195 protein-coding genes, 3 tRNA genes and 1 riboswitch (1 of these 199 only partly in view) are annotated in these 221,707 nt (G+C 61.9%); of the genes, 86 read left to right on the top strand and 112 right to left on the bottom strand.

The window, feature by feature from the left end; genetic code table 11:
• From G522_RS0105220 to G522_RS0105205, 4 genes are all read left to right on the top strand, one after another.
• The coding region (locus tag G522_RS0105220; protein WP_026790128.1) for a methyl-accepting chemotaxis protein at window positions 1–972 on the top strand (972 nt) is incomplete at its 5' end.
• 2 nt (window positions 973–974) lie between these two features.
• On the top strand, window positions 975–1,466 hold the full coding sequence (locus G522_RS0105215; protein ID WP_026789780.1) for a chemotaxis protein CheW: 492 nt from the start codon (window positions 975–977) through the stop codon (window positions 1,464–1,466).
• Between the two features lie 62 nt (window positions 1,467–1,528).
• Entirely contained in the window at window positions 1,529–2,386 is an 858-nt protein-coding gene (locus G522_RS25695) for a CheR family methyltransferase (RefSeq protein WP_051228340.1), read from the top strand.
• A 288-nt stretch (window positions 2,387–2,674) separates the two neighbouring features.
• Entirely contained in the window at window positions 2,675–3,781 is a 1,107-nt protein-coding gene (locus tag G522_RS0105205; protein WP_026790127.1) for a protein-glutamate methylesterase/protein-glutamine glutaminase, read from the top strand.
• Window positions 3,782–3,790: 9 nt separating this feature from the next.
• Here G522_RS0105205 and G522_RS25690 read toward each other — a convergent pair whose 3' ends face one another.
• From G522_RS25690 to G522_RS0105175, 6 genes are all read right to left on the bottom strand, one after another.
• On the bottom strand, window positions 3,791–4,963 hold the full coding sequence (locus tag G522_RS25690; protein WP_051228339.1) for an HAD family hydrolase: 1,173 nt from the start codon (window positions 4,961–4,963) through the stop codon (window positions 3,791–3,793).
• Window positions 4,963–5,997: an ABC transporter ATP-binding protein gene (locus tag G522_RS0105195; RefSeq protein WP_026790125.1), complete on the bottom strand. Its 1,035-nt coding sequence runs from the start codon at window positions 5,995–5,997 to the stop codon at window positions 4,963–4,965. The genes G522_RS25690 and G522_RS0105195 overlap by 1 nt, the downstream gene beginning before the upstream one ends.
• On the bottom strand, window positions 5,987–7,015 hold the full coding sequence (locus G522_RS0105190; RefSeq protein WP_026790124.1) for an ABC transporter ATP-binding protein: 1,029 nt from the start codon (window positions 7,013–7,015) through the stop codon (window positions 5,987–5,989). The genes G522_RS0105195 and G522_RS0105190 overlap by 11 nt, the downstream gene beginning before the upstream one ends.
• A gap of 8 nt (window positions 7,016–7,023) precedes the next feature.
• On the bottom strand, window positions 7,024–8,163 hold the full coding sequence (locus G522_RS0105185) for an ABC transporter permease (protein ID WP_051228338.1): 1,140 nt from the start codon (window positions 8,161–8,163) through the stop codon (window positions 7,024–7,026).
• Between the two features lie 9 nt (window positions 8,164–8,172).
• Window positions 8,173–9,159, bottom strand: coding sequence for an ABC transporter permease (locus tag G522_RS0105180; protein WP_026790122.1), 987 nt, complete (start codon window positions 9,157–9,159; stop codon window positions 8,173–8,175).
• A gap of 67 nt (window positions 9,160–9,226) precedes the next feature.
• Window positions 9,227–11,146: an ABC transporter substrate-binding protein gene (locus G522_RS0105175; protein ID WP_026790121.1), complete on the bottom strand. Its 1,920-nt coding sequence runs from the start codon at window positions 11,144–11,146 to the stop codon at window positions 9,227–9,229.
• Between the two features lie 712 nt (window positions 11,147–11,858).
• Between G522_RS0105175 and G522_RS0105170 the strand changes: the two genes are divergently transcribed.
• Together G522_RS0105170 and bglB are read left to right on the top strand one after the other, a co-directional pair.
• Window positions 11,859–14,393, top strand: coding sequence for a hypothetical protein (locus G522_RS0105170; protein WP_051228337.1), 2,535 nt, complete (start codon window positions 11,859–11,861; stop codon window positions 14,391–14,393).
• 10 nt (window positions 14,394–14,403) lie between these two features.
• Window positions 14,404–15,516 carry a beta-galactosidase BglB gene (gene bglB / locus G522_RS0105165; RefSeq protein WP_026790119.1) on the top strand — a complete coding sequence of 371 codons (1,113 nt, stop codon included), beginning with the start codon at window positions 14,404–14,406 and terminating at the stop codon, window positions 15,514–15,516.
• Here bglB and G522_RS0105160 read toward each other — a convergent pair.
• Entirely contained in the window at window positions 15,479–16,513 is a 1,035-nt protein-coding gene (locus tag G522_RS0105160) for a LacI family DNA-binding transcriptional regulator (RefSeq protein ID WP_026790118.1), read from the bottom strand. The two genes, bglB and G522_RS0105160, sit on opposite strands and share 38 nt — an antisense overlap.
• A 60-nt stretch (window positions 16,514–16,573) precedes the next feature.
• On the opposite strand from G522_RS0105160, the gene G522_RS0105155 reads away from it, so the two are divergent.
• From G522_RS0105155 to G522_RS0105145, 3 genes are all read left to right on the top strand, one after another.
• Window positions 16,574–19,627 carry an alpha-mannosidase gene (locus G522_RS0105155; protein ID WP_026790117.1) on the top strand — a complete coding sequence of 1,018 codons (3,054 nt, stop codon included), beginning with the start codon at window positions 16,574–16,576 and terminating at the stop codon, window positions 19,625–19,627.
• A 3-nt stretch (window positions 19,628–19,630) separates the two neighbouring features.
• Window positions 19,631–20,857, top strand: a complete 1,227-nt coding sequence (locus G522_RS0105150; protein ID WP_026790116.1) for a CehA/McbA family metallohydrolase — start codon at window positions 19,631–19,633, stop codon at window positions 20,855–20,857.
• Between the two features lie 135 nt (window positions 20,858–20,992).
• Window positions 20,993–21,068 (top strand) — tRNA-Cys (locus G522_RS0105145).
• Window positions 21,069–21,137: 69 nt separating this feature from the next.
• Here the strand turns inward: G522_RS0105145 and G522_RS0105140 are convergent.
• From G522_RS0105140 to G522_RS0105115, 6 genes are all read right to left on the bottom strand, one after another.
• A complete protein-coding gene (locus G522_RS0105140; protein WP_026790115.1) occupies window positions 21,138–22,202 on the bottom strand; it encodes a M48 family metallopeptidase in 1,065 nt (354 codons plus the stop codon).
• On the bottom strand, window positions 22,189–23,241 hold the full coding sequence (locus tag G522_RS0105135) for a YjgN family protein (RefSeq protein ID WP_026790114.1): 1,053 nt from the start codon (window positions 23,239–23,241) through the stop codon (window positions 22,189–22,191). Before G522_RS0105135 ends, G522_RS0105140 begins: the two co-directional genes overlap by 14 nt.
• A 118-nt stretch (window positions 23,242–23,359) precedes the next feature.
• The gene (locus G522_RS28840) at window positions 23,360–24,226 is read right to left on the bottom strand and encodes a hypothetical protein (protein ID WP_156886822.1); all 867 of its coding nucleotides are present in this window, start codon (window positions 24,224–24,226) and stop codon (window positions 23,360–23,362) included.
• A 33-nt stretch (window positions 24,227–24,259) separates the two neighbouring features.
• On the bottom strand, window positions 24,260–24,685 hold the full coding sequence (gene exbD / locus G522_RS0105125) for a TonB system transport protein ExbD (protein ID WP_026790113.1): 426 nt from the start codon (window positions 24,683–24,685) through the stop codon (window positions 24,260–24,262).
• Between the two features lie 50 nt (window positions 24,686–24,735).
• Window positions 24,736–25,455, bottom strand: coding sequence for a tonB-system energizer ExbB (exbB, locus tag G522_RS25680; protein WP_051228335.1), 720 nt, complete (start codon window positions 25,453–25,455; stop codon window positions 24,736–24,738).
• A gap of 7 nt (window positions 25,456–25,462) precedes the next feature.
• On the bottom strand, window positions 25,463–25,900 hold the full coding sequence (locus tag G522_RS0105115; protein ID WP_051228334.1) for a hypothetical protein: 438 nt from the start codon (window positions 25,898–25,900) through the stop codon (window positions 25,463–25,465).
• A 369-nt stretch (window positions 25,901–26,269) separates the two neighbouring features.
• On the opposite strand from G522_RS0105115, the gene G522_RS0105110 reads away from it, so the two are divergent.
• A complete protein-coding gene (locus tag G522_RS0105110; RefSeq protein WP_026790111.1) occupies window positions 26,270–27,157 on the top strand; it encodes a helix-turn-helix domain-containing protein in 888 nt (295 codons plus the stop codon).
• Window positions 27,158–27,194: 37 nt separating this feature from the next.
• Here the strand turns inward: G522_RS0105110 and G522_RS0105105 are convergent, their stop codons facing one another.
• Entirely contained in the window at window positions 27,195–27,950 is a 756-nt protein-coding gene (locus G522_RS0105105; protein ID WP_026790110.1) for a GntR family transcriptional regulator, read from the bottom strand.
• A 627-nt stretch (window positions 27,951–28,577) separates the two neighbouring features.
• Between G522_RS0105105 and G522_RS0105100 the strand changes: the two genes are divergently transcribed.
• From G522_RS0105100 to G522_RS0105075, 6 genes are all read left to right on the top strand, one after another.
• The gene (locus tag G522_RS0105100) at window positions 28,578–29,537 is read left to right on the top strand and encodes a sugar kinase (RefSeq protein ID WP_026790109.1); all 960 of its coding nucleotides are present in this window, start codon (window positions 28,578–28,580) and stop codon (window positions 29,535–29,537) included.
• Window positions 29,538–29,585: 48 nt separating this feature from the next.
• The gene (gene kdgT / locus G522_RS0105095; RefSeq protein WP_026790108.1) at window positions 29,586–30,590 is read left to right on the top strand and encodes a 2-keto-3-deoxygluconate transporter; all 1,005 of its coding nucleotides are present in this window, start codon (window positions 29,586–29,588) and stop codon (window positions 30,588–30,590) included.
• Window positions 30,591–30,639: 49 nt separating this feature from the next.
• A complete protein-coding gene (locus G522_RS0105090; protein ID WP_026790107.1) occupies window positions 30,640–31,101 on the top strand; it encodes a NanQ anomerase/TabA/YiaL family protein in 462 nt (153 codons plus the stop codon).
• A gap of 31 nt (window positions 31,102–31,132) precedes the next feature.
• On the top strand, window positions 31,133–31,975 hold the full coding sequence (gene kduI / locus G522_RS0105085) for a 5-dehydro-4-deoxy-D-glucuronate isomerase (protein ID WP_026790106.1): 843 nt from the start codon (window positions 31,133–31,135) through the stop codon (window positions 31,973–31,975).
• 20 nt (window positions 31,976–31,995) lie between these two features.
• Window positions 31,996–32,781 carry a gluconate 5-dehydrogenase gene (locus G522_RS0105080; protein ID WP_026790105.1) on the top strand — a complete coding sequence of 262 codons (786 nt, stop codon included), beginning with the start codon at window positions 31,996–31,998 and terminating at the stop codon, window positions 32,779–32,781.
• A gap of 116 nt (window positions 32,782–32,897) precedes the next feature.
• A complete protein-coding gene (locus tag G522_RS0105075; RefSeq protein ID WP_026790104.1) occupies window positions 32,898–33,731 on the top strand; it encodes a class I SAM-dependent methyltransferase in 834 nt (277 codons plus the stop codon).
• A gap of 4 nt (window positions 33,732–33,735) precedes the next feature.
• On the opposite strand, the gene alr is transcribed toward G522_RS0105075, so the two are convergent.
• Window positions 33,736–34,839, bottom strand: a complete 1,104-nt coding sequence (gene alr, locus G522_RS0105070; protein WP_026790103.1) for an alanine racemase — start codon at window positions 34,837–34,839, stop codon at window positions 33,736–33,738.
• A gap of 196 nt (window positions 34,840–35,035) precedes the next feature.
• On the opposite strand from alr, the gene cpaB reads away from it, so the two are divergent.
• From cpaB to G522_RS0105030, 8 genes are all read left to right on the top strand, one after another.
• The gene (gene cpaB / locus G522_RS25675) at window positions 35,036–36,013 is read left to right on the top strand and encodes a Flp pilus assembly protein CpaB (protein ID WP_051228333.1); all 978 of its coding nucleotides are present in this window, start codon (window positions 35,036–35,038) and stop codon (window positions 36,011–36,013) included.
• Window positions 36,010–37,383, top strand: a complete 1,374-nt coding sequence (locus tag G522_RS0105060; protein ID WP_026790102.1) for a type II and III secretion system protein family protein — start codon at window positions 36,010–36,012, stop codon at window positions 37,381–37,383. The genes cpaB and G522_RS0105060 overlap by 4 nt, the downstream gene beginning before the upstream one ends.
• Window positions 37,384–37,388: 5 nt before the next feature.
• Window positions 37,389–38,630: a CpaE/TadZ family protein gene (locus tag G522_RS25670; protein WP_051228332.1), complete on the top strand. Its 1,242-nt coding sequence runs from the start codon at window positions 37,389–37,391 to the stop codon at window positions 38,628–38,630.
• The gene (locus tag G522_RS0105050) at window positions 38,623–40,029 is read left to right on the top strand and encodes a TadA family conjugal transfer-associated ATPase (protein ID WP_026790101.1); all 1,407 of its coding nucleotides are present in this window, start codon (window positions 38,623–38,625) and stop codon (window positions 40,027–40,029) included. Before G522_RS25670 ends, G522_RS0105050 begins: the two co-directional genes overlap by 8 nt.
• 7 nt (window positions 40,030–40,036) lie before the next feature.
• Window positions 40,037–40,996: a type II secretion system F family protein gene (locus G522_RS0105045; RefSeq protein ID WP_036838062.1), complete on the top strand. Its 960-nt coding sequence runs from the start codon at window positions 40,037–40,039 to the stop codon at window positions 40,994–40,996.
• Between the two features lie 7 nt (window positions 40,997–41,003).
• Entirely contained in the window at window positions 41,004–42,002 is a 999-nt protein-coding gene (locus G522_RS0105040; RefSeq protein WP_051228331.1) for a type II secretion system F family protein, read from the top strand.
• 273 nt (window positions 42,003–42,275) lie between these two features.
• Window positions 42,276–42,764: a tetratricopeptide repeat protein gene (locus G522_RS25665; protein ID WP_084632772.1), complete on the top strand. Its 489-nt coding sequence runs from the start codon at window positions 42,276–42,278 to the stop codon at window positions 42,762–42,764.
• 104 nt (window positions 42,765–42,868) lie between these two features.
• Window positions 42,869–43,573, top strand: a complete 705-nt coding sequence (locus tag G522_RS0105030; RefSeq protein ID WP_036838059.1) for a polysaccharide deacetylase family protein — start codon at window positions 42,869–42,871, stop codon at window positions 43,571–43,573.
• A 6-nt stretch (window positions 43,574–43,579) separates the two neighbouring features.
• Here G522_RS0105030 and G522_RS0105025 read toward each other — a convergent pair whose 3' ends face one another.
• Together G522_RS0105025 and G522_RS0105020 are read right to left on the bottom strand one after the other, a co-directional pair.
• Window positions 43,580–43,915 (bottom strand): hypothetical protein, encoded by a 336-nt coding sequence (locus tag G522_RS0105025; RefSeq protein WP_026790097.1) that lies wholly within the window; start codon window positions 43,913–43,915, stop codon window positions 43,580–43,582.
• Window positions 43,916–44,027: 112 nt separating this feature from the next.
• Window positions 44,028–44,528 carry a response regulator gene (locus G522_RS0105020; protein WP_026790096.1) on the bottom strand — a complete coding sequence of 167 codons (501 nt, stop codon included), beginning with the start codon at window positions 44,526–44,528 and terminating at the stop codon, window positions 44,028–44,030.
• Window positions 44,529–44,962: 434 nt separating this feature from the next.
• On the opposite strand from G522_RS0105020, the gene hemA reads away from it, so the two are divergent.
• A complete protein-coding gene (hemA, locus tag G522_RS0105015; RefSeq protein ID WP_026790095.1) occupies window positions 44,963–46,234 on the top strand; it encodes a 5-aminolevulinate synthase in 1,272 nt (423 codons plus the stop codon).
• 91 nt (window positions 46,235–46,325) lie between these two features.
• Here hemA and ccoS read toward each other — a convergent pair whose 3' ends face one another.
• From ccoS to ccoN, 8 genes are all read right to left on the bottom strand, one after another.
• On the bottom strand, window positions 46,326–46,541 hold the full coding sequence (gene ccoS / locus G522_RS0105010) for a cbb3-type cytochrome oxidase assembly protein CcoS (RefSeq protein ID WP_026790094.1): 216 nt from the start codon (window positions 46,539–46,541) through the stop codon (window positions 46,326–46,328).
• On the bottom strand, window positions 46,538–48,832 hold the full coding sequence (locus G522_RS25660; RefSeq protein ID WP_425414047.1) for a heavy metal translocating P-type ATPase: 2,295 nt from the start codon (window positions 48,830–48,832) through the stop codon (window positions 46,538–46,540). Before G522_RS25660 ends, ccoS begins: the two co-directional genes overlap by 4 nt.
• Window positions 48,833–48,852: 20 nt before the next feature.
• Window positions 48,853–49,362, bottom strand: coding sequence for a FixH family protein (locus G522_RS0105000; protein WP_026790093.1), 510 nt, complete (start codon window positions 49,360–49,362; stop codon window positions 48,853–48,855).
• Between the two features lie 89 nt (window positions 49,363–49,451).
• Window positions 49,452–50,906, bottom strand: coding sequence for a cytochrome c oxidase accessory protein CcoG (ccoG, locus tag G522_RS0104995; RefSeq protein ID WP_051228329.1), 1,455 nt, complete (start codon window positions 50,904–50,906; stop codon window positions 49,452–49,454).
• A gap of 185 nt (window positions 50,907–51,091) precedes the next feature.
• A complete protein-coding gene (ccoP, locus tag G522_RS0104990) occupies window positions 51,092–51,958 on the bottom strand; it encodes a cytochrome-c oxidase, cbb3-type subunit III (RefSeq protein ID WP_026790091.1) in 867 nt (288 codons plus the stop codon).
• A gap of 3 nt (window positions 51,959–51,961) precedes the next feature.
• Window positions 51,962–52,117 carry a CcoQ/FixQ family Cbb3-type cytochrome c oxidase assembly chaperone gene (locus G522_RS0104985; protein WP_026790090.1) on the bottom strand — a complete coding sequence of 52 codons (156 nt, stop codon included), beginning with the start codon at window positions 52,115–52,117 and terminating at the stop codon, window positions 51,962–51,964.
• 9 nt (window positions 52,118–52,126) lie between these two features.
• Window positions 52,127–52,858, bottom strand: a complete 732-nt coding sequence (ccoO, locus tag G522_RS0104980) for a cytochrome-c oxidase, cbb3-type subunit II (RefSeq protein WP_026790089.1) — start codon at window positions 52,856–52,858, stop codon at window positions 52,127–52,129.
• An 11-nt stretch (window positions 52,859–52,869) separates the two neighbouring features.
• A complete protein-coding gene (gene ccoN, locus G522_RS0104975; RefSeq protein WP_026790088.1) occupies window positions 52,870–54,495 on the bottom strand; it encodes a cytochrome-c oxidase, cbb3-type subunit I in 1,626 nt (541 codons plus the stop codon).
• Window positions 54,496–54,912: 417 nt separating this feature from the next.
• On the opposite strand from ccoN, the gene hemN reads away from it, so the two are divergent.
• A complete protein-coding gene (gene hemN / locus G522_RS0104970) occupies window positions 54,913–56,274 on the top strand; it encodes an oxygen-independent coproporphyrinogen III oxidase (RefSeq protein ID WP_051228328.1) in 1,362 nt (453 codons plus the stop codon).
• A gap of 13 nt (window positions 56,275–56,287) precedes the next feature.
• Here hemN and G522_RS0104965 read toward each other — a convergent pair whose 3' ends face one another.
• From G522_RS0104965 to G522_RS0104930, 8 genes are all read right to left on the bottom strand, one after another.
• On the bottom strand, window positions 56,288–57,046 hold the full coding sequence (locus G522_RS0104965) for a Crp/Fnr family transcriptional regulator (protein WP_084632770.1): 759 nt from the start codon (window positions 57,044–57,046) through the stop codon (window positions 56,288–56,290).
• Between the two features lie 417 nt (window positions 57,047–57,463).
• Window positions 57,464–57,802, bottom strand: coding sequence for a response regulator (locus G522_RS0104960; protein ID WP_026790085.1), 339 nt, complete (start codon window positions 57,800–57,802; stop codon window positions 57,464–57,466).
• Between the two features lie 73 nt (window positions 57,803–57,875).
• Window positions 57,876–58,496: a response regulator transcription factor gene (locus tag G522_RS0104955; protein ID WP_026790084.1), complete on the bottom strand. Its 621-nt coding sequence runs from the start codon at window positions 58,494–58,496 to the stop codon at window positions 57,876–57,878.
• Between the two features lie 243 nt (window positions 58,497–58,739).
• Window positions 58,740–59,903: a two-component system sensor histidine kinase NtrB gene (locus G522_RS0104950; RefSeq protein ID WP_026790083.1), complete on the bottom strand. Its 1,164-nt coding sequence runs from the start codon at window positions 59,901–59,903 to the stop codon at window positions 58,740–58,742.
• Between the two features lie 165 nt (window positions 59,904–60,068).
• Window positions 60,069–61,298, bottom strand: coding sequence for a pyridoxal phosphate-dependent aminotransferase (locus G522_RS0104945; protein ID WP_342663869.1), 1,230 nt, complete (start codon window positions 61,296–61,298; stop codon window positions 60,069–60,071).
• 124 nt (window positions 61,299–61,422) lie between these two features.
• On the bottom strand, window positions 61,423–61,839 hold the full coding sequence (gene mscL, locus G522_RS0104940; protein WP_026790081.1) for a large conductance mechanosensitive channel protein MscL: 417 nt from the start codon (window positions 61,837–61,839) through the stop codon (window positions 61,423–61,425).
• A gap of 237 nt (window positions 61,840–62,076) precedes the next feature.
• On the bottom strand, window positions 62,077–62,502 hold the full coding sequence (locus tag G522_RS28835) for a hypothetical protein (protein WP_051228327.1): 426 nt from the start codon (window positions 62,500–62,502) through the stop codon (window positions 62,077–62,079).
• A gap of 82 nt (window positions 62,503–62,584) precedes the next feature.
• Entirely contained in the window at window positions 62,585–63,028 is a 444-nt protein-coding gene (locus G522_RS0104930) for a MerR family transcriptional regulator (protein ID WP_245586597.1), read from the bottom strand.
• Between the two features lie 341 nt (window positions 63,029–63,369).
• Between G522_RS0104930 and G522_RS0104920 the strand changes: the two genes are divergently transcribed.
• The 3 genes from G522_RS0104920 (at window position 63,370) to G522_RS0104910 (ending at window position 68,734) form a co-directional block, all read left to right on the top strand.
• Window positions 63,370–66,873, top strand: coding sequence for a peptidoglycan-binding protein (locus tag G522_RS0104920; RefSeq protein WP_156886821.1), 3,504 nt, complete (start codon window positions 63,370–63,372; stop codon window positions 66,871–66,873).
• A 171-nt stretch (window positions 66,874–67,044) separates the two neighbouring features.
• Window positions 67,045–67,968 carry a sulfite exporter TauE/SafE family protein gene (locus G522_RS0104915; RefSeq protein ID WP_026790078.1) on the top strand — a complete coding sequence of 308 codons (924 nt, stop codon included), beginning with the start codon at window positions 67,045–67,047 and terminating at the stop codon, window positions 67,966–67,968.
• 1 nt (window position 67,969) lies between these two features.
• Window positions 67,970–68,734, top strand: coding sequence for a TIGR02186 family protein (locus tag G522_RS0104910; RefSeq protein ID WP_026790077.1), 765 nt, complete (start codon window positions 67,970–67,972; stop codon window positions 68,732–68,734).
• A gap of 5 nt (window positions 68,735–68,739) precedes the next feature.
• Here the strand turns inward: G522_RS0104910 and pdeM are convergent, their stop codons facing one another.
• The 4 genes from pdeM to G522_RS0104890 all read right to left on the bottom strand — a co-directional run bounded on the left by pdeM (window position 68,740) and on the right by G522_RS0104890 (window position 73,420).
• Window positions 68,740–69,453: a ligase-associated DNA damage response endonuclease PdeM gene (gene pdeM / locus G522_RS0104905; protein WP_425414046.1), complete on the bottom strand. Its 714-nt coding sequence runs from the start codon at window positions 69,451–69,453 to the stop codon at window positions 68,740–68,742.
• A 5-nt stretch (window positions 69,454–69,458) separates the two neighbouring features.
• Complete coding sequence (locus tag G522_RS0104900; protein ID WP_051228350.1) at window positions 69,459–71,975, bottom strand: ligase-associated DNA damage response DEXH box helicase; 2,517 nt, start codon at window positions 71,973–71,975, stop codon at window positions 69,459–69,461.
• A 37-nt stretch (window positions 71,976–72,012) separates the two neighbouring features.
• Window positions 72,013–72,921, bottom strand: a complete 909-nt coding sequence (locus G522_RS0104895) for a class I SAM-dependent DNA methyltransferase (RefSeq protein WP_051228326.1) — start codon at window positions 72,919–72,921, stop codon at window positions 72,013–72,015.
• A gap of 85 nt (window positions 72,922–73,006) precedes the next feature.
• On the bottom strand, window positions 73,007–73,420 hold the full coding sequence (locus G522_RS0104890; RefSeq protein ID WP_026790073.1) for a tellurite resistance TerB family protein: 414 nt from the start codon (window positions 73,418–73,420) through the stop codon (window positions 73,007–73,009).
• A 208-nt stretch (window positions 73,421–73,628) separates the two neighbouring features.
• Here G522_RS0104890 and G522_RS0104885 point away from each other — a divergent pair, with 208 nt between their 5' ends.
• On the top strand, window positions 73,629–75,293 hold the full coding sequence (locus G522_RS0104885) for a lysine--tRNA ligase (RefSeq protein WP_026790072.1): 1,665 nt from the start codon (window positions 73,629–73,631) through the stop codon (window positions 75,291–75,293).
• Window positions 75,294–75,364: 71 nt separating this feature from the next.
• Here the strand turns inward: G522_RS0104885 and G522_RS0104880 are convergent, their stop codons facing one another.
• From G522_RS0104880 to ptsP (G522_RS0104870), 3 genes are all read right to left on the bottom strand, one after another.
• Window positions 75,365–77,056: a PTS fructose transporter subunit IIC gene (locus G522_RS0104880; protein ID WP_026790071.1), complete on the bottom strand. Its 1,692-nt coding sequence runs from the start codon at window positions 77,054–77,056 to the stop codon at window positions 75,365–75,367.
• 77 nt (window positions 77,057–77,133) lie between these two features.
• Complete coding sequence (gene pfkB, locus G522_RS0104875; protein ID WP_026790070.1) at window positions 77,134–78,081, bottom strand: 1-phosphofructokinase; 948 nt, start codon at window positions 78,079–78,081, stop codon at window positions 77,134–77,136.
• A complete protein-coding gene (ptsP, locus tag G522_RS0104870; RefSeq protein WP_210162886.1) occupies window positions 78,078–80,600 on the bottom strand; it encodes a phosphoenolpyruvate--protein phosphotransferase in 2,523 nt (840 codons plus the stop codon). The genes pfkB and ptsP (G522_RS0104870) overlap by 4 nt, the downstream gene beginning before the upstream one ends.
• 161 nt (window positions 80,601–80,761) lie before the next feature.
• On the opposite strand from ptsP (G522_RS0104870), the gene G522_RS0104865 reads away from it, so the two are divergent.
• Both G522_RS0104865 and G522_RS0104860 read left to right on the top strand, forming a co-directional pair.
• Window positions 80,762–81,748, top strand: coding sequence for a LacI family DNA-binding transcriptional regulator (locus G522_RS0104865; RefSeq protein ID WP_026790068.1), 987 nt, complete (start codon window positions 80,762–80,764; stop codon window positions 81,746–81,748).
• A gap of 420 nt (window positions 81,749–82,168) precedes the next feature.
• A complete protein-coding gene (locus G522_RS0104860; RefSeq protein ID WP_026790067.1) occupies window positions 82,169–82,534 on the top strand; it encodes a hypothetical protein in 366 nt (121 codons plus the stop codon).
• A 62-nt stretch (window positions 82,535–82,596) separates the two neighbouring features.
• Here the strand turns inward: G522_RS0104860 and G522_RS0104855 are convergent, their stop codons facing one another.
• A complete protein-coding gene (locus tag G522_RS0104855; protein ID WP_026790066.1) occupies window positions 82,597–83,295 on the bottom strand; it encodes a thermonuclease family protein in 699 nt (232 codons plus the stop codon).
• A gap of 168 nt (window positions 83,296–83,463) precedes the next feature.
• Between G522_RS0104855 and G522_RS0104850 the strand changes: the two genes are divergently transcribed.
• The gene (locus tag G522_RS0104850) at window positions 83,464–83,817 is read left to right on the top strand and encodes a DUF952 domain-containing protein (protein WP_026790065.1); all 354 of its coding nucleotides are present in this window, start codon (window positions 83,464–83,466) and stop codon (window positions 83,815–83,817) included.
• Window positions 83,814–84,914 carry a quinone-dependent dihydroorotate dehydrogenase gene (locus G522_RS0104845; protein ID WP_051228325.1) on the top strand — a complete coding sequence of 367 codons (1,101 nt, stop codon included), beginning with the start codon at window positions 83,814–83,816 and terminating at the stop codon, window positions 84,912–84,914. The genes G522_RS0104850 and G522_RS0104845 overlap by 4 nt, the downstream gene beginning before the upstream one ends.
• A 76-nt stretch (window positions 84,915–84,990) precedes the next feature.
• Here the strand turns inward: G522_RS0104845 and G522_RS25650 are convergent, their stop codons facing one another.
• The 7 genes from G522_RS25650 to lsrF form a co-directional block, all read right to left on the bottom strand.
• The gene (locus tag G522_RS25650; protein WP_051228324.1) at window positions 84,991–85,728 is read right to left on the bottom strand and encodes a ribulose-phosphate 3-epimerase; all 738 of its coding nucleotides are present in this window, start codon (window positions 85,726–85,728) and stop codon (window positions 84,991–84,993) included.
• 10 nt (window positions 85,729–85,738) lie between these two features.
• Complete coding sequence (gene lsrG / locus G522_RS0104835; protein ID WP_026790063.1) at window positions 85,739–86,035, bottom strand: (4S)-4-hydroxy-5-phosphonooxypentane-2,3-dione isomerase; 297 nt, start codon at window positions 86,033–86,035, stop codon at window positions 85,739–85,741.
• Window positions 86,036–86,199: 164 nt separating this feature from the next.
• Window positions 86,200–87,225 (bottom strand): autoinducer 2 ABC transporter substrate-binding protein LsrB, encoded by a 1,026-nt coding sequence (lsrB, locus tag G522_RS0104830; protein WP_026790062.1) that lies wholly within the window; start codon window positions 87,223–87,225, stop codon window positions 86,200–86,202.
• A 78-nt stretch (window positions 87,226–87,303) separates the two neighbouring features.
• Entirely contained in the window at window positions 87,304–88,305 is a 1,002-nt protein-coding gene (locus tag G522_RS0104825) for an ABC transporter permease subunit (RefSeq protein WP_026790061.1), read from the bottom strand.
• On the bottom strand, window positions 88,302–89,369 hold the full coding sequence (gene lsrC / locus G522_RS0104820; protein WP_210162885.1) for an autoinducer 2 ABC transporter permease LsrC: 1,068 nt from the start codon (window positions 89,367–89,369) through the stop codon (window positions 88,302–88,304). Before lsrC ends, G522_RS0104825 begins: the two co-directional genes overlap by 4 nt.
• On the bottom strand, window positions 89,366–90,886 hold the full coding sequence (gene lsrA, locus G522_RS0104815; protein ID WP_026790059.1) for an autoinducer 2 ABC transporter ATP-binding protein LsrA: 1,521 nt from the start codon (window positions 90,884–90,886) through the stop codon (window positions 89,366–89,368). Before lsrA ends, lsrC begins: the two co-directional genes overlap by 4 nt.
• Before the next feature lie 123 nt (window positions 90,887–91,009).
• Complete coding sequence (gene lsrF / locus G522_RS0104810; protein WP_026790058.1) at window positions 91,010–91,894, bottom strand: 3-hydroxy-5-phosphonooxypentane-2,4-dione thiolase; 885 nt, start codon at window positions 91,892–91,894, stop codon at window positions 91,010–91,012.
• A gap of 369 nt (window positions 91,895–92,263) precedes the next feature.
• On the opposite strand from lsrF, the gene G522_RS0104805 reads away from it, so the two are divergent.
• From G522_RS0104805 to G522_RS0104795, 3 genes are all read left to right on the top strand, one after another.
• A complete protein-coding gene (locus G522_RS0104805) occupies window positions 92,264–93,214 on the top strand; it encodes a sugar-binding domain-containing protein (RefSeq protein WP_051228323.1) in 951 nt (316 codons plus the stop codon).
• Window positions 93,211–94,773, top strand: a complete 1,563-nt coding sequence (gene lsrK / locus G522_RS0104800) for an autoinducer-2 kinase (RefSeq protein ID WP_026790056.1) — start codon at window positions 93,211–93,213, stop codon at window positions 94,771–94,773. The genes G522_RS0104805 and lsrK overlap by 4 nt, the downstream gene beginning before the upstream one ends.
• Window positions 94,774–94,857: 84 nt before the next feature.
• On the top strand, window positions 94,858–95,211 hold the full coding sequence (locus G522_RS0104795) for a cupin domain-containing protein (RefSeq protein ID WP_026790055.1): 354 nt from the start codon (window positions 94,858–94,860) through the stop codon (window positions 95,209–95,211).
• On the opposite strand, the gene G522_RS0104790 is transcribed toward G522_RS0104795, so the two are convergent.
• Window positions 95,208–96,302, bottom strand: coding sequence for a low temperature requirement protein A (locus tag G522_RS0104790; RefSeq protein WP_026790054.1), 1,095 nt, complete (start codon window positions 96,300–96,302; stop codon window positions 95,208–95,210). The two genes, G522_RS0104795 and G522_RS0104790, sit on opposite strands and share 4 nt — an antisense overlap.
• A 154-nt stretch (window positions 96,303–96,456) precedes the next feature.
• Here G522_RS0104790 and G522_RS0104785 point away from each other — a divergent pair, with 154 nt between their 5' ends.
• Window positions 96,457–96,816: a hypothetical protein gene (locus tag G522_RS0104785; RefSeq protein ID WP_026790053.1), complete on the top strand. Its 360-nt coding sequence runs from the start codon at window positions 96,457–96,459 to the stop codon at window positions 96,814–96,816.
• Window positions 96,817–96,851: 35 nt separating this feature from the next.
• Here the strand turns inward: G522_RS0104785 and G522_RS0104780 are convergent.
• From G522_RS0104780 to G522_RS0104770, 3 genes are all read right to left on the bottom strand, one after another.
• Window positions 96,852–96,925, bottom strand: a tRNA-Gly gene (locus tag G522_RS0104780).
• 49 nt (window positions 96,926–96,974) lie between these two features.
• Window positions 96,975–98,063: a 2'-deoxycytidine 5'-triphosphate deaminase gene (locus G522_RS0104775; protein ID WP_026790052.1), complete on the bottom strand. Its 1,089-nt coding sequence runs from the start codon at window positions 98,061–98,063 to the stop codon at window positions 96,975–96,977.
• Between the two features lie 113 nt (window positions 98,064–98,176).
• Window positions 98,177–99,577 (bottom strand): diguanylate cyclase domain-containing protein, encoded by a 1,401-nt coding sequence (locus G522_RS0104770; RefSeq protein WP_026790051.1) that lies wholly within the window; start codon window positions 99,575–99,577, stop codon window positions 98,177–98,179.
• 258 nt (window positions 99,578–99,835) lie between these two features.
• A riboswitch (SAM riboswitch) is annotated at window positions 99,836–99,915 on the top strand.
• Window positions 99,916–99,989: 74 nt separating this feature from the next.
• Between G522_RS0104770 and G522_RS0104765 the strand changes: the two genes are divergently transcribed.
• The 7 genes from G522_RS0104765 (at window position 99,990) to nudC (ending at window position 105,245) form a co-directional block, all read left to right on the top strand.
• On the top strand, window positions 99,990–101,165 hold the full coding sequence (locus tag G522_RS0104765; protein ID WP_084632824.1) for an O-succinylhomoserine sulfhydrylase: 1,176 nt from the start codon (window positions 99,990–99,992) through the stop codon (window positions 101,163–101,165).
• A 47-nt stretch (window positions 101,166–101,212) separates the two neighbouring features.
• Entirely contained in the window at window positions 101,213–101,563 is a 351-nt protein-coding gene (locus tag G522_RS0104760) for a MarR family transcriptional regulator (protein ID WP_026790049.1), read from the top strand.
• The gene (locus G522_RS0104755; protein WP_026790048.1) at window positions 101,560–102,444 is read left to right on the top strand and encodes a C40 family peptidase; all 885 of its coding nucleotides are present in this window, start codon (window positions 101,560–101,562) and stop codon (window positions 102,442–102,444) included. Before G522_RS0104760 ends, G522_RS0104755 begins: the two co-directional genes overlap by 4 nt.
• A 117-nt stretch (window positions 102,445–102,561) precedes the next feature.
• Window positions 102,562–103,386, top strand: a complete 825-nt coding sequence (locus G522_RS0104750) for a transporter substrate-binding domain-containing protein (protein WP_245586596.1) — start codon at window positions 102,562–102,564, stop codon at window positions 103,384–103,386.
• 29 nt (window positions 103,387–103,415) lie between these two features.
• Window positions 103,416–103,808 (top strand): Co2+/Mg2+ efflux protein ApaG, encoded by a 393-nt coding sequence (gene apaG / locus G522_RS0104745; protein ID WP_026790046.1) that lies wholly within the window; start codon window positions 103,416–103,418, stop codon window positions 103,806–103,808.
• A 171-nt stretch (window positions 103,809–103,979) separates the two neighbouring features.
• A complete protein-coding gene (locus G522_RS0104740; RefSeq protein ID WP_026790045.1) occupies window positions 103,980–104,252 on the top strand; it encodes a DUF6460 domain-containing protein in 273 nt (90 codons plus the stop codon).
• A gap of 57 nt (window positions 104,253–104,309) precedes the next feature.
• Entirely contained in the window at window positions 104,310–105,245 is a 936-nt protein-coding gene (gene nudC / locus G522_RS0104735; RefSeq protein WP_026790044.1) for an NAD(+) diphosphatase, read from the top strand.
• A gap of 3 nt (window positions 105,246–105,248) precedes the next feature.
• On the opposite strand, the gene G522_RS0104730 is transcribed toward nudC, so the two are convergent.
• Both G522_RS0104730 and G522_RS0104725 read right to left on the bottom strand, forming a co-directional pair.
• Window positions 105,249–106,133, bottom strand: a complete 885-nt coding sequence (locus tag G522_RS0104730) for a prephenate dehydratase (RefSeq protein WP_026790043.1) — start codon at window positions 106,131–106,133, stop codon at window positions 105,249–105,251.
• Between the two features lie 158 nt (window positions 106,134–106,291).
• Entirely contained in the window at window positions 106,292–107,047 is a 756-nt protein-coding gene (locus G522_RS0104725; RefSeq protein WP_245586591.1) for a 3-deoxy-manno-octulosonate cytidylyltransferase, read from the bottom strand.
• A 170-nt stretch (window positions 107,048–107,217) separates the two neighbouring features.
• Here G522_RS0104725 and G522_RS25645 point away from each other — a divergent pair, with 170 nt between their 5' ends.
• Window positions 107,218–107,889 carry a c-type cytochrome gene (locus G522_RS25645; RefSeq protein WP_084632763.1) on the top strand — a complete coding sequence of 224 codons (672 nt, stop codon included), beginning with the start codon at window positions 107,218–107,220 and terminating at the stop codon, window positions 107,887–107,889.
• Window positions 107,890–107,926: 37 nt separating this feature from the next.
• Here G522_RS25645 and G522_RS0104715 read toward each other — a convergent pair whose 3' ends face one another.
• The gene (locus G522_RS0104715; RefSeq protein ID WP_026790041.1) at window positions 107,927–108,805 is read right to left on the bottom strand and encodes an EamA family transporter; all 879 of its coding nucleotides are present in this window, start codon (window positions 108,803–108,805) and stop codon (window positions 107,927–107,929) included.
• A 64-nt stretch (window positions 108,806–108,869) separates the two neighbouring features.
• On the bottom strand, window positions 108,870–109,460 hold the full coding sequence (betI, locus tag G522_RS0104710) for a transcriptional regulator BetI (protein ID WP_026790040.1): 591 nt from the start codon (window positions 109,458–109,460) through the stop codon (window positions 108,870–108,872).
• A gap of 292 nt (window positions 109,461–109,752) precedes the next feature.
• Between betI and G522_RS0104705 the strand changes: the two genes are divergently transcribed.
• Genes G522_RS0104705 through choV form a run of 3 tightly spaced genes read left to right on the top strand, consistent with a single transcriptional unit; the run spans window position 109,753 to window position 112,608 of the window.
• Window positions 109,753–110,688: a choline ABC transporter substrate-binding protein gene (locus G522_RS0104705; protein ID WP_026790039.1), complete on the top strand. Its 936-nt coding sequence runs from the start codon at window positions 109,753–109,755 to the stop codon at window positions 110,686–110,688.
• Window positions 110,689–110,720: 32 nt separating this feature from the next.
• The gene (gene choW, locus G522_RS0104700) at window positions 110,721–111,551 is read left to right on the top strand and encodes a choline ABC transporter permease subunit (protein ID WP_026790038.1); all 831 of its coding nucleotides are present in this window, start codon (window positions 110,721–110,723) and stop codon (window positions 111,549–111,551) included.
• A 10-nt stretch (window positions 111,552–111,561) separates the two neighbouring features.
• Complete coding sequence (gene choV / locus G522_RS0104695; protein WP_026790037.1) at window positions 111,562–112,608, top strand: choline ABC transporter ATP-binding protein; 1,047 nt, start codon at window positions 111,562–111,564, stop codon at window positions 112,606–112,608.
• Between the two features lie 19 nt (window positions 112,609–112,627).
• Here choV and speB read toward each other — a convergent pair whose 3' ends face one another.
• From speB to G522_RS0104680, 3 genes are read right to left on the bottom strand one after another with little or no spacing between them, the layout of a single operon-like run.
• Window positions 112,628–113,527, bottom strand: a complete 900-nt coding sequence (speB, locus tag G522_RS0104690) for an agmatinase (protein WP_026790036.1) — start codon at window positions 113,525–113,527, stop codon at window positions 112,628–112,630.
• A 31-nt stretch (window positions 113,528–113,558) separates the two neighbouring features.
• Complete coding sequence (locus G522_RS0104685) at window positions 113,559–114,950, bottom strand: ATP-binding protein (protein WP_036838051.1); 1,392 nt, start codon at window positions 114,948–114,950, stop codon at window positions 113,559–113,561.
• Window positions 114,947–115,675: a response regulator gene (locus G522_RS0104680; protein ID WP_026790034.1), complete on the bottom strand. Its 729-nt coding sequence runs from the start codon at window positions 115,673–115,675 to the stop codon at window positions 114,947–114,949. Before G522_RS0104680 ends, G522_RS0104685 begins: the two co-directional genes overlap by 4 nt.
• A gap of 221 nt (window positions 115,676–115,896) precedes the next feature.
• Between G522_RS0104680 and G522_RS28830 the strand changes: the two genes are divergently transcribed.
• A complete protein-coding gene (locus G522_RS28830) occupies window positions 115,897–116,466 on the top strand; it encodes an EF-hand domain-containing protein (protein ID WP_051228318.1) in 570 nt (189 codons plus the stop codon).
• Window positions 116,467–116,548: 82 nt separating this feature from the next.
• On the opposite strand, the gene G522_RS0104670 is transcribed toward G522_RS28830, so the two are convergent.
• From G522_RS0104670 to G522_RS0104650, 5 genes are all read right to left on the bottom strand, one after another.
• Window positions 116,549–117,613: an ABC transporter ATP-binding protein gene (locus G522_RS0104670; RefSeq protein WP_026790033.1), complete on the bottom strand. Its 1,065-nt coding sequence runs from the start codon at window positions 117,611–117,613 to the stop codon at window positions 116,549–116,551.
• A 26-nt stretch (window positions 117,614–117,639) separates the two neighbouring features.
• The gene (locus G522_RS0104665; RefSeq protein ID WP_026790032.1) at window positions 117,640–118,422 is read right to left on the bottom strand and encodes an ABC transporter permease; all 783 of its coding nucleotides are present in this window, start codon (window positions 118,420–118,422) and stop codon (window positions 117,640–117,642) included.
• Entirely contained in the window at window positions 118,419–119,297 is an 879-nt protein-coding gene (locus G522_RS0104660; protein WP_026790031.1) for an ABC transporter permease, read from the bottom strand. Before G522_RS0104660 ends, G522_RS0104665 begins: the two co-directional genes overlap by 4 nt.
• A 105-nt stretch (window positions 119,298–119,402) precedes the next feature.
• A complete protein-coding gene (locus G522_RS0104655; protein ID WP_026790030.1) occupies window positions 119,403–120,503 on the bottom strand; it encodes an extracellular solute-binding protein in 1,101 nt (366 codons plus the stop codon).
• A gap of 267 nt (window positions 120,504–120,770) precedes the next feature.
• Complete coding sequence (locus tag G522_RS0104650) at window positions 120,771–121,712, bottom strand: 2-hydroxyacid dehydrogenase (RefSeq protein WP_026790029.1); 942 nt, start codon at window positions 121,710–121,712, stop codon at window positions 120,771–120,773.
• A gap of 186 nt (window positions 121,713–121,898) precedes the next feature.
• Here G522_RS0104650 and def point away from each other — a divergent pair, with 186 nt between their 5' ends.
• The 3 genes from def (at window position 121,899) to truA (ending at window position 124,384) form a co-directional block, all read left to right on the top strand.
• Complete coding sequence (gene def, locus G522_RS0104645) at window positions 121,899–122,417, top strand: peptide deformylase (protein WP_026790028.1); 519 nt, start codon at window positions 121,899–121,901, stop codon at window positions 122,415–122,417.
• Between the two features lie 288 nt (window positions 122,418–122,705).
• Window positions 122,706–123,638 carry a methionyl-tRNA formyltransferase gene (fmt, locus tag G522_RS0104640; RefSeq protein WP_026790027.1) on the top strand — a complete coding sequence of 311 codons (933 nt, stop codon included), beginning with the start codon at window positions 122,706–122,708 and terminating at the stop codon, window positions 123,636–123,638.
• Window positions 123,639–123,643: 5 nt separating this feature from the next.
• Entirely contained in the window at window positions 123,644–124,384 is a 741-nt protein-coding gene (gene truA, locus G522_RS0104635; protein ID WP_026790026.1) for a tRNA pseudouridine(38-40) synthase TruA, read from the top strand.
• A gap of 53 nt (window positions 124,385–124,437) precedes the next feature.
• Here truA and G522_RS0104630 read toward each other — a convergent pair whose 3' ends face one another.
• Window positions 124,438–126,012: an OpgD/OpgG family glucan biosynthesis protein gene (locus G522_RS0104630; RefSeq protein WP_026790025.1), complete on the bottom strand. Its 1,575-nt coding sequence runs from the start codon at window positions 126,010–126,012 to the stop codon at window positions 124,438–124,440.
• Between the two features lie 130 nt (window positions 126,013–126,142).
• Here G522_RS0104630 and recD2 point away from each other — a divergent pair, with 130 nt between their 5' ends.
• Together recD2 and glgB are read left to right on the top strand one after the other, a co-directional pair.
• Window positions 126,143–128,338 carry an SF1B family DNA helicase RecD2 gene (recD2, locus tag G522_RS0104625; protein WP_026790024.1) on the top strand — a complete coding sequence of 732 codons (2,196 nt, stop codon included), beginning with the start codon at window positions 126,143–126,145 and terminating at the stop codon, window positions 128,336–128,338.
• A 287-nt stretch (window positions 128,339–128,625) separates the two neighbouring features.
• Window positions 128,626–130,872 (top strand): 1,4-alpha-glucan branching protein GlgB, encoded by a 2,247-nt coding sequence (glgB, locus tag G522_RS25635; RefSeq protein ID WP_084632761.1) that lies wholly within the window; start codon window positions 128,626–128,628, stop codon window positions 130,870–130,872.
• A gap of 33 nt (window positions 130,873–130,905) precedes the next feature.
• Here glgB and dapE read toward each other — a convergent pair whose 3' ends face one another.
• From dapE to rpmH, 9 genes are all read right to left on the bottom strand, one after another.
• On the bottom strand, window positions 130,906–132,093 hold the full coding sequence (gene dapE / locus G522_RS0104615) for a succinyl-diaminopimelate desuccinylase (RefSeq protein ID WP_026790023.1): 1,188 nt from the start codon (window positions 132,091–132,093) through the stop codon (window positions 130,906–130,908).
• Window positions 132,094–132,164: 71 nt separating this feature from the next.
• The gene (gene dapD / locus G522_RS0104610; protein ID WP_026790022.1) at window positions 132,165–133,028 is read right to left on the bottom strand and encodes a 2,3,4,5-tetrahydropyridine-2,6-dicarboxylate N-succinyltransferase; all 864 of its coding nucleotides are present in this window, start codon (window positions 133,026–133,028) and stop codon (window positions 132,165–132,167) included.
• A gap of 303 nt (window positions 133,029–133,331) precedes the next feature.
• Window positions 133,332–135,173 carry a DEAD/DEAH box helicase gene (locus tag G522_RS0104605; protein WP_026790021.1) on the bottom strand — a complete coding sequence of 614 codons (1,842 nt, stop codon included), beginning with the start codon at window positions 135,171–135,173 and terminating at the stop codon, window positions 133,332–133,334.
• Between the two features lie 116 nt (window positions 135,174–135,289).
• The gene (locus G522_RS25630; RefSeq protein WP_051228316.1) at window positions 135,290–135,985 is read right to left on the bottom strand and encodes a pyrimidine 5'-nucleotidase; all 696 of its coding nucleotides are present in this window, start codon (window positions 135,983–135,985) and stop codon (window positions 135,290–135,292) included.
• Window positions 135,985–136,857, bottom strand: coding sequence for an acetylglutamate kinase (argB, locus tag G522_RS0104595; RefSeq protein ID WP_208396016.1), 873 nt, complete (start codon window positions 136,855–136,857; stop codon window positions 135,985–135,987). The genes G522_RS25630 and argB overlap by 1 nt, the downstream gene beginning before the upstream one ends.
• A gap of 140 nt (window positions 136,858–136,997) precedes the next feature.
• Window positions 136,998–137,648, bottom strand: a complete 651-nt coding sequence (yihA, locus tag G522_RS0104590; RefSeq protein ID WP_026790019.1) for a ribosome biogenesis GTP-binding protein YihA/YsxC — start codon at window positions 137,646–137,648, stop codon at window positions 136,998–137,000.
• Between the two features lie 204 nt (window positions 137,649–137,852).
• A complete protein-coding gene (yidC, locus tag G522_RS0104585) occupies window positions 137,853–139,664 on the bottom strand; it encodes a membrane protein insertase YidC (protein WP_026790018.1) in 1,812 nt (603 codons plus the stop codon).
• On the bottom strand, window positions 139,661–140,110 hold the full coding sequence (gene rnpA / locus G522_RS25625; RefSeq protein ID WP_051228315.1) for a ribonuclease P protein component: 450 nt from the start codon (window positions 140,108–140,110) through the stop codon (window positions 139,661–139,663). The genes yidC and rnpA overlap by 4 nt, the downstream gene beginning before the upstream one ends.
• 13 nt (window positions 140,111–140,123) lie before the next feature.
• Entirely contained in the window at window positions 140,124–140,258 is a 135-nt protein-coding gene (gene rpmH / locus G522_RS0104575; protein WP_026781973.1) for a 50S ribosomal protein L34, read from the bottom strand.
• 398 nt (window positions 140,259–140,656) lie between these two features.
• Here rpmH and G522_RS25620 point away from each other — a divergent pair, with 398 nt between their 5' ends.
• A complete protein-coding gene (locus G522_RS25620) occupies window positions 140,657–142,105 on the top strand; it encodes a sensor histidine kinase (protein WP_051228313.1) in 1,449 nt (482 codons plus the stop codon).
• A gap of 66 nt (window positions 142,106–142,171) precedes the next feature.
• On the opposite strand, the gene nagB is transcribed toward G522_RS25620, so the two are convergent.
• The 8 genes from nagB to G522_RS0104530 form a co-directional block, all read right to left on the bottom strand.
• Window positions 142,172–142,918, bottom strand: coding sequence for a glucosamine-6-phosphate deaminase (gene nagB, locus G522_RS0104565; RefSeq protein ID WP_026790017.1), 747 nt, complete (start codon window positions 142,916–142,918; stop codon window positions 142,172–142,174).
• 118 nt (window positions 142,919–143,036) lie between these two features.
• Window positions 143,037–144,245 carry an ROK family transcriptional regulator gene (locus tag G522_RS0104560; protein ID WP_026790016.1) on the bottom strand — a complete coding sequence of 403 codons (1,209 nt, stop codon included), beginning with the start codon at window positions 144,243–144,245 and terminating at the stop codon, window positions 143,037–143,039.
• Window positions 144,246–144,337: 92 nt separating this feature from the next.
• Entirely contained in the window at window positions 144,338–145,225 is an 888-nt protein-coding gene (locus G522_RS25615; RefSeq protein WP_051228311.1) for a helix-turn-helix transcriptional regulator, read from the bottom strand.
• Between the two features lie 52 nt (window positions 145,226–145,277).
• Entirely contained in the window at window positions 145,278–147,827 is a 2,550-nt protein-coding gene (ptsP, locus tag G522_RS0104550) for a phosphoenolpyruvate--protein phosphotransferase (RefSeq protein WP_026790015.1), read from the bottom strand.
• A gap of 122 nt (window positions 147,828–147,949) precedes the next feature.
• Entirely contained in the window at window positions 147,950–149,092 is a 1,143-nt protein-coding gene (locus G522_RS0104545) for a mannitol-1-phosphate 5-dehydrogenase (RefSeq protein WP_026790014.1), read from the bottom strand.
• 68 nt (window positions 149,093–149,160) lie between these two features.
• Window positions 149,161–151,083: a PTS mannitol transporter subunit IICBA gene (locus G522_RS0104540; protein ID WP_051228309.1), complete on the bottom strand. Its 1,923-nt coding sequence runs from the start codon at window positions 151,081–151,083 to the stop codon at window positions 149,161–149,163.
• A gap of 590 nt (window positions 151,084–151,673) precedes the next feature.
• The gene (gene glmS / locus G522_RS0104535) at window positions 151,674–153,497 is read right to left on the bottom strand and encodes a glutamine--fructose-6-phosphate transaminase (isomerizing) (protein ID WP_026790012.1); all 1,824 of its coding nucleotides are present in this window, start codon (window positions 153,495–153,497) and stop codon (window positions 151,674–151,676) included.
• A gap of 158 nt (window positions 153,498–153,655) precedes the next feature.
• Entirely contained in the window at window positions 153,656–153,979 is a 324-nt protein-coding gene (locus tag G522_RS0104530; RefSeq protein ID WP_026790011.1) for a PTS fructose transporter subunit IIB, read from the bottom strand.
• A gap of 341 nt (window positions 153,980–154,320) precedes the next feature.
• Here G522_RS0104530 and asnB point away from each other — a divergent pair, with 341 nt between their 5' ends.
• The 3 genes from asnB to G522_RS29445 all read left to right on the top strand — a co-directional run bounded on the left by asnB (window position 154,321) and on the right by G522_RS29445 (window position 159,639).
• Window positions 154,321–156,258, top strand: coding sequence for an asparagine synthase (glutamine-hydrolyzing) (gene asnB, locus G522_RS0104525; protein WP_026790010.1), 1,938 nt, complete (start codon window positions 154,321–154,323; stop codon window positions 156,256–156,258).
• A gap of 306 nt (window positions 156,259–156,564) precedes the next feature.
• Window positions 156,565–157,365 carry an FkbM family methyltransferase gene (locus G522_RS29450; RefSeq protein ID WP_169453481.1) on the top strand — a complete coding sequence of 267 codons (801 nt, stop codon included), beginning with the start codon at window positions 156,565–156,567 and terminating at the stop codon, window positions 157,363–157,365.
• Window positions 157,366–157,401: 36 nt separating this feature from the next.
• Window positions 157,402–159,639, top strand: a complete 2,238-nt coding sequence (locus tag G522_RS29445; protein WP_084632752.1) for a glycosyltransferase — start codon at window positions 157,402–157,404, stop codon at window positions 159,637–159,639.
• A 175-nt stretch (window positions 159,640–159,814) separates the two neighbouring features.
• Here the strand turns inward: G522_RS29445 and G522_RS0104505 are convergent, their stop codons facing one another.
• Window positions 159,815–160,702 (bottom strand): glycosyltransferase, encoded by an 888-nt coding sequence (locus G522_RS0104505; RefSeq protein WP_026790006.1) that lies wholly within the window; start codon window positions 160,700–160,702, stop codon window positions 159,815–159,817.
• A gap of 1,422 nt (window positions 160,703–162,124) precedes the next feature.
• Between G522_RS0104505 and G522_RS0104495 the strand changes: the two genes are divergently transcribed.
• The 3 genes from G522_RS0104495 to G522_RS29940 all read left to right on the top strand — a co-directional run bounded on the left by G522_RS0104495 (window position 162,125) and on the right by G522_RS29940 (window position 165,681).
• Window positions 162,125–163,495 carry an integrase family protein gene (locus G522_RS0104495; protein ID WP_169453480.1) on the top strand — a complete coding sequence of 457 codons (1,371 nt, stop codon included), beginning with the start codon at window positions 162,125–162,127 and terminating at the stop codon, window positions 163,493–163,495.
• Between the two features lie 787 nt (window positions 163,496–164,282).
• On the top strand, window positions 164,283–165,044 hold the full coding sequence (locus G522_RS29440; RefSeq protein ID WP_084632750.1) for a class I SAM-dependent methyltransferase: 762 nt from the start codon (window positions 164,283–164,285) through the stop codon (window positions 165,042–165,044).
• On the top strand, window positions 165,037–165,681 hold the full coding sequence (locus G522_RS29940) for a 2OG-Fe(II) oxygenase (RefSeq protein WP_156886819.1): 645 nt from the start codon (window positions 165,037–165,039) through the stop codon (window positions 165,679–165,681). The genes G522_RS29440 and G522_RS29940 overlap by 8 nt, the downstream gene beginning before the upstream one ends.
• Window positions 165,682–165,686: 5 nt before the next feature.
• Here the strand turns inward: G522_RS29940 and G522_RS29935 are convergent, their stop codons facing one another.
• Window positions 165,687–166,595: a hypothetical protein gene (locus G522_RS29935; protein ID WP_156886818.1), complete on the bottom strand. Its 909-nt coding sequence runs from the start codon at window positions 166,593–166,595 to the stop codon at window positions 165,687–165,689.
• A gap of 40 nt (window positions 166,596–166,635) precedes the next feature.
• Window positions 166,636–167,376 carry an SDR family NAD(P)-dependent oxidoreductase gene (locus tag G522_RS29435; protein ID WP_084632748.1) on the bottom strand — a complete coding sequence of 247 codons (741 nt, stop codon included), beginning with the start codon at window positions 167,374–167,376 and terminating at the stop codon, window positions 166,636–166,638.
• 1,136 nt (window positions 167,377–168,512) lie between these two features.
• Here G522_RS29435 and G522_RS0104480 point away from each other — a divergent pair.
• Together G522_RS0104480 and G522_RS0104475 are read left to right on the top strand one after the other, a co-directional pair.
• Entirely contained in the window at window positions 168,513–169,388 is an 876-nt protein-coding gene (locus G522_RS0104480; RefSeq protein WP_026790002.1) for a phage integrase N-terminal domain-containing protein, read from the top strand.
• Window positions 169,385–169,687, top strand: coding sequence for a hypothetical protein (locus G522_RS0104475; protein ID WP_026790001.1), 303 nt, complete (start codon window positions 169,385–169,387; stop codon window positions 169,685–169,687). The genes G522_RS0104480 and G522_RS0104475 overlap by 4 nt, the downstream gene beginning before the upstream one ends.
• A gap of 240 nt (window positions 169,688–169,927) precedes the next feature.
• Here the strand turns inward: G522_RS0104475 and G522_RS0104470 are convergent, their stop codons facing one another.
• Genes G522_RS0104470 through G522_RS25610 form a run of 5 tightly spaced genes read right to left on the bottom strand, consistent with a single transcriptional unit; the run spans window position 169,928 to window position 173,186 of the window.
• Complete coding sequence (locus G522_RS0104470; RefSeq protein WP_026790000.1) at window positions 169,928–170,368, bottom strand: hypothetical protein; 441 nt, start codon at window positions 170,366–170,368, stop codon at window positions 169,928–169,930.
• 29 nt (window positions 170,369–170,397) lie between these two features.
• Window positions 170,398–170,931, bottom strand: coding sequence for a hypothetical protein (locus G522_RS0104465; RefSeq protein ID WP_245586590.1), 534 nt, complete (start codon window positions 170,929–170,931; stop codon window positions 170,398–170,400).
• The gene (locus G522_RS30735) at window positions 170,883–171,332 is read right to left on the bottom strand and encodes a ubiquitination-like system serine protease family protein (RefSeq protein WP_084632746.1); all 450 of its coding nucleotides are present in this window, start codon (window positions 171,330–171,332) and stop codon (window positions 170,883–170,885) included. The genes G522_RS0104465 and G522_RS30735 overlap by 49 nt, the downstream gene beginning before the upstream one ends.
• Window positions 171,329–172,495 (bottom strand): ThiF family adenylyltransferase, encoded by a 1,167-nt coding sequence (locus G522_RS0104460; protein WP_026789998.1) that lies wholly within the window; start codon window positions 172,493–172,495, stop codon window positions 171,329–171,331. The genes G522_RS30735 and G522_RS0104460 overlap by 4 nt, the downstream gene beginning before the upstream one ends.
• Entirely contained in the window at window positions 172,470–173,186 is a 717-nt protein-coding gene (locus tag G522_RS25610) for a multiubiquitin domain-containing protein (RefSeq protein WP_051228303.1), read from the bottom strand. The genes G522_RS0104460 and G522_RS25610 overlap by 26 nt, the downstream gene beginning before the upstream one ends.
• A gap of 146 nt (window positions 173,187–173,332) precedes the next feature.
• On the opposite strand from G522_RS25610, the gene G522_RS0104450 reads away from it, so the two are divergent.
• From G522_RS0104450 to G522_RS29930, 5 genes are all read left to right on the top strand, one after another.
• A complete protein-coding gene (locus tag G522_RS0104450; protein ID WP_026789997.1) occupies window positions 173,333–173,653 on the top strand; it encodes a helix-turn-helix domain-containing protein in 321 nt (106 codons plus the stop codon).
• Between the two features lie 2 nt (window positions 173,654–173,655).
• The gene (locus tag G522_RS0104445; protein ID WP_026789996.1) at window positions 173,656–174,567 is read left to right on the top strand and encodes an ImmA/IrrE family metallo-endopeptidase; all 912 of its coding nucleotides are present in this window, start codon (window positions 173,656–173,658) and stop codon (window positions 174,565–174,567) included.
• Window positions 174,568–174,684: 117 nt separating this feature from the next.
• The gene (locus G522_RS0104440) at window positions 174,685–176,346 is read left to right on the top strand and encodes a type IV secretory system conjugative DNA transfer family protein (RefSeq protein ID WP_051228301.1); all 1,662 of its coding nucleotides are present in this window, start codon (window positions 174,685–174,687) and stop codon (window positions 176,344–176,346) included.
• 3 nt (window positions 176,347–176,349) lie between these two features.
• Entirely contained in the window at window positions 176,350–177,216 is an 867-nt protein-coding gene (locus G522_RS25605) for a M48 family metalloprotease (protein WP_051228299.1), read from the top strand.
• A 64-nt stretch (window positions 177,217–177,280) separates the two neighbouring features.
• Entirely contained in the window at window positions 177,281–177,835 is a 555-nt protein-coding gene (locus G522_RS29930) for a hypothetical protein (RefSeq protein WP_156886816.1), read from the top strand.
• A gap of 22 nt (window positions 177,836–177,857) precedes the next feature.
• Here G522_RS29930 and G522_RS0104430 read toward each other — a convergent pair whose 3' ends face one another.
• Window positions 177,858–178,424, bottom strand: a complete 567-nt coding sequence (locus G522_RS0104430) for a hypothetical protein (RefSeq protein ID WP_156886815.1) — start codon at window positions 178,422–178,424, stop codon at window positions 177,858–177,860.
• The gene (locus tag G522_RS0104425) at window positions 178,421–179,608 is read right to left on the bottom strand and encodes a hypothetical protein (RefSeq protein WP_026789993.1); all 1,188 of its coding nucleotides are present in this window, start codon (window positions 179,606–179,608) and stop codon (window positions 178,421–178,423) included. Before G522_RS0104425 ends, G522_RS0104430 begins: the two co-directional genes overlap by 4 nt.
• Before the next feature lie 228 nt (window positions 179,609–179,836).
• Between G522_RS0104425 and G522_RS0104420 the strand changes: the two genes are divergently transcribed.
• The 6 genes from G522_RS0104420 (at window position 179,837) to G522_RS0104390 (ending at window position 186,467) form a co-directional block, all read left to right on the top strand.
• Window positions 179,837–180,418, top strand: coding sequence for a tyrosine-type recombinase/integrase (locus G522_RS0104420; protein ID WP_026789992.1), 582 nt, complete (start codon window positions 179,837–179,839; stop codon window positions 180,416–180,418).
• Window positions 180,419–180,785: 367 nt separating this feature from the next.
• Complete coding sequence (yhhA, locus tag G522_RS30730) at window positions 180,786–180,968, top strand: YhhA family cyclophane-containing RiPP (protein WP_425414042.1); 183 nt, start codon at window positions 180,786–180,788, stop codon at window positions 180,966–180,968.
• 10 nt (window positions 180,969–180,978) lie between these two features.
• Window positions 180,979–183,117, top strand: a complete 2,139-nt coding sequence (gene yhhB / locus G522_RS0104415) for a cyclophane-forming radical SAM/SPASM peptide maturase YhhB (RefSeq protein ID WP_245586589.1) — start codon at window positions 180,979–180,981, stop codon at window positions 183,115–183,117.
• A gap of 1 nt (window position 183,118) precedes the next feature.
• Complete coding sequence (locus G522_RS30360; RefSeq protein ID WP_210162884.1) at window positions 183,119–184,615, top strand: GNAT family N-acetyltransferase; 1,497 nt, start codon at window positions 183,119–183,121, stop codon at window positions 184,613–184,615.
• A gap of 34 nt (window positions 184,616–184,649) precedes the next feature.
• A complete protein-coding gene (locus G522_RS29425; RefSeq protein WP_084632744.1) occupies window positions 184,650–185,708 on the top strand; it encodes a glycosyltransferase family 2 protein in 1,059 nt (352 codons plus the stop codon).
• A gap of 345 nt (window positions 185,709–186,053) precedes the next feature.
• Window positions 186,054–186,467, top strand: a complete 414-nt coding sequence (locus G522_RS0104390) for a Ros/MucR family transcriptional regulator (RefSeq protein WP_026789989.1) — start codon at window positions 186,054–186,056, stop codon at window positions 186,465–186,467.
• Window positions 186,468–186,973: 506 nt separating this feature from the next.
• Here G522_RS0104390 and G522_RS29925 read toward each other — a convergent pair.
• From G522_RS29925 to G522_RS25585, 11 genes are all read right to left on the bottom strand, one after another.
• Window positions 186,974–187,729, bottom strand: a complete 756-nt coding sequence (locus G522_RS29925) for a C40 family peptidase (RefSeq protein WP_156886814.1) — start codon at window positions 187,727–187,729, stop codon at window positions 186,974–186,976.
• On the bottom strand, window positions 187,730–189,088 hold the full coding sequence (locus G522_RS29420; RefSeq protein WP_084632742.1) for a trypsin-like serine protease: 1,359 nt from the start codon (window positions 189,086–189,088) through the stop codon (window positions 187,730–187,732).
• Window positions 189,089–189,445: 357 nt separating this feature from the next.
• A complete protein-coding gene (locus tag G522_RS0104385; RefSeq protein ID WP_026789988.1) occupies window positions 189,446–189,625 on the bottom strand; it encodes a hypothetical protein in 180 nt (59 codons plus the stop codon).
• Window positions 189,622–189,825: a hypothetical protein gene (locus tag G522_RS0104380; protein WP_026789987.1), complete on the bottom strand. Its 204-nt coding sequence runs from the start codon at window positions 189,823–189,825 to the stop codon at window positions 189,622–189,624. The genes G522_RS0104385 and G522_RS0104380 overlap by 4 nt, the downstream gene beginning before the upstream one ends.
• Window positions 189,826–190,261: 436 nt before the next feature.
• Window positions 190,262–190,837 carry a Fic/DOC family protein gene (locus tag G522_RS0104375; protein ID WP_026789986.1) on the bottom strand — a complete coding sequence of 192 codons (576 nt, stop codon included), beginning with the start codon at window positions 190,835–190,837 and terminating at the stop codon, window positions 190,262–190,264.
• A 318-nt stretch (window positions 190,838–191,155) separates the two neighbouring features.
• Window positions 191,156–191,755, bottom strand: coding sequence for a hypothetical protein (locus tag G522_RS0104365; protein WP_026789985.1), 600 nt, complete (start codon window positions 191,753–191,755; stop codon window positions 191,156–191,158).
• Window positions 191,756–192,023: 268 nt separating this feature from the next.
• Window positions 192,024–193,223 carry a MobA/MobL family protein gene (locus G522_RS28815; RefSeq protein WP_084632819.1) on the bottom strand — a complete coding sequence of 400 codons (1,200 nt, stop codon included), beginning with the start codon at window positions 193,221–193,223 and terminating at the stop codon, window positions 192,024–192,026.
• Window positions 193,224–193,488: 265 nt separating this feature from the next.
• Complete coding sequence (locus G522_RS0104350; RefSeq protein ID WP_026789984.1) at window positions 193,489–194,646, bottom strand: site-specific integrase; 1,158 nt, start codon at window positions 194,644–194,646, stop codon at window positions 193,489–193,491.
• Between the two features lie 86 nt (window positions 194,647–194,732).
• Window positions 194,733–194,809 (bottom strand) — tRNA-Arg (locus G522_RS0104345).
• A 251-nt stretch (window positions 194,810–195,060) separates the two neighbouring features.
• A complete protein-coding gene (locus G522_RS0104340) occupies window positions 195,061–195,348 on the bottom strand; it encodes a hypothetical protein (protein WP_026789983.1) in 288 nt (95 codons plus the stop codon).
• 448 nt (window positions 195,349–195,796) lie between these two features.
• Window positions 195,797–196,705, bottom strand: a complete 909-nt coding sequence (locus G522_RS25585) for a MurR/RpiR family transcriptional regulator (RefSeq protein WP_169453478.1) — start codon at window positions 196,703–196,705, stop codon at window positions 195,797–195,799.
• A gap of 80 nt (window positions 196,706–196,785) precedes the next feature.
• Here G522_RS25585 and G522_RS25580 point away from each other — a divergent pair, with 80 nt between their 5' ends.
• Genes G522_RS25580 through G522_RS0104300 form a run of 7 tightly spaced genes read left to right on the top strand, consistent with a single transcriptional unit; the run spans window position 196,786 to window position 206,817 of the window.
• Window positions 196,786–198,015, top strand: a complete 1,230-nt coding sequence (locus G522_RS25580; RefSeq protein ID WP_051228348.1) for a diaminopropionate ammonia-lyase — start codon at window positions 196,786–196,788, stop codon at window positions 198,013–198,015.
• A 2-nt stretch (window positions 198,016–198,017) separates the two neighbouring features.
• On the top strand, window positions 198,018–199,274 hold the full coding sequence (locus G522_RS0104325; RefSeq protein ID WP_026789982.1) for a Zn-dependent hydrolase: 1,257 nt from the start codon (window positions 198,018–198,020) through the stop codon (window positions 199,272–199,274).
• Window positions 199,275–199,288: 14 nt separating this feature from the next.
• Window positions 199,289–200,206, top strand: coding sequence for an N-carbamoyl-D-amino-acid hydrolase (locus G522_RS0104320; protein WP_026789981.1), 918 nt, complete (start codon window positions 199,289–199,291; stop codon window positions 200,204–200,206).
• A gap of 16 nt (window positions 200,207–200,222) precedes the next feature.
• Window positions 200,223–202,247, top strand: coding sequence for a 4Fe-4S dicluster domain-containing protein (locus G522_RS25575; protein WP_036838045.1), 2,025 nt, complete (start codon window positions 200,223–200,225; stop codon window positions 202,245–202,247).
• Window positions 202,248–202,259: 12 nt separating this feature from the next.
• Window positions 202,260–204,902 (top strand): selenium-dependent xanthine dehydrogenase, encoded by a 2,643-nt coding sequence (gene xdh / locus G522_RS0104310; RefSeq protein ID WP_026789980.1) that lies wholly within the window; start codon window positions 202,260–202,262, stop codon window positions 204,900–204,902.
• Entirely contained in the window at window positions 204,899–206,083 is a 1,185-nt protein-coding gene (locus G522_RS0104305; protein ID WP_026789979.1) for an amidohydrolase family protein, read from the top strand. The genes xdh and G522_RS0104305 overlap by 4 nt, the downstream gene beginning before the upstream one ends.
• 53 nt (window positions 206,084–206,136) lie before the next feature.
• Window positions 206,137–206,817: a transaldolase family protein gene (locus tag G522_RS0104300; RefSeq protein WP_026789978.1), complete on the top strand. Its 681-nt coding sequence runs from the start codon at window positions 206,137–206,139 to the stop codon at window positions 206,815–206,817.
• 6 nt (window positions 206,818–206,823) lie between these two features.
• On the opposite strand, the gene G522_RS29920 is transcribed toward G522_RS0104300, so the two are convergent.
• The 7 genes from G522_RS29920 to G522_RS0104265 form a co-directional block, all read right to left on the bottom strand.
• Window positions 206,824–206,970, bottom strand: coding sequence for a hypothetical protein (locus G522_RS29920; RefSeq protein WP_156886813.1), 147 nt, complete (start codon window positions 206,968–206,970; stop codon window positions 206,824–206,826).
• Between the two features lie 161 nt (window positions 206,971–207,131).
• Window positions 207,132–210,806, bottom strand: coding sequence for an EAL domain-containing protein (locus G522_RS25570; RefSeq protein ID WP_026789977.1), 3,675 nt, complete (start codon window positions 210,804–210,806; stop codon window positions 207,132–207,134).
• A gap of 190 nt (window positions 210,807–210,996) precedes the next feature.
• Window positions 210,997–211,866 (bottom strand): formyltetrahydrofolate deformylase, encoded by an 870-nt coding sequence (gene purU / locus G522_RS0104285; RefSeq protein WP_026789976.1) that lies wholly within the window; start codon window positions 211,864–211,866, stop codon window positions 210,997–210,999.
• A 104-nt stretch (window positions 211,867–211,970) separates the two neighbouring features.
• A complete protein-coding gene (gene modC, locus G522_RS0104280; protein ID WP_026789975.1) occupies window positions 211,971–213,035 on the bottom strand; it encodes a molybdenum ABC transporter ATP-binding protein in 1,065 nt (354 codons plus the stop codon).
• The gene (modB, locus tag G522_RS0104275; RefSeq protein WP_026789974.1) at window positions 213,032–213,721 is read right to left on the bottom strand and encodes a molybdate ABC transporter permease subunit; all 690 of its coding nucleotides are present in this window, start codon (window positions 213,719–213,721) and stop codon (window positions 213,032–213,034) included. Before modB ends, modC begins: the two co-directional genes overlap by 4 nt.
• A 104-nt stretch (window positions 213,722–213,825) precedes the next feature.
• Window positions 213,826–214,590 carry a molybdate ABC transporter substrate-binding protein gene (gene modA, locus G522_RS0104270; protein WP_036838040.1) on the bottom strand — a complete coding sequence of 255 codons (765 nt, stop codon included), beginning with the start codon at window positions 214,588–214,590 and terminating at the stop codon, window positions 213,826–213,828.
• A gap of 127 nt (window positions 214,591–214,717) precedes the next feature.
• The gene (locus tag G522_RS0104265) at window positions 214,718–215,734 is read right to left on the bottom strand and encodes an AI-2E family transporter (RefSeq protein ID WP_026789972.1); all 1,017 of its coding nucleotides are present in this window, start codon (window positions 215,732–215,734) and stop codon (window positions 214,718–214,720) included.
• A gap of 129 nt (window positions 215,735–215,863) precedes the next feature.
• Between G522_RS0104265 and G522_RS0104260 the strand changes: the two genes are divergently transcribed.
• The 3 genes from G522_RS0104260 to G522_RS0104250 all read left to right on the top strand — a co-directional run bounded on the left by G522_RS0104260 (window position 215,864) and on the right by G522_RS0104250 (window position 218,486).
• Window positions 215,864–217,222, top strand: a complete 1,359-nt coding sequence (locus tag G522_RS0104260) for a GH1 family beta-glucosidase (protein WP_026789971.1) — start codon at window positions 215,864–215,866, stop codon at window positions 217,220–217,222.
• Between the two features lie 180 nt (window positions 217,223–217,402).
• Window positions 217,403–217,708: a hypothetical protein gene (locus tag G522_RS29915; protein WP_156886812.1), complete on the top strand. Its 306-nt coding sequence runs from the start codon at window positions 217,403–217,405 to the stop codon at window positions 217,706–217,708.
• Window positions 217,709–218,084: 376 nt separating this feature from the next.
• A complete protein-coding gene (locus tag G522_RS0104250; RefSeq protein ID WP_036838036.1) occupies window positions 218,085–218,486 on the top strand; it encodes a flagellar basal body rod protein FlgC in 402 nt (133 codons plus the stop codon).
• 13 nt (window positions 218,487–218,499) lie between these two features.
• On the opposite strand, the gene G522_RS25560 is transcribed toward G522_RS0104250, so the two are convergent.
• Window positions 218,500–219,618: an aldose epimerase family protein gene (locus G522_RS25560; RefSeq protein ID WP_051228292.1), complete on the bottom strand. Its 1,119-nt coding sequence runs from the start codon at window positions 219,616–219,618 to the stop codon at window positions 218,500–218,502.
• Window positions 219,619–219,742: 124 nt separating this feature from the next.
• On the bottom strand, window positions 219,743–221,230 hold the full coding sequence (locus G522_RS0104240) for a helicase HerA domain-containing protein (protein WP_026789969.1): 1,488 nt from the start codon (window positions 221,228–221,230) through the stop codon (window positions 219,743–219,745).
• Window positions 221,231–221,380: 150 nt separating this feature from the next.
• Here G522_RS0104240 and mog point away from each other — a divergent pair, with 150 nt between their 5' ends.
• Window positions 221,381–221,707, top strand: partial view of a molybdopterin adenylyltransferase gene (gene mog / locus G522_RS0104235; RefSeq protein WP_026789968.1) — the 5' portion only. The gene runs 195 nt beyond the window's last position; only the first 327 of its 522 coding nucleotides appear in the window; it begins with the start codon at window positions 221,381–221,383; its stop codon lies beyond the right edge, outside the window.

The following is a 221,707-nucleotide window of genomic DNA, read 5'->3' as shown; positions in this document are numbered from 1 at the left end:
ATGGTGGAGCGTCTTCGGTCTGTTGTCGCGGATGCTCTCGTTGCCTCCGACAACGTGTCGGCCGGCAGCCAGCAGCTGTCGTCGGCCTCCGAGCAGATCGCCCAGGGTGCCACCGAGCAGGCCTCGTCGGCCGAGGAAGCCTCCTCGTCGATGGAGGAGATGGCCTCCAACATCAAGCAGAACGCCGACAACGCCGCTCAGACCGAGAAGATTGCCCGTCAGTCGGCCAAGGACGCCGAGACCTCCGGTCAGGCCGTCACTCAGGCCGTCGCCGCCATGCAGACCATCGCCGAGAAGATCGGCATCGTCCAGGAGATCGCCCGCCAGACCGACCTTCTGGCCCTGAACGCCGCCGTCGAAGCGGCCCGTGCCGGCGAGCATGGTCGCGGCTTTGCCGTCGTCGCCTCGGAAGTCAGGAAGCTTGCCGAGCGCTCGCAGGCCGCCGCCACCGAGATCTCGCAGATGTCGGTCGACACGGTTGCCTCTGCCCAGCAGGCCGGTGACATGCTCAACCGCCTGGTGCCGGACATCCGCAAGACCGCCGAACTGGTGTCGGAGATCTCCGCGGCCTGCCGCGAGCAGGACATCGGCGCCGCCCAGATCAACCAGGCGATCCAGCAGCTCGACAAGGTGACGCAGCAGAACGCCGGCGCCTCCGAAGAGATGTCGGCCACCTCGGAAGAGCTGGCTGCCCAGGCCGAGGAACTGCAGGCCTCGATCGCCTTCTTCCGCGTCGACAACATTGACACCAAGACTGCCCAGCGCAAGGCGCCCGGCAAGGCCGCCAAACCGGCTGCCAGCCAGACCGCCACACGTCGTCCGCAGCCGACTGTCGCGCCGAAGATCACCGGCTCCGGCAAGATGCTGCGTCAGACCGTCAAGGCCCAGCAGGAGGCGGTACGCGGCTTCGCGCTCGACCTCGACATGGGTGGCCCTGACGATGACGACGCCGACTTCCGCGAAAGCGCCTGACCATGACGGCTCGTCCCTCGGAGACCCAATACGTCACCTTTGCCCTCGGCAGCGAGGTGTTCGCGGTCCCCGTCGCCGTGGTGCGGGAGATCCTCGATCATGAGGACGCCTTCCGCATCCCCAACGGCCCGGACTACCTGATCGGCCTGCGCGACGTGCGTGGCCAGGGCGTGCCGGTGATCGATCTCCGGCTGAAGCTCGGCCTCAGCCGCACCGTGCCGACGCCGCACACCCGGGTGCTGGTGGTCGACATCACGCTCGGTGACCGCCAGCTGTCACTGGGCCTGGTTGCCGACCGGGTGTTCGAAGTGGTCGCCTTCCGGGGCGAGCAGATGGAGGCGGCGCCCGACATCGGCATCCACTGGAACTCCGACTATATTGACGGTGTCGTCCGCCGCGATCAGGGCTTCGTCGTCGTCATCGACCTCGCAAGGCTGCTGACCGCCAAGGACATCGCAGCCCTCGGCGGCAAGGATAAGACCAAAGCCGCCTGAAAAAGCCCGGCGTCAAGTACGCCGGGCCTCCGACCCTATCCAATCATGTATGAGGGCCGAATTTGTCGTCCGTCCAGGCCAACCAATACGACCGTTCGGTCGACCAGCTCAGCGCGAAGAATTTTCGCCGGTTGTCGGCTTTCGTCAACAGCTACAGTGGCATCAAGATGCCGCCCGGCAAGCAGACCATGCTGGAAGGGCGACTCCGCCGCCGGCTGCGTGCAACCGGCTTTGCCTCTCTCGATGCCTATTGCGCCTATCTCTTCGACAACGGCGGCCTTGAGATGGAGGCAGTCGCGCTCATCGACGCGGTGACGACCAACAAGACGGATTTTTTCCGCGAGCCCAAGCACTTCGAATATTTGCAGAAATACGCGCTGCCGAACCTGGTGCGGAACGGCCGCACCTCGCTTCGACTCTGGAGTGCGGCCTGTTCAGTAGGTGCCGAGCCCTATACCTTGGCCATGATTATGGCCGATTTCGCCGGACAGTCCCGACCACTCGACTATTTCATTCTGGCGACCGACCTGTCCACGGACGTTCTCGCCGCCGCGCGTAAGGGCATTTATCCCTCGGGCATGCTCGCCCCAGTTCCCGACGATTACATGCAGCGGTTCGTTCGCCGTTCCAGCGACCCAAGCAGCAACCTGCTACGCGTTTCGTCGGCTCTTCGTTCCAAGGTGGGCTTCGCGCGCCTCAACTTCATGGACGATGCCTACCCGATCGGTGAGCCGGTAGACATCATCTTCTGCCGCAACGTCCTCATCTACTTCGACAAGCCGACGCAGGCGAAGGTATTGGGGCGCCTATGTGATTGCCTGGCACCTGGGGGATATCTGTTCATCGGCCATTCGGAATCGATCACCGGCTTTAACCTGCCGGTCCGCACGGTCGCCAATACGATTTTCCAGAGAGTCTAGTGGTTCGACTCCGACATTTGCCTCCGCCTGATACGAGCTTGGGAGCAAATGTCGGAGTCAAAAGAACCACTAGCAAGTTATTGGTTCTAGTGGAGCTTCTGAATTTGACATTTGATCTGGCGCTCTATGTCGGGTGGAACTCAAATGTCAAATTCGCTCCACTAGCCCGTCCAAAGCTGACTTGCCGCTTCGATCGCCACCATGCTAGGCCAAGTGGGTCGAATGTGGCCCGGCGGAACAGGGACCGCCGCGAGCTACCCACCGCCCGCTTTCTGGAGCGAAATCATATTGCCCAGCCAGAAACGCGTCCGCGTCCTCATCGTCGACGATTCCGCTTCGGTCAGACAGACGCTCGCCGCCATCCTCAGCAATGATCCCGAGATCGAGGTGATCGGTGTCGCTTCCGATCCTTTCGTGGCGGCCAAGCGCCTCCGGGACGATGTGCCCGACGTCATAACGCTCGATGTCGAGATGCCGCGCATGGACGGCATTACCTTCCTCAGGAAGCTGATGGCCCAGCACCCCATTCCTGTGGTGATGTGCTCGTCCTTGATCGAGGAAGGCTCGGAAACGCTGATGCAGACCCTGGAAGCCGGGGCGGTCGACGTCATTTTGAAACCGAAGATCGCCGCTGCCGACCACCTTGCCGAACAGGCCATGCTGATCTGCGACACGGTGAAGAGCGCGGCCCGCGCCCGCCTGGGGCCGCGGCGCCCCAAAACAACGACGACGGCAGCGCCAAGCATGAAAGTCCCTGCACCCAAGCTCACGGCCGATGCCATGCTGCCACCCGCCGGGCACGCCGGCGCCATGGCCAAGACCACCGAAATCATTGTCGCCGTCGGCGCGTCGACGGGCGGTACCGAAGCCCTACGCGAATTTCTCGTCGCACTGCCGGCCAATGCCCCCGGCGTCGTCATCGTGCAGCACATGCCGGAACACTTTACCGCCGCCTTTGCCAAGCGGCTCGATGGGCTGTGCCAAGTGAGCGTCAAGGAGGCTGAGGACGGCGATCCGGTGTTGCGCGGCCATGTGCTGATTGCACCCGGCGGCCGTCATCTGCTGCTCGAACGGCACGGCGCGCGCTACCATGTGACTGTCAAGGACGGCCCGCTGGTATCGCGCCACCGGCCGTCGGTCGACGTTCTGTTCCGCTCAACTGCCCGTGCAGCCGGCCCCAATGCCATCGGCGTCATCATGACCGGCATGGGCGACGACGGCGCCCGCGGCATGCTCGAAATGAAGGAAGCCGGCGCCTACACGGTCGCACAGGACGAGGAGAGCTGCGTGGTGTTCGGCATGCCGAAGGAAGCGATCGCTCGCGGCGGCGTCGATACCGTGCTGTCACTCGAAGACATCGCCCCGCACATCATGCTGCAGCAAGCGAGGCGATGACCAGTTGCGCTAAAGGGCTAGCTCGATCCGCTCCAGGAGGTCCGGCAGGTCCTCGATGTAGTCGATGGCAAAGCGAGGCTTTTCTGAAGCGTCCTTCGGCACATGCGTCCGCCGGGTCGACCAGCGCAGGAAGACACTGATCAAGCCCGTCTCATTGGCACCCTTGATATCGCGTTCGAGATTGTTGCCGACCATGACGACGCGGCTAGCCGCCTGAGCGGGGATCCCCAGTGCCGCGAGTGCCGTTTCGAACATGCGACGGTGCGGCTTGGCGACGCCGAGGTCGCCTGAGATCACATGCGCCTCAAAGTGGTTCCAGAGACCGTGCTGACCGAGGATATTGAGAAAGGTCTCGCGCGGCCCGTCGGCAACCAGCGCCAGCCGATAGCCACGGGCGATGAGCCGCCGCGTCAGGTTTTCAGCGCCTGGAATGAGATCGGCCGAAGAGACGATCTCCGTCGCCTCATCCTTCACCTCGGTCCCCTCGTCGGCCAGCGTATCGCCGCAGTCGAGGAAAACAGCCTCTATATGCGGCACACTGTTACGGAGACCGGCGACCAGAGAGCGAACATGGCCCGGAATCCAGGCAGCGAGTTCCGCCCAGGACACCAGCGGCACCGCGATCTCATCAGGCGAAAAGTCGAAGGCCGGACGAAAGGCGTCCCGCTTGAGCTTGAGCCTTGCCAGACGATGCTCGAACGGCGTAGCTGCAATCTCGCCGCGATCGCCGAAGGGATTGTCGACATGCACGCCGTCATTGCCGGCAAACGGTCCGCATTGAGCGACGATGCGGGAAAACTCCGGTGCCATAGACTTCGGGCTCGACCAGACGGCATGCTTGCCTGGTTCCAGATAGACAACGGGCCGACCAGCCTCGACGGCACAGTCCGTCAGATCGACGCGCCGGCCATGCTGCGATCCTTCGACGGCGACAACGCTTCCGCCAGCATCGACGTGCACCCAGACATGTTCGAGGTCGTAGAGATGACCGATATCCCAGTCGCACCAGACGACATATTCGATCACCGCCCCACCGCGTGGAATCAGATCGAACGCCGAGGAAGGAGATCGCACCGGCTGGGTTGCCACGGACCAGCCGAGCCGGCTCGGCGGATAGGGCTCCGTCCGGCAGCATTTGAGAACCGGCCGATGATCAACGGCCAGCTTTTCCAGAACGTCCATTAGTAGGCCCCGGTCAGGGATAGTTCGCCGGCAAAATGACAGCGGGAGAAACGGCCGGGTTTGGCCTCGCGCAGTTCCGGCTCCTCAGCCTTGCAAATATCCTTGGCGTAGGGACAGCGCGGGTGGAAGGCGCAGCCCTTGGGCGGGTTGGATGCATCGGGAATCTCACCCTTCAGCATGATGCGCTTGCGGCCGCGGTTGCGCTTGGGGTCCGGCTGCGGCACCGCCGACAGCAGGGCTTCGGTATAGGGATGCAGCGGCTCGGCGAACATCGGTTCGGTGGCAGACACTTCCATCAACCGACCGACATACATGACGCCGATGCGGTTGGAGATATGCTGCACCATCGAGAGATCGTGGGTGATGAACAGATAGGTGAGGCCGAACTGTTCCTGCAGATCCTGCATCAGGTTGATGTTCTGAGCCGCGACCGACACATCGAGCGCCGACACGGCCTCGTCAGCGGCAATGAAGGCTGGATTGAGAGCGAGCGCGCGGGCAATGCCGATGCGCTGGCGCTGGCCGCCGGAAAAGGCGTGCGGATAGCGACCACGGAATTCGGGACGGAGGCCGACTAGTCTCAGAAGTTCGGCGACCCTGTCTTCGAGTTCGGATCCGCTGGCAACCCCGTGGATCAATAGCGGTTCGCCGACCAGTTCCAGGAGGGTCATACGCGGATTGAGCGACGAATAGGGATCCTGGAAGATCATCTGCATCTGGCGCCTGAGCGCCTGAAGCTCGGCCTTGCCAGCCGAGGCCAGCTCGACGGTGTTGCCGTCGCTGCGCCGGAAGCGGATGGAGCCGGCCGTGACGTCATAGGCACGCAGCATCAGCCGGGCGACGGTCGACTTTCCTGAGCCGCTTTCGCCGACCAGGCCGAAAGTCTCTCCTCTCGCAATGGTAAAGCTCACGTCGTTGACGGCCTTGACCGCCGGCTTTTCCTTCTGGAGCCAGCCCTTGGCAGCGCCGCCGAAATGCTTGCTGAGACCTGTGACCGCGAACAGGGTCTCGGAATTGAGCGGCTCAACCGGCATTCGGTCCTCCGGTCTGGTTCTGAGAGTGAAGATGGCAGCGGACATTGCGGCCACCCGAAAGATCGATGAGCGGCGCGTCGAGCCGATCACAGACGCCTTCCACCATCTCGGAACAGCGGGTGTGGAAGGAGCACCCCCTAGGCAGTTCGAAGGGGTCCGGCACCATGCCGGGAATGGTGGTCAGTCGCCGCCGACGCTCGGCGCCAAGACGAGGGACGGAGGCCATCAGCGCCCGCGTGTAGGGATGCTGAGGGCTTTCGAAGATGTCATCCACCGGGCCGCTTTCGACGACGCGCCCCATGTACATCACGGCGATGCGGTCGGCGATGTCGGCGACCACGCCGAAGTTGTGGGTGATGAAGATGATCGCCATGCCAAGCCGCTCTTGCAGCGACTTCAGGAGGTCGAGGATCTGCGCTTCGGTCGTCACGTCGAGCGCCGTCGTCGGCTCATCGGCGATCAACAGGCTTGGGTTGCAGGCGAGCGCGATGGCGATCATCGCCCGCTGGCGCATGCCACCCGACAGTTCGTGCGGATAGGCGTCGAGCATCTGGTCGGGGCGCGGCATCTGCACGAGCTGCAGGAGTTCGCGCGCCCGGTCACGCGCCGCCTTCTTGGCGAGGCCGAGATGGAGACGGATCGGCGTCATCACCTGATGTCCGATGGTGTGCACCGGCGACAGCGCCGTCATCGGTTCCTGGAAGATCATGCCGATGTGACGGCCACGCAAAGAGCGGATGTCCCTGCCCTTGCGATCGAGCTTGGCGATGTCGATCTCGCCGCCGCCGGGCGGACGGAACAGAACGCTGCCCCGCGACAGCACCGCCGTTTTCGGTAGAAGCTGCATGATCGAGCGGACGGAGATCGACTTGCCCGAACCGCTTTCGCCGACAATGCCGAGCACTTCGCCCTTGCGGACATGCAGCGAGACGCCGTCGACGGCCCGCACAACGCCTTCGCGCAAGCGAAACTCGACGCCGAGGTCGGTGATTTCTACGAGAGGAGTGTCTTCAGTCATCAGCATGCTCACCGGCCGTACGGGTCGGCAGCGTCGCGCAGACCGTCACCGAGGAAATTGAAGCTCAGAACGATAATGACGATCGCCAAGCCTGGCAGCAGCAGCCAGGGCGCCTGCACGATGACGCGCAGGCTCTGCGCCTCTTGCAGCAGCACGCCCCATGAGACCACCGGCGGCCTGAGGCCGAGGCCGAGGAACGACAGGGCGGTTTCGCCGAGGATCATCTCCGGCACCGACAGCGTCACCGCCGCGATGATGTAGGAGGTCATGGCCGGCAGCATGTGCTTGATGATGATCCGCTTTTCGGACGCACCGAGCAAACGGGCGGCCAGCACATAATCCTCGCCGCGCAGCGACAGGAAGGAGCCGCGCACCGTGCGGGCAAGATGCGTCCAGGAGATCAGCGACAGCAGGATGGTAATCAGGAAGTAGACGAACAGTGGATCCCATTCCACCGGCAGCGCCGCCGCCAGACCCATCCACAGGGGAATGGTGGGGATCGAACGAATGAACTCCATCAGGCGCTGGATCGCCCCGTCGGTCCGGCCGCCGTAATAGCCGGAGATGGATCCCAAGGTGATGCCGATCAGGAAAGAGAAGAACACGCCGAGGATGCCGATGGTCAGTGTCGTCCGGCCGCCGTGGATCAGGCGGGACAACAGGTCGCGCCCGAGCGTATCGGTTCCGAGCAGGTAAATGCGCGCATCGGGGTCCTCGGCGCCGAACAGGTGGATCGAACCGGGGATCAGGCCCCAGAACAGATATTCAGGCCCTTCGACAAAGAAGCGCAGCGGCACGATCTCGTCAGTGTCGACCGTGTAAATCACCGCCGCCGTTTCGAGGTCGCGCGTGCGCTTGAGGCCATAAACGAACGGCCCCTGGAAATTCCAGTCCTCGTCGAACAGATGCACCGGCTGCGGCGGCTGCATGGTCGCCATCTCGGTGATTTCGTAAGGATCGTAGGGCGCGGTAAATTCGGCGAATGCGATCGTCAGGTAGGCGAAGACGAGCACGCAGAGCGAGATGACAGCCAGCTTGTGCTTGCGGAAACGCCACCACATCAGCTGGCGTGGCGTGGCGCGGTAGAGCGCCTCCTTGGCGTCGTTGGTGTCGACGGGCGTCGGGTTGATCAGGGTCGTATCGGTCATGCCGGTTCCTCAGCCTCGGCGCACACGCGGGTCGGACAGCGCGAGCAATATGTCGGAGATCAGCGTGCCAATGATGGTGAAGACGCTGAGGATGAGAATGAAGCTGCCGGCGAGATACATGTCCTGGTTCTTGAGCGCCCTGAGCAACAGCGGACCGGTGGTCGGCAGATTGAGGACCACGGCGGTGATGACGTCGCCCGAGATCAGCGACGGCAGCGCCCAGCCGATGGTGGAGATGAAGGGATTGAGCGCGACGCGCACCGGATAGCCCCAGACGACGCGCCGTTCGCTGAGGCCCTGGGCATAGGCCGTCTCGACATAGGGCTTGTTGAGCTCGTCGAGCATGTTGGCACGCACGACGCGGATCAGGCCGGCCGTACCGGCGGTCGCCAGCACGACCAGCGGCACCCAGATGTGGCTGGCAACGTCGATCGCCTTGGCAAACGACCAAGGCTGTTGCTCCATGCCCGGGCTCATCAGACCGCCGACATCCATGTTGAGCCAGGAATAGGCGAGCCACATCAGCACAAGAGCCGTAAGGAACTCAGGAAAGCCGCGCCCGATGAAGCCAAAAACGGTGAAGACGTAGTCGAGCACGGAATATTGCCGCGTTGCCGAATAGACGCCGATTGGGATGGCGATCAGCCAGGTGAGCAGCAGCGAGCTGATGGATATGGCAAGCGTCAGGCCGAGCCGCGTCCAGATCAGATTGGACACCGGCATGTTGTAATCGAGCGACTGACCGAAATCGCCATGCAGCACGATGCCGGAGATCCACCACCAGTACTGGACGTAGATCGGCTGATCGAGGCCGAAATGCACGCGGATTTCCTGCTCCATCAGCGGGTCGACGGTGTCGCCCTGGTGGCGCAGCTCCGCGACGTAGGCCGTCGCATAGTCACCCGGCGGCAACTGGATGATGATGAAGGCCACGATCGACACGGCGATCAGCATGGGAATGGACCAGAACAGCCGTTTCATCAGGTAGGCCAGCATCGTCCATCAGGCTCCGTCGGCAGGAATAAGGATGGGGAAGGGCGTCACCGCCCTCCCCCGATGTTTATCACTTCTTGAAGTAGAGCTGGGCAGGCTGGAAGTTGCCTTCGTTGCGCAGCACTTCCTCGTTGGTGAAGCCCTTCGGGAAGTTCCCGAGCTTGGCGTTGACGATCACCGGAGCGGCACCCTCGCCGACCAGACCGATCATGTAGACCTGTTCCTTGAGGTCGGTGATCATGTCCTGGACGTGCTTGTGCGCCTCATCGAGGGTCGGCGCGCTGGCGGCCGCTTCCCAATCCGCCCAGACCTTGCGGATCGGATGGTCCTTCGGCGGCTCGACGCCATCGGCGCCCTTGGTGTTCCACCACTTGTAGTAATTCTCGGCATAGGACTCGTGGCCGAGAGCCAGCGTCGGGTCGGCCGACACCTGCAGCATGCGGTCGGCATAGGTGTAGAACAGGTCGAAATCGCCGTTCTTGAACTTCTGCGTCGCCATGTCTTCCTGCTCGATACGGATCAGGATTTCGATGCCGACGGATTCCCAGTTCTTGCGCAGCAATTCGAGCGTCTGCACCGGCAGGTCGTCCTGCACCGCTTCCAGCGTAAACGACAGGCGCTTGCCGTCCGGACCCAGGCGGAACTTGCCATCCTTCTTGGTCAGGCCGATTTCATCTAGAAGAGCGTTGGCCTTCTTCTTGTCGTGCTTCACCCACTTCTCGGCGAACTCCTTGTCGAAGAAGGGTGAGGCAGAGACGGGCGCGGCTTGACGCGGCGTGTCGAGGCCCGAGTAGACCACTTCGTTGATCGCGTCTCGATCGACAGCGATGCTGAGCGCCTCGCGGAATTTCGGATCGTTGAACAGCTTGTTCTTGATCGGATCGGCGCTGGCGATATTGGGCATCACCGCGACATTCTCGCCGCCCTTGGACACCTCGACCTTATAGCCGCCTTTGGCCTCATTCTGCTTGTAGAGCGGGAAGTCGGTCGACGGCACGAAGCGCGACTGCATGTCGATTTGACCCTGGACGATCATCAGGTTCATCGCCTGCTGGTCCTGGAACACCTTGCTTTCGATCTTGTCGATGTAGGGCAGCTGGTTACCGGCCTTGTCGACCGCCCAGTAATAGGGGTTGCGCTCCATCACGATGGTATCGGCCGGCGGCGGCGTCACCATGCGATAGGCGGTGATCACCGGATAATCCGGGTTGAGCCACCAGGATTGGATCGGACCCTTTTCACCCCAGAGGTCGACCCAGGTCTTGACACCCTTGTCGGTGGCGATCTTGGCGAGCTCGTCGGCGCTCACGTACTTCGGGTGATATTTCTTCATGTAGTGGGCCGGCACCAGGAAGGAGGTGCGGTCGAGACCCGGCTTGCCGGTGCCGTCCTTGGCGACGATCTCGGGGAACAGCGCGTAAGGCTTGGCGAAGGTAACGGTGAAGGTCTGGGCGTCCTTGATGGTCACGACCAGCGGCTTGCCATCGGCCATCAGCGTCGAGGGAATATTGGGCGTCAGCTCGGTATTGAGGAAGACGTCCTCATACCAGAAGCGTACGTCGTCGGTGGTGACCGGTTCGCCGTCCGACCAGCGGAGCCCCTTCAGCAGCTTGAAGGTGAATTCGGTGGAGTTGTCATTGACGGTGTAGGACTCGATGAAGCGTGGCTTCAGCACGGTCTTGCCATCGACATCCTGCATGAACTTGACGACCCGCTCCTCCATCAGCTTGGTCGTGCCCCAGCGGTCGCCGATGCCCTTATAGGCACGATGCAGCGTGCCGCCATAAGTCCCGACCTCGCTGAACACGTCGATGACCGGCGGCTTTTCCGGCAGACGCTGATCGACCGGCGGCAGCTTACCCGCCTTAACGAGATCATCGAGCATCGGCGACTGATTGAAGGCCAGCGCGGACGACGCCACACCGAGGAGAAGAAGCGATGCGAGCGCTCCCCCGGTGGCGTGGCGGAAAAGCGGAAGGCTGAAAGACATGCGGGTTCTCCTCTTCACGTTACGTTTGGCTTGATACGCCTACGGTTCACGCCGCCCGCAGCCATCGGCCACAGGCGCTCTTTCATGGCGACCGACACCCTCCCATGAGGGCACCAATCGAAAGTCTGAACCTCTCCATCCCATCCGGCCGCCTCCGGCATTTTGTGACTTGAAATTTTTCAAGTCTACATCACATGCCTCGGCCGGAACTATGCGCCGTTCTATTTTGTGCGGCTGCCTTTGTGTCCCGTGTATGAAGCGCAGTATGTGGTGGCCCTTGCCATCAAGCAATATAAAAAGATTTTTATTTTCACCGACTTTGGTACCGATATCCACGCACGTTTCCATTACCTTAGATAGGCGTCTCTTATATAAATCTATTAAAGATTGCATACCGAAAGAAGGCTTTGGCGTTTTAGCACAAGTTAATATCCCACCAGGGATTATCTAATAAACTATTGATTATATTTTATTTTTTTAACATTGTTTCGGTTGCCATTTCTCCACAAGAACCCCGCAATTACACCCTCTCCGTTGTCTTCGCCATCCTCGCGCATCTAGAAGCAGCAGGTTTGTCGAAAAAGTTCAACTTCGACCAGAACTCTCGTCCGTGATGCTCCGTCTTTGGTGCAGGCTTGACACCAGATCCAATTCCATCGATCTCTGCAAGGGCGTTCGGCATTTCTTCGGGGCAGGCCAAAGAAGAGACGCTATGTCGGAAAAAAAATTCAATATTTGCTATCAGAATGCCGTATCGGCTGCTGATGCCTATGCGCGTCCAGTCGCCCTGGGCGGGACCATCGATCTCTGGGTGCTGTCGCCGATCTGCGAGAGCCCCTTCCTGGGGGAGCCAGGGTTGCTCGCCGACCCGCAGAACTATCGCTTCGTCAATGGGTTCGTCGGCGTCGGCGATCTGCCCTGTCGGAAGGCTTTCCGCGCCACCGTGATCGGCCGCGATGTTGCCTTCGACGACGGCTGGCCAATCAGCCATCTGCGCCTTCCCGGCGCCGGCTCGCGCATCGACTTCTCGGAGTTCTGGTACCGTCCGACCCATCTTTCGCGCTGGGCCGGGACCATTCTCGACACGCCCAAGGCAACCGAGGCCGCCTTTCACCTGACCACCAACGGCGGCGTCCGCCTGTTCGTCAATGGGATTGAGGCGGCGCGATTTGAGCCCTTCCGCCGCAATCGTTCAGAAAGCGTGGACATTCGGCTGCCGCTCAAAGCCGGCCACAACCAGATCGTGGTGTTCACCGAGGATCTGGCCGAACGCGATACCGACTGGTTCTTCGAGCTGATCCGCCTTGACGACGTGCCGATCATTGCGCGCTTGCCGATCGACGTCGCCGCTCCCGAGATCGAGACCGTTCAGCACCTTGCCGCCAGCCTGCGGCCGGAGTTCGGGCTCAACATCGATCGCCCCTTTGCCTTGATATTCGACAAGACAGCCGACCGCGATGTTCCGGTGCGCATCGCCATAGGCAATCACGTGCACGAACGGCATGTGGTGCTGGATCGCCAGCTTCGCCTCGCCGCCGGCGAGCAGCGCCTGGAGGTTTGCCCAGCCGGAACGATCACCGACGGCATGTATCGCGTCGTGGTCCAGTTCGAAGTGGGCGGCGCGGTGGTCGAAAAGGTGATCGAGGGCGCGTTCCTCTCCTCGCTCACGCCGCGCCCGCCCCTTTCCGGCCTGGCCGAGCGCAAGGCTGAGGCGTCGCGCTGGTTCGCCGCACATGGCGAACTTCTGGTGGGCCGCGCTCTGGCCATGCTGCATTCGGGCGAAGTCGACCTGCCGGTGCTGCGGACCATTCTCGAACGCAGCCTCGATTTCATTGTCCATCGCGAGGACTGTTCCGACTTCTGGATGGTGCCGCTGCTGTGGATCTGGCGCGACTACCGCGACCGGTTGCCCGAAGACCTGCGCCAAGCAGTGAAGACCGCCATTCTCGGCTATCGCTATTGGGTGGACGAACCCGGCAATGATGCCATGTGGTTCTGGAGCGAGAACCACGTGCTCTGCTTCCATGTGGCGCAACACGTGGCGGGACGCCTCTTCCCTGACGAGATCTTTGCCAACTCGTGCCGCAGCGGGCGCGACCAGGAACGGGAAGGCGCCGAGAAGCTGGCGCGCTGGTTCGACTCGATCGAGCGCGAAGGTCTCGCCGAGTGGAACTCCTCGGCCTATTACCCGATCGATTTCATCGGCCTTCTGGGCCTTCAGCACATGGCGGACGCGCCACTCAAGACGCGTGCCGTCGGTATGCTCGATCGCATCTGCCAGATGGTGGCGCTGCATACCACGGCCGGCGTGCCGGGCGGATCCCAGGGGCGCGCCTACAACAAGGAACTGCTCGGCGGACCGCTGACCGAACTGGTGTCGATCGTCCGCATCGCCTTTGGCACGGGCTGGCTCAATCACGGCGTTACCGCGCCGCCGATGCTGGCGGCCAGCGATTACCGGCCACCGGCCAGCGCCATGGCGTTTGCCGATCCCGGCGAGGAACATTCGCTGGAAGCCCGCTATACCCAGGGCCTCGACCACACCGCCAAGCTGGTGGTCTACCGGACGCGTGATGCACAGTTGTCATCGGTGGTCGATCATCACACTGGACGCCACGGACATCAGCAGCATGTTGTCGATGTCCAGCTGTCCGGCCATCCGTTGGCGCGGTTGTTCGTCAACCACCCTGGCGAAGAAGATCCATCCGGCAGCCACCGGCCGTCCTTCTGGGCTGGCAACGGCGTGTTGCCGCGCGTCGGCCAACTGCTCGACGTATCCATGCTCCTCTTCGACCTCGGCGACGACCGCATTGGCTGGACGCACGGCTATTTCGGTCGCGAAGGCATGGATGAGATCGAGCGCCTGGGCGATTGGCTGCTGGTCCGCTCCGGCAAGGGCGCCGCGGCAATGTTCGCTGCCAACGGCCTCCGCCCGATCGACAGCGGTCCGACGACCGGTCACGAGGTTCGCTCGGACGGCCGACGCAATGGCTGGATCGTGGCGATCGGCAAGAGTTTTGCCGAGCTAAAGGCTCGCATCGCCATGGCCGACGTTGCGTTCGATGCCGAAACTCTCCGGCTCGACCTGAGTTTACCTGATCGCCCACGGCTGGCCCTTTCCTATGTCGACGGGCTCAGCCTAGGCGGCAAGCCGAAGCCGTTCAGCCATCTCACGCCAGCACCGACGCTGACCTTCCACAGCGCTAGGCCCGAGATTTCCAGCCTTTCCCCGTTCCTTTCCGCCTGAAAGACCGACCATGCCTGCCAGTGAGAAAATTGCCGAGACGCTTCAAATGGTCGCGTTGGGGCTTTGCCGCCTGAAGGGGATCGGCGAGGGCCTCGCCCCCGTCGACGGCAAGGTGAAAATCCAGTTCGACGAATGGGATTGGGAAGTGGGCGTCGGCCTCTACGGCTTCTACAAGCAAGCCATCCTCAACGGGGACAAGGCGGGGATCGACGCGCTCGTCGATTGGTTCGACTGGCAGATAGGTCGGGGGCTGCCGCCCCGCCAGATCAACTCGACCGCGCCGATGCTGCCGCTGGTCATGTTGCTCGGCCACGTCGATCGGCCAGCCTTCCGCAACCTAGTGGAGGACTGGGCGGACTGGCTGGTGACATCCCTGCCCAAGACCGAAGATGGTGGCTTTCAGCACGTGGTCAAGGAGCGGCTCAACGAGGGCGAACTCTGGGACGACACGCTGTTCATGGCCTGCCTGTTCCTCGCCCGTGCCGGGCAGGAATTCGGCCGCCAGGACTGGATTGACGAGGCCATCTATCAATTCCTGGTCCACGCCCGCTATCTGGCCGATCCGGTTTCGAGACTTTGGTATCATGGTTGGACTTTCAACGGTCGGCACAATTTCGCCCGGGCCTTCTGGGGACGCGGCAACGCCTGGATCACCGTGGCCATTCCCGAATTGTTCGAGCTGATCGAGGACGTGCCCGAGCCGGCCGCCCGTTATTTGAAGCGTCTCTACGTGGCGCAGGTCGAAGCGCTCGCCGCCCTGCAGCGACCAGACGGCATGTGGACGACATTGCTCGTCGATCCAGCGTCGCCGATCGAGACCTCGGCAACAGCCGGCTTTGCCTATGGCATGCTGCGCGGCATCGACCTCGGACTGATCGGCGAGGAGCTGCAGACCGCTTGTGATCGCGCCATAGCCGCCGTGCTGCAACGCATCGATGCGGCCGGTATCGTTCGCGAAGTGTCGGACGGTACCGCCATGGGACACGATCTCGAACACTATCTCAGGATCGGCAACGTCGCCGCGCCCTATGGGCAGGCGCTGGTAATGCTGCTGCTGGTCGAAATCTTGAAAGGTAAGGGCGCCGTCAGCCGGAAAGCGGCCGTACCGTCGCCCGCTGAATGAGCCGGCAGCCGATTTCCACCTTCAGGGCCGCCCGGGCCGGATTGTTGGCGAGGATGTGCTGTTCGATGAGATTGAGGGCCATCGGACCGAACTGGTCCAGCGGTACATGCACGGTGGTCAGCGGCGGACGGGATAGTTCGCCCAGCATGATGTCGTCAAAGCCGATGATCGAAACATCATCCGGCACCTTGACGCCGCGCCGCTCGAAAGCGCGCAGGGCACCGAGCGCCAGATTGTCGGAGGCGCAGAAGATGGCGGTTGCGCCGCGGAGGCCGCCATCGCGGTCGAGCAGACGGTCAACCTCGGCTTCGGCATGTTCTGGCTCGAAGCTGGCGGCGGTAATGATCGCATCCTCGGGGACCGGCAGGCCCAACTCCCTGAAAGCGTCGAGAAAGCCGTCCCGGCGATGGCGGATGGTCTGTCGGCCGTCCCAGGTCATGTGAAGGACATGACGGTGACCGAGCTGCAACAGATGGCGCGTCGCCTCCAGAGCGGCAAAGCGGTTGGCGGGCACCACGGTGTCGACCGACATCGAGGGGTCTTCGCCGTTGACCAGCACGGCCGCGACATTGAGGCCGCCGATCGCCTGCAACAGGTCGGGCCGGTCATCGGTGAACAGAACCAGGCCCTGGGGCGTCTCGGTGCGCAGCGTTTCGCGGATGGCGGCAATCTGGACTGTCCGCCCGATGCCGACGACGGGGATCACCCGGATGGACCGGCGGTCGCATTCCTGGCGCAGGCTGTTGAGAATGGCCACCGTGAACAGGTTGGTGTCGATCTGTGGCGTGGCATCTTCCGGGATGGCAAGCAGCAGATCCGACAGTGCCGAAATGGTGGCACGCACCCGGCGCTTTTCCAGGTAACCGAGCTGGCGGGCTGCCCGAATCACCCTTTCGCGCACGTCCTTGCTGAACGGCGCGGTTCCGTTCAGAACATGCGACACCGTGCTGATGGCAACGCCCGCCTGCTGGGCGATTTCCTTGATGCCGGCCTTCATTTAGCGGATCCTCTCTCGGTTCCGTACTTGTATAATTTCAAACGCATCCCGGAGCAATAAATGAAGCGATTGCCGAAAATTGATCGTCTTCTGCGGGAGCTTTCAGAAAATATTTTTGTTCGCCTTTCCGGCGAAATTCTCTTGCAGTTCCGGCGCGCGCAACCGGACGAACTGATCGACGAGGTCGATTGCTTCGTCGACTGGCAGTCCGTTCATCCCGACCTCGTCTGGGGTGAGCCGGAGAGCTATTTCTGGTTCGCTGGCGATGTCGTCGTGCCAGACGAGGCGGCCGGCCGCCGCTTGGTATTCTTCGTTGACGCTGCCTTCGGCGACACCATGGGGCGAAGCGACCCGCAGTGTCTGGTCCGGATCGACGGCCGGATCGTCCAGGCGGTCGACGGCAACCATCGCTATGTCCTGCTGTCCCCCTCCGCCCACCCCGGCGATCACTATCGCATAACCATCGAGGCCGGCACCATCGAGGATCGACGGCAGCTCGGTTTCAAGCTAGGCCTCGCCATCCACGATCAGGCAGCCGAAGCACTCTATTTCGATCTGAAGGTTCCGGTCGACGTGGCACGCCTGCTGAAGCCCGACGACGCACGAGCGCTGGCGATCCTCAATCATGCCGAGGCAGCCCTGCTCGCGCTCGACCTCAGGCCGGGCAATCCGGCCCGCTTTTGCGACAGTCTCGCCGCGGCGGCCAGCGAAGCCGACCGCATCTATGCGCTGGCCGGTGACCCGGCGATGCCGACCATCGTTGCCGCCGGCCATACCCACATCGACGTTGCCTGGCTGTGGCGAACGCGCGAGACGCGCCGCAAGATGAGCCGGTCGATGGCGACGGCGCTGGCTTTGCTCGACGAGTATCCAGACTATCGCTTCATGTACAATCAGTGCCTGCTGTTCGACTGGCTGGCCGAGGACCATCCGGCGCTGATGGCGCGCATCCAGGACAAGGTAAAAGCCGGGCAATTCGAGATCGAAGGCGCCCTTTGGCTGGAGCCCGACGTCAACCTCGTTTCCGGCGAGTCGCTGGTCCGCCAGATCGTTCGCGGCGTGCGCTATCACGAGGCGACCTTCGGCATTCGTCCGCGCCTCCTTTGGCTGCCCGACACCTTCGGTTACGGCGCCTCGCTGCCACAGCTGATGAAGCTCTCGGGTGTCGAAACTTTCGTCACCCACAAGCTGAGCTGGAACGACACCAACCGCATGCCCTTCGATACCTTCTTCTGGCAGGGGATCGACGGTAGCAAGGTGCCCGCCAGCTTCGTCACGACCCAGACCTACGAATACGACGGCTTTGAAACCACCTATTGCGCCAATCTCAGGGCATCCCACGTGCTTGGCACGTGGAAGCGCCACGCCGGCAAGGCGCGGCAGTCCGAGCTGTTCATGATCTATGGCCATGGTGACGGTGGCGGCGGACCAACGCGCGAAATGGTCGAGACCATCAGGCGTTTCGAGCGCGGCATTCCCGGCGCACCCAGAGTGAAACAGAGCGCACTCGGCCCGTACTTTCATGACCTCGCCGAGCGGATGGTGAGGGAGCCCGGCAGCTTCCCAACCTGGGTGGGGGAACTCTATTTCGAATGCCACCGGGGCACGCTGACCTCGGTCGGCAAGGTGAAGCGCGACAATCGCAGGGCAGAAATCCGTCTCCGCGAAATCGAGCTGCTCGCCGTCCTCGCCATGCGCGCCGGTGTCCGCTATCCGGCAGATGAAATCGATCAGCTTTGGCGGATCGTGCTGCTCAACCAGTTCCACGACATCCTGCCGGGATCATCGGTCGGCGGTGTCTACGATGATGCGGACATCGATTTTGCCGCCTTCACTGCATTGGCTGATGATCTTGAGGCCCGTCTTGCCGCAGTGTTCTCGGGTGGCTCTCTGATCCTCAACGCCTCTCACCGCCCGCGCGGTGGTCTTCTCACGGGACCGCAGCGCCCAGGAGCGCAGCTGATCCATCGCGCCGATGGGACGAGCGAATGGCTTTTGCCGGTGGCTGCCATCGCCGGCAATAGTGTTGGCGTCGGCCGGCCTTCCGAGGGGACCGTCACAGATGCGCCCGCTGCTAAAGCCGACCTGCTCGAAAATGCCCTCCTGCGCGTTCGGTTCGATGACAAGGGGCGGATCACCTCGCTTTTCGACAAACGGTCGAACCGGGAACTCATCCCGGCCGGCGAGGTCGCCAACCGCATCGTCGCCCATCAAGACATACCGGTCGAATTCGACGCCTGGAATATCGACGCCCATTTCGAGGACAAGACCTGGGAGGTAGACCACCTCGTGCGGGCCGAGGTGGTGGAGACCGGTCCCTATCGTGCGGCCATCCGTTTCGAGTGGCGCTACGAAGCCTCGCGTATCATCGAGGTGGTGTCGCTGGCCACCCGCTCCGACCGCGTGGAGCTCGATGTGTTCATCGACTGGCACGAGCATAAGACCTTGCTGAAGCTCGCCGTGCCGGTGAATGTCGCAGCCGATGAAAGCCGCGCCGAAGTGCACTTCGGCCACGTTCGCCGGCCAACCCACGCCAACACCAGTTGGGATCAGGCGCGCTTCGAAACGCTGATGCATCGCTGGGTCGACCTGTCCGATGGCGACGCCGGTCTCGCCGTGCTCAATGACTGCAAATATGGCTACGACGCGCGCGGCAACCGGCTGCGTATTACCCTGCTCAAGTCGCCCGTCTATCCGTGGCCGGACGCCGACCAGGGCGAGCATCGCTTCCGCCTGGCGCTGATGCCGCATCGCGGTTTTGCCGTCGATGGCGGCCGTATCGTCGAGGCTTCCGAGGATTTCAACATGCCTTTACGCTGGTTGGGCCGAATGGACCAGCCGGGCGCTCCGGCCGACGTCGAACCGCCGTTTACAATTCAAGGCGATGGGATCGAGATCGCAGCGGTGAAGAAGGCCGAGAACGACAACGGCATTGTCGTCCGCCTCTACGAGACGCGCGGCCGTCGCGCCGAGATGGTCCTGACGACGCCCCTCGCCTCGGCTGCCGCCGTCGATCTGCTCGAGCGTGACCCAACGGCATTGCCGGTGATTGGCGGTCGGCTGACGCTCGCCTTCCAGCCCTTCGAAATCAAAACCCTCAAGCTCGGAGCCTGACCGATGGCCTTTGCCGGTACCCATTTCGACTTCACGGTCACCGACTTTCCCGGCGGCGACAAATCCTTCGTCGAACTGCCGTTCACGGTTCCGGAAACCATCGAGCGGATCGAAGTATCTTATGCCTTCACGTCCGGTTCGGTGATTGATCTCGGGCTCGCCCGCAACGGGCGCATGCGGGGTTGGTCGGGGTCGGAGCGCGGACATGTGACGGTTGAGGGTGACTCTGCCACGCCCGGCTATGACGCCGGTTCGCTCCCCGGCGACTGGCACGTGGTGCTCGGCATCGTCAAGGTGGCCGAAGGCGCACGGGTCGATGTCAGCGTGCGCTTGATCGAGCGCCGGGCGCGCTGGTTCGTTGGCGAACTGCACAGTCACAGCGAACACTCCGACGGCGGCGTCACCGTGCTCGACGCCATCTATCGGGCCCGTCAAGCCGGGCTCGACTTCGTGTCGATCACCGATCACAACACCATCTCCCAGAACATCATCCGGCCGGATGACCCAGCCATCCTGGTGTTTCCCGCCATGGAGCTGACCACCTACTGGGGGCATACCAACTTCCATGGTCTGGTGCAGCCGGTGGCCGACTGGCGCTGCCGTACGCCGGCCGAGGTTGGCGAGAAGATGATCGAGGCGAAAGCCAACGGCGCCACCATCGTCATCAATCATCCCTTCCAGCGTTCGGCCGGCGGCAAATGGCAGGCCGGCTTCGACGTGCCCTTCGACGCGCTGGAGATCTGGAACGGCAACTGGGCACCGCACAACGTCGACGCGTTGGCTTTCTGGCAAGAGCTCCTGGTGGCCGGGAAACGCATCCCGGCCACCGGTGGCAGCGACTTCCATCAGAAAAACCGTCGCCGGCATGGCCGTCCATCCAACCGACTGTTCTCGGAAGCGCGGACGATGGCCGATCTCCTCGCGGCTGTGCGGGCTGGGCATAACGTCGTTGCCTTCTCCGCCGACGATCTCACCGCCGAACCTGCCGATGCCGGCCTGCCGATGTTCGGCAATGGCTCTCCGGCGGGAAGCTCGATCGCCGTTCGCTTCGATGGTCTGGTGAAGGGCGACGAAATTCGCGTTGTCACCGAACGCGGCGTGGTTCAGCAGGAGCCGGCAGTGTCAGGGCATCAAACCTTGGAGAGCCAGCTCGACGGCCGGTTCGTCCGTTTTGAGGTCTGGCACGGCGAAACCCCCAAGCTGTTCACCAACCCGATCTATGGCGAATGATCATGTTCGACGCGATCAAAGACGCCCCATGCTCGCCGTGGCGCCTGTCTGTATAAGTGAGACCATTGAGTCAGGTTAAATATCTACGGTATTTAACTAATAATATACGCGAAGGCGGTATAAGCCGTCCTATATGGCCCCGTGGCGGAGAGCTACGCGCAGGACTGCAAATCCTGATACCCCTCGGTTCAAATCCAGGGCGGGGCCTCCAACTTACTTTCAAGCGATATCGTCCAGCACTGCCCCGCCATACAGGTCAAATCACGTGGCCGGCGGGACGCTATTTTGCCGGCGTGCGGCTTTCCAGCTCATGAGCATAGTCGATGACGTCTTGCCGCCGCGCCGGCGTGCCGGGGTGGGTCGAGAGCATACTCGTCTCGCTATGGTCGCCGGTCACCGCTTCGAGGCGCGTGAAGAATCGCGCGAGAGCGGTAGCGTCGTAACCGGCCGCCCGCATGATCTCGACCGATCGCCGGTCGGCCTCCGCTTCGGCGTCGCGCGAGTAGCTGAGGGCAAGAATGGCACCGCCCTGCGTCAGGATGTCCTGCACCGCGGAACCGACATCGCCGGCGATCAGCAGGGTCAGACCAACTATACCAGCGGATCGATAGAGTTGCCGGAGACTATGCTGGTGTTCGACATGGCCGATCTCATGACCGAGCACGCTCAGGACCATTTCCTGATCGCCGTCGGCAAGCTTCACCAGATCGTCGGTGACGATGAGGCTGCCGTCCGGCAGAGCGAAGGCATTCGGCCCGATCGGTCCCCCGTCGCGGAACTCAAGCTTATAGCCGCCTTTGCCACCTTCAGATACGGCGGCAAGCCTTTCAAAGCCAGCTTCGATCGCCTGCTTCTTCTCCTCGGGCAGGTGCGAAGGGCTGAGCACGGTCCGGTCGAGGGAAGCCAGCACACCCGAGCCGATCATTTCCGGCACAAAGGACGGCGTCACCAAGACCGCTACCTCGACCAGCGCGGGAACGGCAAACCGATAGATCAAACCGGCGAATAGGATGACGGCGACCGCAAAGGCGACGAGCCGAGGACGAAAGGCTTCCAGGCCATGGATGAAGCCGGTGCGCACTCCCTTGTGCTGGCGAAGCCAGACGTCGATACCATCATTGTCACGTGTTTCGAAGACGGAGCCATCCGGGAAAGTCAACCGGCGCGGGATCGAGCCGACCCGTGGGCTGACCTCGATTTTCTCCCAAACCGCCATGGCAAGGATCGAATCCCCGGCGGCAACTGCCAGCCCGTCTCCGTCCTCCCGAAGTCGGGCCGGAATCGAACGGCTGGAGTTGGGCTGATACCACTCGCCGACAGCGATCGATTCCTCAGAAGCCAAAATCGAAGCCTTCCATATCGATGTACTCGGCGGAGATCGCCGAACCGCTCGCCTCGATCTCGGAGAAGATTTCGCCCAGATCGCCGTGGGTGCGGATACCGGTGTGCTCGTTCGTGAAGCGCGCCGTGCGGACCGCGGCCCATGGGCGCATAAGGCCGCACGTTAGAATGGTCACCAAGACATTGGAGATAATAATCCAGGCGTACTGCAGCCGGGGAATATCGCTCAGCAACTCATGGCGGCCATCCAGCAGCGCCGCCGATAGAGCGACGTTGCGCACGCCCGTCCGATAAACGAGACCAATCAAGCCATAGACGAGAAGCAGAAGAAACGGAAAAAACGACATAACGACGTTCAATCCCGTCACGGCACCGCCAACCTGCGGACTCACAAGCATGAAGAGGGCTACGAAGATAATACCTCCCAGAACGAACATCAGGGCGGGCAGCAGCCAGGCGCGATAAAGTGCACCGAGGCGCAGATTGACGCTGAAAGCCCGGTCGCCATAGCGGAGATTGTTGAGCATGTAGCGCCACAGCCAGCGGCTTGCCAGGGGCGCGAGAAAGCCGAGGGAGAGGAAAGCAACCATGCCACCCAGCGTCACGGCCACGAAGGCGCCGCCAGTCGATCCGACGAAATCGAACCTGACATTGCGATAGCTGGTCACCCGGGCATTGAAGCGCAGGCTGCGCCTGATGAGCCAGGGAAGCCCGATCACGATCGCCAGCCAGCTCACCAGAGAAAAGAGCGGATGGATGACGCCGAGCACGTTGATGACGACAAGCGCACCGATGACGATCAGGCGGCCAATGAAGATTTGGCTGCCCTTGGCGTGATACTCGAACGCCCGGTCGAGAAGAACGGTATTGCCGTAAAAGTAGCGCTTGCGGCGCACCTTGGCCCAAGCGGAGTAGATGCCAAGCGTCAGGATGGTCAGCAGGATATTGACGATCCAGATGCCGAAATACTCGGTAGCGCTGCCGTTGAAGGAAGCGCGCTCGAAACGCTCCGCCGCCATCGACGGCGTGTCGACCAAAGCCATAATTCAGAATCCCCCGGTGCTCGGGCGGCAAGATGCTCCACCCCAATTCCCCGGGACAACAGGAAACAACCAGAAGCTTATTTCAACCTTAACGTTATAAACATCACCGGGTTCGCCCTTACTCGGCTTTGAACTCGATGGGGACGGTGACACTGAATGGCGCGTCGAGAGCCTGCGGAACAGGCGGGAAGCTGCCGACGCGACGAATGAGGCGTTCGGCAGCCGCAGCGACGGCGGGGCCACCACCGACCGAGAGGCCGATGATCGAACCATCGCGGCCGATCGACAGCGACACCGTTGCCCGGCCGATCGCGCCATCGGCATCGCTCGCCCGGCGGTTGCCGACGATCGCCCGCCGGACGGAGCTGCGGTAGGCTGCGAGCGCGTCAACCACCTCTCGTCCCGCGCCAGCACCGGCGGCTTGCGCATCGGCCGGTGGTGTCGGCTGGGCCTCGGTCGGTTTCTTTAGCGGAGGCCTCTTGCGGTCGGGTTTCCTAGGCTCGGGTTTGGACTTCACCTCAGTGGTCTCGATCATCTCCGGCGGCGGAATGGGCGGCAGCGGGACGGCGACCTCCGACGGTGGCAGCACCTCCGGCTCTGAAAGCGGCGGTTCCACCGGCTCAGGCAGAATATTGGCGAGTTCCTCCACCGGCTCGTCAGGTGGCATCTCCTCCGGTTTTGGCAGTGCTTCCGCGAGTTCCGGCTCGGGCGGTTGTGCGACCACTTCCTCAGGCGGAACCTGCTCCACTTCCTCGACAGCCGCCTGTTCGACGCTCTCAAGCGGCGGCAACTCCGGTTCGGGTGGCAGATCGATCATCACCATCGCCTCCGGCGCCGCCACTGCCGCGGCCGGATTGGTGGCGGGAACCAGCCACCAGAGCGCTGCCCCATGCAGCGCCAGACCAAACGCACCGGCCAGCGACCAGCGCATCAGGCCGGACCGCCACGACAGAAGCCCGGTTATCGGTGGGGAACTCATATCCATTCGGTTGGTTCGATCTGTTATTCCGGCCAGTGATTAGCTGCCCGTGGCGGCCTGCTCGATACCCACCAGCGCCACCTTGAGATAGCCGGCCGACCTCAGCAGGTTCATCGCCGCCGCAAGATCGCCGTAGGCCACGGTCTTGTCGGCTCTCAGAAAGATGCGCTCGCCCTTGTCGCCGCCGGTCGCCGCGTCGAGGCGGCTGGCCAGCGCATTCCACTCCACCTTCTCCTCGCCGACGCTGATCGAAAGATCGCTGCCGACGGTCACGAAGAGGGGCTTTTCCGGTCGTGGAGTCGCCGCCGCTGTCGAACCGGGAAGATCGACCGGCACATCGACGGTGGCCAGCGGCGCCGCCACCATGAAGATGATGAGCAGCACCAGCATCACATCGATGAACGGCGTCACGTTGATTTCGTGGTTCTCGGCAAGATCGGAACCATCGTCGAGTCGGGCAGCCATGGCAGGCCTCCTTGGGACACCGGACGGGGCACACCCAGCCGGGTGCCTCGTCATCGGTTGAGGGAGCCGACGTCGAGCCGGCCGGTTTCGAGATCGCGCGACAGCGTGCGGATGAGCCCTTCGGAGAGGTCGGTCATTTCGGCGCGGAATGCTGCCGTGCGGCGGGCGAGGTGGTTGTAGACCACCACCGCCGGAATGGCGGCAACGAGGCCGGTCGCAGTTGCCAGAAGCGCTTCAGCGATGCCCGGCGCCACCACCGCGAGATTGGTGGTCTGGCTCTCGGAAATGCCGACGAAGGCGTTCATGATACCCCAGACGGTACCGAACAGGCCGACGAAGGGCGCCGTCGAGCCGATGGTGGCGAGGAGGCCCGTGCCGACCATCGCTCGTCGGCCGGCCGCAGCCTCAAGGCGGGAAAGGCGTGAACGCACCCGCTCGACGAGACCGCCGAGAGCTTTGCCGGTGCCCGTTTGGGCAACCTCCTCACCGATCTCGGCGAGCATGGCAGCAAGCGGCGCAGGCAGACGAGGCTGACGCGCCAGACCGGCGATGCCGGCTTCTGCGGCAACAACCGCAACGCCGCGCCGCGCCGCACGACCAAGAGCGGAGAGTTCCAGTACCTTGCCGACCAGGATGACCCAGGTGATCAGTGAGGCGGCAATGAGACCGGTCATCACCGCCTTCACCACGAGGTCGGCGGCCATGAACATGCCGAAGGGTGTCAGATCATGCGGCAGGGTAACGGCGGCGGCGATCGCTTCGGGGTTCATCGCCACCTCACTTGTCGAAAGTGGCCGATACGCGCGAGCGCGGCTCCACCACATCAAGGCAGATGTCGGGAGCGATCCCCTCCGCCTCGCAGGACAATATGTCGTTGATCAGCACGCGACCGACGCTATTGCAGGCAAGCCCCTTGAGGTCGAAGGTCTTGACCGTCGTGCGGCCGACCTTGAGGGGACCGGCATCCACACCGACCCGCTTGGTCACGATGCCCTCTTCGTCGAACACCACGAGATCGAGCTTGAGGACTGAAAAGGAGGACGCCGTTCCGTTCCTTTCGACCAGTGTCACCCGGCAGCTGTCATCGACCCCATCCAGCCGGTTCAGCTCAAGGGAAAAGGCGCCACCAGGAGTAGGACCCGATTGGGCGAGCGTTGGCGAGGCCGACAGCAAAACAAGGGTCGGGACGAGATGGAGGAGACGTTGCAGAGTCATGAGCGGTCAGTCCGGGAGAAGCACAGAAGGCAAAGCGCGGCCGTTCGGACGCAGCCAGAAAGCAGTCGATAGTTGCCTCGGCTACAAACGCATCGCGATGCCAATGTCAGGCTTCGCTCGCGGATAGCCCCGCCGACCCCTTGAGAAAATCTCTATTTTATCAGCCATTTGAACCCGACCCGCCTACCAACATGCAACTGCAAATCAATCGCATGAGGGGTTTCCCTTAAACTTGACTCGTTTTATCATGTATATAAACAAGCGGATGGGAAGCTGTCGACGGCAAGGGCTTCAGCGAAAACGGCGGTTTCTTTCTCCCAAACAGCCGGGGATGTCACGACGTCGCTGATACGGGGCATTGGGTGCGTCATGGAACTGTCGGTGGCGACATCGGAACACGATGGCATCTCGCTGGCTTGTCGGCTCACGCCGGTGGTCGCCGGCCCACGGCCGGCGCGCGAGATTCAGCCGGGCTTCCGTCTCATGGTCTATCTTCATGGCTGGGAGCGCTTCGAGATCGATGACCAGCCATTCGATGTTTCCGCCGATGGCGGTCCGGTGGCCCTGGCGTTCTCGCTAACCCGCCCGGCGCGCCTGGCGCAGATCGCTGGCTCAGAAGATCGGCTGGGCAAGCTGACAATCAAGACCCCGAGCGACTGGGCTTCAACACTCGACCTTGAAGGGGGCGGCCACGGCGACTCGCTTGCCGCTTTTCTGGCCGGTCACGGCAGCAGCCACATCTGGCGGCTTGACGATGACAGTATTCGCCTCGCCAAGCTCGCTACCGAGCCGCCGGCCTGGCTGCCGCGCGAGGCGCTGCCGCTCTACCGACGCGCTCGGGCCTTCGATTTGATCTGCGTGACGCTCAGCACATTGGCGCTACGGCGCGAGGAAAACGTGCTTCCCCGTTCAGCCCAAGCGCTGCTCGGCGACCGCATCCGCATCTTCCTGCTCGATCACCTCAACGAGCCGCTCACCATCGATAGCGTCGCCCAGGCTGTCGGTGCGTCGGTCAGCGTCGTTCAACGATGCTTCAAGGAACTCTACGGCATGACGGTGTTCGACTTCGTGCGCCGCCGCCGCCTCGATGCCGCCCGCGACGCTCTCGACAATCGGGGCGTCAGCATCGCCTGCGCCGCCTTCATGGCTGGCTACTCGGCCCCGTCGAGCTTTGCGACCGCTTTCAAGAAGGCCTATGGCGTGCCGCCGAAATTGCGACGTCGACAGGCCATGCCCTTTCGCGAGGCGGCCGAGTGACCACCTATCCAGCCGGTGTCTGACCCGGAAGGCAACCTCAAGCCGTTTCGCCGGCCCAGCGGTCGTAGACCGCGCCGACATCGCCAGAAAAATAATCCGGGTTGAGGTCACGGATCGGAGCCAGGCTGACCCTGAGACCATCGAGGTGCCTGTTCATCGCCGCCGTCGCCGTCGCAGTATCATGGCGGGCGATGGCATCGATAATGGCCTCGTGCTCGGCAAGGGCCCGCTCCATGCGATGCGGCTGCGGCAGGGTCAGTCGACGATAGCGGTCGAGCTGAACCTTGATCTGCAGGATCATCGTCCAGAGTCCCGGCAATCTGCCGGCATCGGCGATGGCCCGGTGCATCAACTCGTCGGCGGCATGAAAGCCGTCGATGTCGCCGGTGGCCAACGTCTCGCGCTGACGCTCAATGATCGCCCTGAGACCGGCGACCTCGGACCCTTTGGCACTCTCGGCCGCCGCCCGCACGGTCACCGCTTCCAGCGCGGCGCGGGCAACAATGATCTCCGGCAGGATTTCAGCCGGAATGCGCGACACCATGGTGCCGGATTTGGGAACGATCTCGATCAGCTTCTCATCGGCGAGGCGAAGCAATGCTTCGCGAACCGGTGTTCGACTGACGCGCGCCTCAAGCGCGATCTCCTTTTCGAAGATAACGTCGCCCGGCCGGCGACGCATGGAAACGATGTCGTCACGCAGCCGGCGATGAACGAGCTGGGCGGCTGTTTCGCCCGTCGGCAGGCTGCCTGCCGACGATCGCCCCGTGTCGCTCATCGTCCAAGCCGTCATCGCATCTGCCCCACATAATGATCAAAATGATATGCTGCCGACGCCTCGAAGGCCCGGCTTGAAGCCGCCCCGCCTTGGTTATCCGTCAACGACGGGTAAGTCGGCATCAAACTTGTGTATATCAGATATATAAAAAAGATCAGAGCGGGTTAGTACCGAGTCGGCGTGCCGCTATTTGGTCAGGACCGTTACGTATGCCGGTCAAAACCGCCTTGAGAGGCAGCATCAGCAAAACCGAGCGCTTGAAAAGTGCAAACTGACGATCGCACGACGACCTGTCCAATGTGACGCAGTTTTTCCAATTTGTCCAAAATGTGACCGCATCGTTCTCTTTACCTTACCATATTCATATACCTTATATATCTTGTATATAAGATTGTATATATTCTGACATAGGCTCGCATATTGAGTTTAATATTTCGATATTTCGGATTTGTACTCAAATCAAGCACGCCATAAGCTTACATATAAACTTTAGTATTATTCTGTATTGTTGTATTTTGGGCTGGATTATTGCGTATTGACTTGAGATGACAAGACTCAGATGTTTCGGCCAACGAGATGAGGACACGACGAGCCGGGACATCAGACCCGCTCGGAATGACCGGCAGAAGATCGGAGGATGACGTGACGAAGGATATTCGCGTGGCCGCCATCGGCGAATGCATGGTCGAACTGCAGGAGCGGCCCGACGGTGGCATCACGCAGTCCTTCGGTGGCGACACTTTCAATACGGCGGCCTATATGGCGCGGCTCGGCGAAGGGCTTGGCGGCTTCGTCGATTATGTGAGCGCCATCGGCGACGATCCGTTCAGCGATGCCATGGCGGCCTTCTGGCGGGACCAGGGCGTGAGTGACCGCCTGGTGCTGCGCCGTCCGGGGCGGCGCCCCGGCCTCTACTTCATCAAGACCGACGCTGCCGGCGAGCGGCGCTTTTTTTACTGGCGAGGCGAGGCCGCCGTTCGCGAAGCGTTTGAAACCGACGGTTCCGACGCCCTTCTCGAAGCGCTTGCCGGCTATAGCAACATTTATCTTTCAGGCATCAGTCTCGCCGTTCTGAAGTCGCAAAGCCGCGCCCGGCTGATCGCCCGCCTTGCCGAGCTTGCCCGCGATGGCGTCGCCATCGACTTCGATTGCAATTACCGGCCGCTGTTGTGGGAGAACGTCGAGACGACGCGCGCCGTCTACGAAGAGGTCATCGCTTTTGCGAGCTGCGTCATGGTGACGGTTGAGGAGTTGGCGGTGCTCGGCATCGAGCCGACGCCGCAGGCCGGTGCCGCCCATTTCAAGGCACTGCCGCGCCTCGAGACGGTGATCAAGGACGGCGCCAAGCCATGTACGCTGATCCATGACGGCAAGGTGGAAACCGTGCCTGCCATCGCGGTTGACAAGGTGGTCGACACCACGGCCGCCGGCGACAGTTTCTCGGCCGCCTATCTTCTCGGCCGCAGCCTCGGCCTTGCTCCGGCGGAGGCGGCGCATCGCGCCCACGTGGTTGCCAGCGCGGTCGTGCAACACCGCGGCGCCATCATTCCGAAGGACGCCACCCCCGACGTCTTCGCTCCCGAAATCGCCCGGCGCCGGTAACCCGTCGCCCGCATAAAACCCAATTTCACGCTGGAGAGGGCTGGACCCATGAACATCAAGAAGACGATCGACAAAATCCCTGGCGGGCTGATGCTGGCGCCGCTGATCCTGGGCGCGCTCTGCAAGACCTTCTACCCAGAAGCCGGCAAGTATTTCGGCTCCTTCACCAACGGGCTGGTCTCCGGCACCGTGCCGATCCTCGCCGTCTGGTTCTTCTGCATGGGCGCCACCATCGACCTCCGGGCCACCGGCACCGTGCTGCGCAAGTCGGGCAACCTCGTCGTCGTCAAGACGCTGGTCGCCTGGGCTGCGACCTACGCCGCCGCTCAGTTCCTGCCGCTCGAAGGCGTGCAGTCGGGCCTGTTCGCCGGCTTCTCGGCGCTGGCCATCTGCGCGGCCATGGACATGACCAACGGCGGTCTCTACGCAGCTGTGATGCAGCAGTACGGCTCCAAGGAAGAGGCCGGCGCCTTCGTGCTGATGTCCATAGAATCCGGTCCGCTGGTGTCGATGTTCATCCTTGGCGCCGCCGGTGTCGCCACCTTCGAGCCGCACCTGTTCGTCGGCGCGGTGCTGCCCTTCCTGGTCGGCTTCCTGCTGGGCAACCTCGACAAGGACCTGAAGGAATTCTTCGGAAAGTGCGTGCACACGCTGATCCCGTTCTTCGGTTTTGCCCTCGGTAACGGCATCGACCTGCACGTCATCGCCCAGACCGGTCTCGGCGGCCTGCTGCTCGGCGTCATCGTCATCATCATCACCGGCATTCCGCTGATGCTGGCCGATAAGCTGATCGGTGGCGGCAACGGCACCGCCGGCCTCGCGGCTTCCTCGACCGCGGGCGCCGCCGTCGCCAACCCGATGATCATCGCCGAGATGGTCCCCGCCTTCAAACCGGCCGCCGCCGCCGCGACCTCGCTGGTCGCAGCCGCCTGTCTCATCACGGCGATCCTGGTGCCGATTTTGACCGGCATGTGGGCCAAGCGTATCAAGGGCGCAGCGCCCGCGTCCGATGCTCCCACCGCTCCGGCGGAAAAGCTGCAGGTGGCGGAGTAATCGCCAAGGGGCCGGTTCGCCGGCCCCAACCCCGTTCAGGAGGAAGCCGATGTATCTCAGCCATATTGCCACGCTCGACCGCGACGCCGCCAACCTGCCGGAAGACATTCGGCGCGGCCTCCGGTTCCTTGCGGGAACCGATATTGCCGCTCTGCCGGCAGGGCGCGTCGACATCGACGGCGAACGCCTGTTTGCGCTGATCCAGGATTACGAAACGGCGCCGAAGGCCGACAAGCGACCGGAATCGCACGCCCGATATATCGACATCCAGTATGTGGCGAGCGGCCGGGAGGTGATCGGCTACGCGCCGCTCGCCGGCAACAACCCGGTGGCCGAGAACTTCTTCGAAGATCGCGACGTGCAGTTCTTTTCCGCCGTGGCCGACGAAACCGATCTCGTGCTCGGCACCGGCGCCTATGCCGTCTTCCATCCCACCGACATCCACCGCCCTGGCTGTGCCGCGGGTGCGCCGGCCAAGGTCCGCAAGGTCGTGGTCAAGATTCTGGCCTGAGTTTCCGCCCCAACCGTATTGGAGAGATAAAATGGATATTCGTTATTCGGCTAACCAAAAGGATTTCAAGCGCTACACCACCGAGGAGATGCGCGCTGAATTCCTGATCGAAAATCTCTATGTCGATGACCAAGTGGTCGCCGTTTACTCCCATGTCGATCGCATGGTGACATTCGGCTGCAAGCCGGTGAGCCAGGCGGTGCCGCTCGACAAGGGCATCGACTGCATGAAAAACTTCGGCACGTCCTACATCCTGGAGCGTCGCGAGATCGGCATTTTCAATATCGGCGGCGCCGGTTCGATCGAAGCGGATGGCGAAACCTTCCACCTCAACTTCCAGGATTGCCTCTACATCACCAAGGGCACCAAGTCCGTCGTCTTCAAGAGCGACGACCCCAAGGCGCCGGCCAAGTTCTACATGGTCTCCGCTCCGGCTCACAAAGCCTGCAAGACCACTTTCCTGTCGATGACTGATGCCAAGAAGAAGCCGCTTGGCGACGAAGCGACCGCCAACAAGCGCGTCATCAACCAGTTCATCCATCCGGACGTTCTGGAAACCTGCCAGCTCTCCATGGGCCTTACCCAGCTGGCGCCCGGCAGCGTCTGGAACACCATGCCCGCCCATACCCATGAGCGGCGCATGGAAATCTACACCTATTTCAATATTCCCGAGGGACAGGCCGTCTTCCACATGATGGGCGAAGGCAATCAGACCCGTCACATCCTGGTGCAGAACGAGCAGGCGGTCATCTCGCCGTCCTGGTCGATCCATGCCGGCTGCGGCACTGCTGCCTACACGTTCATCTGGGCAATGGGCGGCGAGAACCAGACCTTCGACGACATGGACCACATCGCCATCAGCAATCTGCGCTGACCGAGCAAGGACTGACTGCAATGACCTATCCGAACGCATTCTCGCTCGAAGGCAAGGTGGCGCTGGTCACCGGCGCCTCCTATGGCATCGGGTTCGCGCTGGCCAGCGCCCTGGCCGAGGCCGGTGCGACCATCGCCTTCAACGACATCAACGAGGAGTTCCTGGCCAAGGGGCTCGCTGCCTACAAGGCAGCCGGCATCGACGCCCGGGGCTATATCGCCGACGTCACCGACGAACCGGCCGTGCAGAAGCTGGTGGCCGATATCGAGAAGGATCTCGGCTCCGTCGACATCCTGGTCAACAACGCCGGCATCATCAAGCGCATCCCGATGCACGAGATGGACGTCAAGGACTTCCGTCAGGTGATCGACATCGACCTCACCGCGCCGTTCATCGTCGCCAAGGCGGTGATCCCCTCCATGATGAAGAAGGGCGGCGGCAAGATCATCAACATCTGTTCGATGATGTCGGAGCTCGGCCGCGAGACGGTGTCGGCCTACGCGGCGGCCAAGGGCGGCCTCAAGATGCTGACCCGCAACATCGCCTCCGAATACGGCGCCTTCAACATCCAGTGCAACGGCATCGGCCCCGGCTATGTCGAAACGCCGCAGACCGCGCCGCTGCGCGTCCCCGGCCATCCGTTCGACTCGTTCATCCGGGCGAAGACGCCGGCCGGCCGCTGGGGCACCACCGATGATCTCAAGGGGCCGGCGGTTTTCCTTGCCTCCTCGGCCTCGGACTTCGTCAACGGCCACATCCTCTACGTCGATGGCGGCATTCTCGCCTACATCGGCAAGCAGCCCTGATCGCGGGCCATAACTCGAACGAGGCAGTCGCGTCCTCTCAAGGGGACGCGGCTTTTTCTTTAGCCGTCGAGAGTCGTCTTTCGCCTGGGATAATCGGCGCTTATCCTGCCGCCATCATGTACGAAACTCTCGCCGACTTTCTCGTCCGCCCTGCTCCCTTTTCAGTTTCGACCACCGAGCTGCTCTGGACCGACCCTCACATCGCCGATGAGATGCTGCGCTTTCATCTCGACGAGACCAGCGACCTCGCCTCACGGCGGGCGAGCGCGATCGACGCTTTCGTCGGCTGGCTGGACCGGCGCTTCCCGCTCGCCGGTGCCGCTATCACCGATCTCGGCTGCGGGCCAGGTCTCTACACAAGCCGATATGCCAAACGCGGCGCGCTGGTAACCGGCCTTGATTTTTCAGCCAACTCCTTGGCTTATGCAAGCAAGGCAGCGAAGGCGGCCAATTTTCCCATAGACTATCGGCAGGCGGACTATCTCCGAGACGATCTCCCCGGGGATCAGGACGTTGTCACCATGATCTATGGCGACTTCTGCGCGATGGCGCCGAATAAGCGCCGGCTCATCCTCGACAAGATCCGGGCCGCGTTGAAGCCGAACGGCGTTTTTGTGTTCGATGTCTTTTCAACCGGCATGTTCGAGAACCTGCGCGAGGAGAGGATCTTCGAGAACCGCCTGATGGGCGGCTTCTGGGCCGCTGGCGACTATGTTGGCTTCAAAGCGACTTTTCTCTATCCGAGCGAGGCAATCGGCCTCGACCGCTATCTCATCGCAACGCCCGACCGTACGTTCCAAGTGTATAACTGGATGCAGTACTACACCCCAGCCGCCATCATCGAAGAGGTGCGAGCCGCCGCCTATTCGGCCGTGGAAATTGCTGACTTCGCGACCGGCGGATCATGGCGGGGTGGCGCCACGGCCTTCGCTGTGATCGCGCGTCCCTAAGTCGTCAACGGTAGATGCGATGATAGCGATGGCCAAGCGCGGTCAGCACTTCGTAGCCGATCGTGCCGACTGCGCGCGCCACGTCATCGACGCTCTGGTGGGGACCGATCAGCTCAAGGAGATCGCCCTCGGCGAGCGTGCCCGCTGGCAGGGCACTTACATCCACCGAAAAGCTGTCCATGGAGACGCGGCCGATCGACGGCAGGCGCGTGTCGCCGAAATAGGCGGCGCCGGCGCCGTTCGAGAAGCGCCGCCACCAGCCGTCGGCATATCCCGTTGCCAGCGTGGCGAGGCGGGTCGTTCGGCTGGCGCGGAAGGTATAGCCATAGCCGACCGAGGTGCCCGCCTCGATCTCCCTGAGCTGGGCGACGCGCACCCTGAGATCGACCACCGACTTGATACCTGTCGCGAGCGGGCTGGTCTCGATGCCATAGAGCGAGGCACCGGGCCGGCAGAGATCGAAATGATAGTCAGCCCCGAGGAAAATGCCGCTTGAGGCGGCAAGTGAGCCAGGAAGGCCTGGCAATCGTTCGCGAGCGGCCCCGAAGGCGGCGAGTTGCTCGCCGCTTGCCGGCTTGTCCGGCTCGTCAGCGCAGGCAAGATGGCTCATGATCAGGCGCGCACCGGTGGCCGAGAGCAGGCCGGGATCACTGGCGAGCGCCTGTTGTTCGGCAACGTCGAGGCCGAGGCGCGACATGCCCGTATCGACCTGGATCACCGACGGCCGGCTGCCACGTCTGGCTTCGGCCCAAGCGCGACACTGGGCCAGCGAGTTCAGCACGGGCAGGATGCCGTCGCCGTAAGCCGCCGCTGTTCCCGGCAAAAGACCATTCAGCACGTAGATGGCCGCGTCGGACGGCAGTAGCGGCCGAAACGCCTCGGCTTCCGACAGCGCTATGACGAAGAAGTCGCGGCAACCGGCATCGTAGAGCGGCCGAACCAAAGGTACGGCGCCAAGACCATAAGCGTCGGCCTTGACCACGGCGGCTGAGCGAGCCGGCGCAACGCGAGCGGCGAGGCTCTTCCAGTTGGCAACAACGGTTTCAACGCCGATAGTCAGGATGCCCCCCGCTGCGGCCACGCCTGAAACGTTCCCAGAAGCCGACACCCTTCCCTCCACCGTCCGATGGACCGTCTTGAAGCGGCTTAGCCCGCTCATCGGTCCGCCGCAAGCCAAACTGGCCAAGAACCGGCGCTCAAGAGGTTAACAGAACATTGAGATGATTGCGGAAAAGCCACGAACCGATTGAACCGGCCTTTATCGTAAAGCTGCTAGATTGCTCGCATCCGGAGAAAATGTCCCGATGCGCGCCAATTTCAAGGTCATGATCCTGCTTGCTATCGCCTGTGGTGGCGGTGCCGTTTGGGCTGGCAGCCGTTGGCTCGACAATGCCTCGGCGGCCCGGCTCAGAGAGCTTGAGGCTTCACGACCTTCCGTAACTCTGGGGACACTGGTGGTCGCCGCCGAACCGCTCCGCTTCGGCGCGCCGCTGTCCCGCCAGTCGGTCCGGGAAATTGCCTGGCCAGATAGCGAATTGCCGCCCGGAGCGTTCGCCACCACCGATGATCTGTTCAAGGATGGCGCGCGCACCGTGCTCTATCCGCTGGAGCAGGGCGAACCGCTGTTCGCCTCCAAGCTGACCGGCCCCGGCGAGCGTGCCGCTCTCTCCCGCTTGATCTCCGACGGCAACCGCGCCGTGACGCTCCGTGTCAACGACGTGGCGGGTGTCGGCGGCCTGGTACTGCCGGGCGACCGGGTCGATGTGGTGCTGACCACCACCGAGGTGGCCGAGGTGATCTTGCAGGACGTGCGCATTCTGTCGATCGATCAGATGGCCGATGAAAAGAGCACTGAGGCGGTGGTGGCACATACCGTCACCGTCGAAGCGTCGCCGGAAGCCGCCCAGAAACTCGTGCTGGCCCAGAGTGTCGGCAGCCTGTCACTGGTGCTGAGAAAGGCCGGCGAGGTACGCGCCGCCGCCTTCCGGCCGATCGGCGTCGCCGATCTGACCACCGCCCACAAGACCGAAAACGTCAAGGCCGAGCCAACACCGCCACCCGTTACCGACGCCACGGTTTGGGTGCGACGGGCGACCGAACTCACCCAGTATTCCGTCCCGGTGAAAGAAGGCGGCCCGAGCCGGCGCGTGACGCCGCTCGAGGCGCCTGCTGCACCTGCTGCGGTGCCTGTTGCCCCGGCCGCTCCTGCCACGCCTGCCAGTCCGATGGCTGACGCATCCCCCATCCCCGCCGCTTCGATTGCCGCCGGAGAACCACAATGATTTCCCCGATGCGCGTGGCCCTCCGCCTCGTCGCGCTTGTTGCTTTCATGCTGGCCACAGGCCTGTCGGTCGATGCCGCGCAGCCCATCCGGATGACGTCGGCAAAATCCGGTCAGTCGTTTTCGATCGCCAAGGGTGTGCCGCAGATGATCGAGACCGCGACCGCCTTCTCGGAAATCGTCGTCGGCGATCCGGCACTGGCCGATGCCTGGCCGCTCACCGACAAGTCCTTCATGGTGCTCGGCTCGAAGGGCGGCGTCACAGGTATCGTGTTGTTCGACAAGGAGCGAAATGTGGTCGGCGCCGCCGACTTTGAAATCGCCTTGCATACCGATCGGCTGCAGGCGGCGCTGGAGCGCAAGCTGCCCGATGCCAAGGTCGATGTTTCCTCGGCCAATGGCTCGATCCTGCTGTCGGGAACGGCAGCCGATCAGAAGACTATCGACGAGGCCGGTGCCATCGCCAAGGAATTCGGCGGCGACAAGGTGGTCAACACCGTCGACATCGGCGGCGGCAAGCAGGTGCAGCTCAAGGTGCGTTTCCTTGAGGCGACCCGTTCGGCCAACCGCGAACTCGGTCTTGGGTGGACGGCAAAAAGCGACGGCATCGCCGTCGGTGTCGGCTCCTCGACGCTGGCTTCGGGGTCGACCCCGTTCGGCGAGATCGTCAGTCAGGTTCTGTCGGGTGGCCTATCGGTGGATATGGTCGTGCAGGCGCTGGAAGCGCGCGGCCTCGTCCGTTCGCTCGCCGAACCCAACCTCGTGGCACTGTCCGGCCAGACGTCGAGCTTCCTGGCCGGTGGTGAATTTCCGGTGCCGGTCGCCGGCGACAACAACTCAATCTCCGTCGAATTCAAGAAATTCGGCGTCGGTCTCGATTTCACGCCGACGGTGGCGCCCAACGGCCTCATTCACCTCAACATCAAGCCGGAGGTCAGCGAGATCGACTATTCGGCCGCCGTCACCATCAACGGCATCACCATTCCCGGCCTCAAGGTACGGCGCTCGGATTCGACGCTGGAGCTGCGCGACGGCCAAAGCTTCGTCATGGCCGGCCTGCTCACCAATTCCAGCTCGGTGTCCAACAACCGCGTGCCATGGCTCGGCTCGGTGCCGGTGCTCGGCAACCTGTTCCGCTCCACGGCCTACAAGCGCGCGGAAACCGATCTGGTGATCATCGTAACGCCGCACATCGTCGATCCGCTCGGCGCCGGCAACACCATCGCTACACCCTTCGATCGAGCCTTGCCGGGCAGTGATCTCGACGCGTTCGCACGCGGAAATGCCGAAGTGCCACCCAACACCGACGCCTATCTCGCCGCCAACGGGGCGTCGACCGGCGGCTACATTCTCGACTTGCCGGTACGGTGACCTCAATGGCCGAACCCTCGATCAACTTCGGTACCGTGGTCGTCGTCACTGCCGACAAGGATTTCGCCGTTTTGGTTGCCGATGCCCTGAGGGCATCTGGCGCCAGTGTCAGCGACCTCAAGGTGCGAGCGCCTGACAAGGTTTCGGACGAACTCGCCGACCCGACCTGCGGGCTTGCGGTTGCCGATCTCGATGCCTTCCCGGATGGGCCGGTGACCGGCCTTTCCGAGCTCTACCGTCAGGCCGGCCCGTCGGTGCGCTTTCTCGCCATCACCGGTGTTTTCGACGCGGAGGTGGCGCGCGGCTTTCTGCGCCTTAGGTTGCAGGACTTCCTAGTCAAGCCAGTGGTGCCCGCCGATCTCGCCCATACCCTGACCCGTCTTGGCCGCGACGAGGCCGATCCCTATCCGGATTCTCGCATCTACACCTTCCTGCCGGCCGCCGGCGGCGTCGGCAACACGACGCTGGCCCTGCAATCGGCGGTGTTGCTGCATCAAGCTGCGGCGAAGCGACATCAGACGACCTGCGTTGTCGATCTCAACCTCCAGCATGGATCCTGCGCCGAGTATTTCGATCTCGAAGCGCACTTCGACATTGCCGAAATTGAAAACCAACCCGACCGGCTGGACCGCAAACTGCTGGACGTCATGTTGAGCCGGCACAAATCGGGCTTGGCCATCGTGTCGGCGCCGCCCTGCCCTTGGGAAATGCGCAGTTACCGACCGGATCTGGTCGGCCGCCTGCTCGACTTGGTGGCCAGCCACTTCGACAACGTGGTGATCGACTTGCCGCGCACTTGGTTCCCCTGGACCGATTCCGTGTTGCAGGGGTCCGACCATGTTTTCGTCATCACCGAGATGACGGTGCCGGCGTTGAGGCAAGCGCAGCGCCTCGCCCACGCCGTCAAGGAACGCGTGCACAAGGATGCCCGCTTCGGCGTTATCGTCAACCGCGTTGATGCCAAGGGCAGCCCAAGCGTATCGCTGACCGAGGTCAAGGAGCTGCTCGGCGACGCCTTCGCCGGCTCGGTCGCCAACGACTACAAGGCCGTGCGCGAAGCGCTCGATCAAGGCCGTCCGCTTGGCGAGGTAGCGCCCAATTCCCGGGTCATTGCCGACCTCAGGTCCATCATCTCCGACCCGGCCGAACTGACCGCCTCATCCTGGACGGCGCCGCTCCGATTGCTGCTCGCCCGGCTGAAACGCGGCGATACGCCGAGCCTCAACAAGGCCAAGCGCCATGCGTAGCCGCTTCATGTCGCTGCAATCGAGCGACGCACCAGCTCCGGTCGCCAGCGAGCGGCCCGCCGTGTCACCGATTCAGGTGGCACCGCTGCGCGAGATGGAGCCGTTGCCGCTTCCCAAGCCGATCAACGAAAAGCTGATCGCTGCCAAGGACAAGCTGCACAAGCGACTGATCGAGGATCTCAACCTTGCCCAGCTCGAAAAGCTGTCACCCGACGCGGTGATGCGCGAGCTCTATGGGCACGTCAGCGCCTTTGCCACGGAAGAACGGCTGGCACTCAACGAACAAGAGTTTGGAGAGTTCGTCACCGCCGTCTATGACGAGATGATGGGGCTCGGCCCGCTTGAAGCGATCATGCGCGACCCCACCGTCAACGACATCCTGATCAATGGCCACCAGAACTGTTTCGTCGAACGGTTCGGCAAGCTCGAACCGATCAACATTCCCTTCAAGGACGAGGCGCACCTTCTCAGGATCATCAACAAGATCGTCGCCGCCGTCGGCCGCCGTATCGACGAAAGCCATCCGACCTGCGACGCCCGCATGCTCGACGGCTCGCGCTTCAACGCGGCGATCCGGCCGATCGCCGTCGACGGGCCGCTGGTCTCCATCCGCAAGTTCGCCAAAAAGAAGCTGTCGCTCGACCGGCTGATTGACGTCGGTGCGCTGGCCAAGCCGATGGGCGAGCTGATGGCCGCTGCTGTCAACGCCCGTGTCACCACGCTGATTTCCGGCGGTACGGGCACCGGCAAGACGACCATGCTCAACGCCCTCTCGGCCTTCATCTCACCGGATGAGCGTCTCATTACCATCGAGGACGCGGCGGAATTGCAATTGCAGCAACCGCATGTCGCTCGCATGGAGACGCGACCGGCCAACACCGAGGGTCACGGCGAAATCCGCCAGCGCGACCTCGTCAAGAACGCGCTGCGCATGCGGCCCGACCGCGTCATCCTCGGCGAGTGCCGCGGCGAAGAAGCCTTTGACATGCTGCAGGCCATGAACACCGGCCACGAGGGGTCGATGGCCACCATCCACGCCAACACCCCGCGCGATGCCATCGCCCGCCTCGAGCAGATGCTGGGCATGACCGGCATGCCGATGACGGTCTCCTCCATCCGCTCGCAGATCGCCTCGGCCATCCGGCTGATCCTGCAGCTGACCCGCCTTTCAGACGGCAAACGCCGCGTCACCTCCATTTCCGAAATCACCGGCATGGAAGGCGACATCATCCAGATGCAGGAGATCTTCCGCTTCAATCGCCTGCGCACCGAGGCGGACGGCACCGTGGTGGGCGAGTTCCGCGCCACCGGCATAAGGCCGCGCTTCCTCGATGATCTCGTCGCCAAGGGGATTTCCGTGCCTAGCGCCTATTTCGATCCCACCAAGCCGCTCCTATGAGGCCGGCATGAAAGAGATCTACCTGTTCTACGCCTTCGCCGGCTTTGCCGCGGCCTTTCTGGCCGAAGCAGTGTATCTGCTGACCGTCAACGCCGGCGCCGATCGCCGCCAGATCAATCGCCGGCTCCGGGTGACCGCTCCCGATGCCAATCGGCAGGAAGTGATGGTGATGCTTCGGCGCGAACGCGGCCTTACCGCCGCGGGCGGCATGCCTCGCCACCTTGCCTGGCTCGGCCGTCTGATCGTCCAGTGCGGGATCACGATCGGACTCACCAAGTTGCTGCTGCTGTTCGCAGCCACTGGCGCCATCATCGCCGGCCTCGTTTTCAACTTTACCGGCCACGACCTCATCAAGACCGCAATTGCCCTGCCCGTCGGCGGCTTCGTCGTGCCGGTCTTGGCGCTTCGCATGCGGCGTAACCGACGGCAGATGAAATTCGCGCTTCAGTTTCCCGAGGCGATCGAACTCATCGTTCGCAGCCTCAAGGCCGGACACCCCGTGCCGGTGGCCATGGGCATGGTGGCACGCGAGATGCCCGATCCGATCGGCACGGAATTCGGCATGATGGCCGACGAGGTAACCTACGGTGCCGACCTCGTCACCGCGCTGTTCAACATGCAGGCCCGCGTCGGCCAGGAAGATCTGCCGCTATTCGTCACCGCCGTGTCGATCCAATCGTCCACCGGCGGCAACCTGCGCGAAATTCTGCAGAACCTCACGGACGTGATCCGCCAACGTATCAAGATGCGGCGCAAGATCCGCTCCATCTCGGCCGAAGGGCGCATCTCCGCCATCTTCCTGACCGCCATGCCTGTCCTGCTGTTCGTCGCCCTCAACTTCATATCGCCGGGCTATTATGGCTCGGTCTGGGGCAAGCCAATGACCACCTGGGGGCTGGTTGGTGCCGTCACCTGGCTCGGCCTCGGCAACCTCATGATGAAAAAGATGATCAGCTTCCGCTTCTGAGGTCCCCATGCCCGATATCGCCCGCCTGCTCATCGATATCGTCACCGTCCGCCCCGAGCTCGTGGCGCTCGTGGCGCTCGTGGTCATGCTGGCAGCCCTCGGAGCAGCGGCAGCCAGCTCGTTCACGCGTCGTCGGCGGCTTAGGCGCCGCCTCTGGGTGGACCTGCCCTTACCAAAGCGGGAAGCAGCGGGAGATGATCCGGTCGACGATCCGCTGTCGGCTCTGGGTCTGGCGTCGGAAGGGACGCGTCTGCCGCCGGCGCTGGAAAAATTCGTCAGCCAGGCCAACGGCATCCTCGCCAGCGGCGATGCCGGCAAAATGAAAGTGGCCCGACAGCGGATGATCCGGGCAGGCCTGTTTTCGCCCCACGCCGTTGCATTGTTCTTCCTCGCCCGCATCGCCGGGGCCGTCGGACTGCCGCTCGTCGGTCTTCTGCTTTTGATCGGCACGGGAATCGAACTCAAAACGACGACGCTACTGCTTGGCCTGCTGATTTGTATCATCGCCGGCTATCTCGGCCCCAGTCTGTATGTCGACAAACGCGCCAAGAACGTGCTGCGGCAGAACCGTATCGCCTTTCCCGATTTCATGGACCTGATGGGGGTATGCGCCAATGCCGGCCTCTCCATGGAGGCTGGCCTCGAGCGGGTCACGCAGGAGCTGGCGCCAATGTATCCGGCGCTCGGCGTCAATCTTCAGGTGCTTTGCCTGGAAGTTCGGGCCGGGCGAGCAATGGAACTCGCGTTGCAGACGCTGGCCGATCGCGTCGGCGTGCCGGAAGTGCGGGCCTTCGCAACGTTGCTGCAGCAATCACGCGAGCTGGGTTCGAGCCTTTCCGACGCGCTGCGCGTCTTTTCCGAGGACATGCGCCATCAACGCCTCGCCGCCGCCGAGGAAAAGGCCTACGCCCTGCCGGCCAAGCTGTCGGTTCCGGTGACCGCCTGCATCCTGCCGGTGGTCCTGTTCATCGCCATCTGGCCGGTGGTCGTCAAATTCAACAGCTGATCAGGCGGCAATTAAGCTGATCAGGCGGCTATTACGGCCTCGAACTTCAGTCCTCGCTTGGCGATCAAATGTCCAATCTGGTCGGCGAACGTTCTAGAAGCGAGCCGGGGGACAATTGACCCAGCCCATGAAAAGCCAGTTCGTAATTGTGAATTCTCAGATCACCTCGTGATAATTACTTTGGCTGAGTATCTCAGTAAAATTGAACAAGAATTTTTGACGTGGATTTATGCTGGTTCGAATAAGTTCCGATGATCCATCAAGGTGTGCATCATGGATCGTCATTTTTTTCTACCAGCGCTGGCACTTCTCCTCTCAATGCCGCTTGGAGCTTGCAGTACAGCCTTCGAAGACGGACTGATTGAAAGTGGACCGGAGTATTCGCACTTCGCTGCCCAGCAGACAGCCCTGCGTGACCGAGCCAAAGCGGCCTTTCGTCAGAACGACTTTGCCGGCGCCGAACGCACCTTCCGCGCGGCGCTTGCCAAGGATCCGCTCGACCCGGAGGCATGGCTCGGCTTCGCCGCCTCCTCCGACAGGCTCGGCCGCTTTGAAGCCGCCGACAAAGCCTATGCGCAGGTGATCGCCATCGCCGGCCGCCGCGGCGAGGTGGTCAACAATATGGGGTGGTCGCAGTGGCTCAGGGGCAATCGCGACGCGGCGAAACTGCTGTTTGCCGAAGCGTTGACGCTGGCCCCCGGCAATCCGGTGATAGCGGCCAATGCGTCCGCCCAGGCCAAGGGCAGCGCCACCCAAAGCTGATCAACGGCGGATCAGTCTCTTGAGAAATACGACACGACGACAGCCTTGATTTCGACATGCCAACGGCGCATCGAGACGCCGTTGTTGCCGTCGAGAGTTGAGCGATGCGGTCTTTGTTTCTGGTTCCCTTGGTTGTTTTGGCAACGTCTCCCGCTTTGGCAGGCGATATCGAGCCGCGCCTGAAGCTGCCGGCCGGCGATCGGTCGGTGGCACTGACTTTCGACGCCTGTTCCGGTGCTGTCGATAACCGCATTCTCGACGAACTGATCGCCGATCGCGTACCGGCAACCCTGTTCGTTACCCACCGCTGGCTGAAGCGCAATGCGGCGACTGCAGCCCTGCTTCTGGCCCATGCCGACCTGTTCGAAATCGAAAATCACGGCGAGAACCACGTGCCGGCCATTACCGACGCGCCGACCGTCTTCGGCCTGCCGACTGCCGGTTCGCTGCCCGCTGTGTCGCAGGAAGTGCTGGGCGGCGCAGCTGCCGTGACTGCGACCTTCGGCCGGGCGCCGGTATGGTATCGCGACGCGTCGGCCCGCTATAGTCGCGATGCCGTCGAACTCATCGGCAACCTCGGATATCGCATTGCCGGCTACTCGCTCAACGCCGACGTCGGCGCCTCGCTGCCAGCGGCCACCGTGAGCAAACGGATCGCAGCGGCAAAGCCCGGCGATGTCATCATTGCGCACATCAATCACCCCGAACGACCGGCCGGTGACGGTGTGGCGGAGGGAATTCGCGCACTCGTCGCCAAAGGCACGCACTTCGAGCGGCTTGACGCGGCTTTCCCGGTACCGACCGGCTGATACCGCTCAAAGCGAGCCGAAGTCACCCTTGGCCGATGGGTCGGCGGCACGAACAGGCGCGACTGCCGTAGCTGGCCGATATTTCGACGCGCTGAGCGAGCCGCAAGCCACTGTCAAGCCCGCGCCGTCGCTAAGGTCGAGGTCGACGCTGCGGTTCGGGGTAACGTCAAGCTGCGACCAGGCAGGAGAACCGTCGTCGGAGCCAAGGCCGACCAGACAGACGGGAGCGCCCTGCGAAGCGACCGAGGGAACCTCGACGGCACCCGCCGTAGAACTCAGGGCAAACACCGCAGTGGCGGCGACGGCCGGCAGAAATGCCGAAAAAGCGAAGTTGCACACCATGTCGGGCCTCCGGAAGACGGCCGGCTACGCGGATTGCAGCGGGAATGGGCCGTCGATAGCCTGTTCAACTCGGCGCAAGGCAAAGAGTTTCAGACGGACTCAAAGATTAGCTTCAGGAAGCTGCCTTCTCGCCGGGCTTGGCCTGCCAGATGTTCTGACGGTTGCGAATCTCGCGCGGTGCCGGACCGAAGTAGGTCGGGGTCTTGACGAAGTCACGCGGAGCCAGCACCACCGACTGGATGCGCTGATACAGCGACTTGGCGGAGATCGGCTTGCACAGCAGTTCGTGGATGCCAAGGCGACGGGCCTCGATGATCCGGCTGCGTTCGGTGTGGCCGGTGACCATGATGATCGGGATGTAGGCGAAAGGATTGGACGGTACGCGGATCATTCGCACCATATCGGCGCCATCGAGGATCGGCATCACCCAATCGAGAATGAGAATGTCGGGATTGGCGCGGTCCATCGCTTCCAGGCCGGAAGCGCCGTCTTCGGCTTCCACGATGCGGCGCGCACCGAAGCCTTGCAGCATCGTCCTTAAGATCGTGCGCATATACGCGCTATCTTCCACGACCAGGAAGGTCAGGGATGACAGATCAAGCTGCACCGGCATACTCCTTCGCTTCCCTCCTAACATCCAAAGGTGAAAAAGCAGTTAGGCGATGGAGCCAGCGCAGCGGTACGCACCGCTCTGCGACCAAAGATCGAACTTGGTGAGCTATGTTGACGCGCTTGGCTGGTAGCCGGCGGACGATGGATGAAAGCGCTTGAGACTTGGCCGATGCCGTGCTTTAGTTTCAGACAGATGCGTCGGGTTTTTGGACCCGTTCAAAAGCTGTAACCACGCATGGACATCAGTGGCTTACCCGCCCGTTCGCCAAACGATTGATCAAGACTGTATATGATTTGATCGTAATCAAAGGCGCTTTGCGGCAATGTGCGTAGGTTATCGTAGGTGAAAAGACGACGGACCGTCAGCCGGAAGCAAGGCGATCTGTTCACGGAAAGACGCACGGCCTGCCGGGTGTCGGAGGGATTTAGTCAATCATGAACTATGATGCGGTGTTCGAGAGTGCCGTCCAGGCCCTGCAGGACGAGAAGCGCTATCGCGTGTTCGCCGAACTGGAGCGGATGGCCGGGCGGTTTCCGACGGCTCTCTGGCATCAGGGCGGCGGAACGCGCGAGATCACCGTGTGGTGTTCCAACGACTATCTCGGCATGGGTCAGCATCCCAAGGTGATCGGTGCCATGACGGCCGCCGCCGAAACGATGGGCGCCGGCGCCGGCGGCACGCGCAATATTTCCGGCACCAACCATCCGCTGGTCCAGCTGGAGCATGAGCTCGCCGATCTGCACGGCAAGGAAGCGGCGCTGGTATTCACCTCCGGCTACGTCTCCAACGAAGCGGCCATCTCGACCATCGCCAAGCTGCTGCCCAACTGCCTGATCCTGTCGGATGCGCTCAACCACGCGTCGATGATCCACGGCGTGCGCTCATCCGGCGTTTCCAAGCAGATCTGGCGGCACAACGACCTCGGCCACCTTGAAGAGCTGCTGATCGCCGCCGGTCCCGACCGCGCCAAGCTGATCGTTTTCGAGAGCGTCTATTCGATGGATGGCGATATCGCGCCCATCGAGAAGATCGCCGATCTCGCCGACAAGTATAATGCCTTCACCTATATTGATGAGGTGCATGCCGTTGGCATGTACGGTAACCGCGGCGCCGGTATCTGCGAGCGCGACGGCGTGATGGACCGCATCGACGTCATCGAGGGCACGCTCGCCAAGGGTTTCGGCGTGATGGGCGGCTATATCACCGGCAAGAAATCGCTGGTCGACGCCGTCCGCTCCTACGCCCCCGGCTTCATCTTCACGACGGCGCTGCCGCCAGGCCTCTGCGCCGCCGCCACCGCCTCGATCCGCCATCTCAAGGAAAGCCGCGTCGAGCGGGAAGCGCATCAGCAGCAGGCTGCCCGCACCAAGGCCGTGCTGAGGGCCGCCGGCCTGCCGGTCATGCCGTCGGTGACGCATATCGTGCCGGTGCTGGTCGGCAATCCCGACCTCTGCAAGAAGGCCACCGACATCCTTCTTGAAAAGCACGGCATCTACATCCAGCCGATCAACTATCCGACGGTGCCGCGCGGCACCGAACGCCTGCGGATCACCCCAACGCCGTTCCACAACGACATGGTGATCGAACAGCTGCGCGATGCTCTGGTCGACGTCTGGGAAACCCTCAGCCTGCCGTTCTCCGAGCCGAGCGTGCCGGAAGCGGAAACGGCGGTTCGCCAGCAGATCTTCAGCGCGGCTGGCGGCTGACGGCAAGCCGATACTCGAACGAGACAATGCGGGACTGGCGGCATCGCCGGTCCCGTTTTCATTTGGCAAACAGGGTTGGCAATATGGCGGATCAGCCCTTGCGCCGTTCTTCGCCTTCGGGAACGCGGCCGCGCGCGCCATCGGGGCCATCCCCGGGCGCATCCTCGATGTCGTCGTCTTCCAGGATACGCCAGGCGGCCCCTTCGAGATCCTCGTACTGACCGGTTTTCAGCGACCACATGAAGCCGGCGAGGCCCAGAAGGCCAAGCAGCAGCGCGGCCGGTACAAGATAGACGAGAACGCTCATGCCCGCTCCTCGGCCAGCCCCTCGCGGGCGGCGGCAACCGCAGCCGGCGGCCGTTCGGCAGGTGGTGTGGCGACACGCCGCAAGCGCAGCGCATTCAGCGTCACGATCAGCGATGAGCCTGACATGGCGGCCGCGGCAATCAGCGGCGTGACGTAGCCGAGCACGGCGATCGGCACAGCGATCAGGTTGTAGATCACCGCCGTCCAGAGGTTCTGCTTCATCAAGCGATAGGCGGCGCGCGACACGTCAAGCGCTGTCACCACCGGCTTCAGGCGTTCACCGAGGAAGACGGCATCGGAGGCCGCCTGCGCCAAATGGGCAGCGGAAACCGGTGATAGCGACACATGGGCGGCCGCGAGCGAAGGCGCATCATTGAGGCCGTCGCCGACCATCAGTACCCGTCGCCCTTCCGCTTTCAACGCTTCGAGCCGAGCGATCTTGCCGGCTGGGTCGACCTCGGCATGCCACTCGGAAATACCAAGTCGCTCCGCCACTATGGCCACGGCCGCCTCGCGATCGCCTGAGAGGATCATCAGGCGAAAACCCTTCATCCGAAGTTCCGTGGCAACCTCGACGGCATCCGCCTTGAGGCGCTGGGCAAAAGCGAACACCGCTACCCTCTCACCGTCCGAAAAGGCGATCAACGAGGCGTCGGGATAGGCGGCGCTAACCGGACCGGCGACCTCGTCGCCAATGCCGCAGAAGGAGAGCGAACCTAGCCGCAGCGTCTGGTCGGCCAGATCGACGATAACGCCCTCGCCAGTCACTTCGCGGGAGCCATCGATGGTGCCGGTGGCGCCAGAAGCGCGCGCCAAGGCCTCGGCGAGCGGATGCCGGCTCGACCGAGCGAGGCGGCCGGCGAGTTCGAGAAGGTCGTCGGCTACCTCGGCGCGATTGGCGAGCAGTGGTTCGGGGCTGGTCAGCGTGCCGGTCTTGTCGAAGACAATGGTGTCGGCGCGGGCGAAACGCTCGATGGCATCGCCGGCGTTGAGCAGGATACCGTTGCGGAAGAAGCGGCCCGCCGCCGTCACCTGCACCGCCGGCACGGCGAGCGCCAGTGCGCAGGGACAGGTGATGATCAAGACGGCAATGGCATTGATCAGCGCCGTATGCCAACCGGCGCCAGCGATGAGCCAGCCTGTCGCCGTGAGAAATGCCGAGGAATGCACAACCGGCGCGTAAGCGCGGGCAGCACGATCGGCCAGGCGAAGCGCGCCGGATTTCGCGGATTGAGCCTCGCCGATCAGCCGCTCGATCTCGGCCATCAGCGTCCCTTCAACGGCCGCCGTGACCACGATGGTCAGCAAGCCAGCGCCGTTCAGCGTACCGGCGTGAACGATATCGCCGGGAGCGACCGGCACCGGCAACGTCTCGCCGGTCACCAAGCTGCGGTCGACATCCGAACGGCCGGATAGCAGCTCGCCATCGACGGAAATCCGCTCTCCCGGCCGCACCACCACGATATCGCCAGGGCGGACGGCGCTGAGAGGCACACGGACCAGGGCTCCATCTTCGCCGCGCTTCAGCGCCGAGTCGGCGCGCAACGTCGCCAGCGTTTCGGCCTCGACTGCTGTGCGGCGGCGCATATTCTCGTCAAGGAAGCGGCCAAGCAGCAGGAAAAACAGCAGCATCAACGCGCTGTCAAAATAGGCTTCCAGGGCATGGGTCAGCGTGTTGTAGATGGACAGCCCCATGGCAAGACAGACGCCGATCGAAATGGGGACGTCCATGTTGAGCGACCGGCGGCGGATCGCACCAAATGCACTTCGGAAGAAGGGTCGGGCCGCATAGGCCACGGTCGGCAGGGCGATCAGCGCGCTCATGAAATGAAAGAAGTCGCGCGTTTCCGGCGTGATGTCGGTGACGTTGCCCGACCAGACCGATACCGACATCAGCATGACGTTCATGGCGCCGAAGCCGGCGACGCCCATGCATTTCAAGAGTTCTCGCGCCTCGGCGGAGCGATTGTCGCGCCGCATGGCCGGGTCGAAGGGTTGCGCCGGGTACCCGATGGCAGCCATGCGCTCCAGCACGACGTCCGGCGTGACCTTATCGGGGGCGAAGACAACGGTCGTGCGGCGGTTGCTGACGTTGACGCGCGCACTCACCACGCCCGGCAGTCGCCGGAGACCGCGTTCGATATCGGTGAGACAGGCGGCGCAGGTGATGCCATCGACGGCCAGTTCGATGCGGCGGGCGCCGTCCTTGTCAGCCACTGTGTAGGCATCCCAATCGTGATCAACCGACTGACCGGCTGGACCATTCTCGATAGGGCCGACATCCACCGCTATGTTCACGGCCTCTCCCTTCGTCAGCGGACGAGACGGAGCTGGTTGCGGCTCAAGAACAACCGCTCGCTGCCCTTGTAGGCCTCGACGGTCAGGCTCCACATGCCGTCCTTCACATTGGGCAGAACGGCCCGATAGGTGCCGCTCGCCACCTCTGGCAAGCTGGCCGCATGATCATGATCGGGATCGACGGCATGGATCAGGCGGACGCGTACGTCGAGACCGTGGAGGTCGGCCCCGGCCTTATCGCGGAAATGGATCTCGACAGAGGCATCGTTACCGGCGGGACGGACGGCGGCATCCACCGTCCAGTCCCGTTCGGCTTGCGCCTTGCCGGCCAGCACTTCGCTCTCGAATTCCTGACCAGCCTTGTAGCTCGATTCCACTTCAAGACCGGGAAAAGTCGAGATGGCGTAGTAGATAAAGGCGCCATTGACGGCGAAAATCACGCCGAAGAATGCGACCAGCCAAAGAAGGACGCCACGCCCGGTCAGCCGTCGGCCGCTAACTGCTTGCTGGATGGTGGCGGTCATTCCGTTGAACTCCTTCGGGGTCTCGCCCCAACATCTGCCTTTTGCGAGCGGTTCGCAACCATGCCGATGCGATCCCGTCGAACTCGGACTCAGCTGGCGCCCGCGGTCTTGAAGAAGTCGGACGCAGAGGCTTTTTCGCCGTTGTCTGTATCGACGATGTAGAAGTTGATCGGCGTGGATGCCGACAGTTTAGCGCCGTTCGGTACCATGACCAGAACCCGCAGCTCGCGCGTCGTGTCGGCCGGCACTTCAACGACCGGTTTGCCGTCGGCCGCCGCCACGCCCTGCGCCTCGACCATGAAGCCTTCCGGAAGGCCGGATACCGTGAGCACGAAATGCCGCTCTTGGGGCCGCTTGTTGATCAGGCGCACGGTATAGCCGTTACGGGTGCCGCCGTCGGACAGATTGACGTAGAGTGGATTGCGGTCATGCAGCACACTGACGCCCTGGAAGGCGCGGTTGGCGAGCGTGTAGGCCATGATGCCACCGATGATGACGATCAGCGCCGCGTAGAGCACGGTGCGCGGCCGCACGATGCGATAGATCGGCGGCTTGCCCTCGCTACGGCGAGCGATGTTCATATCGGTGTCGTAGCCGATCAGCCCCGGCTCACGGCCGACCTTTTTCATCACCGTATCGCAGGCGTCGATGCAGAGGCCGCATTGAATGCAGCCAAGCTGCATGCCTTCACGAATATCGACGCCGGTGGGGCAGACCTGAACGCAGGCCTTGCAGTCGATGCAGTCGCCAACCGCGGCGCCCGCCACCTTCGCTGTGGCACCCGTCTTCACCGACATACGCGGCTCGCCGCGGTCGGTCCGGTAGGTCACGTTGAGCGCCCACTCATCAGTGAGCGCCGCCTGGATACGTGGCCAAGGGCACATGTAGAGGCAGACCTGCTCGCGCATGAAGCCGGCGAGCGAGTAGGTCGTAAAGGTCAGCATGCCGATCCAGATGTAGACGATCGGCGCGGCGTTACCGGTGAACGTGTCTTTGATGATGGTCGGTGCGTCGCCGAAATAGAGCACCCAGGCACCACCCGTGCCAACGGCAATCAGCAGCCAGATAAGGTGCTTCACGGCCTTTCGCAGAAACTTGCCGGCGCTCATCGGCGCCCGATCCATCAGGATGCGATCGCGACGATCCCCTTCGATCCAGCGCTCGACGGCGAAATAGAGATCGGTCCAAACCGTCTGCGGACAGAGGTAGCCGCACCAGACTCGGCCGGCCACCGCGTTCATCAGAAACAGGGCGATGGAGGCGAGCACCAGAAGACCGGTGAGGTAGTAGACCTCCTGCGGCCAGATCTCCACGCCGAAGAAATAGGCCTTGCGGCCCGCCATATCGATCAGCACCGCCTGTCCCGGCGCATCCGGGCCACGATCCCAGCGAATGAAGGGCAGGAAATAGTAGATGCCGAGCGTGATGATCAGCACGGACCATTTTATGGTCCTGAGACGGCCGCTGACCGACGACGGATAGTTCTTCTTGGCGGCGGCGTAATAGCTATCGCTTCCGGCCGTCACGTTTTCGTCGACCCGCATGTTGCCTTCGTCTCCCGGAGACCGCCGGTTTTCCAGCGGCCGAAGCGTTTGCCTCTTATTAGCACATAAGCAGAAAAAGACTGAAGAACGAACCGCGAATTGAGCAATACGGCCATGCCACGCGGGCCTTGAAAGAACGACGGCAGGCCCTGCCCGCCGTCGTCTCAATCGCTCTAGGGGCTGCTTTAGGTACCCCCACCAAGGTCGTGGACGTAGATCGCCAGCGACTTGATGGTGACCGGGTCGAGCTTGCCGCCCCAGGTCGGCATGACGCCGCGATGGGCAACGGTAATCGTATTGATCACCGAAGCCTCGTCACCGCCATACAGCCAAATCTTGTCCGTGAGGTTGGGCGCGCCCAAGTCCGTACTGCCTTTGGCGTCTTCGCCATGGCAGGCGGTGCAGTTTTCGGCGAAGATCTGCTTGCCCGCCGCGACGTCGGCGCCCTTGACGGAGCCACCCGACAACGACAACACGAAGCCGGCGACGTTGCGGATCTGCTTGGCGTCCAGCAGGCCGTCGGTGCCGAAGCGCGGCATGTCGTTCATGCGAGTATCCGGGCTGGTCGAACGAACACCCACGGTAATCGTATGTTCGATATCCGTCAGCTTGCCGCCCCACAACCAATCGTCGTCCTGCAGGTTGGGATAACCCTTGGAGCCGGTGGCGCCAGAACCGTGGCAGGGCGCGCAGTTGTCGCCGAAAGCCGCACGGCCCTGGGCCATGGCGAATTCCAGCATCTTGGGATCACTCTTGATCTGATCGAGGCTGGCATTGGCCAGTTGCTTGCCCACCTCGGCGCGAGCGGCCTTGCCTGCTTCTGCATCGGCAAGCGCCGAAGCGCGTTGCGAGTGGCCGAGAAAGCCTGTGGTATAGCTCGAGACAAGCGGCACCGCCGGATAGACGAAGACATATCCGACAGCGAAGGCGATACAGGCGTAGAACACCCACAGCCACCAGCGCGGCAACGGGTTATTCAGCTCCTTGATCCCATCCCACTCGTGACCGGTGGTCGACACGCCTGTAACCTTGTCGATTTCCTCATGAGCCATGGCTCAATCCTCCTCAAGCGGGATCTGCGCGGCGTGGTCGAACTTCGTCTTGTTCTTCGGCCAAAGCGCGTAAACGCAAATGGCCGAAAAGATCACGACGAAATACACAAGCCCGCTCTGTTGGGCGAAGGTGGCAACCTGTTCGTAGCTGAAGTCCATGGCTTCACCTCAACGCAGGTTGGCTTTGTCATCGTAGGTCGAGAAATCGACCAACGTGCCAAGCATCTGGAGATAGGCGATGAGGGCGTCCATCTCGCTGAGCTTGTTCGGATTGCCGTCGAAGTCGCGTATCACCGCCTTGGGATAGCGAACAGCGAGGGCATCGGCCGTACCATCCGGGCTCACCTGCGCCTTGAGGTCGGCCTCGGCATTGGTGATGTCCTCGTCGGTATAGGGCACCCCTTCGAGCCGCAGCGTCTTCATGTCCTCGGCGATGCGTTCGCCCCTGAGCGGCGCATCCTTCAAGAAGGCGTAGGGCGGCATCACGGAGGCAGGGACCACCGAACGCGGGTCGGTCAGATGGGCAACGTGCCAATCGTCGGAGTACTTGCCGCCGACGCGGGCGAGGTCCGGCCCCGTCCGCTTCGATCCCCACTGGAAGGGATGGTCGTACTGGCTCTCGGCCGCCAGCGAGAAGTGACCGTAACGCTCGATCTCGTCGCGCATCGGGCGGATCATCTGGCTGTGGCAGAGATAGCAGCCCTCGCGGACGAAGATGTTGCGGCCGGCCAGTTCCAGCGGCGAGTAGGGACGCATCCCCGTCACCGTCTCGATGGTGCTCTTGAGGTAGAACAGAGGCACGATCTCGACCAGACCGCCGATGGCCACCACGATCAGGATGCCGATCAGGAGAACGATGGAGTTCCGCTCGAACACCGCATGCTTTTGCATGAGACTCATCAGTCGTCTCCTTACTCGGCCGGAGCCAAGGCCACATCAGCGGCCGTTTTCTCGGCTTCGCCATGGCGAATGGTGAGATAGAGGTTGACCGCCATGATCACCGCGCCGGTCAGGAAGAGGATGCCGCCCAACGCACGGATGACGTAGTAGGGGTGCATCGCCTCGACCGTTTCGACGAAGGAGTACTGCAGGAAACCGAGGTTGGTGTAGGCGCGCCACATCAGGCCCTGCATGATGCCCGACACCCACATGGAGGTGATGTAGAGCACGATACCGAGGGTCGAGATCCAGAAGTGCCAGTCGACCAGCTTCAGCGAGTAGACGTCCCGCTTGCCGTAGATCCAGGGCACCAGGCAATAGAGAGCGCCGAAGGAGACGTAGCCCACCCAGCCGAGCGCACCGGAATGCACGTGGCCGATGGTCCAGTCGGTGTAGTGGCTGAGCGAGTTGACCGACTTCACCGACATCAGCGGCCCTTCGAAGGTCGACATGCCGTAGAAGGCGACCGACACCACGAGGAGGCGCAGCACCGGGTCGGTGCGCAGCTTGTCCCAGGCGCCCGACAGCGTCATCAGGCCGTTGATCATGCCGCCCCAGGACGGCATCCACAGCATCACCGAGAACACCATGCCGAGCGTCGAGGCCCATTCGGGCAGCGCGGTATAATGGAGGTGGTGGGGACCGGCCCAGATGTAGAGGAAGATCAGCGCCCAGAAGTGGATGATCGACAGCCGGTAGGAGTAGACCGGCCGATTGGCCCGCTTCGGCACGAAATAATACATGATGGCCAGGAAGCCGGCGGTGAGGAAGAAGCCCACCGCATTATGGCCATACCACCACTGCACCATGGCGTCCTGCACGCCCGACCAGACGACGTAGGACTTGGAGCCGAAGAAGCTGACCGGCACTGCCGCGTTGTTGACCAGATGCAGCATGGCGATGGTGACGATGAAGGCCAGATAGAACCAGTTCGCCACGTAGATGTGGGGTTCCTTGCGCTTCCACAGCGTCGCCAGGAACACCAAGAGATAGGCGACCCAGACGACGGTCAGCCAGAGGTCGGCATACCATTCCGGCTCGGCGTATTCCTTGCTCTGCGTAACGCCCAGCAGGTAACCCGTGCCGGCAATGACGATGAAGACGTTGTAGCCGAGGATGACGAACCACGGCGTGACAAGGCCCGGCATGCGCGCGCGGCTGGTGCGCTGGACGACGTAGAAGGACGTCGCGAGCAGCACGTTACCACCGAAGGCAAAAATCACCGCCGAGGTGTGCAGCGGCCGGAGACGACCGAAGGTGGTCCAGGGCAGGCCGAGGTTCAGAACCGGATAGGCCAGCTCAAGAGCGATCCAGATACCGACCGAAAAGCCGGCCAGCCCCCAGAACATGGCGGCAATCGAGGCGAACTTGATCGGCCCGAGGTTGTAATTCGGCTTGCCGTTGACCTCCTCCGGCTCAACCCGCCCGTCGCGGTCGATGAACGACCGGACAATCAGGAAAATGCCGGCCGCCGACGCAATGGCGCCGATGGTGGCATGAAAGGCAAAAACCGGATCCACCGCCTTGCCGGCGGCCAGAACGCAATAAAGAAAGAGCAGCCCCAGGAAAACCGAATATCCGATTTCCTCGAGCGACATCAGAGGTTTGGCCCTCAACGCCGTCATGTTCGTTGCCCCGCTTCTATCGGAGATCGCCTGTCGTTACCGACGGGCGCCTCGCCTCGCCCGTTTGCCGACGCCCCCGGCATCTCCGCCCCGGACCGTCGCGTCCAGAGCACGGGAAATAACCTAGTGGGGTCTACGCATACCAGCCTTGATAAAGGTCAAGGCCGGTTCGGGATTGAACGGGGTTTAGCGCAGTTCTAGACGTTTTGCCTATATCAAAATGGACTAATTATAATGTGCGTCAGGGATCGGCTCGATACCGTTGCATGCAAGTCGGATCGGGAGGCAGATACCGTTCGCGAAAAAGGCACGGCCGACTGATTCGGCCAGATGCCGCCACGCTTGACGCCGATCAATGTCTGGACCGGCTATCGGCGCCTAGGATTATCTATGACTCAACTGGACGAAGCCGCTTCCCTCGAAACCCTCATTCGCGCCACCGTACCGCGCTATACATCCTACCCAACCGCGCCGCATTTTTCCGCGGAGGTCGGAGCGGACTCTTATGGCGGTTTCCTTGACCAGGTGGCGGCGGAAGACGGTCCGGTTTCGCTCTACGTCCACATCCCGTTCTGCCACGCGATCTGCCACTATTGCGGCTGCACCACCAAGGCGAGCCGGCGCTATGCGCCGATCGAAGCCTATGTCGAGGTGTTGAGGTCGGAGATCGCCATGGTGGCGGCGCAGATCGGCCGCCGGACGGTGTCACACATCCATTGGGGTGGCGGCACGCCCAACCTGCTCTCCACCGCTGCGTTCGAAGCGATTGTCGGCGACTTCCACCGCCTCTTCGCGATCGGCTCCGACACCGAGCATGCCATCGAGCTCGATCCGCGCCATCTCGGCGAGGGGCGCGCGCGCTTCCTCGCCGGCATCGGTGTCAACCGCGCCAGCCTCGGCGTGCAGGACTTCGACCCGGCCGTGCAGGCGGCAATCGGCCGCATCCAGCCCGCCGAAACGGTGGCGGCCGCCGTCGAACAACTGAGGGGCGCCGGCATATCCTCGCTGAGCTTCGATCTCATCTACGGTCTGCCGGAACAGAGCGTTGCGTCCGTCCGGCGCACGGTCGAAACCGCGATCGCTCTCGCACCCGACCGCATCTCGCTGTTCGGCTATGCTCACGTGCCCTGGTTCCGCGTCAATCAGAAACTGATCGACGCCTCCAAGCTGCCGGGCAGCAACCTGCGTCTCGAACTCGAGCGCACCGCTCACGGTGCCATCGAGACGGCGGGCTACGTGCCGATCGGCATCGATCATTTCGCTAGGCATGATGATGCGATGGCCGTGGCCTTGTCGAAGCGGACGCTCCGCCGAAATTTCCAGGGCTACACCACCGACCGCGCCGACACGCTGATCGGCTTCGGTGCCTCGTCGATCGGCCGGACGCCGGCGGGTTATGCGCAGAACGTGACCGACACCGGCAACTGGCGCGAGCGCATCGTCAACGGCCGCTTCGCTACCGAGCGGGGACGCCTGCTGACGCCGGAAGACAGGCTGAGAGCCGACGTAATCGAACAGATCCTGTGCTTCTTCGATGCCGACCTCACGGTCATCGCCACCCGCCATAATGCCGATCCGGCCGTATTCTCCGCCGATCTCGAGAAATTGACGCCGCTCGTTCGCGCCGGCTGGGTGGTTGCCGACGGCGGACACGTCTCCATCGTCCGGCACGGAGCAGAATTGGCCCGTCTCGTCGCCTCCGCCTTCGATGCCTATCTCGGCACCGGCGGACGGCATTCGGTGGCGGTATAGCCGGCGGTGACGATCAGTGGATGCCGGTCATCTTGCAGACACGACAGACGTCGACAAGACGAATGCGGTCGTTGCGTTCGATGGAGATGACGCCGCGCCGCTTGAGATCGGACAGCACGCGGCTCACCGTCTCGATGGTGAGGCCGAGGAAATCGGCGATTTCCTGGCGCGTCATCTTCAGCACCACCAGTTCGGTGTCCGTGCTGTGCTTTTCGGGCCCGATGCAGCCGACGACGCCACGGCCCGGCACGAAGCGCATCAGGAAGCTCGCTACCCGTTCAGTCGCCGACTTGCGACCCAGCAGAACGGCGTGGCTATGCAGCGCTTCGATGCGCGTCAGAAGGCAGCGATTGACGTGGGCCAACAGATCGGTCGACTGGTCGATGTCACGACGGTCGAGCACCCGCACTTCGGCCAGCGTCAGCGCTTCCGCCGTGCAGTCGTAAAGGCCGGTCAGCGAATGGCCGCAGAGGTCGCCCTCACCAAGAATGTCAACAACCTGGCGGCGGCCGTCACCAAGCAGGCGGTACAGCATGATCTGACCGCTGACCACCTCGTAGAGATGGCTCGCCGTATCGTCCTCGTGGAAGAGCACGGAATGGGCGTCATGCCGGTCGAGCCGGGCACGCGGCGAGGCACGATAGTGCGTCCAGGCGCTGTCGTCGACCGGAGCACGCAACCTCGTGCCGGCATAGCGGCTGCGGTGGCGTCCGCTGTCAAAACTGCCAGCGCCGTATCCCTCATCGAATGACGTCTTTTTCTCAATGAACATCGATCCCTCCTCGATGGCACATGTTCGATGACACGTGGTCGGCAGGCCACCGGAAGATCGACCGGCCATCCGTCCATGACCGTCCCTTTTTCCGTCGGCTCGGCCGAAACCCGTCCGCTTCGGCCGCACCACTATCGACACTGGCACAATATGGACATATGTGCCCTGAGGTAATTCGTTTGGTTACTTAACCTTCTGAGGAAAGATAGCCGAGCGGGAGGCCAGCAGGGCGCGGCAGATCCAGCCGCAATCTTGCATTGCAGCCGCGCCGACGAAGCGTTCTTGTGATAGACGCTCCTGGAATAAAGCGGGCGGCACCATGGACTATACGGCTGGGCATCCGGACGCTTGCCGGCACGCACCAGACAAAAAAGCCCGGCTAGCCGGGCGACCAGACCGTCATCAGTGCCGATGAGATCAGGCGGTGATCGCCTCTAGCCAGTCGGCGGACGGCGGTTTGCGCAGGATCTTGAGGTCGGAAAGGCCTTCGGTCTCGCGGGCGATCGTCCGCGACGACTTGCCGGAAATGGCAATCACCTTGGGATTTGCCCCGGCTTTTTCGAGATGCCGGACAAGCTCGCCGCCACTCATGCCCGGCAGGCCAAGGTCGACGATCATCGTATCGTCGGCAGTCAGGGCAGCAGAATGAATGAGTTCCTCGGCGCTGGCAAAAACACGCACCGGTAATCCCGCTCCGGAGAGCAGGGATTCCAGCGCGTCGGCGACCGAAGGATCGTCCTCTACAATAATATACATAGGCACACTCTAAATCCGCAAAACGCAAACCAGTCGCAGGAAAAAGTAGTGTGCCCCGATCAATCGGCAATGTTTATCCGTGATCTCCCGTATGCGCAGTCAGCACGATGCGGACGAGGTCGGCAGCGTTGCGTGCACCGAGCTTTTCCATGATGCGTGCGCGGTGTACTTCGATGGTGCGCGGGGAAATTCCCAGGCGACGTCCGGCCTCCTTATTGGAGGCGCCACCGGTGATTTCCTGAAGAACATCGCGCTCGCGCGGCGTGAGATGTTCGGCGCCGGGGAAGCTGAGGCTCGGGGCAGCGCCGCTGGCGTGACGACCGTAGGAGGCAATGGCCTCGCGGACGCGCGTGACCACCGTATCGGCATCGAACGGCTTCTCGATGAAGTCGGTGGCGCCGGCCTTGATCGCGCTGACGGCCATGGGGATATCGCCCTGACCGGAGATGATGAACACCGGCGACGGGAACGTGCCGACATCGATCGACCGGAGAATGTCGAGACCCGATTTGCCGGGCATGTGGACGTCGAGCAGCACGCAGGACGGCTTGTCCGTCTTGAGCGCCGTCAGAAACTGATCGCCGTCTGCGAATACCCTGACGCTATAACCTTCCATTTCGAAGATGACCGAAAGTGCGTCGCGCACCGAGGCGTCATCGTCGACAACGAAGATTTTTCCTTCTGCTTCAGCCATGTCACCCTTCCTCGATTTGAGGATCCCTGAAGACCGCCAGGGTCCCGCCCGGCTAGCCAAGTCCATGGATCGCGTCCGTTCCGCGTCTTCCAGCTTCCGCCAAGGCGGTCCATAAAAGACATGGCAGACTTTGTTGCTCTAAGTATTTATACGGCGAAACCCATCGCCGCGCCAGTTGCCACCCCTGAGGGCGATCCTATCGAATTGTTGCCCTTCCCCACCCGGCGCTAACCGCGCCGTCTCTCACCCCCACGTATCGTCTTCCGCGTCATCCGGGCGATGCATCGGCAGCATCAGCGTGAATGTCGCCCCCTGACCGTTTCCGCCGGGATCGGCCATCAGGTCGCCGCCATGGTTCTGGGCGATCGCCCTGGAGATGGCGAGCCCAAGCCCCATTCCGGATTTCTTGGTAGTACTGAACGTCCTGAACAAGGACTTGCCGACGTCCTCGGAGAAGCCGGGGCCGCTGTCGGTCACCGATACGAAAGCCGATCGATCGTCAGAACCGATCGATACCTTCACCCAGCGCTCCTCGCTCTCCTTGGCCACCTCGAGGGCGTTGCGCAATAGGTTGAGGATGATCTGCTGGATCTGAGTCGCATCGGCATCGACATGAATCGGCGTCATGCCGAAGACGCGGCGTATGGTGACGGTGGCGCCCTGCGCCACGAATTCGCTGAGGTCGAGCGCCTCGTTGACCACCTCGCGCAAATCGACAGTAGCCCGCTCGGGATCGCGCTTTTCCACCATCTGGCGCATGCGTTGGACGATGTGGCTGGCCCGCTCGGCCTCTTGCACCGACTTGTCGAGCACGTCGAGCATCTTGTCGCTCGGCGGTTTGCCATCTGCGTGGCAGGCCTTGACCTGGCGCGCCACCGCCTGGAGATAAAGCAGCAGCGCGGTAAGCGGCTGATTGAGTTCGTGCGCCATGGCGGCGCCCATCTCGTCCATGGCGGAGAGGCGCGTCATATGCACCACCTGCGCCTGGAGCTGCGACACGCGCTGCTCAACAGCGCGGCGGGAGCGCAGATCACGCAGCACACCGATGTATTGCCGGCCATCGGCCGTCTTCGCCTCGCCGACCGACAGTTCCAACGGGAAAACGGTGCCGTCACGGTGCATACCGGAGACTTCGCGGCCGATACCGATGATGCGTCTCTCGCCCGTCCGATGATAGTTGCTCATGAAACGATCGTGAGACATCGAGAATTCGGGCGGCATGATCAGCGACACGTTCTGGCCGATCGCCTCTTGGGCGGTGTAGCCGAACAGGCGTTCGCAGATCTTGTTGAAGACCAGCATACGACCGGTATCGTCGATGACGATGATGCCATCGGCGGCGGTATCGAGAAGGCTCTCGAACCGAGCCTCCGAAACCGCGGTCCTGCGGTCCTCCTGTTCTCCCATCTTCGCCTCGCTCTTCCCTTCATCCCGATGGGGCCACAACCTCGCCCACCGGCTTGTCAAATCAGGAACAGCCCTTCAGTGCAAGTCCGGATGTAACATGCACGACTTCTAGGAAAAAGGAACTGTTACAGATCAAATTCAAACCTAAATGCCCGCAAAAAATCGCTAACGGACTTCGGCAGCCTGTCGGCGCGCGGCAAGCCAGCCCGAAAGACGACCGAGCGCCACCGTGATTTCCTGCGGATCGCCGGCAAAGCAGAGACGCATGAATCGCTCGCCACCCCGGCCGAAAGCAGTCCCCGGGGCGATGCCCACGCCAGCCTCGCGCACCATGTCGAGACAGAGCTGACGCGTGTCGCTCTCGCCTTCGATGGAGAGGAAGAGATAGAAGGCGCCATCGGGCGGCGACAGGGTCACGCCGCCGGCAGCGGCGAGTGCGTCCATGACCGTCGCCCGATTATGACGCACCCGCGCAATCTGAAAGGCCAGAAAATCTTCGCCGTTGTCGAGCGCCTCGATCGCCGCCCGCTGCATGAAGACGGCCGTGCCTGAGCTCGTGTACTGCACCAGATTCTGGACGGTGGCGTTGAGGGCAGCCGGCACCTCGATCCAGCCGATACGCCAGCCGGTCATCGCCCAGTTCTTCGAGAAGGTGTTGACGAAGATCAGCCGATCCTCCGGCTCAGCCACGCCGTGGAAAGAGGGAGCCACCGTCTGGCCATCCAGGTAGCAGAAGCGACCATAGACCTCGTCGGCAACGATCCAGATGCCGTGCCGGCGGGCGAGGTCAAGAATGGACGCCAGGCGATCGCGGCTCGCGACCCAGCCGGTGGGGTTGCTGGGTGAGTTGATGAAGATGGCCCGCGTGCGCGGCGTGATCGCCGCCTTGAGGTCGTCCGGGTCGAGATCCCAACCGGCGGGGCCGAAGCGCATCGGCACTTCACGCAACGCGGCGCCACACAGCGCGGCAGCAGCCGGTGCGTTAGGCCAGGCCGGCGTCGGTACAATGACTTCGTCACCCGCGCCGGCGACCAGCGACGCCGCCATCTGGATGGCATGCATGCCCGAGGCCGTGACGATGAAGCGGCTGGCATCAGCCGGCCGGCCGCCGAACGGTCCATAGAGCCGGTCGTGATAGCGACAGAGGGCCTCCCTCAACTCTGGCAGGCCAGCCTGATGCGTGTAGAAGGTTTCTCCCGCCAACAGCGAGCGGATCGCCGCGTCGCGGATGTTGTAGGGTGTCGGCAGGCTGCCCTCGCCGACCCAGAGCTTGGCCGTACCCGGCCGCCGCAATCCTTCGAGGTGTACCTCGACGATGCCGCTCGGTGGCGCACTCCGGGCGGCGGGCTGAATATCGTCGAGAAAATGCGCGGCAACGTCTGATGTCATGAACATGCCTTGCTCGATTGGCCGGCGAGAATCGCCGTCCATCGGGAAATATCAGCCCTACAAAAACGAATCAAAAGACAAGACATGGAGGAAGCTGCCGCCGGTGCGGCTGGCATGGCTTTATTTCCAGTCAGCCTTTCTTGAGAAGGTCGCGAATCTCGGCAAGCAACGCGATATCGGCAGGGACCTCCGGCCGCGCCTCGACCGCTGGCTCCGCGTTCTTCTTCATGCGATTCATCAGCTTCACCACCACAAACAATACGAAGGCGATGATCAGGAAGTTGATGGCCAGCGTCACGAAGTTACCATAGGCGATGGTCGCACCGGCCTTGCGTGCGGCGGCCAAGTCGCCCACCACCGGCGTCCCTGAAAGCTGGACGTACAGGTTGGTAAAGTCGATACCGCCGGTGATGAGCCCGATAACCGGCATCAACAAATCGGCGACGATCGAATTGACAAGGGCACCGAAAGCCCCGCCGATGATCACACCGATGGCCAGATCGACCATGTTGCCGCGCAGTGCGAATTCCCTGAATTCCTTGAGCATCTGACGATCTCCCCCGCGGTGCCCGGAGCGGCGGACGCCGGACACATCGGACCGCTGCTCCAAGCTTTTGTTTGCGCATCGGATTTTTCCGAGAAGCGGATCCACTTCTCGGCCCGATGTACTAAGGTAAACGCGATCATGCCCTAGCCTTGGGCAGGCTGCCATGCCCCGCACCATCGTCGGCTGTATTTCTACCGATAAAGCTGTGGATTCTCGAAGCTTCGGCAATGAGAAGGACTAAATCGGTCCTTCTTCCCGCTGACGCAGCCGGTCGACGAGATCGAAGAAGTGGCGGAACATGCGATCACTGAGGTCGAGGAACTCTTGGAGACGCCGTTCGTCCTCCTTATCGAGAAGCGGTGACCGTACATTCTTATTCTGAGCCTCCAGCGCCGCGACCCGCTTGTTAAGCCGGTCGTTTTCCGCTTCGAGCTCGCCGATACGGTCCTCATAAGCCTTGCGATCCTCGGGGATCAGCTGGCACGACCAAGCTCCATCGCGCGCCGCGCAATGGAAGACGTCGCCGGTGCGGCGGTCAATCTTGAGATAATCGCCAACGGCCGGCTGAAGACTGTAGCCTTCCTCGGCCGTTGGAGTTTGGGCCGAGGCCAGCGGAGCAGAGAGGAGTGTACCGAACGCAAGGGCTGCCAGGATCGCGCGCATCGTGGATCTCCCGGTTGGTCTCTCGGCAATAGAGTACCTCATCCGGTCCGATACGGCTGTTGTTTATTTTGACAGACGCTGCCTACGGCCGGCGGGTACCGGCTTCCTTCTCTTCCTTTTCCTTCAATAGACCGCTGACCACCGCCGTCGTCCGGCGCAGTTCCATCAGCGCCTGTTCGATCTCTTTCTTTTGCTTCTCCAGGATGGCGATCCGGTCGTTGAAACGGTCGAGCGCCACCTTGAGCTGGGTCACTTGACCATCGCGAAGATCGTAGAGATCGAGCATGCCCTTGATCTCGGTCAGCGAGAAGCCGACCCGCTTTCCCATCAGCACCAGCTTGAGACGGGCTCGATCGCGGCGGGAATAGAGGCGGTTCAACCCTTCCCGGCGCGGGTTGATCAACCCCTTGTCCTCGTAGAAGCGCAGGGTGCGCAACGTGACGTCGAACTCGCGGGCGAGATCGCCGATGGAAAACAGCGACCCGCGAGGATGCAGCCCGTCATCGTCTTCGAGCTTGTCGGCAATAACGGCCCCGATTTGCGCCTCGGTGGCCGGCTCGTCGCTTTCGATCACCCGCGATACCCTCCATGCAAGGCCACCGGAACGGCTCGCCGGCCGGCAGCAGGCAAACTGCGCATAAGCTTCCCTTTACGTCAAGGGATAGGCAGCAGACGTCCAGAATCGTTGTTTTTCGGTGCGCTTCGGTAAGGTTCTGTTCAGAGCGCTTAAAAAGCTACGAATACCAGCCCTCCGATTAACCGGCTGTTTACCCTGTTTTTGCAAATTGCCTAATCAATGCATCCTGGCGGTGATCCGTCTCGGCGGCCTTTGCCGCGAGGACGGCGTCGCAAACGGGGAGAACGATCATGGCGTCGCGGGCTACGTCTCGTTTGGGCGGCGGAATGGGCGGAGCGAGCCAATACGACCGGGAGCCAGCCGGTTTTGGCAGCTATGGATCGGAGAAAGACCGGCCGGGTGTCGACCCTGTCGATCGCATCCTTACGTCTCTCGATCGGCTCGGCGAGCGCATCCGGACGCTGTCGCCGACCGAAGAACAGCGGCCGGCCCGACTGCGCACGCCCGAACCGGACGATCTGCAGCGGGCTATCGACCAGATCACCCGCAAGCGTGACGCACTTGACCTCGCCCGCCCCCGCCGCAATGGCGAAGCCGACGTCTCCGAACTCGGCGCGCGTGTTCGGGCCCTCAGTCAGGAAATGGGTATCGACCGGCGACGGATGTCGTCGGCGCATGGCGAAGGCCTTGCCACCGAGGTGGCCGATCTCAAGGCGGAAGTCGAGCGGCTGGTTGAAGCAAGCTCCGGACGGTCGCTGGAGAGCGCCTTCGATACGCTGGTGGCGCGGCTCGATGACATCCGTACGTCGGTCGATAATCCGCGCATCGTCGGCGATCTCGTGCCGCGTCTCGTCGAAATTCGACGGCTGATTGCCACGCTGCCATCGGGCGATCAGGTCGGCGTCATTACAACGCGCCTCGATCGGCTTGCCGAACGGCTCGACCAGGGGCTCGGCGACCAGCGCGTGCTCGGCGATTTCGGCCGTAGCCTGTCCGATCTCGCCGCCGCCGTCGCCCAACTCGACAAGCGCGAGGTCATCGCCGCCATCGAGCGTCGGCTTGACGACGTCGCCGGCAGCATCCGCGCCATCGAGCGCGACATGGGCGATTTTACACGCTGGCAGGAAGGTCTCGAGCGGCAGAACGCCACCCTGTCCCAGGTTGCACAGCGCTCAGAACAGCTGCCGCGTTTCGCCCATGAGCTGGAGCGGCAGTCCGCGTCCATTGAGCGCATCGCTCGCTCGACCGATGGATTGCCGCGCCTTGCCGAGGAAATTGATGGCCTGCGCCTCTCCCTTGAGCGCCCCGACCTGACGCTCGATGCTGCGGCGATCCGAGCGCTCGATGAGCGGTTTGCCGAGCTCGGCCGATCGCTGGAAGCGCAGCTCCGGCCAGTGGCCGGTGGTCTGCCCGCCGATCTTGCCGCAGCCCTGTCGCGCATCGAAGCCAAGCTTGCCGAACCTTCGGCGGGTGGCCGCATCTCGGAAATCGAGGATCGCATCGCCGTCCTGACGCGATCGGTCGCCGATATCGATTTTGCCACCGGCAAGGACGTCGCCGCCCTGGAAAACGCCGTCGAGCGCCTTCGCGAAGACGTGCTCGCAGCCGCTGGGCGCCCCGACGCCGGCCTTGCCGCCGACGTGCGGACGCTGGTCGAGCGTCTTGATCGGCTGGACGCGCCATCGATCGGCACCGCCGCCTTCGACCGGCTGGAAAGCCGGATCGCTGATATTGCCACCCGCCTGGAAACCCGGCCGAACGAAATCGCAGCGCTGGCCGACGCGCTGGAACGGCTTGACGCCACCATGTCGAGCTCGCTGTCGGTCGAAGCCATTGCCGACCGCGTCGCCGCCGTCGCAGGGCGCCACGGCGACGATGCGCCTGCCCGTCTCGCCAGCGTCGAAGCCGGCATCAACCGGCTTGGCGAAGATCTGCGGGCCGATGCCGAACGGGATCGCGGCCTGCTGCTGGCCATTGGCCAAACGGTGGAACGCCTGGCTCTCCGCGAAGTCAGCGGTGACAAGCCGCCTGCTGAGGCCAGCGAGCCCAAAGCCCCTCACCTCAAGAAGGATAACTGGGAGGAGATCGAGCAAGCTCTTGTCCGGCAGATGCCTCCCATTGTCGAAGCCGAGGAGGAAGAGGAGCTGCCGCGCATTTTCGGCCGCAAATCGGCGCCAACACCGCGCGTCGAGCCACCGCTCGGCAAGCCCGAGCAGGCGAAGGCCGACGAACCGGCACTGCCGCCCGGCTTCGACGTCAACAAACCGCTTGAACCCGGCTCCGGCAAGCCGCGCCTGCCCAAGTCGACACCTGCGGCCGAACGGTCGGCAACGCCTGACGCAGCGCGCGCGCCCACCAAGGCCGACTTCATTGCCGCCGCCCGACGGGCTGCTCAGGCAGCCGGTAGCGGCATACCCGGCGAAGCCGGCAAGGAAGAGGCATCCAAGGCCGGCAAAGCCCGCTTCGCTTTGCCCAAAGTCAGCTTCAACTTGCGCAAGGCGGCGATGGTCGCGGCCGTCGTGCTGATCGCGCTTGGCCTTGTGAAGATCGCCAACGATACGCTTCATCGCCTGTCGGCATCCAACGAGGCGCCGGCGAACGCCGTCTCTTCGTCCGAGCCCACGACACCTGTCGCGCCAGCTTCTGAAATGCCCACGGCTACCGCACCGACCGCCCCGGCCGTACAGGCGCCGGTCCTCCAAGCGCCTGCGGTACCGGCACCGATGAGCGAGGCAACGCCCTCGCCCACTCCTCCGGCAAGCTCCGAAATTCCGGCCGCTCCACAATCGGCAATGCCGAGCGATGGCTTCTCGAAGACGCCGCCCGCCTTGCCAACCAACAGCTTCGCGCCGGTACCGGCCGTGACGTCGGCGCCACCGGTCTCTCTTGACAGCACGGCGGAAGCAACTGCTGCTCCCAGCGCCAACGCTGCCGCACCAGCCCTCCCGGATGCCATCGGCCCCAAGGCGCTACGTGACGCGGCGGCTGGTGGAAATCCGCTGGCTGCCTTCGAAGTGGCCTCCCGCTTCGCTGACGGGCGCGGCGTGCCGCAGGACTTCGCCGCCGCCATCGATTGGTACCGGCGCGCTGCCGAGGCTGGCCTTGCTCCGGCCCAATATCGGCTCGGCAGCCTCTATGAAAAGGGCACCGGCACGGCGCGCGACGCCAAGACCGCCGTCGTCTGGTACGCCAAGGCCGCCGCCCTCGGCAACGCCAAGGCCATGCACAATCTCGCGGTGATCAATGCCGAAGGTGGCCTTGGCGCGCCAGATTATGCGATGGCTGCCAAGTGGTTCCAGGAAGCGGCCGAACACGGCGTGCGCGACAGCCAGTTCAACCTCGGCATCCTCTATGCCCGGGGCCTGGGTGTGCCGCGTGACCTCGCCACCTCCTACAAGTGGTTCGCCCTGGCTGCGACCGCCGGCGACACCGACAGCGCCAAGAAGCGGGACGACATTGCCCAGGTGCTGTCCAAGGAGGACCTCGCTCGTGCCCGTCTCGCCGTCGAAACCTGGGTGGCCAAGCCGCTCGACCCGAAGGCGGAGGACGTGCCGCCGGCCGATCCGAGCTGGGCGGCCGCACCCGAACATACGGCTTCGGTCGATACCACCAAAACGATCGCCCGCACGCAGGCCATTCTCACCAGCCTTGGCTTCGATGCCGGTCAGCCCGACGGCAAGATGGGCCGCAAGACACGCGATGCCATCGCCGCCTTCCAGACCTCCAAGGGCCTGCCAGCCACCGGCGAGGTCGACAAGGCGCTGGTCGAGGCACTGGGTATGTCGGTCCTCTGATTGGTCCTAGACAGTCCTTGCCCCCGGTGCCGCCGCGCCGGGGGCTTTCTTTTTGCCGTGTCGATGCGCTTTTTTGCCGGAAAGCCATGACAAAAGGCTGTTCCGTTGCACTTTCGCAAGAGGTTGCAAGCTAATACTCGACACCGGACGCCTTTGAACGGATGACAGGTCTTGGATCTCTACCTGCCGATCGCCGAAATGCCGATGAACGTCTTCCTGCTGCTCGGGATGGGCGCCGCCGTCGGCTTTCTGTCCGGCATGTTCGGCGTGGGCGGCGGGTTCCTGTTGACGCCGCTTCTGATCTTCTCCGGCATCTCACCGGCCGTCGCCGTCGCCTCGGTATCCTCGCAGATCGTTGCCAACTCGGCCTCGGGTGTCCTGGCCTATCTGCGCAAGAAGACGGTGGACCTGAAGCTCGGTCTCTATCTTACGCTGTCCGGCATCATCGGCTCGGCGATCGGCGTCTGGGTCTACGGAGCACTGCGCGGCATCGGCCAGCTCGATGTGGTCATTGCCCTCTGCTACGTCGCCTTTCTCGGCACCATCGGCATGCTGATGTCGGTGGAGGCCGTCAGGGCGATCATCGCCAAGCAACGCGGCACGCCGCTGCCGGTGCGCCGCCCTGGCCAGCACAGCTGGATCGCCGGCTTGCCGCTCCGGGTTCGTTTCCACCGCTCCCGCCTCTACATCTCGGCGCTGCCGATCATCGCGCTCGGCGCGTCCATCGGCTTTCTTGGCGCACTGCTCGGTATCGGCGGCGGCTTCATCATGGTGCCGGCGCTCATCTATCTTCTGAGGGTGCCGACGACCATCGTCATCGGCACGACACTGCTGCAGACGCTGGGCACCATGGCCTTCACCACCTTCATGCAGTCGGCCACCAACCAGACGGTGGACGTGATCTTGGGTCTCGCCCTGATGGTCGGCGGCGTGATCGGCGCGCAGTTCGGGGCACGCGTCGGCCAGTCGCTACGCGGCGAAACACTGCGTCTTCTCTTAGGACTTCTCGTCTTGGCGGTCGGCCTCAGGTTTGCCGTCGATCTCGTGGCGACACCCGAAGAGTTCTATTCGATCAGCAGAATGGGAGGGGGATGAGATGATCATTCGGTCACTCCTTCTCGTTGTGCCCCTCATCCTTGCGCCTTGGCCCTCGAGCGCCGAGACGCTGACAACAGCGCTATCGACCGAGCGCGTCTCCATCGAATCCAACTTCACCGGTTCCGGCGTCGTCATCTTCGGCACCGTCGAGCGCGATCAGCAGACGGTCGCCCGCGGCGCTCCCTATGAGATCGTCGTGACGCTGACCGGTCCGCTGCGTTCCATGGTCGCCCGCCGCAAGGAGCGGGTGGCCGGCATATGGATCAACCGCACGTCAAGCGAACTGCCACGCGTGCCGTCTTTCCTTGCCATCGCCACCACGGCACCGATGGCCGACGTTGCCGGCAATCGGGTGCGTGCTCGGCAAGGCCTCGGCTTCGACATGCTGCCAACGCGCGGCTTGCCCGACGCCCTGCCACCCGTTCGCACCGAGTTCGACGGCGCCTTCTTCCGCCTGATGCAGACGGAAGGCCTGTTCAGCCTCAACGAAGGCAGCGTCGAGTTCCTGTCGCCGCAGCTGTTCCGTGCGCCGATTGCCCTGCCATCCAATGTGCCGATCGGCTGGTACACCGCCAACGTCTATCTGTTCTCCGGCGGCGTGCTGCTCGCCAAGACGACGCAGGACTTTTCCATCCTGAAGGGCGGGTTCGAGCAAGCGATCACCAATCTCGCCCATCAGCAGCCGGCTCTTTATGGCCTCGCCACGGTGGTCGTCGCCTGTTTCACCGGCTGGCTAGCCGGCGTGGCGTTCCGCAGAGACTAAAAGGCTCAGTCCGGCAAGAATTCCGCTGATCGCACCGGATAGACCCGTCCGTCCGACAGCATCCAGGCAATCAGCCGCGACCGTTCGAACAGCCCCTTGAAGGCGACATCCATGACGTTGAGCCCGCCGGTGTAGGCGCCGAAGGCCGGCAGCAGGCAGCGGCTGCCGTCGCAGACGAAGGCGCGCCGACGCACCGTGCGAGACCGCCCCACCTTGGCTGCCGGATGCAGATGGCCCGCCACCTCGCCGACCGATCGTCCAACGCGTGGTTCGTGGCGGAAGACCAGCGGTCCCAAGGCAATTTCGGCAACCGGCGTGCCGCCAAGGCCGGACGGCGGCAACGGATCATGATTGCCGGCCACCCAGGTCCAATCGACCGAGCCGACCAACGCCGTGAGACTCTCAAGGTCGGCCGGGGCGAGACGCCCTTCGGCGCCGCCATCATGAAAACTATCTCCGAGGGCAATGACCCGCTCCGGCCGAAGGCGGCCGATCGCCTCGGTCAGCGCCCGCAGCGTGGCCCGCGTGTCATAGGGCGGCACGAAACGGCCGCGCGAGCCGTGCGAGGAGCCTTTTTCGAGATGCAGATCGGCGACCACCAGCAGCCGCTCCTCCGGCCAGTGAAGCACACCCGAAGCATCGAAGCGCACGGCGGCACCATTAAGATTCACGAGACCGCCCGCAGTCAGCACGTCGTCGTCTCCCTGTCCCGCCCTCAGCGCCGTCACGCCATGGCCTCCCGAATGATTTCGTCTGCCGCCTGCCGCAGCACATCCTCGTCGGCTTCGCCCGCCACGCGCTCGCCGCCGATCTCCAGCATGATCGGCACGGCAAGCGGCGAGATGCGGTCGAGCCGCTTGTGCACGATGCGGCCGCTGATTCGTGACAGCATATCCGAGAGGCGGCGGAGGTCCAGAAGCCCCGAGGAGGCGTCTGCCCAGGCAGCTTCGAGCAGAATATGGTCGGGCTGGTGCTCGCGCAGCACGTCGTAAATCAGATCGGTGGAGACCGTCACCTGCCGCCCGGTCTTCTGGGCACCGATCGCATTCTTCTCGACCAGCCCGGCGATCATCGCGCAGGCCTTGAACATGCGTTTGAGGAGATAGCTCTCGGCCATCCAGGCTTCAAGATCGTCACCCAGCATGTCCGGTTCCAGGAGACGGGACAGGGTCGGCTCGCCAAGCGTGAAAGCACTGCCGACGTCGGCGGCACACCAGACGCCGATCACATAATCGGTGGCGATAAAGCCAAGCGGCTTCAGGCCGAAGCGCTCCAGCCGGCGGGTGAGCAGCATGCCGAGTGTCTGGTGGGCAAGCCGCCCCTCGAAGGGATAGAGCACGAGGAAAAAGCGCCCCCGATGGGGAAAGGTCTCGACCAGAAGCTCGTCCGGCTGGGGCAGAAGCGAGTGATCCCGCTGCAAGACCAGCCAGTCGCGCACCGGCGCCGGCAGTTTCCCCCAAGAGGACGGATCGGACAGCATCTGGCGGACGCCGGCGGCCAGGAACGTGGAGAGCGGGAACTTGCCGCCCGCGTAAACGGGGATGCGCGGATCGCTCGACCGAGCTCGCGAGACGATGACCTCCGTCTCCCGCATGCCCTCGAAACGCAAAACTTCGCCGGCAAACAAAAAGGTGTCGCCGACCTTCATCTGCTCGCAGAAATACTCCTCCACCTCGCCGAGCAGCCGGCCGCCCATCACCGGTCCGCGTCCCCGCGCCTTGCCACCGAGCCGCACCTTCAGCATCGGGCTCTCGATAATGGTGCCGACGTTGAGCCGATAGGCCTGCGCAAAACGCGGATGGGTGAGTCGCCACGTGCCATCGGCGGTCAGCTTGATCTTGGCGTAGCGCTCATAAGCGCGCAGCGCGTAGCCGCCGGTGGCGACCAGATCGATCACCCGGTCGAACCGCTCCCGATCGAGATGGCGGTAGGAATAGGTGGAGACGACCTCAGCGTAGAATTCATCAGCACGAAACGGGCCGGCCACCGCCCGGCCGAGGACGTGTTGGGCCAACACGTCGAGCGCGCCGTCGCGGATCGGCGGGGTGTCCTGGGCGCCGATATAGTTAGCGTCGAGCGCCGCCTGGCATTCCAGCACCTCGAAACGGTTGGCCGGCACCAAGAGTGCCGTCGATGGCTCGTCCATGCGGTGGTTGGCGCGGCCGACACGCTGAGCGAGCCGGCTGGCGCCCTTGGGCGCACCGACGTGGATGACAAGGTCGATGTCGCCCCAGTCGATGCCGAGGTCGAGCGTCGAGGTCGCGACCACCGCTCGAAGACGGCCATCGGCCATCGCCGCCTCCACCTTGCGCCGCTGGCCGACGTCGAGCGAGCCATGATGGAGGGCGATCGGCAGGTTGTCCTCGTTGAGCCGCCACAGCTCGGAGAAGATCATTTCCGCCTGGCTGCGGGTATTGACGAAGATCAGCGTCATGCGGCGCCGGTCGATCTCCTCCAGAAGCCCCTGATAGGCGTAGCGAGCCGAATGGCCGGCCCAGGGGATTGTCTCGTCGGCGTCGAAAATCCGGATGTCCGGCCGCGCCCCACCGGTGACCGTGACGATCTCGGAGAGAGCTGGCGTCTCATCTGGCGCCTGCGGTACCAGCCAGGCGCGTAGCTGGTCAGGTTCGGCGACGGTGGCCGACAGGCCGACCGTGCGAATGGCCGGCGCGATGGCGCGAAGACGGGAAAGGCCGAGCGCCAGGAGATCACCACGCTTGCTGGTGACCAGGGCGTGCAACTCGTCAAGGATCACCGTCTTCAGATCCTCGAAGAAGGTCTCGGCGTCCTTGGCCGCCAGCAGCAGCGCCAATTGCTCGGGTGTAGTGAGCAGGATGTCGGGCGGGATCAACTTCTGACGCTGACGCCTGGAAGCGGAGGTGTCGCCGGTACGCGTCTCGATGGCGACATCCAGGCCGATGCCTTGGACCGGCGTCTCGAGGTTGCGCTCGATATCGACGGCCAGCGCCTTGAGCGGCGAAATATAAAGCGTGTGGACACCGCGCCGCCGGGTGCCCGGCCGCCATTTTGGCCGCGCTGCGAGATCGACCAGCGACGGCAGGAAGCCGGCCAGCGTCTTGCCGGCGCCCGTCGGAGCGATCAGCAGTACGGAACGGCCGGCAAGACCGTGTTCGAGCAGAGCGAGCTGATGGGGACGCGGGCTCCAGCCACGCGACGCGAACCAGGCCTCGAACTTGGGGGGCAAAAGATTCGTCTCGGTCACCGGCCGAGTAAGCCCGATTTCCGCGAACAAGTGAAGAACATTTGCGCAGGCGCCGTCAGGGCGCGCGCTCTGCCACGGCGATTAGCCCTCGGATCGGCGCGCCGCGATCGAACCGCAATGTGTCGCGCGCGAGTTCGGTAATGACAAGACCAACCTCGGAGAGACCGCGGCGGATATAGGCTTCGCTGTGGGCGTAGCGCAGGCTGTCGCGCAGCACGAGGTCGCCGTCATCAGCTTCCTCAACCGTGAAGGCAAAGAGACCATCCGGCGCAAGGCGGGCCGCCACCGCCCGAAACAGCGCGTCGAGCCCACCGACGTAAACCAGCACATCAGCGGCCGTGATGAGGTGATAGTTGCCCTCGGCCATAGAGAGAAAGCTGGCCGCATCGGCAACGGCCAGCGCCTGATAGCGCTCCCCGACATCGGCACGGGTGACCATTTCCGGTGAAAGATCACAGCCGGCGAAATGCTCGACACGACCTTTGAGCACTTCCGCCATCAACCCGGTGCCGCAGCCGAGGTCGGCGCCACGGGCAAAGCGAACCCTAGGGCGAACCCTGTCAATGAGATCGGCAATCAGCCAAGGGGCGCGGTAGCCGAGATCATTGACCAGCGCCGTCTCGAAGCGGTCGGCATAGTCATCGAAGAGACCGCGCACATAAGCCTCTGGCGGGGCGACTGGAACTTCGGCAAGGCCGAGGGCGGCGAGCTTCAGCGACGTGCCGAACAGGCCGTCTGTATCGCGTGCCGCCGCCTGCCTGAGCAGCGGCTCGGCCTCTGCCCGACGGCCGGCGGCAGCCAGGGCGTCGGCCGCTCCAACCAGAGCCGGCAGCCAACCGGGCACCAGCTCCAGCGCTTGCAGATAAAGATCGGTGGCTGCCGCATGATCGCCGGCCTCGAAATAGGCGCGGGCATATTCATAGCGGCGGTCGGCGAGGAGGTCCCCGGAGGAGGCAGCGTGCAAGGTGGTGGCACTCGACGAAATAGGCGCCGGGTCATCCCGCCAAAGCGCCTCGCCGTCAAGATGGATTCAGCCGCGAAGTCCCGACCTACCCGACTTTGCGATAGCGGACACGGGCCGAGTGCTCGATGGCGGCGACGGCCAGCTTGTTGAGGGAGAAGCGGTCTTCCAGCATTTGCAGGAACACCAGTTCCTCCTGTTCGACCTCGACGTCGGAGGCAGCGACTTCCACGGCCAGCGCATAGGCCGTTTCATAGAGACGCTCGGGCAGGGACATGGCCACCCGATCGAGGATGTGGTCGATGCCATTCACCGACTTCAGGTTTTCCGAACAGGCGTCGGCGATCTCGCCGACCGAGCCCTCGAAGCCCTGGAACACCGGCAAGAAACTGATCAGCCGCTCGAATTGGTTGAGCTCGCGCTCGGTCATGTTACGATCGGCGATGGCGGTGGTGACCATGACCCAGATCAACGCTTCCTGGGCGGACAACGGCTTCTGCATGGGATCCTCGGGCAAAAGGCAAACGGAACCCTATTTGGGACGCCGCGCATAAAATCGCAAGCATCCTCTCGGTGAGGTCAGCGTTCCACTGCCCGCCAGCGCCAACCGAATCGACATTGACCCGCCTCGCGTCCTTGACCTTTCAAGGCCTCGTCCCTACTGTCCGCCCGCCCGGAAACTCCGGGTTTTTCTCGAATAGAGGCAACCGATGGCAACCGTTTCTTCCACCCTGCTCTCCGATCCCGCGCTTCTCGCCGCGGCCGGCCGCTCCAAGGCCTGGCCGTTCGAAGAAGCCAAGAAGATCGTGGCGCGGATCGAGAAACGGAAAGACACCGCCAAGCCGGTGATCTTCGAGACCGGCTACGGTCCGTCTGGTTTGCCGCATATCGGCACCTTCGGGGAAGTGGCGCGTACCACCATGGTGCGCCACGCCTTCCGCGTGCTCACCGGCGACAGCGTACCGACGCGTCTTGTCTGTTTCTCGGACGACATGGACGGCATGCGCAAGGTGCCCGACAACGTGCCGAACCCGGATCTCTTGCGGGCCAACCTCGGCAAGGCGCTGACCAACGTACCGAACCCGTTCAGCAACGAACATTCGAGCTTCGGTCACAACAACAACGCCAAGCTCCGGCAGTTCCTTGATACCTTCGGCTTCGACTACGAGTTCATGTCGGCAACCGAGGAGTACAAGAAGGGCACCTTCGACGACATGCTGCTGCGCATGCTCGCCAAGTACGATGCGGTGATGGAGATCATGCTGCCGACGCTGCGCGAAGAGCGACGGAAGACCTACTCGCCCTTCCTGCCGGTGCACCCGAAGACGGAAGTCGTCATGCAGGTGCCGGTCGAGGAACGCAACGTCGAGAAGGGCACCATCGTCTGGACCGACCCAGCCACCGGCGAGCGCTTCGAGACGCCGGTGACCGGCGGTCATGCCAAGTGCCAGTGGAAGCCGGACTGGGCACTGCGCTGGGCGGCGCTCGGCGTCGACTACGAAATGAGCGGCAAGGATCACATCGACAACGTCAAGACGTCGTCGAAGATCTGCAAGGTGCTGGGTGGTACCCCGCCGGACGGTTTCAACTACGAACTGTTCCTCGACGAGAACGGCGAGAAGATCTCCAAGTCCAAGGGCAACGGCCTCACCATCGACGAGTGGCTGACCTATGCCTCGCCGGACAGTCTCGCCCTCTACATGTTCCAGAAGCCGAAGACGGCCAAGCGGCTGTTCTTCGACGTGATCCCGCGTGCCGCCGACGAGTATTTCGCCTATCTCGAGAAATACCCGACGATGGACGTCGACCAGCAGCTCGCCAATCCGGTGTGGCACATTCACTCGGGCGATGTGCCGGTCACGCCGGTGCCGGTCAGCTTCTCGATGCTGCTCAACCTCGTCTCGGCCAGCCACGCCCACGACAAGAGCGCGCTCTGGGCCTATATCGGCCGGCATACGCCGGGCGTGACGCCGGACACGCATCCGAAGCTCGACGAGCTCTGCGGCTATGCGCTGGCCTATTATCGGGACCGGGTGAAGCCCTTCGTCACCTTCCGCATGCCGGACGACGAGGAGCGTCAGGCGCTCGTCAAGCTGCGCGATGCGCTCGACGCGCTGCCGGTCACCACGAGCGGCGAGGCGATCCAGGATACCGTGCTGGCGGTCGGCCGGTCGTTTCCGCGCTTCCAGGACCCGTCGAAAAAGAGCCCCGACGGCGGGCCGGGCGTCAGCCTCGAATGGTTCGCGACGCTCTATCAGGTGTTGCTCGGCCAGGAGAAGGGCCCACGCTTCGGCTCCTTCGTCGAACTCTATGGCCTGAAAGAGACCGTAGCGATGATCGACGCAGCGCTCGCGGGCAAGCTCGGCCAGAGCTGACGGTCAGAACCATAAAGATCGAAGGCCGGCGCATGCGCCGGCCTTTTAGTATCAGGTGGGATGCGAGACCATCAGACGTCGGCCTTCGGCTTCAGCGCCCGTAGCAGCAAGGCGGTGACGATGGTGCCGGCGATCATGGCGATGATGTAGCCACCGAGATTGGTGACCGCGTTGGGGATCGGCAACACGAAGATGCCGCCATGCGGCACGCGCAGCTGGGCACCAACGGCCATCGAGATCATGCCGGCTACGGCCGAGCCGGCCATCAGCGATGGGATGACGCGGATGGGGTCCTTGGCGGCGAAGGGAATGGCGCCTTCGGTGATGAAGGAGATTCCCAGCACCGCAGCGGCATTGCCCGCCTCATGCTCGTCGTCCGAGAAGCGGTCGGCGAACAGCTTGGTGGCGAGCGCCAGACCAAGCGGCGGCGTCATGCCGGCCACCATGGCGGCGGCCATCGGCTCGTAGAGCTGGCTGGCGATCAGGCCGGTGGCGAAGGTATAGGCCGCCTTGTTGACCGGGCCGCCCATGTCGAAGGCCATCATCATGCCGATGATCGCGCCGAGCACGATGGCATTGGCGCCCTGCATGCCCTTGAGGAAATCGGTGAGCCAGGTCAGCGCCGCCGCGACCGGCTGGCCGAGCACGTAGACCATCAGCAGGCCAACGATGGTCGTGCCGAGCAGCGGCAGGATCAGCACCGGCTTCAAGCCATCGAGGTTTCGGCCGAGCTTGATGTACCGGTTGAGGTAGAGCACCACGTAACCGGCCAGGAAGCCGGCGACGATGCCGCCCAAGAAGCCGGCGCCGATGGTGCCGGCGATCACGCCACCGATGGCACCCGGCGCAATGCCCGGCCGGTCGGCGATCGAATAGGCGATGAAGCCGGCCAGAAACGGCACCATCAGCGAGAAGGCCTGCTTGCCGATGGTGAACAGCGCCTGGCCGAGCGTGCCGGCATGCGCGTCGTCGTAGACGTAGATGCCGCCCAGCGCAAAGCCGAGCGCGATCAAGAGACCACCGGCAACGACGAACGGCAGCATGTAGGAGACACCGGTCATCATATGCTTGTAGGGACCGGAGCGCTGTGCCGCGCGGGCGGCCTTCTCGGCGGCCACTTCGGCGGCGAGGTCGCGCTTGCCGCCAGCGGCCGGCGCACCCTGTACCATCGCGTCGACGATGGCCTTCTCGACCAGCGCCTTGCCGTTGGCGATCGCGCCCTTGGTGCCGGTGGAATAGACGCGCTTGCCGGCAAAGCGCGACATGTCGACGTTGGTGTCGGCAGCGATGATCACCAGTTCGGCGGCGGCGATTTCTTCTGCCGTCAGGGTGTTCTGCGCGCCGACCGAGCCTTGCGTCTCGACCTTGACGGCATAGCCGAGCGCCTTGGCGCCCTGCTCCACGCCTTCGGCCGCCATGAACGTATGGGCGATGCCGGTCGGGCAGGAGGTGATGCCGACGATCAGCTTGACCGCCGAGGCGGCAACGGCACCGGCCGGATCGGCCAGAGCGGCGTCGAGCATCAGCTTGCGCACGGTTTTGCCGGCAAAGCGGGCGACATCAGCGACATCGCCGACGATCAGCACCAGGTCGGCGGCGGCAATGGTCGCCGCGTCGAGCGGCGTGGTCACGCCATTCGGCGTCTGCGTCTCGATGCTGAGGGACGTACCGGCGGCACCTGCCGCCTTCTTAAGGGCTTCGGCGGCGATCAGGGGCTTGCTCCCCGTCTCCTTGACGCCGATCACGACTGCTAACTTTGCCATTCTCATCCTCCAATGAAGAGCCTTCTCGCTGCCCACAGCCCCGGCGAGAATTCAGGGATATTCAGAAAATCAGGGCGTCAGAGGCGGATGATCTCCGCCCGTGCGGCCAGCGCTTCGACGACGGCGCGCTCCGGCAGATGGGGTCCAACCCGCTTGAGCTTGGCGGCGGCAAAGGCCACTGCCTGTCGCGCCATCGCTTCGAGCGGCTTGTCCTCGGCGAGCGCGGTGGCAATACCGGCCACCATGGCGTCACCGGCGCCGACGGTGCTGAGGGCCTCGACCACCGGCAGGCGGGCGGTAAGCGTCTCGCCCTCGGTGACGAACAGCGCGCCTTCCTCGCCGCAGGAGACGACGACCAGCCGCACGCCGCGACCGACGATGTCCCGAGCGGCGCCGATCAGCACCTCGATATCCGGCAGCGGCCGGCCGACCAGTTCCTCGAGCTCGTGCCGATTGGGCTTCACCGCGAAGGGCAGCGACTTGCCCGTGGCGGTGAGCAGCGCCTTGAGCGGCGCGCCCGACGTGTCGGCCACCACCTTGGCACCGGCGGCATTGAGGCCGGCGACCAGCGACACCAGCGCGTCGGCGGCAAGACTGGCCGGCAGCGATCCGCCGACCACCACGATGGCCCCGGCCTTGGCGGCTTCGAGCGCGGCGGCGGCGACCCGGTCAAGATGCTCGGCGTCGACCGTCAGGCCGGGCGTGTTGAGATCGGTGGTCTCGCCGGAGGCGGTGTCGGCGATCTTGATGTTGGTGCGTGTGTCGCCGCTGACGCGGACGAAGCGATCGGTGATGCCCTTCACCGCGAATAGCTCGACGAAGGCGCCGTCGTTGCCACGCCCGAGAACGCCGGTCACCGTCACCTGTCCGCCCCAATCGGCGGCGCAGGCGGCGACGTTGACGCCCTTGCCCCCAGCGTTGACCTGCGCCCGCTCGGCGCGGTTGACGCCGCTCTGAACGAGACCATTGACCTCGATCGTCAGGTCGACCGCCGGGTTGAGGGTGATGGTCACGATCGGCTTCATGCCGCATCTCCCTGGCCGATGGCGACATCGAGCGCCCGGACCTCGCTGGCCGTGCGCGCGGCGACCGCCTTGTCGGCCAGCGCCTTGAGATCGGCCATCGAGGCGGTGCGCAGACGCACCTTGACGGCGGGGATGTCGCGCACGGTCATCGACAGCTCGTCGACGCCGAGGCCGGCCAGCACCGAAGCGCCGAAGGGATCGCCGGCAATGCCGCCGCAGACGCCAACCCAGCGCCCGTGCACCGCCGCGCCTTCGACGGTGGTCTTGATCAGGCGCAGCACGGCCGGGTGCAGACTGTCGGCCTCGGCCGCCAGTTCGGGATGCTGCCGGTCGATCGCCAGCGTGTATTGTGTGAGGTCGTTGGTGCCGATCGAGAAGAAATCGACATACTCGGCATAGACGTCGGCCATTACCGCCGTCGACGGCACCTCGACCATGATGCCGAGCGGCACGGCGGGCGCGCCGACCTCGGCCCGGATCTCCTCGGCCACCTTGCGGACGGCCAGGATCTCGTCGAGCGAGGTGATCATCGGCAACATGATCTTGAGGTTGGCGCCGGTCTTGGCGACGCGGTAGAGGGCGCTGAGCTGCGGCCGCATCAGGTCGGGACGGCGCAGGGTCAGACGGGTGCCGCGCACGCCGAGGAACGGGTTGTCCTCGCGCGGCAGCTTCAGATGCGGCGCCTGCTTGTCGCCGCCGATATCCAGCGTGCGCACGATCAGCGGCCGTCCCCCGAGGTTTTCGACCATGGCGCTATAAGTGGAGAACTGCTCCTCCTCGCTCGGCGTGTGGCCGCCATCGAGGAACAGGAATTCGGTGCGCATCAGACCGACGCCCTCGGCGCCCTGGTCGATGGCACCGGCGACATCGGCGGGCTTGTTGATGTTGGCGCCGATCTCGATGGTTCGGCCGTCGGTGGTGGTGGCGGCAAGCGCCCGCCCTTCCGCTTCCGAGGCAGCGCGCCGCACACCGGCCTCGATGAAGGCGCGCGCCGAGGTGAGATCCGCTTCGCTCGGGTCGAGATAGAGCCGGCCGGCGGCGCCGTCGAGAATGGCGGTCGTTCCCGCCTTGGTTTCCAGAAGACCTGCGCCCAGCGCCACCACGGCCGGCAGGCCGAGCGTGCGGGCGAGGATGGCGGTGTGCGAGGTCGGCCCGCCCTGCGCGGTCGCCAGACCGGCGATCAGCGTGGTGTCGAGGCCGATGGTGTCCGACGGGGTGAGGTCGGCGGCGACCAGGATCGACGGGGTGGACGGCAGCACGATCCCCGAACCGCTCGCCACCTCGGGTGCCAGCTTGGAGAGCACGCGGCGGCCAACGTCGCGCACGTCGGAGGCGCGGGCGGCCAGCAAGGGATTGGCATTGCTTTCGAGCGACCCCGCCACCTCTTCGACGGCGGCACGCCAAGACCAGGCGGGGCCATGGCCACCGACCACCAGCAGGGAGGCTTTCGTCAGGATTTCCGGATCGTTGAGCAACTCGGCATGCGCCTCGAAGATCGCCGCTTCCGACGGCCCCACCTTCGCGGCGGCCTCCGTGGCGACGGTCTTGAGTTCACCAATCGTCGCTTCAATGGCCTGATCGAGCGCGGTAGAGGCCTCGACAAGACCCATCGGCGTATCGGCGACCTCGACGGTCGCGCTCTTCAGCACGTGTACTGGGGCAACGACCACGCCCGGCGCCGCGGCAACGCCAGAAAACGTTTTCAGATTGGTGACCGGCACCCAGCCCTTGCGGCCGACGGGGGCCGGCGCCTTGGCGGCATCCGCCTTCTCTTCGGCCGACAGTCGCTCGATCACCTGCACGAAGGCAGACAGAGCGACGGCGGCGTTGTCGCCCTCGGCGGAAATCGTCAGCGTTTCACCGGCGCGAAGGCCCAATTGCAGCAGGGAAACCAGCCGCGTCGGGTCGGCGGCATCCGCGCCACGTCGCACCTGCAGACGTGCTCCGGTGGCCTTGGCCGCATCGACCCAGCGGCTGGCCGGGCGGGCGTGCAGGCCGTTGGGATAGTCGACCGTCCACTCGACCTTCAGCGCGAGATCGGCCGGTATCGCGGCATCGGCGGCTAATGCCGCGGCGGCCGTTTCGTCCAGCGCGGCGATGATAGCCCGCGGGTCGTCGACCTCGAATAGCGCCTCGAGCGCCGCCTCGTCCTGGAACAGCCGCGTCAGCCGGCGCAGCACGGAAATATGGTCGTCCGACTGGGCGGCAATCGCCACCACCAGCTTGACGGTCTGGCCTTCGTTCCAGGTCACGCCGCCGGGAACCTGCAGGATGGCGAGGCCGTTGTGCTTGATCAGGCCGCGATCGGCGTTCATGCCGTGAGGAATGGCAACCCCATGCCCCAGATAGGTTTCGGCCACCGTCTCGCGGCGCAGCATGCTGTCGGCATAGGCCGGATCGATATAGCCGCCGGCAGCCAGCAGGCCGCACGCCTCGCGGATGGCGGCTTCCTTGGAGGCCGGCGCCGCCTTGATGCGCGTCAGCTCTGGTGCGAGAAGTGGCTTTGTGCTGCTCAACATGAAACTTCCCTCTCCTCCGCGCATCAGAAAACTGAAAACCTTTTCAGCTCTATTCACGCAGATAACATGAGCCAGCTTTCCGAGGAATGCTGAAAAAACCCGTATTGAAGGCCGTCTTTAGACGTGATTGGTTTCGCCGTAAACGGAGAACGATTTTAGCTATGAGCGTTGGCATCAAGGATGTAGCTATCGCCGCGGGCGTTTCGCCGGCAACGGTTTCGCGTGTTCTCGCCAACCGCCATGTCAAGCCAGAGCTGCGCGAGCGGGTGGAAACCGCAATCCGGCTAACGGGTTACCGCCCCAACCTCTCGGCGCGTCGGCTGCGCTCGCAGCATTCCAACACCATCGGCCTGATCGTTCCCGATATCCGCAATCCCTTCTTCACGACGCTGAGTCGCGCTGTGGAAGACGCCGCCTACAAGGCCAACATGCGGGTCGTGCTGTGCAACACCGATGAGAATCCCACCCGCGAGACCATGTATCTGCGCCTGATGCAGGAGGAGCGGGTGACCGGCGTCATCTACGCGCCGACGCGCGAGACGGCCGCGCAGCTCGACCGACTCAACTTCGATTTCCCGGTGGTGCTGGTCGACCGCCACGGCCCGGCCGGCAAGCACGACTCGGTGATCCTCGATAATCGCCAGGCCTCCGCCACGCTGGTCGAACACCTCCATTCCCGTGGCTTCAAGTCCATCGAGGGGCTGTTCGGCAACACCTCGTCCACCGCCCGCGATCGCTTCAGTGGCTACACCGAGGCGATGAACGACCGTGCCCTGACGCCGCGCGCCGACTTCGTGGCCCCCAACGCCGACGCCGCTACCGTGGCGGCGCGGCAAATCCTGTCGCGCAAGGACCGCCCGGAGGCGCTGATCGCCTCCAACGGCCTCATCCTGCTGGGTGTCGCCCAGGCTATGCAGGAGCTGGGCCTTCAGGCGCCTGACGATATCGCCATCGCCGGCTTCGACAACGAGATCTGGACCGGCCTCATCGGCTCCGGCATCACGGTGATCGAGCAGCCGGTGGCCGATATCGGCCATTCGGCGATGCGCCTCCTGTTCGAGCGTATAGAAACGCCGGAGATGGCGCCGCGCGTCGTCATGCTCTCGGGCAAACTGATCGAGCGCAACTCAAGCAAGCGACCCGGCTGACACGGCCAGAAAAGACCGATCGCCGACGGCCAACGCCCGCCTGCGGCCGTCTTCGCAAGGTGGCCGAGCCGAATATTGCAGGCTTGCCCGGAAAATTTTGCCCGGAACAATAGGCCTTTCGTGATCGGCCTGCAGGTCGCGGTCCATACGCCCGTGAACGCCCGTCCGCCGGTTCACCGGAGCATACCGGGCTTTTTCCGGACCGTGCGGAAACCATTCAACTTCCCGCACACGCTTTCGCGATCCAGCGGTCAACTTTCCCCCTCGCACTCGTCAGCGAGGGCCGGTTTCGCTGTGATCGATCAAAGAACATCTTCGGGTCATCGGCAGCGAACAAGACCTCCCCCGACAAGGTGTCCTCGCTGCCTCCCGACAAAAACCAAAGACCCAAAACACCAATTGAAGACCGGAGTTATCACCATGAACAAGTTCCTCATCGCCGCCGCCTTCTCCCTCATCCTGGCCCCCGCCCTTGCCAACGCCGCAGCTTCCTTCGATCCGGGTGCCGGCAATGCCGCCCCGACCTTCGTCTCGGCGCCTGCCCAGGTGAATGGAGCCAATGCCGCCGCGGCCAAGGCCGACGCCCAGCGTTACGCCTCCGTCGCCGACAGCGTGGTGATCGGCACCCATGGCGTCGCGCCGCAGGGCGTCGTCGAATACGATCCGGGCGCGGCCGATGGCCAGTCAGCCTTCGTCGCCAAGACGGTCCTGTCCGGCGCCGGCGCTCAGGTCGCCCAGCAGCGCTTCATTCCCTACGCCGACAACAGCGAAGTGATTGGCAACTGATCCCAAGCCGATCCCCATCGTCACAGATGACCAAGGCCGCCCTACCGGGCGGCCTTTTCGTATCAGGTGGGGTCCGGCGGCTGCAAACTGCCGTCGCCATAGCGGCCAAGCTTCTCCGTCTTGGCCTTGGCTGCATAGGGCGCCAGCAACGGGTCGGCGGGGTCTATCGGCTCGGCCCATCCCCGGCTCACCATGAAGACCGAAAGATTGCGATTGCCGACCCAGCAGTCGGCGCGGCTTTCGCCGTCGTCCTCTTTCGCCGCGATGTTGATGCAGCCGATGGCACGCGGCCCGATCAGCCGGGCGAGATCGGCACGCGCTCGGGCGCCACAGTTCCAACGGCCGACCGGTCCTTCGCAAGCATCTGAGAAGGCGGCGCCATTGATGCCTGCAAGATGGATGACCAGAGTTTCACGGTCGCGGATGGTCCGGAAGCGGGTGGCATCGAGCACCGTGACACGCGAGAAGAGGGCCTCGAAGCTGGCAGGCGGTGGGGCGAGCGGAAGTTCCGCCGCCTGTGCGATCTTTGGGGAATTGGCTGTTTGGAGTGGGGGCGGGGCGTCGGCGGTCAGCAGCTTCTTCGGTACCAGCGGCGATGGTGGCCGACCGAAATCGAGTATGGTCGGTCGAGCAACGGTCAAATCCTCGCGCTCCGCGTCGCCCCAAAACCAAAGCAATGCGGCAGCGGTCAAAGCCGTGCCGACGATGAAGGGCGCAACGCTGCGCGTCAGAAAGCCGTACCGCCATTGCCGTCGAGCCATCGCGGAGTTCCCTTGCTGGAGCGCGTGCGCTGAAAAATGCTGCATTCTCGCTATAGGAGCAAGCCGCTTACCAGCGATAGCAGCCCTGTGCGAGGATTTGATTGGAGCGGGGTGGTATCGGGCAATTGGATGTTCTAGAGGAAGGCCGCAGCCTTTCGGAGTTGGCCCATGGATCGTCTCGTCTACAAGATCGCGCCACGCGCGCTGTGGGAAGCCGCCGAGGCGACGGGCGTGTTTGCCGGCGCATCGATCGACTTCGAGGACGGCTTCATCCACCTGTCATCAGCAGCGCAGGTCAAAGAGACGGCGCGCCTCTACTTCGCTGATCAAAACGACCTTCTGCTGATCGGCGTCGACACGGCAGCTGTGGGCGAAGCGCTGAAGTGGGAAGCCTCGCGCGGTGGCGACCTCTTTCCGCATCTCTACGCGCCGCTGGAATTCTCGGCGGTGGACTTCGTCGTACCGCTGCCGCTCGGGCCGGACGGCGGGCATCAATTCCCCGATCTGGAGACCGGCCGATGACCCTTTCCGAACTGATCGGTTCGTTCAGCGCCGCCATGCTCCGGCGTCTTGATCCGGAACTTGCCCATACGTTCGCCGTTTCCGCCATGCGCTTCAACCTGGCGCCGGGCCTGCCCAAGGTGGTGGATGATCGCCTTGTCGTCGATTTCTTCGACATGCGGCTCGATCATCCGATCGGACTCGCCGCCGGCTTCGACAAGGACGCCGAAATCGCCGACGCGCTGCTGAAGCAGGGTTTTTCCCATGTGGAAGTCGGCACGGTGACACCGCGACCGCAGCCGGGCAATCCCAAGCCGCGCATCTTTCGCCTGCCCGAAGCGGGTGCGGTGATCAACCGCTGCGGCTTCAACGGCAAAGGCCATACCCATGCGCTGAAGCAGCTGGAACGGCGCAATGGCCGCCCGGGTGTCATCGGCGTCAACGTTGGCGCCAACAAGGACAGCACCGATCGCACTGACGATTACGTGAAAGGCATCAAGGCTTTCGCCGGTCTTGCCTCCTACTTTACCGTCAACATTTCCTCGCCCAATACGCCCGGCCTGCGTGACCTGCAGGCGAGCGCCGCCCTGTCCGATCTGGTGGCGCGCGTTATCGAGGCGCGCGACGAAGCGACGGCCGCCATCGGTCGCCGGACGCCGGTGCTGGTCAAGATCGCGCCCGACCTCGACGAAGCGGCGCTTGACGACATCGCGGCTGTGATCGGGGCACGCGGTGCCGATGGTCTCGTTGTGTCTAATACGACTCTGTCACGCAGCGGCGTATTCGGCCCGACGGCGGCGGAGCCCGGCGGCCTTTCGGGCAGGCCGCTGTTCGAGCGCTCCACTATCGTGCTCGCCAAGATGCGCGAGCGGGTCGGTCGCGCTCTGCCGATCATCGGCGTCGGCGGTGTGATGACCGGCGAGGACGCCTATATGAAGATCGCCGCCGGCGCCAATCTGGTGCAGGTCTACACCGCCTTCATCTATGGCGGCGGCAACGCCGTCAACGCCATCACCCACGACCTGTTGGCGCGTATCGAGAAAAGCGGCATCGGTTCGGCACGGGCGCTGGCCGGTTCGGACAGCCGAGCCTGGGCGAGCCGGCCCATTCCGCTGTAAGATCAAGCAGCGATCAGCCCACCGTCAATTGCGGCGGGCTTGCTCGAAATCAGCCGATCGCCATACCCGTCCGGGACTAAACGCCGGCGGCTCGGCGCAATCCGTTCAGATTGTCGGCGATGCTGGCACCACCCTTGAAGACGGCGCTGCCACTGACGATCATATCCGGTCGGAAGCTGGCGGCGACGCCGATCGTCGCCTCCGTGATCCCACCATCGATGGCTATCAGCGGATCCGCACCAGCGTCCGCGGCAAGCTGCCTCAGCCGCTCGATCTTGCAGCCAAGCGCCGCATCGGGTGCGCCGCCGCTCCAGCCGGGATCGACCGCGAGCAATGTCACCATGTCGATCGCGTGCAGGACAGGCACCACGACATCCACCGGCGTCGCCGGATTGAGTGCCACCGCTCGCAACACGCGCCGACCCGGATGGCTCGCCACATCGACATCCAGCAGCGCGAGCGCTCGGTGGAAATGAACCAATCCTTCGGGATGAACGTGCACGATGTCGGCGCCGGCCTTCAACACGGCCGGAATGACGCTGAGCGGATCGGCCACCATCAGATGGACGTCCTTCAGCATCTTGGTCTTCGATGCCGCGACAAGCGGCGGGCCGGCGGTGAAGCCGGGGCAGAAGACGCCGTCCATTACGTCGAAATGCAGAAGGGCGTTGCCGGCTGCTTCCAGTTCGGCAATGGCGGCGCCATACGCCATGGCATCAGCGGCGAGAAGGCCGACGCTGAGCGACGGCGCGGCGCGACGCAGGAACGCCTTCAGGGCATCGCGCGTCGCAAGATCATCCGTTGAGGGGAACATAGCGGCCTCGTCAGGCGCGCGGCAGAATGCCGACGAACACCTTGTGGCTGCGTGGACCAGTCATGATGTCTTCGAGCTCGGCCTTCACCTTGAGGTAATGCGGGGTCGTCTTGTGAAACTTCACGGCCGCCTCGTCGACGAAGGCCTCGTAGATGGTGAAGCGGGTCGGTTCATTGGGATCCTGCAGCACGTCAAACCGCCGGCAGCCGGGCTCGGCAATGGTACCCTCGCGGTTGGCGCCGAAGACGCGCAGGAAATCGTCGACGCGGTCGGGCTTGACGTTGATCTCAACGAGCGTGACGTGCATGGCCGAAACCTCCAGATTGTCAGGGTAGTAAAAGGATGGCCGGCCGCCGGTGGAGGACGGCCGGCTCTCCGGAATCCCGATCGGCCAAATGGGGGGAGCCGACGGGGGAGGAGCGGACGGCAGACGGGAGGGACCGCCGTTCCGCAGAGCTGAAGGAAATTCGATCAGAAGTCGAACTTGTCGATGTTGTCCTTGGTGAACACCTGACGCTCCGGCAGCAGGATGATGCCGTTGCCGTCAGCCTCGTACTTGTAGCCCTGGACGCTGTTCGGGCTGACTTCGACGGTGCCGACTTCAGGAATGTCCAGCTTGTCGCCGACCTTCATGGCGCCGTTCTTGATGAGGTGATCGGCGACGTAGATGGAGATGGCACCCTGCTTGGTGACGTCCCAGAGACCGAAGGCCTTGACGGTGTCGCGCTTGACGTAGGGGCGCATCACGTTCGGCGTCGAGAAACCGACAATGGTCACCTGGCCGGCGCGGCCGACGTTTTCGGCAGCCTGGGCGGCGGCCGGAAGCGCGTTGGCGTCGGGAGCGATGATGATGTCGACGTCCTTATAGGCCTTCAGGATGCTTTCGCCCGTCTGCAGCGACTTCTGGGCATCGTTGTAGCCATACTGGGTGGTGACCACTTCCCAACCCGGCTTGTCCTTGGCGATGATCGCCTTGGCCTGCTCGACCCACTGGTTCTGGTCGGTCACCGTCGGGCTGGAATAGAAGAAGGCGACCTTGGCTTTTTCGGCCGGATGCTGCTCGGACGCCATGTCGACAAGCAGCTTGCCGAGCTGAGCCGGCGTGCCCTGGTCGATATAGTAGCTGCGGCATTCGGGATTGACGTCGCTATCCCAGGTCAGGACCTTGATGCCGCGGGCCATGGCGCGCTTCAGCGCCGGGCAGAGACCGTCAGGCGACACGGCGGAGACGACGATGGCGTTGAAGCCCTGGTTGGCGAAGGTGTTGATATACTGCACCTGGCCGGACACCGACGGCTCGGTCGGGCCGTCATAGGTCACTTCCACGCCGAGCTTCTTGCCGGCTTCGACGGCGCCCTTGCCGCCGGAGGTGAAGAAGCCGACGCCGACCAACTTCGGAATGAAGGCGATGCGGGCGCTATCAGCGGCGATCGACGGGCCAGCACAGGACGCAGCAGCGGCCACGGCAAGCGCGAGGGAAACGGTACCAAACTTCATTTGTTGCTCTCCTTCCAAGCGTGGCCCCGAGGCTGAAAACCCCGCGTTTTGGGCCCTTCCTCCACAAACGTCAGACCGTCATTCGGCGGCAACGTTTCTCAAAACACGCCTGTGCTGGAACCAGACGCGTCCCATTTCCGAGAGGCTGCGCAAGGCAACCACGATGACCAGCAGGCCGCCCGACAGGGCGCTCGAAACGTGGCTCGACACACCGACGAGCTGAAGACCGGTCTGCAGATAGCCGACCAGCAGCGCAGCCAGTGCCGTGCCGAGAATGGTGCCCGAGCCGCCGTAGATCGACGTGCCGCCAAGCACCACGGCAGTGATCGCCGGCATCAGTGCCGTCGTGCCGAAGTCGGAACGGGCCGAGCCGAAATAGGAGGCGAGGATCAGGCCGGACAGCGCCGCCATCAGGCTGGTCAGGGCATAGGCGACCACCAGGGTGCGGAACACCGGCGTGCCAGCATAGGCGGCAGCGCGCGGGTTCTGGCCGATCAGGTAGACGTAACGGCCGAAGCGGGTGCGGTGCAGCAGCGCCATGAAGCCGACGGTCAGCGCCAGGAACAGGGCGAAGGGCAGCGGCAGGCCGACGACCTGGAGATTGGCGAGATTGACGAAGGCCGGGTCGAAATTGCTGATACCCTCGTAGCCTGTCGCTCCGGCGAGACCCGACAGCACCAGTGCCGCGCCACCGTAGAGGAAGCCAGTGCCGAGCGTGATGACCAGTGGGTTGACCTTGGAGAGATGAATGGCGACGGCATTGAAGACGCCGCCAAGCGTGCCGACTGCCAGAGCAGCCACAGCCGCCCCCCAGATATCGACGCCGTCCACCCAGAGTATGCCCAGGGTGATCGCTGACAGGCCCATCACCGAGCCGAGCGACAGATCGATACCACCGGTGATGATGACCAGCGTCAGCGCCAGAGCCGTGATGCCGATGTGAATGAAGTCGGAGGTGGCGTAGAGCAGCATGGATGGCTGCAGGAACACCGGGTTGATGGCACCGAACAGCAGGATCTCGGCGATAAGGAGCAGCGCGAGCACGCTTTCCCAACGCTTGAGGGCAGGATGGAGTCTCATTTGCGCGCCTCCGAGGTCTCGAGCGTCGTGTTGAGCGGCCGGGCGGCGGCCTTGGCGGCGTCGGCGTGCTGACCAGCCGCCTGCGGATCGATGAACTTGCGATATTTCTGGTAGCGAAGGTGGTGATCGACGGCCTCACGTATCTTGCCGTCGGTGATCAGCACCACCAGCAGGATGGCGCCGGCGATGATGTCGTTCCAGTAGGCCTCGAGGCGCAGCAGCACGAGGATGCTGTCGATCGAGGTCATGAAGTAGGCGCCGAGGGCCGCACCGAGTACCGTGCCTGTACCACCCAGAAGGCTGACACCACCGAGCACGCTCGAAGCGATGGCGCGCATTTCCATGCCGGTACCGGCGGTGTTGGGGATGAAGCCGATCTGCGAGGCGAAGATGACGCCGGCCAGGGCCGATAGAAGTCCGTTGAGACCGTAGGCGGCGATCTGAACTTCGTTGACGCGGATACCGATCAGTCGGGCGCCCTCCCGATTGTCACCGACGGCGAACATCGCGCGGCCGAAAGCCGTGTAGCGCAGGCAAAGATGGGCAACGATCAGCAGAACCAGCACCAGCCAGGCGACCGGTGACAGGCCGAGCGATCCGGCCTTGGTCAGAGCCTTGAAATTTTCCGGCAGGCCTTCGATCCAGGCACCGCCCGAGAGGAGATGCACAAGGCCGCGATAGAGGCCGAGGGTTCCCAGGGTGGCGACGATGGCCGAGACATTCAGCAACGACACAAGAGCGCCGTTGAAGAGACCGCAGAGCAGACCAATAAGCAGCGCGACACCAATGGAGGCAGGAATACCCCAGCCGGCGTTCATCAACAGGCCGGCAACCACCGCCGCCAGGCCCATGATGGAGCCGACGGAAACGTCGAGGCCGTGCGTTGCCATCACCATGGTGGCGCCGATGGCCAGCACGAAAAGGATCAGGCTGTTGCCGTAGACGAGCAGCACGGTGTCGAAGGACAGATAGCTGCGATCGACGAGGCCGAGGATCGCGAACAGGAAGACGATGATCAGCGCGACCGAAGCTTCACGGTGGCGCTGCAGGAAGCGGATAATCATTGCGCAGCGTCCAGGTTGGCGCCGACCCCGAAGGAGAGACGGGCAATGGCGTTGATGGTGATATCGGAGCCTTCGAGCATGCCGCCCGGATAACCGTGGTTCATCACCAGCACGCGATGGCTGAGGCGTTCGACCTCTTCATGGTCGGAGGAAATCAAGAGGATGGCGAGGCCTTCGCCGGCCAGCCTGTCGATCAGCCGATAGATGTCGGCGCGGACCGCCACGTCGACACCACGGGTCGGCTCATCAAGGATGAGGACGCGAGGACCGGCGGCGAGGCACTTGGCGAGCAGCACCTTCTGCTGGTTGCCGCCCGACAGCGTGCGCACCGGCTGGTCACCGCTGGCGCAGACGATGCCCAGCAGCTTGATCTGTTCGGAGAAATCGGCCCGCTCCTGGGCGAGCGGCAGCCATTCCCGGCCACGATGCAGCACCAATGCCGAGGCGTTCCAAACCAGGGGCGCATTGACGAACAGACCGGACACCTGCCGGTCCTCGGGCAGGTAAACGACGCCGGCGTCGAGGCTGTCGCGCGGACCGTGGCTGGAGAGCGGCTTGCCCTCGACCAGGATACGGCCACGCGCGGCGGGGCGAATGCCGTAGATGGTTTCGGCGAGCTCGGTGCGGCCCGAGCCAACCACACCGGCAAGGCCCAGGATCTCGCCGGCGTGCAGCGAGAAGGTGACGTCGGCAAACCCTTCGCCGGCCAGCCCCTCGACGCGCAGCCGTTCAGGCCCGCGTTCCGCTGGAGCGGCTGCAGCATGGCCGAGCGTAAAGCCCTCCTTGCCTTCGACATGGGTCATTGCCGCAACGATTTCGGCGTCGCTGAATGTTTTCGGCGCACCAGCCAGAACAACTTGACCATCACGCAGGATGGAGACGATATCGGCGATCTCGCGGATTTCGCCGAGCTTGTGGGAGATGAAGAAGATGCCGACGCCCTGGGCTGTCAGCGCCCGGATACGCTCGAACAGCTTGCCCACTTCGCGCGGCGTCAGCGCCGAGGTCGGTTCGTCGAGAATGAGAATACGAGCGTCGCGGATCAGGCCGCGCAGGATCTCGACCATCTGCTGGTCGGCAACCTCGAGCTGACCGGCCTGCGTCGACAGCGTCATGCCGGCGCCGATCTCGGCGATCATCGTCTCGAGGCGGGCACGCAGTTCCTTGCGATTGCCGGGAACGTGCATCAACACGTTCTCTTCGACCGACAGGCTGGGGAACAGCATCGGCTCCTGCGGCACCAGGTGGATGCCGGCCTGGCGGGCCGTCACCGGCGTCATCGCCGAGGCATCCTCGCCGCACACCAGGAGTTCGCCTCGGTCAAGACGATGCAGGCCGGCAATCATCTTCATCAGCGTCGACTTGCCGGCGCCATTGCCACCGAGCAGTGCGTGCACCTCGCCAGGCCTCAGCGTCAGATCGACACCGCGCAGCACGGCGATAGAGCCGAAGAATTTCCAGATTTGCCTGGCTTCGACCAGCGGCGTGTGCTGGTCGGTCGGCGAGGTTCCCGCCATGTCGACAGTCTCCACTTATCATTGGAAACACAGATCGAGCCTGCGTTTCGTCGCCCTCCTCCGGGCGGTCCGTCGGGCATCTCATGGAGGCCCGGCGGAGCGGTTCGCGGTCCGTTGATGGCCTCAGGCGGCCTTGGCCTTGCCGGCCTTATAGATATCGTAGGCCTGATTGACGCTGGCGCCGTCATGCACGACGGCCCGCACGGCGGAAATCATCGCCACCGGACAATCGGACTGGAAGATGTTGCGGCCCATATCGACGCCGGCCGCGCCCTGGTCGATGGCCCGCCAGGCCATCTCAAGGGCGTCGCGCTCCGGCAATTTCTTGCCGCCGGCGATGACGATCGGTACCGGGCAGCCGGCCACGACCTTTTCGAAGCCCTTGTCGATATAGTAGGACTTGACGATATGGGCGCCGAGTTCGGCGCAGATGCGGGTGGCGAGACCGAAGTAACGGGCGTCGCGCACCATATCCTTGCCGACGCCGGTCACTGCCATGGTCGGAATGCCGTAACGGTTGCCGGTGTCGATCAGCTTGACGAGGTTGGCCAGCGACTGGTGCTCGTATTCAGCACCGACGTAGACGTTGGTGGTGATTGCCGAGGCGTTGAGACGGATGGCATCCTCGATGTCGACAGCCACCAGTTCGCGCGACAGTTCCGTGAGCACGCTCATGCCGCCCGAGCAGCGCAGCACGACCGGCTTGCGGCTATCGGCAGGTATAGTCTGACGCAGACCGCCACGGGTGCACATCAACACGTCGGTATAAGGCACGAGCGGGCGGATGGTCAGGTCGAGGCGCTCAAGGCCGGTAGCCGGTCCCTGGAAATAGCCGTGGTCGAACGCCAGCATGACGGTGCGGCCGCTTTTGGCCTGGAAGATGCGAGCGAGACGATCCTGCATGCCCCAGTCGAGCGAGACGGAGCCGCGCACGGGAAAGGCCTCAACCTCGACCGGTTTGTCCAATCCGAAATCCTTGCCTTCCCTAACGTCGTCCAAATCGGCCATGGGGTCCTCCAGAGGGGATGAGCGGGGTCTGCAATCAGCAGTACCAGACGTTCAAATGAACACCGCCTTATCAATTGCACGCCGGATTATTTGCCGGCGGCCCCTCAGCGTCAACCCAGATTCTGCACATAAGTGACATCGCGACCCAAAAGAATCGGAGCGCACATTTGTGGCATTCGAGAAATATCGAAATAACTCATTGATTTATCGTGCTTGCTGCTTTAGCTCCCTGAGATGTGATGCGACTTAATGATGATCAAGAACTTCATAGCTTGCGCTTATGTGCGCATCGTGATCATATGATCGACGAAAACACCGCGCCGGCGCGATCGCCGCATTGCCCGTGCAAATGTATTGAAGGTGAGTGACGTGAACGAAGCCAATGACGAGCTGGCATTCGAGCCGCACGAGGAAGAGCTGCTAAGCCGCGTTGCCTGGCACTACTACCATGACGGCCTGACGCAGAGCGAAATCGGCGAGCGGCTGAACCTGTCGCGCATCAAGGTGTCGCGCATGCTGGACCGCGGCCGGAAGATGGGGCTTATCCACGTCCACATCAATTCCAGCTATGGCGGCTGTTTTGCCCTGGAAGCCAAGCTGCAGGAAATCTATGGCCTCGACGAAGCGCGCGTCATTCCGGCCCAGGAATCGGGCAATATCAACGATCGGCTGGCCGAAGCGGCGAGCCAATATCTGATGGGCCGCCTCAAGGACCAGGAAATGCTGGCGGTCGGCTGGGGTGCCACGGTGATGGGCACGCTGCAGCGGCTGGCCCGCACCCTCTCCTACCGCGACATCTCGCTGGTCAGTCTGACCGGCGGCGTGTCGGCCTACATCGAAGGCGTCGCCTCCGGCCGATCGTCTCAGAACGTCCATCTCATCCCGGCACCGCTTGTCGTGTCGCAAGAGAATATTGCCGAGGCGATCCGGGCCGAGCGGCATGTCGTTGAAGTCATGAGCATGGCGCGCACCGCCAACTACGCTCTGGTTGGTATCGGCGCCGTCGCCGACGAGGCGACGCTGATCGCCTCCGGCTACGCCAGCCGCTCGCAGTTCGAGATCTTCCGCCGCCAGGGCGCCGTCGGCGACATCATCGGCATCTTCTACGACCAGAACGGTGTTCCGCTCGACCTGCCCTTCCACAAGATGCTGGTCGGGCTCGACTTCGAGGCCCTGTCGGCCATTCCTCAGGTGATCGCCGCCGCCGGCGGCCCCAAGAAAGTCGATGCCATCCGGGCCGCCGCCCGTGGTGGCCGCATCGACGTGCTCATCACCGACGAGCCGACCGCCCAAGCCATCATCGAGAAAGATCAAGCATGACCCCCCATGTTCTCGCCATTGATGCCGGCACCGGCAGCGGCCGCGCCGTCATCTTCGACATAGCCGGCCGTCAGGTCGCGGTGGCGCAGGAGGAGTGGACGCATCTCAGCGATCCTCACTACCCCGGCTCCATGGAGTTCGACTGCGCCGCCAACTGGGCGCTGCTCGCCGGCTGCGTGCGCCGGGCACTGGCCAGCGCCGGCCTGTCGGCATCGGCCATCCGCGCCGTCAGCGCCACCTCGATGCGCGAAGGCATCGTGCTGTGGGACAAGGACGGACGTGAGCTCTGGGCCTGCGCCAATGTCGACTCGCGCGCCTCCGACGAGACGCGCGCGCTGAAGGCCGCCATGCCGGGCTTCGAGCGCGAAGCCTATGCGGTCACCGGCCAGACCTTCGCGCTCGGCGCCATCCCCCGTCTCAAGTGGATCGAGCGGCATATGCCTGAGGTCCACGCCCGCACAGCACGCATGTGCATGCTGTCCGACTGGATCGTCGCGCGCCTCTCCGGCGAGATCGCCTGCGATCCGTCAAACGGCGGCACCAGCGGTCTGCTCGCGCTCGACACGCGAACGTGGGACGCCGATATCGCCCGCCGCGCCGGCGTCGACCCGACCATTCTGCCGCCCGTTCATGAAACGGGCACGGCCATCGGTCGCGTGACAGCGGCCGCGGCCGCTGACACCGGCCTTGCCGAGGGAACGCCGGTGGTGGTCGGCGGCGGTGACGTGCAGCTTGGCGCGCTCGGTCTCGGCGTTGGCCGCGCCGGGGAAGCGGCAGTGCTCGGAGGCACCTTCTGGCAGGAGGTGGTCAACATGCCCAGGCCGACCGCCGATCCGGCCATGCGGGTGCGCGTCAATCCACACGTCGTGCCGGGTCTCAGCCAAGCCGAGGGTATCGCCTTCATGGTCGGCATGACCACACGCTGGTTCCGCGACGCCTTCTGCGATGAAGAGAAGCGCATCGCCGCCGAGCGGGGCATCGATGTCTACGCCCTTCTCGAAGAGAAATCGGCAGCTGTGGCGCCGGGCGCCAATGGCATCCTGCCCATTTTCTCGGACGTGATGAATTGCGGCGCCTGGTATCACGCTGCGCCCTCGCTCTTGAACCTGTCGCTGGATGCCAGCGTCTGCGGCAAGCCACAGATCTTCCGCGCCATTCAGGAGAACGCGGCCATCGTCGCCTCTGAAAACCTCCGACTCGCCGCTGATCTCGCGGGTGTGACGCTGACGGAACTGGTCTTTGCCGGCGGCGCCTCCAAGGGGGCGCTGTGGGGCCAGATCCTGTCCGATGTCACCGGCCTGCCGGTGAAAGTGCCTGAGGTCACCGAGGCGACGGCACTGGCCGCCGGCCTCGCCGCCTGGGTCGGCATCGGTGAATATGCCTCACTGCCGGAGGCAGCCGACGCCGTGCTTCGCTGGCGCCGCCGCTACGAGCCCGACACCAGCCGCCACGCCCTCTACGGTGAAGTCACCGAGCGCTGGCGGGAGGCTTACGCCGCCCAACGTCGTCTCGTCGACACAGGCATTACCCGATCGATGTGGAAGGCCCCCGGTCTTTAGTACCGCCGCGGCGAAGACTTCCACGCGCCCAACCGTGAATTCAAGCAAGGACCGCCGCCCATTGAGGGCAGCGGCAGAGGAACGATGTTCAAAACCCGAGAAGACGAACACGACTATCGCTTCGGCGATCACGGCCCCAAGTATCTTCTGCGCGGCCCACTGATCGATATCGGCGTGGTGACGCTGCTGCCGGGCCAACATTTCAACACGCACAAGCATCAGCATATCGAGGAGAACTTCCTGACGATCGCCGGCGAGGTGCACATGTATGTCGACGGCGAGCTGCATGTGCTCGGCGTCGGCGATTTTCTTCGCTGCGAGCCGGGCGAAGGCCACCATGTGGTCAATCGCGGCGACACGCCGTGGAAGGCCGTGTTCGTCAAGGCCCCCTATGATCCCAAGGACAGCGTGCCGATCGCCTGGTCGCCTGAGGATTAACCGGTCGCACGGAGCATCGGAAGATCCGTCACGAGCGCCGCGACTGCAATGGCCAGCACGACGCCGAGCAGACCTACCGGCGGCAGCGGCAAAAGCCAAATAAGGCCGCCGGCAATGGCCGCCCCGAGGCGCGGCAGGCTGCCGCCAAGCTTCAGGCCATGCCGGAACAGGGCAGCGCCCGCAAAGTAGAGAGCAAGCCCGAGGGCCAGCCAAAAGGAAAAGTTGGCCTCTTCGGCTTCAGGTCCGAAATGCTCCTTGAGAGCGACCGATAGGCTGAGCACGCCGCCGATCATCACCAGGAAGGCAAACCAGTAGGAGACGAGCGCCACTCTTCCGCGCTCGGCCGGGGCGATCTCGGAAAACCGCCGCTCGGCACGTCGATCATCTCCGCCGAAATAGGCGAACCACAGCGCCGTGATGACGGCCAGCGAGAGCCCCGCCTCGATCAAGCTGGTCACCACGCTACCCGCAGACAGCGAGACTCCGATTGAGATCACGCTCTCGCCGAACACGATGAGCAGCAGCAGGCCATGCCGTTCGACGAAATGGCCCGGCGAAAGGGTGAAGGCGCGCGCGGAATAGAAGAGCGCCATGCCGACCAGCACGACGATCACCAGAGCCAAGGCAATACCGTCGGCCAAGAGCGGCAGATAGCCCGACACGCCTAGGAGCAAAGCAGCCCCGGCGTTGACGAAACCGAAGCGCAGAGCAGACCGGGCAACGCCACCAAGCGTTGCGAAGGCGACAAAATGCACGGCAACAACGAACAAGGCTGCGCTGCCGACAACGGCCGTGTTCTGCTCATGCAGGCCAGGAATACCCACCGCAAGAAAGAACGTTCCGGCCATGGCCACCAGCATCACCAGCATGAGCGCCCGTGGCGAGGCGATATGGCTCGCCAGCCAGACGTAGCCGCCGTACATCCACCACAGGAAGGTCAATACCGCCAGCGCCCCCAGGATATCGATGGGCGTATGCGCCACCTTCAGGAGATGGGTGATCTGGGTGATGGCAAAGACGAAGGTAAGGTCGAACAAAAGCTCGACCGTCGCCACGCGCCGTTCGTCCGTCCCCTGCACCGCTGAGGTCATCTAGCCCCCGCCTTGAAGAACTGAGAAATGCCGACCGATGAGACTGACGCGAGAGTAGTCGATTCGAGGCGTGGCGCAACCGATGCCGGCGGCTCGGAACTTTCTCATCGAGGGGAAGTTTAGACGAAATCCATCCGCAGGAAGGAGAGGATCCATGCCACGTGGAGATAAATCCGCCTACACCGATAAGCAGAAGCGCAAGGCCGAGCATATCGAGGAGAGTTACGAGTCTCGCGGTGTTTCCGACGATGAAGCGGAGCGCCGCGCCTGGGCGACCGTCAACAAGGAAAGCGGCGGCGGCAACAAGTCCGGCTCGGGACGCGGCCGACCGGATACCCACGTCTCCTCCGAAAAAGGAGGACGGCGAGGTGGCGCTGCTTCGGCATCGCGATCGAGAGAAGATCGCTCGGCATCGGCCAAGAAAGCCGCAGCGTCCCGCTCCAAGGAGGAACGGACGGCATCTGCCAAGAAGGCCGCCGCAACCCGCAAGCGCAACCGCGAGCAGGCCGCCTGATCACAGGCGATGGATGGTGGAGCTCATGCAAAAGCTGGAGCGGGTGAAGGGAATCGAACCCTCGTGTTCAGCTTGGGAAGCTGCTGCTCTACCATTGAGCTACACCCGCGACGCGACCTAGATCGCAGCCCGGCCCGGCGCTGTCAAGAGGCGCCGAGTCAGGCGCGGAAGTGCTTGGAGAGCTTCAGCCCCTGCGCCTGATAGTTTGAGCCCATGCCCTGACCGTAGAGGGTGGCCGGCATCTCCACCATCCGCTCGTAGACGAGGCGGCCGATGGTCTGGCCATGGTCGAGAATGAAGGGCACGTCGTGGCTTCGCACTTCCAGCACGGCGCGAGCGCCCTTGCCGCCGGCCGGCGCATGGCCGAAGCCGGGATCGAAGAAGCCGGCATAGTGGACGCGGAATTCGCCGACCAGCGGATCGATCGCTACCATCTCGGCCGCCGTCTCCGGCGGCACCTGCACCGCCTCGCGCGAGACCAGGATGTAGAATTCGTCCGGATCGAGGATCAGCGACGGGCGGCCGCGCGCCTTGATCGGCTCCCAGAAGTCGGCGACATCCTGGGCAGCCTTGGCATCGACGTCGAGCACGCTGGTATGACGGCGCGCTCGGTAACCGATCAGCGCGCCCTCGCCGGCGCCGGCGAGATCGATGGACAGCGTCAGGCCATGTTCGAAACGTGGCTCCCGATCGACGAGGGGATAGCGAGCATGAAGCGCGGCTAAGGCCATGTCGTCGAGGCGGGCATCGCCGCGCCGGAAGCGGACCTGACTCAGCCGGGATCCGGCCCGCACCTTGATCGGGAAGGTGCGCGGCGACACTTCGACCCAGAGGCGCCCATGGTAGCCGGCGGCAATCTGGTCGAAGGCAACGCCGTGGTCGGTGATGAGGCGGGTGAAGACGTCGATACGGCCGGTCGAGCTCTTGGGGTTGGCGGAGGCGGACACATCGTCCGGCAGGGCTAGGGATTCCAGCACCGGCACCAGGTAGACACCCCCCGTCTCCAGCACTGCGCCAGCGGTGAGGTCGAGATCGTGCAGTGTCAGATAGCCGAGTTTGTCCTCGACGGTGGCGCCGCCACCAGGCAGAAAACTGGCCCGAAGACGATGGGCGACCGTCCCCAGGCGAAGATCCAGGCTGGCCGGCTGAATCTGATCGGCATCGAGCGGTCGTGCCGAGACTATGGCACCTGCGTCGAACAGATCACGGATGCGGTGAGCGGGAAGAATGCCGGCAGTCTCGATCATGGGCGTGCAAAGCGTCCGAAGCGTAACGTAACAGGCCGGGCCACGAAGGCACCGGCCGGACTTCTCGAAGCTCTAGCCTGTTTTGCGATGCATGGGAACTAGAATGGCCGTAGTCAGATTCCGGCGGCCGCGATGACAGCCAGCTGACCGCCGGCATGTTCAACATTCTTGCGGTAAAAGCGAACTTGTCCCTTGCCGCTCTGCTTGGCGGCATAGAGAGCCGCGTCGGCCTTGTGCAGCAGGGCAGCGACATCGAGGCTATGTTCCGGTGCCATGGCCACGCCGATGCTGACGCCGACACAAAGAGAGTGATCGTTATGGTGATAAGGGCTGCTCAGCGCAGCCAGCACGGCTTCAGCGCGCGCTTCCGCCACGCGCCGGTCATCGGTTTCAATGACCATAACGAACTCGTCGCCGCCGAGTCGAGCCACCGTATCCTCGGCCCGGCAGAACTCCCGAAGCCGACGCGCAACGCCCATCAGCACCGCGTCGCCAGCGGCGTGACCGGCGCTATCGTTGACCTCCTTGAAGCCGTCGAGATCGAGATAGAACACCGCCGCCCTGGCATCTTCACCCCGTCTCGGATCGAGCTGACGCTTCATGCGGTCGAGGAGAAGCAACCGGTTCGGCAAACCGGTCAGTGGGTCATGCAAGGCCCTCTCTTCGCTGACGCTGATCTGCCTGGCGGCGCGACGGGCAAAGGTCAGCACGACCACCGTCAGCACGAGATAGGCGGCGAAGACCAGTACCAGCCCCGGTCCGATGGCCTTGATGATTTCATCGCCCGGCAGAATGGGATCCCAAACCAGCGCGTCGCCCATGGTCCCGTCCTGGCTCATCAGCCGCAGGCGACCGGGACCGTCGGTGATTTGTCCGAAGGACGGCTCGTAGTTGAGGTTCGGAAGCATGAAGCTGTCTGAAATCAGCTTGAGGCTGGCGCGATCAACGCGGCGGCCAAGCGCCAGGATATAGCCGCCGTCGGCCGGCTTGCCCCCCTCGGCGACGGCATGGATCCCCGTAATGGCAAACAGCACGGGAGTGCCATCAACCGCGATCAATTGGGTCACCGTATCCGAGATGCGGCCAGCCCGCCAGCGGGCGATCATCTGAGCGAAGGTCGGTGGCAGAACACCACGCGCCTCTGTCGCCACCAACTTGCCATCGATACGCGAGAACAGTGTGCGGTCGTCGGGACCAAGCACGAAGAAGAAACTGTCAAATTTCTCAAGCGGCAGATGGCTGGCGAGCCATTGCCCATCGAAGTTGTCAATGACGTGCGATGCCGTTTCATCCCGGGCAGCCATGCCTGCGGCGATACTGGCGAGTTCGTCGGCAAAATGGCGTAGGGCATTCTTCGCCGTGCGCTGCTGGAACTCGATGGCGAGGTGATTCTGCTTGGAAGAGAGCATCAGCACGCCAGCGAGAGCGCCGACGAGCAGAAGAGCGATCAGGCCGAACAATGGCAGGATCACCCGCAGGAAAAATCGGCGATCAAGGCTGGTCGTCGCGTTCATCGGGGCTCCCAAAAGACGCTCGCATGACCAGTATCCTGCGATGCATCAACCAATAATCCGTGGAGGCCGGGGAATTATCTGGGTATGCCAAACGACACCTTACGAGCATGGGGAATTCCACCGTTGCCCTCTGCTGCCTGGAGCGGAACCCGCACCGGCTTTGCACCAAAAGGTACTGTCCGCTCGCTTCCGCTCCTACGGGTCAAGCGCCCGAGGCATGGCACCGGCTTGACCTTTGTGCGTACTTCCCCTAGATCCTGAATGGATCGTGGTTCTTTGAGCCGACCGGCTTGCCGCCACGCTAAACAAGGCTGCTAAAAGGTCGGGACGGACATGTCGATTTATGACACCCGGCTCGCCTATGCGTAGCCGGGTTCGTTTTTTTCGAGCCTCGACGATGAAGGACGAAGACATGACCAAGGACAACTGGCATCCCGACACCGCCCTCGTGCATGGCGGCACCCTGCGTTCGCAGTGGGGCGAGACGTCCGAGTCGATGTTCGTGACGCAGGGGTTCGTCTACGAGAGCGCCGAGCAGGCGGAGGCGCGCTTCCTGAACCTCGATCCGGGATTTCAGTATAGCCGCTTTTCCAACCCGACGGTCACCATGTTCGAAGAGCGCATGGCGCTGCTGGAGGGAGCCCCTGTGGCGCGTGCGACGGCAACGGGCATGGCGGCGGTAACGGCGGCTATCCTGTCGCAAGCGTCGGCCGGCGATCATATCGTGGCGGCGCGGGCGCTGTTCGGATCGTGCCGTTACATCGTCGAGGACCTGGCGCCACGCTTCGGCATCTCGTGTACGCTGGTCGACGGTCGCGACCTCGATCAATGGCGGTCGGCCGTGCGACCGAACACCCGCGTCTTCTTCTTCGAAAGCCCCACCAACCCGACGCTGGAAGTGGTGGACATCGCCGCCGTCGCCGAGATCGCCCATGCCGCTGGCGCACGCCTCGTGGTCGACAATGTTTTCGCCACCGCCCTCTACCAGAAGCCGCTCGAACTTGGCGCCGATGTGGTCGCCTATTCGGCCACCAAGCATATCGACGGCCAGGGCCGCTGCATGGGTGGCGTGGTGCTGTGCAACGAGGAATTCCTGGAGAAATACCTGCAGGTGTTCCTGCGCCAAACCGGCCCAACCATGAGTCCGTTCAATGCCTGGGTGATGCTGAAGGCGCTGGAGACTTTCTCGCTGCGCGTGAGCCGGCAGACCGAAAGCGCCGCCAAGATCGCTGCCTTCCTGGAATCGCATCCAAAGATCGAACGGGTCTTCTATCCGGGATTGGCCAGCCATCCGCAGGCCGACATCTGCCGCAAGCAGATGACCGGCGGCTCCACCATGATCGCCGTCGAGGTGAAGGGGGGCCGTGAAGGCGCCTTCGCTGCCGTGAACAAGCTGGGCATCATCAAGATTTCCAACAATCTCGGCGATGCCAAGAGCCTCGTCACCCATCCCTCGACAACAACGCACCAGCGTTTCACCGAGGAGCTGCGGCAGGAACTCGGCATCCGTCAGGGTCTTTTGCGGCTCTCGGTCGGTCTGGAGCATGTCGACGATCTGATCGCTGATCTCGAACAGGCGCTCGGCTGAGGCCGGATAATAACGCCTCCGAAACGAATTCGGTATAGAAGGGGTGCATGCCGATCGACATGCGCCCCGCTCAGGCCCTCAAACTCTGGCACGACGTCTCGCTCACCACCGTGCGCGAGAATGGCCCGGACCTGTCGCCGCGCCAGATCACGGTGCTGCTCACCGTCTACCTGGAGCCGCCACCGCATACCGTGCGCGGCCTTGCCGAAAAGCTCGGCGTCACCAAGCCGGCGATCACCCGCGCGCTCGACACCATGGGCGAATTGAAGCTTCTCGGCCGCAAGCGCGACGAAGCCGATCGTCGCAATGTCATTGTCCACCGCACTGTGGAGGGGGCGCTGTTTCTTGAGCGCCTCGCTGATATCATCGTGGAGAAAGCCAGGGAGTTGCCGCGTTGACGACCGACCGCCGCACCACGTTCGCCCGCCCCGATCTCGCCGACGCCGCGCTTGCCGGTCGGGTTGCGGCCGAACGTTACATCGAGCCACGGCCGGCCCGGATCATCGCGCCGGTCGCCGGATTGAGGCGCGAGCCGCGCTTCGATTGCCCGCTCGACAGCGAGGCGCTCCACGGCGAAGCGATCCGCGTGCTCGACGTCGACGACGAAGGCTGGGCCTTTGTCCAGGTCGGCCGCGACAGCTACGTTGGCTACGTACCGGCCGAGGCGCTGTCGTTCTCGGCGCCAGAACCGACTCACGCTGTAACGCAGTTGCGCTCCTTTGCCTTTTCCGGCTCCGACCTCAAATTGCCCGTTGCCTACCCGCTGGTTCAGGGTGCCCGCGTCACGGTTACCGGCGAGGTGGAACGGCGCAACCTGGTCTATGCGCTTCTGTCCGATGGCACGGCGACGGTGATGAAACACCTGTCGCCGATCGGTGCCCCACCGGCCAGCGATTTCGTGACGGTTGCTGCCGCCTATGTAGGTACGCCCTACCTCTGGGGAGGTTCATCGAGCCTCGGCATCGACTGCTCGGGCCTTGTCCAACGGGCCCTCGCCGAGACGGGCATTGCCGCCCCACGCGACACCGACCAGCAGGAGGCGGCGGTCGGCGAGCCCGTCGACTGGAACGGCGATCCCGATGCCCTCTGGCGTGGCGATCTCATCTTCTGGAAAGGCCATGTCGGCATCGTCGCCGGCCCCGACCAGCTTCTGCATGCCAACGGGTTCCATATGGCCACGGTGATCGAGCCGCTTGGGGCTGCCATCGCGCGCATTGCGTCGGGCGATGTGCCGGTGACCAGCGTTCGCCGCCTCGCCGGTTATCGGGCGAAGGGCTGACGAGCAGACGGAGGCAGAAGGCTTTCACCAGGTGTCAAGTTCGGTTAGCTTCAAGGGATTCCGGTCGAGCCGCCCAAGAGTGCACCGAAGATGCGTTTGGCAAAAGCCTTGATTGCAGTGCCCCTGGCCGTGTTTCTGTGCACCCTCGGTCTGGGGATGTGGTCCGTTTCCGGCGCCTACGCCGCTGAGGCCGACTATCCGCAAATCGTTCCCCTCGGCACCGGGCCGGCCGCTGGATCGAACCCGCCCTCCATCCGCTTTGTTACCTCCGACGACTTTCCGCCCTTCAACTTCGTTGACGGCTCAGGGCTTATCACCGGCTTCAACGTTGAGGTCGCGCGGGCGATCTGTACGCGGCTTGCCATACCCTGCACCGTACAGGTGAGGCCATTTCCGCTGCTGCTTGAAACCGTGCGCGAGAACAAAGCCGACGCCATTGCCGCCGGTGTCGCCGACACGCCGGCCCTGCGCCTCCACCTTGCCTATTCCGTTCCCTATTTTCGCGAGCCGGCCCGCTTCGTCCGCCGCTGGCCGGCCTTGGTGGACCCGTCGCCACGCACCCTTTCCGACAAGTCGGTCGGCGTCGTGGCGGGCAGCCGCTATGCGGACTTCATCCGGGATTTCTTTCCTGCAGCCAAGCCGCATACCGCCAACGGCGAGGCCGAACTATTCTCCCTGCTAAAAGAGGGGGAGGTCGACGCCGTTTTTACCGGCGCCGTTGGCGCTTCCTTCTGGCTGGCCGGGCCAGCGGCCCATGGCTGCTGCGCTTTCTCCGGCGGGGCCTATACCGAGCCGGCCTATTTCGGCGATGGCATGAAGATCGCCGTTGCCGTCGACAACACGGCGCTCAAGGCCAGCATCGATGGCGCGTTGCGCACCCTTGATGCCGATGGCACACTCGCCGATCTCGCCTTGCGCTTCTTTCCCGAAAGCCTTTACTGACGCCGAGTACAGAACCGAGACGTGCCGCCATGTTCACCACCGTCAGCCACGAGATCGTCGTCAGCGTCGAACCGAGCTACCTTTCCGAGGAATCCGACCCCGACGAGCATCGCTACGTATGGTCCTACAGGGTCGTCATCGCCAACCATGGCCGGCGCGCCGTGCAGCTCATGACGCGCTCCTGGGAGATCACCGATGCCAACGGCCTTCAGCGCGCCGTGACCGGTCCGGGTGTGGTCGGCCAGCAGCCGATCATCGAGCCGGGAGAGGCTTTCGAATATACGAGCGGCTGTCCGCTATCGACGCCGAGCGGCATCATGTCGGGCACCTATCACATGGTCGACGACCTGGGCATGGCGCTCGACGTCACCATCCCCGCCTTCTCGCTCGATAGCCCGATGACGGTGCGCACGCTGAATTAGTTCTGCCTCAGTCGCCGGCGGGCCTCCGGCCCACAGGCTTCCGCTTGGCGCCGGAAGCCGCCGGCGCGGCTTCTTGTTCCTTGTCCATTGCCCGCTCGCAATGGCTGGACAAGGCTGGCTGCCGCGCCTATCTCTCGGCAACCCTCCCCACCGGAAAGCCGGAGCGTCCCCATGTCCGATCGTTTCCAGCGCCTGCTCGGCGACAGCCCGGCACGCCTTCTTCTACGGCTCGTCATTCTTTCGCTGGTGGTCGGCGTGGTGCTGGCCGCGCTTGGCGTCGAACCCTACGATATCGTCGCGTCGGCCATGCGCTTTGCCAACCGCATCTGGTCCATGGGCTTCGACGCCGTCGACCGCGTCTGGCGCTACTTCCTGCTGGGCGCCGTGGTGGTGGTCCCGGTATGGCTGGTGCTGCGACTTCTCAACGTTGGCCGTACCCGCTAACCACGCCTTCAAGCAAGCCGCCAGCGCTGGAGCTGGCGCGCGGAAAGCAACTGCAAGATGATCCTGCCTCCCGATCCTTCCTCCGGCTTCGACTGGTCGAGCCACAACACCTATTCGGTCAACCCTCTCCACCGCCACTCGGAACAGCGCACCGACGCGCCGCTGGTGCAACGCCATCTCGAAGACCCGCAGCGACGGCTGATGATGCTGTTCGGCGACCGCGTGCTGGTAAAATCGGGGCGCCTCGACTTTGAAGGCAGTGCGGCCAATGCGCTGTTCCGGGAGACGGAGACGCAGATCTTCCTCGGCCTCGACCCCGAAGGGCGGCCCTGGTTTGCCGGCGAGTTCAAGACTGAGCCCGAGCTGGAGCCTGGCGAAACGCTGGTCGATCTTCGCAGCCTGGCCCGCGACGCGCTGGTGGGGGCCGATGGCTTTGGTCCGGTTGCGCAGGCGCGCGCCACGCTGTTCTGGCATCAGCGCCATCGCTTCTGCGGCGTTTGCGGAGCGCCGACCGAGAGCATTGCCGCCGGCTATCAGCGCAATTGTACCGGCTGCGGCACGCAGCATTTCCCACGCACCGACCCCGTGGTGATCATGCTGATCCAGGACGGTGAGGACCGGGTGTTGCTCGGCCGCACGCCGCGCTTCGAGGCGGGCATGTATACCTGCCTTGCCGGCTTCATGGAGCCCGGCGAAACGGTGGAGGACGCCGTCCGCCGCGAGGTGAAGGAAGAATCAGGCATCGACGTTGGCGCCGTGCGCTATCACGCCAGCCAGCCCTGGCCGTTCCCGGCTAATCTGATGCTCGGCTGCTATGGCGAAGCCATCTCCACCGATATCGTGGTTGACAAGGCCGAGATGGACGACTGCGCCTGGTTCAGCCGCGACGAAGTGAAGGCGATGTTGGCCACCACCGAGGTCGGCAAGCTGCATTGCCCGCCGAGGCTGGCGGTCGCCCGCCAACTCATCGAGGTATGGGCCGACCTGAAGTGAGGCTTATTCGCCGGGCCGGAGCCCCAGATGGGCGGCCGGCTCGCGGATTTTATCGCGGAACGGGCTCGCCGGGTAGCTGCCGAACACCTTGACCTCGCGACTGAAGAACTCAAGCTCTTCGAGAGCGAACTTCACCGCCGGGTCATCGGGATGGCCCTCGACGTCGGCATAGAACTGCGTGGCGAAGAACTGCCCCTCAAGCTGGTAGCTCTCGAGCTTGGTCATGTTGATGCCGTTGGTCGAAAACCCACCCAGTGCCTTGTAGAGCGCCGCCGGAATGTTGCGGACGCGGAAGATGAAGGTGGTGACCGTCGGCGTGCCGCGCGGCGGCGCAGCGGCGGGCTGCGGCGACAGGATGATGAAGCGCGTCGTGTTGTGGAGCGTATCCTCGCAATCGGCCTTCAGCACGTCGAGGCCGTAGATCTTGGCGGCCAGCGACGAGGCGATGGCGGCGCGGGTGGGATCGCCAGCCTCGGCGATCTCGCGAGCCGAGCCGGCGGTGTCGGCGCCGACGACCGGCGTGATGCCAAGCGAGCGGAGCGTCTGCCGGCACTGGCCGAGCGCCTGGATGTGGCTCTGTGCCGTTCTGACGTTTTCGAGCTTCGCGCCCCGAACACCGAGTAACTGGTGATGCACCGGCAGAAAATGCTCGCCGATGATATGCACGTCGGCATGCGGCAGGATGTGGTGGATGTCGGCGACGCGGCCAGCCGTCGAATTCTCGATGGGGATCATGCCAAGGTCGCCGGCGCCGGAGGCCAAAGCGGCAAAGCAATCCTCAAACGTCGGACAGGCGACCGGCTCGCAATCGGGATAGACTTCGAGGGCGGCGAGATGGGAATTGGCGCCCGGCTCGCCCTGGAACACGACCTTCAGCTTGTCCGACATCGTTCTCTTCCGCTTTTCAACAGGCGGAGAGCGGCATAGCAGCAGTGCCAGAGCAATTCCAGCAAAAGTGGCGACCGGTTTTGGATAGGAAATTGCGCCCCGAGGAGACGATGGGGCGTTTCCGGCGGGCTGATTCACCGCAAACGCTCAGCGATCCCTCATCCCTTAAGTGCAGCGCCAATAATCGTTCGCGCCCTGTCCAGGTCGTGCAGCGTGTCGACACCGAGCGGCACGTCATCGACGACAGCGGCGTCGATGCGCATGCCGGCCTCAAGCAGGCGGAGCTGTTCGAGCTTCTCGCGCTTCTCCAATGTCGAGGGCGGTAGGGTCACGAAGCGGGCGAGTGCGGAGCGGCGATAGGCGTAAAGGCCGATGTGATGATAGAGCGGCCCGTCGCCATAGGGCGCCGTGGCACGCGTAAAATAGAGAGCCCTGAGACGGCGATCGGCGATCGGCGAGCCGACGACCTTGACGACGTTGGGATCCACCTTCTCTTCGGCGCGGACGATCTCGGCCGTCAGCGTGGCGACGTCGACGGCAGGATCGAGAAGCGGATCGAAGCAGGCGCGCACAGCGGCCGGCGCGATGGTCGGCAGATCCCCCTGCACGTTGACGATGAACTCGATCCGGCCATCCGGATCAGCCTTCGACAGGGCCTCGAAGATGCGGTCCGAACCGCTGGGATGATCGGGGCGCGTCAGCACAGCACGACCTCCGGCCGCCTCGATCACTGCCTTGATGGAAGGATGGTCGCAAGCGACGACCACATCGCCGATGCCGGCTTCCATCGCCCGCCGCCAGACGTGGACGATCATCGCCTCACCATGGATGTCGGCGAGCGGCTTTTCCGGCAGGCGTGTCGACCCGAGGCGCGAGGGAATGATCACCAGGGCGTTCGGCTTCTTCTCGGACACTTGAATTCCTTCCGGCGGGCCGCGGACGGCGCTGATCGAGGCGCTCCTAAGCGGCCGCTTTATAAGGCCTGTCGCGACCTGAGGATAGTTTGCAGGAGGGAGCAAAATCCCGTATATGCTGCCGAGTGTGACCAGAAAGCCTCTGGCGAGGTCCATCCTCAGATCGCCAAATGTTACGCGCGCCGGGGCGGGCGCCGCGTGACTGCAAGGAGCCGGTGTTCCCGATGTCGCTGCAACCCAACAAGATTCTCGGCGCCGTGCTGGCGGTCGCCGTCGTCGTCTTTGCCATCGAATTCCTATCTGGTCAGATTTTTGCCAAGCAGGAGCCCACAGCCCCCGGCTATGTGGTGGACATGAAGGCCGCGCCGGCGGTGGCTGCCACCGAGGCCTCTGCCCCTGCCGCAGTGAAGCCGGATGCCAATGCCCCGGCCGCCGCGGCGAGCCAGCAAGCGGCAACCGCGGCCGGCGCTGCCACGGACGTGGCTCCGATCGCCGACCGCCTCAAGACAGCCGATGCAGCGGCTGGCGAGAAGACCGCCAAGGTCTGTACCGCCTGCCACTCCTTCGCCAACACGGGCGACAACAAGGTCGGTCCCGGCCTTTGGGAAGTGGTCAACCGCAAGCCTGGAACCCATGAAGGCTTCAAGTATTCGCAGGGTATGTCCACCTTCGGCGAGTCTCATACCTGGGATTATGCGACGCTCGACGTCTATCTGACCAATCCCAAGGCTGAGGTGCCGGGCAACAAGATGGCCTTCGCCGGCATCAAGAAGCCGGAAGACCGCGCCAACGTCATCGCCTATCTCAGGTCGCTGTCGGCCAATCCGGCACCGCTGCCGTAAGATCTTTCCGAGCAAGACAGCAGAGCGCGGGCGGCCTTCAGGCCGCCCGTTGTTTTTTGATAAAGACCGGCAGCGGCAGCGCGATGGTGGCGAGGCCCAAAAGAATCAGGCCCATGCCGGCAACGCGCAACGGCGAGAAGGTTTCGCCCAGCACAAGCCAGGAGGACAGCGTGCCGAACAGGGGCACGAGAAGGGAGAAGGGTGCGACCGTCGACGCCGGGTGATTTTTGAGGAGAAAGCCCCAGAGACCGAAGCCGACGAGCGTGGCGAGAAGAGCGAGGTAGAGGACCGATCCGGCGCCGACCAGTCCCATGCCGGCGACGCCGGATACGATAGCCGGCCAGCCTTCGATGGCAAGCGACAGGAGAAAGAGCGGGATCGGTGGGACGAGGCTCAGCCAGACCATCATCGGCAACATGTCGGGCTTGCCGGCGCCCCGCATCAGCACATTGCCGATCGCCCAACTGGCGGCGGAGGCGATGGTGAGGCCGAGACCGACGACGGTGAAATCACCACCGACTGTCGTGGCGATGGTCAGGAGACCCAGCGCCGCGATGCCGGCGCCCGCCAGCTGACGCGGCTTCGGCCGCTCACCAAGGGCCAGCGCGGCGAACAGGATGGTCAGGAAGGCCTGGCTTTGCAGCGTCACCGAAGCCAACCCCGGCGGCATGCCTAGTTTCATCGCCGGAAAGAGGAAGGCGAACTGGCCGACGAACAGCGTCATGCCGATCGCCATCATCCGCAGCGGTGGCACGTTCGGCCGGGCGAGGAAAAGGGCCGGCAGCGCGGCGACCACAAAGCGCAGGGCGGCGAGCAGCAGCGGCGGCACCGAACCCAGACCAAGGCGGATCACCACGAAATTGAAGCCCCAGATCGCCGTGACGAGGACGGCGAGAGCGATGTGGCGGATAGGCATGGATGAAAGGCTCCGGGAGGACGGTCGAGCCTAGCTGCACCCTCTGCCTGAGGCAAACGAGGAATCACTCCGTCTGCGCGACGGCGGCGAGGCGGCCGTCGACATAGTCGCGCAGGATGCCGAGCGCCTCCTCCGGCGAGCGATGCAAGGTCGGCAGAGCCGCGTGCAGCCAGAGGCCGTCGATCATTGCCGCGATACCGCGTGCCAGCGCCACCGCGCCGTCGCCGACCAACGGCCGCAGATCGTGCCGCAGGTTGGCCTCGAGCCGCTTCAGGTAGATGCCCAGCAAACGCGCCGCCGCCTTGTCATGCACCGACTGCATATAGAAGGCGAGCCAAGTGGAAATCAGGGCCGGCGAGAACTGCTCGGGGGCAAAGCTCGCTTCCAGAATGGCATCGACGCGGGCGCGCGAATCGGCCGCATCGACGAGGCGGGGGGGAGCCGCGAGAGCGAACTCGCCCAGGAGATGCCGCATGGTGGCCGACAGCAGTTCATCCTTCGAGCCGAAATAGTGGTGAGCCAGCGCCGGCGATACACCGGCCCGCTTGGCAATGTCGCCCATGGTGACGCCATTCAGCCCGCGTTCGTGGATGGCCTCGACGGCTGCCATGATCAGTTGCTGCCGACGGATCGGCTGCATGCCAAGCTTCGGCATTGCACTCCCCTTCGCTCCTACCGCACAGCATATTTTTAATTGACTGCTCAATCAATAAAAATCCGGAAGCGTAGATCTGTCCAATTCGAAACGGACAGGCATGCACGACAGCTGACAAATACGCTGTAGCAGGCCAATTCCTGTGCGGGAACCGAAGTAGTCCCCGAAAGTTTTCCAAAAAATCATTGGCAAGCGCAGGAAAATGCGTATTTATTTCGCTCCGCATGGTCATAAAACTTTCACAGCCCCGCCGGGACGCCGTTTCCGGATGGGTCGAGGAGCGATACCGCCAATGAAATCCGCCTTTGCCGCCCTGCCGATCGCCCTTGCGCTTACCGCCCCGGCGCTCGCCGCCGATGGCGATGCCTGCACGAAGGTGCGCTTCGCCGATGTCGGCTGGACAGATATCGCGGCCACCACCGGCGCGGCCTCAGCGGTGCTGGAAGGGCTCGGCTATCAGCCGGAGGTGCAGCTCCTGGCGCTGCCGGTGACCTTTGCGTCTCTGGCCAACGGCGACATCGACGTCTTCCTAGGCAATTGGATGCCGACCATGGAGGCCGACCTCAAGCCCTATCGCGAGAAGGGAACGATCGAGGTGACTGGCATCAATCTCGAGGGTGCCAAGTACACGTTGGCGGTGCCCAAATACACCTTCGACGCCGGTCTCAAATCCTTCGGCGACATCGCCAAGTTCAAGTCGGAGCTCGACGGCAAGATCTACGGCATCGAACCGGGCAACGACGGCAATCGCCTCATTCTCGGCATGATCAACGACGGTAAATTCGGCCTTAACGGCTTTGAGCTGGTCGAAAGTTCCGAGCAGGGCATGCTCGCCGAGGTGAGCCGGGCGGTGAAGGACAAGAAGCCGATCGTCTTCCTCGGCTGGGAGCCGCACCCGATGAATGCCCGCTTCGAGATGGCCTACCTCTCGGGCGGCGACGACATCTTCGGGCCGAACTTCGGCGGTGCCACCATCTACACCAACACGCGCAAGAACCTCGCGGCCGATTGCCCGAACCTCGGCAAGTTCGTCCGCAATCTGAAGTTCACGCTGCCCTTCGAAAACGAGATCATGGGCGACATCCTCGACAATGGCGCCGAGGCCAAGGACGCTGCCAAGGCTTGGCTGAAGGCGCATCCCGACACGCTTACCCCCTGGCTCGACGGCGTGACGACGCGCGACGGCAAGGATGGCCTCGCCGCGGTGAAAGCGTCGCTAGGGCTTTGAACCTGACGCGGTAAATGGAAGCTGAGGCGATCATGGACTTCCTGACGGCCTACAAAATCCCGGTCGGCCCCTGGGCCAAGACGCTGGTGGATTGGCTGACAGCCAATGGCGGCGGTTTCTTCGACACCATCGCCGCCGTGCTCGGCGGTGCCGTCGGCTGGATCGTCCTGGCCCTGCAGGCGCCGCCGCCGCCGGTGACTGTGGCGCTGATTGCCACGCTGGCTTTCATCCTGAAGCGCTCGATCCCGCTTGCCCTGTTCGTTGCCACGGCCCTGCTGTTCATCGTCAACCAAGGCTTCTGGAAGGAGACGACGCAGACGCTTGCTCTCGTCGTCGCCTCGTCGGCGGTCTGCATGGGTCTCGGCGTGCCGATCGGTATTCTGGCCGCCCGGCGCGCCTGGGCGATGGCGGCTCTCAGGCCGGTGCTCGACCTGATGCAGACGATCCCCACCTTCGTCTACCTCATTCCGGCGCTGGTGCTGTTCGGCCTCGGCATGGTGCCGGGGCTGATCGCCACGGTGATCTTCGCCCTGCCCGCCTCGATCCGCCTCACCGCTCTCGGCGTTTCCTCGACGCCCAAGCCGCTGCTCGAAGCGGCCGACAGCTTTGGCGCCACGCCTATTCAGCGCCTCGTCAAGGTGGAGCTGCCGCACGCCATGCCGCAGATTCTCGCCGGCCTCACCCAGACCATCATGCTGTCGCTGTCCATGGTGGTGATCGCAGCGATGGTCGGCGCCAACGGCCTGGGTGTGCCGGTGGTGAGAGCGCTCAACACCGTCAACATCGGCATGGGCTTTACTGCCGGTCTCGCCATCGTGCTGATCGCCATCATGCTCGACCGCATGTGCCGGATTCGCGGCTGAGGAGTTGTTTGTGTCATCCTCCCGCGTTCGCGACGCGCTGCGCTTCGAGCGCGTCGATATCGTCTTCGGCAAGAAGCCCGAAGCTGCCTTTCCGCTGATCGACGCCGGCCGTTCGCCGTCGGAGATCACTACCGATACCGGCCTCACCGTTGGCGCCATGCAGGCATCCTTTTCGGTGCGGGAAGGCGAATGCCTGGTGCTGATGGGGCTTTCCGGCTCGGGCAAATCGACGCTGGTCCGGGCCGTCAATGGGCTCAACCGGGTGAGCCGCGGCCGACTGTTCGTTCGCGATGGCGACGAGGAAGTGGATGTCGCCCGCTGCGATCGAGCGGCGCTGCGCCGCATCCGCCGCCAGCGCGTCGCCATGGTATTCCAGCAATTCGGTCTTCTGCCCTGGAGGACGGTGGCCGACAACGTGGCGCTCGGCCTCGAACTCTCCGGCACCCCCAAGGCGGAAATCGCCGCGCGTGTCGAGACTGAGCTCAGGCGCGTCCATCTCGCCGATTGGGCCGATCGCAGGGTGCAGGAGCTCTCGGGCGGCATGCAGCAGCGGGTGGGCCTCGCCCGAGCCTTTGCCACCGAGGCGCCGATCCTGTTGATGGACGAGCCCTTCTCGGCCCTCGATCCGCTGATCCGCGACAAGTTGCAGGACGAACTGATCGGCTTTCGCGCCGAGCTGCAACGCACCATCCTGTTCGTCAGTCACGATCTCGACGAAGCGATGAAACTCGGCGACCGCATCGCCATCATGGCCGGCGGCCGGGTGGTTCAGGTGGGCACCGCGCAGGAGATCATGCTGGCTCCGGCGACCCCCTATGTCGCCGAGTTCGTCGCCCACATGAACCCGCTCAATGTGCTGCGCGCCGCCGACGTCATGTCACCGGTCGAGGAAGCCGTGCGCGATGCGGAGAGCGCCGTGGTCGCGCTCCGCACCCCGATCCGCGAGGTGATGGCCGCCTCCGTCGCCACCGGCAAGCCGGTGCTGGTCGAGGATGGCGACCGGATCGTGGGCACCATCAGCTCGGAAGCGATCGTGAAGGCCATCCTCAGGAAGTGACCGGCTCAGAAGTAGCCGATTAAGCCCTTTGGGAGCCAATGAGACCAAGATAGTCCCAGATCACCGTGGCGGCAGCCAGCGCGGTGATCTCCGAAACGTCGTAGGCGGGAGCCACTTCGACGACGTCCATGCCGACGAAGTCGATCCCCATGAGACTCCGAAGAATGGCCTGGCTCTGCCAGGGGAGGATTCCGGCAAATTCCGGCGTGCCGGTGCCGGGCGCAAAGGCCGGGTCGAGGCAGTCGACATCGTAGCTAAAGTAAGCGGGGCCGGCACCGATGACCTGCCGGACGCGTTCCGCGACCACCGCGGGCCCCAGCGTGTGGACATCTTGGGCGCTGAGGATGGTAACGCCCTTGCCGATCGTCCAATCCCACACCTCGCGCTGGACCGGCGAGCGGATGCCGATCTGGATCATCCGCTTGGGATCGATGAGCCCCTCTTCGATGGCATGGTAGAAGGGCGAGCCGTGGCCGTAGACCTGCCCGAAGTTGTCCGGCCAGGTATCGACATGGGCGTCGAAGTGAACGAGGCCCAGTGGCGTGCCAACCTTGCGGCGAAGCGCCCGCAGGAGCGGCAGCGTGATGCCATGCTCGCCGCCGATGGCGAGAAGGTGGTTCAGTCCCTCTGCCTGTGCCTCGATCAGCCGATAGCTTTCGGCGAGATCGCCGAGGGCAATCGGGAAGTCGCCGATATCGGCAATATTGAGCCGGGTCGGGTCGATCCAGAAATGGGGGTGGTCGCCGTCAGTCAGCATGCGGCTTGCCGTGCGCACCGCAGACGGGCCCGACCGGGCACCAGTACGATTGGTGACGCCGATGTCGAGGGGAATGCCGGCCAGCGTATAAGCGGCACTACGATCGAAGCGGGCAAGACCCATGAAACTTGGGGCGACGGCAAAGGTCGGGGTACCGGACATGACGCTCCTGATTGTGGGCTTCCGGCGCCGCTCAAGTCTCGGCGGCGACCGGCAGGTGAATCGCCGCAGTCAAACCGCCGCCGGGCCGATTGGCAAGCGTCAATTCGCCACCGTGGGCGCGGACGATCGAACGCGCCGTGGCGAGGCCGAGGCCGACGCCACCAGTTTCCAGGTTGCGCGAGGTTTCCAGCCGCGTGAAGGGCGCGAACACCTCCTCCATCTTGTCCTCGGGGATGCCGGGACCATCGTCGTCGACGGCGATGACGACGGCATGCGGCAGGCGCTCCAGCCGAACGCGGGCACGGAGACCGTAACGGACGGCGTTCTCGACCAGATTGCGCAAGGCACGGCGGAGGGATACCTGCCGTACGGAGAGATAGAGATGCTCGGGGCCTTCCACGGTGACGTCGTGGCCAAGGTCGGAAAAGTCGGCGGAGACCGCCTCGACCAGCGCCACGAGGTCGGTGTTGCGCGAGTCCTCGGCGGTCGCATCATCACGGGCAAAAGCCAGCGTCGCCTCGGCCATGCGGGTCATCTCATCGATGGTATCGACCATTCGCTCGCGCGTCTCGTCGTCGTCGATAAACTCCGCCCTGAGACGCAGGGATGTCAGCGGTGTGCGGAGATCGTGACTGATCGCCGCGACCATACGCGTGCGGTCGCTGACGAAGCGGCTGACGCGTGCTTGCATGGCATTGAAGGCACGGTTGGCGCGGAGAATTTCCTCCGGGCCGCGTTCGGGCAGGTCGGGGACGCCCTCTCCACGCCCGAGCTTGTCGGAGGCTTGCGCCAGCTCCCTAAGCGGCTTGGTGATGCGGCGCACCGACAGCGCCATGACCAGCGATATGGCAATCACCGTCAGTAAGGTCGACACCACCACCGGCCATGCCCAGAGTTGGGGTCGTGGCAACAGGGTTTCGGAGTTGAGCCAGGCACCATCGGACAGGCGCACCGATAGCGCCAGTGTCGGCGGCCAAGGCTTCATCAGCGGCCGCCCTCTCGGCCCGAACCCGTTGCCATGCATCATCGGATGAGGATCGCCCTCATCTCGATCATTCTCGGCAAATTGGGCTCGCACCTCCCGATTGGCCCCGAATATTTCGGTGAGCTTGTCGCGTGTCTCCGCATCGGGCCAAACCACGCCTGTTCCCTTCACCAAGGACTCGGGCGCGACCGAATAGCTGATACGACTGGTGCTGAGCGCGGCGAGGATGCGGTCGCGCTGGCCGGCCGGCGTCTCCTCGATCAGGTTGGCGAGCGTGGCAATGCGGCCAAGTACCTGTTCACGCGCCGCCGCATCGATCGCCGTGCGCCGGCTTTCGGCAAAGAAGGCCAGCGTTACCATCTGGGCGATCAGCACGGCGGCGATCAGCAGGACCGACAGCTGACCGGCAAGGCTGCGGGGAAAGAAGCGGAGCCTCACTCGGAAACTTCCTCCACGTCGGCCGCGAAGATGTAGCCGCCACCCCAGACGGTCTTGATCAATTCGGGATTCTTGGGGTCGACCTCGATCTTCTTGCGAAGCCGGCTGACTTGATTGTCAATGGAACGGTCGAAAATCTGAGGCGTGCGCCCAGATGTGAGATCCATCAGCTGATCGCGGTTCAGCACCATGTTGGGGCGCTTCAAGAAGGCGGTCAGCAACTGAAACTCGGCGGTCGACAACGGCAATGCCACACCGTCGCCGCCGATCAGCTCGCGGCGGCGGGCATCGAGCATGAAGCGATCGAACCTCAGTTGCCGGGCTTCCAGCGGATCGCGAGGCTTGGGCACCGCCTGGGTCCGCCGCAGCACAGCGCGGATGCGGGCGAGCAGTTCGCGCGGGTTGAACGGCTTGGTGAGGTAATCGTCGGCGCCGATCTCCAGGCCGACCACGCGGTCGGTATCTTCGGCCATGGCGGTGAGCAGGATGACCGGTGTCTCCGAGCTCTCACGCAGGAAGCGGCAGAGGCTGAGCCCATCCTCGCCGGGCATCATGATGTCGAGCACCACGAGATCGACGGCAGCTGCCTTGAGCGCCTTGCGGGCCGCCGCCGCGCTTTCCGACGTGGTGACGCGGAAGCCGTTCTTGATGAGATAGCGGCCGATGAGGTCGCGGATTTCACGATGGTCGTCGACGACGAGGATATGCGGCTGTGGCTCGGTCATGACTGATACTCGGGCGATCCCTTTCTCAAGAATAGCGATCCGCCGGAACGATGCCAAAGGAAATGGTATCAAGCTGTATCAGCAGCCGGTGCAGTTACGGCTCAATACAACCACAGCCTTTCCCGGCGAACTTGCGCGACAATTGCTCCCTATGTTGATCTCACCGCCGACGGGAACCCCCATCGAGCCGTCGGCGAAACGGACAACAAGGAGAAGCTCCCGTGAAAGCGCTCACACTCGCTACGATTTCCGCCATCTCTGTCGTCGCTATCGGCACTGTTGCCTTCGCCGCCGGTCCCGGCATGGGGCCGATGGGTATGGGTCCCATGGGCATGATGGGCATGGGCCCTGAGGGCGGCCCGATGAAGCTGTTCGCCGAGGCCGATACCAACAAGGACGGCAAGCTGGACCAAGCTGAGATCGCGGCCTACCGCGACAAGATGTTCACCGAGGCCAATCCCAGCGGCAAAGACGGGATCACCATTCAGGACTTCGAGCCCTGGTTCTGGAAGCAGCACCGGGAGATGATGGTCCGTTCCTTCCAGCGCCTCGACGCCGACGGCGACGGAAAGATCACCAAGGCCGAAATGGAGGCGGCAGGCGATCACATGCTCAGCCGGCTCGACCGCAACGATGACGGCACGTACTCGCTTCCCAGCCGCCCCGACCGCGATGGCTGGGGCCGCGAAGGTAAGCATGGCCGCCATCATCCCGGCATGATGCAGCGCTGGACGGATCAGGACGCCGGTCCGGGCCAAGATGAGGCGCCTGCCCCCACCCCGGCACCCTGATCGCTCCTACCCCAGGAAGCACGAAAGGCCGCTCTCCACGGAGAGCGGCCTTGTCCATGAACGAGGCACCGGCAGATAGCCCTCAATGGGAAGCGATAATCAGAAGGTCTTCCTTCTTGAAGGAGACACTGGCCGCCATACCGATCTTGGGCAGATCAAGCGTCGGATCGTTGAAAATGTCGAGCGACACCCGCGCCTCCCTGAGCCGCACCCGCACGCGGATGACGGCGCCGAGGAAAGCCACCTCTTCGACGGTACCCGTCAGCGTGTTGCGGTCGTCATCCCCAGCGCCGAGAATGAGCGCTTCGGGCCTCAGCGCGACGATTGCTTCGTCGGCAATTCCGAAGGCGGACATATCACGCTTGGTCACCACCGGCTGACCGTCGATCGATACACGGCCGGTTGCCGGGTCGACGACGCGGGCTTCCAGAAGATTGAGCGTGCCGACGAAGCTCGCGACGAAGCGCGTCGCCGGATTGTTATAGATTTCCGACGGCGTGCCGATCTGGTCGGCATGGCCCTGGTTCATCACCACGATGCGATCGGAGATGGACAGCGCCTCCTCCTGGTCGTGCGTCACGAAGACGGTGGTGATGCCCAGTTCACGCTGCAGCGAGCGAATCTCCTCGCGCAGGGAGACGCGGATCTTGGCATCGAGCGCCGACAACGGCTCGTCCAGTAACAGAACCTGTGGCTTGATGGCCAGGGCGCGGGCGAGCGCCACGCGCTGCTGCTGGCCGCCGGAGAGCTGGTAGGGATAGCGATCGCCGAGCTCGGGCAGCTTGATCAGTTCCAGCATCTCGGCAACGCGCGCGTCGATCTCACCCTTATCCTTGCCGGCGATCTTCAGACCGAAGCCGATGTTGCCCGCCACCGTCAGGTTGGGGAAGAGCGCGTAGGCCTGGAACACCATGCCGACATTGCGCTTTGCCGGCGGCAGGTTGGTCATCTCAGCACCACCGACACGGATCGAGCCCGATGAAGCGGTCTCGAAGCCGGCAATCATTCTGAGGATGGTGGTCTTGCCGCAGCCCGAGGGGCCGAGGAAGGAAATGAACTCACCCTTCTCGATGGAAAGATTGAAGTCATGGACCACGGTGTTCGGACCGAAGGACTTCTTAAGATGACTGATTTCGATGAAGGACATCGGGCGGTTCCGTGGGATGGGGCCGGTCAGTGGCGGGCGGCTGCGGTGTTGCGGGAGACCACTTGAATGATGCCCATGCAGGCCCAGGTGATCATGAAGGCCATGACGGCCAGCGCTGCCGGCTCGTAGGCGCGGTTGGCGCCGATGAGCTGGAGGTAAGGACCGAAAGCCGGCCGGTTGAGCAGGCTGGCGAAGGTGAATTCGCCAATGACGATGGCAAAGGTCAGGAAGGCACCCGAGAGCATGGCCGAACGGATGTTGGGCAGGATGATGCGCCAGATGATGGTGCCTGAGGAGGCGCCGAGGCTTTCGGCGGCCTCGGTCAGCGTCCGAACGTCGATCGAGCGAAGGCCGGTCTCGATCGAGCGGTACATGTAGGGCAGAGCCAGCGTCACATAGCCGCAGATCAGCAGGAAGTTGGTGCCGAGCGACGAGTTGGTCAGAGGCAAGAGGCTCGACGAGTTGTAAAGGCGCAGATAGCCGAAGACGATGACGATGGCCGGCACCACCAGCGGCAGAAGCGTCACGAACTCGATGAAGGGCCTGAGCTTCCTGAGCCGCAGTTCGACGAAGTAGGCCATCGGCACGATGATCGCCATGCCGAAAACGATCGTCACGACGGCAAGCGCCACCGAGAAACTGAACGATGCCTGGAACTGCGGATCGGCCAGCACCACCCGATAGGCCTCAAAGCTATAGATGCCCCGGACTTTCCTGAGCGAGAATTCGAAGGTGGCGGCCAGCGGCACCAGGAAATACAGCGTGCCGATCAGAATGGCGAGCCAGTGGCCCAGACGGTTGCTCTTCATTTGAGCCACCTTTCGCTGCGCACGCGGAGCAGAATGTAGCAAAGATTGGAAAGACCGGTGATGACGATCATGCCGAAGGCGATGGCATAGCCCAGGTTCTGATCATGCAGCACGTCGCCCCGAATCTGCGCATAGAGCAGAATGGTGACGATGTTCAGCGACGAACCAGTCAACGCATAGGCCGTGGCAATGGCACCGAAGGCATTGGCGAACAGCAGCAGCGTCGCGCCGAGAAAGCTCGGCAGCAGCACCGGACCGGCGATATGCCGCCAGTATTGCCAGTTGGAGGCGCCCAGGATGGTGGCCGCTTCGCGCCATTCCTTTTTGATGCCTTCGATGGCTGGCGAGACGATCAGCACCATCAACGGGATCTGGAAATAGAGGTAGGTGAGCGTCAGCCCCCAGAAGGACAGCAGGTTGAACCCCTGGGCGTAGATATTGAGCCCCAGGAACGACAGGAAGATCGTAACCAGTCCCTGCCGACCCAGCGTTGCCAGGAAGGCGAAGGCAAGTGGTACGCCGGCGAACTGCGACGCAACGCCGGAGAATGTCATGACGGTCGGCCGGATCCAGCGTGGCAGGCCGCCGGACACTGCCGCGTAAGCGATGAATGCACCGATCACTGCACCCATCACCGCCGAGGCGACCGACACCTTGATGGAGATCCAGTAGGAAGACAGAATGGTCGGGGTCCACAGCTTGCCGAGATTGGCCAGCGTGAAGCTGCCGCTCACATCCTGAAACGCGCCGACCACCAGAAAAAGGGTCGGCAAAATCAGGAACAGCACGGCAAAGATCATGAAGGGCGTGACGCCGACGACGGCCCAGGGCACGCGCGGGCGAGGAAGACTGGCAGGCGAAGCGTTGGAAACCATGCTGTTGGCTATCCGGACCGGCGATCGCGGAAAACCGCCCTCCAGTGCAAGACTGGAGGGCGGGATCGATAATCAGGGCAGGCGGCTCTCAGGCCGCGCCGGGCCTTACTTGACGTCGGCGCCGACGACGCTGTCCCAATTCTTGGTGATGGTTTCCTTGTAGGCCGCCTGCTCGTCGAGCGTCGGGAAGATGGCGTTGGCATAAGCCTCGGCCGGCGGCAGCTTGTCGAGCAGCTCCTTCGGAATCTTGCCGTTCTTGGAAAGATCGTTGAAGCGGATCGGATGGCAGTAGCCCTTCAGCCAGCCGAGCTGACCTTCGTCCGAATAGAGGTATTCCATCCACAGCTTGGCAGCGTTGGGATGCGGCGCGTAGGCCGAGATCGCCTGAATGTAGACGCCAGCCAGCACACCGGTCTTCGGCACGACGACGTCCATGGGCGGGTTGCCGGCCAGCGTGTCGCGCCAGGACAGGAGATTGTAGTCCCAGGCAGCGATAATCGGGGTCGTACCCTGAGCGAGCGAGGCCGACTTGCCGATCACCGGAACGAAGTTGCCCTTGGCCACCACGTCCTTGAAGAAGCCGAGGCCAGCCTCGCCAGCCTTGGCGACATCGCCGCCGGCGGCAGAGAGACCCGAGGCGAAGACAGCCGAAATGGCCTGGGACGAGGCGCGCGGATCGCCGGCCAACGCCACGGCATTGGCATATTCCGGCTTCAGAAGATCGGCCCAATCGGCCGGGCTGTTCTTGACGAGATCCTTGTTGATGCCGAGCGACATCACACCGTAATAGTCACCGTACCAGTAGCCTTCGGCATCCTTGGCCGTATCGGGGATGCTATCCCAGGTCGATACCTTGTAGGGCTGCAGCAGGCCGTCTTTCTTGGCCGACGGGCCGAAGCTGAGGCCGACGTCGACGACGTCGGGGGCCTGATCGCCGGTGTTGCCCTTGTTGGCCTTGATCGCCTCGATCTCGTCGCCCGAGCCGGCATCGGGATTGAGTTCGTTGACCTCGAGGCCGTACTTGGCCTTGAAGCCGTCGATAACCGCGCCATAACCGCACCAGTCATGCGGCAGAGCGATGGTGGTCAGCTTGCCTTCCTTCTTGGCGGCAGCGACGAGGTCATCGAGCGAGGCGGCAAACGTCGGCGCAGCGCACAGAACAGCCTGCGCGGCGATGGTCGACGCGAGAAACAACTTGAACGACATGACGATTCCCCTGTTGGCCGGGCGCCCCGGCACCCGAATTTCCCACTCTTCGGCAACGGCCGCCTCCCGACTACAAGAAAGGGAAGCAAGCCTCGCGCGATTCAGAAGGCGCACCAATCCAGGATGCCGCGAGCGGTCAGGGAAAGGTTCGCCGTCTCCGCGTTCTTAGTTACCTTACTTATATGACAGTTTGTTGTGAGTGCCGTCAATTCTGACAGCCCTCTAGCCACGCTGCCTTTTCGCCGCCTAACCGCTTTCGGCGTTGCCTCAGTAACCCTTGCCGCGATCCACGAGATGGCGAAGCGGCTGGCCGGCCTCGTAGGCGACGATCTCTCCTATGACATAGCGGCTGAGTGCCACCGGATCGCTTTCGGCAGCCACATGCGGCGTCATGAAGAGGTTGGGTGCGTTCCAGAGGAGACTCTCCGGCGGCAATGGTTCGGTGGCGAACACATCGAGGCTCGCTCCCTTCAGCCGCCCGTCCTTCAACGCGTCGAGCAGGTCCCGTTCCACCAGCGATCGACCGCGGCCGGCATTGAGGATCACCGGTCCGCCGAGCGGTCCGTCCTTGGCAAGGGCGTCGATGACGGCTCGATCGATCAGGTTTTCGGTCTCCGCCGTCAGCGGCAACAGCGACACGAGAATATCGGTGCGGACCAGGAAGGGAGCGAGACCTTGTGCGCCGCGGAAGCACTCGACGCCGTCCATCCGCCGCTCGGTACGGCTCCAGCCGTTCACCTTGAACCCCAGCGCCAAAAGTGCCCGCGCCGCATCGCGCCCCAATTCACCCAGACCCATGATACCGACACGGACAGCACCTGCGGCCCATTGACGGAGAGGCTTCCAGCTGGCTGCCGCCTGAGCCGCCGCGTAATGGGCATGACGGCGGTGATGCAGGAGTACGTTGAGCACCACCCATTCGGTCATCCGGCCGGTGAGGTCGGGATCGACGATACGCACGACGGGCAGATCGGGGAGATCGGGATCGGTGGTCAGGTGATCGACGCCCGCTCCGAGCGAGAAGATCGCCTCGAGATTGGGAAAGGTCTTGAGATAGCCCGGCTCCGGCTTCCAGACGAGCGCATAGCGGATGGTGGCGGGGTCGAACTCGTCACCGGGAAGGACGACCCTCCGGTCTGGAGCGGCCTCCCGCAAGGCGCGGATCCAATGGTCGGGCTTCCAGCCGCGGACGGCAACGAGAATGGTCATGGCACTTCCCAAATCAGAGATGGCGCCACATTGCCCGGCGGGGCAGAGAGAAGGCAAGCCTTGCTGCCTCGGGTTCCGCTTCGATCACGGCCATCTCACAATGCAAAGCGTCCCTTTCACGGCTTTCAGGGATTGCCCGGATAGTCGCTATTGACGGAAATAGCTGCCGTGCGTATCTGACTTTTCATGTCAACACGCCCGCTCGTTATCCTTCCCGCCCCGCAGCTTCGCCTGACCTCGGCGCCGATCGCCCGCGTCGACGACGGTGTGCGCAAGCTCGCCCAGGACATGCTAGAGACCATGTACGCGGCGCCAGGCATCGGACTCGCCGCCGTACAGGTGGGCGAGATGAACCGCCTGATCACCATCGACGTCTCGCATGACGATGATGCCAAGGAGCCGCGTGTCTTCATCAACCCGGAAATCCTTTGGAAGTCAGAGGAATTGTCGGTTTATGAGGAAGGCTGCCTCTCCATCCCCGAGTATTACGAGGAAGTCGAGCGGCCGGCCCGCGTTCGCGTCCGCTATACCAATCTCGCCGGCGAGCCGGAGGAGTTGGAGGCCGATGGTCTGCTCGCCACCTGTCTTCAGCACGAGATCGACCACCTCGATGGGGTTCTTTTCATCGACCACATCTCCAAGCTGAAGCGCGACCGCGTCACCAAGAAATTTGCCAAGGCGGCCAAGGAAAAGATGCGAATTTAAGCGCTGGAAGCCGCTTTCGTGGCTTTAGCTTTATTCGCCTCAATCGCCGGCGAGCCTCCGGCTCTTGGCTTTCGCGCGCCGCTTGGCGCCGGAAGCCACTTTCGCGGCTTCGGCTTCATTCGCCTCAATCGCCGGCGAGCCCCCGGCTCTTGGCTTTCGCGCTCCGCGCGGGCGCCGCTTGGCGCCGGAAGCCGCTTTCGCGGCTTCAAAGGGACGATACCCCCGTAATGCTTGACGGCGCTGCCCGCATGGTATGAAAGGCGGGCAGAACAATGTCACGGGGTCGAAATGCCGCTCAGGGTCGTCTTCATGGGAACGCCCGACTTCTCGGTGCCGGTGCTCGACGCCGTTGTCGGTGCCGGTCACGAGGTGGTCGCCGCCTATACGCGCGCACCGAAGCCGGCCGGGCGGGGTATGGAGTTGAGGCGCTCGCCCGTCCATGCGCGCGCCGACGCGCTGGGCATTCCGGTGCTGACGCCCAAAACGCTGAGGAACGAGGAGGCACAGGCCACCTTCGCCGCTCACAAGGCTGACGTTGCCGTCGTCGTTGCCTATGGACTGATCCTGCCGAAACCCGTGCTCGACGCTCCCCGCTTCCACTGTCTCAATCTTCACGCCTCGCTGCTGCCGCGTTGGCGCGGCGCCGCACCGATCAACCGTGCCGTCATGGCCGGCGATCCGGAGTCCGGCGTCATGGTGATGAAAATGGAGGAAGGGCTCGATACCGGCCCGGTAGCGCTGACCGCCCGTGTTGCCATCAGTCCGGACATGACGGCCGGCGAGCTCCACGATGCGCTCTCGCCGATCGGGGCTGCTTTGATGGCTGAGGCGCTCGGCAAGATCGAGGATGGCTCCATTGTCTTCTCCCCCCAGGGTGAAGACGGCGTCATCTATGCCTCGAAGATCACCAACGAGGAGACGCGCGTCGACTGGCGGCTGGCCGGCTCGGCTGTGCATGACCACGTTCGCGGCCTATCTCCCTTTCCCAGCGCCTGGTTCGCCGCCGATCTCGGCAAAGGCGAGGAACGGGTGAAGCTCATCCGCAGCGAACGGGCTGAGGGCTCGGGCGCGGCCGGCACGTTGCTTTCGGCCGATGGCATCGTCGCCTGCCGCGAGGGGGCGGTACGCCTCGTCACGGTGCAACGCGCCGGCTCGAAGGCGATGGCCTTTGCCGATTTCATGCGCGGCGCCCGCCTCGCTCCCGGCTTCAGGTTCGGCTGACCGCAATGCCTCGCTACCGGCTTCTCATCGAATATGACGGCACCGGCTTTTCCGGCTGGCAATCGCAGGCCGAGGGAACCGGCATTCAGGATTATCTGCAGCAGGCGATCCTGAGGTTTGCCGGCGAGCCGGTGGTTATCAAGGGCGCCGGCCGTACCGACGCCGGCGTGCACGCGCTCGGTCAGGTCTGCCATTTCGATATCGGCAGACCCTTGCGCACCGACACCATTCGCGACGCCGGCAACGTGCACCTTCGCCCGCATGCCATCACCATCGTCTCGGCCGAGGAAGTGCCGGAAACCTTCGATTCCCGCTTCTCGGCCATTAAGCGGCACTATCGCTATCGGGTATTTGCACGGCGGGCGCCGCCGACGCTGGAACGTCATCTCGTCTGGCACGTGCATGCCCCGCTCGACGTGGCACGTATGGCGGAGGCAGCCCAAGTGCTGATCGGCCGGCACGACTTCACCACCTTCCGCTCATCGGACTGCCAGGCGAAGAGCCCGATCAAGACGCTCGATCAGCTCGACGTGGTCGAGGCCGGTGACGAGATTCATTTCCTGGTGTCAGCCCGCTCGTTCCTGCACAATCAGGTCCGCTCGATGGTGGGAGGCTTGCGAAAGGTGGGCGATGGTCGCTGGACGGCCGCCGACCTCAAGGCCTCGCTGGATGCTGCCGATCGGTGCGCCTGTGCGCCGGTGGCCCCTCCGGAAGGACTCTGCCTGATGCAGGTCGATTACCGATAAACAAAAGGCGGGAAGTTTCCTTCCCGCCCCTTCAAATTGCTTTTTCGCTCAGCTCACTTCGGCCATGTGAAGGTCGACGGCAGGTGCTGGTAAAGCCAGGTCTCGGTCAGCGTCTTGTCGCCGGCACGCAGGTAGAGGCGCATGTCGACCGGGCTGGGACCATCGCCCTTGAAGTCGAACACGGCGCGCCAGCGGGTGGTGCCCACCACCGGCAGCGTGTAGACGCCCGAGATGGAGCCGGAGGACGCGGAGACCACCGCCTCGACGCCCGTCGACTGATCGCAATTCTTGAGGTCGCCACCGTCGAAATCGATCACGTATTTGACGACACCGGCCGGGCGAACCTGACCGGGCACGCCGCCAAAGCCGAGACGCGTCGAGTAGACGTAGCCAACCGACGCGGGACGCGGTTCGTCCTTGCCCCAGGTCAGCCGATAATCGAAGGCGATTTCACTACCCTTGCTGGCTGGTTCCGCCGGCAGCCAGTAGGCGACGATGTTGTCGTGGATCTCGTCGTCCGTGGAAATCTCGACGAGCTGCACGGCGCCATCGCCCCATTCGCCCTTCGGCTCGACCCACACCGTCGACCGCTTCTCGTAGAACACGCCGTCGTCCTGATAGTCCTCGAAATTGCGGTCGCGCTGGCAGAGGCCGAAACCCTTGATGTTCTTGTCGACGAAGGTCGACGTCATGACATTCACCGGGTTGTTGAGCGGCCGCCAGACACGTTCACCGGCACCATTCCAGATGGACAGACCATCCGAGTCGTGGATTTCAGGCCGCCAGTCGGGCGCCCGCTGACGGTTGGTCTCGTCATACCAGAACATCGAGGTCAGAGCCGCGATGCCGAAGCGGGCGATGTCCTCGCGCGGGTAGAATCGAACGGCCATGTCCATGACCACCGTCCGGTCCTCGTCGCGGCTGACGTCCCAACGCACTGCGCCGGAAACGCGCGGCCCCTCGAGGTCGGCATAGATGGCGAACTGGCCATCCTTGGAGGCGCCGAAATAGAAGTTGGTAAAGCGCGGGAATTCCTCCGGCGTCGGCATGGCAACGTCAATGGCCAGCGCGCGGGCGGACAGACCATACTGGTCGAGCGCGCCCGACGAGCGGAAATAGGCGGCGCCGAGGAAAGCCAGCCAGTCGCGCTGGCCGGTCTCGTCCATGACGCGGAAGCCGGCGAAGCCGATGTCGCCAGGCAGGTCGGCCGCCGGGTTGTCCTTGGGGATGGTGAAATAGTCGGGCGAGTAGAGCACTTCCTGCGCCTTGTCACCGTCCACCAGGTAGATGCCGACCGGCAGCTTGAAGTAACGGCCCAGATGGAAGAAGCGCAGCGGCGCCTTGCCGCCAGCGGCCTGCACCGTATGGTCGTCCTTGAACTTGATCTGCCAATGCCTGTCGTAGTCGATCGCCTCCAGCGCATCGAAGGCGCGCGGCACTTCCGGCACATAGGGGGCGGCGGCGCGCTCCTTGGCAGCAGTCATCAACTTGCTGAACGAGAAGGGCTTGGACTTGCCGAGCCTGGTCGACGCCTCAACGGCGCGAGCCTCGGTCACGGAAAGACTCGGGACGAGCCCGAGGGCGGCCAACACGGCCAGGAGGTCACGGCGGGTAAGCTCGGACGACATGAGAGGGTTTTCACTCCGACGAAGATTGCCCCCTATTTTGCCGGCTGCTGCCGGATCGAGGCGCGACGGGCGCGTATATAGACCGATCAAGGCTCGACGAACAGTGGGTGAACACTGCATAACTGATGCGATGATTGATGATTCCCGACCATCCGACCCCTCGGCCGAACGCCTGTTCGAGCGCCTTGCGGGCACAGTGGAGCGCGTGACCTTCCACAATGAGGAAAACGGCTTCTCGGTGCTGAAGGTACGCGTGCGCGGTCGCAAGGATCCGGTCGCCGTCGTCGGCCATGTTCCCACGATCGCAGCCGGCGAGAAGATCGACGCCGAGGGCCAGTGGATGACCGACAAGGTCCACGGCCTGCAATTCCGCGCCGACCGCATCGAAACCAACGAGCCGACTGGCAAGGACGCGGTGATTCGCTTCCTTGGGTCCGGCCTGATTTCCGGCGTCGGGCCGGCCATGGCCGAGCGCATCGTGCAGGTGTTCGGCGCCAAGGCGCTCGACGTCATCGAGAACGAACCGATGCGGCTCGTCACCGTTCCCGGTCTCGGCAAACCGACCGCCGCCCGCATTGCTGAGAGCTACCGCGAGCGCAAGGCAGTCAAGGACGTGATGATCGCCTTCCAGGACAAGGGCATCGGCACGGCGCGCGCCGTCGCCATCTGGAAGGTTCTGGGGCCGGAAGCGGTGAAGCTGGTCGAGGAAGATCCTTACCGTCTCGCCCGCGAGGTGCGTGGTATCGGCTTTGCCGGCGCCGACGAAATTGCCGAGCGGTTCGGTATCAACCGATCCGCGCCGGAGCGGATCAGGGCAGGTATTGCCCACGCCATCGAGAGCGCCGCCGACGACGGCCACACTGCCGTGCCGCGCGCCGACGTGATCGAGCGGGCTGAGCGGCTGCTGGGAGTCGACGCCGACATTGTTGCAACCGAAGTCGAGGGGGCGATTGCCCAGGGCGATGTCGAGGCTTTTGACATTGACGGCACGGCCTTTCTGGCGGTCCGCCGCCTCGCTCGCTTCGAACGCGCCGTCGGTAGCCGCCTGAAAGCCCTGGTCGAGGGACGCCCGCCCTGGGGCAAGATCGACGTCGACGCCGCCGTCGATCACTTCGAAACGCGGAAAGGCATGCATCTCAGCCCGTCGCAGCGCGAGGCGCTGGCGCTGGTGGCCGGCGCCAAGGTGTCGGTGATCACCGGCGGTCCCGGCGTCGGCAAAACGACGCTGCTAGAGGCGCTGCTGGCCACGATCTCGGCCGCCAAACTCACGGTGGCTCTCGCCGCGCCGACCGGCCGCGCCGCCCGCCGCATGGCCGACCAGGCGGGGCGCGAGGCGAAGACCATCCATCGCCTTCTGGAAATCGACCCGACCACTGGCGGTTTCAAACGTTCCGCGTCCGAGCCGCTGGAAGCCGACGTGGTGGTGATCGACGAAGCGTCGATGGTCGACGTGCCGCTGATGGCGGCGCTGGTCGAGGCTGTCCCACTCAACGCCGCGCTGATCCTGATCGGTGACGTCGATCAGTTGCCGTCGGTTGGGCCGGGGCAAGTGCTCGCCGATATCATCGCCTCGGGTCTGGTGCCGGTCGCCCGCTTGACGGAGATTTTCCGGCAGGCCGAGGAAAGCCGGATCATCGTCAATGCTCACCGCATCAATCATGGCGAATGGCCCGAGCCACCGCCCTCCGGCGAGCTCGCCGATTTCTATGTCATCGAAGCACGCGGCGCCGACGATGCATTGGCCAAGATCCTGGAAGTCGTCGGCAACCGCATCCCACGCCGTTTCGGGCTCGACGCCATGCGCGACGTGCAAGTGATCACGCCGATGCAGAAGGGCATCTGCGGCGCCCGCAATCTCAATGATCGCCTCGCCGAACTCTTAAACGGCGCGCCGCTCGACCGCATCGAACGATTCGGCCAGACCTACGCCACCGGCGACAAGGTGATGCAGATCGAGAACGACTATGATCGCGACGTGTTCAACGGCGACCTCGGCATTCTGAAAAGCATCCGTCAGAAGGAAGACGAGATCGTCGTGTCCTTCGATGGTCGCGATGTCAAATACGGGCTCGAGGACCTTGAGGCGCTGACGCGCGCCTATGCCATCACCATCCACAAGAGCCAGGGGTCGGAATATCCGGCAGTGGTGATCCCGCTATTGCGCGATCATACCATCATGCTGGCCCGCAATCTCCTCTACACGGCGGCGACGCGCGGTCGTCAGCTCGTCGTGTTGGTGGCCGAGCCAAGAGCGCTCGAAATGGCGCTCTCCGGCGATCGAACTCGGCGCCGCTTCACCCGTCTCAAATCGATGCTGTCCGGCTGACCTCTGGAGGTCGCTTCGCTTCACGCCCGTTGTCGCTCGATCTCCGCCGGCAAGTTCGACACGGGAGTGAACCATCGGCCTCGTAAAAGGTTGACCTTCCGCGATCGGCTTTGGGGCAGATGGCTGGTTGGTCGGTGTGTTTTGCAGCTTGTGCTCCTCAGGCGGGGATCGGAAGCCATCGATGGCGGCTCCGGACCACCACTTTGGTTGGTCAGAAAGCCATTTGCCCTCGCTGGTGCTTACGCGTAACGTCTTGGGAACAGCGATCGAATTCGGGAGGCGGGTCGATGGTGGATCTCGGGGTGCGTGAGGGACTGACGGACGGTGCAGTCCGGGCGATCACCGAGGGAACCCACGGCGATCCCTTTGCCATTTTGGGGCCACACCGGGTATCCGGCGCACGCACGGCGATACGCACTTTCAAACCCAATGCCCGCGCCATCACGCTGATTTCCGCCGATGGGCGCAAGCTTGCCGACTTCCAGCACGTTGAGGGTGGTCTGTGGGTGGCGTTCGCGCAGGGCGATCCAGGCCTCTATCGTCTGCGCGTCGAGTGGCCGAACGGCAGTCATGAGGCGGAGGATCCCTATTCCTTCGGGCCGTTGCTCGGCGAGATGGACGTCTACCTGCTTGCCGAGGGGCAGCACCGATACCTCGCCGACACGCTGGGGGCGGTGGTCACCGAGGTGGGCGGCGTGCCGGGCGTGCGTTTTGCCGTCTGGGCGCCCAATGCCCGGCGCGTGTCGGTCGTCGGCAACTTCAACGTCTGGGATGGCCGCCGCCATCCGATGCGGCTGCGTCGCGAATGTGGCGTCTGGGAGCTGTTCATTCCGCGCCTTCCCGCTGGCGAGGCCTACAAATACGAAATTATCGGGGTCAGCGGCGAACTCCTGCCGGACAAGGCGGACCCGGTTGCCCGGCAGTATGAGTTGGCGCCGGCCACCGCATCCATCGTCACCGACCCCAAGCCATTCGAGTGGCATGACGCCACCTTCATGCGCAACCGCGCCGCCTTCCAGTCGAAGACGGCCCCCTTCTCCGTCTATGAAGTGCATGCCGGCTCCTGGCAGCGGCCGGACGGTAAGCCCGTTACCTGGCGCTTCCTGGCCGAGCACCTTGTCGCCTACGTGAAGCATATGGGCTTCACCCATATCGAGCTGCTGCCGATCATGGAGCACCCGTTCGGCGGCTCCTGGGGCTACCAGCCGCTCGGTCTGTTTGCGCCGACGGCCCGCTACGGCTCACCGGCCGACTTCGCCCGTTTCGTCGACGCCTGCCACGAGGCGGGCATCGGCGTCATCCTCGATTGGGTGCCGGCGCATTTCCCAACCGATGCTCACGGCCTGGCGCATTTCGACGGCACACCACTCTACGAGCATCAGGACCCGCGCGAGGGTTTCCATCAGGACTGGAACACGCTGATCTACAACTTCGGGCGCACCGAAGTGATCGGCTTCCTGGTGGCGTCGGCGCTGGAATGGCTGAAGCGCTTCCATATCGACGGTCTCCGGGTCGATGCGGTGGCCTCGATGCTCTACCGCGACTATTCGCGCAAGCCGGGCGAATGGATCCCCAACAAATATGGTGGCCGCGAAAACCTGGAAGCGGTGTCCTTCATCAAGCATCTCAACGGCGTCATCGCCCATGAGGTGCCGGACGCGCTGATGATCGCCGAGGAATCCACCGCCTGGCCGGGCGTTACCGCTCCGCTTGCCGATGGCGGCCTCGGCTTCGCCTACAAATGGAACATGGGGTGGATGCACGATTCGCTCGACTATTTCGCGCTCGAGCCCGTCCATCGCAAATACCATCACAACCAGCTTACCTTCGCGCTGATGTACGCCTACTCCGAGCGCTTCGTGCTGCCGCTCAGCCACGACGAGGTGGTGCATGGCAAGCGCTCGATCTTCGGCCGCATGCCCGGTGACGAGTGGCAGCGCTTCGCCAACATCCGCGCCTACTACGCTTTCATGTGGACGCATCCGGGCAAGAAGCTGACGTTCATGGGCAACGAGATCGCCCAGGGGCGCGAATGGAACAACGACGGCACCATTGACCTCTGGCTGGAGAGCCGGGCGAACAATCTCGGCGTTCAGCGGCTGACGCGCGATCTCAACACCCTCTACCGGGCCGAGCCGGCGCTGCACGCCCGCGATTTCGACCCGGAAGGCTTCCAGTGGATTGTGGTGGATGACAACGAGCAGTCGACACTCGCCTATATGCGCTGGGGCTTCGAGAAAGATGCACCCTGCCTCGTTGTCGGTAACTTCACCCCCGTGCCACGTTCGGGCTATCGGGTCGGCGTGCCGCGCGCCGGGAAGTGGCGCGAGGTGTTCAATTCCGACGCCGAGATCTACGGCGGCTCCAACATGGGCAACAAGGGGCGGCTCACGGCCAACAACACGCCCAGCCACGGCATGAACTTCTCGCTCGACCTGACCTTGCCGCCACTCGCCGTCGTCATCCTACGCTGGGATGGAGAAACGCCAGCCGCGGAACCGAAAGCGGCCAAGAAGAGCAAGGTGCAGAGCTGAGATCTCTAGAGGTGGGAGGCCGATGAGGCCTCCCTATTCAGCGAAATACCTGTCCAGGAATGATCTGTAGATCGCCTTCAGGCGACGAAGGTCGTCGAGCGCTACGTTCTCGTCGACCTTGTGCATGGTCTGACCGACGAGACCGAACTCGACGACCGGGCAGTAGTTCTTGATGAAGCGTGCATCCGATGTGCCGCCGGTGGTGGAGAGTTCCGGCCGGCGGCCGGTGACCGTCTCGACCGCGTCCGACAGGCCTTCGATCAGTGTGGCGTCGTGGGTCAGGAAGGAGACGGCGTTGGTCGGCTCGAACGTCAGCTCATAGGCAAGCGGCGCCGGCCGGCCGGTCCGAAGCGGCGCCGTCTCAACGGCACGCCGCACTCGCCCTGAAATCTCTTCGTGCAACGCCTCGACCGTCCAGATGTCGTTGAAGCGGATGTTGAAGGCGATCTCCACCTCGGCCGGCACGACGTTGGTGGCACGATTGCCCGTTTCCACCGAAGTGACTTCCAGATTGGACGGCTGGAAGCGCTCGTTGCCGGCGTCGTAAGCTGGGTCCATCAGCGCGGCAATGACCGAGGGCGCGACGCGTAGCGGATTGTCGGCGAGGTGCGGATAGGCGACGTGGCCCTGAACGCCCTTCAGCCTGACATAACCCGACAGCGAACCGCGGCGGCCGACCTTGACCATGTCGCCGAGGGCTTCGGGATTGGTCGGCTCGCCGACGATGGCGTGGCTGAAGCGCTCGCCGCGCTTGGCCGCCCAGTCGAGAAGCTTCACCGTGCCGTTGATCGACGGCCCTTCTTCGTCACCGGTGATGAGAAACGAAATGCGGCCGCCGAAATCGCGACCATTTTCCTCGATGAAGTCCAGGACGGCGGCGGCGAAGGCGGCGATACCGCCCTTCATGTCGACGGCGCCGCGACCGTAGAGCCTGTCACCCTCGATATCTCCGGCAAACGGGCCATGGCTCCAGAGCTCAGGCTTGCCGGGCGGCACCACGTCCGTATGGCCGGCGAAGGTCAGGTGGCGATTGCCGGCGCCAATGCCGGCGAAGAGATTCTCGATATCGGGCGTACCCTGGTCGCTGAACACCGGGCGGTCGACCGTGAAGCCTGCTGGCGCCAGCAGGCTTTCGAGGAAAGCGAGCGCCCCGCCCTCAGCGGGTGTCACCGACGGGCACATCAACAGGTCGCGAGCGATAGCGACGGGATCGTGGGGCATGTCCCCTCCTCAAACGAAAACGGCCGGCAGTCTCCTGCCGGCCGTTCGGATAGCACGGATTCGCTTGTGGGTCAGTCGCGGAGCAGCTCGTTGATCGAAGTCTTGGAGCGTGTCTGCGCATCGACCTTCTTGACGATGACCGCGCAATAGGTCGACGGGCCCCAGTTCTGGCCAGGCAGCGGTTTGCCGGGGATCGAGCCGGACACCACCACCGAATAAGGCGGCACCTTGCCCATATGAATCTCGCCGGTGGCGCGATCGATGACCTTTGTCGACTTGCCGATGAAGACACCCATGGAGATTACCGAGCCCTGGCCGACCACGACGCCCTCGACCACTTCGGAACGAGCACCGATGAAGCAGTCGTCCTCGATGATGGTCGGGCCGGCCTGCATCGGCTCCAGCACGCCGCCGATGCCGACGCCGCCGGACAGGTGGACGTTCTTGCCGATCTGGGCGCAGGAGCCGACGGTGACCCAGGTGTCGACCATGGTGGCGGTATCGACATAGGCGCCGAGGTTGACGAAGGACGGCATCAGCACGGCGCCAGGGGCGATATAAGCCGAGCGACGGACGATGGCACCAGGCACGGCGCGGAAGCCGGCGGCCTCATAGGCGGCGGCGTCCATGCCTTCAAACTTTGAGGGCACCTTGTCCCACCAGGCGGCACCACCGGGGGCACCTGATATCAGCGCCGTCGGCGTCAGGCGGAAGGAGAGCAACACGGCCTTCTTGAGCCACTGGTTGACGACCCACTCGCCGTCGATCTTTTCGGCAACGCGTGCCTTGCCGCCGTCAAGCAGATCGAGAGCGGCCTCAACGGCATCGCGCACCTTGCCTTTGGTCTCCTGCGTGACGGAGGCGCGATCCTCCCAAGCAGCGTCAAGGGTGGCGGCGAGGTCGGCGTAGGCAGCCGTGGCGGCAGTCTCGGTCATGATGGTCTCCGAATGGGCCATGCAGGATTGGCATCGGGTTCGTGCTTTAGGGGTTTTGCGCGGCGCGCGCAACAAAAGCGGCGGCTGACGGACCAAGACACTGCACGCTGCCGAACCGGCTCCTCGAAAGGCGGCACGCGCGACGCTAGACAACTCAGGTCAGGAAAAGTTTCTCCGCTTCAAAGCCTTATCGCCGCCACCACGGGAGAACCGACGGCTTTCGCCGCGAAAGGGCCGATCCGACCACCGCAAGCCGAGGCGTGCATAAGTATTATCACGTCCGGCTTTGCAGATGACCTGTGATCAGCCAGCCTTTCGGTCTTTCTTCTTGCCCTTATACGGCGGCTTGCCATCGCGCGGCTCCTTGTAAGGTGCCTTACCGTCGCGCGGCGCATCCTTGTAGGGCGCCTTGCCGTCACGGGGGGCGTCCTTGTAGGGCGGCTTGCCATCGCGCGGCGGCCTGGCCTTGGCCTTCGGACGGTCGTCCTCGCGCCGAGGCTTGTCCTTGCGGGGGCCTGCCGGACTCGCTGTTGGCGGGCCGTCGGCGCGGAAGATGATGACATTCTCGTCGTTGCCGGCGGCGGCCAGCCGCTCCATGGCGGCAATACCGCCCGGAGCCACTTCGGCGAAAGTCTCGCCATCGGCGAGGCGGATGGCGCCGAAGTCGCGCCCCTTGAGACCGGACTGACGGCACAAGAAGGCGAGGATGCGCTTCACCTCGGCACCGTCGCGACGGCCGACCGACAGACGGAACCAGGCGGAGCCTGTGAAATCGACCGACTCGCGAAGCTTCGGCCGCTCAGGCGCGTCGGCGCGCCTGGACTTGGGCTCGACGGGATCGCTGATCTCTTCGGGCGACGGCAGACGGGTGCGGGCCAGGCGCACGAAAGCAGCGGCCAGTTCTTCGGCCGTCCGCCCCTCGGCGAGGCGGCTGGCGAAGGCGCGCTCGTCCTCGCCAATCTCTTCGGTAAGCACGGGATCGGCGAGCAGGCGTTCTTCATCAAGCTTATGGATCGTCTCGGCCGACGGTGCTGCCTCGGAGAACAGCTCGATGCCGGCGCCGGCCAGCAGGCTCTCGGCGCGGCGGCGACGGTTGGATGGCACCAGCAGCACGGAGACACCCTTGCGACCAGCACGGCCGGTGCGGCCGGAGCGGTGCAGCAGCACTTCACTGTCGTGCGGCAGATCGGCGTGGATGACGAGGCCGAGGTCGGGCACGTCAAGTCCGCGCGCCGCCACGTCAGTGGCAACGCAGACGCGGGCGCGGCCGTCGCGCAGCGCCGACAGCGCCTCGTTGCGCTCGCCCTGTCCCATCTCACCAGAGAGAGCCACCACGGAGAAGCCGCGCTCGAGAAGCGCGCCAGTCAGGCGTTTCACGCCCTCGCGCGTACCGCAGAAGACGATGGACGTCGTCGCATCATGAAAGCGGAGAAGGTTGACCACCGCCTTTTCGATCTCGTGCGGAAAGACACGAACGGCGTGGTAGTCGATGTCGGCGTGAACCTCGCCATCCTCGGCGACGTCAACGCGCGTCGCATCCTTGCGCATGAAGTCGCGGGCGAGGCGGACGATGTCGGCCGGCAAGGTTGCCGAGAACAGCAGCGTCTGGCGATCGGTGGGGGCGGCACCGAGCAGCTTCTCGAGATCTTCGCGGAAGCCGAGGTCGAGCATTTCATCGGCCTCATCGAGAACGATGGCGACCGCGTCGGTCAGATCGAGATTGCGACGATCGAGATGGTCGCAAAGGCGGCCAGGCGTACCGACGACGATATGAGCACCCTGCGCCAGCTGCCGCTGTTCGCGGCGCGGATCCATGCCGCCAACGCAGCAAACCAGGCGGGCGCCTGTCTCGTCATAGAGCCAGGCCAGTTCGCGTGCCACCTGCAGCGCGAGTTCGCGGGTGGGCGCGACGACGAGGGCGAGCGGCTTTCCGGCCGGGCCGAAAAATTCGGCTGGGCCAAGAAGGCGTTCGGCGAGCGCCATGCCGAAGGCAACGGTCTTGCCGGAGCCGGTACGGGCGGACACCAGCATATCGGCGCCGGCGAGTTCCGGCGCGGCAACGGCCGATTGAACGGCGGTGGGATCGGCGTAACCACGGGCGGCGAGCGCTCGCGCCAACGCGGGATGAGCTTGAGAAAAGGACATGGGCTTCCTGGGAGGGGACGCGCGGACAACGGCGGCGGCCGGCACGGCGCGAGAAAAAGGAGCCTTCTCATACAGGCGAAAGGCTCATTTCACCAGCCCCGACAGCGCATGGCTCGTCAGCTGCGAAGCGCGTCCGCGATTTGGCTCAGAAAGTCTGAAAGATCGGCGGTGACGAAGTCGGCTGGGGACGCATCAGGGCGTGGTTTGGTGCGGCCGACCACGAGAACGGTGCGCATGCCGAGGGTGCGCGGCACGACGAGGTTGCGCGGCGTATCCTCGAACATGGCGGCGGCCGTCGGTTCGATGGAAAAGCGGGCGAGGAAGGCGGCATAGGTCGCCTCGGCCGGCTTGGGCAGATAACCGGCATCGACGATGTCGAACATACCATCAAAGCAGTCGTCGATACCCAGTCGAACCAACGTTTCTCCGGCGTGAGCGTGCGTGCCGGACGTCAGAATGAATTTGCGGCCCGGCAGGCGGGTGAGAGCCGCGGAGAGCGCCGGATGCGGCCCCAGCACCGAACGATCGACGTCGTGAACCTCGGCGAGGAACTCGACGGGATCGACGCCGTGTTCCTCCATCAGGCCGCGCAACGCCGTGCCGTACCGAGCCGCGTAGTTTCGCTGCAGGGCGGCGGCCTCCTCGCCGGTGGCGCCAGTCACCCGCGCCGTGTAGGCGCGGATGCGGCCGATCACAGCGGTGAAGACGCCGCTTTCCGGTGGGTAAAGCGTGTCATCGAGATCGAAGATCCAATCGCGCACGCCGGCGAAGACGGAGAGGTCATCACCAGCGGGCGGTTGCTCTTTCCGCATCAGCGGCGGATCAGCGTGCCGGCGCCGGTCTCGGTAAAGATCTCCAGGAGGACGGCGTGCGCCGTCTTGCCGTTGACGATCACCGCCGCATCGACACCGCGCTTCAGCGCATCGAAACAGGTCTCGACCTTGGGGATCATGCCGCCGGAAATGGTGCCGTCGGCGATCAGCGCCTGCGCCTCGGCGCGGGTCAGTTGCTTGAGGAGCTGCCCGTTGCGATCGAGCACACCCGGCACATCGGTCAGGAACAGGAGGCGGGCGGCGTGCAGCGCACCGGCGATGGCGCCGGCGAAAGTGTCGGCGTTGACGTTGTAGGTCTCGCCGTCGACACCGGGAGCGACGGGCGCCACCACCGGGATCAGGTCTTCCTTGGCGACCATATCGAGCACGGCCGGGTTGACCACCTTGGGCTCGCCGACAAAGCCGAGATCGATCACCTTCTCCATCTCACTGTCGGGATCGCGCATGGTGCGCGTCGCCTTCTCGACGGTGACGAGATTGCCGTCCTTGCCGCAAAGGCCGAGCGCCCTGCCACCCTCGGCGTTGAGAGCCGAGACGATCTGCTTGTTGATGGAGCCGGCAAGCACCATCTCGACGATTTCCATCGTGGCGCGGTCGGTGACGCGCAGGCCGTTCTTGAACTCGCTCTTGATGCCGAGCTTGTCGAGCATCGCGCCAATCTGCGGACCGCCGCCGTGGACGACGATCGGCTTCATGCCGGACTGCTTCAGGAGCACGATGTCACGGGCGAAGGCGCGGGCGAGATCCGGATCGCCCATGGCGTGGCCGCCGTACTTCACCACGATGGTCTTGTCGTCGTAGCGCTGCATGTAGGGCAACGCCTCGGAGATGATGCGGGCACGCGACAGCATCGCTTCGGTGGATTCGGGCGTTGTCGTATTCATGGCGGCCTCGGCGTCGGTTGGATCGACAAGGCCTATAGCCGATCGAGGGGCAAGGCTCAACGGCAGAACCACCGGCTGCCTGACCCGCAACTGCCTAAAATGACGGCTCAGGCGCCGGCGAGCAGGCGCGAAATCGCTGCGCGGAGATCGTCGACGCCGGCGCCTTTTTCGCTCGACGTGGCAATGACCTCGGGGAAAGCCGCCGGCCGCTTGCGAATGCGCTCGGCCGTCTCGGCGAGCACCTTGTCGATACCGCCGGGCTTCAGTTTGTCAGCCTTGGTCAGCACGATCTGGTAGGAGACGGCCGCCTTGTCGAGCAGCGTCAGCACGTCCTCGTCGTTCTTCTTGATACCGTGGCGGGCATCGATCAGCACGTAGACTCGCCGGAGATTGGGCCGGCCGCGCAGGTAATGGCGGATCAGCGCGTTCCAGACGTCGACCTTCTCCTTCGGCGCCTCGGCGTAACCGTAACCGGGCATGTCGACGAGCAGGAGACCGGCCTCGACTTCCGGCCGAAACAGGTTGAGTTCCTGTGTGCGACCCGGCGTGTTGGAGGTGCGGGCAAGACCTTGCTGGCCGGTCAGCGCATTGATGAGGCTCGACTTGCCGACGTTGGAACGCCCCGCGAAGGCGACCTCGATGGTGCCGGCGATCGGCGGCAGGTCGTCCGCCTGCGCCATGCCGCGGACGAAGGTCCAGGGCCGGGCGAACAGAAGGCGCGTCGCTTCGGGATCGATCGCAGTGCGGGTCTCGTCCATCGTGGCAGTTCCTGTCGGCGGCGGGCGGTCCTCGCCCTCCCAGAGCGCTGTTCGATCCGATGAAATCAGATCGGCGCTCTAGGTTCATGTCTGGAAAGCATCATCTTTTCGATCCTCATTTCATTCCGGTCGGATGATGCTCTAACGGAAACGGACCGGCTTGGTATAGCCGGTCCGCCTAATCTACGAGCTTTGCCCGCGATTTCAGCCAGCCTTTGGCTTTTTCGCGAATGTACTCTTGAGATTGTCGAACAGCTCGATCTTGACGCCGTGCTTCTTCATGATCAGCGACTGCTGCAGGATCGACAGCGTGTTGTTCCACGACCAGTAGATCACCAGCCCCGCCGGGAAAGCCGCCATCATGAAGGTGAAGATGATCGGCATGTAGGTGAACAGCATCGCCTGCGTCGGATCGGGCGGCGTCGGATTGAGCTTCATCTGCACGAACATGGTGACGCCCATGATGATCGGCCAAATACCGAGCATCAGCATGTGCGGCGGCGTCCAGGGAATGAGCCCGAACAGGTTGAAGATGGTGGTCGGATCTGCAGCCGAGAGATCGTGGATCCAGCCAAAGAAGGGCGCGTGACGCATTTCGATGGTCACATAGAGCACCTTGTAGAGCGAGAAGAACACGGGGATCTGCACCACGATCGGCAGACAGCCGGCCAGCGGGTTGATCTTCTCCCGCTTGTAGAGTTCCATCGTCTCCTGCTGCTGCTTGACCTTGTCGTCCGGGTACTTGGCCTTGATGTCGGCCATGGCCGGCTGCAGCATCTTCATCTTGCTCATCGACGCGTAGGACTTGTTGGCGAGCGGGAAGAAGACGGCCTTGACGATCAGAGTGACCAGCAGGATGGCGATGCCGAAGTTGCCGACCAGCTTGTAGAGATAGTCGATCAGCCAGAACATCGGCTTGGTGATCCAGTAGAACCAGCCCCAGTCGATCAACCGGTCGAACTTGACGATACCAAGATCCTTTTCATAGGCATCGACGCGGGCCACCGTCTTGGCACCGGCAAACACGCGCGTCTCGGTGGCAGCGGTGCCACCGGCCGGAACCTGCAGCGGATCGCGAAGGTAATTGGCCTGGTAGGTGTCGATATTGCCGGCCAGAGCCCAGGAGAAGCGGGGCTGGAAGGTGGTGCCGCCATCGGGAATCAGCGCCGTTGCCCAGTACTTGTCGGTGATGCCGAGCCAACCCTCGGTAACGGGAGCAGGCTTCACGCCTTCGCTGTCCTTGAGGCTCTTGTAGGTCGCCTCGGTGAGTCCCTCGCTGCCGAATACGCCGAGCAGACCCTCGTGAATGACCCAGGTACCCGGCACCTGCGGCGTGCCATAGCGCGTGACGAGCCCATAGGGATAGACGGTTGCGGCGGTCGCGGTATTATTGGCGACGCTGTCCTTCACCGTGAACATGGCGTGGTCGTCGACGGAAATCTCGCGGGTGAACACGAGGCCGGCACCGTTGTCCCAGGTCAGCTTCACCGGGGTCGCCGGCGTTAGACGGGCGCCCTCAGGAGCCGTCCATACCGTTTCGGCACCCGGCAGCGTGACGCTGCCGCCAGCGGGGGCCATGAAGCCGAACTCGGCATAGTAGGCATCGTTGGTGCCGAAGGGATTGAGAAGCTTCACGAGCGGCGACGTGGGCTCGATGGTCTCGTGGTAGAGCTTCAGCGACAGGTCGTCGAGACGAGCACCGGTAAGGCTGATCGAGCCGGTCAGTTCCGGCGTGTCGATGGCAACGCGCTGGCTCTTGGCAAGCGCCTCGTCACGGGAGACGAAGGCCGCCGTCGTGTTGAGACCGACCGTCGGGGCCGCGCCACCTTCTGCGGTGGTGCCGCCAGCCGCTTTGCCATCCGTGGCCGGAGCGGTTTGGCCGGTGGACTGCTGCTGGGCGGCCTGCTCGGCGATCTGCGCCTTCTCGAGCCGGGGACCGGCGACAAAATACTGCCAGCCTAGCAGCACAGCCAGCGACAGGGCGATGGCCAGAATCATATTGCGGTTTTCGGTCATGGACCTGCTTCTTCCTCGCTCGGCGCCGGCTTCAGCGCCTCCTTGCCGCCGCGCGGCCCCGTCTTTGCGGAGGCCGCAGCGCGAACGGCGCCGACCACTTCGGCAACCAGATCGGAAAATGGCATCTCAAGTGCCGGACGACGGCCAACCAGCACGAAATCGCGCCCAGGATCGGCGGCCGCGGCACCGGCGAGCCGGACCGCTTCCTTGAGACGGCGCCGGATGCGGTTGCGCACCACGGCGTTGCCCATCTTCTTGGTCACCGTGAAGCCGAAGCGGGCATCCGCCTCGACCGTCTCCGCCGCCCCTTCGGATCGGCGGATCGATTGCAGCAAAAAGCCGCGCCGGGGCGTTCTGGCACCCCGGGCGACTTTCACGTAGTCTTTTCGCTTCTTCAGCCGCTGCATGTCAGGCGCCTCGCGAGCCAGACGGCCGGCGTCCGCCATGGACGAGGGCCGATTACGCCGACAGACGCTTGCGCCCCTGGGCCCGGCGGCGGGCGATCACCTTGCGGCCACCAGCGGTGGCCATGCGCGCACGGAAGCCGTGACGGCGCTTGCGAATGAGCTTGGACGGCTGATAAGTCCGCTTCATGGTCGTATGCCCGCCCAGCGGGCCCCTCGTTCTGGCGGCTTTCCGGCTTCGGAACGGCTGACGCCCCGCCTTCGGATAGCTCGTGTGTCTCAACTGGGAAATCGGCCACGGCACATGCGGCCAAGCCGGCCGAAAGACCGGTGGCGCCCTTCCGATCGGAGGCGCTTATACGGGACGGATGGTAGCTCGTCAACGCATCAATGCCAAGCAAGCCGCCTGAAGATCGCCGGCTTCCCGGCCTTTCTGTCGGCTACTGACAGCTGCGGGCATTCCGACACGCTAAGATAGCGGCAAATATGGCAACGCGACAGAATTTTACCTTATTTCGGACGCGGGCCTCTTCCAATTCTCTCGCGAAGCGACAGATAGAGAGCATTCTTTTTTCGGAACCCTCCATAATGGTCCAGACTGACACTTCCGGCGGCTTTACCAAGCCGCATTTTCCGGCCACTCACACCTTCAGTCTGTCCTTCAAACTCCTGATCTTCACGATTCTCTTCGTGATGTTCGCGGAGGTGCTGCTGTTCGTGCCGGCCATCGCCAACTTCCAGCGCAACTATATAGAGTCGAAGATACGTACTGCCGGCATCGTCGCCCACACGCTGACGACGTATCCGGAAACGGCGCTACCGCGCACCATTCAGGCCGACCTGCTCAACCGGCTCGATGCCTATGCCGTCGCCGTTCGCTCGGCCGGCATGAAACAGCTCGTCGCCATGGCCGACGCACCGCCGACCGTTACCCGCAGCATCGATTTCGACAATCAGCAGACCCATGGCATCGTCATGGAAGCGATCGACACGATGATGTTCGGTGGCGATCGCACCATCCGCGTCACGGGCAACTATGACGGCGAGGGGGAAATCGAGGTGGTGTTTTCCGAAACCCACCTCCGGGACGAGCTTCTGCATTTCGCCGGCCGACTGCTTCTGGTGTCGTTCCTGATCTCAGCCTTCGTCGGCGTGCTGGTGTTCTTCTCCATCCAGTATCTGATGGTCATCCCAATGCGGCGCCTGGGGAAGTCGATCTACAAATGGTCGCAGGAGCCTGAGAGCGACGCCTATCTGGTCCGCTACGGTGGCCGGACCGACGAGATCGGCCGCGCCGAGTTTGCCGCCGCCACCATGCAGCAGCGCATCCAGGAGCTGTTCAAGCAGCAGAAGCGGCTCGTCGAGCTGGGGCTCGCGGTGTCGAAGATCAACCACGACCTCCGCAACCTGCTCGCTTCGGCCCAGCTGATCTCCGACCGCCTGACGGCCATTCCGGATCCGTCGGTGCAGCGCTTCGCGCCCAAGCTGGTGTCAGCCATCGATCGGGCGATCAACTACTGCCAGTCGGTGCTGGCTTATGGCAAGGCGCAGGAGGCGCCACCGTCGCGACGGCTTCTCTCGCTGTCGCGCCTCGCCACCGACGTCGCCGAGATGACCGGCCTCGTTCATCACGCCAGCATCGAGTGGGTCAACGCGGTTCCGGAAGATCTGGAAGTCGATGCCGACTCGGATCAGTTGTTCCGGGTGCTGCTCAATTTGGTCCGCAATGCCGCACAGGCGCTGGAACAGTGCAAGGACGACGCGGTGGTCCGCCGGCTCACCGTCTCTGCCGAGCGGGATGGCACCAAGGTGAGCATCCGCGTTTCCGATACCGGCCCTGGCCTTTCGGAAAAGGCACGAGAATCGCTGTTCAAGCCGTTCTCCGGCTCGGTGCGGTCCGGCGGCACCGGTCTCGGACTGGCCATCGTGGCTGAGTTGGTCAAGGCGCACGGCGGCACCATCAGCTGCCTCGACGGTGGCCCTGGTGCCACCTTCCTGATCGAGATCCCCGACAGGCTGGCGCTCGCCGCCGCGTAAGAGACAAAAAAGCGGCGGCACTGCCAACACAGTGCCGCCGCCTCATTTTCCGTATGGATCGGACGATTACTCCGCCGCCAGACTTCCGCTGGCCACGCCGGCCCCGCTTTCGGCATCGAGCCACCAGCTGACATTGGGATGGCGGCGCAGCGCGGTGGCCGGGCAGTCCGGCGTGATGTCGCCGAGGAGCGAGGCACGCACCGCGTCGCGCTTGGTCGCGCCGGTGGCCAGCACGATGATTTCCCGAGAATCAAGAATAGTACCGATACCCATGGTCATGGCCTGGGTGGGGGGCAGCGCGCCGCCGAAGAAGGCCGAGTTGGCTTCCAGCGTCGATTTCTCGAGATCGACCACGCGGGTACGGGCGGCAAAATCGGCACCTGGCTCGTTGAAACCGATATGGCCGTTACGGCCGATGCCCAGGAGCTGCAGGTCGATGCCGCCGGCCTCACGGATCATCGCCTCATACCGGCTGCCGAAAGCCTTGGGATCGGCCACCAAGCCGTCGGGCACGAAGGTCCTGCTCTTGTCGATATCGACGAGATCGAACAGCTGGCTGTCCATGGTCGACCGATAGGAACGCGGGTCCACCGGCGGCAGGCCGACATATTCATCAAGATTGAAGGACGTTACGTTGGCGAAGCTGATCTCGCCGGCCCGATGAAGCGCGACCAGCCGTTCGTAGACGGGTTCCATGGTGACGCCAGTGGCAAGACCAAGCACGATCTTCGGTGTCGCCTTCAGACGCTCGGCGATGCGATCGGCCACGGCATAGGCCGCTGCTACGGTCGTCGGAAAGTGTTTGACCTGCATCCTGAACTCCATCGAGCGGCGACCGACAATTTGGCCAGCCGAAACCATCCATCTCACTAAGATGATGGCGATGGATAATTAGTTCGTCAAGATGCCGAACATAAAATTTGGATGACGGTCAGCCGTGCGCGCCCGTGGGCAGCCGCAGGGGCATCGGCAGATCCGCCGGGCTGAATAAAAGGTTGTGCGCCTGATTGAGGGCGATAGCCACGGCGCCGGTCAAAGCTGCCCGGGCGCCGAGAACGGACACTTCCACTGCAATGGGCCGATGACTGACGCGAGGCAGTTCGTCCCTTATCCGCTCCACCACGCCCGGCAGACAGCCGACAATGCCGCCAACCACAATCTTCTTGGGCTCGAGCAGTGCATGGACGGCCATCATCGCCAGCGCGGCCGTATGGGCGGCATCGCGAGCCACAGCAACGGCGGCGGCATCTTCCCCTTGTTGGGCGGCCGCGAAGATATCGCTGGATGACAGGGTGGATGCACCGCCAAGCGCCCGATAGCGCTCGCGAATACCACGTCTGCCGATAGCGCTTTCAAGAGCCCCACGCTTCAGGCTATCGGGAGCGACGGGGTCGTTGCCGATCGGCAAAAAGCCGATTTCACCCGCAGCGCCGCTGGCGCCACGGATCAGTCGGCCGCCGGTAAGAGCACCGAGACCGATGCCGGTGCCGAGCGAAACGAAGGCCACCTCGTCGACGCCTACGGCGCAGCCGGTCCAGGATTCGCCGATCACCGCCGCATTGATGTCGTTCTCGATGACGACGGGGCAGCCAAGCTCGGCCGACAGCAGGGTGCGGACATCAACGTCGCCGAGCCCCTCAAGGTTGGGCGAAAGCGACAGGCGCCCGCTCTCCGGCTCGACAACGCCAGGCATGGCCACGGCTGCGACCAGAACCTTCTGGCGCTCAATGCCGGCGCCAGCGATGAGTTCGCTCGCCAGCTTGCCGAGAGCCGAAACCAGCGCGGTTCCCGAGAGCTCGTCCGATGGGGCTTCGACCGAGGCGAGAACGTCGCCGACGATATTGGCCAGCGACAGGCGCAGCGAAGTCGCGCCCAGCTCAGCACCGATGACGTAGCCGGCCGAGGGATCGACCTCGTAGATCACCGCGGCCCGACCGACCGTTCCCGAGGTGACGCCCTTGACACGCACGAAGCCGCCGCTCTCCAGCACGCGGATGACTTCCGACATGGTCTGCTTGGACAGGCCGGTGATCTTGGCGAGAGCAGCCCTGGAGGTGGCGCCAGAGTTGAGAAGCACATCCATGACGGCGCGCACCGAGATCTGGCGCAGCACCGGCGTTGCGGTATCGTCTGGGATCATCGGGCTGGAAGTCTCCGTGGGAGCGTCATCACGGGATCGATCCATACACCCAAATGCAGGCGTTCACAGCCCTTCCTCGCGGCGGTCAATGCTTATGCCTTGACCGCCGCCCCAGCCTGTACCGAATTTCTGTATTCGGTCGGCGTCCGGCCGACCACCTTCTTGAACACCTTGTAGAAGTAGTTGAAGTCGTTGAAGCCACAGCGCTGGGCGATCTGCGACAGGGGCAGATCGTATTTCTCCAGCATGAACTTGGCTTTGCCGATCCTCACCTGCGTCAGGTAATCGGAAAAGGTCGTGGCTCCCTGTTCGCGAAAGACGCGGGAGAAGTAGTTGGGACTGATGCGCAGGTGGGCGGCCACCGTGTCGCGGGTGATCAGCCGATCGAAATTCTCCTCGATATAAAGACAAGCCGCGCGGAAGAAAGCCGACGATTGCCTGTCTTCCTCCGGCATCGGGTTGGCGATCAGCCGGCGGGAATACTCGAGGACGGCCTGCGCCAGCAGACGAGCGTCGAGACTGGTCGCTCCCGCATCGTCGCGATGACTGGCCATGGCATCAACCATGTGCTGCAAAGGCCCGTTGCCGGGGATCAGGCAATTGCGCTTTTCCACCGAGACGAAACGCCGCTCGTCGGCATTCCAGCGCACCAGGCTGACACCGAGATGGGTGGCGCCGAACAACAGGCTCAAGACCTCGACGTCCTTGTCCCAGAGCGGTTGGTTCCAGCAATTGCCCGGCACGACCAGCGCATCGCCCGGTCCAAGCTCGCTCTCGACGATCCGGGCGGCGCGGTCGCAGAGAAGGTTGGTATAGGTGCCGGCGATCACGAACTCGAAGCGCGCAAACTGCACTTGCAGCGCGCCGAGCGGCGGTGCGGCGGCGTCCAGACCGAAGACGATGCGTTGCGGCCAGCCTGCTGCGGCGGGGAGCGCATCTCCACGGGCAAAATCGTCGAGCGTCACGTTGGCATGCAACATGGGGCGTCTCCTCGTTGCGGCACGGACTTACGAGATTCGTAGCAGAACGGCGTCAAAGCTCCGGCCAGCGGCGCGCCACCATCGCGCGCACTTCGGCAGCCGAATCGAGCGTCAGCGCCTCTTCCGCCACAGCGCGGCAAGTGTCCTTGTCGAGCGTCCGGATGAAAGCCTTGAGGTCGGGAATACCCGAGCGGGTTGCCGACAGGCTGGTAACGCCAAGACCAATCAGGATGGGGGCTGCCGGCAGCTCCGAAGCAAGACCGCCGCAAACCCCTACTGGACAGTCATGGCGAGCACCGGCCGCCGCCGCATCGCCGATCGTTTTCAGCACCGCCGGGTGCAGCGAGTCGATCTCTGGCGCGAGTTCGGTATTGCCGCGATCCATGGCCAGCACATACTGGGTGAGATCGTTGGTGCCGATCGAAAAGAAATCGGCCTCCTTGGCCAGCTTGTCGGCCATGGCGACAGCGGCAGGCACCTCGATCATGATGCCGAGCGGCACATCGGCAGTGACGCCCAGTGCAGCTTTCTCTTCCTCGAAGATCGCTTTCGCCCAACGGAGCTCGCCGATATCGGCAATCATCGGCATCATGATGCGGACGACCGAAACCGGTGTCACCTTGAGGATGGCACGGAATTGCTGGCGCAAGAGATCGGGCCGCCGCCTCGACACGCGGATGCCGCGCACACCGAGGATCGGGTTCTCCTCGGCCGCCTGCTTGAGATAGGGCAGAGGCTTGTCACCGCCGATATCCAGCGTACGGATGGTGAGCGGCTTGCCGCGCAAGGCATCGGCAATCGCCTGGTACTCGGCCTGCTGTTCGGCCTCGGTGGGGGCCGTCGGCCTGTCGAGGAACAGGAACTCGGTCCTGAGTAATCCGGAGCCCTCGGCTCCGAACGCCAGACCGCGCGCCGCGTCGGCCACCGAGCCGACGTTGGCATAAACGGGCAGGCGCGTGCCATCGGCCATCACGCAATCAACCGCCGCTGCCTCGCGGTTGGCGGCGCGGCGCGTTTCGCGTTCGGCGGCCGCCTTTCGGGTGGCTTGGATCGTCGCTTCGGTTGGGTTCACCTGGATCTCACCGCGCTCGGCGTCGACGATCAGCGGTGCCCCCTCGGGAATGCGGTGGGCGTCGGCACCGACGGCCGCCAGCATCGGCACACCGCTCGCCGCCGACAGGATGGCGACGTGCGACGTGCGCCCACCCTTGGCGACCACAAAGGCAGCCGGCAGACGATCACCGAAGGACATGAACTGCGAGGGGAGAAGATCGTCGGCGATGGCGATGGCATCCTCGGACAATGCCAGACTTTCCGGCGAGCCACCGGCCAGCACCGTCAGGACCTGCTGCTCAAGATCGACGAGATCGGCGGCGCGCTCGGCGAGACGGGCGTTATCGAGGCCACGCAGCAACGCTGCCTGGGCGGAAATAGTATCGGAGAAGGCCCAGCCGGCGCTCTTGCCACGGGCGATGCGATCGCGAGCTCCCTCAAGGAGTTCGGTATCCTCCAGAAGCGCGGCATGCGCGGCCATGATCTCGCGCTGCTGCTGGGTGCGGCCGGCCGTTGCCTGCTCGCTCAAATGCCGATGCACACGGGCGATGGCCGCATCGAGCGCCTCGCTTTCGGCAACCATGTCGCCGCCCTGCTCGACCGGCCGGGCGACTTTCTCCTTGAGATGGACGGCACGACCGATGGCAAGGCCAGGCGCTGCAACCACGCCACCGAGCAACGGCCGGTCTTCAGGGCCGAAGGGCGTCAGGTCGACCGGCACTTCTTCCGCATTCGGCGCTGCGTCATCAACACCCGGCAAGGTTGCCTGCCCGGCATCGACATAGGGGACGACCGGGTCGCCAAGGCCGGACACGATCGCCGCGATGACGCCGTCGACCGCGGCCGCCGCGTCGGCGCCCTCGGCCGAGACGACCAGCCGGCTTCCCCAGCGGCTGCCAAGCGTCAGCAGAGATACCGGGCTCTTAGCGTTGGCCTTGCGCTCGCCGAGAACGATCTCGATGGCGCTGGCATATTCCTTGGCCTTGGCGGCGAGCAGAGCCGCCGGGCGGGCGTGCAGGCCCTCACTCATTTCGAGGACGACATCCCGTTCGATCCGTTCGACCGGCGGCGGCGCTTCGACGCCGATCGGCATCACCGTCATGACCTCGTCGCCGAAGGCGACCTCGCCGGTCGCCTTGCGAGAGGTGACGTGAAAAGCCTCCTCGTTGGTCACGAGGATGGGCGTCGTCACGATGCCACAGCTCTCAACGAGCGCGGCGAGATCGAAGCGGATGAGAAGATCACCGACCGACACCCGGTCGCCTTCGGCTACCATGGCGTTGAGACCGGCGCCGCGCAGCGCCACCGCCTCAAGGCCGACATGCACGAGGAATTCGGCGCCGTCCTCAGTCAGGATCTTCACGGCATGGCCGCGGCGATGCACCGACGTCACCGTACCGGCCACCGGCGCACGCACTTCGCCGGTCTCCGGCTCGATGGCAAGGCCATCGCCCATCATGCCGAGTGCGAACATCGGGTCGGGAACGTCACCGAGCGGCACGATCCGGCCCTTGATGGGAGCACGGACGGAGATGGTTGAGGTGGTCATGCGCGTGTCTCCCAATATCTGCTATCGAGGCAAAGCCTACCCTCCGCCGCCGACATCAGCGGCGACGGCGGTGCGAGGAAGAAGGGACGCATGCCAAGCGACCCTAGCGTGCCTCGTGGGAACTAAATCTGGGCCGCTGCGGCGATCTCGGCAAGAACCTCGGCCGGAAGCGCGTTGCCGGAGAAGCGGTCGACAGCGGCGGCGACACCAACCTCGGCAATTGTCGCTTGCATTTCGACGGCCTGAGGGTCGCCGTCGTTGCGGTAGTGGAGAGCCGCGGCAATACCCGCGACGAGATTTTGGTGCGGCAAACGGTATTCCAGCGTGCCGAGCAGCGGCCGGATCAGCCGGTCGCCCTTGCCGAGCTTGCGCAAGGGTTCGCGGCCAACACGTGCGACGTCGTCACGGATGAAGGGATTGGCGAAGCGACCGAGAATTTTCTCGATGTAGGCCGCATGCTTGGCCGGATCGAAGCCGTAGCGGCGGATCAAGACCGCACCGCTTTCTTCCATGGCCGCCTTGACGACGGCGCGAATGTCCGCGTCTTCGATGGCGTCGCGAATGGTAGGCAGACCCTTCTCAAAGCCGAGATAGGCAGTGATGGCGTGGCCGGTGTTCAGCGTGAACAGTTTGCGCTCGACGAAGGCCATCAGGTCGTCGGTCAGCTCCATGCCGGGGATTTTATGCGTCCAGCCCTTGAGCTGGGTACGATCGACGATCCACTCGGAAAACTCTTCGACGGTGACGGCGAGCGGCTCGCCTTCGACCGGAGGGGCCGGCGGCACGATACGGTCGACCGCACTATCTGCGAACCCGACTTCCGTCTCCACGACGGCGGCCACGGACGCAGGAAGATGGCCGAACACGGCCTCCTTGAGCTGGCTGGTGCCGCGGATGGTGTTCTCACAGGCGATGATATTGAGCGGCGCATGATTGCCGGCGGCGACACGCGCCTCAAGACCGCGAGCAATGGCCGGCGCAATCTTCGGCAGCACGGCCGGCCCGACGGCGGTGGTGACGAGATCGGCGGACGCGATGAGAGCGACGATGTCTTCGCCGATCGATGAGACGGCCGTGACGCCGGTGACTTCCTCGCGGCGGCTACCGGAGCCGACGATGTCGACGGGATAACGTCCATCCCGTTTGATGAGACCGACCAGGGTCTCGTTGACGTCGGCGAAGGTGACCGCCCAACCGGCATCGGCGAGAATTTTACCGATAAAACCGCGACCGATATTGCCCGCGCCAAAGTGAATGGCTCGCATGGTCGTCTCCAATGTGACTCAGGGTGCAGGGCCGCCCTTGGGCGGCCCTCTGTTTCAAGAAGTCGAGGTCAGCCGAGATCGAGGATGCGCAGCACGTCGGCGGGGTTTTTCGTCGTCGCGAGGTGGGCGACCACCTTGGGATTCTCGAGGACCCTGGCGAGAGCTGACATGACATCCATGTGCTCGTTGCCTCTGGCCGCGAGGCCGACGACAAGGCGAGCCACATTCTCGGGTTCGGGACCGAAGAACACGCCGTCCGGATACTGGCAGACGACGATACCGGTCTTCAGAACCTCGTTCTTCGCCTCGTTGGTGCCGTGTGGCATGGCCAGCGACTGGCCGAGATAGGTCGACACGATGGTCTCACGCTTGAGCATGGCGTCGATGTAGCTCGGAGTAATCGCGCCCATCTCCAGAAGCTTGGAGCCGGCGAAGCGAATCGCTTCCTCTTTGGTGGACGCGGTGAGGCCGAGGAAGATGTTTTCCTCACCGAGATTAAAAGATGCGCCACCCTCGGGCTTGCCGCCGGCCGGAGCCGCGGCGGAACCCGCCTTCGCCTTGATGTCCGCCACGATGCGGTCATAGGCCGCGCCGTCGAGGAAGTTGGTGATGGAGATGTGCGTCGCCTGGGGAGCCGCCCGGCGGGCACGCTCGGTCAGGTCCTTGTGGGTGATGACGACATCGACATCGGCCGGCAGAGCGTTGATGGCGACGTTGCTCGACCGGATGGCGCCGAGGCCAGCCTGATCCAGCTTCTTGCGCAGCATGGAGGCGCCCATGGCGGACGAACCCATGCCTGCGTCGCAAGCAACGATGACCGACCGGACGGGGCCGGAGATGGTAGCCGAAGTGGCGGCAACCGGGGCAGCCATACCCTTCGACTCGGCCTTCAGGGCCTTCATGCGAGCTGTGGCTGCATCAAGGTCTTCAGCTTCTTCTTCCGTCTTGTCGGTCTTGAGCAGCACTGAGGCGACCAGGAAGGTCACAAGTGCGCCAAGAACCACGGCGGAGATGACGCCCACGAAGCCGTCGGCCGGGGTCATGCCGAGCACGGCAAAGATCGAGCCCGGAGACGACGGAGCGCGCAGGCCACCGCCGAGCAGCATGTTGGCAGCCACACCGGTGGCACCGCCGAGGATCATGGCGATGATCAGGCGCGGCTTCATCAGCACGTAGGGGAAGTAGATCTCGTGGATACCACCGAAGAAGTGGATGATGGCGGCACCTGGCGCCGACTGCTTGGCGCTGCCACGGCCAAAGACCATGTAGGCGAGCAGCAGGCCGAGACCCGGGCCCGGATTGGCTTCGATCAGGAAGATCAGCGATTTGCCCTGTGCGGCAGCCTGCTGGATGCCGAGTGGCGTGAAGACGCCATGGTTGATCGCATTGTTGAGGAACAACACCTTGGCCGGCTCGACCAGGATCGAGGCGAGCGGGATGAGGCCGGTGCTGATCAGGGCGTTGACGCCGGCGCCGAGCGCGGCCGACAGATGCTCGACAAGCGGACCAACGATCGCGAAGGCGATCATGGCCAGGATCATGCCGATGATGCCAGCCGAGAAGTTGTTGACCAGCATCTCGAAGCCGGGGCGGATCTTGCCGTCGACGAGGCGATCGAACTGCTTGATCGACCAACCGCCGAACGGTCCCACCAGCATGGCGCCGAGGAACATCGGAATGTCGGTGCCGACGATGACACCCGCCGTGACGATTGCACCCACAACGGCGCCGCGCTCACCGTAGACCAGCTTGCCGCCGGTATAGCCGAGCAGAAGCGGCAGCAAATAGGTGATCATCGGGCCGACGAGCTTGGCAAAGAATGCGTTGGGCAGCCAGCCAGTCGGAATGAAGAGAGTGGTAATGATGCCCCAGGCGATGAAAGCGCCGATGTTGGGCATCACCATGCTGCTCAGGAAGCGGCCCACTTGCTGGACGCGCACCTTGAGATTGGAGGACGAAGCGTCGCCCCCGCCGGTTGCGGTATATGCCATATCCTAGAAACTCCTCCACGAAGTCCTGCCACGCCGAAGAAGGAGACTGATAGACGTAGGAATAAGCGACCCCGTCGCCGCAAACGAGTTGCGCCGAAGAAAAACCAGCTCCAAGCAGGGGCCGGCCAGGTCGTTTATCTCGTGAGCCTCTCCGCTCCTCCACCCCGACCCTGTATTTCCCGGATCAGGAGATACGAAAACACCGCTCCGAACGCTTACAGGCGTCCGGACTCCAGCACACTTTGATCGTTGTTCTTACGGGTCCTCGTTCGATTGTGATAAAAACATGACATCAATGTGCTGAAAAGTGGAAAGATATAAACACGACTGTAAAAATGTATCCTACACTAGAGGCTCGTCGCAGCATTCCTCTCGCATTCCCTCGGAAACGCTAGGAAATCCATTGGCTTGGTGTGTCATCAACGACTTGAAAATTGTACGATTGCCACCCAACCAGCGGCATACTTAAGTCGACATAGGGAGCACTCCGTCTCCCTCGCTAATACTTTTTACCATGGGAAAAGCAACGCGCCGGCCTCGAAAGACCGGCGCGTTGCTCTGCCTAGATAGAGAATCGGCTGGCTGGGCGCCTACTCGACGGTAACGCTTTTGGCGAGGTTGCGCGGCTGATCGACGTCGGTGCCCTTGGCCACTGCCGTATGATAGGCGAGCAGCTGCACCGGTAGTGAATAGAGGATCGGCGCCACGAAGGGGTCGACCTTTGGAAGTTCGATCGACCAGCGCACCTTGCTGCCGAGACGGGCGACGCCCTCGGCGTCGGAGATCAGCAACACCCGGCCCGAGCGGGCCGCCACTTCCTGAATGTTGGAGACCACCTTCTCGAACAAGGCATCCGAGGGCGCGAGGGCAATGACCGGCACGCCGTCATCGATCAGCGAAATCGGCCCGTGCTTCATTTCACCGGCGGCATAGCCCTCGGCATGAATATAGCTGATTTCCTTGAGTTTCAGGGCGCCCTCGAGGGCGATCGGATAGGCGGTACCGCGTCCGAGGTAAAGCGCGTCGCGGCTTTCGGCCACCATGCTCGCCAGCGCCTGAATGGCGTCGTCGTGGCGCAACACCTCAGCGGCACGAGCCGGTACCTCGCGTAGCGCCAGCGCCAGCTCCGCCTCACGCTCATGAGAAATGGTACCGCGGGCGCGAGCGAAGGCCAGTACGAGACAGGCCATGACGGTGAGCTGGGTGGTAAAGGCCTTGGTGGAGGCAACACCGATCTCCGGCCCAGCCAGCGTGTAAAGAACCCTGTCGCTCTCGCGAGCAATGGTGCTTTCGGGCACGTTGACGATGGAGACGATATGCTGCCCTGCCCTTTTGGCGTGGCGCAACGCTTCCAGCGTGTCGAGCGTCTCGCCCGACTGGGACACGAAGACGGCAACGCCACCCTTCTCGAACGGCGTGTCGCGGTAGCGGAATTCCGAGCCGATATCGACATCAACCGGCAGACGCGCCACCTGCTCGAACCAGTACTTGGCCACCATGGCGACATAGTAGGCGGTGCCGCAGGCAACGATGGTGAGGCGCGGCACCTTCGCGGGATCGAACGGCAAGTCGGGCAGCGCGATGGTGCCGGTGGAAGCGGACACGAAGGCGTTGATGGTGTCGCCGATCACCTGCGGCTGCTCGAAGATCTCCTTCAGCATGAAGTGGCGGTGGCCAGCCTTGCCGATCAGCGCTGCCGAGACGTTGGAGACATGGATCTTGCGCTCGACGAGCGTATCGTCAGCGGCACGGATTTCCGCCGAATTGCGCGTCAGCACCACCCAGTCGCCATCTTCCAGATAGGAGAGACGGTTGGTGAGCGGCGCCATGGCGAAAGCATCGGAGGCGAGATACATGGCGCCATCGCCATAGCCGACCGCGAGCGGCGTGCCCCGGCGCGTGCCGACCATCAGATTTTGCTCGCCGGCAAACAGGATGGCCAGCGCGAAGGCGCCTTCAAGGCGATGGAAAGCAAGGCGGCAGGCTTCCACCGGCGTCTTGCCCTGCTGGAGATAATCGGTGATCAGATGGGCGACCACTTCGGTATCCGTCTCAGTGACGAAGACATGGCCCTTGGCAGAGAGTTCGGCGGTCAGCGCCTGGTAGTTCTCGATGATGCCGTTGTGGACCACCGCCACCCTGTCCGTGGCGTGCGGATGGGCGTTACCCTCGGTGGGGCCGCCGTGCGTTGCCCAGCGGGTGTGACCGATACCGATCGAACCGGCAAGCGGGGACTCGGCGAGGCGCCGCTCCAGATTGACGAGCTTGCCCTCGGCGCGGCGGCGCTCGATGGCGCCATCCACCAGCGTTGCGATACCGGCACTATCATAGCCACGGTATTCGAGGCGCCTCAGCCCCTCGAGCAACAGTTCAGAGACACCCTCGCGACCAACGATTCCAATAATTCCGCACATTGACGAACTAACTCGCTCTACCTGGAGGCCGATCTATCAGCCGAAATGCATCCGGAGACCAGGCCCTTCATGGGAAGAGACCGTGTCACGCCGAATAACTGACGACAAATCAACAATAGTTGCCGAGTTTTACAGAAATCTTTCCGGCCAGACGGAATTCAGGCTCGAGGCAGCGCCAAGGCTTCAGCCAGCACGGCATCCGGATCGGCGATCGCCCGCGCGGTGCCGATGGCGAGCACGGGCACATTCTGGAAGCGCTCCAACCCGTCGATATCAACGTCGGCGGCGATGATGGCCGCGTGAGCGCGGCCGATGTCCTTGCGCGTCAGGATATCCTCGCTGCCAAGAGCCCCCTGCGTTTCGACCTTGATCAGGTAGCCGAGTCGCTGGGCGGCAGCCAACAGGCGGTTCGCCGCCATATAGGTCAGCGCCACACCGGTGGGACAGGCGGTGACGACGACGATCCTGGTGCCGCTCTCCATCTCGCCTCCTTCCCCCGCAGCCGCTTGCGAACGATCCACGACCGAAGCGCCCTCATATCAACCCGCTCTGATACTTCAAATGCGTGGAAGCTGCAAACCCCGGGACATTTCGGCCAAATGAGGGGCGGAGGTCACAGACCGAGGTTATTTATATTGAAAAGCTCGCATGACGCGCCTGTTACCATTGCCCCCTATGACCGCAACTTTTAAACAAACATCCGGCGCCATTCGGTGCTGGGCTTCGGTGACACTACTCCGTTTGAGCAAGTGGCTGACGGAGGTTGGATTGCGTGTCCACTAAGCCGGCGTAAGCCCAGTTCACTCGACCGATCGGAATAGCGATGTGTGGTATCCTTGGAATTATAAGCAAAAAGCCCAGCACCACATTCAGCCTCACAGATCGTGATCTATCATCCCTCAAGCACCGCGGCCCCGACGCCCAAGGCATCTACACCAGCACTCATGTGTCTCTGGGGCATACGCGACTTGCTATTATTGATCTGACTGATGGCGGCCGGCAGCCGATGGCGAGCCAAGATGGACGCTATATTGTTACTTTCAATGGTGAAATATACAACTTTATCGAGCTAAAAGCCGAGCTTGAAGCTCTCGGAGAGCAGTTCCACTCGTTCTCGGACACAGAGGTTCTTCTCAGCGCCTATCGGATTTGGGGGGCGTCCTGCGTAGAGCATTTTCGTGGAATGTTTGCCTTTGTTCTGTGGGACACGGTAGAGCAGACGGCCTTTCTCGCTCGCGATCGTTGTGGCGAGAAGCCACTTTTTTATCATCTCAACGATGAGAAGTTGATCTTCGCCTCTGAGCTGAAAGCACTCATTCCGTTACTTGGGACGACTCCTGATCTCGACCCGGCAATCGTCGACATGTATTTGCACTACCAATATGTTCCCGAGCCCCACACGCTACTCAAGGGCGTATGCAAACTTCCAGCAGCCTACACAATGACGATATCTGTGGCTACCTGGACTGCACAATCACGACGCTATTGGGACATTGAATCCACTCGTTATGAGGGAGATATTGCAACGGATAGGCAGGGTATCCTGAGCGGAATACGCAATGGACTAGAAGACGCGGTCAAGATGACGCTTAGGGCGGATGTGCCGGTTGCGGTCTCTCTCTCCGGAGGTATTGATTCCAGTGTAATTGCAGCGTTGGCTCAGAAGAACTCTCGGCAGCCGATACATGCATTCAGCGTCGGCTATCCTGGTCGACCTCCCTATGACGAGCGTCATCAGGCGCAGACGTTCGCCAACTCCTTAGGAATGATCTTCCACGAAGTTGAACTTCCGACTGAGCACTTTGTGGACTTCTTTCCCAAGCTTGTCCATATCATGGATGAGCCGATCGCCGATCCAGCGGCTTTCGGTCATTTCGCGGTTCCACAAGCTGCCGCCGAAAATGGCATCAAGGTTGTGTTGTCGGGCATTGGCGGTGATGAGGTCTTTTGGGGCTATGATTGGGTTACGCGCAGCGTTCAGATCAACGAAGCATTGGCCCGCCATTCTTTCCTGAATACCCTGCCGAGATGGATTTCAACGCCCAGGGCGCGAAAATTGTTGAGGAAAGTATCTCGGTCAGGAGTCTATCCCGCCGCGGTGCGATACTGGGCAGATCTGCTCAGAGATATGGTGGACACGGTCTCTCCCCCTGAACAGTTCAGATTCTACATGTTGGCTCGCGACTTCGGCGATGCCTTCTCTCTAAAACGCGACCTCTACGGAAGCGCAATGGAGCAATTGAGGGCTGACAATCCATTCCAGCCCACAGAGACCGGCCCAAGGCCCCTCGGCAAGATTCCCGCCGCCATCATAAAGTTGTTGTTTGATACGTGGCTCACGTCCAATGCACTGACACTTGCTGATCGGGTCAGCATGGGGGCTAGCGTCGAAACTCGTTTACCATTTCTGGATCACGAGCTTCTGAATCTAACGATGGCGCTTAGAGCCCGAACACAAGATCACAACCTAGGCCAGAAGGCGTGGCTGCGGGCAGCACTGAAGGGCGTTCTTCCGGATGAGATCCTGGCGCGTCCCAAGTCAGGCTTCCGGCCGCCTGTGAAACAATGGCTTTCCGCAATTGTTCAGAAATATCAGGGGATTCTAGCCAATGGGACTCTGGCGCAAAGTGGTATCATTTCTGAATCTGGTACAAGAAAACTCCTAGAGGCCGCCAAGTCATCCCACGGGCCGAGCCTATTCTTTGCCTACAAGCTCGTGCTCCTTGAGCAATGGCACAGGGAAATTGTCGCGAGCGTCTAGAGAATTTCCGGTGAAAGCCGGTTCACCGAGAATTCCCGAGCTCTTTGTTCTCATGCAAATCCTGACGCAAAATCGCGATACATTTTGCTGGATTTGGTCTAGCTGGATTCATTCGCGGTCATCACGAGAACCAAGCGCTCGGTATCGTTCGCAGGACCCCAGCAGACGGCTTGCCAACGAGCGCCCCGACGCTCTCAAGCCAGTACTCTGCCGCCAATGACTCACGGCCACTGCCGTGCTATGAAGCTTTCCGACATAGTATTACTATTAGTTGGCAACAACCGACCCCAACGATGGAAACACAAAATGCCACGCCTATGGTCAAATCTTCTCGCCCTTGTGCCGTATATTCATAAAGAGAAGAAACAAAAAAGATCTCTAAAAATCTCGAATTACGTAGATATGACGAATATTCTACCGCCCGACGCAACGGTTGTACTTGGTACAGCCTATGGGGGATGGACCTTGCCAAAAGATCATCGCCTTTCCGAAGCGAGTATCTGCTATCTTGCCGGAGCCGGCGAAGATATAAGTTTTGACTGTGAGCTAGCGACACGTTTCAAATCAACAGTGCGGATTCTCGATCCGACACCCCGAGCCGTCGAACATTTTCGAGAATTTCAGAAGGCTGTTCAGAAAGGAACTCAGTTTCCGATCAACAACAGCGAGACGGAATTTTACGAAATCGACTTGGATTCGTTCCAAAGGCTTACTTTCCTCGGGTATGGCCTCGCCGATATTGATGGAGAAATGAATTTCTTTTCTCCAAAAGATCCAAATCATGCATCATATTCTTCGTTAAATTTGCAGCATACCGACACATGTATTTCTGTTCCGTGCCACCGACTATCCTCTATTATGAAAGAAAACAATGATACGGTCGTAGATTTGCTCAAGATGGACATAGAAGGTGGCGAATACATGGTTATTCGGGACCTTGTATCGACCCGTACGTTTCCTAGACTACTATTGATTGAGTTCGATGAAGTTCATTCCGCCCTGGATTCCGAGGCGGAACGACGAATCGCGACGCATTTGGGGCTTTTGGCCGATGCAGGTTACAAGTGCGTTGCCATCAACGGGTGCAATGCGACATTTGTTCGCTAATCAGTCTACCGGCCATTGAGGGGATTGACCTGATAAATGCCAAAGTTTGCTCCTGTTGCCCTCTTTGTCTTCAATCGGCCCGAGCATACGCGGCAAACCCTTGAAGCGCTGGCACAAAACAAAAACGCCTCAGAAACTGAACTTTACGTATTCAGCGATGGCCCGCGAGACGACCGCGATGCCGCGTCTGTTGCTGAGGTGCGTGGGATTGTCAAAGGTGCCCAAGGCTTTGCTCGCTGCATGGTGAGCGAAAGAGCAGAGAACCTGGGGCTGGCCAATTCGATCATCTCCGGCGTGTCTAGCCTGCTTGAGACTCACGAGGCGATCATTGTTCTCGAGGATGATCTGATCACATCCACTCACTTCATCAGCTACATGAACGACGCACTTGAGTTCTACAAGAGCGATCCCAAAGCGTTTTCGGTAACGGGTTATACCCTTCCTGCCACACATCTTGAGCTTCCGGGAGACTACCCATTCGATACCTATGCAGGATATCGTTGCTCCTCTTGGTCGTGGGGTACTTGGAAAGATAGATGGGCAAGAGTCGACTGGGGCATGAGCTATTACCGAGATTTTCTCCATGACATCGAAGCACAGAATGGTTTTGCCAAAGGTGGGCAGGATGTTCTGAGAATGCTTCAATATCAGTTTGAGGGCCGAATAGATTCGTGGGCAATTCGTTTTAGTTATGCTCACTATCAAAATGACATGCGCTGTATTTATCCGACAAAGACCCTCGTCAAGAATATCGGCCTCGACAATTCCGGGATTCATTCCCGTCCGGACCCGCGGTTCGTCCACGTTGCGATCGACAGCGATTGGCGCCCACGAACATTCTGTTCGGCACAAATCGTGGATGCCAGAATAGCGGCAGGCTTCAAGTTCGCAATGGAAAAGCCGACACCTGCCGCAAAGCGGAGAAGGCGGACTGTTGGTGAGCATCTTGCTCGAATACTAAGGAGCTTGACCAAACGACTTCACTGGATCGGGCTGGCCTCTACCACTTCCAAGATCAAAGTCGACGTCCTGTTTGCGAATACCTACCAGTGGCGCGGGGGCGCCGCGCGAGCTGCTTGGCGCCTATTCTCCGGTATCCGGTCCGTTAGGCCCGATTCTAAATTTTTGACTCTTTATCGAGATGATCATGACGACGGCGTGGTCGGTTTGGACAGAAGTTCAAGACGTGGAAAGCAAGCTAGGCGCATGGAACAACGGGAGCGGTCTGTTCTCAAAGCTTATCCTGACCGTGATGAATCGTGCTTCTTTTCTCCTGCGGTACGCCCAAACCCCGCGCGAATTCGGCTGGACCAATTTCATCCGACCTTGGTTCATTTACACTGGATTACTAGGGGGTTGCTCGACGTCGAGGAACTCCGACAGCTTGATTGCCCCATCGTGTGGACACTACATGATGCGTGGGCCTTTACCGGCGGATGCCACTATACCGGCAATTGCGAAGGTTTTTTGAACACCTGCGGTCGTTGTCCACAGCTGGGAAGCAATGACCCTAATGATCTCTCGCGGCAACTGATGCAGAGGAAGATGACGGCTTATGATGGCTTGGACTTAACTATCGTTGCACCGAGCAATTGGCTTGCCTCGGTTGCCCGTCAAAGTGCCTTGTTCGCAGGATCTAGAGTTGAAGTTATTCCCAATGGCCTCGATACGGAGCGATTTAGTCCCCGGGATAGGGCCGAGGCGAGGGTTCGTTTGGGGCTTTCCGACCAGTTCCCCGTGTTTCTTTTCGGGGCCAGTTTGACGAGTGATAAGCGCAAAGGAGGCGACATTTTACTGGCGGCGCTGGAACAACTCGACTTCCCTAGCACACTGCTCACATTTGGAGATAAGTCAGGAACTCCTTCAATTCCGGCTCACGTCCACCTTCACGCCCTGGGGGAGGTGAGTGATGACGAGCTGTTGGCTGATGCCTATTCAGCTGCAGATGTCTATGTTTGCGCGTCTCGAGAGGACAACCTACCCAATACGGTTGCAGAGGCGCTCGCATGCGGGACGCCCTGCTTGGCATTTGCGACAAACGGCTTGCCGGATATGATCGAGCACAAAGTGACTGGCTGGCTGGCTACTCCGTTTGAGACGAGCTCTCTTGCGGAGGGGCTTCAATGGCTGGCAAACCATCCACAACCCAAGGATCTTCGGGTTGCGGCCAGAAAAAAAGCCCTGGCCGACTATAAACTCGAGACCGCCGTCGATAGGTATACAGCCCTTTACGCCTCGCTTATTCGAAAAAGAAAAACCAGAAGGCGCCTTTAATGATTTGGATTAGTTAATCACATCAGCTCTCAACCAAGCATTACGGCATTTCCTGAAAAGCCACGGCGAAGAAATGCTTTCCTAACGGGAGGACCTTAGCGCACTCAGTCTAGCTTTATGTCAACCGAAGGAAAGTTGGCACGCTAACCGAGTTCCTATCGCCAAGGGTCTATGCTTACCTTCCGAACAGAACAGGTTGATCGAGACGGAGACGGAACGCCTCGCGGGCTTTCTTACAGCCCTCAGACAATGCATTTGTGCATTGTGTTAAGCTTACAATCGCGTCGGCAAAATCTTCATCCGTTACGGCGTCGATGGCGTTGCCATGTTGCAATAGATAGTGCATCGAAAATCCGCGACTGTGCACAACAGGACGAAGAGCTGCCACCGCGTCCTGCACCAAGCCGGAGCCCTGCAGACCGTAAACGGAAGTATCATACGGCAATAGAACGGCATCCACCGAAAGCAGCGCCTCGCGAAATGCTTCTGGGGCAATTTCACCAAGCATGGGTACGATGCGAACCCGCTTATTGGCAAACTGCGCTACTGCGGAAAAAAAGCCGCCTGGCTCGAAGTCGTGCGCCTCACCTTGAACAAGGATCTCCACATCAACGTCCCTCTTGCTTAGGGCAGCAACGATGGGAGTGATTCGCGCTGAACCCTTTCTCCTCTTTGGTGCGCCGAAAACACCAACTCGGAAAAAGCCGCCTCGTTGCTGTGGCGAGGTCACCCCATCGGACCTTGGGTCAATGGTGCACGGCAGGTAGACCCCCCCCTTAAAAGAATATTCAAACCGGTCGGAAAACCAACGCGCAAGCTCCTCTGTCTCACATGCGAGTTCTGTACAAGGAGGAAGATTCTTTAATAACCCCATCACTCGCGCGTCGCGCAATATTTCCTTGGGTTCGTCGAGAAAGGGATCGAGAAAACGCATTTGAACTCGTGGTATTCGGCCCTGCTCAAAGCCGGCTGCGGCCTCGACCACCGCAGCGAGATCAGCGATCGAGGCACTGGGGACCGTTACGAGGTCACCAGGACCGAGGCCGAAATCGCGTATAGCCATGGTAAGATCGGCTCCATAACCCGAGCGGGGTAACGGCCAGCCCCTTCCCGATAGGAAAAGATCGGTTCGAGCGATAAGCTTTTGACGTAGTGACCCATGTGCGGCCCTACGTGTTAGGTACTCAATGCGCGCAACATCGGTCGTCATTACACGAGCGGGATAAGGCAGAAAGAAATTGTAATTCGGTCCTGCCAAGAGCGAGATTTGATAGCCAGGAAGCAAACTAGCAAGAGTTGCAATCTGCGTGTGGTGATGCCCGCGATTTTGAACCAGCGAGCGCTCTACGATCAAGCAACGAGCACTTGGCTGCTCCGCTCGTTGCTGCAGCTTTTTCTGAAACAAAGCCGACCTCACATCCAATTCGTCTCCAACGGAGATACCGCGTCATCACAAGCCCGCGCGAGAATGGCTTTAGGTTTGGGTACAATAATATATGCGCGTGCCAAAATACCGAAGTTGATTTAATGCTGGATCAAAAGATGGGATATTCTGTTGGATTAACTTATCCTCGACAACGAGGCGACGGAATGGCGCAGGGTCGCGGCTGACCGGCGGCAATGCTCGTCGTACAAAATGCGAATAGCATCATCACTATCGCGCGCAAGATGCGCTAGATCGCTATCTTCATCAAAGAAGATAAATGGCGCGCTCGAAGAGATTCGAACTCCTGACCCTCAGATTCGTAGTCTAAAGAGACAATTCATATCAATTTGATATTGATTGTCTTTTTATAACAAAATCCAGACTGTGTGTGAAAATGTGTGTGTGAGTAGGGACCCAAATCGGGCTGATTGCCCACCTTCTTTTCACGCCAATGTGATCGGCCAGCGCTGTACCTGAAAGCTGTAGCTCGGCAATTATCGAAGGTGGGATTCCTTCCTCCATGAGGGCGGCAGGAGAGGCGTCTTCCTGTCGCGTGGTAAAGCGATTGGCCCCCTTCGGCGGCAAAGCTCAGCCCCCTCCTCTTCCTATGGCCTACGTTTGCAGGGCGGCCAGACCTTCCCGCGTCCAGACATGCCGGTTTCATAGCGAAGGCACCCATCGGTCCCAAGAAGCTAAATTGAGGCACAATCTCGGTTGCTAGTCTATCAGCCAGGTGTCATCCGCCATGTGGGCGCTAAATTGGCAATTTATTGCACTATATCCTACACAAAACCTTCTCTGGATAGTACACTTACATGAGATTTACATGGAGATCGATCACGGAGAGAATGAACATATAACATATTGAAAACATTGGTGGGCGGTGAGGGATTTGAACCCCCGACCCCCTCCGTGTAAATGGCCGCTGGGGAGTTTTTCAGATTTCCACCGCCCGACTAATCATTTGTTATTGCGTCATTTTTTATATTTCCCTCTTCGTCATTACTTCACTTTCCATGTAAGTTCTTCAGAGGAATCTTTACATGGAAGTTACATGAAGTGCCTAAACTATATCTCACAGATACTTTTGTTTTCGGGGCTCGCTGCCCTGCCGGGAAAGACCAAGAAATATACTGGGATCATCCTATTGGAGCGGATGGACACATCCGCAATGGCTCCATCTCAGGACTTGGGCTTCGGGTGACGGCGCAGGGAGCAAAATCCTTCATTCACGCCTACCAGTTCAACGGCAAACCATATCGAAGGACACTCGGTTCCACCGTAATCTTGAATGTGGGATCAGCGCGCATGGCGGTTCGCGACCGTGCTCAAAAGCTAGATGCGGGAGAAAATCCTGACTTTGAGGCCGACACGAGTCGCGCCCATCTCCTAACTGTGCAGGAGGCGATCAATCACTACTGGGAAAGCCACGTTCACGCACTTTCCGAAGAATATCGTGGTTCTTTCACCCAACTCACCGCCCAATGGCTGAAGAAAGCGCCGAAAATCGCCAGCCGCCGAGGCCATAATGTCCGGAAACGCTATACCGACTTCGGGTCCATGTTTGCGGACAGGCCACTTTCCTCCATCAGACCGCTCGATATCGAGCGGTATCAGAAGCAGTTTGCGTCGCCATACGTCTTCAACAATGCCTTGCGGCACGTGCTAGCCCTTTTCAACTGGGCTATCAGGATGCAGTTGGTCGATATGCGCAATCCTTGCCATCCGATCCGCGCCCGCAAAGTGATTCGCCGTCGCCGTGATTATTCCACCGAGCAGATACGGCAAATCGCAGCCAATATCTTTTGTCCGGTTGTCGAAGCAGTCCCTGAGAGTGGCACACTAACCGGCTATGCCAAGCGCGATATGGCGTTGGTGAAGGGTCACGCCTCAGTCGCCAATGACCAGATGCTGGAACTGTGCAACTTCATGGGGATCCTATTTCTCACTGTGGCGCGACCCAGCGACTTGGTCCGCGCGGAGTTCGACCATTTCGACCTGGAAGCCCTCGTCTGGCATAAGCACAACACCAAAGGCATCAAACTCTCGCACTCTATCTACGAATACGCCTATCGGTCCGTTCCCATTCATCCGAGGGTGGCCGCTATGGTCCAGGCACAGCAGCAACGCTGGCCGGACGCCAAGCTCCTATTTCCGTCCCACACTGATCCCAATCAGCCACGCGATAATTTTCGGAAAGGGCTGGCGCGCTTCAAAGCCCTGCCGGGCGTGCCAGAGTATTTTCAGCTTTACGACCTCAAGCGGATCGCTATCTCGATGATGCTAGCTGGTCAGGGAGTGTCGCACGAGGCGATCTCCCACTATGTGGACCATAAGGGCAACCTCACGACAACCATGATCTACGATCTCGGCCTTGTTGACCCTATGCGTCCTGTCACCCAGAGGTTGGGCGAACTGCTCGGCGTGTGACGCTTGACGCACTTGTGGATCGTGGGTCCACAATCGGCGGCGATCTGCCGTCCCCTCCCCTCAACCCAACGAAAGCCACCGCATATGGACGCTTTGCAAGCACTCGTTCTCACAAACGAGCAGCTCAAGGATATGCTTCTGGAAGCAGCAAGACAGGGAGCGTCGATCGCCGTCGCCGAACTGCGAAAGGAACTCCACCAATCTCCGGAGGACGCCACTCTTCAGCTTCTACGGTCCTATCTGCACGACCCCGCCTCGGTTTCCAATCCCTATGACCACTGGGCACATAGCGGGATCATCCGCCAGATTGAGAAGACGCCAAGCGGCAAACCGAAGTCCACGGCGTGGTTCATGAAGTTTCAGAGGGAGAGCCGTTTGAACGAATGTTTCTCTCGGCCGAGTCCATCCTATGGGCGTCGTCGAGAGTGGTCATTTCCAGCCATCAGGCTTGCCTGGAACATCCACTATCGCCTTAGATCATGACAATAAGGTAGCTACCGCACCATACCGATCGGCCAATGTACAGATGTTCGGAGTGCAAAAATACAGCGTCAACCGATCCCTTCAATTTGCCGAGCCAATTCCCTGGCAAGCCTTTTCCAAACGTTCGCCAAAAGTTTAGGTACCTTTTTCACAACTTCCGATTCCATAAACGGTGACTCAGAGCACTTCCATCAGGTACCCTTCCTCAAACTGCGACTACCGAGATACCTCCCTCACTCACCTGAGATCTAGAGCTAATATGTCAACTCTAGAAGAATGTGTCGCGTTTTAGGGACCGATTCCGATGGATACAGAGTTCCAATCCGAAAATATAACCGCACAATCCCTAGATTATTGGAATGATATCTCCAATCAATACGATATTTTATATGACAATTATTGGTCTAGAACTGAGGACCGGAAAACCCAACGTTTATTGTTGGACCATATCCAAAATTCCAGAGCCACTAACATTGTCGATATTGGCTGCGGAGGCGGTCTTGGGTTTCGCCTTATTAGCGCAGTGCACAGCGGTATAACATATACTGGCATCGATATTTCGGATGGCATGATCCGCCTATTCAAATCCAGGCACCCTGGTGTTCGTTTGATTTGCGCCCCCGCCACTACGGCGCTTACTTTTCTTGAACCACAGTCATTTGACTATATTTTTTCCATAAATACTTCTGCATCATTTATGTCTGACACGCGTGCACTCTTATCAGCGATCGGCACAGCTCTTAAGCCCAATGGGCATTTCACTCTCTCGTTTCTAAACGAAAGTTCACTAAGACGGGTTTTAGCCCGGGAGAGAGCGACCGAAGAGATTTATAGGACGAGAGGACATAGGACTACTTCCACTGGCGTGCATTCCGAGGTAATGAGTGAAAGTCGCTTTAGCGCTTTACTACCAGGTACCGGTCTTCGCGTGGAGGAGATCGAATACCATAGTGTTTTGGGGGGCGTTTGGGAATCTAGAATATCATTAATCCTAGAACTTGCGCTATCAAAGATCGCCCCACAGCTCAGCCACGAGATTATTTTTTCGGGGGTAAAATATGAATAGCTACTCGACATGGCGCCCATATCATTCTTGGGATATATTAGGGGCTGGATTGTTACCACCCCATTGGGATAACCAAATTTCGCACACGATTCGCGAGCACTCTATAAAGACTATTCTCACCGGTGAAGGCTCCACCAGCCGTGAGACGAAGAAAAATCAAAAAATTCCGGTCTATGTAGTTGACGGCTCGTCCATCAACGCTTCGCTTCCATGGCTTATGACTCTCTACGCGGGGCCTCTTCTCAACTTCGCGAGCCGCTGCCAAGGAAAAGAATTATTCGTAGCCGTCGATCAGAAAAGTTCGGTAAATATCAATCATATTGAGGGCATTGGCTCTCGGTACGAATGGCACGTGGACAGCAATCCAGTAACGGGTCTACTATTTTGTACCACATGTAATCCAAGAATGGGCGGGGCGCTCGTTTTTAGGAACGTCGACGAAAAAAGAAATGCTGTTGTATGGCCAAGGAAAGGCCTCTTTATTTGCTTCGACGCACGAAATATTCCGCATCGCGTCGCCCCTCTCCGGGGGCATTTTTCGCGTATATCTATTCCCATGAACTACTACGATTCTAATTCGGTACAGAAGAGGCCGGATGATTTGGACGTTCAGATTTATACCCCCTCGGAAGAATGATCGTTCTAAATATTCTCGTCAAATACAAGAGGGGCAGATAACCCATAGAATTTTTGAAACGTTTCTTTATATTTTTGAACTTCAGATTGATCAAAAGTAACATATCCGCGAACCTGACCATCGGGGGAGAACACATCGACTATTGCAAATTTGCTATTGATTAATACGAACCCCTGCCCCGCATCCTTAACAGCGGTGGGGGCTGATTTAATGAAACTTTCTCGGTCCACCCTGCGCCCAATAAGTCGAGTCGTGTTCGCCTCTGCATGAGCTAGTATAAACTTATTTTTCCGTGCTTCCTTTAGCCTCTCCGCAGAAAAGAAAAATACCCTCTCAACCATTACCCCCCGCTTAGCTGCTGCTTTATTTTTCTCAAAATATGTCTGTTCTTGTATCGTATTATTCCATTCAACAGGTTCATCCATTGACACTATCTGTATTCGTGATCCCGGCGCAGCATCGTCAAACTCTCGGTACAGCCATCTATAAAAATCAGGCTCCTCAAGAGTTGGTGTCTTCATAGAAGAATTTAATAACTTCAATGAAGCTATTGCGGATTCTATTATTCTTGTCCTCTCCGGAGATAATCTCTCCTCTTTCAAACGTAAATACTCAGACAGTATAATCCCAACACTTCCAATTTCAGAGCTTGCACTTAGGTCGACAATTTCGGATGCTTTCTTAATTGGGGAGACCAGCACGTTGAAAGTATTTTCCAGGTTTTTTTTGGTTTCCTTCATTTCATTCCTAAATTCAAAGACTAGGAATTGCCTATGAACTACAAGGACGACGCTGACGATCATCCAAATGGCCGACAATGCAGAATACTTAGGATCGGCCGAAAGATATATTCCCACTCCGAAGAGGAAAAAGACCTCGACAAGAGCTACAACTAAGGACCACCACCACGCCATAATGCCCCCCCCCCAATCGACGACCAATACATTGAAATTGTCATTGTTGAACGCTATCGAATTCAAACTTAGATATTCTATCCACCCCGGAATAACCTCCATCTACGGTGATAACAGATCCATTCACAAATGATGCCTTGTCGCTAAGCAAAAAGGCTACCACATTCGCTATTTCCTCCGGACTACCCAATCGACCCAAAGGCGTGATTTCTCGCGATAGGTTAAAAACATCATCAGTATCCATTACCCCGCCGATCCAACCCGCAGCGATCGCATTTGAACGAATACCTTTCTTGCCTCCAACATTGGCCCATGTTTTAATTAAATTATGTATTGCGGCCTTTGACGCGGCATAAGCACTGGCTCCGAAAGAACCTATAAAAGCCTCAGTGCTTGATATGGTAACAATGCTTGATCCGTCGGATAGATACGGAAACAAATTTCTGAAAAACCTATTTGGCATGGTAAGATTTACATATATACTTCTTTCCCATTGCTCGTGATCAAACTCACTTTGGTTCTCCATATTGAAAAACATATGAGTGTTAACAAACGAATCGATTTTCAAATCTCGAAATTTCTCGCAAAATTCATCAATTGAGGCTGATGATCCATGATCTACCTCATGTATCTCTAGTGAACCGGAATCTACTCCAAGCTCTTCTATTTCTGAGCCCACATCTCGTGTCCCAAATACCTTATAATTCTCGGACAACAATAGCCTAGTGGTAGCCGCGCCAATTCCAGGCTTTAACGCACCCGTCACAATCGCAGATTTCATTTTTTTCTCCTGGGTTCATTTACACGACAGCAGACTTTTCGTGGCAAAATTCTACATAAATATATTATATCTCTTAGAGATTAGTCCACTATGTTTACACGCACGACGGAAAATAACTCAGATTACACTATATTTCACACTATGTGAGGCTGAGCAATCTCTAGAAAATTGTCCAATACCTTATCTAATTAACACTAGCTCGATAGCGGGGAAATGCCAAATTGGGCGATTCCTTGTACTTCCTTTAAAGATCAACAGAAAGAGACAACAGCATTTCAGTTGAAGCGCAACGGCATGAAAGTCAGATCGATAACGGTGCATGGGAGCTTCGAGGTCGTTTGCTGCGTAATCGTTTACCTTTTGGGGCGGCTGTTAATCACATTCCCCCAGGCGAAGCGCGGTCCCTTTTGCAAGTCAATAAAGCGTCGTCGATGGGCAGTGTTGCTCTGCCTTAAGCGGCGTTCTGCCAGTCTGTGCTCGGGAGACCGCGTAGCGGCGGCACACGACTGGCGGGTTGTCGCGGGCAGGGCATAGTTGCCACCCGTGTCGGATGCGCGCCAGGATACGAGCATGGGGCGGGGCTGAAGGTGGGTGAGGTCGGATGTCCTACATCCGACCGTGCGGGCGGCGGAAGGTCCGTCACTCGCCAATCCATTGGGGAGTGACGGACCGGCTTCCGGCCCAAGACAGCCGCCGATTTCCCGCAAACGCCGCCACATGACGCCCGAATGACGCGCCGGGCGACGGCGCGGCACCGATCATTTCTGCCGCATCATGCTGGCATTATACCCCCGGCGATGTTCACAATGCCGCCAGATCACGCCTAGCGCCTGATCCATCTTCCTCCCCGTTTTCCCATCAAGAAAGGAGAGCATCATGCATGCTCAAACCATTCGCGCGCCGCCGCGGCGGCGTTCTTCCCGTGCCATGTCCCATGAAACCGGACGGGCATCGGGTGCCCAACAGGGCAAACCCTACAGGCCAGCCACCCGGCTAGCTTGGGAGGCTTTTACCGAATGAAGGACATGACTACGCATTCCGGCTCCTGCCGCGAGTGACCTTCGCGGGGTGACCTGATCTACGGACAGGCATCGGCCATCAACACTCACCAACCTCTCAAAAAGGAAGCGAGCAAGATGGGCGATTTGACCATGGACTTGGTGCGGCTGTGCCACCGCAACAAGGACGGCTCTTACGGCACACAAACGAACCGCCGACGTGGATTAACCGCGATGGCGGACGACTTAAGCGATCTCGGCTATAAATTGCCGTCGGCTGCCTCCCTCAAGCCCAAACACGTTGAGGCGCTGGTGGAAAGGTGGCTCGATGCCGACATGACGGACGCCAGCATCCGCAACCGCCTGACCTGGCTCCGTTGGTGGGCCGAAAAGATCAACAAACCGAATGTCGTCAGCCGCGATAACGCTACCTACGGCGTTGCCGAACGGGGAGAGGTCACGCGCAACCGCGCGCAGATCCTCGACCATACGAAATTCCAGAGCATTGAATGCCCGCATATCAAGGCTTCCATCCTGTTGCAGACCGCGTTTGGCCTGCGGCGCGAGGAGGCCATGAAGTTCCAGCCCCAAGTAGCAATCCGCTCCGACCATATCGCTTTACATTCCAGTTGGACCAAGGGAGGGCGGGCGCGCACGATACCTATCGCCACCCTGGAACAGCGACAGGTGCTTCAGCACGTCGTGAGGCTCGTACCAGGTCGCGGCTCTCTCATTCCCGCGCAACTCACTTATGTCGAACAGCTCAAACGGTTCGAGTACCAAACCCTCAAAGCGGGCATCCGCAACACGCACGGGTTTCGACACGCCTATGCCCAGCAGCGCTATGCGGTGCTGACCGGCCAAGCCTGCCCGTTGGCTGGCGGCAAGCGTTGGGCAGACATGACCGCCAAGGAACGCGAGGCCGACCGCTCCGCCCGTCACCATATTTCCGGCGAGTTGGGCCATGGACGCCTGAAAGTCACCGACGTGTACCTGGGGAGCGCCTTCCAATGAAACGCTCCGAGGGAAATTTCATGATGGCGACCAACCTGCGGAACAAGTATGCGGGCAAGATATTCAGCCCGGCAGCCGTTGCTACGGCTATCGACGAGGTCGCGTTCCAAGGATATCGGCATTACCGCATTGTCCAGGAGCTGCCGTTCGACCTGTCAGATACCGACGCGGCTCGCGCCCTTGAGGAATGGCTTGATGAGGAGGAGTTCCACTACGTCTGGCGACCGACGTTCACCGAGCCGGATATCCGCCGCCCTTTGAGCGCGGGAGAATATCCGGAACTGGTGATTTCGTGGTGAGGAGGAGCAGCTAAGGCGCCGTTGGGCGCCTTAGCTGTTTGCTACCGGTGTTTGCCAAAGCACCCGCTTAGCCTTCGGTTCCGAAGGCGTTTCGCTCTAAAACAGCAGTTCTGCTGTCGTCTCCAAGGACAGCTTCCGCTGAGCCTTTAAAGGAAAAGGGGCTCGCGTGTTCACGCTTGAGCCTTTGAAACCGGCGGTTCCGCCGGCGGCGTATGGCATGACCGGAAGTGAGAATGAAATCTAGCTGACCCAACTAATCTGAACGTTCTCAGCCAATGCATCGTCGCCAATTGGTAGCCGCAGAAAAACCGCATGCTGATACCCAATTTGATGCTTAATCCGCTCCAGCTTCGAAAGATCGGCAAGGTCCGACATAGGGTTCGATGTCTTTTTCGCTTCAATAACAAGGATGTTTGCCTGGTCGTGTCCCGGCAAATGAACGATAATATCCGGACTCACCAGGCTGGAGGTCAACACGCCATCGGCATTCGGCATGTCAATTTCTTTCGGATAAACACCATGCCGATTGTATTCAGCGTGAACCGAATGGTTGGTGAAATATCGCTGTAAGATCGCCGCAAAGCGGGCGCAGATAGTACGCTCCGCGACATCGAGTTTGAAAAGCATCCCCTCCTCGGCATAGAGATCTGATAGGGATTTTGTTAAGATTTCCTCGATCACTACTTTTTCCACGCCATTCCCTCAAGCTTTTATCCATGGAATCCTCGCTTCGCGACGGCGGCAATGACCTTTTCGTTGATTGACTGCCGTTTAACTTTCTGAGCAAGGGTTAACTGTCGTAGTCGCATCGTATCCTGAAGGAAGCTGTATTCCCAATTATTTAGAACACCACATTGATGAAAGAAGACGATGGCATCACCATTCAGGCTCTTCTCTATATTCGATTGAATGCGCTTAATGGCCGCGAAGATCAGATCCGAACGCACGCCTAGAAACCGCTTAACGCAGCGGTTCCCCACATCGATCCGGTGTCCAGTTATCTGATTAGCAATGGTGCAAATCTCAAGAATCGGGAAATGCCCGCATGGGCAAGTCTCCGGCTCATCGGCGGTAGCTACGCGAACGAGGCTCCATTCCTTGCGTGCAATTTCCCAGTCTTGCGCTTGGCTGTGGGCGAGAATTGCCTCCTTTAGTTGCCTAAAGTTATGACCGTCCCCCATATTTTCTCTCACTCTTAGTGTCGCAAAAACTTGGAAAAAAGAGATCTGATCCGAGCAGTCCATCCATTTGTCATCTTCGAAGGTGCGGCAATAGGCCCTGATGGCTGGGCTGGACTGGATCGGTCAAAATAACGCTCCTTGACCTGCTTATCGTTTACCCTGCCAGCAGCAACCTTCTCGTCCGACCAAGCGCCAGCCCAAACCGCTTTGTTGTTCTTTATCCAGTAGTGAGAACGACAATTCAGGCTCCAGTTACCAACTGACGGGTCCAGCGACACCGACACTCCATCGAAGGTGAGTTTCCAATCGGTCGGACTTAGTGGTGTGACCACCTCGCTTCCACATCCGCAACAACACCGGTGCATAACGGTACGGTAGCGAATGGAGACATAGATAACTCCATCTTCCATCTGTTCAGGCACGGAATCGACGAACACATGACGCAGAATAACGGGAGGCCTCATGTCCGATCCTCGCTGATAAGCGTGTTGCCGCTAATCACATAATTCATGAAATGCTCACGCCGTTTATCATCGTAGAAACCGAGAAACCTCTTATATCTCACCACAGCCAGCGCTGCATTGAGCATGTTAAGATCCGCAACCTGGATATTCTTCGCGTAAATATTCTCGTGGCCATCCCCGGCAAACGATACGCGTTTAGAAACATGGTCCCGCTTGTTGGGCGTGCTGAGCGTAACGGTGAGCATGCCATGCAGCGTGTCCCCTGCGAGATCCAGCCCCATGCCCGTATCGATAAAAGGAACACCCGCGCGCTCCAGTTCCGCGAAGAGAGAACTCTTTGCTGAACCAGCATCAGCACACACAAACACGAAGTCCATTTCATTCAATAAATGGACATTCTCGGCATCGATTGAGGCGCGGTGCGGGACAATGCCACGATGCATATTGCTGTAGATGCTCGCCCAATGGTCCACCTTGTAAGGGATGGTCTGGAGATGCCCCAGTGACGGCGCGCCGGGCGAGCGAAACGCATTATGTTGGCCGAACTTGTCGCCATCGAAGAGATGAATGTTGCGAACTGGCGTCTTGGCGATGAGATCCAGCACGTAGGATCCTGTGCCACCGAGCCCCACAATAGCAACATTTTCCTGCTTTAGTTTGCGACTCGCATAGGTAGTGCCTGCACGACTGGACGCGGTATCGAGATATTCAAAGGGGGAGTCGGCATCTGTGTTAGGGATAACGCGCCAAGTCCGTGCAGTAGCGCTTGGGTCAATTGCCTGCGCTTCGTTCTGCAAAATTGCGACGTATGACGTGACCTTCAAATAATAATTGGGATAGCCCTCCGGGGGTTTGCTCGAGAACGAACAATCAGCCACGAGGCGCTCAGCGATCTTTTGCTGATCCGTAGAAAGGAAGATTTGGTTGAGAGGCATCCCGCTCTTGTTGCAAGGAATGCCACCCTCAAACATGATGACGTGCGTCCCCGGTATTCGGGACGCCTGGTTCAGCTCGGAGATAAGTGAGCCGCGCCGAACCTGTCGCTCCGCATTGACGAAGGGGACGTTGCGGACAACAAGATGGTCCGCAACAATCTCAAGCTCGTAGCCCTCTGCCACGAGCTGTTGGAGGTCGGGGTTAAGACTTATCAGTGAATTTGACATCGAACACCATCTGGTCGCGGACGCGCACAGATTCCCCTTCGGTTAGTGAACCTTCCGGCCGGTTCGGAGGGCCGTCAAAATAGCCAATCGTGTAGACGATATTCTGACCAGGAGGCGGCGTCGGAAACGCGATAGCGACCAGCTCTTCAAAGCTAATCCGCTTCTTGTTCCAGACCTTCGGCCGAGTATTGACGACAATGGTTATGCTGACCTGCGCAGGGCGAGTGTAGAGCTTTTCAACACCTGGGTTGCCTATGCGGACTTCTTCATCATCGCCGATAACCTTGTCTGGCTGATCCTGACGCTCCAGCACCAGCTCAAGATCCTCATCCTTTCCGGCCAACCATTTGATGTTAGCGCCTGTCAAAGCCTTGCGTGGCCATTCGAGAGGGATGCCGTCAACGAAGAAACGGTCAGTACCGTCGCCCCTGATGACGAACAGGTGGGCGCCGTCTTTCAGGTCCGCCGTCTCATTCGGCCGAAGCGTTTCAAGCTGGTGGTTCGGAAGGTGATGGAGGACCACATAATCGGTCAGCGGATATGCGCCGAACGCTTCGGCAATCTGCGAACCCGTTACTCTCCGGTCGTTGAAGTGAAAGTCGCGAAACGCAAACGTCTCGTCGGCAATCTGGGCGGTGAACCGGTCGCGATCATTGGCGAGATCGCCTTCCGCCGTATCGATAATGGTCATGGCAGGCCCTTTCTTGACTCAGCGTTCGGATGACCAAACACTTTCGTACAGATTAAGTTGTACATTGCCGGGAGTCAAGTATTCTGGTACAAATTCGTATGGACAGGGAATGTCCTCGCTTATAATCAACAACTTAGAGGTAGGTAATGGCCCTTGCGGACCGGATCAAAGCGTTCCGGATGAAAAAAAAGTTGTCGCTGCAGGACCTGGCTGACGCGACGAAAGTGTCAAAGGCTCATATTTGGGACCTGGAAACCGGACGCAGCAAGAATCCATCGATAGAGCTGCTCACCAACCTGGCGAACAAGCTAGGCGTTGCCGTTATCGATCTCGTTGGTGAGAATCCCTCAGAGGAAGAGGAAGGGTCTCGGGTGCTGGGAATGTATCGGGAACTAAAGGACCTTTCCGGTCGAGACTTGGATGTCATTCAGCAAATGATCGAGCGCTTAAAAAGCAAGGATGGGTGAGCATGCAGATAACCCGGCTCGATTTGGATGGAACAGGCTCCCCTGAGGGGCTTGTGACCAAAATTCTAAAAGCCGAGCCGGGACTCGCCCCACCTGTGCCGATCGAGGCGCTGGCAGCTGCACTCGATATTATCGAAATCCGCGAGCTTGAAGCGGAAGGTTTCGAAGGTAGCCTATTGATGGATGCCCACCGTAGTCGCGGCGTCATCCTTGTTAACAAGCTGGCGCGCGCTGGGCGCCGCAGATTCACCATCGGGCATGAACTCGGGCACTTCCTCATCCCAATGCACCGGCCAGTGAAGAACGATGCTTTCCTTTGCTCTCGCGACGATATGCGACTCTGGTCGGCAGCTGAGCAGAACGCTTATGAGCGCATGGAAGTGGAGGCAAACAAGTTTGCCGCGTTAATGCTCATGCCGCCGCCGCTGCTGCGCCCTTACCTTTCACGCTACGGTGACCCCAATATTGCTACCGTCCTCCGGATTCATAAAGACTTCGAAGTTAGTAAAGACGCCGCCGCGCGTGCTTATACGCTGTATCATGGTGAGCCTATCACCATGATTGTTGTCCATGAAGGCAAGGTCTTGCGGTCTTATCGGGCTCTAAAAGCTCCTCGTCTTAGCGTGGAGCAAGGCGGCTTAGTGCCTCGATCTTGCATTTATTGGCGCACACGCGGATTGACTGCAATATCCCAGCTTGAGGAAGCTTCTAGTGACCAATGGCTCATATCTGAATGGGGCAAGCGCCCGCCCGCTCTTTACGAGCAAGTTCTTCATCAGCAGGAAGGCTATGCGCTGCTTATGCTATGGCCTGAATTCGAAGAAGAAGACGATGAGTTCGACCCTGACGCTGATCGCACCGCCAAGCAGCGTCTCTCCGACCGGCTAGCGAGATCATGGCACGGGCGATATTGACTAGGGCATCGGATGCCTTGCGGGTAAGTCACTAGATACTCAACCGACGATACGCATTCGCCACAAATATTAACATTTGGAAAACTGCGGCAGGCTGCCCTCTGTGGGGCATCTGCCATGAAAGATTTCGATCCGGTCGGCGACCTGTCGCGGACGTTAGGGGACTTTCAGCACTATCACAAAGCGAGCACCTGGTTCTTCCGGACGCTGCACGCGAGGCGTGTCCGGAACCAGGTCGATGCCCTTTATGGTCCCCAGATAGCTCAAGACGTTGTGGACGCTATCAAGGCAGGCAAAGACCACCGGGGTGTTCTGGAAAGGGCCGAGCGAGCCCGCAAAGCCCAGAAGGAACGGGACGATCTTCTGACTTCACCACCGCCCATCCACGGCTCGGGCCGGTGGGCGGATGAGAGCGAGATTGGGAACCAACTCAAGGGACGGGAGGCCCTGGACAACCCACGCTCCATCGTTCTGGGGACCTTTCAAGGGCAAAGCGGGCCACGCTTCTTTCATTGGGACGAAGAGGGGCATCTGCTCACCCTTGCGCCGACACGGTCGGGTAAGGGCGTCACAGCGATCATACCGAACCTGCTCCGGTACAAGGGCAGCGCCGTTGTCCTCGACCCCAAGGGAGAGCTGTACGCGGCCACGTCCAAGTGGCGCCGGGAAAACGTCGGCCCCGTCTACCGGCTTGCCCCGTTCGATGACGGCACCAACCCCACAACGGCGAACTTTATCCGGAGCAGCTATAACCCGCTGGCGCGCGTCCGGTCCCAATCGGACGCCCGTGCCCTTGCGGAACTCATGTTTCCCGCCGATCCCCGTGCATCGGCGTTCTTCATCGAAGACGCCGTGGCCTTCGTGACGGCCACGATTCTTTACGTGAAGAAAAAGTGCCCCGAGCCTCTGCGCCACCTCGGCACGGTGCGGCGGTTTCTGGCGGCACCGCTGGATGACTTCAGGGCTCTGGCCTCCCTCATGGCGGGGCTGGACGACATGCCCAGCGTTCAGGAAGCGGCCACCAATGTTCTGGGCAAGGATCGCGGCAAAGCACTCCCCACCTTGCGCGACACGCTCAACGCCAAACTGTCCCTGTGGAGCGATGACGGTATCTACCAGACATGCAGCCAGCATGATTTCGATTTCGAGGATCTAAAAGACCGGCCCGCCACGGTCTACCTCGATGTGCCGTTTGATCTCATGACGCCTTACGCCCCGTGGCTCAAAGTCATCCTGCGCTCCGCCTTGAGCGCGATGACGCGGAACCCGACCCGGCCGGATATCCCCGTCCTCTTCGTCCTCGATGAATTCCTGTCGCTCGGCTCCTACCCGGAATTCCGGGACGCCATTCGCACCCATGCGGGTGCGGGCGTGCGCCTCTGGTTCTTCCTTCAAGACGAGGGCGCCCTGCGTGAGCATTATCCTCAGGATGCCTGGCGTCCGTTCTTCAATTGCTCCGTGAAGCAGTTCTTCGGGGTCGACGATCCGATGACTGGCGGGCTGGTGGGAAGCTATCTCGGGCAAACCACGGTGGCCTATCGATCCTTTTCCGGGAACCGGGATCTTTCCGCAGAACCTTCCGACTCCGTGGAGCTTACCGGGCGCCCCCTGCTCACGCCGGATGAGGTGATGGAGCTGCTTTCAGGCTGGACGGGCCGGGGCATCCGCCAGAGCATTTTACAGGTGCGCGGGCTTCGGCCGACCAAGCTGCATCTGACCGAGTATTCCCTGAGCCCGTCGCTGAAGGAACGGGCCGGGGCTTATACCGTGGGGGAATAAGCTATGAGCGCGACCTTACCGGAACTGGATACCCGCCGCCTTGCCCACGGCGGCGTTGGGCAGAAAATCGCTTTGATCCTGAGCGCCTGGCTCGGGGTTTTCCTAGGCAGCATTCTCTTGGGCCTTACGGGCTTCGGCACACTGGCTGTCGTGACGTTCTTCTTCCCGGCGCTGTTGTTTGTGCCGGTCTTTGGCTTTGTGTTCGGCTCGATCGGCGTGTCCCGGTCCCGCGACCGGGTCATCAGCCATACCCGAACCAAGATTCTTCCGGCAGATCATCCGCTGACAAAAGGGGTGGCGGCACTGGCCACGAAGCTGGACATCCCGTGCCCATCCGTTGGCGTCTACCCGGATCAGGCCATGAACGCCTTCGCGGCGGGTTCATCCCCGCAAAAAGCCGTGGTGAGTTTCAGCCAGAGCCTTGTGGACCGACTACCGGCGCGCAGCATTCTGGCGATCGCCGCGCACGAGCTGGCTCATGTGGCCAACCGGGACATGCGGCGGATGCAGTATGCCACCTCGTTCCAGAACGCCCTCACGTGGTATCTTTTCTGGTGGGAACGCGGGAAGGTCTTCGTGCGGTGGATCCTCGGGTTCCTGGGCGAACTGATGCTGATGCGCCTCTCCCGGACAAGGGAGTTCTGGGCCGACGCCACCGGAGCGGCCCTTATCGGCAAGGACGCCATGATGGAGGCCCTTCGGGACATCCATGCCGACCGAGCACAGCCGTCCCCGGAATACCTCGCCTATGCCCGGATGATGATCCGCGCCAATCCGAAGACGCTTCTGTCAACACATCCGACTCTGGAACAGCGTCTTCAAGCCCTGCGAGATGAAACTTACATCCGCCGTTTGCCTTACCGGCGATAGACCCACTCGGCCGATACCTCTATGGCTGGCTTTCAAACATGAAGTAGCCAGGCGAGAGAGCAGAATGGACAATTATCCCGTGCATCTTGCTCCCGAATTTGAAGAGGGTGGAGGAGTAGCCACTCCATTTGAGGAGTGGTGGGCTCGCGTCCGCGATGCTTTCCCCCGCGTGCCGGAGAACGTTGCGAGATTTTGGCTCCACGAGCACTGGAGCCACTCGCCATTTAGCTACCTTCCGTCCGCTTGGTATCGATTTGATCTGGTGGATTGGACTCCAGAATGTCTGGAAAGCATTTTGTCTGGCTCGTCGAACTTCAGCGGAGATCAGAGAGTATGTCGTGAACGTGGACAAGCCATAGTGAGAAGGCTCAGGAATTCGCCCTACAAAACGCCAGCGTACATGTTCGAACACGGCGATTTCCCAGCGCCCATTATTGTCCTGAACAATCTCGACGGTCACCTTCAGCCAGGAATTGATCCCGTTCCAACCTATCATCCTATTCCCAAAGGGTATTTGCTCATTGAAGGACATCGCCGGTTTGATATTGCGCTTTACCTTGCTTCAATTGGGAAAATGCGCCCTGAATTTAAGGTCTGGCTCATGACCTACGCCCCATAGGGCACCTAAGCGTCTCGCTTCGTTATTTCTTCGTGCAGCTCAGGACGGGCAGAAGCATTCCCTTCGAGTGGCTGGCAAGGAACGCCTTGATGTCAGCGGCGGTGCCCGAAAGCGGTATCCACCCCGTCTGAAGCAGGTGGGGTGTAACGCCGTTCTGACGCGAGAGCGTATCGATCTGCGGTGCCGCCAGCATGGCGTTCACCACGTAAAACTCCATGCCCTTGGCGGTCGGCTCCATGAAGGCCAAGGCAATGGGGTTTCCTTTCTGGTTCACCTGCGAGAGGTAGAGGCCATTACCAAGGTCAGCAAACATCACCTCGACCTTGTCGTCGGTCAGGTAGCGGTAATCCGGGCTGAAGAAGCCGCTTTTCTGCTCCACAAGGCTGTCGACGAGTGGCGAGCCGTCCAGCCGGTTGGTGCAGGCATACGACCCCGCCACGGGGGCATACTCGCCCTTGGTCAGGACGGGATCGTTTACCTGATAGCAGCCCGTGAGGATCAGGGCGGCAAGGGCCGCCAAAAGGTTCAAACGAGGCACGGAAGACGGCTCCCTTGGGGATTTCAGGGTGGTGGGGAGGGACTCCGTCATCGCACCACCTTCATGCAGGTGCCAATGGGATAAGAAACCACTTGGGCACATACGGACATACCGCCGGATTGGCTGCATTTTGATGGGTAATAGCTCATGTTAAACATGCCGCCATCCTTCGAAATCTCGATGTTCTGAAAATCTCCTTTGTCGAATCTGACCATAAAGGCAATATGGTCCTGATAGATGTTGTCGTTACGCACGACAAAATGCCTGTCCACGCCGTCCTTGTGGAGATAAACGATCCTGTCCTTGCTGTCGGCGGCCAGAAGAACAGGGCCTGAGCCATCGAATATTCTGAACTGAAGCAGTGGGCTTGAGATTCTCCGGACGGCATTTGCATTCACGGTACAGGCGAATGGCATCGTGGAAGCGCTGGTTTCCGCGCGTTTCTCACTCCAGTACGCCCCCTGTATGCGGCAGGGCGTGCTTGCCCCGGCGCTGGCGGATGGCGCGAGAAGGAGATGGGTTTCAACGGTTTTGTCGTAGCCACAGACCGAGACAGACTCCTCGGATTTGAACACCAAGTCCGTCTCACTGGCCGACCAACTGCCGGTCTCACTACGGTCAGCGAATGTGATCTTGTACGTCCCGTCCGGGTTCAAGTGCAGATCGCTGTTCAGGCCCAGCCACACGCCGTAAAAGCGCTCATTCGGTCCATCCGTCATCGGCACCGATGCCGGTGAGGTTGCAGCAGCTTCCTTATTTCCAGCGCATAGGGGGCGTAGCCGTTCACGGACGGCCATCAGCCCACCGATCGGGACGGGCGTCGGCATGCCGCCGTTGACGCCAAACTGCGTTACGAACTCGCTTTCGGGCCGGTTGCTCCCGTCCGCCTTGGCTTGCTTCAGGGTCTCGGCCAACCAGCCAATGAGACGCGCGGCGTTTTTCCGGGGCATGAAGCCCGAGGCCTCGATACTGAGGTCCTCGTTGTTATCGTAGTTAAGGAGCGTGATGTAGTTGGGAGCTGCGCCGTTTCGCATCGTGAACCGGTAGCCGAGAGCATCGGCAGCAACACACGACACCTCAATCTTCGGAAAATCGGGGCCGCTATCGAGGGTCGCGTGAGGGGTGTCGGGGCTCGGGTCGAACTGCCATTTTCCGAGCCCGTCATCGGCCCGAGCGAACAGGGAGGAAGCAAGCAACAACACAGGAAGAAAAGCCACGCTTCGAACGATCTTCATAGCGTACCTGCCGCGCGCTGGAGAGCCTTATGAGGTGAAACGGAATTACCCAAAGTCTTTCTGGCTGGAAATTTGCGTATTCACTTGTTGATTATGAGTGGGTAGCTTGCTTATAATTTGAAGGAAGTGCGCCGAACCGATTGAAAAGGCGCCAAACCCCAATCCCCTGAAACAGAATGGGTAATTCTGTTTCAGGGGCGCAGGTCAATGACAAGGGAAAGCGGGAGCGTGCGCGAAAAGGCCGGGAGCGCGGGAGCATCCCTTTATTCACGGAATGGCCGGAGAAAATATATCAATGCTGAGGAACGGCGGCGCATTCTTGAGGTATTGTCGGGAATACCTTCTGACGAGCGAGCCTTTTGCCTGACGCTCATGCTTCTTGGGCTTCGCATTAGCGAAGCCTTGGCCTTGCGGCCCGAAGACGTTCAGTTCGAGGAGGGGATTGTGGCTGTCCGGTGCCTGAAAAAGCGGGGAACGGTCGTCGTCCGGGAGGTTCCGGCACCGCCGGAACTGCTGAGCGCCCTGAAGGGCCTTGCCGAAGGTCATGAAGACCCACAAGAGCGGTTTTGGCTGTGGAGCCGGGTGTCGGCATGGCGGGTTGTCAAAACGGTTCTAAGGGCCGCTGGGGTGCGCGGTGATCACGCCATGCCCAAGGGGTTCCGTCATGGCTTCGGCGTGCATGCCGTTCGCAGTGGTGTCCCGCTGGATCTCATTCAGCGTTGGCTTGGGCATGCGGATATCGCCACCACCGCCATTTACACCCATGTTATGGGATCGGAGGAGCGGGCGGTGGCGGCTCGCATGTGGTAGGCGATTTTGCCGTTGTCCCCACAAGAGTGTTGCTATCCAGGCCGCCACTTAGTGCTGCGTAATGGAATAAATCGAGTTGCGCCATAATGATGTAAAATACTCAGCCCCCGCCATCCCCTTTAATTTATTCAAAGTATTCTTTCATCTGGAAAATTACAATATTCAAACAAACGGTCGTAATTTTCATACTACACTTTATTCGCAATAAATTAGCCCACTTTTTACAAATTAATGCACATAGTATACTGTATATATTTAATTCTATTGTCGACGCCTGCTGCTATGAAGCATAGTTTTTGAAGAGATTGCAATGTCAAGATTTCTTGTGTAGATTGCAGTAGTCAAAAACACGTATAGGGAAGTTGCCATGTCCTCTGCAAGTCAGCCCACTCAAGAGATGCACGACGAATCCCTGAAGACCGCAGTGCTCCGGACCCAATCCGTCAACCCGGCGATCCAGCGTCTGCGCAGCCGTGTCCTTGCGACGGCGGAAGCTAGTGAGGTTATTACGAGCTACGACCGCATGCACCATCGGCATAATCGCTCTTGAGCTGACCTTGGTGGCAGCTCGGATCACCTCCTTCCTGCTAAAAGTCGCGTCGCGATGCAATCTCGATTGCGACTATTGCTATGTATACCATCATGCCGATCAAGGCTGGCGCACTATGCCAAAGACAATGTCGGCTGAGGTGCGGAAAGCTTTTGCCTCGCGCCTTTCTGAATATACAAAGGAAGCCGCACTGAAGCGCGCCGTCATTGTTTTCCATGGCGGTGAGCCACTGTTAGCTGGCGTGGATACTATCGTTAGTTTCGCGGGTGAGTTGCGCGCTTCTGTTGGAACTGAAGTCAAGCTTGAGTTTGCAATGCAGACTAACGGACTGTTGCTTAGCAATACGACGCTTGACGAATTGGAAAGGGCGGACGTTTCCGTCTCGCTCAGCCTGGATGGGCCTCGGTGGGCTAATGATCTTCACCGAACCAGCCACAAGGGCCGATCAAGCTTTGATCGCGTAATGGCGGGCTATCGGTTGCTTCAACAGCGGCCGGCCGTCTTCGCTGGAGTGATCGCTGTAATTGATCCGTCGGTGGCTCCCGAAGAACTGTTTGCGTTCTTTGACGAGCTTCGCCCTCCGAAACTCGACTTCCTTCTCCCCGATGCCCATCATCTTCGTCAACCACCAGGGCGCGACCAGCTTCCGCTACAATACCAAGAATGGCTGATTCACGCGTTCGATCTTTGGTTCGATCGCTATCCGCATCTGCCAGTTCGCACATTTGAGGCACTGCTCGACGTCGCCGCCGGCTTGCCTTCTGCGACGGATGCTTTTGGCTTTGGCGATGTAAATCTCCTGTCAATCGAAACCGACGGCAGCTATCACGATCTCGACGTTCTTAAGATCGTGCGGGACGGCGCCACAGCCTTATCTGGCACGGTTCTAGATGCGGCTATCTCGGCGGTAGCCACATCTCCTGGGATTGAAGCCCACAGAGCACTTCTGCGAAAAGACGGCCTTAGCGCCAAGTGTCTTGGTTGCACGGTAGTTGAGATCTGCGGTGGGGGATCCGTCCCACATCGCTATGACGGCAACAGCTTCAAGAACCCGTCCGTCTACTGCGACGAGCTATTCGCTCTAATTTCCCACGTCAAAATGCGTCTCACTGATGGCTTAAGTGCGGGAATGGAGGATTTAAGCTCTCGGCTTCCTCCTGATTTTGATTTGGCTCGTTTCGAGCTAGCGGAGACTTCAGAATCTGCAGTGCAGTTCCTGATTGAGGACGCGCGTTCGACCTATTTAACCCGTTTTCGCTCTGCCCTTGAATACGCTTTACGGCGTGATGAGCTTGCCGCAGCCGCCAAGGCGCTTATTGAACGTGGCGAGGGTTTCTTGACCCAGCTTGCTAGTGAGCCGGGCGTCGTCGCTTGGACACGAGCCATGCTCGCCGATGCCGTAGGCTCCATGGTACATGACGTTGACGGCAAGCCTCTTCGTGCAGATGGGGAATATCTGGGCGCGTTGGCTAGCCGGAAGGTGGGGCCTAGAGGGCTTGCTGTAGCAGAGGACGATGCGTGGTTGCGCGCACCCTTTGGCGACCAGATAGAGTTTGAACCGCAGAGAATCGCTGTAGAAGCAATGCCGCTGGTTCATGATGCACTCGAGATCGTTCGTCGGTGGCGGCCAGCATTGGCGGACGAGCTAATGAGAGCCTGTCGAGCTGTCCAGTTTGTCCGCGATCCATCCGCGGATCCGGCGAAGATCGTGTCCTTCAGCGATGACTCTGTTCCTGGAGCTTTATTTGTTTCCGTGTCACAGGGCCAACAACTGATCGACCCGTACGACCTCGCCGATTCACTCGTCCACGAACACCGACACCAGAAACTGTATCTGCTGGAGCGTTTCGGCCCGACGGTTAGCCCGACGGCTCCCCGGGTTGTCTCGCCTTGGCGCGCTGATTTGCGACCGCCGTCAGGCCTCCTGCACGCCGTCTTCGTGTTCGTCGAACTCAAGCGGTTTTGGGCTCATGTACTCGAAGCTGGTCCTCAGTATATGCGTGAGCGTGCGCTTAACCAGCTCAAGGATACCGACCGCAATCTTGAACTCGGCTTCGCGACTCTACGAACGTGTAGCATGACGCCGCTGGGCAATGCTTTAATTGAGACTCTAGACGCGGCTAGGCGCCAGCAACCTGGAACTGCGTGAAATGGTCCTGCAGATCGCGCTTGATTGCTTGCCTGACGACGCCGCACAGCGCCACGCAGTTCTGAGAGAGTATTTTTGCGACAAAGACGCCTCGGCGGTTCGAACGCCCGAAGGCTGGTCGCTCACCCTTTCTTGGCCTGGGGATCCGGAACGACATATTGATCCTGCTCTAGACGTCGGGCTGAAATGGTGGGGCGGCCATATCCGGCGCGAGGAGATGGCAAGTGCTTTCCGTCGCGACGGGAGACTGACGCGGTGCCTCTACGATAGTTGGACGCTCGTTAGTTGGGCGCGTTGGCTTGAGCGACGCGGACCTACCGCGCTTGAATCTGTGATCATCCTTCATGTCGATGATCATCGGGACCTCGGGTCACCGCGCCTTGTAGACGAGGGCTCTAGCTGGCGCGACCTGATCTCCGGGCGGAATTGCGATTTGAGGGATCCGTCCTCGGTAATCGCGGCGATCGAGAGTGGTGCAATTGGAATGGGAAGCTTCATGGCTCCGTTTCTGGCAATTGCGCCGCATGCGGAGGTCCGGCACCTTTGTCAGCCTCCCAAGGCCCTGCGAACGCAGGATTTTGAAATTCGGCGTGTCACGACGCCCGATAATCTGTTGGAGCCAGGCGCACCTCGCCTAGGCATCGGGCTGACACCGGTAGCTCCGGGCATTGGACGTGGGCGTTATCGAATAACGCCATCGATCGACGATTGGCTCGATGGTGTCGACGGACGCCCCATCCTTTTGCACATCGACCTAGATTACTTCTGCAATCGGTATGATGGGGACAGCGACTGGGCTTTCCGGAGTGAGCGGCTGGATCCACCTCCTGCAGCGATTGATCGCCAGATGGACGATCTTGTCAAAGCATTGAATCTCCGCAGAGTTGCCGAGCGGATTGAGGATGTTGTTCTCGCATTCTCTCCGGGGTTTTTTCCGGCGGAGTTATGGAGCCGAGTGGACGAAAGCGTGACACGAGGCCTTAAGCTTGATGGCGAACATAAACCTGATCGTGGAATGACCTCCACGGTGCGGCCTCGAAAGCCGCGAGTGTCTGCGCCGCCGAAGCCGAACAATCCATCAACGAAGCATGGGCTTATTTCAGCGCAAGATATCCATTTGGTACCAACCAAGGGTACGAAGGGACGGGGCGGCGGTCCCGACGGAGAAGCTTGGCGTATTGAGTATGAAGGGCGAAGAGCCGGTCAAGTGTTCATCAACCTCATCGATCAGCCGCCGATCGGAAAACATGCCTCCATCCAGATTTATCTCAACAAAGCAAGCCAGGGCCACGGTATCGGACGGATTGGTTATGCGCGCGCCTGTGCTGCAAGCCGGTACGATGTAATCTACGCCCATATGCGAAAATCCAATATGGCCTCAATTCGGGCAGCGATGGCTGCCGGTTTCGCCGACGAGACGTCTGCGAAAGACCAACAAAAGATCATGGTCTGGCGTCGGGACTCAGTCTCGACGTCGGCCAAACCCAACGAGCCCTGACCTAGACGCTGGCCGAGCGTAGAAGAGGCCTTATATGCTGACGGCGGTTGTAATTCCTTGCCTCAACGAACGGGATCAGATTCCGGGTGCGGCGCACTCCCTGGGCTTTGGTATCGACGAACTCACTACGCCCCACGACACGTTACTTGTCCTGGTCGATAATGGATCAACTGATGGTACGCCTCAAGCTTTGGAGGCAATCAAGCAAACGTCACGCACTGGTAGCGTGGTCGTTGCAAACGAACAAGAGCGGGGGTATGTGCCACCACGTGCAACAGGTGTGGAAACCGTAGCTCGCATTGCCCGGACAAAAGGTATTGAGCCCCAGGATGTGCTCATAATCCAGGGTGACGCTGACACGCGTTATAGTGCGGGATATCTTGATGCGTTTCGGAGTGCGGCAGGTGCAACGAGACAACCGGCGTTGTTTGAGGGCCTCACACGCCCGCCGCCTCGTTTTCTTCATGGGCACTTGGGGTATCAGCGGCTCGCCAACGCGGTAGATAACGAAGTGGCTCGATTTCTCGTGGGTGACGAACTCGATGTCATCGTTGATGACAAAGTTTGCGGCTACTCACTCGCTAGCTATCATTCCTGGGGTGGCCATCGACGCGAATATCGACCTAGCGGTAAGGAAATTCATGCCGAAACGTCGCGGCTGTTTCTCCGGGGTAAGCGTGCCGGAGCGGAGCATGTGCGTGTTGTCGGCGCTGAGGCGACACCTTCGCGCCGCAAAATCCTTAGAAACCCCATTCGTCATTTCGCGACGGCAGGGTTTCCGCGTGAAGAAGCTTGGTGGCGAGCATGGAGCACTCAATATAAGGGGCCACGCGAACTTTCAGTCTTTGAAAGGGACGATGCGCACATTGTCCTCAAGTCTGCAATCGCCACACGCCAAGCACACTTATTAGCCCTGATGTCGATGTTGCCATTAATGGTCGCGGGGTCTGCAACGATCACCGAGGCGCGGCGAGAGGGTAATCTGCACCCAAGAGTCGATTACCTTCTAGCGAATATGCCAGAAGCCACGAATATTGATGTTCCTAACCTGTTTGATGTTTGTCTCAGCGCCATCGATGCGTGGCGTGAATAGACAGAAGTCAGGGCAAACTGTCGTGAAAGGTCCCCCAGTTTCACCGGAGTTTCTTCCGCAGGTACTGAAACAAGGCATAAGCTCCGCCAACCACAACAACCACGTTCGCGGTGATCGCCAGTAGCTGCCCCAAATCAATCGTCACCCACATTCGATTCCCCGTTAACGGTTCGCCTGCGATTTCAGCAGAGGACTCGACCAATCGTTAATATGGTCTGGCGCTTTTGATAGCCCGTTAACGGCTTTCGAGCTCCCATAACTCGATTGCCTTCACTTTGACAGATTAAGCGGCTTTCCAAAGGCTAGCTTACTTACCGCTAAGCGGACGTGCGTGGAGGAACGAGAATGAGTGACGATGACTATTCAGTTATAGGATTCGCAGCCGATGTTGTGGCTGCTTATGTCGGCAATAACGCTCTTCAGAAGTCTGAGCTTCCCGCATTCATTGCTTCGGTGCACGCGGCGTTTAGTACGTCCGTAGGCGGGCTAAGAGCACCGGCTGCCGCCGAACCACTCCAACCGGCAATCTCCGTCAAAAAGTCTGTTACCGATGACTATATCGTCTGCCTTGAAGACGGAAAGAAATTCAAATCGCTGAAACGCCACATCCAGTCCCATTACAATATGACGCCGGATGAATACCGCGCGAAGTGGAATCTCCCGGCGGACTACCCGATGGTTGCGCCAAATTACGCCAAGACGCGTTCGGCTCTTGCCAAAAAGACGGGACTTGGCCAGAACCGACGCCGTGCTAAATAGAACAGATCGTCAGGTCACCAGGATCGCCGAGGCATACGTTTATACTCGGCGATCCTGCGCACGTAAGTCTCCTGGCGATTGCCCCGGCGAACGAGTCGCTCCTGCATATAGAAGCAAGATCAGAGTTCATGGGCTACGCAAGTCTAATCGGTATTTCTTTTCTTTGTATTACGCCACTACTCATCAGCATTCAGAGCTGTTTGGTTATTAACGGCCTCACAATGACGTTCTACTGACTACAAACCTGACTCGCCAAACTTGTTCCGTCGCCAATTGCGACAGCTGGATCTGGCGAACCGCCACTCGGTTCCGTAGACATTCCAGATTGAGAACCATCAGCATACGTAATCTCAAACATTACAGATGTACCTTGAAGGTGACCAACCGCCCTGGTGCCATTTGTACATCCTATAATGATGCCTCCTACGCCATCAACTTGCACATCATGAGCAAGGACAGGGCCTGCGCCGAGGATCAACATAACTAGAGTAATTGTAATTTTCATTTCAGACTCCCGGTATACGTCGAATACCATGAAGGTATAGCTCTTCGCTCTCACTGGCAAACCATGCTTCAGTTACCGCGCCGGTCGTACCGGTACTTCCGCGTTGATTTCCTCCCAGCACGATAATGCCGTCTTTTCCGTTTCGGCTTTCATTTCTCAGAAAGAAACCAACGTGGCCGAAGCCTTTAGTACCTTCCGGCCCGAATTTGCTAAATACTGCGATATCCCCCTCTTTCGGGTCGCTTATTGCATCGCTGCCAAAGTTTCGATATCCGCCGGAGAGCGCAGTGTACTCGTTAGGTAGGAGAGCGATGTAGAGGCATGTTGAAACGAAGGCAGCACACCAGGATGTCTGGTCCCCACTCGATGGAGATGTTCCGGTCACACCGAACATGCCTGTGATAAGTGGGTTTGATCTAGATTTCCACTCTGCGTTAAATTTCTCACCATCTTCATTTGTTTTGGCTATTTGTTCAAAATAGCGGACAACCGAGAGAAGAGGAGCTCCGCGGGGAGCGTCTAGTAATATCCTGAACGCTTGCTGTATTTCTTCGTGACGCGATGGACCAACTCCGACGACCGCCCCGCCTATGTTAGACTGACCGCTTATCAATGGACCAAATGTCGGATCATCTTCAGGGCGTAGTAGTTCAAGAACATCATGTGTTGGAGGGCTTGATTGGGCGGCGGCACCGTGAGGCGCGCCTACCATAAGGGTTGCTGGGAGAAGACTCAAGGTTGATCGACGATTTAACATCTATTCCTCGCATAGTGTTAGTTGTACAAATCCATGATTCACGTTTACGCTTGTAAATGGGGAATTTTTTATTTTGCAAGCGTACACACCGAAAGCCTCGTCATCTTCACATTCCTTGTTGTTCGCGATAATATCGATTTTTGGTCTTTCCGTATTTCTCGCATCAAAGCCCGTCGCCGACAAAAATCCTGAGAATGCTAATAGATCTACGCTCTCTCCCTTACGGAATAGAGCTGATGCGCACGTTTTCACTTTGTCTAATCTTGTATTATTATATTTAAATTCCTCGATCCAATTTTTATAGTTTGCAACATTCACATAATAGTTCCACTTCGCGGCATTATCCAAGCATTGCTCATTTTGCTTTGGTGAGAAATATGATGCGACACCTTCAACGGACGGTGTGCCGGAGTCGGAAAGTCTGAAGACTGGCGATCCGGAGTCTCCCACACAGACCGTGCTGCTTTGCGTTGGTCCTCTGAGAATTGGTAACGGAACAAATAGATTACAGAAAGTGTCAGAGGAGTTCATTTCTCCACATGCATCTCTGTCGAAGAAAACTTCCCGATTTCGCCATATGTGGAACACTCCATCATGTAAGGCAATTCCTTCGGGAAGACCCAATTCCTTTAAAACCTTGGGAATTGAAAAGTACATAAGCCCGGCGCCTACCACCATATATCTCCCCCGCCCCTCCCCAATCCGAATGGGCTCTATGTTTAGATCTGGTCGAAACTTGATTACAGCGAGATCTGCCACATCAACTGGTTGGCCTTCAACGAGATAGGTGGGAGAGCGATACATGGGATTTACGAAAGGTCGGCCTTCGACCGCAACAAATCCACGGTTCGGGAAAAATAATTTCAACGATAGACGATCTAGACTGGCCTCGCATTCCTCGTAGTTCTTTGCTTTGAGACCTACCAAGTTACAGACACAATGTGCTGCCGTCAGGAAATAGCTTTGATTGATTGCTATCCCAGTACAGGACGACTTGGCTCCTCCATCACGGGCTCTTATCAGCAGTCTTCCGATGTTTGGCAGCACGGAGGCCGCCGGTAAAATACCCGACCTTTGCTCGTTTAGTACGAAGTCTTGTGCACTGCGGGTCTGATCAAGAAAGGAATAACGAGTTTTCTCCCCGAATACGGGAGATATCAGGGTCTCGAGAGATTTTTCAGACCAAGCCGGTTGGGCGATGAGAGCGAATATAGCTAAGGTTGCGCCAGATATACGCCCAAGAACCGATTTCGGAACAATTTGTTGAACGTTATGCATGTAGAGTCCACCTACTTTTAACCAGCCAGTGGTTGTATAGTTTTCAAGACTCTTTTGAACGCGTCGATCTGCCTGAGCCATGTTTTATTTGGGATAATAGACTCGATTTTTCCTGTATATATCTCGACCCGGAATGAATTTTATTATCTTTTAAAGGACAATATATTTTATACCGACTAGATCCTATAGTTATTTTTAACTATAGGTAATTAAAACCGAGTCCAACCAGAAAACACCCAATCAGCGTCTTCCGTCCACTAAGAGGCGGTCAAGATCCCTGTCGTGCGTATTTTCCCCTACGATACAACCAACAGAACTGGTTGAATAGATGCTTTAATACCCTCTTAAGTATAACGGAAAGCGGTCAATCGCACACACAGAAGCAGATGCGGAAGTTGTTCAGGTTCAGGAGGCGGAACACTTTTACGAGGGTAAACTTCAGCGGCGGCCATCACTGTCGTTTCGGATGCTCCGGCCGCTACGGTCGCGGTAGCGCACTAGGTAAGGCGGATCGGTGAGGATAAAATCCACGCTGGCGGCGTCCATGCGCCGCATGAGGCGGACGCAGTCGCCATGCCGGACAGTGTTGCGCACCTCCGGGGCGGATAAGGGCCTCATCGGCCCTTCCCCTCTTGTTCCTTCCGCTTCCGGATCACCAAGCGCCCGGTTAGAGGAATGGCCGCAAGGCTGAGGTTGAAGCCTTCTCCGTCCTCGTGAAGCCAGGCGCTGCCGATTTTCGTCCAGTAGGCACTCTCGCCTTCGCCCTCTACGATGTAGACCGCGTGGCTCGGACGGCTTTTGGATGTGTTGCTTTTCATGGATGTTCTCCCTGTTTGGTTTCTCCGGCCACGCCTTTCGCGGCCGGTCGGGAGATACAAAGCGGCATGGGACGAACCCCTAAAAGGGGTGGTCACCTGTCAACGGCAACACGGGAGCCCAAGCGGAACGCCTGGGCGAATGGAGCGGGCCGCCGATTGATGGAGGACGGCCTATGCCGCATCTCCCCGACCTTCCGGCCATAGGCGTGATCCCCGGAAACCTTGGGAGACTTCAGAAAGGAATCCATTCCCCTTCCGGCCAAGATCACACGTGGGAAGATAGGCTGTGTCCACCACGAAAAGCGGCGCCGGTTTCACGATCGGAGAGGCTATTCCCGGCCGCGTCCGGCACGAAACTAACCGAGCGCGAGCCGGGTCAGCGGAAGGAACAAGAGTGGGAAAGTAGAGGCGCAAGGGCGCCCGGAACGGAACACCGTCAGGCAGTGAGCACGGCTAGCACGTCGGCCAGAGGGGCTTCCTGCCCCTGGAAGCTTGCCACAACGGCTTCCAGAAACACCTCAGGGGCCAAGCGGTCGAGCTTCAGGGGATGACCGGCTTTGTCGGCCAATAGCGTCATAAACACCAGTTGGGTCCGGCCATTTCCTTCACGGAAGGGGTGGATGGCGTTGAGGTCAGCCATGAAATGCGCCGCCGTCCGAGCAAATAGGGGGCCAGGGAGACCGGCCAGAAAGTGCTGGCGGGCCAAACCCTCGAAGAGCCGCTGCATTTCGGAGGGGATGTGTTCCGGGTAACAGAACATGCTGCCGCCCTTGGAAATCCGGACGGTTCGATAGCGCCCGGCCCACGGATAGACATCTTGGAAGAGATGCTTGTGGATGGCCCGGTAATGGGCGACGCTCAAGCGCCCTGACGGCAGCGGCTCGTCAAACCGCTGGGCGGTCATGTCGTGCTCGAAGGCGTCCAATTCGGCCTGAGTTTGAAGCTGGAGGCGGTTTTTCAGAACCGTCGTGCCGGGATAGCAATAAGGATCGGGCACGGCATCGTAGAACACCTGAATCAGGCCTTCTTCGCGTGCTTCTCCAGGAGAATCCGGCGCCGTTCCTCGGCCGGGAGCCCTTTCCGGTCGAAATCCTCAAAAAGGCGGGTCGACTTCGGGCTGAGAGCGATGCCTTCCACTGCGCTGATTTTCGTGAACGCGGCTCGCCCAAGCACAATCGTGCTCTTCACGGGAGACGGAGATTTTTTCCCTGAGGACTGTTTCATAACGATAATCTACCACAAAACACTCACCCTGCCACCTTTTTCAGAAAGACTCTGATCTGGGTATTTCCATCTTCCGGCACGGGTCGGCAAAACGTTCGGCAGGTTTTCAGCGGTGGCGGTCTCTATCCCTCTCTCGTGCCGGGGCGTCCTTTCTCTCCTTGGGCTTATTGCGGCTGATTTCCTCCCGCAGCCACGCCATTTCATCCATTGGCTTTTGGCCCGCAGACCTGTCAGGGCCGTCCCGATCAACGACGAGATGCTCCGGCACGTGGGCAGCTCCCACGCTCTCGCGGTCATATTGCCAGGGTTTTCGAGGTTCGATACCGGCATCTCGGCAGTGCGAAAGATAGGCGGCACGCGTACTGCGTTCCTTATCCTGCGCCGCTTCAAGCTCCATCAACAATTCTGCAATCCGGAGCCGGGCATCGACCGCTCTTTCCGCCCGATCGCTCCCGCCAAGGCTCCAGCGCTCCTTCGTGTACCAAGCCCCACGCGGGGTGCCGAACCGACCCGGTTGGTGTTCGAGGATATCAAGAGTTCTTGATATTCCCCACTCGCCGAGCGCCGTGTTTAACCTCTGAATGGCAATGTCCGGTGCCAAAAATGCCCTTTCAACGGCGATATCAATAGATTTCCTTATAATCAGCTCGTTAGAATAAGCAAAAGCGTGCTGTCTTTCCAGTTCATGCATAATTTTATCGATCATGAGTTGCCTCCGATAAAAATATACGTACTATTCCATTATGGATGTCATTTTTTGCTTATTACCATTTCAGATCAGGCGATATCTCGCAAAACTGCTCTATGCGCTTCATATCCGCCCGGAACCTGTCATTTGGTATTCCTGCTGGCCAAGCCCTGAAGATGAAAAGCGATATCACGAAGGGACTCTGTGGATGCATGGGAGTCTTTCCGAGCGCTATCCCCGACATCGAATACATTGACCCTGCACTCCCGGACACCCGCCTTTCTGATCACCGATCGCGGTGACGTTCCCGTTCCGGGGTGTCTTCTCTCTCCTTGGGCTTATTGCGGCTGATTTCCTCCCGCAGCCACGCCATTTCATCTATCGGTTCCGGCTTGGGCTCCTTGCCAGCTTCCGCATGGCTCTCGCGCAGAACCTCGCGCTGCGCGGCGTCCCTTCCGCTATTGGGAATCCTGAGCGGTACGCGGGGCGGCTGGAGATTATCACGAGACGGACGTTCCACTTGCTCGACCATGCGGTCTTGAGCGTCCTCGATCTCTCCCCTCGACACCATCTGCCCGGTCGAATCAAGGTCGGGAAGGGCGCGGCGCTCCTCCCTGTCCATCTGCCATCGCTCCCGCTTCAGGCGCTCGTTCTCGGCCTCCAGCTCACGGACACGAGCTTCTAGCGCGCTGTTGCGCTCGTAAAGGGCTCGCTCGGTCTCCGATGGCGCCCTGTTCGGGACGTTATCCAGCATACCCTGGATCTCCCGCCTGATTTCTTCCACGGACATTTTCCGGTCGGTCATGGCGGCATCCCTCCTTGATGGGTCTCCGAACGTCCGCTCGCGGCGGGCAATCCGCTCAGCCTCGTCCGGGCCTCGGTGCTGGGTTGGTGTCTGGTCCAGCCCCCGGTCGGCATGGCTTCGGTGATCGACCGACGCACTGACGCCCGCTTTGGCCAGCACCGCGTTGATGACTTCCGCCCAAACCTTCCGGGCGGTCGTGACAAACTCCACACCGTCCGCCTCGCGGATCTTGGCGCCGAACCCTTCCGGGGACACAGCCCGCGTTGTCAGAAGAAAGTGCGCATGCGGGTTTTCATTGCCGCCATCACAGTGGATCGCGGCATCCACCACGTGCCCTCTGCCCGCGTAGAGCTGAGCCATGGTCCGCACGGCCAAGGCCCACATGCGGGGCGGCAGCTCGCGGGGTAGGGCGCCTTCGATTTCCTTGGCAAGGCGGGCATCCTTTCGGATCTCGGCTTTTTCCACCGCGTTCCAGAGCCGCGCCCGATCGCCCATCCACTCCGGCGCACCGGCAGGAAAGCGGATTTCCGTATAGACCACATCCCGCCTGCCGCCGAACTTGCTGAGACCCTCCTCAACGTCGTTCGGAAGGGTCGCGCCCGCGCGATACGCGGCGGCCGCCACGATGGACGTGTGCGTCTTCCGGCTGAGGTTCTTGACGTGCAGGTGGTAGATGGCCACAGCCTGTTCCTCGAACGCGGTGACGCAAACCTTTCCTGTTCCCGGCAGCGGGAGGAGGCACGAAGGGGTTCCCAAAGGGGCGTAGCCCCTTGGCGCACGGACCGATTGTTCCCGCCGCATGGTTTCCTGCGGCGGCCTTGAACAACCGCGTCCCGCGTCGCCCGCCGGTCAAATGCGTACACATTTCAATGTGTACACGTCAGGGCGATGCGTAAGTGCGCTGTTCGCATTGATACACGCCTGCATGGACCCAACAAATTCGCCCTTAGTCCTGCGTTGCAGCCCTCGTCCGCCGTCTCACGTTGATGGCCCTGGCATCTAGCGTGTTTTTGAGATGCACGGCATAGTGCTTTTCGATCATCTCGACGCTGGTGCGGCAGTTCTTGGCGATCTGATAGATGTCCGCTCCTTCGAGCAGCCGGAGGCAGATATAAGTGTGCCGGAGGCTGTAGGCGGAGCGACGGTTGCCGTCGCGGTCGGACTTCAGATCGCAGTCGAGCAGAGCTCGGCTGAACTGCTTCTTGTGATCCTGGGGGAAGACAAGATCGGTGGGTTTGGGCTTGTTCCGCTGCACGAGCCGTTCATAGGGGAAGACGGCTCCCGTGGTGCTCTTGCAATAGCCAACGCCACGCTTTCCGCGCACATCTATCAGCAAAATCCGCTCGCCCGTCTCATCATCCTGCTCGATCGCCACGTCGCGGTATTCCAGGCGGTTGGCTTCGTCGGGCCTCAGTCCGGTGTTGGCCATGAAGAGAATGTAGTCGTGCATCTGCTCGGCCGCGTGCTGCCATTGGCGCCCCTCGGCCGCTTTCGCCCGCTCCCGTGTGTACGTGTAAAGTCGCTTGTACTCCTCCGGCGAGAACCATGCCCGATGACCGATCTTGCCGGACGCACGGTAAGGCGTCGAAAAGTCGGGGAGGTTGCTGATCCAGCCGTGCCGCAAGGCAGTCTTCATGACCTGCCGCAGCGTTACCGTCTCGTGGTGCAGGGTGCTCCGCGCCGGAACTTTCCCCGTCTCCGGATGAGGTCTCAGCCGCGAAACCCTGTATTCCTGGACCATGCCCGACGTGATGGCGCTCAGGCCCTTCTCGCCAAAATACGGCAAGAGATGGTTCACCAGCCGCGCCTCATGGCCCTTCACGTAGAGAGGGTTGCGCTCGCCTCTGGTCAGCGCCTCGTATTCCAGCGTGAACTGTTTGGCAGCGTCGGCGAAGGTCTTTTCCTTCTTAAGCTCCCCTGCCCGGCTTTTACCCCGTAGCTCCAGGTACCAATCCTCGGCAAACTCTTTAGCCTTGGCCAGACTGTCAGTCTTGGAGCTAACCCGCCACTCCTTGCCGTCCATATACGTGGAGCATTGCCATAGGGAGCTGTTGGCCCGGCGATAGACCCGAACCTTGTCTCCGAGAACTAAATGAGACGCCATTTTGCCCTCTCTCACTGTGCGAGACATGTGTGAGGGCAGTTTAGGCCTCTTGCGGCCTAACTCAATGAGCTAAGTGTTTGAAATAATGGCGCGCTCGAAGAGATTCGAACTCCTGACCCTCAGATTCGTAGTCTGATGCTCTATCCAGCTGAGCTACGAGCGCATGCCAATACGAACTAGATACCGCCGCGATGAAGTCGGCGGTTCCGATCGCTGGGGAGTGTCTACCCAACTGGCCGAACGAATGCAAGAGCTTTCTGTGTAGCCCATGCCGCTTTTTGCGGAGCAGAAAATATACTATTTTTTCAGTTGGTTAGGCTGAACGCGACTTTATAGGAAAATTGGCCGGCGCAGCTTTTCTGCGACCGGCCAATTGATAATCGTCCCAAACTCCAGGCCGTCCCGGCGTTTGTGTCAGACCTGCCGGGCAGCTCTGCGAATGGTGCGCCGCTCGGCAACGCCGGCGTCGGACCGAGCCGCCATGGCGGGAACTTGCGGGCTTGCAGGCCGCAAGGAGACGTAAAAGGCGCTGATGGCGACAACGACCAGCGTCGGTAGCCAAAGCAGAATACCCGACCAAGCCATAAGCCGATTGATGAGGCGATCACGGCGGCCAGTCGCCAGTTCATGGAGCGACAGCATCGTGAAGCCGAGTCCGATGGCCAAATAAGCCACAGTGGCAAAAACAATCAGAATAAACATTGGCGACAACCCGAATTCTACCGGCCTGCAATGACCGGAATGGAAAAGATTCCCTCCAGACACGACGGTCCGCAGGGCGTTTTCCGGGTCTATCCAAACCCGCATGACCTGACAGGATTCCGTTCCGCTTCCGCGTAAACGGAGCCCTCCGGCTCTGGGTGAGGTGGCCGCCACGAAGCTGGCGCGCTCGCTGTTCACCCTACCCGCGCCCAGACCAGAAATGCCAGTCTGGCACGAAGAAGGTTAATGAAAGATGAGTTAACCGCCTCGATCCGGGGCGTTCCCTCGCTTTCACTGCAATTGAGTATACATCTTTTTCACCAAGAGTCGCATTTGAATCGGAGTACACGCCGCAGGTTTTGGGACCAAACGCGCAATCTTGGTTAACACCGCAGTCGGTTGCATCCGGTCAGCGCCGTCGTCTGCTCGAAAAGGCGACCAGCTATATCTATCCCCTCGGAAGCCGCCGACCGGCTGGCATAAACGGCTCAAGGCGTCGATGTAGATCCTCGATCATCGCCAGCCGGCTCTCAGCCGCCTCGCCGAGCGCCGCACCAACCGCCGAGGCAAGATGGCTGATCAGCGACATCGGTGCCACGTAGCTGTCGAACAGGCTGGCGCCTTGGTTGGGGCAGCGCAACGTCACGTGTGCCAGATGAGCCGTGCGGGCTGCCGAGGCGTCGGTGATCAGCAGGATGCGAGCCCCGGTGTCGCGGACAACCGCCATCAGATCGCGCAGGGCCGGCGGACGACGTCGAAAGCCGAACACCAGGAGTGCGTCGTCAGGACCGAGACCTACGAGATCCTCGGCCAGCGTCTGCCCTGCGAGCGGCAGCAGCCGGACGTCGGGCTTCACGTGGGCGAGGAGGCCGCGGGCATAGGCAGCCAGCGCCGCCGAATTGCGGAAGCCGATGACGTGAAGGCGCTTTGCCGACGCCAGCAGGTCGACCGCGTCGGCGAGGGCGGCAGCCGGCAGCTCGGCGGCGAGGCGTTGCAGATTTTCGATGTCCTGCGCGACGTGGCGGGCGAAATCGGCCGGCCGTTCCGTCGATGAGAGTTCATAAAGCGGCGAGCCCCAGGTTCGCGCGTTGCGGACGGAGCGGCGCAGATCGCCGTAGCTTTCGTAACCGAGTCGACGGAAAAAGCGGGCCGCTGTTGCCGCCGACACGTCGGCGCGGGCGGCAAGTTCTCCGGCCGTGAAAGCCGAGAGATCGCTGGCTGCCTCGAGAACCACTTCGGCGAGGCGCTTCTCGCTTTCGGTCAGTTGGTCAAACAGCGCGGCAATGCGCGCGTCGACCCCATCGCCGGGTGCCGCGCTGCGACCTTCGCTCATGTCGGGGCTACCACGTTCTTTCATTTTTTCCATTTCATGAAAATTGTCTTTCATATATGTTCCACTGTCAAGCCGGGTGGGCCGGCGGCAAGAGCCTCGGACCGATGACCTATCTTTTCCCCAATCCAGTCGCTTCACCGGCCAAGGCCGCTTTCCTCAGCAACGCTGCGCGCAAGAATGGTCCCTATCCGGAGGCCTTCAAGGCAGTACTATCGCAGGCCGGATATAGCCGAGCTGCCGGCGTCATCTCGTCCTGGGTGGGATATGCCCCCACACCACTCGCATCACTTTCCACGCTGGCGGCTGAGCTCGGCGTTGCCTGTATCCATTATAAGGATGAGGGTGAACGCTTTGGCCTCGGCTCATTCAAGGCACTCGGCGGCGCCTATGCGGTGTTCCGCCTGCTCGCAGCCGAACTTCGGCGGCGCCATGGCAGTGTCGATGAAGCGGCACTGGCCGCTGGCCAGATGAGAGGCCTTGCCAAGGATATCACCGTCTGCTGCGCCACCGATGGCAATCACGGGCGCTCCGTCGCCTGGGGTGCCCGCATGTTCGGCGCACGGGCGGTGATCTTCATCCATGCCAACGTTTCCGAAAAGCGGGCGGAGGCTATCCGCTCCTACGGGGCGAAGGTGGTGCGGACATCAGGCAATTACGACGATTCAGTGCGCGAGGCCGATCGGACCGCCACAGCAAACGGCTGGTTCGTGGTCTCCGACACCTCATACCCCGGCTACACCGACGTGCCGCGCGACGTCATGCAGGGCTATGCGGTGATGGTGGCAGAGGCGTTGGGCGCACTCGATGCGCCGCCTACGCATGTCTTCATCCAGGCCGGTGTCGGCGGCCTTGCGGCGGCCGTTATCGCCCACCTCTGGGAAGTCTACGGCACCGATATGCCGACGGTCGTCATCGTCGAACCGGACAAAGCCGCCTGCCTTTACGAAAGTGCGCTGGCCGGCCACCCGACGACCGTCATCGGCGACCTCGATACCATCATGGCCGGCATGGCCTGTGGTGAACCTTCGGTGATCGCCTGGCCGATCCTGCAGGGTGGAGCTTCTGCATTCATGACCCTTCCCGACGATATGGCCGTGAGCACAATGCAGCTCTTGGCGTCGGGCAAGGCGGGGGCCACCATCGTCGGCGGCGAATCGGGGGTTGCGGGTCTCGCCGGATTGATTGTCGCCGCCACTCAGCCAGACTGGCGGCAGACACTTGGTGTTGACCGCACTTCGCGCGTATTGCTGTTCGGCAGCGAGGGCGACACCGATCCGGACCTTTACGCCCGCATCGTCGGCCGCACTGGCGACGCGGTTCGCGCTGGAGCATAGAGATGACAGATCTTTCCCCCGCCCTGCCCGTCAACGGCGACCGTCTCGTCTCGCGTCTGAAGGCACTCGGCCAAGTCGGCGCATTGCCGGAGGGAGGCGTCTGCCGCCTCGCCTTGACGCCGGAGGATGGCGCGGGCCGTGACCTGGTGGTCAGCTGGATGCGCGAACAGGGCCTTGAGGTGGCGATCGATCCGATCGGCAATATCTTCGGCACCCGCAAGGGCACTCAGGCCGGTCCGTCGGTGATGATGGGATCGCATATCGACACGGTGGCGACCGGCGGTCTCTATGATGGCAATCTTGGTGTGCTCGCCGGCCTCGAGGTGCTGCAAGCTCTCGATGACGCTGGCATCGCCACCGTGCATCCCGTCACCGTCGCGGCCTTCACCAACGAAGAGGGAGCCCGCTTCCAGCCGGACATGCTGGGCAGCCTCGTGCATGTCGGCGACCTGCCTTTGCAGGACGCGTTGGATACCATTTCCATCGACGGCACCCGGCTCGGCGACGACCTCGTCGACATCGGCTATGCCGGTTCGGCGCCGCTCGGCGGCATCAAGGCGGCTGCCTATCTCGAGTACCATATCGAGCAGGGCCCCGTGCTAGAGGCCGAAGAGATCGACATCGGCGTCGTCGAGGGCGTGCAGGGCATTTCCTGGACCGAGATCACGCTGTCCGGCCGGGCGAGCCATGCCGGCGCCACGCCGATGCGGCTCCGGCGGGATGCCGGCCTTGCCGCGGCCCGCATTGCCCACGGCGTCGCCGACATCGCCAAGTCGATTGGCGGCGATATGGTGGGCACGGTCGGCTCGCTGCGCCTTCGGCCCAACCTCGTCAACGTCGTCGCCGAAATGGCACAGATGACCGTCGACCTCCGCCACCCGCAAGAGAAGGTGCTGGCCGAAGCGGAGGCTCGCCTCGCCGCTCTGGTCGCTCGCGTCGCCGAGGAGGAGCATGTGTCCTTTACCCGGCGCCGGCTCGCCCGCTTCGAACCCGTCGCCTTCGATCAAGAATTGGTCGGCCGCGTCGAGCACACGGCAAAAAGCCTCGGCCTTTCCACCCGCCGCATGTTCTCCGGTGCCGGTCACGACGCCCAGATGCTGGCCCGCACCTGCCCGGCTGCCATGATTTTCGTACCGTCCATCGCCGGGCTCAGTCACAACATTGCCGAATACACGGCCCCCACCGACATCGCCAACGGCCTTGCCGTGCTCGGCACGCTGGCTCTCGAACTGGCCGGCCGCGCCAACACACCCGCCTGAGGAGTATTGAGAGAATGTCTCGCACCATCGTCGTCGGTGCCGCCCAGCTTGGCCCGATCGCCCGCGCCGACAGCCGCGAAGTCGTCGTCAGCAGGATGATCGCGCTGCTCGAAAAGGCCGCCCGGCGCGGCTGCGATCTCGTCGTCTATCCGGAGCTGGCGCTGACCACCTTCTTCCCGCGCTGGTTCATGGAAGACCAGGCCGAGGTCGACGCCTTCTTCGAGACCGAGATGCCCGGCCCGGCCACGGCGCCGTTGTTCGCCAAGGTCAAGCAGCTCGGTGTCGCCATCAGCTTCGGCTATGCCGAGAAGACGGTGATCGATGGCCGCGTCAGGCACTTCAACACCTCGATCATCGTCGATAAGACGGGTGCAATCGTCCATCGCTACCACAAGGTTCACCTGCCGGGGCACACGGAAAACGAGCCGTGGCGGGCGTTCCAGCACCTCGAGAAGCGCTACTTCGAGCCGGGTGACACTCTCTTTACGCCGGCCGACTGCCTCGGCGGCAAGATCGGCATGGCCATCTGCAACGACCGCCGCTGGCCGGAGACCTATCGCGAGCATGCCCTGCGTGGCACCGAAATGGTGTTGATCGGCTACAACACGCCCTATCACTATCCACTCGCACCCGAGCACGACCATCTCCAGTGCTTCCACAACCACCTCGCCATGCAGGCCGGTGCCTACGCCAACGGCATGTGGGTGATCGGCGTTGGCAAAGCCGGCAACGAGGAGAACTGCGTGCTGATCGGCCAGAGCTGCATCATCGCTCCGACAGGCGAGATCGTTGCCATGGCCTCGACGCTGGGCGATGAGCTGGTTACGCATGACTGCGACCTTGATCGCTGCACCGAGATCCGCGCCAATATCTTCAACTTCCAGAAGCACCGGCGGCCGGAAATGTATCCGCTCCTGTCGGCGCCGGTCTGATGCGGGATTGATGTGCATGGCCGACCTGACGCCGATCCCGTTGCCGGTGCTCGTCAACCGGATGTTCCGTGAACTCGAAGCGAAGAAGAGCGCCTTTCATCTGCCGCGCTTCAAGTTCGCCAAGGCGGCGGCTGGTCGCGATCTCTCCACCTCGATCTTCGGCCGCAGGGCGGCGACGCCCTTCGGTCCGGCGGCCGGTCCGCATACCCAGCTGGCACAGAACATCGTGCTGAGCTGGCTGGCCGGCGGCCGGGTGATCGAACTCAAGACGGTGCAGGTGCTCGATCACCTGGAGATTGCCCGTCCCTGTATCGACATGGAGACGGTGGGATTCAACATCGAATGGTCGCAGGAGCTCTCCCTCGAGCAGTCGCTTGAGGAATACGCCAAGGCGACGATGCTGATCGAGATGGCCAAGGCGGAGGGGCTTGCGCCCGGCCTTGAGGACACCGTCATCGACATGAGCGTCGGCTACGATCTTGCCGGCATCCGCTCGGACAAGGTGCGGACCTTCATCGCCGGCATGAAGGATGCCAGCGCCGTCATCGAGCGGCTGCGAAAGCAGATCCCGGAACCTTACGCCCGCTTCAGAGACCTTGTTTATCCCATCTGCATTTCCGACAGCGTCACCGTTTCAACCTTCCATGGCTGCCCGCCGGGTGAGATCGAGGCGATCGCCGGCCATCTGATGGCTGAGGAAGGGCTCGACGTGGTGGTCAAGCTCAATCCGACGCTGCTTGGCAAGGCCGACCTCAACACGCTCCTGCACGACAAGCTCGGCTATGCCGATCTCATGGTACCTGACGCGACCTTCGAGAAAGACGCCAAGTGGGAGGATGTCAGAGGCATCGTCAATCGGCTCGGCGATCTGGCCGATCGGCTCGGGCGTGGCTTCGGCGTCAAATTCTCCAACACGCTGCTCGTCCATAACCACAAGCAGTTCTTTCCGGCCGGCACTGGCGAGATGTATCTGTCCGGCCCGCCCTTGCACGTGCTGGCCATCGAACTGGTGGCCCGCTTCCGGGCAGAATTCGGCGATCGCTTTCCCATCTCCTTCTCGGCCGGCATCGACGTCGGCAACTTCGCCGATACGGTGGCGCTCGGCCTCAAGCCGGTCAGCGTCTGCACCGACCTCCTGAAGGGCGCCGGCTATGGCAAGGGGGGCGACTATATCGCCGATCTCACCGACCGTATGGCCGAGGTGGAGACGTCCGATCTCGAGAGTTACGCGCTTAAGGCCTTCGGTCTTGCCGGCGTTGCGCTAGACGACCTGAACATCCCGACCGAGCGCAAAACTGCGCTGGCCACAGCGCTCGAAGCCGGCGAAGATCTGCGTGCGGCAGCCGGTTCGGACTTCGACGCCTGGGTGTCGGCGGTCCAGCTGCGCAATACCGCCCACTATGCCGCCCGCGTACGCGACGACCGCCGTTACAGCCGATCCGAGATCGACCACCCGCCGCGTCGAACCGGTATTCCCTTGGCGCTTCTCGACTGCGAAACCTGCGGCAAGTGCATCAACGTTTGCCCCAACGACGCCATCTTCCGCTACCCGCTGCCGCAGGATCCGGTTGTCACGGCGACGCTGCAACCTGGCGCAAAGGTAGTGGTCGGCGAGGCTCAGCCTGTGACGCGCGCTCAGCAAATCGGCATCTTTGCCGACGTCTGTAACCGCTGCGGCAACTGCGATGTGACCTGCCCCGAGACCGGTGGTCCCTTCGCTCGCAAGGCAAACCTGTTTGGCTCAGTTGCGAGCCTCGATGATGCACCGGACCGCGATGGCCTCGCCATCGAGCAAACGCCAACCGGGCTTCGCCTCAATGTCCGCGACGGTGGCCAGCGTTTCGTGATCGACGATGACGGCACCCTCCTTGCCTGTAGCGGCGACGGCTTCGACGTCGCGATCGACCTGGCGAAGCCCGAAGCAACCTCCGGCACTGCCGACCAGCCCGTCGATGTCGGCCGGATCATCCTGCTCGCTCGCATCGCCCGCGCCGTCACGGCGCCGACGATCATCACCTATGCCAATGCCGCCTTCGACTGAACGGATCCTCAGATGCCCATGATTACGCTCACCGTCAACGGTCGCGACCATCAGCTCGATGTCGAGGCGGACGAGACGCTGCTTTCCGTGTTGCGCGACCGGCTGAAGGTCACCTCGGTGAAGGATGCCTGCTCCGGCCAGGGTCAGTGCGGCTGTTGTCTGGCATTGATCGGCGGTAAGCCAAGCAAGACCTGCACCCTCAAGGCCACCGCCGTGAAGGGGCGGTCGATCGTCACACTGGAAGGGGTCGATGCGGCGGAGCGCCAGCTTTATGCCGACGCTTTCCAGGCGGCCGCCGGCGTCCAGTGCGGCTTCTGTACGCCTGGCCTCGTGGTGCGCATCAAGGCGTTGACCGATGCTGGCGAAGCAACGGACCGGCAGGAAATCGCCGCCGCGCTCGACGGTCATCTCTGCCGCTGCACCGGCTACAAGAAGGTAATCGACGCCGTCGAACTGATCCGCGACGTCAAGGCGGGCCTCAGACCGCATCCGCAGCCGACGGCGGACGGCGGTGTTGGTCAGCCGGTTGAGCGCTTCCGCGGTGGAGACCTGGCTCTCGGTGATCGGCCGTTCCTGGCCGACATCGACGTGCCCGGCTTGCTGCACGGCGCCTTTGTTCTGTCGCCGCACGCCCGCGCGCGAGTAAACTCCATCGACCTGTCGAAGGCCCTCGCCCTTCCCGGCGTTGTTGGCATCGCCACTGCCGAGAATGTGCCAGGCGACCGCTGGGTCGGCCAGATCAAGAAGGACTGGCCGGTGTTCGTCGCTGCTGGCGAAGAGGTTCGCTATGTCGGCGACGTCATCGCCGCCGTTGCTGCCGAAACGCCACGCGCGGCCCGTGCGGCCGCCGCTCTCGTTGCCGTCGACTACGCGGCGCTGGAGCCGACGCTTTCGCCGGAAGAGGCGCTGAAACCCGGCGCGCGGCAGGTCAATCCGCGCCAGCCCAACCTGCTGTCCGAGACGGTCATCGAGCGTGGCGACGTCGAGGCGGCGCTTGCCGCCTCGACCCATGTCGTCTCCGGCACCTGGCAGACCCAGCGCATCGAACACCTGTTCCTGGAACCCGAGGCTTGTCTGGCGGTGCCGCTGGATGACGGTCGCCTCCATCTCTACTCACAGGGCCAGGGCGTGTTCGAGGACCGCAAGGCGGTGGCGGGCGTGCTTGGCGAACCCGTGGACAATATCTTCGTCGAGCTGGTGCCGACCGGCGGGGCCTTCGGCGGCAAGGAAGACATGACCGTGCAGGCGCAGACGGCCGTGCTGGCCCGCCTGACCGGCCGGCCGGTCAGGCTGGTGCTATCCCGCGAGGAGTCGGTGCGGCTCCATCCCAAGCGCCACCCGATGAAGATGACCTACTCGGTCGGCTGCGATGCGGATGGGCATATCACCGCCGCCAAGATCGACATCCTCGGTGATTCCGGCTGCTACGCCTCGGTGGGTGACAAGGTGCTGGAGCGCGCCGCCGGCCACGCTTGCGGTCCCTACCGGGTGCCGGCGCTATCCATCCATTCGATAGCCGCCTACACCAACAATCCGCCTTGCGGCGCCATGCGCGGCTTCGGCGTCAACCAGACGTCGTTTGCCATGGAAGGCTGCCTCGACCTTCTGGCCGAAAAGGTGGGCATCGACGGCTGGGAAATGCGCTGGCGCAATGGCGTTCGCATCGGCGATGTCTTCTCGTCGGGCCAGATCCTGGAGAAGTCGGTCGGCCTCGAAAAGTCGCTTTTGGCCGTCAAGGACGCCTATTACACGGCAAAAGCCGAGGGCAAGGCGGTCGGCGTCGCCTGCGCGGTGAAGAACTCCGGCATCGGCAACGGTGCGCTCGAATGGGGCAAGTGCCGCCTGGAGATCGAAGCGGAGGATCGGATCGGCCTTCATATCGGCTTCACCGAGATGGGACAGGGACTCCTCACCATTTCAACCCAGTCGGCGGCGGAGATAACCGGCCTGCCGTCGTCGATCTTCGTGCCGCAGGTCAACAGCCGCTTCGATGTCGGCGTCGGCCAGACGACCGGGTCGCGCGGCACGCTGCTGGCCGGCAATGCGGTGATCAAGGCGGCGAAGGCGCTGCGCACAGCGCTCGACGCTGGCAAAACGCTGAAAGATCTCGTCGGCGAGGTGTTCGCCGGCGACATCAAGATCGACGACACGACGGCGCCGGGGCAGCTCAAGAATGGCAAGATCAAGACGCACACCGCCTTCGGCTGGGCGACCCAGGTGGCGATCCTCGACGACACCGGCCGCGTCGAAAAGGTGATCGCCGCCCATGACGTCGGCAAGGCACTGAACCCAAGGCTTGCCGAGGGACAGATCGAGGGCGCCGTGCATATGGGCCTCGGCTACGCCCTGACCGAGCAACTCCCCTGCAAGGACGGCATGCCGGTGACGACCAACGTGCGCGAGATCGGCGTGCTGCGCGCTTCCGACATGCCCGAGGTGGAAGTTATCCTGATCGAGGAGCACGAACCGGAAGGGCCGTTCGGTGCCAAGGGCATCGGCGAGATCGGCCTCGTGCCGACGGCCGGCGCCGTTGCCTCGGCGCTTGCTGCCTTCGACGGTATCCGGCGCACCGTATTGCCGATGATCGACAGCCCGGCGGCACGGGCACTGTCAGTGGGCCTCGATCCCGAGCTTGATCGGAGCGAGTGGCATTGACCCGGTCGATCACCATCGGACCAGACCGGACCGGCCGGATCGTCGCCATCGTCGGTGGCATCATCGCAGAGACCGCCGACCCGGCGGCGCCGGTCATCGCTTGCGCTGATGGCGAGATCGCACCGGGTGCCGTCTGCGCCCATACCCACCTCTATTCAGGTCTCGCACCCTACGGCATGCCGCCGGCCAACCCGACGCCGGCCAACTTTATCGAGATCCTGGAAAAGGTCTGGTGGCGGCTCGACCGGGCGCTTGATGCCCAGGCGCTCCGGGCATCGGCGCGCGACTATATCGCCAACGCGCTGCTCGCCGGCACCACCAGTCTCATCGACCATCACGAGTCGCCGCACTTCATCAGAGGATCGCTGCAGGTGTTGGCGGAGGCCGCCGAGGACCTCGGTGTGCGGGCGCTGCTCACCTTCGGAGCCACCGAGCGCAACTTCGGTCGTGCCGAAGCCGAGGCGGGCCTCATCGAGTGCGGCAATGTCGAGGAGACGCCGCTCATTCGCCGCCTCGTCGGCCTGCACGCCAGCTTCACCGTTTCCGACGACACCATCCGGGCGGCGGGTGAATTTTGCCGCTCGCTTGATACGGTGCTGCATGTGCATGTGGCGGAAGCGTTGGATGACGTCGAGGATGCACGGACGCGCGGCTATGCCGGCCCGCTCGAACGGCTCGTTGCCCTCGACGCCCTGCCGGCCGGATCGATTCTTGCCCATGGCGTGCATCTTACTGCCGACGAGGTGCGTGAAGCGGACCGACGCAATTGCTGGCTTATCCAGAACCCGCGCTCCAACGAGGGCAATCGCATCGGCTATCCGTCCAACCTGCGCTACGCGGATAAAGTGGCGCTCGGCTGCGACGGCTGGAATGCCGACATGGCCATTGAGGAAGCCGCCCTTCTCCGCCTTGCCGCAACGCACGGCGATGACCGAGCGGCGGGGCGCCTTGGCTCTGGGCAGCGGTTGATCGCCGAGCGATTCGGCTTCTCCGCCGTCGGCTTGGCTCCGGGAGCGGCTGGCGACGTGGTGGTACGGAAGGATGGCAAGATGACGACCGTGGTGGTCGGGGGGCGGCTTGTCGTTCGCGACAGCCAACTGATTGGTGCCGACGCCGCTGCGATCGAGACCGAGGCTCGGGCCGAAGCATCGCGCCTTTGGGAGAGAATGGCATCCCTCTGAGTGGTGACGGGATGGTTGGCCGAGGCTATTGTCATGCCAACAGGGAGGACTCGATGATCTACTTTCTCGACACCGCCGATGTCGCGGCCATCGCTCGTCTGTCGGATCTCTATCCGATTGCCGGCGTCACCACCAATCCGACGCTGATCGCCCGTGCCAAGCGGCCGTTTTCCGACATTCTCAAGGACATCCGCGCCGTGATCGGCGACGGCGCCATGCTGCACGTCCAGGTGACCGGCAGCGACGCCGACACCATGGTGGCCGAGGCGCGCAAACTTGCCGACTTCGTCGGCGCCGGCTTTCATCCGAAGGTGCCGGTGACGGCGGAAGGCATCAAGGCGATCCGACGCCTGTCCGGGCTCGGCTTCCGGGTGACGGCAACCGCCATCGTCACCGCCCAGCAGGCACTGATGGCGGCGGTGGCTGGGGCGGCCTTCACCGCCCCTTACGTCAACAGGCTCGACATGATCGGTGGCGACGGCGTCACGGTCGTCGCCGACATCGTTCATCTCTTCCGCGTCCATGCCCTGCCAACGCGCCTGCTGACCGCCTCGTTCAAGAACGTGCAGCAGGTGCATGACGTCGCCATGGCCGGCGCCCATTCAGCGACGCTGCCGCCCGACATCCTCGAAGCCCTGATCCGTCATCCGTTGACCGATTCGGGCATAGCGGGCTTTTCCGCTGACTGGGCGACAGCCTATGGCGAGGGTACGACCACGCTCGACCTTATTTGAGGTCGGTCAGGCCTTCTTCTTGCTCGCGTTATGGGTAGCATCGCTGGTCGCCTTGGCGAAGACGTCGGTTACCGACGATGTCTTGGCGCCCGCACCTTTGACGGCCTTCGGTTTGCGCACTTCCTTGTTTTTCTTAACCTGTCCCTTGGCCATATTACTCTCCTGATCGCAAGCGGTCGTCCTTCAGGGACGGTCGCGCTCATTGTTCCCGAGGGCCGGTCTTCCGGCTGGCCACCGACAGAGGCATGATGGGCCGGCTTTTCGCCAGATACAACCTCAGCTTAGGTCCAAATATGGGATTCTCGCTGCGGCGCTCAGGCACGGAGCGGTTCGACCGCGTCGCTATCGACATCGACGCCATAGTCGGTCAGCACGGTGCTGAAATCGCGGGGCTGATTGAAGAGGTAGCCCTGACCATAGGACACGCCCAATTTGGCCAGTTCCTTCAGCGTCGCCTCGTCCTCGATCCGCTCGGCGATGACATCCACCCCAAGCTCGCGACCGATCTCGTTGATCGCCCGAACGACGGTACGATCGTAGGTGCTATCGGCCATGTTGTGAACGAAGCTGCCGTCGATCTTGATGGCGTCGACGTCGAAGCTCTTGAGATAGGCGAAGGACGACAGACCGGAGCCGAAGTCATCAAGACTGATGCGACAGCCGATGCCGCGGGCGGCGCGGATGAAATCGCGGGCCACCTCGAAGGAGTTGATCACCGCTGTCTCGGTAATTTCCAGTGTCACGCGCGAGGGTGACAGCCGGCTCGCCCGGAAGAGATCGGCAAGGTAGCGCCAGAGCGTCGGGTCGTTGAGCGAGTTGGCCGAAAGGTTGACGGCGACATGCAGGTTGGGCACCGCCATGATGGCCGGACCAAAGTCGCTGATCACCTTGGCGAATACCCAACGATCGATGTTTCCCATCAGCTCAAAGCGTTCGGCAGCCGGGATAAAGGTATCCGGCGTCAGCACGCCACCGTCGTCGTCGAGCATGCGCACCAAGAGTTCCAGCGAGCGTCCGCGCGTGTTGGGCTCGGCGATCGACCTGATTTCTTGCGCATACAGCACGAAACGACTGTTTTCGATCGTCTCGCGAATGCGGGCCGCCATTCGAAAATCGCTCATATGCCGCCGCGCTTCACCTGTATCCTGCAGGAACACCGAAACGCGGCCGCGGCCGGCCGCCTTGGCGGCGTAGCAGGCGACGTCGGCCTCGGCCAGCACCGCCTCGACGCCGGCGGTGGTCGCATCCACCTGGGATACGCCGGCGCTGGCGCCGATCTCGTAAATCTTGCTGCCCCAAGCAAAGCGGATGGCGGCGATGGCAGCGATCAGTTTCTCGCCCACGAAAGCCGCGAACTGGCGATCGCAGTTCTCGATCAACACGGCGAACTCGTCACCGCCCAGCCGAGCCAGACAGTCGCTGATCGGGACGATCGACCGCATGGTGCGCGCAACTTCCTGCAGAAGGGCATCGCCTGCCAAATGCCCCGCCGTGTCGTTGACGATCTTGAAGCGGTCGAGGTCAATAAACAGCAGACCATGCCGGCTGTCATTGTCACGCGCGTCTGCGATCATGCCCTGAATGCGCGTCTCGAAATGGCGGCGATTGGCAAGACCAGTCAGATCGTCGTGGGTGGCAGCGTGGGCAAGGGACTGCTGCATGGAGCGTTCGGCGGATACATCCTGGAAGACCAGGACGGCGCCGGCTCGACCGTCGGCCGCAGCTGCGATCGGCGCAGCCGCCTCGCGGATATAGTGTATGTCGCGGCAGCGCACATCGATGACCTGCGTTCCGAGCCGCTCCACTGGCGCGTTGGTTTCGAGCACTTGGCGCACGCAGGAGGCCGCTGGACGGCCGCTGTCGTCGTGGACAGCCTGGAACACTTCCTCGATCGGATGGCCGCAGGCTTCGACTTCGGAAAGGCCTGTCATGCGCTGGGCAGCGGGGTTGATCAGCGTGACGAGACCGTCGGCATCCGTGGCGATCACGCCGTCAGAGATGGCATGTAGTGTCGTCCGAAGGCGCTCCTTTTCGTCGCGGAGCGCCTGGGCCGAACTTATCTGCTCGCTAATGTCCCACGCAGTGCCGAGCAACAGCCGGTCGCCGTTCGACAAAGTCACCTGATCGGCAAGCACTCGAATATGCACCACACCGCGGGTCGGGCTGAGCAGGCGGCAGGTGGTGTTGACCCGGACTTCAGGATCGAGAGCCGCCTGGTGCAGCATCTCCGACAGGCTCGCTCGATCCTCGGGATGAACAAACCGCAGCCACTCCAGTGAGCGTTGACCATTAATCTCGGTGGCCATACGGCCAAAACTCTCGCCATTCCAAGTGGCAACACCGGTCGCGAGATCGATGCTCCAGAGGCCGATGCCGCCGGCTTCGACGGCAAGGCGCACACGCTCCTCAAGAAGCTGGATTTCGCGCTCTGCCGCCTTGTTGCGTGAGATATCGGTATGCGTGCCAATAATGCGCAACGGCCGACCGTCGGCATCGCGGGAAATAACCTTGCCCCGATCAAGAATCCAGACCCAATGGCCATCCTTGTGGCGAAGGCGGAATTCGGCTTCGAGCCAATCCGTCTCACCGCGCTCATGTGCATCGTTAGCAGCGATGAACTTGGCCTGGTCGTCGGGATGCATCAGCTCCAACCAGGCGTCGCCGCCATCGATCGACACGTCTTCCGGCTCATAACCGAGCATGCGCTTCCAAGTGGGGGACGTGTAAAGCCGACCACCAGGCTTATCGACATCCCACACACCCTGCTGGCCGTTCTCGAGCGCGAAGGCCCAACGACTCTCGCTTTCGGCGATGGCCTCAAGCGTGCGCTTCTTGAGGTCGATGTCTTCGACCTGAGTAATCAGTCGGTCGGGCTGGCCGGTCGCAGGATCACAGACGACAATGACGGAGACTTCCGCCCAAAACACCTCGCCCGACTTGCGAACGTAGCGCTTTTCCGCCTTAAAGTTGCGAACGGTACCGTCGAGGATGCCTTTGCGAAAGCTGTCCAGCTCCTCTCGGTCTCCCTCGTGGGTGATATCTTTGAAGTTGCGCCCGACGAGCTCGTCCTCGCTATAACCGGTCATTGAACAGAAGGCCGCGTTGACCTTCAGATATTGACCTTCGCCGCCGATGATCGTCACGCCAATGCTGGCATCGTCCATTGACCGGCGAAACAAGTTCTCGCTTTCGGCAAGATCGCGCTCGCGCTGGCGCAGGCGATCAAGAAGCACGCAGGTGGCAATCGGCAGCAGCGTACCGACAGCGACGCCAAGCGGCATCAGCAGTGGTGTCTGCCGCATGTCGGCCATGCCGTAGGTGGCCATCATCGTCGCAAACCAGACGCTGCCCGAGAGAATGGACATATCGATGGGCCGCAAGACAAAGCTCGCCAGTAGCAACGGCACCACGAAGAACACCACCGGCTCCGGCAACGTCCTGGTCGCCGCCAGCGCACCGGCCGAGAACAGGACGAGCATCAGAGCGAACATACCTTGCGTCAGCCAGGCCGGTCGGCGGCCCTGCCGTACGGGATCTCGCTGCAGATAGAGCAAGGCCGGCAAAAAAATGGCAAAGCCGGCCGTGGCCCCGGCCCACCAGACATTGAGCGGCATCGGTGTCTTTGGGACAAGCCCAGACGTCGAGAGTGCCAGAGCGATGGCAAGGCTGGTTGTGGGAGCGGCGACCGTTGCTGCCAGCGCAACGGCAACTTCGAACAGGCCCTCGTTATGGGAGTCTTTGGTCCATGCGCCGACAAGGTCGATCATGACCAGACCGAGGCCGATCGTAACGCCGGTCAGACAGAAGAAAGCGACAAGAAAGGATGGCTCGCCGCCGTGATACCAGGCGAACAACAGCCAACCGAAGAGAGCGCCAGCAACACCGGCCACGCGATCTTCAGTCGACCGGCTGGCGAGCAGGGCAACAATAACGGCGTCGGCCGGCCAGACGGGTGTCCGCACGCCGGCCATCACCACGACCGCGATCATCAATGTCGACAGTCCGGCGTATAGCAGACAACAGCCCGCAAATAGTCCGACGCGGCCTTTAGGGATCAGGCCTTTCAGCACCCCAGCTCCATGCCATGAGATGAGCATGGGGCGACTTTATGGGCCCGACGTGAAACAACGCTTAACGTCGTGCAAAATAGGGGTTTCCGCGACCGCCGGCGTATGTCCGTCAGGCGAAGACGATGGTCTTCTTGCCGTGCATCAGCACGCGCGCCTCAAGGTGCAGTTTTACCGCCCGGGCCAGCACGCGCGACTCGTTGTCGCGGCCGACGGCCACCAGGTCCTCGGCGGAAAGGGCATGGGTGACGCGCGAGGTCTCCTGCTCGATGATCGGGCCTTCGTCGAGGTCGGGCGTGACGTAATGGGCGGTGGCGCCGATCAGCTTGACGCCACGCTCATGCGCCTGGTGATAGGGCCGAGCCCCCTTGAAGGAGGGCAGGAACGAGTGGTGGATGTTGATGATCTTGCCGAATAGCGACGACGACAGCTTGTCGGACAGCACCTGCATGTAGCGGGCAAGCACGACCAGTTCGGCGCCGGTTTCCTCGACGAGCGCGACCACCCTCGCCTCCTGCTCGGCCTTGTTCGACTTGTCCTTGTCGACCGGCCAATAATAATAGGGAATGCCCTGGGCCTCGGCGAAAGCGCGGCTGTCTTCGTGGTTGGATATGATGGCAGCGACCTCCGCCTTCAGCCAGCCGACGCGGATCTGATACATCAGGTGCTGCAGGCAGTGATCGAACTTCGACACCATGATGACGATCTTCGGCGTGCGGGCGGCGTCGACCAGATCGACGGTCATTCCGAAGGTCTCGATGGTTTCCGACAGCGCGGCGCGGATCGTGTCAGCACTGAGGGTGGCCGGCGTCTCGAAAGCGATGCGCATGAAGAAGCGGTTGGTGACCCGATCCCAGAACTGGGCGCTTTCGGCGATGTTGCCGCCAACGCCGGCGAGGATGGTGGTGACCGAGGCGACAATGCGCGGACGATCGGCGCAGGAGAGCGTGAGAATGTGGGTCCGCTTGTGAGCGTCAGCCATGGTCGGAAACCTCGTCGGTATTTTGCTGGACGCTAGTTAGCTTGGCCCGCCTCCGGAGGAAAGGGGCTAAAGCATTCAGATGAAGCCGGCCGTAGGGCGGAAGATCAAACTGGCCGCTCGTCGAGCGCCACCGACTTTACCAAAGCGAACACTCGCCGGCCCGGCATGAGTTCAAGTTCGGCCACCGACGCTCGGGTAAGCGAAGCGGCAAGACGGCCGCCGCCGTCGAGCGTCACATCGATGGTGACGCTGGGGCCAGGCCCCTCCGGAACGCCGGCGATCGTACCGGCAAGCACGGTGCGGATGGAGACGCTCTCCGGCCGACGAGTGGCAAGCGCGACATCGATGGCGCGCACCAGCACGTGCGCCGTTCGCCCTTCAGGCCGGATGATACCGGTCAGCCAGACGATGCCGGCAGGCGTTTCGACCGGAGTCAGCTGGAACGCGTCATTCGGCTTGCCTAGCCGGCCTTCGACCACCGACACGACCTCGAAGCGATCGGCGGCGACACGGAACACGTCGGCCGGCGCGCCCTCGCGGGCCACCCTGCCCGCCTCAAGCACCACCACCTTTGCGGCCAGCCGTGCCACCTCCTCGACAGCGTGGCTGACATAGACGATGGGGATGCCGAACTCGTCACGCAGGGTTTCGATGAGCGGCAGGATTTCAAGACGCCGGGCGGTATCCAGCGACGCCAGCGGCTCGTCCATCAGCAGCAGGCGTGGCGAGGCGAGCAGCGCCCGGCCGATGGCAACGCGCTGCTGCTCGCCACCGCTGAGCGTCGCCGGGTGGCGATCGAGCAAATGGCCGATGCCGAGCGTGTCGATTACCGGCGCTTCCGCGATGCGACCTTCCCCCCTCGGCGTGAATAGCCGGCCGTAACGGAGGTTGTTTCGGACGGAGAGATGCGGAAACAGCCGCGCTTCCTGAAATACCACGCCGATACGACGGCGGTGCGGCGGCGTATGCCGCCCGCCGCCTTCGGCGAGCACTGAACCGTCGAGCACCACGCGGCCGGCACGCAGTCGTGTCAGGCCAGCAATCACCTTTATGATCGATGACTTGCCAGACCCGGAAGGACCGAACAGAGCCGTAATGCCGCCGTGGCCGGAAAATCCGACGTCGAGCTGGAAGTCACCGATACGCTGGCGGATCTCCACGTCGATCACGAGGACGTTCTCCTGAACCAGCGGGCGATGATCTCCGACGCAATCAGCGCAGCAAGACCGATCCCGGCAGCGATCACCGACAGGAGAAGCGCTTCGCCGTCGCCTTCCGGGCTCTGGCTGGCGGTGTAGATGGCGGACGCGATGGTGCGCGTCTCACCGGGAATATTGGACACGAAAGTGATGGTGGCTCCGAATTCGCCGAGCGCCTTGGCGAACCCCAGCGTCGCCCCGACGAGAACGCCTGGCAACGACAGCGGCAGCGTCACCAGGAAGAAGGTGGAGACCGGGCCGGCGCCCAGCGTGCCGGACGCCTGTTCGAGGCGGGCGTCGACCGCCTCGATGGACAGCCGGATCGCCCGGACGATGATCGGCAGCGACATGACGACAGCGGCGACGACGGCGCCGGTCCAGCGGAAGGCGAAGACGATGCCGAAATGCTGGTCGAGAAAGGCGCCGAGCGGCCCCTTGCGGCCGAGAAGCAGCAGAAGCACATAACCGGTGACCACCGGCGGCAGCACCAGAGGCAGGTGAATGATCCCGTCGAACAACGCCTTGCCGGGAAACCGCCCGCGCGCCAGGATCAATGCCAGCACGGTAGACACGGGGACGCCCCACAGCGTCGCCATGGCGGCAACCTTGAAGCTCAGGGCAATGGCAATCCAGGCGTCGGGAGAAAGGTCCGGCATCGGCTTACAGTGTTCGATCGGCACCGGGCCGGCAAGTGGTCATCTTCGACTGTTCATCGCAAAGAATGCGGTAGGCGGCCAGCGGTGCGGCCGCCCTGGATCGCTTATTGAGCCGGCTTGGCGAAGCCGGCGGCCGAAAACACCGCCTCGGCCTCCGCCCCCTTGAGATAGGCCACGAAATCGGCGGCAGCCTGACCGGCATTCTTGGTCAGGCCGATCGGGTAAACGATCGCTTGATGGCTGGTCTCCGGGAAGGTGGCAACAACGGCCACTCCCGGCTCGGCGGCGGCATCGGTCCCGTAGACGATGCCGAGCTTGGCCTCGCCGCGAGCGACCATTTGCAGGGCGACGCGGACATTTTCGGCTGGGGCAAAACGCTGGGACACCGCATCGTAGAGGCCGAGCGACTTCAGCGCCTCTTCGGCATAGGCGCCCGCCGGCACGCTCTTGGCCTCACCGACGGCAAGACGCTCCTGACCGAGGACGGTGGGCAGCGACGCCTTGTCGGAGAAGTCGACGGCGACCTTGTCGTCCTTGGCAGCTACCAACACCAGCGAGTTGCCGAGGAGATTGAAGCTGCTGCCCTCTTTCATCAGGCCCTTGCCCTCGACGTAGGTCATCCACTTGAGGTCGGCCGAGATGAAAATATCAACAGGGGCGCCGGCTTCGATCTGCTTGGCCAGCGCACCGGACGCGGCTGGCGTGATCAGCACCTCGACATCCTTGCCGGCCTTGTAGGTGTCGGCGATCTTCTGAAGCGATGGCGCTACGGAAGCGGCGGCGAAGATGCGGATCTGGTCCGCCGCGGAGGCAGCCGAGGTCAAAAGGCCGAGCGCTAGCGCGGCGACGAGGGCGAGCGACTTTTTCATGGAAGGTTCCCATCTGATCGTTATACCTTCGAGGTTATAACGATCTCCAAAAGGGCGCAAGCCTGGGAACGATCTCGTTTGTCGCATCGGATTTTCCGAAAACCGGATGCCACTTTTCGGCCCGATGCTAGATCAGGCCGTTGGCCAACAACTCTTCCTTGACGTAGGCGTAAAAGATCGGCGCCGCGATCAGTCCCGGCACACCGAAGGTCGCCTCCATGGCGAGCATCACGGTCAGCATCTCCCAGGCGCGCGAGTTGATCTGGGTGCCGATGATGCGGGCGTTGACGAAATATTCCAGTTTGTGAATGCCGATCAGGAAGAGAAGCGCGGCGATCGCCGCCGGGGCCGACACGCCCAGGCTGACGATGAAAATGACCGTGTTGGAGATGACGTTGCCAATCACCGGCAGCATGCCGACGATGAAGGTGACGGCGATCATGGTCTTCAGGAACGGCAGCTTGACGCCGATCAGCGGGTCAAGGCCGAACAGGAAGATGGCCGTCAGCGTCGTGTTGAGCAGAGAGATTCGGAACTGCGCGAAGACGACCCGGCGGAAGGACAGCGTCAGGCGACGCACACGCTCGATCAGTTCGACAGCCAGCGGCCCGTGCGGCTTTTCCGGTGGCTTCCGGAAGAGGACCAGCGAGCCGATGATGATGCCGAACAGGATGTAGACGAGGATGCGCCCGACGTCCTGACCGAAGCGCTGCAGCTCCCAGGCGTTGTCCTGGAGGAATTTTACCGCCTGCCGCCGCAGTTCATCGGTGTTGACGGGAAGATAGTCGCCGATCCATGGCGGCAGATAAGTACGGCCGGTCTCCAGGACCTGCGCCATCTTCTGGATGAGGGCGAACAGACCTTCCGAGCCGTTGGTGAACAGCGAACTGGCAGCCACGATGGCGCCGGTGATGCCGAGTGAAATAGCCGCAACGATGACAATGAGCGCCACCGCCTTGCCCATCTGCTGCGTCCAACCCGTACGGTTGCGCAGCCAGGGCGCTGCGCTGACCGCCGTCTCGTGAACGAGCAGACCGGCCAAGAGGCCTGCGAGCAGACCCATTTCAAGGCAGAGCAAGAGAGCGATGCCAACGATCAGATAGGACGCAATCTTTACCCAGTTGCAGGAAGCAAGCTTGTCCATCGGCCGTGGTCATCTCCATCAATGCAGCCCAAATACAGCCCATTGCCAACGAACGCAAAAAGAAACAATGGGGGCTTCCGGGGTGAACCGATTCATGGCAATGCCTTATGATCGAGGAGGAGCCGCCAGATGCCCGATATTGCGCTTTCGAAACGTTTTTCCCGCGACTTTGTGTTCGGCTATGCCACCGCCGCCTACCAGATCGAAGGCGCTCATGACGAGGACGGTCGCAAGCCAAGCATATGGGATGCCTTCTCACGCATTCCAGGTCGCGTCAGAAATGGCGACAGCGGCGACATCGCCTGCGATCACTACCACCGCATGCCCGAGGACGTCCGACTGCTGAGGGCTCTATCGGCCGACGCCTACCGCTTCTCGATCGCATGGCCGCGCGTCATCCCCGACGGTCGTGGTCCGGTCAATGAAAAGGGTATCGACTTTTACGACCGGCTGGTCGACGAGCTGCTGAAAGCCGAGATCAAACCCTACGCCACCCTCTACCACTGGGATCTGCCGATCGAGCAGCACGGACGTGGCGGCTGGTGTGCCCGCGATACTGCCTATGCCTTCGCCGAGTATACCGACGTGGTGATGGCTCGCCTCGGCGACCGCCTTTCCGGCATCATGACCCTCAACGAACCATGGTGCTCTGGCCACCTATCCTATCTGATCGGCGAGCATGCGCCCGGTGAGCGCAATCTGACGGCGGCGCTGGCTGCCATTCATACGTTGAATCTCGCGCATGGCCTTGCCATGCAGGCCATCAAGGCGCGCCGCGCCGATCTGCCGGCCGGTATCGTCTACAACGCCAAGGCGCTTTATCCCGTCACCGACCGCCCTGCCGATATCGCTGCCACCGAACGCTATCGGGCCTTTCACGACGGCGTCTTCATGGATCCGGTGTTTCTGGGGCAATATCCGGCCGAGGTAATGGACGCGTTCGGCCCGATCATGCCGACGATCGAAACGGACGATCTCAAGATCATCTCGACGCCCATCGACTTCCTCGGTCTCAATTTCTACGCGCCGGAACGCATCATTGCCGACCCAGCTCTGCCTTACCCGCGTGCCCGCTCGGTGCAGGCGGAGAATGTGCCCCGGACTGCCATGGGGTGGGAAATCTATGCCCCTGCCCTCGACCGTCTGCTCACCGACCTCAATGCGCGCTACAAGCTGCCGCCGATCTACATCGCCGAGAACGGCTGCGCCCAATACGACGAACTCGTCAACGGTAAATGCGACGATCCCGGCCGCATCGACTATCTCGAAAAACATCTCACCACGCTGGCCGATGCGCGCGACAAGGGCATCCGCGTCGACGGTTATTTCGTCTGGTCGCTGATGGACAATTTCGAATGGTCACACGGCTATGCCAAGCGCTTCGGCGTGGTCTACGTCGACTACGAGACGCAGGCACGCATCCCCAAGTCATCGGCCATCTGGTATCGCGACCTCATCGCCGGCCGGACGCAGGCAGCATCGGTCTAGCCTGATGCCAAACACAAAAAACCCCGGGAGCGAATGCCCCCGGGGAAGTTGATCGGCGCGCCTGGAAGGGAAACGAGCCGAGAAGGACAACCAAGGCAAGAATTACGTGAAATAGGACTGAAGGAACGTACGAAGGAAAGGTCCATAATAGGATTAGGTGCTGAAAGCTCCGAACGCAGATTGGCCCGTCAGGCCGAGACCGTCGCGGAAAAGCGAATACTGGCGGCGACCGCGTTGCGTCGATTTGCCGGCGCCGGTCCGGGCGAGACGCCGTACCGCCCGCTCGGCGGCAAAACCGTTGTCAAAGCTCGCCCCTTCGAGCGAACGGAAACGCTGATCAACGGCATGGAATTCATACGCACTACCCGCACCAACCAGTACGCCGACCGCCTCACCGGCCAGCTCAACGATGTAGCCACTATCCATTTTTGCCTCCAGGGCCGGCGTCCACCGACCGACTATCAAAACCCGCTCAACGGCATTTAGTTTCAGCGCACGATCAAAAAATTCGTCGACAGCGTCGACAGAGGTCCGTGCGATGCGGGGTCGGATTTCTGAAGGTCATGGTCGCCACCTATGTCGGAAGGGCACCACCATGCTGGGCATGGCGCTTTAGCGTTTGATCGGCGGTCGCAAGCTATGAGGTCAAATCCCGCCACACCCGTCTCCGGATGCCCTGTTATTTGGCATCGGAAAGGGCAGAGCTTCGAGGAAGCGCCGTCCAAATATTTGGGAAAATCGAGATAAATCGTCCCGATAAGGCCGGAGTGGGCGAATGATTCAAATTCGCGGCGTCATGGCAAGACGCGCTTAGCATCCGTGGCCGACAATGGCAGGTCTTCACGTGCCCGGAGCCGCTCTGATGTCTCTCTCATCCATGACGTCGATTTCCCTGACGGGAATGCAGGCCGCCGCGACACGACTTGAGGCGTCGGCGTCCAACATTGCCAACGCCTCGTCGTCGGGATCGCTGCCCAATGCTTCGGGCTCCACCAATGCCTATGCGCCGGTGACCGTGAAACAGTCCGATGTGAAGGGCGGCGGCGTTTCCGCCCGCATCGTCAACGCTGCCGATCCCTATGTACCGGCCTACGACCCGACGTCGCCGGATGCCGACGCTGAGGGCATGGTTGCCTCCCCCAACGTCGACATGGCCAGTGAACTGGTCAACGTCATGACGGCCCGCATCAGCTACGAGGCCTCGACCAAGACCATGAAGGTGGCCAACGACATGCTGAAGACGACCCTCGACGCCTTCAGCTGAAGCGTTCCTCCGCTCAGGCCCGCTGTCGCTTCACCGCCTCGATGTGACGGGCCATGGCCTCGGCCTCCGCCGGCGTAAAGACGGCGGCGATGATCTCGTTGGTGAAAGACTCCCCCTTGCCGAGCGGCGCGTGGATCACCGGCTGACCATTGACGCAGCCGGGTTCGTCAGGCAACCGGACAGGGAAGGCCATACCAACGGCCTCCTGATCGCCGGTGCGACAGATCCAGCGAGCGGCGGTGCCGGTATTTTCCGGCATAAAGGACGTATAGTCGGCGGTTCCGTCCGGGTGCACCTGCATGAAGTGCGATCGTCCCTCGTCATCGCTCAGCGGATCGAAGGCGAACACAACCTCCGGGGCGAAAATCTTGTCCGAGGTCAGCGTGCCGGCCCGGCTGGGGTCCTTGGCAAGCTCGGCAATCCATTCGACATAGCCCGGCCCCGGCTGGATATGCGGCGGGATCTCCTGACGGACCCGCATGGACTCCGCCGTCTCGTGGAGCGTGCCGATCAACCGACCACCCTCGCGGGCACGCCAGTTGAGATGGCCCAGGTAATGCACCGGCAGCGGCGACGATTTCAGGTTGGTGACGGTGATGCCAATGGAAATACGCGGCCTGCCTGCATAGAGCTTCAGGAGCGGCACCGCCTCGTAATTGGTGGCAAAGGCAACGGTATGATTATAGCGACCGGTGACGGCGATATAGCGCCCGCTCGCGTCCTCGCCAAGCAGAACGGCGGCGTCGCGGTAGAGGGCGTTGGGCAGTTCGCCGTGCTGCTCGCGGCGTTCCATGGGGCCGGGCGCGCCGATCGCCGTGATGCCGGCATGTTGGAAATAGCCGCCATAGGTCTCGAAGAATTTCTGCGTCGGGCGCGGCATATCGAACATCGACTTCATGCCAACGTCGCGACCACCAAGACGGGCCGACCAGACATGCTGCCCCTGGAAAGGTAGCACCACCACGTCATCCGCCCCGTTCGACAGCCGGACGGCGTCGACCCCGGAGGCAAAGCGGAAGACTGCCGCAGAGAGCGGCCCGGCACGGAAAATCACACGCTCCGCTTCCGAAAACACAACGCCACGAAGGTCGACAGCCGCCGTCGCCCCCTCGCTCAACTTCGACAATACCATGCCATCCTCCCGCAAACGGCGACCGAACTCCTCCCGAGTCGGCGGTCACCGGCGCGGCAGTCTGTCGCGTTTTCAGTCCCGCTCCAAGGGGCGACGACACCGCAATAAAGCGTACTGGACGGACTTATTCCGCTGCAGCGGCGGCCGTGGCCGAACCCGGCGCGGTTTGCCAGCCGAGATCGGGAAGCTGGATCATCCGCTGTCCGCGCAGGTCCGAGGCGCAAACCAGAAAGCCACGCTCCTCCATATAGGCGAGGAGCCGGCGTGCGCGGGATGGCGAGCGGGTGCCGTAGGCACGCGCGATATCGGCATCTGATGGGCAGGGCGCCTTCTGAAGCGCTGCCTTGGCGACCAGCAGGAACACGCCACGCATATCTTCGGGTAGCGACGCCGAAATCAGAGTGGCCTGCTGCCAGGCATCCTCGTCGATCGTCTCGGTCTCGACACCGGCGCGCGCCAGCGAGAGGCGCTGGCGGAAGGACTGGAGATCGAGGCTGTCGCCGGTCACCCGCTTGATGCGGCAGCGGACCAGAAAGTCCTGGTAGAGCATCGATACCGCCTGGAAAGCAGCGTCGGGCTCGGCCATCATCTCCACGAGGATTTCCTCGATCGTTTCATCGCGGGCGAGGCGTCCGAGCAAATCGGCCTGTGGCGGATTGTCCTCCGGAGCCGGCGCCAATGCAGCCCGCGAACGCGACAGTTCGGAAAGAATGTCGGCAGTGGACACCGGCGTGGCAGCAGCGCGCGGCATTTCCTCGCCAGCCGTCGGACGAAAAATCAATTCACGGGCAGCCTCGCCGCCCTGCTCAGGCAGTGGCGTCAATTTGGGGCCGCCACCGCGCCCCGTCGTCTCGACCGGTCCGATCCTGACCGGCTCCGGTCGCCGACCGATGGCGGGGCCGAGCGAGACGAACTCGCCGCGTTGCAGATTGCGGAACATTTCGGCCTGCCGCCGCTCCATACCGAGAAGGTCGGCGGCGCGGGCCATATCGATGTCGAGAAAGGTGCGACCCATCAGAAAGTTGGACGCCTCGGCGGCAACGTTCTTGGCGAGTTTGGCGAGCCGCTGGGTGGCGATGACGCCGGCAAGGCCGCGCTTGCGGCCGCGACACATCAGGTTTGTCATGGCACCGAGAGAGGCGCGGCGCGACTCACCGTCGGCCTCGCCGGATGCGGCAGGGGCGAACAGCTGCGCCTCATCAACCACCACCAGCATCGGATACCAATGGTCGCGTTCGGCATCGAACAGACCATTCAGGAAAGCGGCAGCGGCGCGCACCTGGCCGTCGACGTCGAGGCCTTCGAGGTTGAGCACGACGGAAACGCGATGTTTGCGGACACGAGCGGCGATCAGCGCCAGGTCACGCTCGGAACAATTGGCATCGACCACCACGTGGCCGAAGCGGTCGGCCAGTGTGACAAAGTCGCCTTCAGGATCGATGACCGCCTGCTGAACCCATTCGGCGCTTTGCTCGAGCAGACGACGCAGCAGATGCGATTTGCCGGAACCGGAATTGCCTTGAACCAACAGACGGGTGGCAAGCAGTTCCTCAAGATCGAAGGCAGCACGCGTGCCGTTCGTCCTGTTGCCGATGTCCACGCTGAAGGTCATCCCGAGGTCTTTGTCCCACGCCACCGATTGTACAGAACGCGTCTTTTGCGAGCGCATTCTTTCTGTCGACCGATTCGGCTGCCTTGGCCAAGGGCGAAGCAAGGTGCTAACGCTGTCTTGTCCCGTGATTCACAGGTTGGAGGATGGACCATGGTCCGCATCGCAATTCTCACCGTCTCCGATCGCGCCTCACGTGGCGAGTACGAGGACCTTTCAGGGCCGGCAATCGCCGCTTGGCTCAGCCGGGCCGTCACCTCGCCCTACGAAGTGCTGACGCTGGTGGTTCCCGACGGTGTCGACAACGTCGGCGGCGAATTGGTTCGGCTTTGCGATGAAGAGCGGGTCGATCTCGTTCTCACCACCGGCGGCACCGGTCCCAGTCCGCGCGACCTGACGCCGGAGGCGATGAAGGTGGTGCTTGAGAAGGAGCTGCCGGGGTTTGGCGAATTGATGCGCCGGATCAGCCTCGAGAAGGTA

This window comes from Pleomorphomonas oryzae DSM 16300 (genome assembly GCF_000422965.1).
GTDB classification, from domain to species: Bacteria; Pseudomonadota; Alphaproteobacteria; order Rhizobiales; family Pleomorphomonadaceae; genus Pleomorphomonas; species Pleomorphomonas oryzae.
Note: the sequence above shows the minus strand (reverse complement) of the source record. Positions and strands in the feature narration are given on the sequence as shown.

Bases quoted from the DNA above. Each gene is read 5' to 3' on its own strand.
- G522_RS0104425 (WP_026789993.1), bottom strand. From the start codon at position 179,608: ATGAAGATCGTTCGAAGCGTGGCTTTTCTTCCTGTGTTGTTGCTTGCT.
- G522_RS0104785 (WP_026790053.1), top strand. From the start codon at position 96,457: ATGCCACGTGGAGATAAATCCGCCTACACCGATAAGCAGAAGCGCAAG.
- G522_RS30360 (WP_210162884.1), top strand. From the start codon at position 183,119: ATGGTCCTGCAGATCGCGCTTGATTGCTTGCCTGACGACGCCGCACAG.
- G522_RS25580 (WP_051228348.1), top strand. From the start codon at position 196,786: ATGACCTATCTTTTCCCCAATCCAGTCGCTTCACCGGCCAAGGCCGCT.
- G522_RS0104740 (WP_026790045.1), top strand. From the start codon at position 103,980: ATGTCCGATCGTTTCCAGCGCCTGCTCGGCGACAGCCCGGCACGCCTT.
- hemA (WP_026790095.1), top strand. From the start codon at position 44,963: ATGAACTATGATGCGGTGTTCGAGAGTGCCGTCCAGGCCCTGCAGGAC.
- speB (WP_026790036.1), bottom strand. From the start codon at position 113,527: ATGTCCGGTACCCCGACCTTTGCCGTCGCCCCAAGTTTCATGGGTCTT.
- G522_RS0104650 (WP_026790029.1), bottom strand. From the start codon at position 121,712: ATGACCATTCTCGTTGCCGTCCGCGGCTGGAAGCCCGACCATTGGATC.
- G522_RS25605 (WP_051228299.1), top strand. From the start codon at position 176,350: ATGAGCGCGACCTTACCGGAACTGGATACCCGCCGCCTTGCCCACGGC.
- G522_RS0105160 (WP_026790118.1), bottom strand. From the start codon at position 16,513: ATGAAGGCCGGCATCAAGGAAATCGCCCAGCAGGCGGGCGTTGCCATC.
- argB (WP_208396016.1), bottom strand. From the start codon at position 136,857: ATGCTGTCGCGTGCCCGCATCATCTCCGAGGCGTTGCCCTACATGCAG.
- truA (WP_026790026.1), top strand. From the start codon at position 123,644: ATGCCTCGCTACCGGCTTCTCATCGAATATGACGGCACCGGCTTTTCC.
- modA (WP_036838040.1), bottom strand. From the start codon at position 214,590: ATGAAAAAGTCGCTCGCCCTCGTCGCCGCGCTAGCGCTCGGCCTTTTG.
- G522_RS25560 (WP_051228292.1), bottom strand. From the start codon at position 219,618: ATGGTATTGTCGAAGTTGAGCGAGGGGGCGACGGCGGCTGTCGACCTT.
- G522_RS25575 (WP_036838045.1), top strand. From the start codon at position 200,223: ATGGCCGACCTGACGCCGATCCCGTTGCCGGTGCTCGTCAACCGGATG.
- G522_RS0104340 (WP_026789983.1), bottom strand. From the start codon at position 195,348: ATGTTTATTCTGATTGTTTTTGCCACTGTGGCTTATTTGGCCATCGGA.
- lsrF (WP_026790058.1), bottom strand. From the start codon at position 91,894: ATGGCCGATTTGGACGACGTTAGGGAAGGCAAGGATTTCGGATTGGAC.
- dapE (WP_026790023.1), bottom strand. From the start codon at position 132,093: ATGCCCCACGATCCCGTCGCTATCGCTCGCGACCTGTTGATGTGCCCG.
- G522_RS0104955 (WP_026790084.1), bottom strand. From the start codon at position 58,496: ATGGCTGAAGCAGAAGGAAAAATCTTCGTTGTCGACGATGACGCCTCG.
- G522_RS30735 (WP_084632746.1), bottom strand. From the start codon at position 171,332: ATGAGGCCTCCCGTTATTCTGCGTCATGTGTTCGTCGATTCCGTGCCT.
- G522_RS0105105 (WP_026790110.1), bottom strand. From the start codon at position 27,950: ATGACGGCTTGGACGATGAGCGACACGGGGCGATCGTCGGCAGGCAGC.
- ccoN (WP_026790088.1), bottom strand. From the start codon at position 54,495: ATGTCGCTCGAGGAAATCGGATATTCGGTTTTCCTGGGGCTGCTCTTT.
- G522_RS0104730 (WP_026790043.1), bottom strand. From the start codon at position 106,133: ATGTCGGACAAGCTGAAGGTCGTGTTCCAGGGCGAGCCGGGCGCCAAT.
- purU (WP_026789976.1), bottom strand. From the start codon at position 211,866: ATGGCTGACGCTCACAAGCGGACCCACATTCTCACGCTCTCCTGCGCC.
- lsrK (WP_026790056.1), top strand. From the start codon at position 93,211: ATGACCCCCCATGTTCTCGCCATTGATGCCGGCACCGGCAGCGGCCGC.
- G522_RS0104825 (WP_026790061.1), bottom strand. From the start codon at position 88,305: ATGAGACTCCATCCTGCCCTCAAGCGTTGGGAAAGCGTGCTCGCGCTG.
- G522_RS25570 (WP_026789977.1), bottom strand. From the start codon at position 210,806: ATGATCGCGGTCGTGGTGATGGCCGGCGTGCGGACACCCGTCTGGCCG.
- G522_RS25620 (WP_051228313.1), top strand. From the start codon at position 140,657: ATGGTCCAGACTGACACTTCCGGCGGCTTTACCAAGCCGCATTTTCCG.
- cpaB (WP_051228333.1), top strand. From the start codon at position 35,036: ATGCGCGCCAATTTCAAGGTCATGATCCTGCTTGCTATCGCCTGTGGT.
- G522_RS0104945 (WP_342663869.1), bottom strand. From the start codon at position 61,298: ATGTTCATGACATCAGACGTTGCCGCGCATTTTCTCGACGATATTCAG.
- G522_RS0104530 (WP_026790011.1), bottom strand. From the start codon at position 153,979: ATGGAGAGCGGCACCAGGATCGTCGTCGTCACCGCCTGTCCCACCGGT.
- kdgT (WP_026790108.1), top strand. From the start codon at position 29,586: ATGAACATCAAGAAGACGATCGACAAAATCCCTGGCGGGCTGATGCTG.
- hemN (WP_051228328.1), top strand. From the start codon at position 54,913: ATGACTCAACTGGACGAAGCCGCTTCCCTCGAAACCCTCATTCGCGCC.
- G522_RS0105040 (WP_051228331.1), top strand. From the start codon at position 41,004: ATGCCCGATATCGCCCGCCTGCTCATCGATATCGTCACCGTCCGCCCC.
- G522_RS0105190 (WP_026790124.1), bottom strand. From the start codon at position 7,015: ATGACTGAAGACACTCCTCTCGTAGAAATCACCGACCTCGGCGTCGAG.
- ccoG (WP_051228329.1), bottom strand. From the start codon at position 50,906: ATGCGGGTCGACGAAAACGTGACGGCCGGAAGCGATAGCTATTACGCC.
- G522_RS0104985 (WP_026790090.1), bottom strand. From the start codon at position 52,117: ATGGACTTCAGCTACGAACAGGTTGCCACCTTCGCCCAACAGAGCGGG.
- G522_RS0105075 (WP_026790104.1), top strand. From the start codon at position 32,898: ATGTACGAAACTCTCGCCGACTTTCTCGTCCGCCCTGCTCCCTTTTCA.
- G522_RS0104605 (WP_026790021.1), bottom strand. From the start codon at position 135,173: ATGTCCTTTTCTCAAGCTCATCCCGCGTTGGCGCGAGCGCTCGCCGCC.
- G522_RS29935 (WP_156886818.1), bottom strand. From the start codon at position 166,595: ATGGCGTGGTGGTGGTCCTTAGTTGTAGCTCTTGTCGAGGTCTTTTTC.
- G522_RS0104430 (WP_156886815.1), bottom strand. From the start codon at position 178,424: ATGACGGAGTCCCTCCCCACCACCCTGAAATCCCCAAGGGAGCCGTCT.
- G522_RS0104910 (WP_026790077.1), top strand. From the start codon at position 67,970: ATGATCATTCGGTCACTCCTTCTCGTTGTGCCCCTCATCCTTGCGCCT.
- G522_RS0104770 (WP_026790051.1), bottom strand. From the start codon at position 99,577: ATGAACGCGACGACCAGCCTTGATCGCCGATTTTTCCTGCGGGTGATC.
- G522_RS29445 (WP_084632752.1), top strand. From the start codon at position 157,402: ATGCCAAAGTTTGCTCCTGTTGCCCTCTTTGTCTTCAATCGGCCCGAG.
- exbB (WP_051228335.1), bottom strand. From the start codon at position 25,455: ATGAACCCCGAAGCGATCGCCGCCGCCGTTACCCTGCCGCATGATCTG.
- G522_RS0104660 (WP_026790031.1), bottom strand. From the start codon at position 119,297: ATGGTTTCCAACGCTTCGCCTGCCAGTCTTCCTCGCCCGCGCGTGCCC.
- G522_RS0105025 (WP_026790097.1), bottom strand. From the start codon at position 43,915: ATGGTGTGCAACTTCGCTTTTTCGGCATTTCTGCCGGCCGTCGCCGCC.
- G522_RS25665 (WP_084632772.1), top strand. From the start codon at position 42,276: ATGGATCGTCATTTTTTTCTACCAGCGCTGGCACTTCTCCTCTCAATG.
- G522_RS0104560 (WP_026790016.1), bottom strand. From the start codon at position 144,245: ATGATCCCAGACGATACCGCAACGCCGGTGCTGCGCCAGATCTCGGTG.
- G522_RS0105195 (WP_026790125.1), bottom strand. From the start codon at position 5,997: ATGCCGGTTGAGCCGCTCAATTCCGAGACCCTGTTCGCGGTCACAGGT.
- lsrG (WP_026790063.1), bottom strand. From the start codon at position 86,035: ATGCACGTCACGCTCGTTGAGATCAACGTCAAGCCCGACCGCGTCGAC.
- ptsP (WP_026790015.1), bottom strand. From the start codon at position 147,827: ATGACCACCTCAACCATCTCCGTCCGTGCTCCCATCAAGGGCCGGATC.
- bglB (WP_026790119.1), top strand. From the start codon at position 14,404: ATGCCTGCCAGTGAGAAAATTGCCGAGACGCTTCAAATGGTCGCGTTG.
- G522_RS0104715 (WP_026790041.1), bottom strand. From the start codon at position 108,805: ATGCCTATCCGCCACATCGCTCTCGCCGTCCTCGTCACGGCGATCTGG.
- G522_RS0104655 (WP_026790030.1), bottom strand. From the start codon at position 120,503: ATGTCGTTCAAGTTGTTTCTCGCGTCGACCATCGCCGCGCAGGCTGTT.
- G522_RS0105045 (WP_036838062.1), top strand. From the start codon at position 40,037: ATGAAAGAGATCTACCTGTTCTACGCCTTCGCCGGCTTTGCCGCGGCC.
- G522_RS0105020 (WP_026790096.1), bottom strand. From the start codon at position 44,528: ATGCCGGTGCAGCTTGATCTGTCATCCCTGACCTTCCTGGTCGTGGAA.
- G522_RS0104465 (WP_245586590.1), bottom strand. From the start codon at position 170,931: ATGGACTGCTCGGATCAGATCTCTTTTTTCCAAGTTTTTGCGACACTA.
- G522_RS0104765 (WP_084632824.1), top strand. From the start codon at position 99,990: ATGACCAAGGACAACTGGCATCCCGACACCGCCCTCGTGCATGGCGGC.
- G522_RS0105180 (WP_026790122.1), bottom strand. From the start codon at position 9,159: ATGCTGGCCTACCTGATGAAACGGCTGTTCTGGTCCATTCCCATGCTG.
- apaG (WP_026790046.1), top strand. From the start codon at position 103,416: ATGTTCACCACCGTCAGCCACGAGATCGTCGTCAGCGTCGAACCGAGC.
- dapD (WP_026790022.1), bottom strand. From the start codon at position 133,028: ATGACCGAGACTGCCGCCACGGCTGCCTACGCCGACCTCGCCGCCACC.
- lsrC (WP_210162885.1), bottom strand. From the start codon at position 89,369: ATGATTATCCGCTTCCTGCAGCGCCACCGTGAAGCTTCGGTCGCGCTG.
- G522_RS0105150 (WP_026790116.1), top strand. From the start codon at position 19,631: ATGGCCTTTGCCGGTACCCATTTCGACTTCACGGTCACCGACTTTCCC.
- modB (WP_026789974.1), bottom strand. From the start codon at position 213,721: ATGCCGGACCTTTCTCCCGACGCCTGGATTGCCATTGCCCTGAGCTTC.
- fmt (WP_026790027.1), top strand. From the start codon at position 122,706: ATGCCGCTCAGGGTCGTCTTCATGGGAACGCCCGACTTCTCGGTGCCG.
- G522_RS0104880 (WP_026790071.1), bottom strand. From the start codon at position 77,056: ATGGCAAAGTTAGCAGTCGTGATCGGCGTCAAGGAGACGGGGAGCAAG.
- G522_RS0104390 (WP_026789989.1), top strand. From the start codon at position 186,054: ATGAGTGACGATGACTATTCAGTTATAGGATTCGCAGCCGATGTTGTG.
- G522_RS0104890 (WP_026790073.1), bottom strand. From the start codon at position 73,420: ATGCAGAAGCCGTTGTCCGCCCAGGAAGCGTTGATCTGGGTCATGGTC.
- lsrA (WP_026790059.1), bottom strand. From the start codon at position 90,886: ATGGCGGGAACCTCGCCGACCGACCAGCACACGCCGCTGGTCGAAGCC.
- G522_RS0105115 (WP_051228334.1), bottom strand. From the start codon at position 25,900: ATGACTCTGCAACGTCTCCTCCATCTCGTCCCGACCCTTGTTTTGCTG.
- xdh (WP_026789980.1), top strand. From the start codon at position 202,260: ATGCCCATGATTACGCTCACCGTCAACGGTCGCGACCATCAGCTCGAT.
- yihA (WP_026790019.1), bottom strand. From the start codon at position 137,648: ATGGACGAGACCCGCACTGCGATCGATCCCGAAGCGACGCGCCTTCTG.
- G522_RS0105175 (WP_026790121.1), bottom strand. From the start codon at position 11,146: ATGTCTTTCAGCCTTCCGCTTTTCCGCCACGCCACCGGGGGAGCGCTC.
- G522_RS0104460 (WP_026789998.1), bottom strand. From the start codon at position 172,495: ATGTCAAATTCACTGATAAGTCTTAACCCCGACCTCCAACAGCTCGTG.
- G522_RS0104860 (WP_026790067.1), top strand. From the start codon at position 82,169: ATGAACAAGTTCCTCATCGCCGCCGCCTTCTCCCTCATCCTGGCCCCC.
- G522_RS0104300 (WP_026789978.1), top strand. From the start codon at position 206,137: ATGATCTACTTTCTCGACACCGCCGATGTCGCGGCCATCGCTCGTCTG.
- G522_RS0104705 (WP_026790039.1), top strand. From the start codon at position 109,753: ATGAAATCCGCCTTTGCCGCCCTGCCGATCGCCCTTGCGCTTACCGCC.
- G522_RS25630 (WP_051228316.1), bottom strand. From the start codon at position 135,985: ATGCGGAAAGAGCAACCGCCCGCTGGTGATGACCTCTCCGTCTTCGCC.
- G522_RS0104475 (WP_026790001.1), top strand. From the start codon at position 169,385: ATGAAACGCTCCGAGGGAAATTTCATGATGGCGACCAACCTGCGGAAC.
- G522_RS0104365 (WP_026789985.1), bottom strand. From the start codon at position 191,755: ATGATCGATAAAATTATGCATGAACTGGAAAGACAGCACGCTTTTGCT.
- G522_RS0104680 (WP_026790034.1), bottom strand. From the start codon at position 115,675: ATGACCGAGCCACAGCCGCATATCCTCGTCGTCGACGACCATCGTGAA.
- G522_RS0104920 (WP_156886821.1), top strand. From the start codon at position 63,370: ATGGCGTCGCGGGCTACGTCTCGTTTGGGCGGCGGAATGGGCGGAGCG.
- G522_RS25645 (WP_084632763.1), top strand. From the start codon at position 107,218: ATGTTACGCGCGCCGGGGCGGGCGCCGCGTGACTGCAAGGAGCCGGTG.
- G522_RS0104960 (WP_026790085.1), bottom strand. From the start codon at position 57,802: ATGTATATTATTGTAGAGGACGATCCTTCGGTCGCCGACGCGCTGGAA.
- G522_RS0104665 (WP_026790032.1), bottom strand. From the start codon at position 118,422: ATGAAGAGCAACCGTCTGGGCCACTGGCTCGCCATTCTGATCGGCACG.
- G522_RS0104865 (WP_026790068.1), top strand. From the start codon at position 80,762: ATGAGCGTTGGCATCAAGGATGTAGCTATCGCCGCGGGCGTTTCGCCG.
- G522_RS0105080 (WP_026790105.1), top strand. From the start codon at position 31,996: ATGACCTATCCGAACGCATTCTCGCTCGAAGGCAAGGTGGCGCTGGTC.
- G522_RS0104480 (WP_026790002.1), top strand. From the start codon at position 168,513: ATGGGCGATTTGACCATGGACTTGGTGCGGCTGTGCCACCGCAACAAG.
- G522_RS25610 (WP_051228303.1), bottom strand. From the start codon at position 173,186: ATGACCATTATCGATACGGCGGAAGGCGATCTCGCCAATGATCGCGAC.
- G522_RS0104440 (WP_051228301.1), top strand. From the start codon at position 174,685: ATGAAAGATTTCGATCCGGTCGGCGACCTGTCGCGGACGTTAGGGGAC.
- G522_RS0104320 (WP_026789981.1), top strand. From the start codon at position 199,289: ATGTCTCGCACCATCGTCGTCGGTGCCGCCCAGCTTGGCCCGATCGCC.
- def (WP_026790028.1), top strand. From the start codon at position 121,899: ATGTCAACACGCCCGCTCGTTATCCTTCCCGCCCCGCAGCTTCGCCTG.
- G522_RS0104325 (WP_026789982.1), top strand. From the start codon at position 198,018: ATGACAGATCTTTCCCCCGCCCTGCCCGTCAACGGCGACCGTCTCGTC.
- G522_RS0104850 (WP_026790065.1), top strand. From the start codon at position 83,464: ATGGATCGTCTCGTCTACAAGATCGCGCCACGCGCGCTGTGGGAAGCC.
- G522_RS0104885 (WP_026790072.1), top strand. From the start codon at position 73,629: ATGGCAACCGTTTCTTCCACCCTGCTCTCCGATCCCGCGCTTCTCGCC.
- G522_RS29940 (WP_156886819.1), top strand. From the start codon at position 165,037: ATGAATAGCTACTCGACATGGCGCCCATATCATTCTTGGGATATATTA.
- kduI (WP_026790106.1), top strand. From the start codon at position 31,133: ATGGATATTCGTTATTCGGCTAACCAAAAGGATTTCAAGCGCTACACC.
- G522_RS0104265 (WP_026789972.1), bottom strand. From the start codon at position 215,734: ATGGACAAGCTTGCTTCCTGCAACTGGGTAAAGATTGCGTCCTATCTG.
- ccoO (WP_026790089.1), bottom strand. From the start codon at position 52,858: ATGAGTCTCATGCAAAAGCATGCGGTGTTCGAGCGGAACTCCATCGTT.
- G522_RS0104445 (WP_026789996.1), top strand. From the start codon at position 173,656: ATGCAGATAACCCGGCTCGATTTGGATGGAACAGGCTCCCCTGAGGGG.
- asnB (WP_026790010.1), top strand. From the start codon at position 154,321: ATGTGTGGTATCCTTGGAATTATAAGCAAAAAGCCCAGCACCACATTC.
- G522_RS25615 (WP_051228311.1), bottom strand. From the start codon at position 145,225: ATGTTGCATGCCAACGTGACGCTCGACGATTTTGCCCGTGGAGATGCG.
- betI (WP_026790040.1), bottom strand. From the start codon at position 109,460: ATGCCGAAGCTTGGCATGCAGCCGATCCGTCGGCAGCAACTGATCATG.
- G522_RS0105090 (WP_026790107.1), top strand. From the start codon at position 30,640: ATGTATCTCAGCCATATTGCCACGCTCGACCGCGACGCCGCCAACCTG.
- G522_RS0105170 (WP_051228337.1), top strand. From the start codon at position 11,859: ATGTCGGAAAAAAAATTCAATATTTGCTATCAGAATGCCGTATCGGCT.
- G522_RS0104845 (WP_051228325.1), top strand. From the start codon at position 83,814: ATGACCCTTTCCGAACTGATCGGTTCGTTCAGCGCCGCCATGCTCCGG.
- G522_RS0104450 (WP_026789997.1), top strand. From the start codon at position 173,333: ATGGCCCTTGCGGACCGGATCAAAGCGTTCCGGATGAAAAAAAAGTTG.
- G522_RS0105155 (WP_026790117.1), top strand. From the start codon at position 16,574: ATGAAGCGATTGCCGAAAATTGATCGTCTTCTGCGGGAGCTTTCAGAA.
- G522_RS28840 (WP_156886822.1), bottom strand. From the start codon at position 24,226: ATGGATATGAGTTCCCCACCGATAACCGGGCTTCTGTCGTGGCGGTCC.
- G522_RS0104385 (WP_026789988.1), bottom strand. From the start codon at position 189,625: ATGAGGCCCTTATCCGCCCCGGAGGTGCGCAACACTGTCCGGCATGGC.
- yhhA (WP_425414042.1), top strand. From the start codon at position 180,786: ATGTCCTCTGCAAGTCAGCCCACTCAAGAGATGCACGACGAATCCCTG.
- G522_RS25690 (WP_051228339.1), bottom strand. From the start codon at position 4,963: ATGGACGTTCTGGAAAAGCTGGCCGTTGATCATCGGCCGGTTCTCAAA.
- G522_RS0104505 (WP_026790006.1), bottom strand. From the start codon at position 160,702: ATGGCTATACGCGATTTCGGCCTCGGTCCTGGTGACCTCGTAACGGTC.
- ptsP (WP_210162886.1), bottom strand. From the start codon at position 80,600: ATGTTGAGCAGCACAAAGCCACTTCTCGCACCAGAGCTGACGCGCATC.
- G522_RS29425 (WP_084632744.1), top strand. From the start codon at position 184,650: ATGCTGACGGCGGTTGTAATTCCTTGCCTCAACGAACGGGATCAGATT.
- lsrB (WP_026790062.1), bottom strand. From the start codon at position 87,225: ATGAAGTTTGGTACCGTTTCCCTCGCGCTTGCCGTGGCCGCTGCTGCG.
- G522_RS28835 (WP_051228327.1), bottom strand. From the start codon at position 62,502: ATGCGCGCGATCCTGGCAGCCCTTGCGTTCGGTACACTCCTCTCTGCT.
- G522_RS0104790 (WP_026790054.1), bottom strand. From the start codon at position 96,302: ATGACCTCAGCGGTGCAGGGGACGGACGAACGGCGCGTGGCGACGGTC.
- G522_RS29435 (WP_084632748.1), bottom strand. From the start codon at position 167,376: ATGAAATCTGCGATTGTGACGGGTGCGTTAAAGCCTGGAATTGGCGCG.
- G522_RS0104760 (WP_026790049.1), top strand. From the start codon at position 101,213: ATGCCGATCGACATGCGCCCCGCTCAGGCCCTCAAACTCTGGCACGAC.
- choW (WP_026790038.1), top strand. From the start codon at position 110,721: ATGGACTTCCTGACGGCCTACAAAATCCCGGTCGGCCCCTGGGCCAAG.
- G522_RS29925 (WP_156886814.1), bottom strand. From the start codon at position 187,729: ATGTTAAATCGTCGATCAACCTTGAGTCTTCTCCCAGCAACCCTTATG.
- G522_RS29920 (WP_156886813.1), bottom strand. From the start codon at position 206,970: ATGGCCAAGGGACAGGTTAAGAAAAACAAGGAAGTGCGCAAACCGAAG.
- G522_RS0105135 (WP_026790114.1), bottom strand. From the start codon at position 23,241: ATGGCTTTGGTCGACACGCCGTCGATGGCGGCGGAGCGTTTCGAGCGC.
- rpmH (WP_026781973.1), bottom strand. From the start codon at position 140,258: ATGAAGCGGACTTATCAGCCGTCCAAGCTCATTCGCAAGCGCCGTCAC.
- G522_RS0105185 (WP_051228338.1), bottom strand. From the start codon at position 8,163: ATGACCGATACGACCCTGATCAACCCGACGCCCGTCGACACCAACGAC.
- yidC (WP_026790018.1), bottom strand. From the start codon at position 139,664: ATGACCGAAAACCGCAATATGATTCTGGCCATCGCCCTGTCGCTGGCT.
- ccoP (WP_026790091.1), bottom strand. From the start codon at position 51,958: ATGGCTCATGAGGAAATCGACAAGGTTACAGGCGTGTCGACCACCGGT.
- G522_RS0105000 (WP_026790093.1), bottom strand. From the start codon at position 49,362: ATGACCGCCACCATCCAGCAAGCAGTTAGCGGCCGACGGCTGACCGGG.
- mscL (WP_026790081.1), bottom strand. From the start codon at position 61,839: ATGCTCAAGGAATTCAGGGAATTCGCACTGCGCGGCAACATGGTCGAT.
- glmS (WP_026790012.1), bottom strand. From the start codon at position 153,497: ATGTGCGGAATTATTGGAATCGTTGGTCGCGAGGGTGTCTCTGAACTG.
- nagB (WP_026790017.1), bottom strand. From the start codon at position 142,918: ATGCAGGTCAAACACTTTCCGACGACCGTAGCAGCGGCCTATGCCGTG.
- G522_RS29420 (WP_084632742.1), bottom strand. From the start codon at position 189,088: ATGGCTCAGGCAGATCGACGCGTTCAAAAGAGTCTTGAAAACTATACA.
- G522_RS29450 (WP_169453481.1), top strand. From the start codon at position 156,565: ATGCCACGCCTATGGTCAAATCTTCTCGCCCTTGTGCCGTATATTCAT.
- rnpA (WP_051228315.1), bottom strand. From the start codon at position 140,110: ATGGCGGACGCCGGCCGTCTGGCTCGCGAGGCGCCTGACATGCAGCGG.
- G522_RS0104250 (WP_036838036.1), top strand. From the start codon at position 218,085: ATGTCTCTCTCATCCATGACGTCGATTTCCCTGACGGGAATGCAGGCC.
- G522_RS0104950 (WP_026790083.1), bottom strand. From the start codon at position 59,903: ATGGGAGAACAGGAGGACCGCAGGACCGCGGTTTCGGAGGCTCGGTTC.
- G522_RS0104855 (WP_026790066.1), bottom strand. From the start codon at position 83,295: ATGGCTCGACGGCAATGGCGGTACGGCTTTCTGACGCGCAGCGTTGCG.
- exbD (WP_026790113.1), bottom strand. From the start codon at position 24,685: ATGGCTGCCCGACTCGACGATGGTTCCGATCTTGCCGAGAACCACGAA.
- G522_RS0105050 (WP_026790101.1), top strand. From the start codon at position 38,623: ATGCGTAGCCGCTTCATGTCGCTGCAATCGAGCGACGCACCAGCTCCG.
- G522_RS0104350 (WP_026789984.1), bottom strand. From the start codon at position 194,646: ATGGCGTCTCATTTAGTTCTCGGAGACAAGGTTCGGGTCTATCGCCGG.
- G522_RS29930 (WP_156886816.1), top strand. From the start codon at position 177,281: ATGGACAATTATCCCGTGCATCTTGCTCCCGAATTTGAAGAGGGTGGA.
- G522_RS0104670 (WP_026790033.1), bottom strand. From the start codon at position 117,613: ATGTCCTTCATCGAAATCAGTCATCTTAAGAAGTCCTTCGGTCCGAAC.
- G522_RS0104775 (WP_026790052.1), bottom strand. From the start codon at position 98,063: ATGATCGAGACTGCCGGCATTCTTCCCGCTCACCGCATCCGTGATCTG.
- G522_RS0104260 (WP_026789971.1), top strand. From the start codon at position 215,864: ATGCCCGATATTGCGCTTTCGAAACGTTTTTCCCGCGACTTTGTGTTC.
- G522_RS25650 (WP_051228324.1), bottom strand. From the start codon at position 85,728: ATGTTCCCCTCAACGGATGATCTTGCGACGCGCGATGCCCTGAAGGCG.
- nudC (WP_026790044.1), top strand. From the start codon at position 104,310: ATGATCCTGCCTCCCGATCCTTCCTCCGGCTTCGACTGGTCGAGCCAC.
- G522_RS0105030 (WP_036838059.1), top strand. From the start codon at position 42,869: ATGCGGTCTTTGTTTCTGGTTCCCTTGGTTGTTTTGGCAACGTCTCCC.
- pfkB (WP_026790070.1), bottom strand. From the start codon at position 78,081: ATGAAGCCGATCGTGACCATCACCCTCAACCCGGCGGTCGACCTGACG.
- G522_RS25585 (WP_169453478.1), bottom strand. From the start codon at position 196,705: ATGAAAGAACGTGGTAGCCCCGACATGAGCGAAGGTCGCAGCGCGGCA.
- glgB (WP_084632761.1), top strand. From the start codon at position 128,626: ATGGTGGATCTCGGGGTGCGTGAGGGACTGACGGACGGTGCAGTCCGG.
- G522_RS0104380 (WP_026789987.1), bottom strand. From the start codon at position 189,825: ATGAAAAGCAACACATCCAAAAGCCGTCCGAGCCACGCGGTCTACATC.
- G522_RS0104965 (WP_084632770.1), bottom strand. From the start codon at position 57,046: ATGTTCATTGAGAAAAAGACGTCATTCGATGAGGGATACGGCGCTGGC.
- ccoS (WP_026790094.1), bottom strand. From the start codon at position 46,541: ATGAGCGTTCTCGTCTATCTTGTACCGGCCGCGCTGCTGCTTGGCCTT.
- G522_RS0105215 (WP_026789780.1), top strand. From the start codon at position 975: ATGACGGCTCGTCCCTCGGAGACCCAATACGTCACCTTTGCCCTCGGC.
- recD2 (WP_026790024.1), top strand. From the start codon at position 126,143: ATGATTGATGATTCCCGACCATCCGACCCCTCGGCCGAACGCCTGTTC.
- G522_RS0104240 (WP_026789969.1), bottom strand. From the start codon at position 221,230: ATGACCTTCAGCGTGGACATCGGCAACAGGACGAACGGCACGCGTGCT.
- G522_RS0105060 (WP_026790102.1), top strand. From the start codon at position 36,010: ATGATTTCCCCGATGCGCGTGGCCCTCCGCCTCGTCGCGCTTGTTGCT.
- G522_RS29440 (WP_084632750.1), top strand. From the start codon at position 164,283: ATGGATACAGAGTTCCAATCCGAAAATATAACCGCACAATCCCTAGAT.
- G522_RS0104630 (WP_026790025.1), bottom strand. From the start codon at position 126,012: ATGTCGTCCGAGCTTACCCGCCGTGACCTCCTGGCCGTGTTGGCCGCC.
- G522_RS0104540 (WP_051228309.1), bottom strand. From the start codon at position 151,083: ATGGCATATACCGCAACCGGCGGGGGCGACGCTTCGTCCTCCAATCTC.
- G522_RS0104795 (WP_026790055.1), top strand. From the start codon at position 94,858: ATGTTCAAAACCCGAGAAGACGAACACGACTATCGCTTCGGCGATCAC.
- G522_RS0105110 (WP_026790111.1), top strand. From the start codon at position 26,270: ATGGAACTGTCGGTGGCGACATCGGAACACGATGGCATCTCGCTGGCT.
- G522_RS25670 (WP_051228332.1), top strand. From the start codon at position 37,389: ATGGCCGAACCCTCGATCAACTTCGGTACCGTGGTCGTCGTCACTGCC.
- G522_RS0104545 (WP_026790014.1), bottom strand. From the start codon at position 149,092: ATGCGAGCCATTCACTTTGGCGCGGGCAATATCGGTCGCGGTTTTATC.